Genomic DNA, 230,686 nt, shown 5'->3' on the forward strand with positions numbered 1-230,686 from the left:
CTTTACCAAAAAGGGAAACCTGGTCGATTTCCTGAATTTGTATTCCAAAGTGAAAATCAAACCATCAGCAAAAATCTCCTTTTTGGACTACAACTGGGCATTGAATGAATAGAGACAGACACGTGGTCATCATCGGCAATGGAATCTCCGGGGTCACTTGCGCTAGAACGCTCAGAAAGCTCGACTCCGATATTCGCATTACGCTGGTCTCAGGGGAATCCAAATATTTCTTTTCCCGCACGGCGCTGATGTACGTGTATATGGGGCACATGAAATTTGAGAATACCCAGCCCTACGAGAGCTTTTTTTGGGACAAGAATCGTATTGGGTTGAAGGAGGCTTGGGTGGAAAAAGTTGATTTCGATGCCAAGACGCTTTTTTTTGTCTCCGGGGAGTCTTTGTCCTATGATACTCTTGTAATAGCGACAGGTTCCAAACCCAACAAGTTTGGCTGGCCGGGACAAGATCTGAAAGGTGTACAGGGACTTTATTCTAAGCAGGATTTGGAATTGATGGAGGAGACGACGCACAAGGGAGTCGCCCGAGCGGTGATCGTGGGAGGTGGCTTGATTGGGATAGAGATGGCGGAAATGCTGTCCTACAGGAAGATTCCAGTGACTTTTTTGGTTCGCGAAAAAGGCTTTTGGGACAATGTGTTGCCAAGAGAGGAGGCTGATTTGGTGGGCAGACACATCCATGAACATCATATCGATCTTAGGCTGGAGACTGAATTGAAGGAAATACTTTCTGATTCCAATGGCCGCGTACGAGCAGTAGTTACATCAACCGGTGAAGAGATTACTTGTGAATTTGTAGGGTTAACGGCAGGTGTGAGCCCTAATGTGGATTTTTTGCGCGGATCTAAATTGGAAGTCAATCGTGGAGTGAAAGTTGATGAGTATTTCAGAACCAATCTTCCCGATGTTTACAGCATAGGTGACTGCGCGGAGTTTGAAACTGCTCCAGCACAGGATCGTAAGAATATCGAGCAAGTGTGGTACACTGGACGCATGCACGGAGAGACTTTGGCTCAAAGTCTTTGTAACAAGCCAATTCCATATCGTCCGGGCGTCTGGTTCAATTCGGCCAAATTCCTCGATATTGAATATCAAACCTACGGTGTTGTGCCGCCGACGGTCAATCCGGAAGAGATAAAAGATTTTTACTGGGAGCATAGGGGAGGAAAGATAAGTTTTCGGATGCGGATGGATTCGGAAAGGAAAATCCTTGGCGTCAACGCTTTCGGAATTCGGTTGAGTCACGAGTTTTTTGACAAGGCTATCAGAGAAAAATGGAAAGGCGAAAAAGTGATCACCCAGCTCGAAAAGGCCAACTTTGATCCGGAATTTTTCGAACCACACTTTATTGAAATCCAAAAGGCCTTTCTGGTACAGTTTGGCGGTGATTTCCGACCAGCCAAAAAATCATTTGTACAAAAACTATTTGGAGCAAAGGCATGAGAGGAATTGAGAAAATAGGACTCGGTTTGTTTTTGGTGGGCTTGATCGCTTTTCTGGTCATCCCGTTTTTGGGTTCCTATAGACTTTCTGAAGAATTGGTTTTGGAAAATACCAAAGAAATTCACCGTGAAAAAATGGCCGAACTCCTATCCCCTCTTTATGGCAAAGAGTATGGCTCCAGTTTTTCTTTTCTTGCAGCTTACCGGGATCAATTCAATCCCTACAACGACGACCTGAAGTCGCAACAGCTTTGGGATGACGTGATTTGGGACGACTACACATTTCCAATTGCAAAGGCTTCACTCCAAAGTCCTGTGAAGGAAAATCCCTGGATTTATTTTGGCCTGTCGATAGGGATGGCGGTTTTGGGCGGCTTCTTGAACAATTTTAGAAAACACGCTGACCAACCCGAGGGCGTCAAAAACAACGGTATCTTCCATTCTTCCATGAAAAACCGGGGATGGATGGGGATAGTTAGCGGTACGCTGTTGATCCTTTTTTACGTGGTGCTTTACTGGTTTCCAGCCTATCTGGTGAATCTGGTGGCGATGGTCGATCCGATTTCCCGTTTTCTCTCGGGCAATCCAGCCAGCCAATGGTTTCTCTACGGACTTATCTATACGCTGGCGATTTTGGTAATGGGCATCCGTATGTTTCGCAAGTACCGAGGCAATCGCTACCAACAGCTACGGACCGCTTCGGTCATGTTTTTCCAGACCGCCTTCGCCTTTTTGATTCCGGAAATCCTGGTTTTGCTCAACCAGCCCTATTTTGATTTCAAAAATATTTGGCCTTTGGATTACGATTTCTTTTATGAATACCAGATTTCCACTTTCCTTTCCGCAGGAGGGGTCGGTATGTTTATGCTGGTGTGGGGGATTTTGTTGATTCTGGTAGGCGTTCCTGTTTTTACCTATTTTTTTGGCAAAAGGTGGTATTGCTCTTGGGTCTGCGGGTGTGGAGGGTTGGCTGAGACCGTAGGGGATCCCTATCGGCAGCTTTCGGACAAGTCGCTCAAGGCGTGGAAATACGAGCGGTGGATAGTCCACTCTGTGCTGGCTTTGGCAGTGGTGATGACTGTTTTGACGATTGCCAACTACTTTTCGGGCTTTTCCCTCTTGGGAAATGTGACCAACCAACTACATTCGTTTTATGGATTTGCCATAGGGTCAGCCTTTGCAGGCGTGGTGGGTACGGGCTTTTATCCTTTTATGGGAAATCGCGTCTGGTGCCGATTTGGTTGCCCTTTGGCGGCTTACCTCGGCATAGTCCAGCGGTTCAAGTCCAGGTTTAGAATCACCACCAACGGCGGACAGTGCATCTCTTGCGGCAATTGCTCGACCTACTGTGAGATGGGAATCGACGTTCGCTGGTATGCTCAGCGTGGTCAAAACATCGTTCGCGCCTCATGCGTCGGCTGTGGGGTATGCGCTTCAGTTTGTCCCCGAGGAGTGCTGAAGCTGGAAAACGGCCCCGAGCAAAACCGAATAAACGAGCTGCCGATCCTCATCGGCAACGACTCCATCAGAATCAAACAATAAATGGTTTTTCTTTATTTTCTATGTGTGCTATATGGCTTGGCGATGCTCTTCATCTTAGCATATAGTCTGGCTCAGGGACACTTGCTGTATCATTTCCTGAAAGCCGAGAAAAACAAGATCCAAAAGGCGCCGGAAAGCCCCGAAATTTGGCCGAGCGTAACCGTACAGCTTCCGATTTACAATGAGCTATATGTGGTAGAACGCTTGATCGATGCCGTCGCAAAGCTGAACTATCCAAGGCCACTACTACAAATCCAGCTTTTGGACGATAGCACAGACCAGACATCGGAGCTGATCAGGAGGAAACTTGCCGAATATCCAAGCATTGATTTTCAATACATACACCGAGCGATTCGAACTGGCTTCAAAGCTGGCGCATTGCGGGAAGGGCTGGAGAAGGCCAAGGGGGAATTCATCGCCATTTTCGATGCGGACTTCGTGCCTGATGGGGACTTTCTGCTTCGGACGATTCCCTATTTTACCTCGGGAAAGGTCGGCATGGTACAGACCCGATGGACTCATCTCAATCGCGATTATTCAGTTTTGACCCGCTTGCAGGCTGTAGCCTTGGATGCCCACTTTCTGATCGAGCAGACCGGACGTAATCATCAGGGGGCATTCATCAATTTTAACGGGACGGGAGGAATTTGGCGAAAAACCTGCATCTATGACGCCGGAAACTGGCATGATGACACGCTAACGGAAGATCTTGACCTCAGCTATAGAGCGCAGCGAAAGGGTTGGGAATTTGTCTATCGCCCGGAAATCGAATCGCCAGCCGAATTACCGCCAATCATGTCTGCTGTCAAGTCCCAACAATTTCGCTGGACGAAAGGTGGGGCAGAGTGTGCGGTGAAGCATTTTGGACAGGTGAATCGGGAACGACATCCCTTCCATGTCAAATTTCATGCGTTTGCCCACCTCTTTAATTCTGCGATTTTCATCGCTGTTTTGCTCGCAAGTTTGAGTAGTATCGGAGTTTTTTGGGCCGGAGAGATGGGGCTCATTTCTCCAGTTTGGCTGAAGGTCTCAGGAATATTTCTGGTTGGCTTTGTCCTGATCGCCTTGACCTACCTCGTTTCTTTCTTTTTCGAAAGCAAAGCTTTTCTCAATTCTGCTCTTCGCGTCGTCTGGCAATTGCCGCTATTTCTCTCGGTTTCCATGGGATTGGCACTGCATAACGCCCAAGCAGTTTGGGAAGGGCTGACGGGGAAAAAGTCTCCCTTTGTCCGCACTCCTAAGTTTAATCTGGAATCGGGAAAAGAGCGACTCTCACTCAATCGATACCTTATTCATCGTATGCCCATGACCACTTGGGTTGAGGGAGTTTTGGCGCTGGTTTTCTGGGGGATGGTTGCTCTTGCCTTTTCCAGGGAAAACTTTCTCTTTCTCCCTTTTCACGCCATGCTAGCCATTGGCTATAGTATTGTATTTATCAAGTCTTTCAATTCATACGGCCTCGGCCGCTGATTTTCCATGTCCCAATCTCCCATCATCGATGTCATCATTCCAGCCTACAATGAAGAAAAATCCATTTCCAAAGTGATTGCTGAGATCCCTGGCATAGTAAGGCAAATCGTGGTGGCTGACAACAACTCCTCGGACCGAACAGGAGATGTGGCCAGAGCAGCTGGCGCGCAGGTGGTCTTTGAGCCCCAGAAGGGCTATGGCAAAGCCTGCCTTTCGGCAATGGATTGGATCAAAAACCAGGAGATTCAGCCCGATGTGGTCGTGTTCCTCGATGGTGACTACAGTGATTTTCCGGAGGAAATGAAAAGCTTGGTTCAGCCGATCTTGGATGGTAGAGCAGAGCTGGTGATTGGATCCAGAGCGCTAGGACGGCGGGAAAGCGGATCGATGACCTTTCCACAGGTGTTTGGGAATTGGCTAGCGACGACCATGATGAAGTACATGCAGGGTGCGAAATTTACGGATCTGGGGCCTTTTCGGGCAATTGTCTGGAAAGACCTGCTCGCTCTAAATATGGTGGACCAAAACTATGGCTGGACCATAGAGATGCAGATCAAGGCCCACAAGGCCGGGCTCCGTTATGTTGAAGTCCCCGTCAACTACCGGAAGCGAATTGGCGTTTCCAAAGTTAGCGGGACGGTCAAGGGCGTCTTTGGGGCGGGGTATAAGATTATTTTGACCATCTTTAAATATTGGTGAATAGGTGGTCGGTATTCAGTCGCAGTTGGCAGGTTACCAATGTCGACTTGGCTGATGTACAAGATTTCTTAAGAAATTTCCCTTTTTGTCATCAAGAAATCAGACGCTATGTTTCGAAATTCAATCTTCCCAACTCGAAATTTCTATCCTTTAGTTTTGCTTTCATTGCTTCTTTTCTCCTGCAATTCTTCCAGCAGGGAAGGTGTCGATGAGACACAGTTTGCGGGGTATTGGTATCAGGGAAAAGCTGAGATCAATGTATTTGATCTCCAGCAAAGTCGCTATGGGGAAGTGCGTCCCGGTAAAGCAGTAATGATCTTTGTGACAGAAGATTTTTCGAAAAAGAAGCAAGTCAAGCTGGACAATCCTGAAGAAAATGCCTCCGATGCTCAGAAGGTTATGAAGCTCAATATGACTCGGGATTTTGTGACCGGTATCTATCCTTACCATACCATGCTTTCGGTATTTACGCCAGTGTATGAAGAGGTTTACTCTCCAAAAGTAACCGCCTCCGTGACTGAATGGTGTGGACAATCTTTCACCCAGCTCAACTTCAAACGAGGAAACTACCAAGTGAAGCAATTTTCCTACTTCGAATCGGAGGGTGATGGGGAGTCTAAAATGAGCGCCATGCCTGAGGACGAGTTATTCAACCGCATACGCCTGAATCCGGAACTAGTCCAAACCGGCAATCAATTGCTCATTCCAAGCCTGATTTTTCAGCGCTTTGCTCACATTCAGCTGAAGCCGGAAAATGCGAGTATTGCGAAGCGGGATTTGCCAAATAATCAAACGGAAGTTGTGGTTGAATATGCAGGGATAGGACGCAGATTGAGCATACAATTTGAAAAGTTTTTCCCCTACGAAATCCTATCCTTCGAGGAAACATGGACTCGGGAAGATGGAAAAAAAGAAACCACAACTGCGACGCGAACTCACATGAAAATGAGTGAATATTGGAAGCAAAACGGATCGGAGTTTGAGCCATTGAGAAAGGAATTGGGGCTTTGAATCCGACGATGAAAACTGCGGTGCAGGCGCTGCTTGTCATCTTGATGCTAGCAGTTGTTTATTTTCTTGGGAACCTCATTCCACGTTCCGATTTTCAATCCACTTTGGGACTTTTTGTGATCCTCTTTGGAATCATGTTCCTGATTTTTGCGCTTTCGCAAAACCGAACTCCCTGGTTTTTTATTTTCATCGCGGGCCTTTTGATGAGGTTTTCGCTTTTTCTTGCGATTCCCCAATGGTCCGAGGATTACGCGCGATTTCTTTGGGATGGCGAAGTTCTACGACTTGGCGAAAACCCCTATTCTGAAACTCCGACGGAAATTCTCCAAAACCATTCTCTGGAATCTTCTCCCGTCCTCCAGCAACTCTTTCCCCTGCTCAATTCTCCAGAATATTATTCGGTCTATCCACCTTTGAATCAGGGACTGTTTTGGCTGGCTGCCAAAGCTTCAGGGGGACTGGTCGCTAACGGGATCATCAGCCTGCGGCTGCTTTTGATTTTGGCGGAGATTGCGGTTTTTATGCTTTTTTTGAAGCTTCTCAAAGCCTTCAATTTGCCTGAAAAAATCCTTTGGCTCTACTGGCTCAATCCTCTCGTGATTTTGGAGATTACGGCAAATCTTCACTTCGAAGGATTGGTCTTGCTTCTACTTTTGGCGGCGGTATTAGCTCTTCAAAGAAAGCAGTTTTCTCCGGCTGGGAGCTTTTGGGGACTGGCTATTGGACTTAAGCTTTTGCCCTTGATTTTAATTCCTTCCTTCGCTTATTATCAGGAAACCAGGAAGAACATTCTGTTTTGGTTGGGTGCAGGAGTTGCCATGATCGTGAGTTTTTGCTGGCTGCTAATCGACGCTTCCTGGACCAATTTCATGACAAGCGTAGCCCTTTATCAAGGAAAATTTGAGTTCAATGCCTCCATCTACTATCTGCTCCGCGAAGTCGGTTTTTGGATTTATGGCTACAATACCATTGGGACTCTGAGCAAGTTGTTGAGCCTTTTGACCTTGGTTCTCGTGGTTTTTTTCTCCTGGAAAAAGAAGCCGACAAATCTTCAGGAAATGTTAGACTTGTGGGTTTTGATCTACCTTATCTATTTGCTGCTGCAGCCGGTGGTCCACCCATGGTATCTTATTCCGGCTTTTGGCTTGAGTCTGCTGACGGGCAGAAATGCCTTTGTCATCTGGTCCTTTGCGGCGATATTTTCCTATCAGGCCTACGGTACTGACATCGTGAAAGAAAGTGCATTAGTTTTGTCGCTGGAGTACCTCCTGGTTTTCGCAGGTATTTGTCTGGATTATTTCGTTCCAAAATCACACTCGTTGTCGAAGCATGAAATCGCGGCTTAGTCTTTTGTTGCTTTTATGCCTATTTTCTCTTTGGTCTTGTGAACCCAGTCCTGAGAAAAAGGCAAAAGAACTCATAGAGAGATCCATTGAGGCTCATGGTGGGAGTGAAGCTTGGGAGAAAATTTCCATTCTGAAGTTTCGAAAGAAGACCCGCCTTTACAATGAGGATGGGACAGTCGAAAGTGAATTGGATCAGGAGATGGAGTTTCGGCTCAAGCCGCGTCTTGAGGGGAAAATCACTTGGGAAAAGGACAGCATCAAACACGTGCTCTCTTGGGATGGCGTGCAGATGCGATACTTCATGGGGGAAAACGAAGTGAAAAATCCTGCTTTTCTCGCCTCAAAAAAGAAAGACTTTGACGCTGCATATTACACCATTTCTCAGCCATGGGGCTTATTGGGCGATGGAGCGACTCTCACCTACGAGGGTCAGAAAACCCTCGAAAACGGCAAAACGGTCGAATCGGTCAGGGTTGACTACGGGTCGGACACGGACCTTTGGTTCTACTATTTTGATCCTAATAGTGTGGTGATGGTCGGCAACGAAGTACATGCGAAGGATCACCGGAGTTTGATCTACGACCTTAGCTTGGTGGAGCACGACGGCCTGAAATTTCATGGGCAACGGGACAGTTGGCGGATAGATGAGCGAGGCAAACGGCTTTTCCTCAGAGCTGAATATGTATATTCCGACTACGAAATCACGTATTGAATTCCGGGGCTTGCGAGGCAGGGTGAACCTGTCCGCATGTTTTCCAAACCAGTTTTTATTTTATGAAGCTACATCACTACCTACTGATTCCTTTCCTCGCCATACTGTTCTCCGGATGCGATCAGCGATCCAAAGCACAAAAGATCGTCGATGAATCCATTGCTGCCCATGGGGGAGCTGCGTTTGAAAACTCACTGATAGAATTTGACTTTAGGGAGATCCACTACACCATTTTCAAAACACCCACGGCCTTTGAATACATCAGGGAGTTTAGTGATAGCACAGGGTCGGTCAAAGACGTGCTGAACAATTCCGGGTTTACCCGAATGGTAAACGGTGTCAAGATTGATACGCTCACGCAGGAGCGGATCGGGGCATTTTCCCGGTCTGTCAATTCGGTCGCATACTTTGCTTTTCTTCCCTACGGGCTAAATGACGAAGCCGCGGTAAAATCCTATTTGGGGGAAACCAAGATAAATGGTAAAAAATACGAAATGGTCAAGGTGACCTTCGTCCCAGAAGGCGGAGGAGAGCACTTCGAGGACGAATTTTTATATTGGTTTGGAAAGGAAGACCACCTGATGGACTTCATGGCCTACAGCTACCATACCGACGGGGGAGGCGTGAGAATGCGTGAAGTAAGCTCAGTGGCAGAGTTTGGGGGGATACGCTTCCAGAACTATCTGAATCTAAAGCCTCAAGACAAGGAAACGCCGGTCGAGAAGATGCAGGAGCTATATCTTGCGGGTAAGCTGGAAAAACTTTCCGAAATTAATCTCGAAAACATAAAAGTCACTCCACTAACCGATTGAGCTTTTAACACTGACCCAAATGCCCGTGGTACCGTCTTTCAGAAAATATCTTTTCAGTACCCTGGGCTTGCTGGCGTTGGTATTTTCTGTTTGGTACGTCATCCCTTCAGAGCCACTCGTGACTGCGTCAGAGAAGTGGAAAGGCGTAAATTGGGAGGGGAGCCGGCGCCCGCTTCGGGGAGGGGAATTTGATGCGCTGAAGGCAACTGGGGCAAATGCGCTTTCGCAGACTCCCTTTGGCTGGCAAAGCAGTAAAAACGATCCCCATATCGGTTGGGATCTCGACAATGATAAGCGATGGTGGGGAGAGTCGCCACAAGGCATTCAAGTTACTTTGGATTCTTCGGCCAAGTATGGAATGAAAAATATGCTCAAGCCACACCTTTGGGTGAGGGGAGCATGGGTTGGTGAGATAGAGATGCTCTCTGAGCAGGATTGGCAGACGTGGTTTGCTAACTATACTGCTTTCATCGTTGCCTATGCAGAGCTGGCAGAATCTCTTCATATCCCCATGCTATGCGTAGGGACAGAACTAGAGAAAACCTCTTACCGAGAAAAGGAATGGAGAAGAATAGTCTCCGAGGTTAGAAAAGTCTATTCGGGAAAAATCACCTACGCTGCCAACTTCACCGAGTTTGAACAGGTCAGATTTTGGGATGCCTTGGACTACGTGGGCATCCAAGCCTATTTTCCTTTGTCCAAAGACCATAATCCCGACTTGGAGGAATTGAAATCATCCTGGAAAGATCACCTCCGAAGCATAGAAAAGGTGGTCAGAAGATACGAGAAGCCGGTACTCTTCACTGAAATAGGCTATTGCAATACCGCCGATGCAGCCATTGAGCCTTGGGTCTGGCCAAATGAGCGCCAAGAGGCAGAGGTTTCGGAAGACGTTCAAGCGCTATGTTACGAAGCATTCTTCGAGACTGCTTGGAAAAAGGAATGGTTGGCAGGTGTGTTTTTTTGGAAATGGTCGCCTGAAAATCAAGGGCGTCAGCCCGACTTTACTCCCCAAGGAAAAGCTGCTGAACGAGTGATGACAAAGTTTTTTTCTTCATTGTGATTAGCGCCACCAAGGGTATTAGGGCGGAATCCCTATTATTTGTTCGGTTTATCCAATTGATCAGGGACTTTATTGATTTTTTTGTTAAATAGCCTTCGCAAATCCAAAATAAGAACATAATACTATGAATCGCAGAAGAGAATTTTTGAAATCCACCGGTTTGGCTGGTTTAGGCCTTTTTGGAGCTGGAAGCACACTTGCTGGAGATTTTCAAACCTTGCCGCATGAAGCAAAATATGGGGCGTCCAGAGTACAATCTTTCAATATGTGCGGATTTGCCGCTCCCAAGATCGATACCGTGAGAGTAGGCGTCATCGGCTTGGGACAAAGGGGGCCGGGAGCAGTAACCCGCCTCAGCAAGATCGAAGGGGTAGAGATCAAGGCTCTTTGTGACCTCCGTCCGGAGCTGGCTGAAAAAGCAAAGAAATCCCTGGAGGGCACTCCCCACAATCCGGAACTTTATTCGGGAAGTGTTTATGCTTGGAAAAAAATGGTTGATCGTCCAGACTTGGATTTGATCTATATCGCCACTCCTTGGGATTGGCATGTGCCGATGGCCGTCTACGCCATGGAAGCAGGCAAGCATGCAGCCGTCGAGGTGCCTGCTGCAAGAACTTTGGAAGAATGCTGGCAGCTGGTTGAGACTTCAGAGCGTACGAAAAAACACTGCATGCAGCTGGAAAACTGCTGCTATGATTTCTTTGAGCTGATGACATTGAAGATGGCGCGCGAGGGTTTCTTCGGAGAGGTATTGCATGTGGAAGGGGCCTATATCCACGACCTCCTCGCTCTTAATTTTGACAAAGAAGGCTATCAGGACATGTGGAGACTTAAAGAGAATTTCAGAAACGGAAATCTCTACCCGACGCACGGCTTGGGACCGATCTGCCAGATCCTAAACATCAACCGGGGAGACCAGATGGAGTATTTGACTTCTCTTTCTACCAATGATTTTCAGATGAAAGCCAAAGCGGAAGAACTGGCAGCAAGCGATTCTTTCTTCGGGTCTTTTGCCTCCAAGTCTTTCCGTGGAAATATGAATACGACAGTCGTGAGAACGAAACATGGCAAGTCCATCATGATCCAGCACGATGTCACTTCTCCACGTCCTTATTCCCGACTTCATGTGGTAAGCGGTACTGAAGGCTATGCCCAGAAGTATCCTGAGCAAAAGGTAGCCAAGGGCCATGGCTGGATGAAGGAAGAGGAGATGAAGGAATTGCAGGCAAAGTATACTCCAGAGATCGTGCAGAAAGTCGGTGAACTTGCCAAGCAAATCGGCGGTCACGGTGGAATGGACTTCATGATGGACTGGAGGCTGATCGATTGCCTGAGAAACGGTCTTCCTTTGGATCAAGACGTATACGACGCGGCGACTTGGAGCTGTATCACTCCGCTGAGTGAATGGTCGGTGGCGAATAGATCCAACTCTATCGATGTGCCTGATTTCACCGGAGGAAGCTGGAAGACCAACAAGCCAGTCCCCATCACGCTTGAGGGCGGAGGGACGACCAAGGTTAGAGTCTGATCAAAAACGGATATGAACAAAAAAGGAGGCAGAAGCCTCCTTTTTATTTTAGTTCCCTGTCAATGCTTGTTGGACAGTTGACTTGAGCTTTTTTGGGTCGTCCTTGATTTTTGAGAGATCTACCAGAGCTACTTTTCTGAAGTCGATGGGGTGGCTTTCGCTCTGTAGGGAGATGTAGCCTTCCTTCAAGAGCATGCCATCAATCTTTACCGCCGGATCAACAGGGCTCACATTGCCGCCGCCAATTTGTGGTTTGAAATAGGAGAAAACGGTGTCTGTTCCGACCATATGGTGAACTTCCTCATCACCCAATACGATAAAATTGGCGGTTACCCATTGCTCACCGTGGTAGGTCTGGGATTTGGAATTGATGCAGTGGGGAGTAAAGAGGGTGTCAGCCAAGACCACGTTGGTTCCCGGAGTGCAGAGGTTACAGGTAGTACGGGGATCTTTTCCATTGCCTCCCAGAAACTGCGCCTCGATGGAAATAGGGAAATCCTGATCCTTCAACATCGTTTTGGGGTCTTGAGAATGGAGCATTGCGCCACTGTTTCTCAAAGCCCAGCCCTCGCCACCGGGACATTGCTCGCCTACAAATCTATATTCGACCTGCAACAGGTAGTAGGAAAATGGCTTCTTGTAGAAGATGTGCCCGTACTGGCGATCAAAAGCTGTATAGCCATCGTAGCGAACCTTCATCAACCCGTCTTCCACCCGGAAGGTATTTGCAAAATTATCATCCAAGTCATGGGTTCGGATTTTGACCGACCAATCCTTGATATCTTTTCCGTTGAAAAGTTGGATCCATTTGGTCTTCGCTGGCTGATCGGATTTCCAAGCGGTAAATCCAAATACCGTCAACAACAACAGTGTCGCGACTGGGATGTAGAATCCTTTTCTATTCATTCTGATTTTCTTTTTTTAGTTTGAGAACGGCCCAGACTGGGTAGTGATCAGAGTAGGCGATGTCTTTAAGAACTTTGTATTCCACGAGCTCGAATTTCCTCGAATCGTACCAGATGTAGTCGATTCGGCCGCCATCCTCTTCTGTACCGTAGGTGTTTTGGAGATTTCCGGCTACTGATCCGGCTTCTTTCCAATGAGTAGGGATTCTGGCATACTCCGGAGAATCGGGCGTGAAGTTTAAATCCCCGACCCACACGACCGGCTTGTCCATTGAGTCAGCATAGGCTAGGATGGAGTCGACTTGGGCGATACGATTTTCCTCAAACTGATGACAAAGGTGGGTGGCCCCAAAGTAAAACTCTTCCAAAGTTTTGAATTCGGCTTTCACCCAAGCCATAGCGCGAGGCTCACCTCCTTCAGGATTTGGGAGATTTAGCGTGTGATAATCGTAGCCTTTTTTTACCAATATACCCTCGCCGTAGCCACCTCCATCGTAGTCCATTGCCTTTCCGAAGTAACCATTGTAGCCGGTTTCATGGCTTAATTTATGGACGTAGTCGATAGGTTTGCCGTTGATTTTGGCGGAACGCTGCGTCATGCTGTCTACCTCTTGAAGGGCTATGGCGTCGGGCTGAAGTTGGATGAGTAGATTGGCGATTTCGGGTATATTGGAAACCGATGGTTGATCGGCCCGTTCTCCGTGGAGGATGTTGTAAGTTAGGATTTTGATTTCTTGGGCCGTCAGCGGCAATGCAAGAAAACAGCCTGCAAAAACGGCAAAAAGGAATTGCTTCATTCCCAAATGTATCAAATTGTGTTTGACTCTCTCTGGTAAATATGACGAAGGGAGAAGATAAAATAGATTATTGGCTTTAGATTGAGGGAGTTTAATATGAACATAAACCCGTAATAAATGCGGAACTATATTTTCGAATCCAGAGCAAATATCTCCCTTCTGCTATCGCCGGCAGCTTCCCGTGGATTTTTGCATTTAAGCCTGGCCATATGAGATTTCTGAAGATAGCGATCATCGTTTTCGTCTCCATTTTTGCCTTGGGGGGCATAGGGGTATTTTTTGGGGTGAAATGGGTCAACAACAACCTTGAATCGCTGATCAACTCCAATCCCGACAGGACCTACAACATCAAATTCCAAGTGCTTGATTTTAACTACCTAAGCAGGGTCATTTTCATTTCGGAGGTGACCATCAGTCCGGTGGGGGATCAAGACGGCGTATTTGTAGATGGTCGGGTGGATCAGGTCGAGCTCAACCAGCTCAATCTTTGGCGGCTTTTTATACATAGGGAATTGGTGCTGAAGGAGCTTGTCTTTGTGGAGCCGCTGCTGGTAGTCTATGTACCGGAGGACAACCCCGATGAGCAAAAAGCCGGAGAAGGCCTGAAGAGCCTGTTTGGCGATATTCTTTCCCGGGGAAAAATCGAAAACTTCAAGCTGGGACAAGCTGGAGTCCAGGTGATGAGGAACGGAGACCAAATCGGTACTTTGAGCAATTTTAACATCCTTGCGACCGAGCTTGAGACTGACTCGCTAAAGTGGAACAATCCCATCCCCTTTGACTACGGTCGGATCTTGGTTTCAATCGACAGCGCTGATCACAAGCTCGCCAGCGGGCAGCTTTTTAAGTCCGGGAAAATCGCCTTCGACAGCAAAAGCCAAGAACTGAAAGTGATCTCTCCTTCGATGAAATATGGAGAGAGCTTGATCGAGGCTTCTTCCAAAATGGAGTTTCAGGTGGATTTGATAGAATTTGAGCTCGATTCTCTCGTGTTTTCAGGCTTGGAAGCCAACAGCAATCTGTATTCCTATCTGGATATCCGGGCCAGGAGGCTGGAAGTTTCGGGTTTGAAGCTGGATGATTTTCGAAACAAAAACATCTCAAGACCACCGGATGAATACAAGCCCCTGTTTCAGGGTTTGGTGCAGAAAATTTCCTTTCCCCTCAAGCTCGATACATTGAGACTCCTCGATGGAGCCATAAGCTACGGAGAGGCTGTGGCTGGCAAAAATGAAACCTGGAAATTTCAACTGGATCAAATAAATGGAACCTTGGTCAATGTAACGTCTATCCCGGAATACCAAGAAAGCTTGGAATATGCAAATGCGGACTTTACAGCCAAGATAGACGGGGAAGGGGAGATGATTATCGATATCGACATTCCTTATAACCGCGATGAGTTTGATTTGAATGTGGTTTTGACGGATTTTCCTCTGGTCAAGATCAGTGAAATACTGAACCCATTGATGAACGGCAAAATCGAAACCGGAGATCTGCGAAGGTTGGAGCTCTTGATGCATGCCGATTCGACGGGTTCAACCAGTCAGTTCACTTTTGACTATGCGGACTTGAAGCTCGAGATGTTTGGCAAGAAGGGTGGACAGAAGAATGGATTAAAATCCTTGATTGCCAATGTTTTGTTGAATCAGTCCAATCTCCCTGGAGAAAAGAACTACCTCCGAGCGGAATTTTTTACAGTTAGAAATCAATACCGTGGGCCCTTTCACTTGATCTGGAATAGCACAAAAGACGGGATGATGCGCATCGTCCCAGGCAATGCGGCCAGAGAAATCATGAATTTGGATTAAAAGCAAAAAGGCGACGGAAAAGGCTTTTTATACTTTTTTAGTGGGACGAGTTGCGAATTCAATGATGCCTAGAATTTCGTGTTTTTTTCACCCTGAAATATTTTGCGTTTCGGTGTTTTTCAAGGGAATAATGTTCGCTTAAAATACTTATTTTCAATTGAATATCTAACCAATACACCTTATGAGAAAACTATATTCTTTGCTGTCTTTCTCTGCCCTGTTGGGCATGGCAGCGTCCTGCGGGGACGTGATCGAAAACGAAGTTGCGGTGGGCGACGCCGTTGAAGTCGCGCTTCAAGAGGCTTTCGTGCCGGGTCAGCTTTTGATCAAATACAAAACGTCCCGCCAAAACTCGAGGCTTTCCCAGGATGTAATGACATTGATCCAAGGCAGTGTAGTAGAGGAGATCTCCACTGGAGCCATGCAGATGGCTAATGCCCGAATGGGAGTACAATCAGGCGACTTGCTTCTAGTAGAGTCCAAGCTAGGAACAATGGAGGCTATCGGGCTACTCAAAAACATGCCTGAAATCGAGTATGCTGAGCCCAATTGGATTTATCAGCACCAGGCCATATCCAATGATACGTACTTTGTGAGCGGTCAACTTTGGGGAATGTCTGCCGGCGGCAATCAATTTGGATCGAGGGCAAATGAGGCTTGGGCCGCAAATAAACTGGGTTCAAGTTCCGTTTATATCGGGATTATCGACGAAGGCTACATGTACACCCATCCAGATTTGGCGGCCAATGCTGGCACAAACCCGGGAGAAACTGCGAACAATGGCGTTGATGACGACGGCAATGGTTTGGTGGATGATGTGTATGGATGGGATTTTGACGGAAGGAACAACTCCGTGTTCGATGGTACTGGCGATGACCACGGCACGCACGTAGCTGGCACCATTGGAGGTGTAGGGGGCAATGGTACCGGTGTCGCCGGAGTGGTTTGGAACGTCAAGTTGCTCAGTGCGAAATTTTTGGGAAAAAGGGGAGGAACTACTGCCAATGCCATCAAAGCAGTCGATTATTTTACCGACCTCAAGGCCAATCAGGGTTTAAATATCGTCGCCACCAACAACTCTTGGGGAGGAGGCGGATTTTCCCAAGCCTTGAAAGACGCGATTGACCGGGCTGGCGCCGAAGGCATTCTGTTTATAGCAGCGGCTGGTAACTCGGGAACCAATAACGATGCCTCGGCTAGTTATCCTTCAGGATATACTTCTTCTAACATCATTGCCGTTGCTTCGATTACCAGCACGGGCGCTTTGTCCTCTTTCTCCCAATACGGAGCTACGACAGTGGATATCGGTGCACCAGGATCTGCGATTTGGTCAACAATCCCTGCCAGCTCCAAGGGAAAGGTAGTCGCAAGCTATGCCAGCTATAGCGGTACATCTATGGCGACGCCGCATGTGTCCGGCGCCGCGGCCTTGTATGCATCGCAAAATCCCGGCGCATCCGCTGCGCAGATCAAAAACGCGATTTTGGGACAAGCTACTCCGACAGCGTCCTTGGCTGGTAAAGTCGTCACGGGAGGCAGATTGAACGTTTCTGGGTTCTGATCTCAGCAATTCACAAACAAAAAGGAGCATCAATTCGAGGCTCCTTTTTTGTTTTATCTGGATTGATTTTCAAAAAATCATCGTTTTTTCCGCATTTCGGAAGCGACTTCTTGGTCCAGATGGCTTGGGCTTTGGTCCAGCATTTTTATGATGTTTTGGTAATTGACATCGTCACGGTTTTGGGAAAGCTTGGCACTTGCATGAACCTCGGTGATTTTCACTTCCAGTCCCACCAGGGCACGAACCTGACTTTGGACATAGGATTCCGACATGGTTTCCACGCTCACCCGGTTTGGGCGACCTGACTCATAGACATCGACCAGAGTTTTAAGATGGGTCATCAGCTGCTCACCTTCTATGATTCTGATTTCTCCGTACACATGCACCGCCAAGTAGTTCCAGGTCGGTACATTCTCGTGGTTGTACCAAGAGGAGGAAATGTATGCATGTGGACCTTGAAAGACCACCATGACCTCATCCCCATCTTTGATGGATCTCCATTGGGGATTCGCTTTGGCAATATGCCCGCTAAGGCTCGCATCGCCCTCGCTGTTTTTGCCAAAAACAAAAGGTAAATGCGTCGCCCAAGGCCTTCCATTGACTTGGCTGACCAGTGTGGCGAAGGCGTTTTTTTGGATAAAGTCGATCACTTCGGGTTCATTTTCCCAAGCGTTGAGAGGGTGGATATACATCAGGTAAAAATTGGGGTTTAGGAAGTGGAAATTTACGAAATCGGAAGGTAAATGTTGGATCAGGCGGAGTCGAAGGATTGCCTTTGACTCAAAAGAAACTAATTTAGTTGGATGGAAAATCAATCCACCGACAGGCTGTCGCTTGCAGCCAAGTTTGTCAACAGCACGGGAGCTCCGATTTTTTTGACCGGAAAGGCGGGGACTGGCAAAACGACTTTTTTGAGGGATCTGGCCAGGCATACCCACAAACGCTTTGTAATTGTGGCACCCACCGGGATTGCTGCGCTCAATGCCAAGGGGGTGACAATCCATTCCCAATTTTTGCTTCCATTCGGCTCCTTTCTTCCCACCCGAGAGGCAGAGGGACACTATTCGGATCAGCACGGGTTTTTCACCCAGCAGACCTTGGCGCGCAAGCACCCGCTCAATCAGCTGCGGAGAAATGTGCTCAAATCCATCGACCTTTTGGTGATTGACGAAGTGAGCATGCTTCGGGCGGACATTCTGGATGCCATAGATTACCGAATGCGGAGTGTCAAGAGAAATTACAAAACCCCCTTTGGCGGGGTTCAGGTGCTGTTGATCGGGGATTTGCACCAGCTTCCGCCGGTAGTCCGGGATCAGGAGTGGGCTGTGCTCAGTCGTTTTTACAACTCCATTCATTTCTTTGAAGCCAAAGCCTTGCAAAATTCGGGCATGATCTATCTCGAGCTTGACAGGATTTTCCGTCAGCAGGACGAGATTTTTATTCGGATCTTGAACAATCTGCGGGACAATCGGGCCACACCGGAAGACGTCCGCATACTCAACCAGCATTTCAGGTCTTTGGATGAAATCCGCGATCTGCCGCCGGCAATCACCCTCACGACGCACAACTACAAGGCCGACGAACTCAATCTCAGGGAACTGAGGCTACTTGACTCGCCCTCTTATTGGTATGAGGCCGAATTGGAGCGGGATTTTCCGGAGACGTTGTTTCCGCTTCCCCAGTCGATAGAATTGAAAGTGGGCGCCAGAGTCATGTTCATCAAAAACGACACCTCCGGAAATGCGAACTATTTCAACGGAAAGCTGGCGACTGTCGCGAGCTTGGCGGAAGGGGAAGTGATCGTCGAGCTCGACGGTGGAGGAGGCGAGTTTCAGCTTAGAAAAGAGCTGTGGGAAAACAAAAAGTATCGGATTAATCCTGACACCAAGGAGCTGGAAGAGGAGGTGATTGGAACTTTTGCCCAGTTCCCCATCAAGTTGGCTTGGGCGGTGACCATTCACAAAAGTCAAGGACTCACATTTGACAGGGCGATTGTCGACGTCGGTCAGGCCTTTGCGCCAGGCCAAGTCTATGTGGCTTTGAGTAGGCTGCGAAGCCTGGAGGGGCTTATCCTGCGGACGCGCGTACAAGCTGATGTGATCTATTCGGATCCAAAGGTGGTGGATTTCACACAGGTCGTGGGGCAACAGCAGGATCTTGCCGAGCTGCTTTCGCAAAACCAAAGTCACTATCTCAGCAATCTCATCCAAGACACGTTTGGGTTTGAAAGCCTGCTCAGATCCCTTGCCCAATTTGACAAAGACCAAGAGAGCAGTCTGGAGTTTGAGGAAGAAAGCCTTAGGAAAGATCTGCCCTTGATTTATGAAAAGCTCGAGTCGGAAGGGGAAAATACCCGCAAGTTTCGCAACCAGCTCCTCACCTTGCTCCATCATGGCGAAGAGGGGCGCCTGCTGGAACGACTCGAAAAAGGATCGGACTACTATTTGGCGCTTCTCGAAGAGCTGATCGAGCGCCTCATGCTACATCAGGCCAAGGTCGCGGATTTTTCCCGCATCAAAACTTACCAAAATGGCTTGGAAGAATTGGAGTTGGAGCTTTTGGGCAAATTCCTTGACCTCGCGAGAGCAGCTCGGCTAGTCCGGGCGATCTTAAAAGGTGAGATCACCGGTAGAATGGATGATCTTGAGGGCCTGATCGCGCTGAAGAGGAAGGCCATCCATGCTCGAGTTCTAGAAAAGTTGCCGGAAAAGACCAAGAGCTCTACCAAAACCGGCCGGAAAAAGTCTTCTGAAAAAGTCAAAAAAGCCCCGAAGGAGAAAAAAGAAGACTCAAAATCTGTCAGTGTGCAGATGTTTTTGGATGGAAAAAGCCCCGCAGAAATTGCTGCCGAAAGAGAGTTTGCCCTATCTACCATCATGGGACACCTCAGTGCTGGAGTCAAATCCGGCAAGCTTACGCTAGAACAGCTGGTGTCGGATGAGGCGATCAGGGAGATTCAGCAGCTGGCCGGAAAATATGAGGCGCTAAAACCCTACTACGAGCACTTCGAAGGGAAATACGACTACGGTACGCTGAGGCTGGTGTTGTTTTCCGAAGGCGAACCCAAATAGCCGAAAGCGGCATTTAGCTCGGCAGGTTGTCTCTTGGCTTTGGAACGCATTAGAAAGACTTTTCCGTCAAGATCGCCATGACCGTTACGATTCCTTCCTTGTAGTTTCCCAGCCGAAGATTCTCATTTGGACTGTGTTGGTTGTTGTCGGCATTGACGGTAGGAATGACAACAGCAGGAATCTTTAAGGCATCGACGAAAGGCGAGATGGGAATGGACCCACCCGAAATTCGAATTTCCACCGGGGCTTTGTCGAATGCGCGGATCATTGCTTTTCGAAGCCAAGCTCCTGCCTCGGAGTCTATCGGGGTACGGAAGGCTTGGTAAGAGATGGATTTGTCCAGCTTTACGATTTTGGGAAATTTCATCCTCTCTTCATCCGTGGGATCTTGGCTCAAGATTTGGAAACCTTCAGCTTTGATGTGGGTTTCGATCAGTCCAAAGAGCCGGTTTGGGTCTGACTCTGGTACGAGCCTCATGTCGAGTTCCGCGACAGCTGTAGCCGGGATGATAGTGGTCGCCTGAGCGCCGGTATATCCCGAGCTCATCCCCCTGATATTCAGCGAAGGATAATTGATGCTTTCCTGATAGGTTTGCCCCACTTTGTCCGTCCGCCCAATTCCCAATCGCTTTTGAACCGCTTGTTCGTTATCCGGCACGTTAGAGAAGATCTCCCGCTCCGCATCCGAAAAGTTGATGCCGTCATAGAATCCGGGAATCACGACCCGACCCTCAGCATCCTTCATAGAGGACAAAAGTTGTGCTAAAAGAAGTGCGGGATTTGGGGAATAGTTGCCGTAGTGCCCGCTGTGCTGGGGTAGTTTTGGCCCATAAGTGGTCAGGGTCATATCGGCTATGCCCCGCGCACCATAGCTCAGGGTTGGCTCGTTGCTGGTATGGCGTGGACCGTCCATGATTAGCATGAGGTCAGCATCCAGTTTTTCGCGGTATCGGGTTACGGCAGCAGGCAGCCTCGGCGATCCTTGTTCCTCTTCAAAATCTAGGATGATCTTTAGGTTAAAATCCGGGTTTAGTCCTGCGACCGTCATGGCATCCCAAGCGGAAATAAACATAGCAAGCGGACCTTTGTCGTCAGAGACCGACCTTGCAAAAATCCTCCATTCCGGGTCATACGCCGATTTCAATCGTTCGATGGGTAGTGGTTCCCATTTCGATGAAGTGTTGAGAGATTTCAGGACAGGCACATACGCGTCTTCCTGGTCCCATTTGCTGATGTCCACTGCTTGACCATCTACATGGAAGTAGAAAAGTATTGTTTTGGATGCGCCTTGCCGATTTTTCCCGACGAGAAGGAGCGGGATTCCGCCGGTATCCAGCCGTTCGTGAGTCCATTTCCTAGCGGCAAATTTATCCTCACACCATTTGATATTGGTCTCGATTTGATCAGGATAGACTGCGTCGTTTGGCATAGAGACAATATCCAATAGCAACTCCAGGGAAGATTGCCATTGTTTTTCTGCCATGGCTTGCAACTCGGCTTGATTTGGGGCTTGGGCCTGGGCGGCAAGGCTGAGGAAAAACAACGCTGCAACGTAAGATTGTCTCATCAGGAGGTGGTATTACGAAAAGTGAAAAAGATGCATTCTCGGTTGGTACGATGCTACAAGCTAAGCAATGCACGGAAGCCCCGCGCTGCATAGTACGAGGAGGCGCCGTTGTGGTACGTGAACACGTGATCGTAGCGCCAGTCGCAAAAGATCGCACCTCCGAGTTTTCGGATGGCAGCGGGAGTTTTTACCCAACTGGAAGTTTTGGCGTCAAACCTTCCAAATTGCTGAAGACGTCGATATTGGTCCTCGGTGAGCAGCTCAGCACCCATCTGCTCTGCCCACTCCACGGCGGCATTTGCAGGTTTGTTTTCCTTTCTGGCATCGAGGGCTGCTTGGTCGTAACAACAGCTGCGACGGCCCGTCGGGCTCTCTGCTGAGCAATCGACGAAACAAATTTTTCCGGAATCGGCTTCATCGATTGCCACAACGTCGGGTTCGCCACCGGTGATTTCCATTTCGTGTAGAATGTCGATTTTGTCGGGATTGGCCTGGAGCTTTTGGATCACTGTGGACCATTTCAATCCTGGGTGGCGTTTCGTGTTTTTCTCAAAGCGAGTCTCCAAAACATCGAGGAGTTCTTCTTTGGAAAATTCTTTTTTGTTGCCGCTCATGAACACTTTTGGTTTATTACGATTTGTCTAAAAATAGACTATTGTTCTGAATTTTTTGAAGCCAATCTTCATCAAGTCGAACGAAAAACTACAATCTGGAGGGCAAAAAACGCACTTTTCCGGCGCTTCGTCGGGATTTTGTATTGCGTTTTAACCGATTGGAATTCAGGGCTTACAGTTGGGTTTTTCTGGCTACCTCTACGTGTATTTAAAAAAATAGGCACTTCACCCCAATCCAATTGCGAGTACAGCATCGTAAGTCCCTGCAGAGCCAAGATTCGAATGCTTGATTTTGGGTCCAATTTTTTTTCCATGGAAAACCTAAACCGAATTATAAACCTAAAAACAAACCAAAATGAAAAAGGAATTGATCAGGCCTCAGGGTTTGATAAAAAACGAAAACAGACGCCACTTTCTCCGGATGGGGACGATGACCGTGGCGGGTGCTGGTCTGCTGCTGATGGGTTGCAATGACGACGAGGATATGGGGCCAATCATGCCGGGCGCGGTAAGTCTTGGCTCGGGAGATTTGGGAATTTTGAACTATGCCTATGCGCTGGAGCAGCTGGAAGCGGCTTTTTATGCGGAGGTAATGAAAGGCAGCTACTTCGCAAATGCATCCGCGGAGGAAAAGACGATCATGGGTGATCTGGAAAAGCACGAAAGGGCCCACAGGGAGTTTTTCAAGGCGGCCCTAGGCACTAATGCAATCGGAGCGCTGGAAGTAGACTTTAGTAGCATTGATTTCGGAAATAGGACTTCTGTTTTGGGAGCGGCAAAGACTTTTGAGGATTTGGGAGTTGCTGCCTATAATGGAGCTGGCCAGTATCTGGAAAGCGCAGATTTGTTGTTGATTGCCGGGAAAATCGTATCCGTGGAGGCGCGCCATGCCGCAGCCATTCGGGATTTGATCAATCCGGGTTCGGCGGATTTTGCTGGAGATGACATCATCGATGCCAACGGCCTCGAGCGCACACTGAATTTCACAGAGGTATTGACTGCTGCCAAGACCTATGTCAAGACGGACATCGACTTCAGCCAACTACCGAGCTAATCCACTATTTAAACCACACAAGACATGAACCTGATCAAATTATTAGATAGCATGTGTCCCGACACCAAGAGTGCAGAGGACAAAGACAGATTTTATTCCCGAAGAGACGCATTCCGTGAGTTTGGGAGTTTAAGTAAGAAAGTAGCGATCGCAGCTGTACCGCTTGCGGTTTTGAATTCCATTCCTCATGTGGCCAAAGCAGATACGGCCAGCTTGCTGGGCGTATTGAATTATGCCTTGACGCTGGAGCACCTAGAATACCGCTACTACCAGATGGGCTTGGATTCAGGAGTGATTGATTCTGCGGAGCGGGTCATCTTCCAGAAAATCCGAGATCATGAATTGGCCCACGTTAATTTTCTCCAGGATGTGATCAGCAATGTGCTACAGGGAACGCCAGTCCCAGAGCCTGAGTTTGATTTTACCGCTGGCGGAAATTTCTCTCCGTTTACCGACTACCCGACCTTTTTGGCACTTGCCCAGGCATTTGAAGATACAGGAGTGAGGGCATACAAGGGACAGGCCGCCAATGTGCAGGAAAGCGATGTGGTGTTGACGGCGGCTCTGTCTATCCATTCGGTAGAGGCGAGGCATGCCTCCATGGTGCGCCGACTCCGAACCAAAAAAGGCCAGGATACGGTGAAAGGCTGGATCACAAACGCCTCCATCGGAACCTTGCCCGCAGCAACTATGGCCATCTACGCAGGCGAGCAAAATCTGACCCACGCCGGTGTAGATGTGTCCAACTTGACTGGCATCGATGCCGATGCAGTCTCCGAAGGCTGGGACGAGCCACTAAGCAAAGACGACGTGCTTGGAATTGCAGGTTTATTTTTAGGGAGTTCCAACTGATTGCTGGGTCGTAAATTGGAACTTAGGCCATCTCCGACAGGGGATGGCTTTTTTTTGTTTACCAGAAATCTCGAAGGCAGCGACTTTCCTGTACCACTTGCTAAAGCCTGATTCGGTACAGGCTACAGCGCTGGATCTTGGGAAAGTCCGCGAGCTCGGAGTGGTCAAAATCTTTCCAATACTCCATTCCAATTTTTTTCATCACCTGGATGGACGCAGTGTTGCCCACCGAAGCCATGGAAAGCACCTCGTTGACCCCCTTTTGCTTGGCAAAGTCTAAGCAGGCTAAGGCCCCCTCTGTGGTGAGGCCTTGGTTCCACCATTTTTTTCCAAGCCTCCAGCCTATGTCCACACATGGCGTGAAATCTGCCTCGAAGGTCTTCCATCCGAGGCCTATCGTCCCGATCAATTCCTTGGTCTCCAGTAAATCTACTGCGAAATAGCAAAAGCCCTTTTCCTCAAAAAGCCAAAGCATCCGATCGATCATCGCTTGGGTTTCTTCCCTGGAAAGCGGCTTTTGAAAAAAGCGCATGACCTCTTTGTCAGCATTGATAGCCGTGAAATCGTCCAAGTCAAAGGGCTGCCAAGTGCGAAACCCTAGACGGGGAGTGGAAAAAAGATAGGCGTTCATAGTGTCGAAAAAGGCGGATATCTCAGTGGGCGTCGAAAATAGTCAGATTTCGGCCAAGGTCACAAGCCCGCACAATCTTCTTTCCGAGAACTCCACTGGGGATCGCCTGTTGATTCTAAATCTCCATGCCGTTGAAGGGATTGAAACGGCGGCGGTCGAGTCCCAATCCCACGGCTCGGCATACCGTTTTTTCGCCGTATTTGCCATTAAGTCGGTCAAGGGCCTGGTAGAGGTTGACCCGTTCCTCCGTGTCCTCAAACAGCCTTATTTGATAGTTGCCATGCACGAGCGAACTAAGGCGTACTCCGATTAGACGAAGTGGAAGGGGGTGTTTGGGGCTGTAAATTTTGCGGAAAAGATCCTTGACGACGGGGATCAGCGAATGGTCCGCAGAAGTGTAAGGGATGTGATGCTGCAAGGTATGTGTGTCAAAATTGGAATATCGCACCTTGATGCTGACGCAGGAAGTCATTTGCTGCCTCTTCCTCAGCGTGCTGCTAAGCTGCTCAGTCATGGTGACAAGTGTGGTTTCCAGCTTTTTGATGTCCATGGTATCCTCCCCGAATGTGTTTTCCGAGGATACCGATTTGGCCTCGGAGTAAGGTATGATAGGCGAAAGATCGATTCCGTTTGCTTTTTTCCAGATCATCTTCCCATGTTTGCCAAATGCCGTCTCCAGCACTTCGATCGGCATCTCCTGCAGACTGGATACCTTCAGAATGCCCATTTTTTGGAGTTTAAGACAGGTTTTTTCACCGATCATGGGGATTTTTCGGACGGGGAGGGGAGCGAGAAAAGACTTTTCCTCACCGTAGTGGATCTGGATTTCGTTGTTGGGCTTGGCCTCCCCGGTGGCAATTTTGGAAACCGTCTTGTTTTCTGATATTCCCATTGAAATATTCAGGCCACTCTGTCGAATGATTTTCTGGCGTAATTCCTTGGCCAATTTGACGCTACCAAAGAAACGGTCCGTCCCAGTGAGGTCGATATAAAATTCATCTACGGACGACTTTTCAAAGAGAGGAACGCTGTCTCGGATTATCTCGGTGACTTCCTTGGATTTTTGGCTGTATTTCTCATAGCTCCCCGGGACTATTACCGCATCAGGACAAAGTTTCAATGCCGTTCGCATGGGCATGGCGGAGTGGACTCCGAATTTCCTTGCCTCGTAGCTGCATGATGCCACAACCCCTCGGCCGGCCGATCCTCCCACCAAAACTGGTTTTCCGATGAGACTGGGGTCATAGAGTCGCTCTACCGACACAAAGAATGTATCCAGATCCATGTGCACGATACATCTTTTTTCATCCATTAGTTTGTTTATTATATTGACATTTTAATGTTTATAAATTAATCAATTTCTTTAAATTTGATTTGTCATGAAGACGGGAATTGTCGTGATAGTAAAAAACATGAATCTCAACTCGAACTTAAAAATCCTTAGAAAGAAGCGGGGAATCACACAGGAAAACATGGCGGATGGCCTGGGCATTAGCCGGTCCAAACTTGCTGGCTATGAATCCAGCATAAACCCGCCCTTGGATACTTTGGTCAGGATTTCGGATTATTTCGGCGTGTCCACGGATATCCTTCTCCGTGAAGATCTCAGCTCCTACTCGGAATTTAAGCTGAGGGAGTTGCTTGAAACCGATCAGTTTCTGAGGGGAAGAAAGCTGAGAATCCTGACAACGACGGTGGACCAAGATGGGAGGGAGCTGATCGAGGTGGTGTCCCAACGTGTGAAGGCGAGCTATATGGCAGGCTTTTCAGATCCGGAATTTATTGCGGAGTTGCCCCGTTTTTCTCTGCCTTTTCTCCCGACAGACAGAAAACATAGGGTGTTTCAAGTGGATGGAGATTCCATGCTGCCAATCCAAGATGGCACTTGGATCGTATGTGAATATGTGGACGATTGGACATCGATCAAAGACGGCGAACGCTATGTCATCTTAACGGAGCAGGACGGCGTTACTTTCAAGATCGCCTACAACCGAATCAAAGAGGAACAAAAACTTCTGCTTTGCTCGGCGAATCCAATCTATGTCCCGTTTGAAGTAGGGGCGGAGCAGATCAGGGAGGTGTGGAAATATAGGTTGGCAATAAGCTGATCTTTATCCAGCTCCAATACTCGGCTTGACTTTGTCCCTGATGTCTAAAAAAATATGATTTTCCATGCCTGTAATCTATTCTCCCATTGGCAATATCCGCATCAGCTCACAAGACGGCTGTCTGTCCGAGCTGAGGTTCACGGATCAGCAACCGGATGGGATTATTTTGGATCAGGTTCTCTTGAGTACTGTTCAGCAATTGGAAGAGTATTTTGAGGGAAAAAGGAAGATCTTTGATATGCCAATAGGCTTGGGAGGCACTGATTTTCAGCGGAGGGTCTGGATGGAGGTTGCCAAAATACCCTTTGGGCAAACGACCACCTATCTGAAAATTTCCCAAAAGCTCGGAAATCCAGCAGCAATCCGCGCGGTGGGCGCCGCGATAGGAGCTAACCCTATTTTGGTGATTCTTCCCTGCCATCGAGTCTTGGGAAGGGACGGCAATCTCACTGGCTACGCTGGAGGTTTGAAAAGGAAAAAAGCCCTACTCGAAGTCGAAGGGCATGCTTTTCAGGGATCCTTGTTTTTGTAGGCCTCTTCAACAGCTAGTCCAATATTCGAATTTCACCAACTTTCCCCTTTCAAAATAAAAATGGCAGCCATCGTCTCTGTTTTCAAAAGGTAGGCCTGTCCACTCCAATTCTTTTGTCTCCGAGGTTCTGATGGGCGAAGATTTCTGGTCGAAGAAGTTTTCCAGTTCTTTTTGGCTTGTCTTGCCCGAGAAGGAAAAGTTTTGGTAGTGAAGGATAATTTTTCCTTGAGCGTCAAAGTTCAGTTTGTTCAGATAATAGCCATCCGTACCGTTTCCTATCCAAATCGCATCCGGATAGCGCAATTCATAGAAAGCCATCCCCTGTTCATCTTCGGAAAAAAAGCCACATTCGTAGTAGACCGGAGTTTCCGTTGTTTTTCCCAAGACCTCCCAGATCAAAGTTTTGTGAGAGTGGAAAGGGAGATCCCCAAACTTCAGTTGCGCTGGATCAATGGACTTTTGCATACTTGGATCTGAGGAGAGAAAAGCTAAGACAAGAAAGGAAATGGGGTTCATCTTTAATTTTCAAGTTCCACGATGACCTCTATCTCCACAGCCATATTGTTGGGCAGTGCAGCCACGCCGACGGCCGATCTCGCATGCTTGCCTTTTTCTCCGAACACCTCCACCATCAGATCTGAAAACCCATTGATGACAGCTGGATGCGCCGTGAATTCCGGAGCCGAATTGACCATTCCGAGGACCTTCACGAATTGCTTGACCCGACTAAGGTCCCCTGTCGCCGCTTTGATCACGGCGATTATGCCAAGGCCTGTTTCTCTGGCTGCGTCATAACCCTGTTCTTTCGTCAGGTCGGCGCCGACTTTCCCTAATACGCTTGGACCGCTGCCGGAGAGGTAGAGTAAATTGCCGACTTGTTTCCATTTTACATAGTTGGCTATAGGTTGGCTTACTTCTGGGATTTCGAGGCCTAGCTGCTTGATTTTTTCCTCAGGGGTCTGCGCCATAGCGGTTGAGAGGAAGCCGGTCAGGCAAAGGATTACGGCGGCAATAAGGGTGTTTTTCATTGGGGAAGGAAGTAAGATCTAGTTTCTAAGCTAAGGGATTCTCGCTAATTTTGATAGTCTTTTAAATCCGTGGCGATGGCAAACCTACAGATTGTTTCCTATTCATCTGAATTAAAGCCTTATTTCGAATCGATCAACAAAGCTTGGGTCAGCAAGTACTTTTCCTTGGAGCCTTTTGATATAGAGCAGCTGGAGTATCCCGAAGAAACGATCTTGGCGAGGGGCGGAACGATACTTTTTGCAAAAATTGGAGAGGAGCCGGTCGGGACGGTAGCTCTGATTCCGCTGGACAAGAAAACCTGTGAGATGATCAAGATGGGAGTGGATCCTGCTGCCCAAGGAAAGGGTGTGGGACAGGCTCTTGGAGAGGCGCTCATCGAACATGCCAAATCCCTCGGTTTCGCCAAAATGGCACTTTACTCTAATTCGGTCTTGGATTCAGCTTTGAGGTTATACCAAAGGATTGGTTTTAAGGAAGTTGAATTGGAATGTGGCGCTTACGGGCGATGCAACGTCAAAATGGAGCGCTTGCTCTGAGCGATCGGGAATTCCTAATTTTAATCAGGTTTTCGCCTGACAATTCACCAGTTTTATTTTCGGATAGAATCGGGAAATTGAAACTAAATACCGCTAATTTTATGAAGATTGTTTTAGTTCCATTTGATTTTTCTCCGCATTCCCTTGCCGCTCTTCAGACAGCTCGGCGAATTAGCGCCAAAAACCAGGCAAAGATCATTTGCGTGACGGTGATTCCGTCCGAGGTGGATTGGGATTTGCTTTCAGACGAGGCAAAGGCAAAACATCCCGACCTGATCGAGCAGCAACAGGAAGCATTGGATGTCCTGCCGGGTTATATCAAATCTGTGGCCCCGGTCAAATCCCAATTTGAGCAGGTGATCAAGATCGGCGTGCCCTATGAGCAGATACTTAGAGTAGCAGAGCAGATGGCTGTGAATTTGATCGTGATCGGCGCTCACGGCAAAGGCTATACCTCCGGGAGTTTCGTCGGGTCCACTCTCCAGCGGGTGATCCGTTTGGCATCATGTCCCGTATTGGCAGTGAAGCAGCCGCTGGATGGAAATGCCTTTCGCAAGATCGCCTTTGCCTCGGTTTTCAATCCACTCGGCAAATCGGCCTTTGAAAAAATCCTTCCGCTAGCCAGGGTATTCAAATCATCCATTCACCTTCTTTTTGTTAACACACCGGAGCATTTCACGACGTCAACAAAGTCCGATCAGGACATGGCAGAGTATTGGCGTGGTCATGAGCAGTTTGTGATTCACCGACACGTGGTCAACGACGTAGACGCAGAGCACGGGATCAGAAGTTTTTGCGACAAAGTCGGCATCAAGCTCGTAGGCGTAGCATCAGGGGACCATCTTCATACGCCAGCCTACCAAATCGGCACCACGGAAACTTTGATTTTCAAGTCAGAGCTGGGCGTGCTGAGCCTGAAGGCATGATTACCAGAATCTGAACCTCTTCTCGTAGACTCGGTTTCGGAAGATCCAGTTGTCCCAGATATCCGGAGAAAGGTAGATCTCCAATCCCAAACTGACAGTCATATAGCCGTCATAGCGATGGGTAAGCCCGGAGCCGCGACGTACCCGTCCGTTGTTTCTGAGGATGGCGTCTACGTCTGGCTCGCCGTTGTCCAAGACAAATTGGGGATTTCGAATCGCAAGCCGCAGCCGATCAGGGTTGGTGCCGGAGGTGTAGTCTTCCACCAAATCCAGATAGAAGTCCTTGACGTTGTAGGCCGAGATGTCATCCATGTAGTCTGTGAGCGTAAATCGGTAATTCCCCTCAAACTTCATGTCCATATACACATTGAGCTTGTACTTGAATCCAAGTCCCATGGGGAAAACGACGACGTACTTTTCGTAGGGATTATTTTCCAACTGTAGCGGGCGTAGATCCACCCATGTTCCATTGAGCTCTGCCTTGGGATTGTTTGTTGACATCCCCAGACCAAAAAATATGTAGGGATTCCAGAGGTGGCGTGTGATGTTGTTCACTTTCACCGGATGCCAGTAGTACTCAACAAGTGTTGCCACTTCAATATTGGATGCCTTGAAATGAAGATTTCTGGGAGTACGGTAAGCTCTTGGATCCGAGGGGGGGTCGGAGCCGGACATTTTGTAGTAGGTGCCTTCGAGTCTGGCCTTCAAGTGGGTGCCAAAAATGTAATTGACGGCGAAGTTGGCGTTCCAGTCTGGTTGTATGCCTTCGCTGTATTTCCAAAACGAATACAATTCTCCAAAATATTGCGTGGGCCCTATTCCCGCAGAGATTGACCAGGGCTCTTCAAAGCGATAGCGGTAGAAGCTTTGGGAAGAAGCTTCCCAAACGACCAAGCACAAAAACAATGTAAGGGCTCTCTTCATCACGCTGCGACAATCCTGACAGGAAAAGTCCAAATCTGCTGGGAAATTACCCTATTTCTCCAATTTTTCAAATCCGGATTTTAAATGCAAATCTCGCTGTGGAAAGGGGATTTCCACTTTTTCCTCGGCGAATCTTCTAAATATCTCATAGTACAACTGGCTTTTGAGAACCCGAGGTTTGTCCACATAGACCGATGACCATACTCTCAGGATGAAGTTGAGACTGTTTTCCCCATAGCTGTCAAAGAGGACATCACTGGGGGCATTTTTCAAGATACCGGGATTGGCATTGGCGACTTCGAGCAGTATGCGTCTGATTTTATCTGGATTTTCCTTGTAAGCTACTCCCACTGGAAAATTGAAGCGAATCCGGCGCTCGCTATGCGACCAGTTGATCACCTCGCTGTCTATGAATTTACTGTTGGGGACTATGATGCTGATATTGTCATTGGTGAGGATAGTTGTAGATCTGGCGGATATACGGATCACGTCACCATCCACGTCTCCTACCTCGATACGGTCGCCTACTTTTATCGGCTGCTCAAAAAGGATAATCAGGCCTGAAATGAAGTTGTTGGTGATATTTTGGAGGCCAAAACCAATACCTACACCGATCGCTCCTGCCAAGACCCCAAAGGCAGAAAGGTCTATGCCACTGGTCTGTAGAATTGAAAAAATGCCGGCGAGGATTAGAACATACTTGACGATGGTGCCTATGGATTCTCTAGTGCCGATCTCAACCTGTTTTTTGTGGAGGATGCGATTCACCAGGAATTTTCTGATCCATTCTGATACAATAAACAGCAGGGTAAAGGAAACCGCCAACGTCAGAACCAAACCAACTGTTAACTTTGAGTCACCAAGCGTAAACAGACTTTGGTTCAGGATTTTTTCCAGCCATTCCAGGAATTCGTTTTGGTCTTTCATTGAATTCAGGTGGGTTAGGGATATTTGAATGCAGAATATATTCAAATTCAGGACAAAGCGTGGATGGATGACCGCATTAATTTGAAGATTGTTTGTATTCAGAATATAGTTCTGAATCTTATTCCCTCAACTCAGGTTTTTAGAACAATTGATTGGATTCATTTAGATTTGGGCTATGAGTAAGCAAAAAGAAGAATTAGAACACCGCCTCAGACTCAGAAATATAAAGCTATCGGACTATGATGATATTAGGGATATCATGGTGTCGATCTATAGAAACCAAGGTGGCGCTTGGACAAAAGCCGAGCTGAAAAACCAGCTGAAGGCCTTTCCCGAAGGACAAATCTGCATCGAGGATAACGGTAAAGTCATCGCCGCTGCCCTAAGTATCATCGTGGACTATTCAAAGTTTGGCGACAACCATACCTATGATCAGATCACTGGCTTTGGCAAGTTTGACACCCATGACGATGACGGGGACACGCTCTATGGCACCGATGTGTTCGTCCACTTTGACTATCGGGGCATGCGCCTCGGCCGTCGTCTGTATGATGCGAGAAAGGAGCTCTGCGAAAACTTGAATCTCCGCTCCATCATCGCCGGAGGCCGTATTCCGGGCTATTCCAAATACGCCGACGAAATGACGCCCAGAAAGTATATCGACCTCGTCAAAAACAGGGAGATTTTTGATCCGGTGCTTTCATTTCAGCTGGCGAATGAATTTCACGTCAGAAAGGTCATTACTAAATATTTGCCTTCTGATACGGATTCGAGAGCCTACGCTACCTTGCTCGAATGGATCAATATCTACTACGAAAAAGACGAAAAGCTCATCGGAAACAAGAAATCCATCGTACGACTGGGGCTCGTGCAGTGGAAGATGCGCCGCTTTTCCAATGTGGACGATTTGATGCAGCAGGTGGAGTTTTTTGTGGATACGGTCTCGGGATACAAGTCGGATTTCTGCCTTTTACCCGAATTTTTCAATGCCCCGCTTCTCGCGGAATTCAATGATATGGATGCCTCTGAGGCGATCCGTAACCTCGCCGACTACACGGACGAAATCGTGGGAAGGATGAGCGAATTGGCCGTGTCGTATAACGTCAACATCGTGGCAGGCTCCATGCCTGAGTATGACGGCAAAAAGCTCCGCAACGTCTCCTACCTCTGCCGCCGCGACGGGACGCAGGACAAGCAATACAAGCTACACATCACACCAGATGAGGCTGCTTATTGGGGCTTGCAGGGAGGAAATGGAATCCATGTCTTTGATACGGACGCTGGTAGAATCGGTATCTTGATCTGCTACGACGTCGAATTTCCAGAACTGGGGAGAATCCTTGCAGAGCAAGAAATGGACATTCTCTTCGTCCCTTTCTGGACGGATACCAAAAACGCCTTCCTTCGTGTCAACACCTGCGCCAAATCAAGGGCTATTGAGAATGAATGCTACGTGGCGATTACCGGTTCGGTAGGCAACCTGCCAAAAGTCGAAAACATGGACATCCAATATTCCCAAGCGGCGATCTTTTCCCCCTCGGATTTTTCTTTTCCTCACGATGCGGTGGTAGCACAGGCATCGGAAAACGAAGAAACCATCATCGTGGCGGACGTTGACCTAGACCTCCTGACTAAGCAGCGCAAAGCAGGAAGTGTCCGGAACCTGGAGCAGCGTAGACTCGATCTTTACTCAGTACAATGGAAACAGAAAAAATAATCGGCGAATACTTCGCAAATGTGCCAGAATCGATTTTCGAGAAGGCAAAAGCAATCAAAGTCCTGATCACCGACATAGACGGTGTCTTGACGGACGGCGGCATTATCTACGATGACAATGGAATCGAGTACAAAAAATTCAATGTCAAAGACGGCTTGATCGTACAGCACCTTCGTAAGGCCAAGCTTTTGGTTGGAGCGATTACCGGGAGAAACTCACCCGTGGTGGAAAATCGCTGCGAAGAGCTCAAGTTTGACTTTCACTATCATGGAATCAAGGACAAGGGGAAAAAACTCGCAGAGGTGTTGGATATCATGGAAGTGTCTTTGGAAGAGGTCGCTTTCATCGGAGACGATCTCATCGATCTGCCCGTCATGAGCAAGGTAGGCTTGGCCTTTGCGCCATCGGACGCCTTGCCATATGTGTCTGCTGCGGCCCACTACACTTCCAGATTCCAAGGCGGCAGGGGAGTGTTTAGAGAAGTTGCTGACATCTTTCTTCATGCCAAAGGCCAACTTGTTCCCCTGATTGACTCACTATCCCAAAACGAATGATGACTCGCAATACCCAACCCATGACGATCCGGGAAGGAATAGTCCTGGGCTCCGACAAACCCGTACTTTTCTCCGGCCCCTGCGCCGTAGAAAGCTATGATATCTGCATCGAAATCGGTACTAAGGTCAAGGCCTGGGCCGACGAAAACGGTTTTTCTTACGTCTTTAAGGCTTCTTTTGACAAGGCCAACCGGACTTCTTCCGGCTCTTTTCGGAGCATAGGGATGGACAAATCCCTAGAGGTACTGCAGCGGGTGGGCAAAGCCTTGGACGTTCCCTTGGTGACCGATATTCACGAAAGCTACCAGGCAACCGAAGTAGCCGAGGTCGTGGATGTGCTGCAAATCCCCGCTTTCCTCTGCCGTCAAACTGACCTGCTTTTGGCCGCAGGAAACACCGGGAAAGCAGTGAAAATTAAGAGGGGTCAGTTTATGGCGCCAGAAGACATGCAGTATGCCGTCACCAAGATTCGCTCTACAGGCAACGACAACGTATGCCTGACCGAAAGGGGTTTTTCTCTTGGTTACCACAACTTGGTGGTGGATATGCGTGGATTGCCGATCATGCGCCAGTTTGCACCCGTGGTATTTGACGTCACCCACTCGGTGCAGCAGCCAGGCGGACAAGGGGGGACTAGTGGAGGCCAGCGCGAGTTTGCGCCGATTTTGGCTAGGGCAGCAGCTGCGACTGGCATCGACGGGTTTTTCATCGAAACCCACCCGGAACCTGCCAAGGCACTCAGCGATGGACCCAACTTGATCCCATTGCACCGCATGGGAGAGTTCCTAGCCATGTTGAAAGAGGCTTGGTCTTTGGGAAGAAAATATCAGGATTTTAGCGTTCAATAAACTGTATAGTCTATGCAAAAGATATTTTTAGTTTTATTGTTTTTTATTGCTTCTTCCGCAGTTTTTGCCTTTCAAAGTATTGAATCTGATCCCATTGCCGCCCTTTTAAGGACGAAGCTTGAGCTTGAGAATCCGACCGAAAAGTTGGAGGTTTCCGGCAGGGTGTTGGAAAGCGACGTGCTCGTCCATAGATTTTATGCGGACAGGGATTTCGAGGAGGTTTGGTCTAGAAATGGAATTCTTTTGGAATTGGCTTATGAGATGCGGTTCGAAATTCGGCAGGCGAAATTTGATGGTCTGGTACCGGAAGATTACCATCTGGCGTTGATTGATGCCTACTTCCAAACCTTTGAAGCAAACAAAGCCGCGAAGAAACCCAACGAGGCTGGAGAGCTAGTCGCCTTGGAACTGCTCCTGACCGATGCCTTTTTTAAACTTGCCGAAGACCTCGAGCTGGGAAAGGTAGATCCTGCAAAATTAAACGGCGATTGGGAGATCGCACGCAAGACATCCCGAACAAGCTACTTGGATCTCTTGAACGAGGCTATTGCAAAGGGAGAGGTTAGGCAGAATCTGGAAAGCCTTTATCCAAAATTCACCATCTATAAAAAGGGACGAGAAGTACTGAGAGTGATGGACGAGCGCGCCAAGGCCGATACGCTGGACTGGAAGGCTGTCAAACTGGACAAGGCAATCAAAGTAGGCGAAAGCCATGCCGCCATTCCGGTTTTGCGCGAGCGTCTCAACTATTGGGGCTATGCCAAAAGCCAGTCGGTATTGGATCCGAAGCTATATGATTCGACCATGTTTCTGGGTGTCAAAGAATTTCAATTGAGAAATGGCATGGAACCCGATGGGGTGATCGGCAAGAATACGGCCATTGGCCTAAACGCCTCACCGGCGCTGTTGATGGAAAAGGCCGCAGTAAATTTGGAACGTCTTCGCTGGCTGCCAGACACGGTTCAAAACCTGGAATTGATTTTGGTCAATATCGCCAATTACCAGTTGGACTACGTGGATAAGCTGGATACCCTGTTTTCGGCAAGGGTGATTGTAGGAAAACTGTATCACGAGTCTCCGATCTTCACCGCCCAAATGAGCTATATTGTTTTTAGCCCATACTGGAATATTCCTCCTTCGATAGCGAGAAAGGAAATTATTCCCGCTGTCCGAAGGAATCCCAGCTACCTCAGTCAAAAGAACATGGACGTGGTAACGTTTTCAGGAAAACAGGTGGATCCTGCCAGTATCAATTGGTCAGCGAAGAGTTTTCCGTACATGATACGGCAAAAGCCAGGCGGCAGCAATTCCCTTGGCTTGGTCAAGTTTATGTTTCCTAACAACCACAACGTATACATACACGATACACCTTCGCGCTCGCTTTTTTCCAGGGAGGACAGGGCTTTGAGTCATGGGTGTATCCGGTTGGAAAACCCGGCCCTGTTTGCCCAGACCTTGCTCAAAGCCGATCCTAGCTGGACGGCGGAGAAAATCGACCAGGCCATGCACCAGAACAAAGAGCAAATCGTCAGCCTGCCACGCAAGATTCCCGTAGTGCTGCTTTACCTCACCTTTTGGGCGGACTCCAAGGGACAAGCGCACTTCAGACAGGATATCTATGACCGGGATGCGGAGGTCTTGGCGGCATTGAAGCAATAGACCGTCGGCATTTGCTGTGGAGTTTTTCTCATTGTGGGAAAAATTGACCTCGTTTTCTAGCCTCACTTCTTAATGGTTGTCGAGAATGGATTTTCGTAATCGGCTGTGGTCTAATGTATTGTGTCTTGTTGCTTACAGTTCTGTCACCTTGTGTACGGACTTTGAAAGGGAGAGCGTGATACCAAACAGCCTTTTATGAACAAGAAGATTGTCATTCCGATCGCAGCCGCCATTGTTTTAGTTGTCGGACTTTTCTGGATTCTGGGAAACTCAGATCCCGAAATATCTGCCGAGCTGGAGCAGAGTCTCCTAAGCGAGGATACGAACTTATTGGAGTCGGGACAGACTGACCAAATCCGATCCTTCTACGCGTCCAGGGAATTTGAGAGCATCTGGCTTGACGGAAACGGTCTCTCGGCAAAAGGGAAGCATCTCCTGGAGCAAATCGAGGATTCCAAGTACGACGGACTTCAGCCAAGCGACTACCATTTGGAAGAGATCATTGCACTCTCGTCCAATCCCAAAAAGGACAAAAAGAAGTTTCGCAACCTATCTGATGGAGAAAAGGTGAGGTTGGAGCTTCTTCTAACCGACGGTTTTTTCATGCTTGCCCACGATTTGGAAAAGGGGAAAGTCAATCCCTCGGCATTGGATTCCAGCTGGAGATTTGAGGAGAAAAAGACGGACTCTGATTATCTTAAGTTGCTGGAAGATATAGCGGATGGAGGATCTGTGGACAAAGCCTTTGCGAAGCTATATCCCACCTCGGACCTCTACGCCAAGGGGAGGGAGGCTATCAAAGAGCTCTATGAAATTCAACAAACCGACACGCTGGAATGGGACTTTGCGCGGGTGGATGGAGCCATCAAAGTGGGAGAAAAGCATCCTGCGATACCCATATTGCGGAAGCGTCTGGTATTTTGGGATTTTCTGAAGCCTTATGACGCTGATGAGCCGACGCATTTTGACTCGACCATGTTTGCAGGACTTCAAAAGTATCAGGCCTCAAACGGAATGAAGCCCGATGGGGTGATCGGGGCCTTGGTCGCCGAGTCGCTCAACAAATCCCCCCAGGATTTCATAGACATCGCCTCGGTGAATATGGAACGTCTGCGCTGGATGCCGGAGATAGACTGGGCGCAGGAAATGGTCTTGGTGAATGTAGCCAACTATCAGCTGGACTATCTTCAAGATTCTGACACGGCATTCACTGCTAAAGTCATTGTCGGCAAAGAATACAACGAGTCTCCATCCTTTGCTGCGCCGATGAGTTATATTGTATTTAGCCCTTACTGGAACGTCCCGCCATCCATCACCGCTGATGAGATCGTCCCAGCCGTGCAAAAAAATCCCGACTACCTCTCCGAGAAGAACATGGAAGTGGTCGACGAGAAGGGAGAGCTTGTGAAAGCTTCTAGGGTCAATTGGTCCAAATCGGAAGGCTACCGCATCCGTCAAAAACCTGGCGGGGACAATTCCTTGGGATTGGTGAAGTTTATGTTTCCCAACGAATACAACATCTACATTCACGACACGCCGGCTAGAAGTCTTTTTGAGAAAGAAACCAGGGCTTTGAGCCACGGCTGCATTCGGATCCAGCATCCGGACCAATTTGCTAGGGTTTTGTTGGACGATCCGGAGTGGAGCGAAGAAAAAATCCTGGAAGCGATGAGTAAAGGCGAGGAGCAGACCGTGAATTTGGACCGTAAAATCCCAGTAGTCTTGCTCTATATGACCTTTTGGGCAGGTAAAGACGGAAAAGCCAATTTCAGATCGGATGTCTATGGACGGGACGCCACGCTTCTGAAAGCTTTGCGGAGCAAAAAATCAAGCCTTGATCAGGCTTGATTTGGAAAGGTAGTTTTGGTCTTTTCCAAAGATGAAAAGCAAGGACCCATCTTTGATCAGGTTGATAGCTTTGGCAGAGAGCTCGCTTGGAAGCGCTGGGCAACCCAGACTTCGGCCTAATCTTCCCACCGATGCCGCAAATTCTTCCCGTGCGTAGTCGGCTCCATGGATGACTATTGCGCGGTTTCGGGCTTGGTCGTTAAAACCTTTTTCCAAGCCGTCAAGTCGCAGGGAATAGCCATGCTTGCCATTGTATGTCTCTGCGGTGGTATAAAATCCCAAACTGCTTTTGTACGATTCCGGTTGGTTGGAAAAGGACTTGGCCATCAGCTCGCCTGAATTTCTTCCGTGCGACACCACCGAATGGAGGAGGATTTCACCCTTTTCAGGATCGATTATCCACATGCGCTTGGTCGTCGAGGGTAGGCTAAAGTCTATTACCGTCAGGACTTTTGATTTAAGATTTTCCTTCATTTTACTCCAGCCCTGAATCGCAAGGGAAAAGACTTCCTTGGACGGTAGACTGGCGTTTTCGCCCTTCAATCCCTCATAGATAAGGGTCGCTGGATCGACGTCGGGACTTGTATTGGGCTTGTCTTCCGAGAAGTTCGGTTTGGGGAAAATGCTTATAAATAGCAAGAAGGTAATAACCAAGGACTGATAACTCATACGCTAATAGGGTGAATCTGCAAATTTAGGATCATATTCCAATGATTCAAACGAGCTAGTTGTCAAGTTCTTATAAATTGGCATTAAAAGATGTGAAAACCTGTGGGGAACCATCCGGCACTAGCTTTCGGTTTTCATGTCGGCAGGGTAGATTTTAATACACAACATTAATTCTGTAATTTTGCCGTTCTCTCTTCCGCAGAACCATAAAAGCGGACAAAAATTCAAAATCGAAAACAAAAGTCGAAAGACGGTTGTTTCACCCATTCATGAAAGTATCGGTATATCGGAAGGAACACTTCAACGCTGCGCATCGTCTTTACAATCCCGTTTGGTCTGATGAGAAGAACGAGGCCGTTTTTGGCAAGTGCAACAATCCCAGTTTCCACGGCCATAATTATGAATTGGTCGTAAAACTCAGGGGAGAGATCGATCCGGATACCGGATACGTGTTTGATATGAAGGTGCTCAGCGACTTGGTCAAAGAGCATGTTTTACGAAAGTTTGACCATAAAAATTTAAACCTGGATACCGATGAATTCAAGAATCTCAATCCCTCTGCCGAAAACATTGCAGTGGTTATTTGGAATATTTTGAGGGAAAAAATTGATCGGAAATTCGAATTAACAATTCGGCTCTATGAAACAGAAAGGAACTTTGTTGAATACGATGGGAATTGACCTGACACGTACTTCCTTCGATGAAATCGGTGAAGAACACGTGGGTTCCTCTCTCGAAACCCCCCTTCGGGAAGATGCTTTTGCAATGACTGACGAGCTGAAGATCGAACTGATCGAGAAGCATTTCAGGGAAATCATGAACATACTCGGGCTGGATCTTTCCGACGACAGCCTAAAAGGCACTCCCCATCGCGTCGCAAAGATGTATGTGAAAGAAGTGTTCAGCGGCTTGAATCCAAAAAACAAGCCCGCGGCCAAGCTTTTTGAGAATAAATTCAAGTACAACGAGATGCTGGTAGAGAAGGACATCACCTTCCATTCCCATTGCGAGCATCATTTCGTGCCGATCTATGGCAAAGCCCACGTGGCCTACATCTCCAATGGACATGTGATTGGGCTTTCCAAAATCAACCGCATCGTACAATATTACGCCAAGCGTCCGCAGGTACAGGAGAGGCTGACCATGCAGATCGGTAATGAGCTCAAATCTGCCTTGGGAACCGAGGATGTGGCGGTGATCATGGATGCCTATCATATGTGTGTGAGCTCCCGTGGGGTGCAGGATACCAACAGCACCACAGTGACATCCTTCTACTCAGGCAAATTTGAGCGGGAGGAGCAAAGCCGAAACGAATTTTTGAATTATATCAGTCTTGAAAAATAAGGCTGAAGCGATAAGAAGTAAAACCGGGCTAGAAAGCTCGGTTTTTTTTGCTCCAGCGCCATTAAAAATGGGGAAAGCGATGAAGTCAATTATGTGAATCAATTGATCCGGAATCCAATATTTCTTTAAACTGAAATAGGTAGATTTAGCCATGCGATCTAGATGTCTGTTCTCTCTTTTTTCCATCCTTCTGGTTGTCTCTTGCACCCAGACAAAATCCCACGACTCCTACTTCAACACCGTCACCGGCAGTTTTCCCATCGATTCCATGGGATTGACCCTGATCCATGAGCACATGCTGGTGGATTTTATAGGCGCGGATTCGGTCTCCAATGAGCGATGGAACCGGGATTCGGTGGTCGCCAAAGTTTTGCCTTACCTTTTGGAGGTGAAGCAATATGGAGTGAAAACCATCTTTGATTGCACGCCTTCCTACTTGGCGAAGGATCCGCTTTTACTCCGGGAACTCACCGAAAAGTCTGGAATCCGCATCGTGACCAACACAGGTTACTACGGTGCGGTTGGAGGAAAATACCTTCCTCCCCATGCTTTTTCCGAGACAGCTGAGGAATTGGCAGAAAGGTGGGTGGACGAGTTTGAGAATGGAATAGAAGGAACCGGGGTCAAACCGGGCTTTATAAAAATCTCGGTCAATGAAGCCGATACGCTCAGAGCGGTTGATGCCAAGCTGGTTCGTGCTGCGGCCCTCACGCATCAGCGAACTGGCCTTCAGATCGCCTCCCACACCGGGACTTGGGCGACCGCTAGACAGGAGGTCGAGATTCTGGAGAAGATGGGAGTGAAGCCCTCAGCTTTTGTTTGGGTGCATGCGCAGGCGGAAGCGGATTTTGAAAACTATCAAAAAGCTGCTGAAATGGGAGTTTGGATAAGTTTGGACGGGATAGGTTGGGGAGTGGAAGAATACATGGATCGCTTGGTCTATGGAAAGGAAAAAGGCATTCTCCCTCAACTACTAATTTCCCACGATGCAGGCTGGTACGATCCCTCCAAAGCTGGTGGAGGCGACTTTCAGCCCTTTACCAACATCTTTGAAAAACTGATCCCAGCCCTTAAAACCAAAGGTTTTTCCGATTCGGACTTTAAACTTTTGCTGGTCGAGAATCCCAGAAGGGCTTTTGAGTTGGTCCGATAGAAATGTTTTTTTTGCTCGCAAAGACGCGAAGGCGCAGGGAAAACTTTGCGGTTCTATTCGCTTACCTTTACCATTGTGGCCGAGTGAGCGCGGAGCAGAACTTTCGCCATCTCAATCTTTTTCTCCGTCTTTTCATCTCCCTCCGGCACCAGATCGCTGACCGTGTCAATCGCCTTGATATAGTAGTCTAACCAGATTTCCAAAATTTCTTGTTCTGCATCGGCATTTGCCCCGGCAGCTATGGCAGCTTTGCTAAGTTGGCTTTCGATAGTTAGTCGATCGGTCGCTTCTACTACCAGCATTTCCAGCATCTTTTCCGCAGTTTTATTGTCAGCATTGAGTAAGGTGTAAGCTGAGACCAAGGCTGCGGCACCTACATTGACCATCGTTTTTTGTGAAACCTTGTCCAGACGGTCATTGTCGGTGTGATAAAACTGGTCGGTAAAGTGCCAAAGCAAGAGTCCCGGAATGTTTGCCTGAAGGAAAGGCGTGTGGTCCGAACCTCCCTCAAAAGGGTTGGTCTTGACCACCCAATTGGCAAATTCTCCTTGGGCTTTGAAGTTGGTAAGGATAAAATCGTTGAAGTAATGCGGCTTCATCTGTTCTTTGGTCAGTGGTTCTCCGCCCCATTCGCTGTGTTTTTCCTCACCACGAGTCCAGACCGCGCTCGGGTCTGGCATTTTTTCAATCAAGAAAGTGCCTCCAGTGACATCCGTGTTTTCACCCACCATGTCCAAAGAAATACCCCATTTGATCTCGGGTTCCCGCTTTTCCTCTTCTTGGATATACCGTCTTGTCGAAATAATCTCGTCTCCCCAAAGGAAAGTCAGTGTGCGCTTCAGATCCAGTTTGCCTTTTTGCATTAAGTAAGCTGTGATCGACGCCATCTCCAGCTGGGTGCCTACGCCGGTTGCGTTGTCATTGGCGCCGGGCTCTTGGATATGCGCGGAAAAAACGAGGCTTTCCAGTGGTAGCTCGCTTCCTTTCACGTTGGCGACGACGGTGAGTTCCTCCGAATCATAAATCTTCGTTTGGACCTTTGCTAGTACTTCAACTTTGCCTTTTGCTAGAGCAGCTTTGAGTTTTTCTTTGGCTTCGAAAGAGAGCGCAATCGCCCAAGTTGGATGCTCTGGATCGTAACGCAGCCCGCGAAACTGGATAGAAGTGGTGTTTTTCTCCGGCTGCAAGTAGCTGGGCATGTCGTAGGACAATATTCCCAAAGCGCCTTTTTCCTTTACAGCGGCTTGGAGGTTTCGATAGGCGACCTTATCGGAAAAGACAATTTTACCAGACAGCTCTTTCGAATCAAGCTCTTCCTTGGATGCTATGTAGACCACTTCTCCGCGTACCCCCTCAGTTGGAGTCGAACTGGCATACTGATACGTCATGTTTCGATTGGTCTCGGAGGAAAGCAGCACTTCATCGCTTCCAAGAATCTTCAGAGATGCGGAGACAGGCTCCCAAGTCGGCCGATCCATCTTTCGGGTTTCAATTTGGTAGGTGAGGCGATCTGAGTCTTTCGCTTTTTCCTCCAAGACAAACCCGGCAGTTTCCAGCTTTTCGGCGATGCGATAGACGGTCTCGTTGAAGCCGGTGTTTCCTGCCACTCGCCAGTATTTTTCCACAAACCCCACGGTCTCATAGGCCAAGTCGCCTTTGAATTCTGGCCTTACAAGCTTGAAATAAGGCTGCGTCACTTCATCAATCGGGGATTTCTGGGCTTGAGAAAAGAAGCTTAGGCTAAGCGTAAGAAGGGTTAGGATAGCTTTGGTTTTCATGCAGAAAGTGTAGAAACAGTGGGTTTTCGTCGCTAGTTACGAGTTTGATCAGTTCTTTCCGAGCGCGAATCGTATTTTGTAGGTGGCGTGTAAATACCAAGGAATAGCGTTGTCGGCCCCAAATGCGGAGAGACTGACCGCATTTTTTCGGTTTGGATTTTTGGAATTCCATTCCGCTTCCATTTCCACAAAAAGGCCAACGCGCCGGTATTTATTGGTGACATAGGTAGGGTATTCCGGTAGCGTTCCGTCAAAATTGTAATTAAAAAGAAAAGTCTCTCCTCCGAGCTGCAGCGAAGGACCGGCTGAAAAAGCCAAGCTAAATCCCGATGGGCTTTGGACGACGTCGTATTTCAACGAAGGGGTTACAAATAGCCCAGAGGACTGCTCCAAGTTCTTTTGTCCCACTTCCAATTTTGAATCTCGGTAACTGCCTAAAGATTGGTAAAGGGAGATTCCGGTATTGAATGAAGTTCGCTTTCCAAGTCTCACGTTTAGTTCGTTGGTAAAATTTGTACCATAAAGGAAATTCATGGCGTCAATGGAGGACCCCAGTCCCACACTGTATTGGAGTTTGGGTCTTTCCTGGGCAAAGGAAACGAATGGAATACTGACTAGCAGGAAAATAGCCAGTGAGAGTTGAGTTGCTTTCATGATAAAAAGAGTTTAGTGTTGGAAAGCCTTAACATAAAAAGACTTTGTTCGGTCAAAAATTTGCTTTTTGTTCTTTAACAAAAAAATTGTTAAAAATAAGATTTACAGTGTCTTAATAGATGTGAAAAGCCAAGAGTCATCGAGGATTATTGATTTTTGATATGGGGTTTATTCATTTCGTATTCAAAACAATTTCCAGATTGTAAATCTTCCACCCTTTGGGTATGCTCTTCGCCAAACATTATTTTGAAATATTTCGGGAAGGTTTCCTCATTTTGGCTGACCTGCTTACCTTTGCGCATGGCAGAACAAATCCTCATCCTAGATTTCGGTTCCCAGTACACCCAACTCATCGCTAGAAGAGTCCGAGAACTGAACGTTTATTGCGAAATCCACCCCTATAACAAAGTTCCAGAGATCACCGCCGACATCAAAGGCGTGATCCTTTCCGGCTCCCCATGCTCGGTAAGGGACGTCGATGCACCCAATTTGGATCTTGACGCGCTACGTGGGAAGTTACCCCTTTTGGGAGTGTGCTACGGAGCACAGCTTTTGGCAAGCAAATACGGGGGAGAGGTGCTGCCATCCACCATCCGAGAATATGGTCGCGCTAATCTGGATCACATCGATCTTCATCACGACCTGCTCAAGGAAATGACCCATGGTTCACAGGTTTGGATGTCCCACGGAGATACGATCAAAGAGCTTCCGGCTGGATTTGAAGTCATTGCAAGTACTTCTTCCGTCCGTGTGGCGGCTTTTAAAATAGAAGGAGAAAAAACCTACGGTATCCAGTTTCACCCGGAGGTGACCCACTCCCTGGAAGGCAAGAATCTGCTCAGAAACTTCGTAGTAGGCATTTGCGGTTGCGCTCAGGATTGGACTTCCGATACCTTTATCGATTCCACGGTTGCAGCTCTGAAGGAAAAAATCGGTTCTGACAAAGTGGTTATGGGTCTTTCTGGTGGCGTTGACTCCTCAGTAGCTGCGACTTTGATCCACCGTGCGATCGGAGATCAGTTGACTTGCGTTTTCGTGGACAATGGACTGCTGCGCAAAAATGAATTCGAAGAAGTGCTTGATTCCTACAAGCACATGGGATTGAATGTGATTGGTGTAGATGCTAAGCAACGCTTTTATGATGCTTTAGCGGGCTTGACCGATCCGGAAGCGAAACGAAAGGCAATTGGTCGGGTTTTCATTGAAGTTTTTGATGACGAATCACATAAGATAGAGGGCGTAAAATGGCTCGGACAGGGCACCATTTACCCAGACGTAATCGAGTCTGTCTCTGTCAAAGGACCTTCTGCCACCATCAAATCCCACCACAACGTGGGTGGTTTGCCGGATTTCATGAAGCTTTCCGTGGTGGAACCGCTAAACACCCTCTTCAAAGACGAAGTGCGTGAAGTAGGCCGTGCCTTGGAAATCGTTGAGACTATCATTGGCAGACATCCTTTTCCGGGCCCAGGCTTGGCAATTCGGATTTTGGGAGATATCACCGAGGAGAAAGTGAAAACGCTGCAGGAGGTAGATCATATCTTCATTAAAGGATTGAAAGATCATGGACTCTACGATCAGGTTTGGCAGGCAGGGGCTATCCTACTTCCTATTCAGTCCGTCGGCGTGATGGGTGACGAGAGAACCTATGAACGTGTCGTGGCCCTGAGGGCGGTAGGCTCTGTGGACGGCATGACTGCCGACTGGATTCACCTTCCCTATGAATTCCTTGGCAAAATGTCCAACGAAATCATCAACCGGGTAAAAGGAGTCAACCGCGTCGTCTACGACATTTCCTCCAAGCCACCAGCAACGATCGAGTGGGAATAGAAGACTTAATGATTTGGGATTTTTGATTTACGAAGATCCGAGTTAGCCCTCCAAGAGAATCTAAATCCTTGGAGGGCTCTTTTTTTGGCAGAAAAGCTTTGAAAGAATTCTTGGGGAGTCTATCAAAGTATCTGAAAAATCATGCCGGTTCGATGTGGATCAGCACATGTCCCAATTCCTTCAATTCTTTTCGTAGTCGGTCTTTGAGATTATGGGATATGCTATGGCCTTCTTTTACGGTCAGATCGCCTTTGACCGTGGCGTGCAGATCCACATGGTACTTCATCCCGGCTTTGCGGATAAAGCACTTTTCTGTGCCTTCAATCCCTTTCACCTGCAAAGAAATCTCCCGGATTTTTAAGGTGAGTTCTTCGTAATTGTTTTCATCCATCACTTCCCCCAAAGCCGGTCGGAATATTCCATAACAATTGTAAAGTATAAAACCGCAAGCAACCAAGGCAGCGTAGTCATCGGCAACTTCAAAGCCTTCTCCTCCAAAAATCGCAACAGAAATACCCAGAAATGCTGCGATGGAGGTGATGGCGTCCGAACGGTGATGCCAGGCTTCAGCCTTCAGCGAAGAGCTCATGATCTTCTTGGCTCTATTCATCACCAACTGGTAGCTGATCTCCTTCCAAAGAATAATCGCTCCAAGGACTATGAGGGTCCATGACGAAGGAAGCGTGTGGGGAGTTCGGATGTTTTGGATCGCTTGCCACGCGATAGTGAATGCTGATATTATCAGGAATGCGACAACCAAAAAAGTAATCAAAGGCTCGGCTTTCCCATGTCCGTAGGGGTGATTTTCATCTGCCGGACGCGCGGAATATTTCAATCCCAGCAAGACCAAAAGAGAAGAAAACACATCCACAGTTGACTCGATTCCGTCGGCGATCAATGCATAGGAATTGCCAAAGATCCCCGCCAAAAATTTAATCCCTGCCAGGACTGCATTTCCCAGCATGCTGAAAAGGACCGTTCTGATGGCAAGCTTGCTCATGGAGATTAGTTTAAGATCCGAATTTCGACCTTTTGAACCGAAATCTTGATGTAAAGAAATGGCTAGGAGTTGTTTTGCTTTCTGCCCAACCAGAAAAGGCCTGCTCCCACTGCAATGAATATTGCGGTCATCCAGATGGACTGCGAACTAACCTGTAGCATTAGCCAGAGGCAGGCGAGGGTACCCAAGACCGGTATGGCATAGCCTCCCTTGAGTATAAATCTTCCTTTCTCCCTGAATTGAGGCCGCAGCTTCGGTATCGCGGCGCAGCTCATAATGTAGAGAAAAAGCCGGGACAATACCGTCATTGCCGCTAACACGGTAAAGGTTCCAAAGGAGGAAAGCAGGAAGGCAGAAATGCCGAAGAAGACCACGGAGTTGGCGGGGGTGAGAAAGCGGGAGTGTACCTTTCCAAACCACCCAGGGAGTGAACCATCCAAAGCCAGTGCATAGGTCACCCGGGTAGCCGAAAACATTGATCCAATCAGGTTCGCAATCACAGATGCGACTACCCCAATCATCAATACCACTGCACCAAGTTCTCCGAAAAGCGATGCGGAAACATCCAGCAATGGGGTTTTAGTGTCCGCCAGATTTGGAATGGCAGCCTGGGAGACGAGCTGTATCAGCATGTAGAGAACGGTGACGACAGCCAATCCAAACAACAAGCCAAGGGGCATGTCACGTTCGGGAGTTTTGGCTTCACCGGCAGGCACGACGGCACCCTCGAAGCCTACAAAAGCATAAATCAATAGCAAGGCCGCACTTCCCAAATCGGATGTGCTCGGGATTGGCGAATCAAAGGAAGGGGTCACATCCCCGCCCAAGACAACAAATCCGCAAATAGGCAGGAGAATCAGCACGGCAAATTTGATGATTGTGACCAGTGTCATGGATCGTATAGACTCCAGGGAACCCAATACGTTGACCAGGCTCAGTCCAATGCATACGAGTGCGAGCGTAGCCAGTCTGCCGGTACCGATTCCAGCGGGAGTAAAGAAGTAGGCGATGCTGTCAGTAAGCAAAACCGTGTTGGCGGAAAATGAAATCAACCGAGCAAGGTAGTAGAGCCAGCCACCCTGAAATCCAATAAAGGTTCCAAATGCTAAGGTTCCGTAGCGAATGGGGCCGCCTGTGCCTCGGAAGTAGCTGCCCAATTCCGCAAAGCAAAGGATCACGGGGAGCATCAGAAGCGCACAAAAACCGTAGATAAAGATGCTGTATTCGCCGGCAAGGGCGTAAGCGCCGCTTGGAAGACCAAAAATCCCAGCGCCGATCAGCCCATTCACCACCAGCATCCAGATTCCCCAAAATCCCAGATTCCTGGGCAGTTTTTCAACTTTTTCTTCGACGTTTTTTTCTTGGATCACGCGGGCGGGTTTCTTGGAGTGACTGTTTTTGGGAATATAGATAGAAAGTTCAAAGAACAAAATCCGGTTTGTGGGACTGGTAGCGTGACTCGAACAAAAAAATGGTTTCCCCTACTTAGATTCTGGCCGAGGCATGCCGTGAGAAAAAATAAGGGAAGGCTTTATTTTTTGATTTTCCCCCTGATCCATTTTTCCAATTCCACTGCATGAAAGACGATCAGGGCCATTCCTCCACAAAAGACCAATTCAATTAGGTCCAGAGGCTGGGTGCGGAATATTTCATTGAACCAAGGAACGTAAATCACCGCAAACTGGAGAGCCAGGGTAAATGCTACTGAAAGGAGCAGCGGCTTGTTGCTCAGCAGACCCTGCTTGTAGAGAAAGGTTCGATCACTGCGCACCGCCATCACGTGGGCGAGCTGGGAGAACGAGAGCACCGAAAAGACCATCGTCTGCCAATGCCAGTCTTGGCGGATCGCCCAAAATTGGGTGAATAAGGTAACAGTAGCCATCAGTATCCCAACCCATACAATATGATAGCCCACGCCTTCGGCAAAGAGGTTTTGCTTCGGCGGTCGTGGCGGGCGTTTCATCAGGTCTTTTTCGGGTTTTTCGCTTGCCAATGCCAGTGCGGGAAGTCCGTCAGTAACCAAGTTGATCCAGAGGATATGGATGGGTAGGAGCGGATTGGGCAAACCCAAAAACGGGGCTAGTCCAATGACCCAGATCTCCGCTCCGTTGCAGGTCATGATATACTTGATGAATTTGCGGATGTTGTCATATATCCTGCGGCCCTCTTTCACCGCCTTCACAATGGTAGAAAAGTTGTCGTCCAGGAGGATGAGGTGGGCTGCCTCCTTGCTCACATCCGTTCCAGCTATGCCCATTGCGACTCCAATCGTGGCGGCTTTGAGAGAGGGGGCGTCATTTACCCCATCTCCAGTCATGGCCGCAAAGTGCCCTTTTGCCTGCAAAGCCTGTACAATTCTCAGTTTTTGCTCAGGGGCCACCCGGGCATAGACGGTGACTTTTTCTACTTTGTTCGCAAACTCCCCGTCGTCCAGCTTGGCAAGTTCAGTTCCGATCAGTACCAAGTCGCCTTCATGCCATATTCCCACTTCTTCCGCAATCGCTTTGGCAGTCGCGGGATGGTCTCCAGTGATCATCACGGGCTTGATTCCGGCTGTTTTGCATTCCTCAATGGATTTCTTCACCGCTTCCCTGGGAGGGTCGATGAGTCCCGTTTTTCCAAAATATTCCAGCTCTGTCTCGAGCTTTTCCCACTCGATCTCAGTCGGAAGCTCAGGGATCACTTTTCCGGCGAAAGCCAGCACGCGTTCGCCTTCCTGAGCCCATTTTTCGGAAGAGGTCTTTAGCTCCTCGGCGGAATCCTGATTTTTCAGAATAGCGGCAATGGCCTCGGAGGCGCCTTTACTGAGAACCAGTACTTGCTCTCCAAACTGATGCAGCGTGCTCATTCTCTTTCGATCGGAGTCAAAGGGGACTTCGCCTACACGAGGAAATTCCTGGGCGATTTTCTGATATTGATCCATAGACGTTTCACGCAACAGGTACTCCACCAGCGCCAGTTCGGTGGCTTCACCCTCCGGCATTCCGCCCTTGTCGAGAAGCACGTCGTGGCATAGCGCCATTCCAAGTTGGAGATTGGATATGTCGGGCGAGAGAGGCTTTTCACTTTTTTCATCCACTTCGACGACCGTCATTTTGTTTTGGGTCAGGGTACCTGTCTTGTCCGTGCAGATGTAGGTGACAGAGCCAAGGCTTTCTACCGCGGGAAGCTTGCGGATCAGTGCATTTTTCTTTGCCAATCTCCCTGCGCCCAGGGATAAAGCAATGGTGATCAGCGCGGGCAAGGCTTCAGGGATTGCTGCGACGGCTAGACTTACAGACAACAGCAGGACCTGGTAGATATTTTCTCCCCTGGCCCAGCCAGCCAAAAAGAGCAGCGCACAGATCCCCAAAATAAGGTACGAGATCACCTTCCCAAAACGCGCCATCCGTTGCTGCAATGGAGTCACAGGGGTTTCTTCTTGCAGCAGGCCGGCGATCTTTCCAATCTCCGTCTTCATGCCTGTGCCGACGACCAGGCCTGTTCCGCGGCCGTTGGTAATGAGAGTTCCCTTAAATGCCATGTTGACCTGGTCTCCCGCCGCCACATTTTCGGCGGAGATCGGGTTGGAAGATTTGTCAATGGGCACCGACTCACCCGTAAGTGAGGATTCGTCAATTTTCAGTGAAAAGGTTTCAAAGAGTCGGATGTCTGCGGGCACCATATTACCGGCTTCGAGTAAGACCACGTCACCTGGAACCAGCGATTTGGACGGAAGGGATTGGGAATGGCCGTTTCGTATGGCTTTGGTTTGGATTTCGGTGAGTTTTTTGAGCGATTCCATCGCCTTTTCCGCCCTAAACTCCTGCACAAAGCCCAGTACCGCATTGAGAAAGATGATAACGAGGATGATGATCGTGTCAGTGAGGTCACCCACCACACCCGAAATCACCGCCGCTGCGGCGAGAATCAGGATCATGAAATCCTTAAACTGATTCAGAAAAAGTAGCCAAACCGGCTTTTTCTTCTTTTCCTCCAACGAATTTGGACCAAGCTCCTTCAGTCGGTTTTCGGCCTCAGCGTCGCTCAGCCCGTCTTTTTTTGAGTTGAATTCCTTAAACAGTTGGTTAATCGGCAGTTGGTAAAAAGTCATCCTGGCTGGTCATTGTAAGCCTTAAAATACAAAGGACTAGCGAGATGTGGGAAGCAATTTCCATTAGCGTCTGGATTTTTTGCCGACAAGCTCAGGAATCGAGTCAGCAAGCGCTCAATTGGGAGACATGAAGATCCGTTGCTGGTAGTTGAAGTTTAGCAGGCTGAGCACTTCGCCAAAAGCCTCGGCGGCCTTGAGGCGTCTATCTTCCACTTTTCCACCCAAAAGCCTGTTTAGCAAAAGCCCGTACACGCCATTCAGGCAAATCTGTATCTCATTCCCAGGGTCTACCCCATTGGCTTCCATGATGGCATCAAGGATAAAAGGCTTTGCTTTATTATAGGTGTCAAAGTAGGCCCGGTCAATCTTGAGTAGCTTCCAGTGTAGGTTCGCCAGGTTTTCCACCAGATCATTGAGCTCCTTCAGGTGTCCTTTTTCCAATATCTCCTGGTTTTTCATCTTTTCCAGGATGGACTCTAGCCAAGCAGTGATCTCTGATTTTTCATCGTCGGAAACCGGATAGTGCGACACCACGTATTGACGAATTTCGTCCATGTTTCCACGATAAGAGCGAATCAGGTCTTCCATTTGGTACATGTAAATCAGGTACTCGCCTATATTTTGGGACTTTTTGCGATCAGCGACGGATTTCATTTCTGTGGGATTTGGCTGCGCAAAGTTAAGGCGATGATGGACTCAGGGAAACGAATTTTCGGCCTTTGTTGTGGATTGACTTTGAAATCACTACTCACCTGCGATTGAAATGCCTGGGAATACGCAGATTGGGATCTGCAGATCGCGCCTTCTTGCGAGCACGAAATACCCTCGGTCACGCCAAAATAGCTTCTGATGATCCTGTATTTTTTACTACTTTTGCGCCACGAATGCTTATGAAGAACATCAGAAATTTCTGTATCATCGCCCATATCGACCATGGGAAGAGTACATTGGCGGATAGGTTGTTGCAGACTACCAACACGGTCTCAGACCGTGAAATGCAAAATCAGTTGTTGGACGACATGGATTTGGAGCGTGAGAGGGGCATCACGATCAAGTCGCACGCGATCCAGATGAAATACGACTACAAGGGCGAAGAGTATATTCTCAACCTGATAGACACCCCGGGACACGTCGATTTTTCCTATGAGGTTTCCCGCTCGATTGCGGCCTGCGAAGGCGCGCTTTTGATCGTCGATGCTTCACAAGGCGTGGAAGCCCAGACTATTTCCAACCTGTATTTGGCGCTGAACCATGACTTGGAGATCATTCCGGTTTTGAACAAGATTGACCTTCCTGGGGCGGATCCCGAGGTGGTGGCTGATGAGGTGATCGACCTGCTGGGCTGCGACCGCGAGGACATCGTCTTGGCTTCAGGCAAGGAAGGAATTGGAATAGAGGATATTTTGGCGAAGGTGATCGAAAACATCCCCCCGCCAAAAGGCGATCCCGCCGCCCCGCTGCAGGCGATGATTTTCGACTCTCAATTCAACTCCTTCCGTGGTGTGGAGGTAATCTTCCGAATTTTCAACGGCACGATCAATAAAGGCGACAAAATCAAATTCGTCAACACAGGAAAGGAATATTACGCAGACGAAATCGGCATCTTGGGGATCAATCAGATTCCGCAACAGACCATGAGTGCCGGCAACGTAGGCTATCTGATCTCTGGGATCAAAGTGGCCAAAGAAGTGGCAGTGGGTGATACGATTACGCACGTGAAGAACCCCTGCGCTGAGGCTATCAAAGGTTTTGAAAACGTCAAGCCAATGGTGTTCGCGGGAATTTATCCGGTGGATACCACTGAATTTGAAGAGTTGCGCGCTTCGATGGAGAAACTCCAACTGAATGATGCCTCGCTCGTGTGGGAACCGGAAACTTCCGCCGCATTGGGTTTTGGTTTCCGTTGCGGGTTCCTAGGCATGCTGCATATGGAGATCGTACAGGAGCGTTTAGAGCGAGAGTTCGACATGACGGTGATCACTACCGTTCCATCAGTTCAGTTTCGGGCACTGATGACCAACGACGAGTATCAGGTCATCAACGCTCCCTCCGACATGCCGGATCCTACGCGGTTTAAGCATATTGAAGAGCCTTTTGTCAAAGCCTCGATTATCACCGCATCCGAATACGTTGGTCCTGTCATACAGCTGTGCATGGACAAGCGCGGACAGATCAAAAACCAAGTTTACCTGACTTCCGAGCGGGTGGAGTTGCAGTTTGACATGCCTTTGGCTGAGATTGTCTTTGACTTTTTCGACAGGCTGAAGACCATCTCCCGAGGATACGCATCGCTGGATTACGAATTGAAAGGCTTCCAGCAGTCCCACATGGTGCGACTTGACATCATGTTGAATGGCGAGGCGGTAGATGCCTTATCTGCCATCGTTCACCGGGACAAAGCCTATGAATGGGGCAAGAGACTCTGCGAAAAGCTGAAGGAACTCGTGCCACGCCAGATGTTTGAGATAGCCATACAAGCGGCTATTGGCCAAAAGATCATTGCAAGGGAAACTGTCAAAGCGCTTCGCAAAAACGTTTTGGCCAAGTGTTATGGTGGCGATATTTCCCGAAAGAGAAAACTTCTCGAGAAGCAGAAAAAAGGCAAAAAGCGAATGAGACAGGTCGGCAACGTCGAAATTCCTCAGGAAGCGTTTATGGCGGTGCTAAAATTAGATTAGAAGTACGAAGAACGAAATACGGTATTACTCGGATAGTTGAGCGTATGAGCCAATCACTGAAAGACAGAACAAAGAAGTTTGCTATCGATGTTTGGCTCTTGTGCTCAAAGATTCCCAACAGTAGGGAGTATAACAACTATGTCAACCAACTGCTGCGCTGTTCAAGCTCAATTGGAGCAAACTAAAGAGCAGCGCTCAGGGGGAAGTCCAACGCCGTTTTTATAAACAAATTGAAGATTGCGGAGGAAGAAGCTGACGAGAGCGAATATTTTCTGGAAATATTGCAAAGAGTGAATAGGGATCAGACCCTTGTAGAGGAATTTAAAACGTTGTTGATCGAGGTCAATGAATTGATTGCAATCTTGGTCGCAAGTCTCAAAACTGCAAGGACGAATTTTCCAAAATGAGGTTTCATCATTCCCCGTATCTCTAGTTTCGTAGCTCGCATTTATTGAAAAACATCCAATATTGAAGATATGCCAATCCTAATAGACGGAAAGAAAACATCTGCCGAAATCAAAAATGAGATAGCTGCCCGCGTATCAGAAATCAAAGCTGAAGGCGGTAAAGTTCCCCATTTGGCAGCGGTGCTTGTGGGAAGTGACGGAGCCAGTCAAACCTACGTGGGCGCAAAGGTAAAGGCTTGTGAGGAAGTGGGGTTTAAGTCCACACTTGTTCGTTTGGACGCTTCGATTTCTGAGGAGGAACTCCTCAAAGTGGTGGAAGACATAAACAACGATTCCGACATCGACGGCTTGATCGTGCAGCTCCCTCTTCCCAAGCACATCTCCGTGGACAAGGTCACCAACAAAATCAAACCGGAAAAAGACGTGGACGGCTTCACTCCCGCCAATGTGGGACGAATGACGCTCAACTGGTCCGCCTATGTTGCCGCAACACCCTACGGCATCATTGAGCTTCTGAAAAGATATCAAATCGAAACTGCAGGAAAGCACTGCGTCGTGATCGGCCGAAGCCATATTGTGGGAAGTCCGATGAGTATCTTGATGGGCAGAAATGGCTATCCCGGCAATGCTACGGTAACTTTGACCCACAGTAAAACCCAAAACCTTCCGGAGATTTGCAGGACTGCCGATATTCTAATCGTGGCGATTGGGAAGCCGGAGTTTGTGACAGCAGACATGGTGAAGCCTGGTGCTGTCGTGATTGACGTCGGAATTCACCGAATCGAAGATGCGAGCAAGAAGTCAGGATTTAGGCTGATCGGTGATGTGAAGTTTGACGAGGTCGCCGAAAAGGCCTCAGCCATCACTCCGGTACCCGGTGGGGTAGGGCCAATGACCATCGCCGCGCTGCTGTACAACACGCTGCAGTCTGCGGAAAAGAAGGTTTTTGGATAAAACTGAAAAAAAGTCTAGAAATCCTTGATTAGCGTTTGCATCGATTGAATTGGATTTCTACTTTTGCAGACCCTAAAACGCGCATGTGGTGAAACTGGTAGACACGCCACTTTGAGGGGGTGGTGCCCGTTCGGGTGTGGAAGTTCGAATCTTCTCATGCGCACAGAGCCTGGTCGTATTTCGATCAGGCTTTTTTGATTAAATGCCCTCTGCAAGCTTTATTTTTAATTACTTTTCAAAAAATTCTCATCCATGAAAAAGGCTTTGAAAATGACCCTTATTGGGGTTTTGATGATTTTCACTTTTAGCACTTACTCCCAAACCGCCCAATTTCCAATTGTCAGGGACTTTGGGGGGATTTATGAAATTCCTGAGGCGACCGAGCGTCCCGATTCCACGTTGGAATATAGGATTCTGGTGGATCTTTCTACTGGAGCGGAAGACAACAAGCAAGTGTCCAGATGGGTTGATAACATAGCCCGGATGATAAACCTACACGGTCTGGCGGGAGTGCCGAAGGAAAATATCAAGGTCAAAGTGGTTGTACACGGCGGTGCGATTTTCACACTGCTTAATGACAAAAACTATCAGGGGAGGTTTGAAGTAGACAATCCCAATACCAAGGTGTTTGAGGCATTGAAGACTGTAGGGGCGGATATCATGGTTTGCGGGCAATCACTCCGGGCCAGAAATCTGACCCAAACCGACCTTTGGCCCGGTGTGCGGGTGGCGCACTCTGCGTTGACGACGATTACTACCTATGTGCCCCAAGGCTACATTTTGTTGAAGTTTTGAGTCTTTTGGAATAGTTGTTGGGCTGGAAGAAGCTCACATTTAAAGTACATGAAGCCCTTTACCTCAATCACTTCCACAGGCAGAAAAGTTGCCGCGGGTTTTTTTGTCGCGGTGTGCGTTCTCATCAGTGTAGCTGGGCTCACCTATTTTACCCTAAACCAACTGGAGGAATCTGTCAGGCAGCTAGCCCAGCCCAACCATAAACTGGATTTGCTGAACAACCTACAGACCGAGATTTTTCGAATCACTCGCGTAGGAGGGGACAGTCTAAAGGCTGATGTCAGGGTCAATGACTCGACGATTTCCCTCCTCCAGGAAAAGCTGGACGAACTGGACCAGCTGGCCGCGGACACGCTCGAAAAGCAGAGTGTCCAGACGATTCGTGATAACCTCGCTGTTCTCATCAATGGCTATGTGGATCTCTATGAAGTCAAAAGAAACCTTGCGACGAGGAATTTCTCCCAGGAAGCGCTGAACAGGGTGGAACTTGGGATAAGGCGGAGAGCCCAAAGTATGGAATATAGGCCGCTCCAGGAGCTTAATCCCAAAAACTACATTTACAACGAACTGCAGCAGCAAACTACCAGTCGCCAGGATCTCAGGTCGGGGATGATCACCCGGGACGAGGAGCAGCTGATCACCAACATAAGAAGGCTGCAGGAACAAAACGCGCCGCTATCGTCGGCAACAGATGCGCCCGATCCAGACAGCGTTTTGTATTCGCTGAGAGGAGTGATCAGTAGAATCTATAGAGAAGAAACTTCCCAACGCCAAAAATTGGCAAATTTGGAAGCGGATCTTTCCAGGAAACAAAATGACATCGGAAATACGATACAGACGCTGATTGGAGACCTGCAGTCCAAGGCGATTCTAGCCTCGAATGAGCAAAGCAGTCAAGCTTCAGGACTCGTATTTGAAGTGACTTTTTTCTTGGTGATCGTCGTCGCGATCGCGGTCTTGGGGACGTTGTTTTTGGTGTTTACAGTACTCAAGGAGATCAAACTCAATTGGACCTATCAAGAAGACCTGCTCGAATCGCGAAGAAAATCTGACCGGCTTGCCAGATCCAAGCAAGAGTTTTTGGCTAACATGAGCCATGAAATCCGCAATCCCCTGCACGTCATCCAAGGCTATCGAGCTATACTCGAGAAATCGGACATGGAATCTGAACACAAGTCACATTTGAAAATGATTGGGTTTGCATCCGACACCCTCATGGAAATCGTGGACGATATTCTTGACTTTTCCAAACTAGAGGCGGGCAAGCTCAAGCTGGAGAAGCATCCCTTCGATCCCATTGAACTATTTGGCTCGATCCAAAGCTTTTTTGAGCTTACTGCCAAAGAAAAGAAGCTTCGGTTTCACTGGAGGCTGAATCTTCCCGAGGAAAACTGGTTGGTCGGCGATGACCTCCGACTCAAGCAGGTTATGAATAACCTGTTGAGCAATGCGTTCAAATTTACCCAAGAAGGCGCCGTCGATGTGGATGTCGCCTGGATCAATAACCACCTTGAAATCAAAATCCGGGATACGGGTATAGGAATGAATGCTGACGAGTTGAAACGAGTCTTCCATGAGTTTGATCAGGCTGACACCTCCATCTCCAGGAAATTTGGAGGGACGGGACTGGGACTGTCCATCGTCCAACGCCTAACCACCTTGATGAACGGGGAACTTCGTGCAGAAAGCAGTCCTGGTAAAGGCACAACCATGCGACTGAGCATACCTATGGACCTGACTCCCGCTTTGGAAACGGTCAAGGCACCAGAAGGGGAAGAATTTATTGACCTCAATGGATTGAATATTCTCCTGGTGGATGACGATCGGATAGGCCTGCGCTACTTGGAAACCGTACTGCTTTATTTCGGTGCAAACGTGGTTTCGTTTCCAGGGGGGCAGTCATTCCGGGACGAGTTTCAACCGATTCCATTGGACTTGGCGATGATCGACATACAGATGCCCGAATTTTCGGGGTTTGACGTGGCCAAAGCTCTCAAGAACTATGAGGAGTACGAAAGTTTGCCACTTCTTGCCATGACTGCAAATGTGTTTGTCGAGGAAAAGGAAAGACTTTTTGCAGAGGGCTTTGACAATCTGATTCTAAAGCCTTTCCAAGAAAACAAGCTGATTTCCGTTTTGGCTACTTTTTTTCCTTCTCGATTGGAGCTTGCCGCTGATCGGGAGGCTGAGTTGGAGCAGGATACCGATGAACTCTATAGCCTCTCGGATTTGGAGAAGTTTTGCATGGGAGACCAAGAGCTTCTCACCGATATCGTCAGGGATTTGATCCGTGACACAGAAACTGACTTGCAGAAGATCACGAGAGCAAGGCTTAACAACCGCTGGTCGGAAATCCTCGAAATCTGCCATCAACTGGGAAGCCGCCTTGGACAAATCAAGAGCAAGGCGGGACCGATGGCAAGAAAGGTTGAAAACAGCCTAAAAATCAACAACTACCATGGCGTGCAGGAAGCGCTTACATCACTTGATAGAGAGACGCATAAGATCTTGACAGCGTTAAAGGAAAAGATAGCAGAAGTGGCCTAATCCCTTATTCCAAACCGTATTTTTCAAGCTTGCTATACAAGGTCTTCCTGTCCATGTTCAGGATACGCGCTGTTTTGGATTTATTGAACCTGGTGTCCTGTAGCACTTTTTGGATTAGTTCTTTTTCCTGTTCTTTCCACTGCGACTTGTAGTCTTGTCCTGGTGCGGAGGCTGCGGAGGGAGTGCTCGTGATCGCTTGGAAGGTCGGGGCCGCTGTGGGAAGCGGTCTTTCTGAGAGAAATGCCGTGTCATATAGTTCCAGCGGTAGTGCCTCTTTTTCGATCTTGTCGCCGGAAGATAGCAGTACGGCCCGTTTGATAATGTTTCGCAGCTCCCGTAGATTGCCCGGCCAGTCATAGTTGTAGAATATGTCCCATACTTCGGGACTTAGCCCTTTGATGGACTTATTCAGCCGCTCGTTGCTTTCGCTCAAAAATCCATTGACAAAAAACTCGAGATCGGCTTTTCGCTGACGGAGAGGTATTGCGTACAAGGTGAATTCGTTGAGCCTATGGTAAAGGTCTTCTCTGAATACCGCATCTCCAGACTGGGAGGTAAGGTTTTCATTGGTCGCGGCGATGATGCGGACATCAATGTCGATTTCTTTGTTTCCTCCGATTTTTCTGATTTTTCTTTCCTGAATCGCTCTGAGGAGCTGGATTTGCACGTCGTAGCTGAGGTTGCCTATTTCGTCCAGAAAGATGGTTCCACCGTTGGCGGACTCGAAGTGCCCCGTTTTATTGTCCAACGCGCCGGTAAAGGCTCCCTTCACATGGCCGAAAAGCTCGCTACCAGCTAGATCTTTAGGAAGAGCTCCGCAGTCAATCGCTACAAAAGGTCCGTTTTTTCTTTGGGAGAATTCATGGATTCTTTTGGAAATCAACTCTTTGCCTGTTCCGGTCTCGCCAAGGACTAGCACGCTCAGATCAGTTGGGGCTACGAGATGGATGTGTTTTTCCAGCTTTTCTGCTTCTTGGGATTCCCCCGTAACGTAGGTTGAGGCGGCACTTGGTTTCTGAACTTTCGAAGTGACTGCTTCTTTGGGAGATTCCACCGTTTTTTCCACGGCTTTTTGGGAAAGGGATTCCTTGACGGTAGCCAAGAGTTCGTCAGGATTGATGGGCTTGGTAATGTATTCGAAAGCCCCCAGCTTCATCGCTTTAATAGCGATGCGGATATCTGAATAGTGGGTGATGAGAATAACCTGTAACCTTGGAAAATGAGCTTTGGCCCATTGTAAAAGCTCCATTCCCGTCCCGTCAGGCAGGCGAAAATCAGCGATGATAAGATCAAACTTTCCGGTATTTAGGATATTTTGGGCTTCTTTGACTTTAGTTGTCGTCATCACGTCAAACGAATTCTTTTCCAGGAAAGTCTTTACAATCCTGGAATACGTCAAGTCATCTTCAACCAATAGTATCTGAGGCATTCTTTTTTTGTTTAATATACAAAATGAACAAAAAAAGCACCAGACTAATGTCAGGTGCTTTTAAAATAAAGGGGATCTAGCAACTTACTCTGTAATTTCCTTACCCTGTGGGTCGTACGTTTTCCATAATTTATCGGCCGTGCCGTTGTCGAAGCCCACTTTGTAGGTGACTTTGCCACTAACGCTTTTGATTTGCCACGCTTCAGCTACGGGATATTCTTTCAATGTTTCGTCTGAAGCGATCGTCTGTTTGACTGGTGTGGGCAGGTCGTCCGGTTTGATCTGGATCTGTTCTTCCTGCATCGAGACTTCCGTCAATGCGCGCGATACATCGGCAGTCGCGCGGACAGCCAATGAAAGCCCGGCCATCATCATTGCGGACATTAAAACGGTCTTTTTCATGGTCTTGGTTTTTGGTTTTGTTAATCGTTAGAACCCGAATTTTTATTTGAAAAATCGAGTTTCTGTTGGGAAACACGCTGCGAAGGATATGCCAAGCCGGATTTTGGCCTTTTGAAGGCATTTTTGCAAAAAGCAGAATTGGATTATTGGGTAGACTTTCCCCGACTTGTAGGCGGAAACGGGTCAAAAAGGCAGTCAAATGCAGAATTGGGTTAATGATCTGCTGACCATATAAAATTCTACAAAAGCGAACTTTTTATCGGAAATAAATCTTTTGAAATCTCTTACCTTTGATGTCTCAATAGAACATTCGCCCCTCCATGAGTGATGCTATAAAACACGAGTGCGGAATAGCCATGATCAGGCTGCGTAAGTCCCCTCAATATTACATTGACAAGTACGGAACTGCTTCATTTGCAGCAAACAGGCTGTACGTACTGATGCAAAAGCAAATCAACCGGGGCCAGGACGGAGCCGGTGTTGCGAATATCAAACTCAACACCCAGCCGGGGACGCGCTATATTAGCCGTTATCGCTCCATTGAGCCTTCGGCGGTGAATGACATCTTTGATAAAATTGCCAAGAAGTACAAGAAGGCCAAAAAACTCGGAGGTCACGATGCCCTTTCCGATGCTGAATGGCTCAAAAACAATATTGCGTTTACCGGTGAAGTGTGGCTAGGCCATTTGAGGTACGGCACACACGGTGAAAATAGCATTGAAACTTGTCACCCGTTTCTCAAGCAAAACAACTGGAGAAGTCGGAATCTGGTCATGGCTGGCAATTTCAACATGACCAATAACGAGGAGCTGTTCAGTAAACTCGTTCAGCTTGGACAGCATCCCAAGGAAAAAACCGATACCGTCACCGTGATGGAGAAAATCGGACACTTTTTGGACGAAGAAAATCAGCGGATTTTCGACAAGTACAAGCATCAATATTCCAATGAGCAGATTACCCATGTGATCGAAAATGAATTGGACGTGGCTAGGATTCTACGCAGATCCTGCCGTGATTTTGACGGTGGCTATGCCATGGCTGGCATGATTGGCAACGGGTCTTCTTTTGTGGTAAGGGACCCTTCAGGCATCCGACCGGCTTTTTACTATGCGGATGATGAGGTCATCGTCGTGGCGTCTGAGAAGCCGGCGATCAAATCTGCTTTCAATATCGATTTCAATTCCATCAAGGAAATCAAGCCGGGCCATGCGCTCGTGGTCAATAAAGATGGAAGTTTTGAAGAAGCGGAAATTTTGCCAGCTAGAGAAAAGAAATCCTGTTCATTTGAGCGAATCTATTTCTCCCGGGGTACTGATCCAGGGATTTATCAGGAGAGGAAAAATCTCGGAAAGGCCCTGATTCCACAGATCCTAAAGTCAATAGACTTTGATTTGAAAAACACCGTGTTTTCCTACATTCCCAATACCGCCGAAACAGCTTTCTTGGGGATGATTGAGGGCTTGGAGGACTATTTGGTGGCAAAGCGTAAAGAGATCTTCCTTGACGGCAAACCTCACATGGGGGATTTGGGCGAATTGCTCAGTTTCCGCCCTAGGGTAGAAAAGTTGGTTAGCAAGGACGTAAAACTGAGAACCTTCATCACCAGTGACGACGAGCGCGACTCCATGGTAGCCAGTGTCTATGATACCACCTACGAGGTGATCCGGCCAGGAGTGGACACGGTCGTGGTGATCGATGACAGTATTGTAAGGGGTACTACTTTGGAAAAGAGCATTCTGACAACATTGGACAGACTCAATCCCAAGAAAATCGTCATAGTATCCTCAGCGCCTCAGATTCGGTTCCCGGATTGTTATGGAATCGATATGTCAAGGATGAAGGAATTCATCGCTTTTCGCGCGGCGATAGCTCTGCTAAAGGAAAGGAAAATGGAGAACGTGCTAGATAGAGTGTACGAACAATGTGTGGCACATCCCCATGATTTTGAGAATTTTGTGAAGGAAGTATACAGTAGTTTTACCGACGATGAAATATCCGCAAAGGTCGCTGAGATCGTCACCTCTGCGGAAATCAAAGCGGAGGTTCAGGTGATATTCCAAACTGTCGATAACTTGCACAAGTGTATTCCAAACCACACTGGTGACTGGTATTTTACAGGGGATTATCCCACTTCCGGAGGTACCCGAGTGGTCAACAAAGCATTTGTAAACTATATGGAAGGCAAGACCGTCAGGGCCTATTAGCCATCGGCCGATTGGCTTACTTCCAGAAGGCGCAAAGTCCAACACTTTGCGCCTTTTTACTTTTTTTGGGGCCGGCAATGCTCCCAAATGTTTTAATTTGGGCGAAAATTGAACAATAGAGAAATGGAAATAAACGTACCCCTACTAAAGCAAATCTGTGAAGTTGCCGGAGCGCCCGGCTTCGAAAAAAGAGTGAGAGACCTTGTGGTGGAATTGGTGAAACCGCTGGCCGACGAAGTGAAAACCGACAACCTCGGCAATGTCATCGCGGTCAGGAAAGGCAAGAGAAATCCAGATGGCAAGCGGGTGATGGTTGCAGCCCACATGGATGAGATCGGATTTTTAGTCACGCATATCGATGACTCCGGCTTCTTGAGGTTCCACACTTTGGGAGGTTTTGACCCCAAAACCCTCACGGCCCAGCGGGTGATCGTACACGGAAAGAAAGATTTGATCGGAGTGATGGGAAGCAAACCCATCCATGTAATGAGTCCTGAAGAAAGGGCCAAACTGCCAAAGACCACTGACTTTTTCATTGACTTGGGGATGCCTAAAGAGGAGGTTGAGAAATTTATTTCCATCGGTGATCCGGTGACCCGGGACCGTGAACTGATAGAGATGGGAGAGTGTGTCAACTGCAAGTCGATCGACAACCGCGTGGCGGTTTTCATTCTTATCGAAGCGTTGAAAAAGCTGGAAAATCCTGCCTACGACGTCTATGCAACTTTTACAGTACAAGAGGAAGTAGGGCTCAGAGGGGCCAATGTAGCCGCCCACAGTATCAATCCGGATTTTGGAATCGCCTTGGATACCACGATTGCCTTTGATGTGCCTGGCGCCCAGCCACATGAGCGTGTCACCGAGCTCGGAAAGGGGGCTGCCATAAAAATCATGGACGCTATGACGATATGCGATTACCGGATGGTCGACTTTATGAAGAAAACTGCCGAGTCGTCCCATGTAGTTTGGCAGCCGGAGATTCTGACCGCTGGCGGAACTGACACGGCCGGAGTCCAAAGAATGGGCAAACAAGGCGCTATCGCGGGCGCGATTTCCATTCCAACGCGCCATCTGCACCAAGTTATTGAGATGGCCCACAAACACGATATAGCTGCCAGCATTGACCTACTCGTCGCTTGCCTCGAGGAGGTTGATCGCTACGATTGGAAGCATTGACACAAGTCCTTTATTTTAGAGGAGGAAAATTTCGGCCTTTTTGTTGCCATCTACTTTCAAACGATTGTATTTTTTATGGCAACAAAAAGAAGAAGTGCTTTGCGCGAAGCGGATAAGTTGGACGAGGTCAGCATTGAACCCTTTCTGGCCTTTGGAAATGGCAAAGAGCTATTTGTGAAAGGGAGGGTCATCTCTCCCTACAAGCAGAGCAGGCCCCGTTCCAAAAACAACTGGTTGAGAAATGTGCTCGCTGCCGTGCGCCGGTATTCCGTCGTCACACTTCCGGGGCTAAAGGTGAGGATCAGCCTTGGGGAGAGTGAGTGGGAGGTTGAGACAGATCAGGACGGCGTATTTGAGGCTATGATCCCTGAGCCAAATGAGCGAATTGACCAGGTGACATTTCAGCTCGAGCCGATACCCCGCACGCGCGTAAAAAATGGCTTTCTGGAGATCCAGCGTTTTTTTTCAGAAAGGGGAGTGATTTCCGATATCGACGATACGGTACTGATCTCCCACTCTACGGATATAGGAAAGAAACTTTGGCTCTCCGTTTCCAAAAATGCATACACCCGCAGGCCTTTGCCAGGCGTATCGGCCTTTTACGAGAGACTGACGCGCAGAGGAGAATTTCCCCTCTTTTACGTCTCCAGCAGTGATTGGTCACTTTTTGACCTCATTAGGGACTTTCTTCGATACAGGAATATTCCACAAGGCCCCATTCTGCTCAAGGATCAACACATCAACCTGAAAAATATCTGGAAGTCGGGTGGAGGAGGACACTATCACAAGCTGGAAAAACTTCGACTGCTCTTCAATATGTTTCCGGCTATGCGTTGGACACTTATTGGAGATAGTGGGCAGCACGATCCCGAGATTTACCATGAAATATCAAATGAGTTTCCCGGAAGGGTTTTGGCCGTGTTTATCCGCGTCGTCAACCCTAGCAAACAGGAAGATCGAATCAAGCAAAGGCTTGAAAAGTACCCCGAGTTCTTTTTTGTGGAAAATACAGAAGAGGCAATAGACATAGCAGAGAAACAAAATCTATTTTGAAAATGGCAGGGCAAGCTCTTTTGATCGTCAACCCCAATGCGGGATCCGAGGCAGTCGATGCCACAGACTTGGCTGCTGAAGTCAAGGCAATACTGCCCGGATTGGAATTGGACGTATTTGAAACTAAGGGAGAATGGGATGAGGAGTCGTTGAAAAGGAGGTTCAGGGCAAGCCAATATCAGCTGATCTTGATCGCTGGAGGAGATGGCACAGTAAAGCTGGCTGCGGATTGCGCTTGGGAGCATTGTCCGATGGCGATACTTCCGCTTGGTTCAGCCAACGGGCTGGCGAGATGCCTCGGCATAAATTCTCTCGATGATGCCTTGCAAGCCCTGGGCAAAATGGAGACTGTAGGCATGGATGGCATTATGATCGGAGATCACTTGTGTCTGCACCTTGCCGATTTCGGATTCAACGCCAATCTTATCCATCGCTTTGAGGAAGGGGATTCCCGCGGAATGATTGCTTATTTCAAAAGCTCTTTGGCCGAGCTCTTTTCCACGGAAATTTCCCAATTCGAGCTGGAGACAGACCGGGGGAAAATCCAAATAGAGGCCCATATGCTGGTCATTGCCAATGGCGACCGTTACGGAACTGGTGCAGTCATCAACCCCCAAAGCTCGCTCGCAGACGGATGGTTCGAGGTGATAGCGGTTCATGTTCAGGATGTGGAAGATCTGATCCAGCTTTCTAAAGGGCTGATTTCCGGCGAAAAGGTTGACGGAAAAGCATTCCGTCATTGGACTTTGAAAAATTGTAAAATCCGAAACCTATCGAAAGCCAAGTTTCAGATCGACGGAGAGTTGATGGGCACTCCTTCGGAGATCGTGGTGCGCATCGAACCAAAAATATTCCGCTTTGTCGTGAACGCGCAGAATTTGAAAGCTGAGCTTGATCTTCGTGTAGAAAATCTGGATAGCTGATAGTATTTTTTTAGCTTTCCTTTTTCTAAACATTTTTACCATGATCAAAAATCTACTTGCTCTGCTATTTGCGGCGGGCATTGCGGTCTCATGCTCTAGCGAAGCGAGTAAAGTCGGCAAAACCGAAGCGCTGGAAACTCCCGCTCCCATCACCTCTGAAGAGTGGCAAACGCTTTTCAACGGAAAGGACCTTTCCGGCTGGATTCCAAAGATCCATCACCACGACGCAGGGGAAAATTTCGCCAATACATTTCGGGTCGAGGATGGAGCGATCTTGGTGAGTTATCAAGACTATGGCCCCTTCGAGGAGCGTTATGGGCATCTATTTTACGAAAAGCCGTTTGCCTCATTCCACCTGAAGTGGGAATACAGATTCACCGATGAGTGGCTGAAAGATGCCGCCAGTTACACCTACCGTAATTCCGGCATCATGTACCATTCCCAATCTCCAAATTCTATACTAAAGGAGCAGGACTGGCCGATCTCTGTGGAGTATCAGATGCTGGCTGAAGAGAAAGTCGGAGTAGCCCGTCCCACCGGCAACATGTGCTCACCCGGAACTGATGTCGTGTACGAGGGAAAGATAGATCCACGCCATTGTATCAACTCCAGCTCGCCTACTTTTCAGTGGGATGAATGGGTGAAGGCGGAGCTGATCGTGTACCAAGACTCCATCGTACATCACTTGGTCAACGGCGACACCGTGTTGACCTATAGTAAACCTCAGATCGGTGGCGGCGTCGCCAACCGCTTCGACCCCGAAATTAAGGTGGACGGTACCGCGCTGAAGTCCGGCTATATCGGTCTCCAGAGCGAGGGGCAGGGGGTGATATTTAAGAATCTTGAGATTCGGGAGCTTTAGCCAGTATATGCTTCTAAGGTTAAAGGCAAGTTCGGTTAAGGCATTTCCACTATAATCTCAAAGTCTTCGAAATTTGCTTCTCCTTCTGTTCCAGGCATCATCACTGCAAAAGGGATCAAGTGGATGGTTTTTCGGGAGAAATTGGAAAAACTGACTTCTAGATTTTTCTTGTTCAAAACTCCGTTAACAGGAGTTGCCTCTGTGGAGAGGACAAGCGATTCCCTGGTAATTGCTCCCGTATTTTCGAGTTGTGTGTCATATACCCTAAGCCCAATGGCTGCACCGGGACCATTAAGTCCGGCGGAGCTGACTTTGGTTCGCAAGGTCACCTTGGCGCCTTGAGGGATGTTTGGTGAATTAAGCTGTCTGAACCAGTAGCCCGTTTCGGTGGAGGTTTTCCCTGGCACGGAGCTGATTGCTAAGTCATTGTCGGGTAGTCGGGTTCCAGTCATTGTACCCTTGGAGTTATAGAAATTCCAGCCTTCTTCCCCAGTTTTATGCCTTCTGAAAACTGGATTAATGTCCCAGTCCTGTCCAAAATCGATGCATTTCGTATTCGCAACCAAGCGGTCGAAAAGTTCATCTACATAGTACGTTTTGCTTTCTGAGGGACCGTCGAAGAAATTTAAGGTAAGAATATTACCGTTCATCAATGTGGTCGGTTTTCCATCGCAAAGCAGACTATTGTCGTGCTCAAGGTTGAGAAAGGCATGCCCAATTTCGTGGAAAAAGAACTGCTCACGCTTCACATCTGACAGTGTAGCCCATCCACAATTGGGTGATTTTGAAATTAAGATTGTTCTTTTGCCAGTTTCAGGGTGAGAACTCCAGCCATATCCGCAGGAGTTTGTTCCGTTGGAAAATTTTATTTCGTCCGCATAAGCGAACTCTACGCCTGAAAGGTCAATTTCTAAACCACGAGCCTTCGCTTCCGCTTCAAAGCGATCCATAAATATGGACAAGTCAGGGTAGGGAGGAGGAGTCGGGACAGGTTCAGCTTGTTCGTTGCAGGAGATAAAACCTAATGTGATAATAACGGGGAATAATCTTTGGAAGTATGGGTTTTTCATTGAAGAAGAGTTGGGTACTAAGGGTGATGTTAACGGAAGTAATTTTTCAATATAGCAATTAGTTTTATTCTATTGGGATAAGGTTGGATTTATTTGGCCTCACAAAAAATCCGGAGTCGAAAGGCTCCGGACTTAATTCTCATCCCAACTTCGCCAGGCTTTCTTCCAACGCCTTGATTTTGGCTTCGGCGTCAGCCTGCTTTTTCCGCTCCATTTCGATGACGTTGGCCGGGGCTCCTGCGACAAAACGCTCGTTGCTGAGCTTTTTTAAGACAGAGTTTAGAAAGCCTCGGGTGTATTCCAGGTCTTTCTGGATGTTGGCTTTCTCCTCTTCGATATTGACCGAGTCTCCCATTGGGATAAAGCACTCGTCGGCCTTCACCACAAAGCTCATGGAGTTGTCTACCTTATCGGCAAAATTCAGGGAAGACAGATTCGCCAGTTTACTCAACACTGTTGCGAATTGGGTGTAGAGCTCGGGATTCTTGGCGTTGATGCTGAGGTCAAGGGCTTCTTTGGGAGACATTCCTTTGGAAGCTCGTAGGTTTCTTACCTGTGACACGACTTCAAAGACTTGTTTTGCTTCTTCGATGATTTTCGGATCAAAGTTTTCGGCCTTTGGCCAAGTCGCCAAAATCAGGGATTCCTCGACACTTCTTTCCTTGATTTGATGCCAAAGCTCCTCGGAGATGAATGGCATGAAAGGATGCAGGATTTTCAAAATGCCTTCGAAAATCTCAATCGTTTTGTCATACGTTTGCTGGTCAATAGGATGCTGGTACGCGGGCTTGATCATCTCAAGGTACCAAGAACAGAAATCGTCCCACACCAACTTGTAAGTTGCCATCAGGGCATCGGAGATCCTGAATTTTTCGAAATGCTCATTGATCTCGGTGAGACCTTCGTTGAAGCGGTTTTCAAACCAGGCAATGCTTGCCTCGTTGGATGAGCCATCCAGAGAGGGGTCGATTTCCCAACCTTTGACCAATCGGAAGGCGTTCCATATTTTGTTGGCAAAATTTCGGCCCTGCTCGACCAATTTGTCGTCGTAGGGCAGATCGTTTCCAGCAGGGGAGGAGAAGAGCATTCCTGTCCTTACTCCATCCGCTCCGTACTGCGCAATCAGTTCCAGAGGATCCGGGGAATTCCCCAGGGATTTGGACATTTTGCGGCCCAGCTTGTCCCGAACGATGCCGGTGAGGTATACGTTTTTGAAAGGTTTTTCACCCAAATATTCATAGCCTGCAATGATCATCCTCGCCACCCAAAAGAAAAGAATCTCAGGCGCTGTGACCAAGTCATTGGTTGGATAATAGTATTTCAGCTCTTCGTTGGGCTTGCCAGTGGCGAACACGTCGGTGTCAAAAACCGAAATCGGCCATAGCCAGGCGCTGAACCAAGTGTCGAGCACATCTTCGTCCTGCGTCAGATCCGTTAGGGTATAGTTGCTTCTAAATTGTTCGTTGGCAAGCTTCAGAGCCTCTTCAGCTGTTTTGGCTACAACAAATTCTCCGTTGGGAAGGTAGAATGCCGGAATCCGGTGACCCCACCAGAGTTGGCGCGAAATACACCAGTCTCGAACATTTTCCATCCAAGCCCGATACATGTTTTTGAATTTGGAGGGGTGCAATTGGATGGTGTCTTCCATCACAGATTTCAACGCCGGTTTGGTGATTTCCTCCATGTTGAGAAACCACTGCAAGGAAAGCTTCGGCTCGATCACTGCATCAGTACGCTCGGAATGGCCGACGTTGGACTTGTAGTCTTCGATTTTTTCAAGTTGCCCGGCTTCATCCAAAAGCTTTCCGATTTTCTTTCGGGCAATGAAGCGGTCTTCCCCGACTAGGATCTGGGCCTTCTCGTTCAGGGTGCCGTTATCGTTCAGGATGTCGATGACCTCCAACTTGTGCTTGAGGCCGAGCTCGTAGTCATTGATGTCATGCGCTGGAGTCACCTTGAGGCAACCCGTACCAAATTCCATGTCCACATACTCATCCTCTATGATTGGGATGGCTCGGTTGATGAGAGGGATGAGGGCCTTTTTCCCTTTCAGGTGCGTAAATCGCGGGTCGTTGGGATTGACACAGATGGCCACGTCGGCCATGATGGTCTCCGGACGGGTGGTGGCGATGGTCAGGAATTGATCTTTAGTTCCCTCGATTTTGTATTGGATGTAATATAGCTTGGAGGCAATCTCCTTCATGATCACTTCGTCGTCCGAGAGGGCGGTTTGTCCTTTTGGATCCCAGTTGACCATGCGTATGCCGCGGTAGATTTTTCCTTTTTTGTACAGATCCACGAAGACGGTGATGACTGAATTGCTGAGTGCCGGATCCATGGTGAAGGCAGTTCTATCCCAGTCGCAGGATGCGCCAAGTTTCTTCAACTGTTCTAGGATGATTCCCCCGTACTTTTCCTTCCATTCCCAGGCGTATTTCAGGAATTCCTCCCGGGTGAGCGATTTTTTGTCGATTCCCATCTCTTTGAGCATGTTGACTACCTTGGCTTCAGTGGCGATGGAAGCGTGGTCGGTACCGGGTACCCAGCAGGCGTTTTTGCCGAGCATTCTGGCACGGCGAATGAGTACATCCTGGATGGTATTGTTCAGCATATGGCCCATATGAAGCACGCCGGTGACGTTAGGCGGAGGAATTACAATGGTGTAGGGTTCCTTGCTGGGATCGATTTTGGAGGAGAAAAGCTTGTGCTCCATCCAGTAGGCGTACCATTTGGCCTCGGCTTGGGCCGGATCGTATTTGCTGGCGATAGACATCTCTGGGTGTTTTTTGAGGTGCAAAAATAGCAGAAAAAGGGGAAATGGCTTCCAAAGTTCTTTTCCCTATGCTTTTCAAGGCGTGACGTTGATCTGGCTTTTCCGGAAACGATGTTTTTTATCGTCCTTTCAGACAACTATTCGATGCAAAACTGAGTATCTAAATAGAAATTGACCTTTCCTCACCCGCCCCCTTCGGCCATCTTTTGTATCATTTCAACTAAAAATCAATGTTATGCCTTTTTTGAAACACAACGAGGGGAAAGAACCCGTGCGGATTTTCTATCAAGACTATGGAGATGGAAAGCCGGTAATACTGATCCATGGCTGGCCGCTGAGCCACCAGGCTTGGGAAGGACAGGTCCAATCACTAGTCGAGGACGGATTTCGTGTGATTGCCTACGACCGACGAGGATTTGGGCGGTCTTCCCAGCCGTGGGGAGACTACGACTATAGTGCGTTGGCGCAAGATCTGCGTCAGCTCATTCTCCACTTGAAACTGGACGACGTAACGCTGGTTGGTTTCAGCATGGGTGGGGGAGAAGTGGTGCGCTACTTCACTGATTATGGGGGGGAGCGAGTATCCAAGGCAGCATTGGTTGCCTCGATCATTCCGCTGGTCGCCCAAAAAACAGACAATCCAGAAGGAGTGCCTCAAAAGAATTTAGATGGCATCTTGGCCACCTTGAAAACGGACAGAATCGGTTTTTTGAAGGACTTTCACCGTAATTTTTATAATTACGATGAAAATACCGACAAGATGAGCGAGATGAATTTGGATTATGATTTTTCCATCGCCTCCCACGCTTCGCCTATCGCCACGATCAAGGCAGCGGAGGCTTGGGCTAGCACCGATTTCAGGAATGAGCTGAAAAACGTCAACGTACCGACGCTCATCGTCCATGGCGACGCGGATAACATCGTGCCCTACAAGTCCTCAGCGGAGCAGGCTGCTAAAGGAATCGCCGATAACACCTATAAGCTTATCAAAGGTGCGCCTCATGGCCTGAACCTGACCCACCGGGAGCAGCTCAACGAGCTTCTGTTGGAGTTTATTAGAAAATAATCTTAGGTATAGTCAATGGAAAAGCCGCGCCTCCAGGTTGGAGAGGCGGCTTTTTTTGTGAGAAATTGAGTTGCGTTTCGCTACCTGAATCTGAAAATTTATTGACAATCTTCTCAATTCCTTAGCAAATCGACATTTAGGAGAAAAACGGACTATGTTAGCTCCCCAACGCCGATCCTTTCCAGGTTTTGCTGATCGTCCCCGGAATAATCTCGTCGGCCTTGAGTATGATGAAGCCAGCCGCCGCACATGCAGCCATTCCCACCACCATGGGAAGGGCGGTGCCGTCATGGAAAAAGCTGATCACGGCAGATACCACACCGCCCATTGCCATCCTCATACTGCCAAGCAAGGCCGCAGCGCTCCCGGCATTTCTTGAAAAAGGAGCCAAGGACAACGCGGCTGTGTTAGGGCTGTTGAGGCCGTGGGCGGTCAGGAAGAGAAACATCAAGCCGACTAGGGTATAGACATTCAATAATTGGGCATAGATGCCGATGATCAAGAGAATGCCTGTGAACACCTGGTAGTGCATTGAAAAGTGGATGATCTGCTGGCTTTTGTATCTTTTCAAAAGCCAATGGTTGAGCTGGGTCGAGCCTATCATAGCAAAAGCCAAAATGCCGAAAATCCATCCGTAGGTCTGTTCGCTCACCTGATAGATGTTCATGAAAACATCCGCTGAACTCGCGATATACGCAAACGGTGCCGCTCCGGCCAATCCGCCCACAAGCATGTAAACCAGAAACTGGCGGTCTTGGAGGACGATACCATAGTTTTTCCAAACTTTGGTTGGTTTAAGGGAAATTTCGGGATCTGGATCGGCGCCATTTGGAAGCACCGTCACAGCGCCCAACCAGATTAAGGATGTCAGTCCCGCTAAGATGATGAAGTTCCAATGCCAATTGTAGTAGGCAGTGACAAATCCACCGACAGTGGGCGCTATCATAGGCGAAACGGCGATTACCAAAGTCAGCAGGGACAGAACTTGCGCGGTTTTTCCCACCGGGAAAATATCCCGCACTATCGCCTGGGCGGATACCATGCCGGCACAGCCCCCTATCGCCTGCAAAAATCGCATGACGATTAAGTTTTCAACCGACTGTGAAAGCGCGCAGCCGATCGAGGCCAGGACATAGATGCCGAGGCCAATATATAATGGTTTTTTCCTACCGTATCTGTCCAATAGAGGCCCGTAGAACAGCTGTCCGATTGCGATCCCGACCAGATAAGCGGTCAACGAAAGTTGAACATTGGATATGGAAGTGCCCAGATCACGCGACATTTCCGGAAAACCCGGAAGGTACATGTCAATTGAGAATGGGCTGATTGTACACAGGGCGCCCAAAACCAAGACGATCTTAAAATATTCCCACTTGTTAAACTGACTTCCCAAAACGAAAAAAGAAATTATGAATAATTGATATGTGTAGTGAACAGGGGTGTTCCTTGTAAAGTTCGCAAATAGACGGCAATATCTTTGCCATATTTAAAATGTTGATTTACAGGATTTGGAGAGATTCCGTTCCGGATTTGAATTGTTTTGGAAGCTTAAGATTTGCGATCCGGAATATCGTACGTTAGGGAAGACCGGCAAAGAAGATTTTGTTTGTTTCCAACCTGATTTTAGATTCGATTAAGCTGTGATGGTTTTAGGTAATACACTTCGGAGAAGCTTGGCTCCGTGACCCTATCCGATTTACAAATCTATCCCAAAGTCACGCCAGCTAGTCCATTCCGCACTCTTCATGGTAATTTAATCCCAAGCGTAAGGACGATTTCTTACTATCCTTCTATTTTTAAACCCATGATTGAATCCAGAAGAGAGTTTTTGAAAAAAGCCGCTTTGTTAAGCGGTGCCGCGGGAATGTGGCAAGTGTTGCCCGGCTCGATCGAGCGGGCTTTGGCCATCAGTCCCGATCCGGGTACGACTTTTTACGATGCCGAGCATGTGGTGATGCTCATGCAGGAAAACCGTTCCTTTGACCACTGTTTCGGCACACTGCGTGGCGTGAGGGGTTTTGGCGACCCTCGGGCCATATCCATCCCAGACCAGTTTCCGGTGTGGATGCAGCCCGATAGAGAGGGGACTCGTTTTCCGCCGTTCCGATTGGATATCAAAGAGACCAAGGCTACTTGGATGAGCGGCGTGCCGCATTCTTGGACAGATCAGGTAGATGCCCGCAACCATGGCAAATATGATGGATGGATCGAGGCAAAGCGTCCCGGCAACAAAGACTATCGCCATATTCCATTCACGATGGGATACTATACGAGGCAGGACATTCCGTTCTACTATGCCATGGCGGATGCCTTTACGGTTTTTGATCAGCATTTCTGTGCAGCGCTGACCGGTACGACAACCAATCGCAGCTATTTCTGGTCGGGTAAAACTCATGGGAAAGACGGAGAAAAGGCAAAGGTCAGAAATGGAGAGTTGACCTATGACCGAGAAGGGGATTGGGCGACTTTTCCAGAGCGATTGGAGAAACTTGGAATATCCTGGCGTGTCTACCAAAACGAAATCAGCCTTGACACCCTCGTAGAGGATGATTCCCTTTTGGCCAACTTCACGGACAACAACCTGGAGTGGTTTAAGCAATACCATGTGCGTTTCAGCCCGGCCTTTTACGAGTTTTTGGTTTATAGGAAAAAGGAGCTTGAGACGGAATTTGCCCGCATCGAAAGGGAGGGCTTGCCTCAAGACGCGGACGAGAAGTACAGGACAGAGCTGGAAAAAAGAAGGGCAGAACTTCCGCAGGTGATCAACTATTTGGAAAAATACGATCCGAAAAACTTTGACAAACTCCCCGAATTTGAAAAAAGCCTTCATGCCAAAGCTTTCACGGTAAACAGCGGGGATCCAGACTATCATAAGATCGAGAAGATCCGATATACCGAAAACGGAGAGGAACGAGAAGTGTCCGTGCCTAAAGGCGACATCCTGCACCAGTTTCGCTCAGATGTGAAGGAAGGGAAACTGCCAACGGTTTCCTGGCTCGTTGCCCCGCAGAAGTTTTCAGACCATCCGAGCGCGCCATGGTATGGAGCTTGGTACATTTCGGAGGTTTTAGACATCCTGACCCAGAATCCGGAAGTTTGGAAAAAGACGATCTTTATTCTCAATTACGATGAAAATGACGGCTATTTCGACCACGTTCCGCCTTTCGTGGTGCCTAACCCGCGGGATAGGGAAGAAGGCGTCATCTCCAAGGGAATGGATGTGACAGGCGAGTATGTGACGAGAGACGAAGAGTTGAAAGCTGGATTTAGCGAAAAAGATGCAAGGCAAAGCTCCGTAGGTTTAGGCTACCGAGTGCCTTTGATCGTGGCTTCCCCCTGGACTCGCGGCGGTTGGGTCAATTCCCAAGTGTCGGATATTACGTCCACGATTCAGTTTTTAGAGACTTTCCTCAGCAAAAAAACAGGGGAGAGTGTGTCTGAACCCAATATCAGCGGCTGGCGCAGAAATATTTCCGGCGACCTCAGTTCCGCTTTTCGGCCGTATTTAGGCGACGCCTTGGAGCGCTTGGAACCCCTCGACCGCAATGCGTTTATGGAAGAAATCCACAAGGCTCAGTTTAAGGGACTCCCGGAGAATTTTGTCAAAATACCAGCTTCACAGGCCAGGGACTGGACTGCGGCCAAGTTGAGAAGGGAGGGCGCTTTGCCTGTTCAGGAGTCGGGAACACGGCCTTCCAATGCGCTCAACTATGACCTGAGGGTTTCTGGCAAATTGCAGGGCGGCAAGTTTTCGATTCTTATGGAGGTCTCGGAGGAAATCTTTGGAAAAGATGCCTGGGCATCACCTTTCCAAGTCTATGCGCCAGGAGGCTATAGAAATTCCAAAACCGGGAAATGGGAATCGGCCCGATCTTGGGACTTTGCAGTGAAAGCCGGAGATGCGCTTGAATACAGCTGGCCCTTGGAAAACTTCGAAAATGGGGAATACCACCTGCGGCTGCATGGTCCAAATGGGTTTTACAGGGAATACTCCGGTAATGAACAGAATGCTGGACTTGAGTTGAATCTCAAACCCAACTTCAAATTGAAAGGAAAGCGTGTTGGCACACTGGACTCTGTTTCCAATCAAGGAATTCAAGCCAAGTTGACCGAAAATGCCTATCGAGAGCAGCAAAAAACGATAGCGATCAAGCCCGGAGTTATAGCATCGGAGCAATTGGATTTTGAGTCCTCGCAGGGCTGGTATGATTTTACGGTTACAGGAGATGGGTTTTCATGGTCTTTTGCGGGAAGGCTGGAAAACGGTCTGGACAGTATTTCGGATCCACTCCTGGGGAGGCAGGATTAGACCTTTACGACAAAAAAGAAGGGAGTGAGGAGCTCCCTTTTTCGTAAAACAATTTTGCGAAACCCTTGCTTTCCCTTTCTTTGGGGCGATTTCCCATTTAATATAAAAGGTTGATGAGTTCGAACGCACCCGCGGCCCCGATTCCGAAGACTTCGCCTTATGCCAAGCTGAAGTCCATTTGCTACCTCGAGTCTAATCCGAACTATCACCAGCATTTCGAGAAGTACGTGTATGAACAGCCAATCGAAAAGGTGTGGAATACCTATGTGACGATTGATCCGGGGAGGGCTTGGTCCGGACGGATGATCCATTTTAGGCAACTCTTCTCTAGGGAGACGGGCGAGGTGGTATTTCCCGGCCAGAAATATCTTGGAGGAATGGGAGTGGGGCAGGTAATTATTTTGGATCTCCATATTTTGGGCGGAGTAATCCAGCTTACAGTAGGCCACGAAGTCATGGAAATCGACCAACGCAAAGGGTTGATCAGGATTTGTTATTTGGAAAACTCCAAGTCCCAAGGGAGTCAGTTTATTCGCTTTACAGCCTTGGAGAATGGCAAAACTGAGGTCTCACACCATACCTTTTACCGCAGTGGTTCATGGTTTAGAGACAAGGTCGTTTACCCGTATTTTCATACCAAAGCCATCAACGAGTTTCATGCCAATGTGAAGAGTGCGATGGCGGACAGGCCACTAATTGGATGAATCGAGCAAACTTAAAGTGATTTCTAGACGTGGCTTTCAATTTGAAATAGGTTGATAATTCGAAAGATGGTGTCGAATTGATCTGCTTCTAAGTTTGAAAGAGTGAAAGTCGTTTGAAACGGGTTGTTATTTTTTTAATTTAATGGTAATCAAAAGCTTCTCCCGGAATATATGTATAGGGATTTTTTATTGGATATTTTTAACAAACTCAAATCGACATGATAGAGACATTGATTTTAATCGAAGGTAGGAATGTGACGAAAGATTCATTGAGAAGTTTGTCACTTTCGAATGCAAAACAATTGGTGGTGGGAGATGCGCCGGGGTTCGGAGTTATCTTGCATTTGGCAGCGACCACATTGAATGACGTCAACGCCGCTATGCTGGATTTTAGCAAAATAGAGGGAGTATCGGGTACTACTGTGCTAATGCTTCGCTCTTAGGTTATTGAAGTTATTTTCTTGGAAGTCGCTTGATCTTCCTTCAAAGGTACTTTTTGATTGAGCCTGCTTAATTTTTTCAGACTTTGGATCCATTGGTTTTGAATGAGCGTGGAAGTTCTATGTCCCACCCTCATTCGAACAATTAAAACCAATTTTATTTTTGACTTCTTTACTTCCTTACCATGGGCAAGACAATCCTACTCAGGCTTTTGCCGCCGTGGTGGATGGAGTTGGTGGCGATCAAGCCTTCGGTTTCATCATAGTTGTTTCCTCCGGTATTTAGATTACGGTCAAATCTAGGGAAGTTGGAGCTGCTGACCTCTATGCGGATGCGGTGTCCTTTCTCAAAATAGTTGGATGTACTCATGGGGGTCATTTTGACCTCGTAGACTTTGCCGTCTTCCATCCAGACTTCCTTGTCGTATCCTTCGCGATAACGTACGCGCTGTATGGTCTCGTCTAGATTGTAGGCTTTTCCGTCAGGATAGACATCGATCAGCTTGATGGTGACGTCGGTGTCTTTGGCGTCCGATGAGAGGTAGAGATAGCTTTCGATAAATCCCGAAATTTCCACGCCCTCTTCCAGAACCTCGGAGGTATAAACCAGAATGTCATCCCGCAGCTCCATCTCGCTTTGGTCAAAGGAACCGCCTGTCACCGCATTCCCGGTACAGCAGACATTGCCCCCGTAGGAATTAACAGGATTCATCGGGTCATATTTGAAAGTGTCCTGATTGGCTTTTTTGGGAGCCTTGACTAAAAGTTTTCCATCACCGTTTCTGGTATTTGCTTTTCCTTCGGAATCCAAAAAGAACGGAGTCATCACCGCTTCGGCAGGTGGCCATACATCAGAGGATTGCCATTTATTACTTCCCATGGTGTAGTAGGTCACTTTTGGCATCTTGGCGATCGTGCCGTCGTCTTTTCCTTTGAGCCAAAGGTCAAACCAAGCCGTGATAATCTCGTCGTAATTCAGTCGGGCATCTCCCACGCTTCGCTCTCCGATCATGGTGTTTTCCGTGGCGCGGGTATAGGAGCAGTGAAGCACTGGTGCAATGATCAGGTATTGGTTGTCGCGGGCTTGCTGACTCAATGCATTTTGACGGACGTGATTGTATAAGGCGATGTTAGGTGAGGAGGAAACGTCATACCAGGACACAAACCAGAAGCTGGGCTTGTCAAATGGCATGTCGTCGTGGTAAAGTCCGCCCTGATACCACTTGGGATCGTTGGGCTTTCGGGTGATCATCTCTTCGTAGATGCCCATTGGACCACCTGCATTCTTAATGATATTCTGTACCGGCAAGTGAGCCAGACTCTCTTTCCAATCCACACGAGGGTATTCAGGAGCCATATCATAGAAACGCTGGAGGCGGAGCAGGTCTTTTTGCTCGATCCCAAGCGGGAGCTTCGGCGCCATGGGGTCGTGCTGGGTTCCGTATAGCCAAGCGGTAAAAAGCATCTGTCCAGCTCCACCGCGGTACCAGTTGCCCTGCTCGTAAAACTCCCCGATGCGCCCCACGCCGGCGCCATAGCCTTGCGGTACCAAAGCCGCCAAGGCTGGATGATCCAGAGAAGCAGCAGCCATTTGCCATTCGGCAGTGGAGGAGCAGCCAAGCAGGCCGATCTTTCCATTGCTCCAAGGCTGCTTGGACATCCAATCAAAAGCATCGTAGCTGTCGGTCAAAGGCGTTCCGAGAATGTCCCAATCCCCTTCGGAAAAGAATCTGCCACGCTCATTCTGCACGACGTAAGCATAGCCCTTGTTGACCCAAGACAGGGCTGTTTCGAGAGTGCGGGTATTCATTTCGCCGTTTCCGTAGGTGTTGAAGTTGTAGGGCGTGCGGGAAAATACGATGGGAGATTTGCCGTCACCCTTGGGACGGTAGATGTCGGTAGCCAGTCGAACGCCATCCCGCATGGTGATCATTACTTTTTGGTCCACGAGGGCTACCTCTTCCAGACGATCCAGGATGGGTTTTTCTTGGGAGAAAGTGTCAATACTCGCTGCCATTAGCATGCCGACGAGCAAAATTTTTATTAGCGCTTTCATTTGGGTTGGTTTTAAAATAACAAGTTAGGAAGATCGTTTTAGCTTGCCCTTCCTTTTTTACAAATGGTCTGAGGGAAAAGATCATTCGGTGGCGATGGAGTGCCTATTTCCCCCCGGGTTTTTCATTTCAGCCAATCGGGTTAAATTTGCCTCTTCAACAATTTTTGAACATGAGCGACAGCCCAATTCCCGCCCTGAGTACCTGGGTGGAAGTACCCAAAACCTCCGATTTCACGATCTACAACCTCCCTTTCGGTATTTTCAAAAACAAAAAACTGAGCCCCAGGGTCGGCATGGCCATCGGGGACAAAATCGTCGATCTGAGCGTCTTGGACCAAGAGGGTTTTTTTGCCAACCTGTTTTTGCCAGAGGGCATCTTCCTCACAGACTCGCTAAATGGGCTCATTTCCCTCGGGAAAGTACAGACTCGGAAGATCCGCGAGCGGGTCCAAAGCCTGCTTTTGGAAGATAACGGTGAGCTTCGCGACCATTCTGCCAGAGGCAAGGTAATGGTCACTCGCAAAGAAGCCGAGATGCTGTTGCCGGTGAAAATCGGAGACTACACGGACTTCTACAGCAGCGTCGAGCATGCCACCAACGTTGGCAAGATGTTCCGAGATCCCGAAAATGCGCTTCTCCCTAACTGGAAGCATCTTCCCGTGGGCTATCACGGAAGGGCCTCCTCGATAGTCGTCTCCGGTACCCCCATCCACAGGCCCAAGGGTCAATCGAAAAGTCCCAACATGGATACTCCAATGTTTGGGCCAAGCCGCAAGCTGGACTTCGAGTTGGAGATGGCCTTCATTACGGGGAAGCAGACCCGATTGGGCGATTCCGTTTCGACAGCGGAGGCTGAGGACTACATTTTTGGATTTGTGCTGTTCAACGACTGGTCTGCCCGGGATATCCAGGCTTGGGAATATGTGCCGCTTGGTCCTTTTCTGGGGAAAAGCTTCGGATCATCCATCTCTCCATGGGTGGTAACGCTGGAGGCTCTGGAGCCATTTCGTACCGCCAGCCCCGTTCAAGAGCCTGAAGTGCTTCCTTACCTGAAGTGTGATCGGGAGCATAGTTTTGACATCAACTTGGAAGTATTGATTCAGCCCGAAGGAGGCAAAGCAAGCAAGGTTTGCACTTCCAATTTCAAACATCTATACTGGAACGTTGCCCAACAGCTCGCCCATCATACCGTGAATGGGTGCAATATCAACGTGGGCGATATGATGGCCTCAGGTACGATATCAGGTACTTCTCCCAATTCGTTCGGCTCCATGCTGGAATTGAGCTGGAATGGTTCCCAACCGTTGCCGCTGGACGGAGACGGAAAACGCGCCTTTATCGAAGACGGTGACACCGTGATCATGCGTGGTTTTGCGGAAAAGGACGGAGTTCGCGTGGGCTTTGGTGAAGTCAAAGGGCAGATCCTTCCAGCCAAAATCTAGATACTGATGAGCATTAAGCCAATCCCGATTTCCCTGAGTTGGTCCGGGGGCAAAGACAGCGCTTTTGCGCTTTTTCACCTGCTTCGGGATTCCCGCTACGAGGTGAAGCGCCTGCACACCACCCTAGGCGAAAAGACCCGGCGGGTTGGGATGCATGGCATCGCCGAGGAGCTCGTTGAGCTACAGGCCGAGTCCTTGGGCCTTCCTCTGGATAAGATCTACTATCCTGCCAGTGGAGACAACTTGGCCTATGAAAAGGCAATCAATGCATACCTCGACCAGCTAGCTCAGGATGGAATCAGGCATTTGGCCTACGGGGATATTTTTTTGGAAGATTTGAGAAAGTACCGGGAGTCCAACCTTGCTTCGAGAGGATTTTCAGGAATATTCCCCTTGTGGAAATGGAACACGGCAAAAGTAGCCCGGGAATTCATAGAGGCTGGATTCAAAAGTGTCATCTGCGCAGCGGACGCGGATCTGATCGACAAAAATCATGTGGGAAAGGATTTTGACCTAGAGTTTTTGGCAGGATTGCCAGCCGACGTAGACCCCTGCGGAGAAAACGGGGAATTTCACAGTTTTTGTTATGCAGGGCCAATTTTTGAAAATGCCATTCCTGTTTCAACCAAAAATGTTGTAGAACAATCCTATGACATCACGCTTGCAAACGGAGAAAAGGGAGAGAAGTTTTTTTGGTTTGCGGAGATTGTTGGGGCTGGATCCTAGACTTCTTCGCCGATTAGTTTGGATATCGAGATAGTTAAAACAAATCTTTAATAAGTCATAGACGTGGCAATTTATTTTTGTTTTATGGTGTTTTATCTTTTTTAATACTTAATTTAATCCTCTGATTGCTAGGCGGTTTTCAGGAGTTTTGTCTCCGCGGCTGCTAGAAGGTTCCCTTCAGGTTGTTTTAGGGATTGTTATAGTTAGCGACCGGCTCCGGACTTTTATTGAGGAGCCATTTTTCATCTTTTCATACTTTTCTAAACCCAAAAAAACATGGCAAAAGTTGTAAAAAGCCTTTCCATTACGACGCCCATCTTATTCGCATTTCCCTTCAAAAGTGAGTGGGCACAAACACCGATCGACATCAACAAACCTTTGAGCTCAGGCGATTGGGAAGATGCTGGCACACTGAAATTTTCCAGAGGAGTTGTGTTGGCAAAAAACGATGCAAATTTTCTCTACCTCGCACTTGATCTAACTGAAGACCATGGAAACGATGCAGGGACTAACGATTACTTTTGGCTGAGCTTTGACGTCAATCGAGATCGAGCCATTACGGCAAACAAGGATGTGAACTACGGACTTTATCCTGGGCAGCCAAATAAATTGGGCAAGCAGTTTTATCTCGGTCCAGCTACGTGGACAGGCTTGCAGCCCGACCCCTCGCTCAGTGAAGTCCGGCAGGAGTTTGGTGCAAGCAGCAACTCGTCTTCCTCCCACAGGATATGGAAATTCCAGATCGACCTCAAGGAGATCAATGTGGCACTTTCCTGGCCGTTGAGCACGCCTTATACCTATTTTGGATTTCGGGTCAGGTCGTCCAATCCGGCTTTTACCACGGATTTTCCGGGGAATTTTTACAAGGATTTCACCAAGCTTCGTCAGCTGATTTTGTCCAGAAAGCCTGTAATTCCCCCAGCCGACTTGGGTCCCTTGGTCGGCAGCGTAGGACTGATTCCAACGACCAAAATCAATGCATCGGGGAGGGCCACTACTGATGCGGGCTATTTTGTTTTTGTACAAAATGCGGCTTTTGGCGGGACACTCAATCTGATCGGCAACCGGACCAAAATCCAGCAGCTTTGGGACAATAGTATCAAGAAATACAAGGTGGAAATCACACCTCCTGGAGGGTCAGCACAAAAGCTCATCAGCAACTGGTCCAACTATCGCTGGAACGGAACTACTTATGTGCTGGAGACTTTCGCGCCAAGCGCACTGGGTTTCTATGAATTAGCCAATCCCGGAAATGACTATTCCATCGATGACCTATTGATCCAGTTTCCTACCTCGGCTTTGCTTCCTGGGCTTTATCAGATCAAGGTCACCTTTTACAAGAGAGTCCTCGCAGTGGAGGTGCCAGATGCTACCCAGACGCTGGGGCTCTATATCGACAACCACCTTCCTGCCATCAACATCGATAGCATCAAGCACGGAGCCAGTGAGGTTTCGGCCTGTGCCATTGAGACGATCGGCGCGGCTCCCGACGGATTGAAGTTCAAAGTAACGGGACATGACCCTGAGGGAAATCTTCGCCAAGCGAGTTTTGCAGCGACCTATGGCTCCGGACTTTCTACGGGCATTTACTCCGAGGCCTATGATCTATCCAAGGGGAACTGGCAGGGTTTCATCGCGAAAACAATTCCTGAATCCGGAAACTGGCGACCACCCCAATCCTGTGCCTACAGTTTTATCGTCACGGCTTGGGCCCGTACCACCAACGGATACGGCTATATCGGGCACATTTCAACACATCGCAACTTGACGCTTTTGCTGGGTTGATATCACCTGTTTTTTTTAACTGAAAAGCCATTCTGCACCTGTGGGATGGCTTTTTTTGGATCAAGTAATTTGTTTGGTGAGGTTTTTAAATTCACTGATATCTTGATTAGTATGGTGTTTTTACTAACCTTTTGATCTAAAGGGATTCCGATAATCGAACTTCGGAAGCATCGAATTTGCGCATTGCTTCGTTTTAATACTCTAACCAAACCTAAAGCCCTATGGAGACTACCGTAAAAATCTTGGAGATCACTCCACTTACCCATGACGTCAAACAAGTTCGGCTGAAGCGGCCCAAGGGGTTCTTCTTCATACCTGGGCAGGCGACGGAGTTGTCGATCAACAGGGAGAAATGGAAAGACGAGAAGCGGCCATTTACTTTTACCTGCCTTCCCGACGCGGACTATTTGGAGTTTGTGATCAAGTCCTATCGTGACCACGACGGAGTGACGAATCAAATCGACCGATTGGTGGCTGGTGACGAAGTAATCATAGACGATGCTTGGGGAGCAATCCAATATAAAGGGAGAGGGATTTTCATCGCAGGAGGAGCAGGTGTCACGCCGTTTATAGGCATCATACGCCACTTGGAGTCTCAGGGAAAATTGGCGGGGAATCGCCTGTTTTTTTCCAACAAAACCGGAAAAGACGTGATCTTGGAGGATTATTTCCGAAAGGTTTTGGGCGAGAACTTTTTATCTACGCTGACTGAGAGGGAAGAAAAAGGCCACGAATTTGGCATGATCGACAAGGAGTTTTTGAAAAAGCATGTCAGTGACTTTTCGCAGGAATTTTACGTCTGCGGTCCTGACAAGATGGTCAAGGCCATCAGTGGGATATTGGAGGACTTGGGTGCGAAACCCGATGCGATTACTTTTGAGAAGTAATCAACCGAAATGAATTTGAGACTGAGGCTGCCGAGTAGCTCGGCCTGATGTTTTTTAAACCTCGTGATATCTCCTCGGCAGAGTTAGTCTGCGCGGAATACTGCGACCGCTTTGCGATGGCGGAGAGAGACCTGATCTGACAAAAAAATAAAAGGGAAGCTTTTGGGCTCCCCTTTCATTGTCCTTTTTTCAGTTTTCTGCTTACTTGAAGCCAAACTTTTCCAATCCCTCATGGCTGATTTTGATGGCTTCCAGCGGATCCAGGCCAAAGGTATTGTCCTGCTCCACCAGATAGAACTCCATACCTGACTTCTTCTTCGCATCTAGGATTCGCTTGAAGTCGATATGGCCTGTCCCCACCGGCGCAAATTGCCCCTCGTCGTTCATGTCCTTGACATGCCATGCAATGAATCTTCCAGGGTATTTTTCAAAGTAAGCCAGCGGATCGACTTCGGCCTTGGTTACCCAGAAAAGATCCATCTGGAAGTTGACGAATTTGGGATCGCATTTTTCCAGTAGTACATCTTCGATCACGGTGCCATCAGGCAGGGGCTTAAATTCGAAATCATGGTTGTGGTAAAGGAGCTTGATCCCGGCATTGTAGCATTTTTCGCCCAGCGTGTTCATAATTTTCACAAGCTCGTCGGCAGTGCCTTTCATCGCCATGGATTTGGTGGCCTGGTCAAAGGTGAACATGCCCATCGGAGGTACGGGAATTACGAAATAAGATATGCCGGCAGCCTTCACGTCCGCGATGAGCTGGTCCGCATTTTCCATATTGACCATTCCCATGTGGGCGCTCTTGGCGGTGAGGCCAAGGCTCGCGAGATAGGACTTGAATTCTGTCGGGGTCATTCCGTAGAATTTGCCATCTGAATAGTTGGCCGCTTCGACATAGGCATAGCCCGCATCGGCTACCGCTTTAAGGGTTCCTTTGGGATCTTTTCCCATCGCATCACGCACGGTGTACAGGGCCAGGCCTCCAAACTTTTTGGCTTTGGCAGCGGGGAATTCTGTGGAATGCCGGAGGTCTAGAGTCGCGCTTTTGGGACTGAAGGCCATGATTCCGATCGCAAGAGCTGCGAGAAGGGTAATGGGTCGTTTCATTTGGTTTTGGGTTTTTGAACGAAGAAAGATACCCAAAAATACCCAAATCGAGACAGGAAAAACTCTTATTGTCTCAATTATGAGAAAATAGGATGTTGCCAACAGCAGATGAAATCGCAGACGGGACCGAACAAAAGATCGCTCATTTGTTTAGCTTTTCCGGTTATTGCATTTGCTGGCTGCCTCGCATGCCTACTTCTCGTTGATAAGCTCAAAGAGTAATTCCGGTTCATCAGTGGTGATGAAGTCGACCTTCTGATCAAGAAGCCACTGCATGTCCTCTGGATTATTGACGGTCCAGACATTGACTGTCAGACCCAATTCTTGTGCTTCCTTGATCCATTCTGGCTTTGCCTTCACGACGCGGATATTGTAGTCGAACCCGAAAAAACCGTCCGCCTTTAGTTCTGCTGGGGATTTTTCCCCATTGAGGTAGGCGACGTTTGCATTAGGATCGTGTTCGATCACTTTTTTGCCCGCATCGTAGCTGAAGGTGATATAGTCCACCCACTTTTCAGCCTTCATTTCCCTCACAAGTTCCACACATTTTTCGGCCAGTTCTTCGCTGCGTTGAACACTGATCTTGGACGGCTTGATTTCGACTATCAGTTTGGTCCCCATTTGCTTCATGCCACGCTTCAGGTATTCTTTGACGGTAGGGATTTTTTCGACGTTCGGGAGTTTTTTGCTCCTCAGGTCTTTGAATGTCGTGGTTTCGATGGGCATCTCCAGAAAGTCCGCATCGTGGTTGACAACAGGCACGCCGTCGGCTGTCATCCACACGTCGAACTCAGCGCCTTCGCACTGCAATCGCACCGCTTCGTCAAGAGAAGCGAGGGAGTTTTGGGGAAGTCCCTTGGCTTTCCATGCTCCGCGATGGGCGATAACGCTGTTTTTGTGAAATGACTCTTGGGAAAAAGAAAGTGAGGTGGTCATGACCAAAGCTAGGCTGGCAAGAAGTAATCTGAACATGATTTTGATTTTAAAAAAGAAAGAAGGAAAGCCGAAAGTAGAAAAACATCAGAAATAGCCTATCCGGCTCCGACAATTTCACATAAACTTCATGCAAAAGCGCCGATATCCCTAGTATCGAATCAGCCAAACTTCTGATACCAAGGTGCCCCAGCCGCCGGAGTTTCTCCATTGCTCCACTGTGACTCGATCCCCGTTGGCTACATCTTCCGCTTTCTGGAAGTGGATCACCAGTTCTCCGTCCTCTGTGAGTTCCGCGGGTATGTTAAAGGTGAAAAAGTCGCTCATCTGGAGGGGAAGCTCTAAGTTTTTTGCAAGAATCTTCCCATCAGCAAAGACCGTCTCCGATTTCTGGTTCATCCGCATCGCATAGCGCTCCTGATACCAAGGCCTGACCAAGGTCATACGAACTTTGTAGCATGCTGTGGGATCGAGGTTGCGGTAGTGTAGCGTGACGCCCCGTGCCTCGTCTTGGGTGAAGTGCATAGAGCGCTGGCTCGGACGATTCCCCTCCGATAGCATCTCCTTCAGGTAGGGCTGCCCGTGGTCGTAAGGATATCCAAAAGTGACATTGGGGGCATGGTTGGCTGTTCCGAGGTTGTCGTACTGGCCGCCTTCACCCGGATTTTCGTAGTCGGTGATCAGGACGATGAACTCTTGTCGCTGGATTCCTTTGGAGGCGAGGGCGCGGCGAATCTGGCGATCCATCCATCCCAAGCCGATAAAATCGTGATTCAGGTTGAAAAATCCTTCGCTTCTCGTGCCAAAAATCCTGTCGCTTTCTTCCCCCAGTCTTTGGGCTTCAGCCTTTAGGATTCTCATTTCCTGGCTTTCGTCATTGGCTTTTCCGAGTAGGAGAAGAGCTTCCTGAAGACTTTGGTCTGAAGCGTTTTTCCGGATTATATCTTCTATTCCGCTTTGCGTACTCACTTGCTGGGAGACCATTAGCTGGATGTAACGGTCCAGGGCAGCTTTCTGCATATACATGCGCCAAAGCCAATTGTTTTGACGCCAGTTTTCAGGCATCAGTTTTCCCGACTCTGCGACCAGCTCATAGTAGTGTTGAATTCCCTCCTTCTCCGGGAGAGGATTTCCGGGGATTTCTTCCATGTTTTCCTCCAACTGAAAGATGGCCTTTGCCATAAGTGGAGCAGCCTCCGGACCAAACCAATTTTTGGCGTATTCCTCCACCATTTCCTCGACCGAGGCCCGGGGATTCCAAAGCAAACGCTGCCACATCCACTGGTTGAAGTGATCGTGGTTGCCGGATGAGTGCGTGATGTCGCCAACGCCATAGCGAAGTAGGTCGTTGAATACGCGGTGGTAATGCCTTGGCCAGGCAAAAAAAGTCAGTCTATTGTAGACCTGCGTCAAATACTGGTCGGGCCTGCGTTCATAGACGTCGTGCCCCCAGTGGGGTGGGAGGTTGCCATTTTTGTCCGCACGGGGGTACATCTGGATGTAGGCGTGCTGGGCGTATTTCCAGTGTGTGATTTCGTTGTAGTAGACCAATTGGTGTCGGGCAGGCATTTGCCGGGTGATTTCTTTGGGATAAAGCCCATAGGGCCCAAAACCCGGGTAGCGGAAGAGGTCCATGCGGTGGGTCTGTCGGTGACCAGGCTGCCAAGTGGTCGCATCCGAACCCGGACCATATCCCCAGGCCCAAAGCCATTCCCTAGGCTTCTCGTTGAGGTAGTCGAAAATTGCTTGGTCGTCGGCGTTGTCAAACTTCTGGTTGGTAAAATAGATCCTCGTCTGCGGATGGTAGCGGTGGAAAATCGTCGCCATATCCTCGACCAATCGGATAAAGGTCAACCCATAAGGATCACATCTGTCACATTCGCAGCCTCCTCCGTCCCCTCCGTGGAATTTGAGCAGGTCATAGTCTGGAGCTTCCTTGGCAAACACTTCAAATTTCTCTAGCATATAGGATCTGGCCTCTGGAACTGATGGGCAGATATAACCTTCCCTGCCTATGGACTCAAACGCGCCCCATTTGGGGTTTTTTGCTTCTGGTGCAGTATTGGCGCCGAAGCCCCCTTGGGTCATCAACCCATAGGACTTGATGAACTCGTACATCGGGCCCTCATCCACGCTAAAAATATTGGCGCCCGCAAGCGCATAATCTAGGATTACACGCTGGGTTTCCTCTTCGGTCCAGCTTCGGACTTTTGCCAGGTTTTTTGCTACGCCGCTCTGCCCAAATTGGGTTCCGCGAATTTCAAAAGCGGGTGCGCTTCTGACGAGGAGATTTTCGGGGAGCAGAATTTGATCTTTTCCGTACCTCAACTGGCGCAGCAGTTCTCCCACGGCGTAGAGATTCCCCCTTTCATCAATTCCCGCGGCGAGCAGAATGTTTGTTTCCGTGTTTTGAAGTAAGAATCCCTCCGGACCCGGTGAGAGTTCGGTCAAATTCCGGATGCGATGCTTGACAAACTGGGCCTGTAGTGAGGTGTGGTTTTCTGGCCTGCCCAACAGAATACTTAAACCATCGGTTTGTTTCTCTGACAAAGCCTGATTGATGGTGATACTGATAGGCGACTTTTCTAGGATACGGTCTTTGAGCAGCTCGGCCACCCTTTTTTCCGCTTCACTCGGATTCTCACCCAAGACTATCGCCAGTCGGTCAAAAGCAGCAAAATCCTGGATTTGTGCATAGAGTTGGACAGGGCATAGCGCTATAAGGCAAAAAATGGCTAGCAGGTGTCTGGGGGAGATTTTCATACTCGGGGGAAAGGAAAGGCTTGGCGAAGTACAGGATTCCAAAATGAATTACTGATTTGCAAGAAAAATAGGCTATGGACTAGCCCAAAATCAAGATCGCTTGGTATTGGAGATGAGAAATTCCAAATCACCCGGAGGAATTCGCCTCCTCCCAATTTTCGTTTTTCCATGCGAATGAAATTCACCTTACTGTGCAGTATGCTGATCTTGGTTCTGAACCTTGGGCAAGCTGCGCCTGTCAATCTTAACAAACTTAGTGTGTTGATTTCCCAGGATATCAAGCCGCAGGTAAGGCAATCGGCCTTGGAGATTCTGCGGGAAGAAATCGGAAAGCGCAGCAAAATCAATGTTAGCCCGATTGCCAATTGGTCCGAGGGGGGGAGGTTTACCATCGCCTTGGTGCTCACTGGTAGCGGAGAGCTGGATGGGAGGGAGGTTCCGATACGCTCCGGTACAGAACTACCCGAGCAAAAGCCTGAGGGCTACCGGTTGCTTTGGCAGTATAATGTGTTATGGATTATCGGAGCAGACTCCAGAGCCTTGATCTTCGGGATCGGGGAGCTGCTCAGGACTGCTTCCTTTGCCAAAGGACAATTCCTCATCGACGATCAGCTGGATATTGCCTCTGCTCCGATGTTCCCCCTGCGTGGACATCAGATAGGCTATCGCAATACGGCCAATTCCTACGATGCCTGGTCGGTGGAGCAGTACGACCAGTATATCCGTGAACTGGCACTTTTCGGCACCAATGCCATTGAAAACATCCCTCCTGATGGGGGCAATGACAACAGTCCCCATTTCAAAATCTCCCGCGAGGAGATGAATGTGAGAATGAGTGAGATCTGCGAAAAGTACGACTTGGAATATTGGATCTGGACTCCAGCCACGGTGGACCTGACCGATCCGGTCGTCCGGGCGAAGGAACTGGATATCCACGAGGCCAACTATCCGAAAGTGCCCCGACTGGACAACATCTTTTTCCCAGGTGGCGATCCGGGACACAACCATCCCAAGGAGGTCTTGCCGTTTCTGAAAGACCTACATGCGAGACTGGTCAAGTACCATCCCAATGCCGGAATCTGGATTTCCCTGCAGGGATTTAGTCAAGAGCAGGTGGATTATTTCTACCAATATCTGGAGCAAAACAAGCCTACCTGGCTACGAGGTGTGGTCTCCGGACCGAGCAGTCCGGCGATTTCCGAGACGCGCTTTCGTCTGCCAAAGCAGTACAAACACCGAAGCTATCCCGACATTACCCACAATGTGCGCTGTGACTATCCCGTCCCGAATTTTGACCAAGCGTTTGCGCTGACCATAGGCCGAGAGGGAATCAATCCCATGCCGGTATTCTATGCAGGAGTGCATAACAAATATGCACCGTTTACCGATGGTTTCGTCTCTTATTCGGACGGTTGCCATGACGATGTCAATAAGGTGGTCTGGAGCCAAATGGGCTGGAATCCAAACAAGAGCGTCCGCGATGTATTAAGGGAATACACCAATTTTTTCTTCGACACCAAAATAGAATATGCCGCTTCCGAAGGCATACTGGCACTGGAAAGTAACTGGGACGGTCCAGTCATTGACAACGGAGGCATAGAGCCGAGCTTGGCCTATTGGAAAAATCTGGAAGCTACAAATCCTCAGCTCTCCGGAAACTGGAGGTGGCAGATGCTGGTGCTGAGAGCCTACTACGACTACTATATCCGCCAGCGAAAAATCTACGAATCCGGGCTAGAAAAGAAGGCGAACCAGGTGTTGGTGAACTATGAAAAGCACGGAATCGATGCGGCGATGGCGCAGGCTTTGGAACTGGTAAACGAAGCCGATTCTCGCCCTATCGAGCGTGAGACCAGACGGAAAATCGATGAATACGCCCAGGCACTTTTCGAATCCATCGGTCTTCAGACGAGCGTGGATAAATATCAAGCAAGCAATTCCCAAAGGGGCTGTATCCTGGATTTTGTGGACTATCCGCTCAACAACAGGTGGTGGCTAGCGGACCAATTTGACTCTATCCGCAAGATGGATTCGAATGAGGCCAAAACCGCCCAGTTGAAGCTGATCGCCAATTGGGAGAATCCCGGCCCGGGAGGATATTACGACGATATCTCGAATATTGCCAATAGCCCCCACGTCACCACGACTGTCTATGACGCGGTGGATTTCGGCTGGTGGGACAATGGCTACAGCCGTTGGAGGCTTTCCTCCCAAGTCTATCAGGTAAATCCGGAGTTGGAGTACGAAGACCTGGACCCCAATGCACGCTACCTGATACGGGTGACGGGTTCGGGAGATGCTCTGATCCGCGTTGATGGCAAGCGCTTGGAGCCTCTGGTTTATGAAAAGGAAATGGGTGGTTTCAAGGAATTCATCATCCCTCGGGATGTGGTAGGCGACGGGAAAATCTCGGTGACCTTTGACCGGCCCGAGGAATCGCACCTGCGATGGAGAAACTACTCCCGAATCTCAGATGTGTGGCTGATCAAGAGGTAGGGATGTAGGATGTCTGCTGTTAGGTGTTTGAAAACTGCAACGAAGATATAAGCCGGAGAAGGTGAGAAGAATTTGAATATTGGAAAATTCAATAATCCGAAAATTGGAGTCTGACTGAAAGGAATCGGCACTGAAGCGGGTGTCGTAAATCGTGCGCCTTGGACCCTAAGTCCTTTTTAAAAAGAATAAGATGAGAAAATCGATTTTGCTTGCTACCCTCTTTGGAGTGCTGCTGACGGCTTGCCAAAAGCCTGAGCGTCTGGCCAAGTCCAGTCAGCCAGTCTATGAGGATGTGGCCTATTTGCAGGACTATGCGGTGAAGTACTATCCAGAGGAGGAAGATTTGGAGCTTAAAAAAGTCTATTCAGACCGAAATGAAGTGGTCCAGATCTTGACTTCCAAGGGACTGATGAACCCGGACAATGGGCATTTTCAGTATCCCGGGAAGATCCGAATGGATCAGCGCTACATCCTAATGGGCAACAAAAACATCTCGGATTTGGCTCTATACCAAAACCAGTTTGTCTATTTGGATGGAGAAGCCATCTTTAGCAATGCCTGGGCTGGAAAGCTGTTTTCCAGACATGGTAGCTCCCAGCCAGGTTTGGTCGTGGGAGGGAAGGACTTCAGCTTTTTGATAGCCTCGACCAATGCCTATTCCTTGGTTAAAGATTCCAAGACCTTGGCAAAAGCTGAGGTTGATGGGCCGATTTTGGATGGAAAATACGATTCCAAATCGGGAGCATTTTACATTCTGACAGAGAATTCAATACTTCAGATTTCGGAACCCGAGGGAGCAAGCAAGGCTATTTTTCGTGGTGAAGGACTCACTGCATTCGACTTTTTGGACTCGGGAGAGATCGTGGTGGCGAGCAGGGAAGGTTTCTTGTTTCTTGATTCTTCGGGAAAAGTGACCCAAGATCTGAATACCACGTTGCCTTGGACCGAGCTTACCGCCGTGCGTGCGATCGATGGTAAACTTTGGTTTGGTTCTACCCGAGGAGCCTTTATGCTCAAGGAGGACGGGAAGTTCAACTATTATTACGGTGAACGCTGGCTGCCTGGCAATCAGGTTGTCGATATAGAAGCTGGGCCCGAAAACTCGGTTTTGATCCTCACGGATAAGGGCCTTGGTCAGATCAAGTTTGAGTGGATGACCTTGGAGGAAAAAGCCCTGCGCTACGAAAAACAGGTTCGGCATCGTCACATCCGCTATGGCATCAACAGCAACCTCAGCCGACTGACTGATCATGACCTAGCCACTGCTGAAAATGGATTGGCTGACTCCGACAATCTCTGGACTGGGATGTATATGGGCAGCCAGCTGTTCCGGTACTTGGTCACCAAGTCTGAAGAGGCGAAGCAAAATTGCATTGAGACCTTTGAGGCCATGGAACGCCTGCACCATATTACTGGTGTGAAGGGGCTGTTTGGACGAACCTTTGAGAGAAGTGGGCATTACGAATTCCGGACCGAATACCGGGATTATGTGGAGGATTTTTGGTACGAAGGCTACAACAATAACGTAAGCTGGAACCATTCATCTGATCCCGAGTGGGACTGGAGGGCCAGTGCAAGCAGCGACCAGACGGTAGGGCAGATTTTTGCGCTGATCCTGATGGGAGAATACATGGACGACGGAGAGTATCGCCAGCGGGCCATCACGCTACTTGACGACATGATGGGCTACATCGTGGCTAACAACTACACGCTTGTGGACGTGGATGGCAAGCCTTCGCTCTGGGGCTATTGGAATCCAGAACATATCAATCGCTTCCAAACCATGGTGGGAGACCGTAAGATCTACTCTTCCAATCTCATCGCTTTTTTGCAGGCGGCCTACAAGCTGACTGGCAAGGAACTATACAAAGAAAAAGCCCTAGATCTCATGCAGAATCACGGCTATCTGGAAAACCTGGCTCGTCCCTTCAAAGAAATTGGCCAAGCGCCTGCCGACGCAGACAACTGGAGCAAGATGCTGTCCCAAGAATGGAACCACAGTGACGATGAGATGTATTTTCTGGCTTATTGGGGCCTTTATCCCTATGCCTTGAATGACACACTTCGGGAAGTGTACCGGGAGGCTATCAAAGACCATTGGGAATTTGAACGTCCTGAGAAGAATGCGCTTTGGAATTTTTGCTATGCCATGACAGGTGCGGAGGACTTTGATCTGGAGGAGTCGGTATGGCACCTGAAGGAGTTCCCGTTGGATATGATTGAGTACAAAACTGAAAACAGCCATCGCAAGGACATCGTCCACGTTCCTGTGAATTTTTGGGGACAAAAAACCTCGGAGGTTTTGCCTCCCGACGAGCGTCCGGAGCTAAAGCATAACAAGAATCTCTTCACACTCGATGGTCCAGACCGAAAGTCAGAATTGAGCGCGGGAGACACCTTCCTGCTTCCCTATTGGATGGGCAGGTATTTGGGAGTCATCAGCGCACCGAAAACAGAAACAGAGTAGTAAAATAGTTAATGGGTAGTTTAATTGGTTAAGTCCTTTCCCGCGTGGGAAAGGACTTTTTTCTTGGACATCGGGCCAGATTTTGCCACAGATACACTTGAAGTGGATGCGTCGAAAGGTTTTTTCCGCTTATTCAAACCCAAACAAAACTGGCAAAACAAAGACAACTACGGCACTCCAAACCATATAAACAGGAAGGTAGACCACGATGGATTTTCCGACTTGGTTCAGTTCTTCTTTCTTGACAGCACTTTGGTATAGCTTCCAAGAGACGATCAAAAGGTGGATCAGAATCAGGATATTGCCACCCAGCACCGCTGTTCTATTTGGGGTAAAGCCCCACTCCGAGATCCGGAAAATGATGGCCGAAAGCGCTACCCCGTTGACTACGATTGTGACCAGGGAAAGTAGAAACAGGATCCAGATTCCGAAAGGCTGCCTTTGCTTCGAGGAACTCTCGGCTACGGAGAAGAAAATCAGCGCCATGACTCCCACCAAAAGGGCATTGAAGAGCAGTAAGAAATCCCGGTCGTTGTAGGGGTCTTTGCCTGTAGCAGCTATGGCTATCAAGTAGGCGACGAGCATCACAAGCACCAAAGGACTGAAGATCTTGGCGATTATCGGGGAGACTTTGTTGACCAGCTGCGGATTGTTATGGGCGAGATAGGTACCGAGAATAGGTACCGCTGGTAGCCCGAAAGCGGCGACATAGTGCGACCAAAAGTATTCTATTTGTATCTCGATGAGGGAAAACAGGCTAATGGTGATCGCACTGAGCAGGAATCCTGCGATGCCGATCAGTACCGATAGGACCGCCGCTTCGCCGTTGAACCGCAGGTAGCCGAGGCGCTTTTCCCAATCGAGAAGACTTGGGCCAGAATAGGCAACGCCAATCAGTCCCCAAAGAATCAAGGGGAGATGGATGCAGGCTAGGATCAGTGTGTCCGTTTCTCTGCCTGGAAGGGAGTTGATATAGACCAACAATAGTCCGGAAATGCCGATCAGGACCGATTTGGCGTTGAGTGGAAGTTGGTTTTTCCAAGCGAAAAACGCTGTGATCAGCGGCAAGACGATGAAGCTGATGTTTCTGGGATAGAAAAACTCCTCGTCGATAGAGAAGATCTCGGGGATCTTGGCCAGGATGCCGGCAATGAAAATGCCGAGAACCACCCAAAGGAGTTCCTTTTGGCTGCCCCAGGAGATGCCGTCGGCCTTGTCCTTTAAGCGCTCATGCCAGAATTCGGCGATACCTTTGCCTTGGAGCGTTGGGTAGATCTGTTCAAAGGATTTTTTGAAGCCGGATTTGTTCCTTCTATAGAGCCTTTCCAGATAAGCTGGATTCTCAATGTGGTTAATGATGTCTTCTGTCATGTGTTTATAGGTTAAAGTTGAGATTTTGGGTGTGGTTTTTTGTCTTTATTGGTTGACTTGGCGAGGTTTCATTTGGTCTGCTTCAAACTGCTGTAGACATACGTCGAGGGGATTTCCATAGCTATGGATGCATTCACAAAATGAAAACCCCGCTTGCCCATGTTCTGTGTCGGCAAATTGTGATTTGCAGTCTTGGAGCGAGTTTCGAGGCATCACCTTATAGCCAAAATTTGCAAACCAAACTACTATGCCGATCATGGACACTACGCCTACAAAGAACAGTAGGGGAAAATTTCGCTCATATTTTTCAGGCTTTGGCAGGCTTACTTTTTTTGAATGAGAAAGAAAGGGCAGGATGTATTTCAGTTTGTCATAATGCCATGCCAGCAGGTAAAGGTTTGCCAAAACCATCAAAGGTGAGGTGACGATAGAGCCTTCAAAGCGTACCGCGAAAGAGAGAATCCATATATTGACAATGATGGGCAGATACAACAATGCTCCCAAAAGCACAGTGTTTGGGATGAGCAAGAATATCGAGGCCAAGACCTGGCCGACTCCTATAAATGTGTAATAGTAGCCTGTTTGGTGCAAGGCTTCCAGATAGGAGCCCATGGGATGCAGATCCGACAATCCGCTCGCAAATCTTTCCCCAAAAATCTTAACCAGACCTGCGACCAGGAAGGCATAGGCAAGGAGAATTCTGCAGACAACATACAATATCCAATGCCATCTGTTGCGCTTGATTTTGAGGTAATATTTCTCCAAATCGGCGGAAATATTGAAGCTTGCCATTCGCTTTTCGTATCGGTGAAAATTTGGACAGGTGTTTTGTAGATAAGGATCAATCCCAATGACCCGTGATGGAAAAGGCCAGTACCGAGCTAATCCACAGCGCTACGAAATACAGTATAGTGCTGATGATGACCGCAAAGAGTTTGTTTTTTCCGGAAGGAAACCAAACAAAGCCCATTAGATAGAAGAACACACCTCCAAAAGCGCCGCCCAAGGGAATGATGGTGAGGGGTGCTAGCATCCAGGATTCGAAGACGTCTTCTTTGGTGAGAATGACAAACAGCAATAACGCGAATGGGGGGAATGCCCCGAGGAGCGCGGGCAGGGAGAGGCTCTTGACGGGCTGGCCTGGTAGGAAGTCGTTTAGTTTGTTCATGGTTTTGGGGATTTTGAGGTTAGGTGTTGGTTAGTCTTTGTACCAGTCGATTTTTCTGGAGATAAACATCGTGGTAGCCAATGCGACGAACAGCCCTATGCTGCCGATGAGGAGGGCGTATTCCTGCTGCTTGACGATCACGAAGATGAAGGAGTAGAACACGATCAAGATTCCGGCGAACAAGGCCGTCGTCTTGAGGTTTCCAAAGAGGCTTTTTGCATAGCCTGCCAAAAGACCTACGGTCGCGGTACTCGCCAGGAAGTAGGCTAGCTGGAAGCCCAACTGCTCTGAAAGAGCGATAAGCAGGGTGTAATACAGCACCAGAGAAAACCCGACTAGGGTATATTGTAGGGGATGAATGCGTTTTTTGGTGAATACTTCCATCAGAAAAAGCGAAAGGAAACTTAGGATGATGATCAGTACTGCGTATTTGGACGTCCTGACGCTTTGCTGGTATTGGTCGGCAGGAAGCTTTAGCGAGAGCCCAAAAGCGCTGTTTTCGACCACTGGAATCTTTCCGATAAACTCTTGACCAAAAGGCCGGTTGAAATGGAGTACCTTCCAATGGCTCGAGAAGCTTTCCTCCGTCAGCTCTCTGAACTCGGGCAAAAACTCGCCTTGGAAACTCGGGCTTGGCCAGTTTCCACTAAGCTGCATTTGGGTGGTTTTCCCCACCGGTGCCACTTGAAATTCCCTGCTTCCCTTCACTTTCAGCTTTCCGGAGAAGTCAAATCCCAAGTTGGCAGAGTCGAGTTGCAAAGGGATTTGAAGACCTTTTAGCAGCGTTTTTTCATCGGAAAAAGGCTCTGCTGCGAACGTGGTACCATCGATCTTGATTTGGGGATTTTCGCCAATGCCCCGAAGATCTGAGAGCCCTAGGTAGAGAGCAGCCTGATCCCAGAGCATCTGATCTGGCTGGAGGCTGAGTTTTCCCAAAGGGAGAGGCTGGAATTTGGCATTGAGCTCCAAGTCTCCGGAGTAGACCACCACGTCAAATATTCCCCGGTGAAGACTCTGGGCTTCCAGTTTGCCCAAAATGGCCAGATCTTCCGGAAAGAAATAGGCAGTTCTGAGTTCCTTTGTCGTTTTGGTTTGACCGGCGGTTTCGGTCTGCTTGATTTGGTAGAAAGGCACACCGAGAAAAGGCCCAGCCAAAGTCTGGGATCGAGACCATTTGCTGCTGACGTCTTCTTCTGCCTCTTCCATGCGGCTCTGTCGCTCTTGGATTAGGTTGAGGGTCATCGATTGGGGGATGAGTAAAATAGCGACGATAAATCCTATGACCAACAGCTTGATGCTGATCGATTTACTTACCAAGTGCTGGGTTCGATCGATAATAGAGGAATTAGACTGGATTTCCATGGTTATCTTAAAAGTACTTTGATTTTCAAAGTGAGTGGATAAATTTTTTTAGCTTTTGTTTTCGTTGATCAAATTTTCGAGAAACTCAAGATGAGCCTGGAAGGCATTTTTTCCCTCAATCGTCGCAGAATAGTTGGTCATGGGCTTTCTCCCGACGAAAGACTTTTCTATGCTGATATATTGGGCGTTTTCGAGGTGCCGAAGATGCGAGGCAAGATTGCCGTCCGTTACCTCGAGGATCTCTTTGAAGGAATTGAAGTCGTACTGCTCATTGACCATCAGGATGGACATGATGCGCAGTCTGACCACGTTCTCAAATGCCTTGTCGTAGTTTCCCTTCACTTTAGCGGTCGTATTTATAATACATCATCGAGCCATAGATCACATGTAGGACGCCAAATCCCAGCGCCCAGCAGATCAGCCCATACTGGGGAAAGAAAGCGGCGACCAAGCCAAGTGCCAGCTGCCCTATGCCAAGGTTTTTGATCTCTCCAAGCGTAAAATGGGAAGCACTGATCAGTCCCAAGCCATAAAAAGCAAGGGTGGCGGGTGCTATCATTTCAAAATGGGATTGGTGGAGGAGCGCAAATGAAAAAGCCCCGCCTGAAAGTACTGGTATGAAAAGGGCAAGCAAAAACCTTCTGCTCGCCGGTGACCAAAACTTATGGAAGTTTTTCCTGCTTTTTTTTCTACTCAGAAGGTAGCCCGATCCAAGCGCGAATACCATTACCACTAGGCTGAGGATCAGCAAATCTTTTATTTGCACGGATTCCTCGATTGGGGGCTTTCCCTCCGCAAAAGAGGAACTGGGGAAGTAGATCCAATACCACGCGATTCCCGCACCGATCAGCGCGTAGATGCCTGCCAGTACTCCAGACAGACCGCTCAGGGAAAGGAAACGTGTGCTCCGTTCCATCATGGATTTGATTTCGGCTAATTCTTGCTCCGGTTTTTTCATTTTCAAAAGTACTTTGTGATGCAAAGTAAATGAAGTTTTCTATACTTGGTTAGAGGGTGGAAAAAAAAAGAGATTTTTTTCACGCCCTATTTGAAAAATTTGTTTGAGGCCTCCCGTCAATTTTGCGGGGGAGGCGTTTACTTGGGAAAAAAATGCCCGCATACCTCGTGCATTTGCCGTATTTGATAGGATTTTGAAAAAGGATTTGCGTTCTTTTTGAGCTTGTACAGGTTGCATGTTTTTAATAATCGAAACAAGGATTTTTAAATGGGCGATAACAAAATACCTAGTGGTCTTTCCAATTCCGAATGTCTGGAGTCGGAGTTGGCTTGGTTCCAGGAACTTCTCATTTTGAGAGGTAAGATCACTTTTGAGCAAAGTGCCGAGGAGTCCCAGATTGAGCAATTTCGGTTGCCGGACTTTGCGGATTCGGATTCACCCTATGCTCGTCTGGTCAAGCGGAACGCTTTGGGGATTGAAGAGCGATTGGTTTTGGTACTTTCGCTTTTACCCCACATCAAGCCCCATCTGCTGGATGTCTTGCATATCAAAAACCAAACGTATGATACGCCATTCACCGAATTTGGCGGGATAAAGGGAGAGAAGCATCGGGGTTTTCTTCCTACTGGGGAGACTGCTGTTTTTCTTTTGGCGGGCTCCAATCTGGAGAAGCGATTTCGTCTCTTGCGCTTGTTTGAACCAAACCACTTTTTCGCTAGGGAAAAGATTCTCTCTCTGGAGAGCACTTCCAAAGATGAGCCCTTTCTTAGCGGGATTTTGAAAATTTCGAAAGAGTACTTGAGTATCCTTACTACCGGGGAGGTCTTCAAACCAGATTTCGATATGGATTTTCCGGCCAAAAGGATTTCAACAGACCAAGAATGGTCTGATCTGGTGATAGGAGAGGAGGTTTTGCAGGGAGTCAGGGAGATTCAAAACTGGCTCATCCATGGGCATAGGCTGAAAAAGGACTTCAAGTTTGGGAGAAGGATCAAGCCGGGTTTCAGGGCGCTGTTCACTGGACCTCCGGGAACTGGCAAGACTCTTACGGCTACTTTGCTTGGAAAGGCCTGCCAGCTAGACGTGTACAGGATTGACTTGTCCATGATCGTTTCAAAGTATATCGGAGAAACCGAGAAAAATCTTTCCAAGGTTTTCGATTTGGCTGAGAACAAAAACTGGATTCTGTTCTTTGACGAGGCAGATGCGCTTTTTGGGAAGAGAACCCAGACATCCGATTCTCATGACCGCTACGCCAACCAGGAGGTTTCTTATCTCCTGCAACGGATAGAGGATTTTGATGGGTTGGTGATCCTTTGCTCCAATTACAAAAACAACATCGACGAGGCTTTTTTCAGAAGATTCCAGCTGGTAGTGGATTTTGATCTTCCTGACTATTTCCAAAGATTGAGAATATGGGAATCTGCACCGCTGGGTGAGTTTGAATATGAAGCTGGGGTCAATCTAAGTTTATTGGCTGAGAAGCACGAGTTGACCGCGGCGGCAATCGTGAATGTGCTACATTTTTGTCTTTTGAAAACGATGGAAAGAGGGGATGGGAAAATCAGACAAGAAGACATTCAGCAAGCCATTCGTTTGGAACGGGTAAAGGAGGGAAAGAGCATCGTCCGCTGACTAAAAGGGAGTGTTCAATCTTTGATAAAGTACTCAACCACGATGTCTTCGTTCTTTGAGTCCTGCTTTTTCTGAAGGGCGTCCATGAGGTTCCGGAGAGCTTCGTTTTCCTTTTCGGATCGCTCAATTTTTTCCGTGAGATCCAAAATCGACTTATGCGATTCGGCAAGTTCTTTTTCCCGCAGATTGAGCACTTCATTCTTTTCTTTTAGCTCGTTGGCAAGCACTTTTTTTTCCATAGTTAGTTGTTCTATGGAGTTCAATAAAAAAAAATCCTTCTTGCTATAATATTTTTTTAAAATCAAAAATCCTGCTAACAGGATAATCGATAGTGCGAAAAACATAATTGGGTACATGAGCTGACGAGGTGCTAGATATTCGAATTTTTTCTTTTGGATAGGGCTAATTGCCTGTGGTTGAATATACTTGTTTATCCTTTCAAATTTTTCTAGTTTAAAAACAGCTTGTTATATGCAGCCATTTTTTTTACCAAACTCTATTTCATCAACCCATGATCGATGTTCTGCTGATTCACATCAGAGACTTATTGAATCAATATTTTAAGAATCAATATGGATTCTCTGAAAACAAGGTTGTTGTTTCAAACCTTTTGGAGAACTCCGGCACTTCACCCGTGGAGTTGGAGGATCGCATGGTGTGTTTTATGTTGTCATTGGATGAGGAGTATGCCTTAAAAAACAAGGCAACGAGACTTCCTGCGCAGGGGATGGGCTATCTGGATAAAGCAACCCCGCTCTACCTTCATCTGCAATTGGCATTTTGCGCCAATTTCAAGAGCAAAAACTATCTGGAAGGGCTAAACTACCTTTCCCAAACGATCAATTTTTTTCATCAAAACCGGATTCTTAATCCTGGGAGCATTCCCGGGATGTCGAAAAGAGTTGAAAAGATCACGTTTGAACTGTGTACCCTGTCTTATGATAACCTCAGCCATATCTGGTCGGCGATAGGATCGAAGATCCTGCCTGCCGCTTTCTACAAAGTAGGTCTTGTAATATTTGATGATACGCCTGTTAAGGGGATTATTCCGGCGATTACTTCTACTGGCTCTGAGAATGTCAACTAGCATGCGCCAGCAATTTTATCATATCGCCAGCATCGGATTTCATCACGAATACAGAGGGGACGGTTTTTTTGGAGGACTTTCTGTGACTTGGTCTACCGACTCAAAGAAAGGGATGGACAATCTCGAGGTGCTGGTAAAGCCCTTCACAGGCGGGATAAATGTTTTTTGCTCCGACCCAGAGCTTTTGAAAGAAGAACGCGAATCTATAGTGCTACGGCTTTCTCCAGCCGATCCTTATTTTTTCAACTTCACCGATCTGGGCAGCGAGCACAAACCCAATACTAGGGTTTTTGTATTCTCCGACCAAGGCCTGGAGCCACCGAAGTCCACGCTCCATTCGGGAGAGTTTGCGACTGCAGTCGATAGCCTTGAGATTCTAAGCCAAAAAGTCTTGGGCCAACTGCTTCCCCGGCTTAACGATGGGGAGATCTTCCTTTACGACAGTTGGGGTAATCAAATGCCGATCCGCGACTATGCCCGGTATTTCACCGAAAGTGGCGAACTGGTTTTTTATGCTGGAGACGAACAAAAGAGAGTAGGATATTTTAAGACAAGCCAGGCGATGGAAAGGCCGCCTTTTGGGATTATATGTCTTATGCCACATATACTTTATGAGCGATTCCGGCTCAAAGGGGAAGCGGTCTCATATCGGGTCAGGTTTAGGGCTCGAAGGACTTATTGGAAATATATTCTCTCGGACAAGACCTTGGATAAGTTTTCGAGACTGTCAGTCATTGATATCCAAAAAAAAGAAATCCACTTCAAGGAGGGCGAGTTTGAAATTCAGCCGGAATGGAAGGTTCGGAGTTTTGAGTCGGATGTTGAAATACCTTTCAATGCCGATTACGATGCTAGGTTTCAGTTGATCGAAAGATCTAGAGATGAGAATCAAGCGGGAAAAGTGATATATAGACATCTCCCACAAGCCAGCCCGGAGCAGCTTTACCCGCTCCCCACCAATACCGATATTTTGTTCTCCCACATTTTTATTTAACCAATTACTCACTTTAACAAACGTATAATTATGGCACAAAACCTCATGACCCCCGGAGTCTACATTGAAGAAAAAAATGCATTCCCGGGTTCCGTTGTTGAAGTCGCTACTGCGATCCCCGCTTTTATCGGGTATACGGAGCGAGCTTCCAAGAATGGGAAATCCCTGATCAACAAACCGACGAGGATTACCTCCTTTGCAGATTACATGGAGCTTTTTGGCGGGGCCTTCAATCCCCGATTTACATTGGCTGATGCCCAAAATGGAGACAAAAATCTCGTCGTCGTAGGAGGGAAGGAAAAATCCATTCAATACAAGGAGAACAATCTCGTCTACCTGTTCAACAGCATCCGCTTGTTCTTTACCAATGGGGGAGGAACCTGCTATATCGTCTCTGTCGGCACCTACGCTGGCAAAGATTCAATAGAGATCAAAAAAGACGATCTTCTAGGCACAGGCAAGGACGCAAACGACAAACCTGTAGAGGGTGGCCTGCTAAAGCTGGTAAAAGAACTGGAGCCTACCATGGTTGTCATTCCCGATGCTGTGGCTTTGGGCTTGGAGGCTTACGAAGTATACAAGCAGGTGCTCGCTCATTGTGCCAAAATGCAAAATCGCGTGGCGATTTTGGATGTGTTTGACGGATACAACAGCCGAGAAGACGGGGAAGAGGACAATATCAAAGTCTTCCGTGAGAAAATTGGGACGGAGTACCTAAGCTATGCGGCTGCCTACTATCCTTGGCTCGACACCAACGTGGTACAGAAGGGTGAAATCACGTTCAAAAACTTTGATGAGTCAGTAGTGCTGGAGGAAATCCTTCCCGAGCAAAGGGCAGTTACACTTGTAAAGGCATTTCCGAAAACTGCGGATGAATTTAAGGCTATGCTGAAGGCAGATCGGCCGGAGCTTACCGACGAAGACTTGGACGCTCTTTTGCCCGGATATATCAAAAACAAAGAAAGCAACCACCATCTCGGACTATTGGCTACTAGCCCGACCTATTCTGCCCTCTTGGATGAAATTCGCGTGGTGATGAATTTGCTTCCAGCAGCCCCGGCTATGGCGGGCATTTATACGATGGTGGACAACAGCAGAGGAGTTTGGAAAGCTCCGGCAAACGTTGGTCTGAACTCCGTAGTCAAGCCAGCTGTCAATATCACGCACGATCAGCAAGAGGACCTCAACGTGAATGCACTTTCCGGTAAGTCCATCAACGCAATCCGGACATTCCCCGGTGTTGGCACGCTGGTTTGGGGTGGAAGGACACTCGATGGCAATAGCCTCGACTGGAGATACATCAATGTGAGACGCACGATGATCATGCTTGAGCAGTCTATAAAGTTGGCCTTGAGAGCTTACGTTTTTGAACCCAACGATGCCAATACCTGGGTGACAGTCAAAAGCTTGATCACCAATTTCCTCGTGGAAAAATGGAAGCAGGGCGCGCTAGCCGGTTCGTCACCCGAGGACGCATTCGACGTTCAAATTGGCTTGGGCTCCACCATGACCGCCTTGGATATCCTTGAAGGCAAAATGCTGATTACCGTGAAGTTGGCAATCGTGAGACCTGCCGAATTTATAGTGGTCACCTTCGAGCAGCAAATGCAGAAATCTTAATTCTTTCAATACTTACATCTTATATCTAGCAACTAAAAATTTTAGAAATTATGGCAGGAGAAGCACAAGACAGCAACTGGCCGTTACCCAAGTTTTACTTTTCTGTTGACTGGGGAAGCACTACCAACATTCCTTTTCAAGAAGTGAGCGGTCTGGAAATTGAGGCGCAGCCAATAGAATACCGCCATGGAAACAGCCCGGTTTTTTCGACGATCAACATGCCGGGAATAATCAAAAATAGCCATGTGACCATGAAGAAGGGTGTTTTTGTCAATGACAATGCATTCTGGGATTGGTACAACAAGATCAAAATGAACACCATAGAGCGCCAGAATGTCGTCATCAAGCTTCTGGATGAATCAGGCTCACCCACCATGACTTGGACGCTCAACAACGCCTGGCCTTCCAAGATCAGCTCCACTGACCTGAAGTCAGACGCAAATGAAGTGGCGGTAGAATCCATCGAAATTTCACACGAAGGACTGACGATCGCCAACGGTTAAGTGGAATGGGGGATACCAGTTTCTTTCAGGACGGATATACTCCACCAACCGCTTTCTATTTCAGAGTCACATTCAACGGTTTTCCGGAGATGGACAGCAGCTTTCAGGAAGTTTCCGGCTTGAAAGTCACGGTAAAGGTCACCGAAAAAATGGAGGGGGGAGATAACAATTACATGCATTATCTCCCTTCCCCTCCTAAATACGCCGACCTCGTGCTCAAGCGATGCCTGCTCCAAAACTCCAGCCTGGATACCTGGTGCCGCAATGCACTGGAGAATTTCAAGTTCCAGCCTCTGGATTTGCAGGTGATGCTGCTGGGGCCCGATGCCGCGCCTCTTGCTTCTTGGACTGTTTTCAGGGCAATCCCGCTTTCGTGGGAATTGTCGGCATTGGGCAGCACCAAAAATGAACTGGCAATAGAAACGCTTACACTTAAGTACAAGCACTTTAAAAAAGACAGCTAAGATGACGTTGCTTATTAAGCAGTTGATAATCAGGGGTGAAGTGGTGGAGGATTCTGAGCGATCCAATCGCGGCGAAAAAATGGACTATGAGGCGATAAGGCAGCTCGTGGAATCGGCCAAAAGGGAAATCGTGAAGGAGTGCCAAGAAAGGATCTCTGAAATGATCGAAAACAGCGTTGCAAGGTGACTATGGATTCTGGAAACTTAACCAAAATGAAGTTGGTGGCTTACAAAAAGCCCGATTTCACGGACAAGGTTGGGGAATATGATGTTTTGGTAAATCCCGACAAATACAGGGACAAGTCCGAGTTGAAATATTCGACCAATTCATCTCCCTTGGGAGTCTCTGCCGAGACTGTGAAGTTCCGCAGTGTCGGGACCAAAACCTTCAACATGGACTTCTTTTTTGACAGCACAGGAGTCATGACCACCCAGCCCGTGGATCAACAGATCAACGTGGTAAAAAACCTGATCTATACCTACAACGGGGATATTCACGAGCCGAACTACGTAAAAATCCTTTGGGGCACGCAGTCCCTTTTTGAAGGAAGGCTCAAGGAATGGGACATTCTATACTCCATGATGGACTTGGATGGAACACCCCTTCGGGCGGAGATTAAGGCGGTATTTATCGGGTCGGTATCTGTAAAAAAGAAGGCGCTTGAAGAACGGAGAAATTCCTCTGATCTCACGCACATCCGTATCGTGAAGGCCGGTGATACCTTGCCGGCGATGTGTTTTAAAATCTACGGCGATAGCAAATACCATATCCAAGTGGCTGACTTCAATTCCCTGAACAATATCCGCGCGATTTCGCCGGGAGATCAGCTTGTTTTTCCACCATTAGTATAGGTTCAGCATGGCTGAGTTGATAAAAGAAAATGATCTTCCCGTCTCCTTTGAGATCACTGTTGATGGTACCGTACTCTCCGCGGAGATTGAGGTGATTTCCATCGGGGTGGTTTTGGAAGTAAATAGGATAGCTTCGGCAACGCTAAAGGTCTCCGACGGCGGGGCGTTTGGATTGGAAAATGAACCGTTTTCGAATAGCTCTTCCTCCAATTTCGTTCCTGGAAATGAGATTGAAATCAGTTTGGGCTACGGAGACGATAGGGCTCTTGCCTTTAAAGGGGTTATTGTTGGACAGCGCATGATCGTGCGGGATACTACCTCCTGTTTGTTGGTCACTTGCAGAGATAAGTCTTTCAAGCTTACCAAGTCCCGAGCGAACACCATTCTTCAGGAGTCCAAGGACGATGACCTCTTCAGTACACTGATATCCGGAGCGGGCCTGACTGCCACGGTGGATTCTGCTACGCAGTTTTCCTATCCTCTTTTTCAGTTCAATTCTTCGGATTGGGATTACCTGATGATCCGTGCGGAAGCGAACAATTTCTACGTTTTGACAGACCAAAATGAGGTTAGTGTCAAGGAATATGACTTTTCCGCTTCTCCGGCATTTGCTGTAGATGCCGCATTGACAGCCATCGAAGTTGACCTAGAGCTCAACGGAGAAAATGCCTATCCTGAGTTCAGCTTCACCTCTTGGGATTTCAAAGGGCAGGCGAGTGCTGTGGTCAGCGCAAGCATGGCTGACCCGATTTCTCAGGGAAATCTGACTGCTCAGAATATCGCGTCCAAGCTTTCGATTCCGACTCTAAACAAGTTTTCCTCAGCGCCACTGTCCTCAGAGGAGTTGACATCTTTTTCAAAGAGTTGGATCAGCAAATCCGCGCTGTCCAAAATACGCGGGGTGATCACGATTCCTGGATCAGTCAGTCTACGTCCTGGGAATTTGGTGGAGCTGAGGAACTTTGGGGACCGATTCGATGGCAATGCGTTCGTTTCAAAAGTTGTACAAGATTGCCGGGACGGGAGTTGGACGACACAGGTCTTTGTGGGGATGCAATCCCGCTGGCATTCTTCACTTCCCGATGTTCAGGAGCAGGATGGACTTGGACTATTGCCCGGAATCAGGGGAACCCACTTGGGGAAAGTCAAACAGATCAATGAAGATCCAGATGCGGAGTACCGCGTTTTGATCGAGTTGGGTGCATTTCAAAACTCCTCCAATTCCAACACGATCTGGGCGAGGCTAGCTGCGAACTATGCCTCAAACCAAGCCGGCTTTTTCTTTTTCCCGGAAGTGGGAGACGAGGTCTTGGTGACCTTTATCAACGGAGACCCGAGATTTCCGGTGATTATCGGCAGCCTTTACAGCTCCACGGTAAAACCAATGTTTGAGCCGGACGCGGAGAATTCGACCAAAGCCATCCATTCCAAAACCGGAATTGCCTTAGTGTTTAACGAAAAAGACAAAATTCTGACAATACAAACTCCAGGAGGCAATACCGTAGTCTTGGATGATAAAGAGGGGCAGATTACCCTTAACGACAGCAACTCCAACTCGGCTGTCCTAAACAAAGACGGGATAAGCTTGTCCAGTCCCAAAGACATCGTACTCGATGCCAAGGGAAATATTAACCTCAAAGCTGTTTCAGGGATTACCATGGAGGCTTCGGGGGGAGATCTTACAGGAAAAGGACTGAACGTTTCGCTGGAAGCACAAGTCTCAATGAAGGCTGCGGGAAATGCCTCAGCCGAATTTTCAGCCTCTGGCCAGACCGCCCTGAAGGGCGCGATAGTCATGATAAATTGATGGAATTATGCCAATGGCAGCAAGATTGACAGATATGCACACCTGTCCCATGCAGACGCCGGGGACACCACCCATTCCCCACGTAGGAGGTCCTATAATAGGGCCTGGAGCCCCGACCGTGCTGATCGGTGGGATGCCCGCTGCGGTGTTGGGGGATTCCTGCGTTTGCGTAGGACCGCCCGACTCGATCATCAAAGGTTCGGCCACTGTAATGATTGGTGGAAAACCTGCCGCGAGAATGGGCGACTCTACCGCCCATGGCGGCTCGATAGTCCTAGGATGTCCAACAGTAATGATCGGTGGCTGACATGGCAGACTCCTCCAACGCATTTTTGGGAATGGGCTGGGCATTTCCCCCGGCATTTGAGATCGACTCAAAGTGGGTGGAGATGGTCTCGGCTGAAAAGGACATTCAACAAAGCATTCGGATCATACTCGGCACAATTCCTACTGAGCGCGTGATGGATCCCAAGTTTGGCTGTGACATTCTCAGCTATGTGTTTGAGACCAATGACCCAACATACCTCACGCTGTTGCGGGACGCGATCAGTGATGCATTGCTCTACTACGAGCCGAGGATCAAGGTCCATGATATCTTTTTCGGCAAGGAGAAATTGCTCGAGGGCATTTTGCATATCCATATCGAGTACACGGTAATTATCACCAATTCAAGAAGCAACATGGTTTATCCATTCTATTTCAAGGAAGGAACAAACCTCTGACTGACAGCCAAGTGCTGATCCCTTATGAAAAACGGAATTAACCAATCTGGTAGACTACTTCCCTCACTGGAACCCACCTCCATCGTACCTGATGAACGGACACTGTTGGATTTGGTCCAGTTTACATTGGACTATTCCGACGCGGTTTCTTACTATAATTTTCAAAACAAGCCCCTTGGTACCTGGAGACCATTTTTGCTGGACGATCCGGTATTCATCACGGGGCTGGTCGCAGCGGCGTCTTTCGATTCCTATAAGCTGCGACAGGACGACCTAGCGGTCAAGGCAGAGAATAGGACAAGGTCAAGGAAAGAGCACCAGGAGGCGATGGCGGCCAATTTGCTTTCCATGGTCAAGCATCTCCTGCATTGGGAAAGTCTTTTTAGGGACTGCAACTATTCCGGTCCGCTGATGAAGGAGATCATGAACAGTAAGAAGTTTCTTGAGCCGATGGTTCAGGGGGTATTCCACTACCAAAAACGGTTCAATGCGTTCGAATTTTCTGGAATGCTAATTTCCGAAAAAAGAGAAACCCAAGAGGTCAATTTCAATGAGAGCTTCAAGGCGGTGTACAAAAATCTGGTTTTTGTCGTGGAGTTAGCAGGCAGGCGCTTCAATGAGATGATCGAAGATAATTCCGGAGGCCACCAACCCCACATTGGCCTCTTGCTCGCTGCCTTGAGACTGTTTAAGGAAGTTCAAGCGGACATGAACTCGTTGACCCGTAGACATTTGGATTTTTACTACCAAAGAATTCTTCAGCAGGTACCTAAGTCTCCCACTATGCTTCAGGTTTTGATTGGGCTTATCCCAAAATCCGGAGCGGACCTTCTGCCAAAAAACTCGACCTTCAGCCTTCTCTTTCCCTCCAAAAAGGTGATCTCCATGCGTACCCAGCTTGATACCGAGCTGAGCCCGGCGAGAGTTGTTGACATAAGGACGCTTTATAAGAGCAACTACTTTCCGTTTTCCTCAGGGCTAAAAAATGAAAAGTTTGCGCTAAACGGGGTCTACAGCACCGTTTTGTATCAGGGGCAGGGGAAGAATGAGATCGTGTTTAGCGGCGATACTTCATCGGATTTTCCGGTGGTGATGGGGGAGGATCAGAGTCAGAAGGGCCTTAACCAAAGAACCATGGGGGCCACGCTCATCGGACTTGTTGTGAGTTCCCCTGTCTTGTTTGTGGAGATGGGAAAACACTATTTTCAGCTGACTTTTGAGCTCACTCGCCAATCCTGCAGCGCCTTCAAAGACATGCTGGCGAAACTTCTACGCGAAAAGGAAGTGGCGATGGGGTCTGGACAGCAACGCTCCGACCATGCACTGAGGAGCTTTATCTATAGTTTTTTAAACGAGGCTTTTACGGTCGCACTGACCACCGCGACCGGATGGAAGGCACTTGAGTTTGTCCAGGTTAATTTTCTTGAAGCTGAGTCTCGGCTTGAGTTCAAGCTGGAGCTCGATGGGATGGAAGATTTTCCCGTGGCTTATGACCAACAGCTGCACGGGGGAATTGCCGGGACGGATTGGCCTTGTATTCGATTGCTGCTAAACAACGCCGCCCACTATCCTCCCTATCGTCCGATTCAGGAGCTGGAAGTGGTGGAGGTGGAAATTCTTACACTTTCAAAAGGCGTAAGCATGGGGTTCGAGTGCAGCAACCAAATTGGGAAGTTGGACTGTTCGAATCCCTTTCTTCCGTTTGGGGCGCTGCCAAGCAAAGATTCCTATTTGAGGGTTTTTGATCCTTTGATCTTCAACAAATATCTCTTGAGGTTATCGGTGAAGTTGACTTGGCTTGGATTTCCGGATGAGCGTACGGGGTTCACAGGTCATTATAAGTCTTATCCGGAAGAAATAAACAATCGGAGCTTCCGCGCGACAGTATCCATCGATTCCTTCCTTGTGGAGCAAAGTGATGTGACGCGGCTGCCGGAGCAGAAAGTATTGCTTTTTGGAACTAAGGAAAAATCCGATGGAGAATACCTGCTGAAAAGCAAAGTCATAGACTTAAACCTGGACTTGGTCGATCGGACTATACTGGGTGAGCCCTCTCCGAAAGTCCGCGGACGGGACAACCCGGTGTATTTTGAACTTAAACTATCCGATCCAAGCCCGTTTGCCTTTGGCCATGATAAATATGCGCAGCTGTACGCAGAGACTTCTTTTCACAACAGCAGATTTCCCAAAAGACCCAGGGAATTGCCCAAGCCAGCGTATACGCCCCAAGTCGAGAGAGTTGAATTTTCATACAGCAATTATGCCAAGGAAAACTTGGGCAGAAAAGGAAGCGAAAACAGCGGCAGCATCAAAATCTTCCACTTGTTTCCTTTCGGCTTCAGTCAGGTTTTTCCAGCCTCAGGCAAGGCATTGTCCTATTTGGTGCCGCAGCTAAACAGAAAGGGAAACCTGCTCATCGGACTGACCGACGTATCCGAAAACCAGTTTTTGAACCTTGGATTCAAGCTGCATCCGGCATTTTTCATCCATACCGTGACCCATCCGCCAAGAGTTGCCTGGGAATATCTGGAGAGAAACACCTGGGTGCCCTTGGGAAATCTGATGCTGGAGGATTCGACGCATGGAATGCTACAATCAGGAATCGTGAAGATCAAGCTTCCATCGAGAATGGATTTCAACAGCACACGCCTCGACTCTGGAAAATTTTGGCTGAGAATCTCCAACTCGGGATACTCAGATATCAATAGTCGCCTAATTGCAATTTTCACGAATGCAACATGGGCCACACAGGTGCCGGATGAATCGACAATGCTCAGCCCTCACGAGCTACGTGACGAGTTGACGGTGGTTTCTAACGGGAACCCTGCCATCAACTCGGTCGCAGGCCCATACCATATCAAGGTTCCAACCTTCAAAAAAACTCCGGCACAGGATAGAAGCAGGATCAGCGAAATGATGAGACACCGAAATCGGGGGATCAGCACTTGGGACTTGGAGCGGATTGTGTTGGAGACCTTCCCTCAAATCGGTAGGGTGATGGTCTATGGCCGGAGCGACTTTCCTCTTCATTTGGTCAAAAACAGCAATGTACAGGTCGTGGTAATCCCTCATTCCCCATTGGAATCCGAATTTGGGAAAGAGGGTTTTCGGGCACCGTTTGAGTTGCTTCAGGAAATTAAGCAATACCTCCATGCTTTTGTTTCGCCATTTACGAGACTTGAGGTATGCAACCCAGTCTTTGAGAAATTGAAAATCCGCGCCGCGGTCAAGTTCCATAAAACCCAGCAGTCAGGCTATTACAGAAACCTGCTTGAGCGTGAGCTGATTGAGTTTCTGTCGCCCAATCCCGGGGATTTTCAGGAGGAAAAAGGATTCATCAATTCTGTGTTTAAGGCGGAAATTCAGAGTTTCATTGAGTCTAGGCCATACGTGGACTTCATCACCGGTCTATCTGTCCTCCAGATCGTCGAAGTCCAGGGCAGCTACAAGATAATCGATACGGCGGATACCAAGTACAGGATCGAACAACTACGCACGATCAGTCCCTATGCCATACTTACCTCTGCGGAGAGCCACCAACTTGAGGTCATCCAAGACAGCAGGCTCCTGGATCCCGAAATCGCAAGCATAGGCGATCTGTCGATTGATACAGATTTCATCATCAAACAATCCAAAAAATAACCACTGGTCTAACCCATCCATGGCAGAAATAACCGGAAATAGCATCATCATAAACGACAGGGAGCAGCTTAAAAAGTACTTCAGAAGTGGGATGCTTCCTACCGAAATCCACTTTGCGATCCTGATCGATTCGATGTTCAACAAGGTGGACGACGGGATCAACAAAAACGAAGAAGACGGGCTGATGGTCTTTCCCTCGGGGGACGAGGAAATCCTGCTAAGTTTTTACGATTCGCTAAAAGACAAAAAATCGAGTTGGGTTTTGGTCAATGGCCAAGGGGAAACCAAGGGGATCATCCTGAGGGAGAAAGGAAAGGAGTATCCCACCATTTTTTTCCAGAAAGGGGGGAATGTAGGGATCGGAACAGACAGACCGTCCCAGAAGCTGGAGGTAGCGGGTCTGATAGCTTCACACGGCAGGGTTGGTGTTTACCAGAAGGGTCAGGTGCCAGCCGACGGCAACTGGCATGACGTGCTTACCAATCTCACGGGATGCCAGGGTTTCGAAATTGTCGCCCATGCAGGCCGAAAGCAAAAGGGGAAATATTCCCTCTTGCACGCCACTGCCCTTAGCACTTTCGGAAATTCTAAGCCCAAAATCACCAAGACCTGTGCTCATTTCGGCTTTTGGTGGAACAAGATAAACTGCCGATGGGTAGGGGATACCTTCAATTATCGCCTGCAAATCCGAACGGGAAGCAATTATGGCGGAGACTCCAAGATCACTTTTCAGATCGGGAAATTGTGGGACGATGATTTTTTGGCTGAATTCTGAGACACATGCAAAAGGCAGGATCAATCAAAAAAGACAAACAGCTAAGCTCCTCCCAAGATTTTAATGTCTTGATGGAAAGAGGGCTGGCCTATGTCCAGGGGTATAGCGGGGATATTTGGACGGATTACAACGCCCACGATCCTGGAGTGACTATCCTGGAGCAGTTTTGCTATGGACTCACCGAACTCGGATATAAGGCTGCCTTTCCGATCGAAGATCTTTTGGTGGAAGAGGCGGACGGCAGGATCAATTGGAGAAAAAATTCCTTCTATTCACCGGCTTTGGTATTCAGTTCCCACCCGTTCACCGTTTCCGATTTCCGGAAGCTTCTCATCGATTCCTTTCCGGAGATCCAAAACTGCTGGTTGGAGTTGGTCCATGCTCCTGCAAAGGAGTCCGGAGTGAATGGCGTGTATCAAGTGGAGGTCTTGCCGGCATTGGCATTTCAAAAGGAACTGAAGGGCAAACCCGATTTGTCGAAAGTTTTCTTAGGGAGACTTCATCGGTTTCTGAAGGAAAATAGAAACCTAGGGGAGGATTTTGACCCGCCCAAACTCCTGGCTCCCCATTTCATCTTCATGCAGGCAAACGTGGAGATCTCCGATGAAGAAGATCCGGATCAGATATTGGCCGAGATACTCTTTGCACTCGAGGTCCATCTCTATCACCCCGTTGCCTACACCAATTTGGAAGAGCTCCAAAAAACTGGGATTCGACTGGAGGACATCTTTGTCGGTCCCCGGCTTGCGGGCGGCTTTATACAGGACAAGGAACTCAAGGAGCGGAGCAAAACCCTCTATACCGAGAAATTTATTCTTCTGATCTCAAAGATTCCCGGAGTCAAAAAGTGCTGGGACGTGGCAATAGACCGAGAGGGGAGGGCCAAGTCACTTGCCTTGGGGGAACACGCCTATGCGGCCATTAATACCGATCCAAAGGATCCGCAAAGCATCTTTTCCACGCTGAAAATCTATGTCAACGGAAACCTGCAACGGCTAGACAAAGCTAGGGTGGCAGATCTGCTGCTGGACTACTGGTCAAGACACTACCGCGTCTATCAAGAGGATCTCTTTAGGGACGACGTGTGGAGTGGAGAATTCAACGGACGATATCGAAATCCGGGAGCGTATACCTCGATCAGGGAACATTTTCCGGGGATCTATGGACTGAAGCCGGGGGAGATTTCTTCTCATGAGCCGGAGGAAAGGCATGCAAAAGTCAAGCAATTGAAGGGGTATCTTTTGCTTATGGAAAAGCAGCTGGCAAATTTTTTGGCTCAGCTCGCACATCTTCCAGACTTTTTTGATCAAGATATAGGCTATCAAGGGACGTATTTTTCCCAAAATCCTGATTTGAAAGCTGGAGATGTTAATTTGGAAATCCCCTCCAAGCTGGTCTCTGGTTTTAATGGTGCGGGTATCAACCCGCAAACGGGTGAATCCAGAATCTCTTGGCTCAAAAGGAAAAACAGGGTTTTGGACCACCTGCTGGCCAGGTTTGGTGAGTCCATTCAGGATTTGCCTTTCCAGCTTTCCCTGAAGTTGAATCTTTTGGGGAACGAGGAGGAAATGTACGCTGCTCTTCTGCTTCAAAAGTCACGCTTTCTAAGACAGGTAGGCGAGCTGAACTATGGAAAGCATCGGGCTCAATTCCAATCCCCAGACCAGCAGGGCGATTTTTCGACGCTGGAGAAAATCCTGCGACTGGTCACCGGAATCGGAGATCAGCCTGAATCGCTCCTTCCTAGGTTTTTGCCCAAAAACGTGACGGAAAAAGAGAGTGCGTCCACTGGGGGATTTCTCAAGTCCCAAAGTTCCTATCTGGATTTGTTGGAAAAATTCAGGCAATTATCGAAGCAGGAAAGGAATTTTCCCCAAATCCCCAACCCGACCAAGTCAGCCTATTCTTTTGGAAAAGTCGGCATCAAAAACCTTTTTTCCCGGACCTTGGAAGCCGATTCCTATTGGATCTCCCGAGAGCCTTCCCGCGTGGGGACCGTAGAGGTGCTTTTTCAAAAATCCGAATCCAATTGGGTAGGTATTTGGGAGGGCAACAGCGAAAGCGACGCAATCCAAGCCATCGCAAACAATATCCAATACTTCAGAGCGCTGAATGCCACTGCCGAAGGGATGTACCTGGTGGACCATATCCTAATGCGCTCGATGCTCGATGGAGGTGATTATGGATTTGTGGTGCTGGATGAGTGGGGTCGACCCACGTTCAAATCAGAATGGAAGTCCGCGGAGTCCGAGCGGAGAGCGCTTTTGGCCAAGTTTTATCAGGCCGCTACAGAGCAAGAGGCATTCAGAATGTCTGGCGACGGTCTTGGACTTTATGGAAAGGAAGGAGAATTGCTGGCGACTTATCTTGACTATTCGGATTCGGACTACACAGCAGTCATCGAGTCCATGGGCAGTCTTTCGAAAATGATGTCTGGCGATGATGAAGTCTCGGGCCTGTTGTCTCTGCATGAAATTGAGGGGTTACGGTATCGGGGCACGCTCCACCAAGAGGGAGTTTTTCGCCAGCGCTCGGTTGTATTTCTCCGGAAGCTTGAAAACGGTAAAGAGGTCAGAGAGGACTTCTTTGACTTGAAGGCATCTTTGGTGTTGCCGGATTGGCCGTCCAGGTTTCAGGAGAGCCACTTCCGGTATTTTCTGACCAATGAGGTACGAGACCGGGTTCCCGCCCACATGGAGGTGCAAGTATATTGGCTTAGTCTGATTGAGTTTGGCTCATTTGAAAGCTGCTACAAGACTTGGTGGGAGCATTTCAAATCCCAAGCTCCTCGGAAACAGCTAGCCGAAAGTGCCTATAGCCTCTACGAAAAACTGCTCAATCTGAAAGGAGTAGAAAATGGATAGAACACGTGGACATATTCTGGAAGATTTGATGTTTTCCTTTAGGTATGCTGGCAGAGAGCAAGCATCCCGTTGCAACACGAAGCTAGAGCAGCTTATGGAGCATTCGATTTTCCCTGAACTGGGGAAGTCCTTTGATCAAGTCGCTTTTGGCGAGATCAACCTGGAATTGGAGCGGATGGAGATCGACCTTGGGATGCTATCTGAAGCGGATCTGTCCGAAGAGCTGGGAGAAAGGATTAGACCCTTATTGATTGAAGCACTGAAAAAGGCGATAAAAGCAAAAATTCTGGGCGAAAACGATGGCTTGGAAAGTGCCGCCAATTCAGAAAGGATAAATTTTAGTCTATTGGCTTTGAAGGTTTTTTTGCTGAGGGGATATTTTCCCGCTTGGGCCGATTCCAAATTAGACCTGCATGCGCTGCTGGACTTTTTACTTTTATCTCCCAGCGTTTCGCTGGCAAAAATGATCAGGGACGTCTCCGTCAGGAGCGAGTCGGCCAGAAAACGCCTTGCATATCTTGAAGCGGGCTATTTTGATCGGATTATTAAACTGCTTGTGCCCGAGGATGCCGATTGGATAATTGGGTACCGCAACACTTACGTCGAGATCCATCAGACAGACCGTGGCTTGTCCGCATCTTCCGAAAATCTTGAAAAGGCCCTAAACCTGTTTATTCTCACGTTCATTAGCCAAAACCAGAGTACCAAATTCAACCGATTCAGCTTTTCAGACAGATTTCTCAAGTCCATCGCGGCACACTACCATCTGGACTTCAAGGTTTTTTTGCGGCAAATCACGGAGATACTTGCCCAGGATGCGGTCGAAAACCAACTGTTTAGAGAATTTAGAGAGGCGGTTATCTGGGTCGGAAGGAAAAACGATGTTTCTATGCAGGAGGCGGACGATGTCTTTGCTCCCACATCCGAAAGCCTCATCACATGGCTGAACAACGGGGGAGAGGCGGAATCGATTCAGTCTTGGCTGGACGAAATCGCCAGTACAGGGATGTTATTCACCATACTCTCCCGAAAGTTTTCAGGGTTTTGGAGATCGCTCAACAAATCTGGGCTGACCCGACTGATAAGACTGATGGGCGGCGATGAGCACAGACAGTGGCTGGATACGATTTATTCCTATCTAGCCTGGTCTTCTGGAAAATCCCATGGTGAGGCTGTCGAGCAAATTGCCACGGTACGCGGCATTTTTGATCTCGCACAAGGACGATCGATGCAGGGAAAATATGAGCTGACGGACTTAGACAGTTGGTATTTCTTTCTTGTCGTGCATGGGATGAAAAGCTTTGGGGCTGACATGGTCATTTGTCAGGAGCTTTTGGAACTTGGTTTGAGGGCTGGTATTTCCGGCTCCCCTTTGCTGGTTCTTACCGCTAGGAGTCAAGTGTCGGCGGACGAGGGAAGGGCGGATGAGCGGGAATCAGGTAATGGTCCGGAATTGACTCTGGGAGGACTAACGCCAAAGACCGATACTACTTTTGATTTTGCGCTGGCGTCCAGGCAGATACTCGTGAACTACTTGCGTTCCGGGACTTTGAGACTTTCCGTCGGTGCCTTGAGCCAGTCCGATCTTCAGACGATTGTCACTGAGATGATCAAATCCCAAGACGCCTCTCTTTTGAATCTTCTAAAAAATGCGTCTTTTGAGGATTTCTCCGCTTTAAAGCACCGCTTGGCGAGCCTGATGACCGGGGTGAACCGCGAGGAGATTTATGGTTACATGAAGCGCTTTGCAGGTTCTGAGATACTTCGTTGGCTTCGATTCAGTGAAAATCTGATTGCGTCTGAGCTAATCCCACCCAAACTTTCGCAGCGCATTGACCGCATGGTTTGGGAGGTATTTCTGAAGGAAATCTACTTCCAAGGAAAGGATGGGAAAGTGTCTACAATCTCATCTTATTTCTATCCAATCGAGTTGATTTTGAATGTTTTGAGCGATATGGGAGGATCACTGGTTTTCGGTCAACAGACAGTATCCGAACTTCAAAAGAACCTCAATTTGGAAAAAACAGCGCTCATCTCGCTGGGCTTCCAAGCCGCGGATATAAGGCTTTTGCAGAGACTGGCTAGTGCCAAAAACGCTTCTATCCAGGGAATCGATTTGCTGCAACCCAAATACCGAGCTCTCACGGCCCATTTGAAGCAAAAGGAAGTCTGGAATTTGTTTTTGAAAACTAGTGGAAAATCCGCTTCGATTCTGGATAAACTGGTATGGAGGCTACACCGGAGCTCCTTCCTGGCACGTCTGCAGACTGGGCGGTTTAATGGTGCGGAATTGGATGGAAAAGTCTCTGCTATTATTGGCCAAGATCTCCGAAAGTTACAGAGAATCAGTTTGCTAAAGCCCTTGGGTGCATCGGGGAAGGCTGACCTTCAAAGTGCCGTTCGCAGGATTCTGATGTTTTCGAAGATCAAGCCAGCAACGCTCGTATGGTTCCTAAAGGAGAACGAAGATCGCCTCCGTCTGATTGCTTCCAGTTTAAGAATGAATCTGGATAGGGCAGAATGGGAGGCACTCGTCCATTTTTTTGGTCGAAGCGGTCTTGCTGATTTAGAGCGGTTGAGTGGTGAAATTTCGAAATCCGATGATCGGAAGGCTCCAGTATTTGTCATGGGAAAAAGCGCCCTCGTCAATTGGGAGGAGATCCGTTTGCTCGTCGAGGCTCCATCAAATGACAATGCCCGCGCAAGGGAAGTAATCGGAAGGCTGCTTCCAAATTATACTTTGCTTTCTGACCAGATTTTGTACTTGCTGGAGATTCCCTCGCGTTCGTTTTCCCGGAAATCATCAAGCAGGCTTTGGAGAAGGCTGGTCTTGCTAAGCGTGTACCAAATTCGACTTTCGAACCGGCCGGGCGACAAACTCAATCCGACGATTTTCTGGAAGGCTTTTTTGCCATTGCTCAAAGACAACAAGACAGCATTCGGGCCGGAAAAATTGGATTGGAGCAAGATTGTTCGTTCGAAGCATCTAGATTTTACTTCCAAAAAACTGCTGCGGCAATTCTACAAAAAACATTACCACTCGAGCCATTTATCGTTTGGCGAGCGCCTTTCCTCAGCAATCCAGTATTGGAAAAAAGAGGGATTTCTGCCTTGGTGGAGCCCGATCAAATCAGGGGAAAGGTTGATTGCCACGATGGTTTTTGCAATCGAAAATTCAGTCAAGGGCGATGCGCTGTTGATGATTTCGGTTTTTTCAAACGGTGGTATATCCCGATTACTGGACAATTTTAGTAAAGCCCAGTTGCGACGTTTGCAGGCCCGCCTTTCGGGGAGTGCGTACAGGAAGCAATTTTCTTCTGCGATAGAAGAAATTCAGCGTACGCTTGCCAAACTCGAAAACGCCTCCCACAGGTCGATTTTGGAGTCCGAGGTGGACTTACTTTCAGGATTGAACAGTCAAAGCGACCTTCGGACACCTCTTAGGGAGGATTTGGAAGTATGGATCAAGAGCCAAATCAATAGCTCCAAGGAAATCGAAATCCTCGATACTTGGCTCGGTGGAGACAACAGAATCTTTCGGCAGATGGAAGAGCTTATGCAATGGAGCAGGTTTATGTTTTTTGGAAATCTGACTCCGGGCAAATGGAAGCTTTGGTTGTTGAGTTTTGGATTTGACTTTTATGTCGATCGAGCAAACAGCTTTTCAGCTTCTTTTTTGAGCCAATTTCTCCGGCATCTGTACCGAACTCATGCGGCGGTAAATTGGAGATCCGTGTTTCACCGGCTTTTGAAAAACAAAGGTTTCCAAGACGTCCTCTCGACACAGGACAGGGAGGAGCTCGGGCGTTTTTTTCCAACTCGGCAAACAAAAGAGGCAGAAGAACCTGCTACTGGGGATCAGGTAAAAGTCTCCAACGCGGGATTGATTCTTTGCTGGCCATTTATTTCGGCTCTTTTCTCGAGGTTAAAGTTGAGCTCGGGGGGTATAATTCCGCCGGAGTCACAGGGAAAGGCAGTCTACCTTTTGCAATACTTGGTCTTTGGACATGTGGATTTCCCAGAATATGAGATGGTGCTCAACAAGCTGTTTGTCGGCATGAAAGCTAGCCAGCATTTGGAACAGACAGAATTGAGTGAAGAGGAGATGCAGATGGCGCTTAGCCTTCTGAATGGGCTGAAGGGCAATTGGGAGAAAATGAAGAATGCTTCTGTCGACGCGATAAGGCAGACTTTCCTGCAAAGGGAGGGAACTCTGGAGTTCGGTGCCGCAAGAAATATCCTGAAGGTGCCCAAGACGGGTGTAGATGTGCTTTTGGATTCAATATCCTGGAACATTTCGGTGGTCAAGCTGCCCTGGATGGAAAAATCATTGGAAGTCAAATGGCGATAAGATGAAGAAATCAATTATTCTTTCAACTGGGAAAGGCTATAAGGTATGGCGGAATGGGATTTTGAGGCCGCTGGCTTTCTTTCTGGTGTTTTTCAGCTTTTTATTGGCTAAAGCCCAAGACACAAAAATCCCTCCATCGCAGCTTGTCGTGAAAGACACCATCAACTTTGGTGACAGCACCAAGGCAGGCTTGATCAACAAGATTCTTCAGCCTATTCGTTTCCGGGAAAACAAAATCAAGCGTGAACGGGAGCGTATCGTCGAATTGATTCGAAAGCTGGCAAAAGAGGGCGACGTAAGTATCGATTCGGCGACGGTTAATGCTATCGCCACTGACCTGATCGCATTGACCGAGGGTCTCGCTGCAGCTCGTGACACCAGCACCCGTCTACAGGACGAGATAGAGCAGTTGCTCTTAAACTTGGACACCAAAGCTCCCAAGCAGCTGGTCGACTCTGTCCAAGTACAGCTAGGCAATGTACTCCAAGGGCTGCTCGATGATTCAAAGGCGGAAAACGTTGCCGCCAAAAAGCAACTTTCCGAGAAACTGATGGCATTGCGAGAGATACAGTTTTCGTGCAGTTCGGAGGAAGCGCCTGTATTTGATGCCACATTGGGAGATACACTCCAGGTCAGCTACCACAAATGTCTGAGCGCCCGTACAAGGATTTTTGGCTGGCATTTGGCCTCGATGGGGGACAGATATCAGAATTACAATCTCAACTACCTCACAGACTTGGTGCTCTATGGATACGAGCTATCTAGCAGCGGAAAGGAAAACAATCCAAAGTCACTGCTCGGGCTGTTGGAAGGTGGGATTTTGGAGAAAAACCAAAGCTTTGGCAAGGCGGTGTCGCTTTCAGTCTACAGCAATTCTCTTTCGACGATTAGTGCTTTTTTGAACCAAACCTCAGCCCAAGACCAGTTTGTTTCCCGGGTGAAAGAGTTGATTTCCAACTACAGTTTGAAGGGAATCAACATTTATTTGAGCGAGGTTTCTTCCAGGGACTCCAAGAAGTTTACCCAGTTTGTCAGCAAGCTAAAGGCAGAGCTGGCAGCCTTGGACAAAAATATCATCTTGACTTTGAGCATTCCTCCAATAGCAAACTCCAGATCGATAGCCAACGCCAATGCGTACGAGTTTTTGTTTCTCAATCCACTGGTCGATTTCTACTTGATCCAAACCCAGAAGCTGAACATCACCGACACGAGGATTCCATTTTCGCCCGGCGCACTATATCCGGATGCGGCCAACTCAAGAGGATCGATCGAAGGGACTTTCGCTTTCTACGCGAATGGAAAAGTTCCTGTCGGAAAATTGGTATTGACTGTAGGATATCAAGGCATTTCTTGGCCTATGCCTGACTTTGTACCCGGTACACGGGCGATTGGTTTTGGCTCTTCCTTGGATTATCGTACGATACAGCAGACTTTGGTCTCCACTGTGGGACAACCGGAAGGGGCAGTTTTGGGATACGATCCGGAGCAAGCTTCTGCCTATCTCAACTATGGCGAATTGGGAGATCTTCGGCAGGTCTGGTATGAGGATGCTAAGAGTCTGGCCGAGAAATACAGCTGGGCCCTAGCGAACTCGACGGGAGGGGTAGCGATATGGGGACTTGGGGCGGATGAAGGCTACACGGAGCTTTGGGACGCATTGGGTGCAACTCTGGTGAGCGTAGATTCTGTCGTGATCAGCTCCAAGTCCCTTGCGCCACCAAAAACACTCGGCCTAATGGACTACCTATGGACTTACATGCAGGACATCCAATGGGCCGGTCTGAACGACATCTATATTGGGGATCCAAACAAAAAACCGGAGGCAGACTATTGCTATTTTGTGACTTATCCGGATCGCGACAGCCTACAGAATTTGGCAAAAGCCTACGACATTTCGAGCTTTTGGCAAAACCGAAATGAATTTGTAGCCTATCAGGACACGGACTTTTATTCGATAAACTCCTATAAAGATTGTATATGCATGATAGGCCGTTGGAATCGATATGCGGAGATCAACATGTTGTTGTCTATTATCCTATTTGGGGTGTTGGGACTTTGTATTCTGGTTACGCTGCTCGGTGTCAGGAAGCATGGAGATGAATGGACGTTGAGGGGCCTCTTTACGGGGATCTCTATCGCAATAGGCTTATTGGCCTTGATCGCGTTGTTTTTCTACCTGTTTTTCAATACACAGGTGGGATTTATAGGTGCTGGCAGCAGCGAAGTGACAATTTGGATGCTGATCCTGATTTTTGGTTTTGGGATAGCCGCCGGATTGCTTATCAATAGGTTAAGGTCAGCTAAGAAGTTTGCTTATCGGGAATTACCTTAAAACTCAATCGAAAACACTTTTCATCATGGGGAATTTTTCAAAATCAAGTCTGCCTCCTGCCTCCAAAAAGCAGGAGTCTGGTTCAGCCAAAGGGAGCAATCCGACCGTCCAGCTAAGGGACAACCGCGCCGAACATGCCGCCCAGCTCAAGTTTGCCCAGCTAGCAAACTCACGTAGGGCAGACGAGGCGGTACAGCGAAAGGAGTTGCAGGAGGAAGAAGTTCAACTGGCTGGGATCGAAGAAAAGGAACTCCAAATGAAGTCGGTGGATGAAGAAGAGGAGCTGCAGATGAAATCTGTTGAGTCTCCGACGGATCAGTCTGAAACACCAGTCCAGCGTGTTGAAAACAACACCGGGCTGCCCGACCAGCTCAAGTCCGGGGTGGAAAACCTCTCCGGCTACAGCCTCGACGATGTCAAAGTTCACTACAACTCGGACAAACCTTCCCAGCTCCAAGCCCACGCCTACGCTCAGGGAACGGATATCCACGTTGCGCCTGGTCAGGAGAAACATCTGCCCCATGAGGCTTGGCATGTAGTGCAACAGAAACAGGGGCGAGTCAAGGCTACCCGGCAATTAAAGGGCAAAGTCAATATCAACGACGATGCGGGCTTGGAGAATGAGGCGGATGTCATGGGCGCGAAGGCTTTGCAGCGAAGGGAAAAGGGAATCGTCCCACACCAAACCCCAATCACCTCGCAGGTAGTACAGAGAAATGAGGATACGGATATGACTGATAGCAGAATGGATGTTCTGGTAAAGCGTGTGTTGGCGATATTGGGCACACTGGCTGCGAACGGAAACGACTGGGAAAAAACTTATGGAGACAAAGGGAAAGACCTTGGAAAGCAAGCGGTCAAGAAGGGAAAAGAAAAGCTGCTAGGTAACAGAGATAATCAGAAGCCTTCAATCAAGGAGAAAATTGTTAAGGAGGGACTGAAACGTTGGTGGGCAGCGCTCGAGCCAGAGCAAAAGGCAGAAATGCTGAAGGAAAGTACCAGCATTTTTTCTGGGTGGTTTGGTGGCAGTTCTGGCGGCAAAGAAGAAGAACAAAGCACGGCACCACAGCAAGAGCCCAAAAAGCAAACCAGTAAACAGGAGAGGTTTGAGTTAGATATTACCTCGCAGGATCTTGAAACGCTCTACGATACCTACAAAGGGTATAAAGAGATCAAGGATCAAATCGAGAAAATTGAAGAAGGAGCTAGAGAGCTGGCAGGAAGGATCGGCTCTGAAGTGGGCATGAAAGTCGGTGAATTTAGGGACGAACGTGAATTTATATCCAAGTTTGAAGAACAAAGGGTTCCCTTTAAAGTCGCCAAATTGGAGTTTGCATTTCTGAAAGAGACCATCTTAACCAAAAATGTACAAGCTCGGTATAAGGCGGAGCTGGAAGCCCTGGAAGATGCATTGGATCCGAGTTTACAAAAGCCAAGTGCGATGATTAACAACCCAGGTCTTTTTACAGCCAACAAAGAACAAATGGCGGGTGCTGTAGAGACCTGCTCAATTGCCTATGAAAATCTCAAGCTAGCCAATCTAATCCGCAACGGCACTACTTCCCTCTTATCCAATATTGGGAAAGTCATCGACTCGGTCGTCGAGGGCGGCAAAAAAATCCTTGGGGGGATTTTTGGAAGCTCATCTGAAGTCGAGCAGGTGTCGCCTGAAATCGGCAAAAAACAGAAAGAATTGGTCACTGCAATCCAAACAGTTTGTGGTAAGTCATGGTACTGGCATACCAGTGGGATACTTGCCTTCAAGCCGACGGGGGTAACTGAGGTAGGAGAAAAGTTGAAGGGGGTAAAGCCCGGCAAAGAATTGGCTCAGATCAAAGCTCATTTGACCAAGCCCGAAGAAGATTTGATACAGACCGAGAGTGAAATTTCCTCAACCGACGAACAAATCGAAACCTTAAGTGGGTCACTTCAAAAGGATGTCACAATCGACAAAGTATTGTCGGAAACCCGAACGAAAAAAAGCACGGAAAAATACGGCGGAAAACAGGTGGACAATTCGTCCAAGCTCGCTGAGCTGGGTATTGAAAGGGCAAGACTCGCTTTGGAAAAGCGTAATCTGAAGAAGAAAATAAAAGGGGAAAACAGAAAGCCTCTTACCCAGGTTTTCTATAACGCAATCAAAGATCTTCAGCCGGACAATGTAATTAGCCTCAATAAAACCATCGCCGTGATGAATCAGATTGCAGGAGAACTGGACAATCAGAATCATACCAAAAACTTATAGGGAATCGAGACGGCAAACAATGGTCGCCTAATAGGCGTTGGTGATTATTTTTCCTTTTTTCTCAAAAACCGGAATAAAATCTGTCATTTTGAAAATATGTCGGTTGGAAACTTGTAGAAAATCTAAATTTTGTTCTAAAAAATGGAAATTTTATTAATTTGCCTGACCTATTAAATCCGACCCTGAATGTACCCTATCTATGACACTCAAGTCGCCAAGCGATTTACCATCTACAACAGCCTATTTTTAGACTTGCCTTTTGACGATATCTATGTTACGGGCACCTTACTTCCGTTTTTGGGCAAGGCTTGTGAACGAGGTTACGCTTCGGGCAAGTCTCCCCGGGAGATCATCGACGGTTTTTTTGAGGAGATGATGCCGGGGGAAAACGAAAAAAAGCGGTTCGACTTTCTCTTTGAGATGATTCAATATGTCGAGCGCCAGGTCGTCTTGTTCGACTCGATTGAGGACGCCGCCTACGAGAAAATCAACGATATCTCGGGCAAAGGTTCCGTGAAAGCGCTAATCAACCGGGTGGAGACAGACCGAAAGAAAGAAGCTTTAATAGAAAAGCTGAAAACATTTTCTGTGCGATTGACGCTCACCGCGCACCCAACCCAGTTTTATCCCGGCAATGTGTTGGGGATCATCACTGATCTGGAAAACGCGATCCGACACGACGATTTGGAAAGCATCAACCTTTTGTTGCAGCAGTTGGGCAAGACAGGATTCATCAATAGAGAGCAGCCCACTCCATTCAACGAGGCGGTTAGCTTGATTTGGTATTTGGAAAATGTGTTTTATCACAGTATTCCGGACATCATCATTCGTTTGCTCAAGGGACTGGGGCAGCCCCTTCATACCTGGGAAAACCCAGCTATCCTCAAAGTCGGATTTTGGCCTGGGGGAGATAGAGACGGAAATCCATTTGTGACACACGAGACCACTATTCAAGTGGCAGACCGCCTGAAAAAATGGCTGATGAGATGCTACTACCGAGACCTGAGGGCTCTCAAGAAGCGTCTCACATTCAAACATGTAGAGGAGCATATAGTGAAGGCCGAACGTGGGATTTACTATACCTTGTTTGAGAACAAAGAAATGTATTCGTCCAAGGATGACTTGTTGGCAATACTTTTTGATGCCAGAGAGGCCCTTGTCAAATATCACGACGGGCTGTTTTTGGATCTGCTCGACCGCTTCATCCTCAAAGTTCGGATTTTCGGATTCCACTTTGCCCACATGGATTTGCGCCAAGACAGCCGCAAGCATGACGGACTGTGGGAGGAGGTCTTCAATATACAGGGAAAAGAGTACGTCGGGACAGAGGATGAATTGATCGACAAAGTAATGAAAACCAAGGCTCTTCCTTCCCTGGAGCATTTTGAGGAGCCTTTCCATAGGGAGATCCTGCAGTCTATGGCGACCGTGAAGTCCGTCCAGAAGTCCAACGGAGAGGAGGGGCTACACCGCTATATCATCTCCAATTGCCAGTCGGTACTCCACATCCTTGAGGTGTATCAGATGGCCAAGTTGACCATGGGCGTTAAGCCCGGCGGCTTGCCGGTCGATATCGTGCCGTTATTTGAGACCATCGACGATCTCAAAATGGCGCCCGAGATCATGACGAGGCTTTACAATATGCCAGAATACAAAACGCACTTGAAAAGTCGCGGAAGCAAGCAAAGCATCATGCTCGGATTTTCGGATGGAACCAAGGACGGTGGTTATCTGAAGGCTAACTGGTCTATTTTGGTGGCCAAAGAAGAACTCACGCGCGTATCACGGGAAAATGGTATCGAAGTGGTCTTCTTTGACGGTCGCGGCGGACCCGTTGCAAGAGGTGGAGGTAATCTGCACAACTTCTACGCTTCCTTGGGTCAAAAAGTGGAAAACTCCGAAATTCAGGTGACCATACAGGGACAGACGATTTCCTCCAATTATGGAAAGCAGGTTTCATGTACTTACAACTTTGAACAGCTGCTCAGTGCGGGCCTCGAAAACCATCTCTATCCCGATGCTGAGAAAAACCTGAATGATGAGCAGCGGGCGCTAATACAGCAACTGGCAGACTCAGGGTATGAAGCTTACAAAAACCTAAAAAACCATCCGAAGTTTGTGCCGTATCTCGAGCACGTGGCTCCGCTGAAGTTCTTTGGCATGACCAATATCGGTTCGAGGCCAATGAAGAGAGGTGGGGGTGCTGGATTGAAGTTTGAGGATTTGCGCGCGATCCCATTCGTTGGATCCTGGGCGCAGATGAAGCAGAATATCCCGGGTTTCTATGGTGTGGGTTCGGCGATATCACAGTTGGAAAAGGAGGGAAAGATGGATGAACTGAAGAAACTGTATCAGGATAGTCTGTTCTTCCGCACCTTGCTCGGCAACTCCATGCAATCCCTGAACAAGTGTTTTTATCCGGCGACAGCCTACTTAAAGGACAATCCTGAGTACAGCGAGTTTTGGAAGATGCTTTACAAGGAATTCGAATGCTCGGTTAAAAAATTGAAGAAAGTGGCGGGAATGGAAGAATTGCTGGAGGACAATCCGGTATCCAAGGCCTCCATCGAGATTCGTGAACGAATCGTCCTGCCTTTGATCACAATACAGCAGTACGCGATTCAGATAGGCTTGGAAAAAGGCGCGTCTGCCGAGATTTTGGACAAATTGATTCTGAGGACAATGTTTGGAATCATCAATGCTACGCGAAACGCGGCATAAAAACAAAGGAGGCTGTCTCAACCGAGACAGCCTCCTTTGTTTTAGCCATTAGCTTAATTTACTTTTTGCTATCTGCCTTGGCGATAATGCCATCCTTAACCATCAGATCTACCACCACTCCAGCGAAGGTATGCGAGAACGATTCGAGATTGCTCGGGTTAGTTGTCTCTGACTGGGAAGACCACACTAGCGCCTCTGATTGTGCATCGTATAGGTTTACTTCGATGTAGTATAGCTTGTCAGTGGTATAGTATCCAGGATCATAGGTCATCGGTCCATAGTACCCATAGTATCCTCCAAATCTGCCATAGTAACCTCCGTAGCCCATGGGGGCATAGGTGGTGGTGCCTTGAACATAGCGGGTTTCTGAAGTTTGGTCCAATAGAGCTACCGTCAAGATGCCGTCATGGCCAGCGGCGCGTACGGCTTCGAGAGCCTTAGCCATGCCTTCTTTATCCTTAGCAGAGCCGAGAGGAATCAAGGTCAAGCTGCTGGCGGCCTTTACGCCGTCTTCTCCCAGAGTGGCAACCAATTCCTCTTCAAATGCCTGTCGGTTGACCAAGTTGCTGCTCAGGCCCGTCACCAAGATGTTTTGGTATGGAGTGGAAGGTTTCTCAGGGCTAGACCAAGAGCCGATGATTTTGGTGCTTGGAGAGCAAGCGGCCAGAATAGACGCTATGGCTAGACTGGCTAAAAATGAAAGCTTTTTCATAAGGATAAAGTTATTTGTTGTTGATGTCTAAGTACTTAAAAATTTGATTTATCGCATTCTCTATAGATTCGTTCTTCTTTTCCTCTTTTTTGGGCACAACTTCCGAAATGGTACCTGCCCAGACCAACACATTGCCGGGATTATTGATGAAGTGTACGCTTAAACTACCCTCTCGATACGTGTTTACGGGAATTTCCCTGACCTCCCAATAATAGTTGCGCTGCCCAGCGTAGGTAAAAGGATCGGTGGTCAGGTTGGTTTCCCTGGTTTGCACCTTGTCTTGGACTACCACACCAAAATTAATACGCAAGTCTGGATCTGTCGCATCTCTCTTCAAGCCGCGAGCCTCCATTGCTGCAGTGAAGTTTTGCTTTAGCTGATCCACAATTTCCTGATAGGGCACTAAACTGTCGTTTGGAGTTTCGATCTGCGCAAAATCGAATGACGAATAGTTGCTGAGTTTGAAGTCTTCGTACTTGTTTTTTTCAACTACCACCCGAGTCGGGGAGCAAGAGAAAAAAACACCCATGATGAGAGTCAAAAGGATCAGGTTCTTTTTCACGGCAATTCGGAATTGGTTTGCTTTCTCGATTTGAACAACCAAAATTCAGCTTTTAAGATAGTGGTTTTTAATTATTCATGATCACCAAGCCGAAATGAAAACTTAGGTTGGACTGGCCTTCGAGTCCCCCTCCTTTGATCGTTCCATAGTATTTGGCTCCAACACGGAAGGCGACATTGTCGCTGGGTTGGATCAAAGTGCCAAGTTCGGGCCTGAAACCAAATTGCCAATGCGTCTCTTCGGACTGGTACATGCCCATTTCAATCGTCCGTTTATTGGCAATGGTACCCAAGCCGAAAGAGACGTAAGGGCGAAACAGATCCGTAAACGAATGATAGTAAGCCCCAGTAGCCATAATGGGGTAAGAATATTGGTACCGATACTGAATCCCGGAAAGCGAGGCAGTCTCTCGGGTATAGACTTCGTTTTCCGTCCGCTTAAAGATCGTGGCATGGCCCACTTCTCCACCTATGGAAATGTGGTCTTTGATGAATTTTTGATATTCAAAAGCAAAGCCTCTTCCGGAAGTGACGTCGATAAAGTCTGCCGTGTTTCCCGTTGGCACCGTCACCACATAATTGAAACTATAGAGAGAGCGCTGCGCCCGGGCAGTAATTCCCAAACCTATGAGCAGGAGAAATAATAGCAGGTTTTTTTTCATGATTATTTCTGAAGGTACGGAGATTGGGTAAATGCCTGGGTCAGCGTGCGGTCGATCCGGTTGGCGGCGTTGCCTTCTCCTTCGAGCAATCCGTTTACGACGGCAATCCAATTGACCGGGATTTGGTTGGAAGTATCGATGCCTTTAGGGCTTGTCATCTGGATAAAAATACTCCCAGTCCTGACAGAAGTCACCGTCGGCGGATAATACCCTGGGTAGTACCAACCCCATCCTGGCCCGTATCCGGGATAATACCAGTTCCAGTACCACCAGTCATAATAGTAGTAGATTTCTGTAGTCTGCAGTGCAGAGGGCAATACGATCAGATCCGGGTCGGCCGACTCGGCCACTTCCCGGTATCCCATTGCGTTCATGTTGCTTCTGAGGGTAGCCAGTATAGGATTGGCAAACTGTGGAGGCAAGTATTCCGGCCCATCGGAGTCGCCTGGAAGCCCGCCATTGGAAATACTGACGACTTGGTCGGGAAGCGCATAAGTACTTTGCGCAGCAAAATCAAAGGAGGGATTGTAGTTGGTATAGACGACGTCTTGCTCTTCGACGAAAGTAGCTCCTTCCGGCGAGCAGGCGATCGAGCCTATCGCCAGAAGGAGTACGGTACCGGACCGTTTCAATAAACTAACCATAAAGGGTGAGGGGGTATTAGATGTCTCCGACAAAGGGCAATTCCTGCTGGATTACGTTTCGGATGGTATTGGTAATGTAAAATTCTATCTGGATAAACTTTGCGGCATCCATGGCTGAGGTTGCTTTTTTGAACTTCGAATAGTAGGTGCTGTAAAGCTTGTTCAGTGCGGCGTCGTTTTTTAGCGATCTCGTGGTCAGTTCATCAGCCTCAGCATCTCCAATATGGGTAAACTTCTCGATGTACTCGTTGATGATCAGGATTCGTTCTTTGCCGATTTCCTTTCTGGCGGCCTCAAATTCCTCATAGACAGGCCAAAAAGCAGCAGCCTTTTCTGGGCTGAGATCCATATAGGCCTCGATTAGCGACTTTTTGTCTTTGCCAAAAGCTTCCTGTACGAGTTTGATTTCTTCGTCCACAGACTGGGCTAACGCACCGGCGATATTGATTGTAAACAGCGCCAGGATAAAGAGTAGTGATTTTTTCATTGCTTTGGAAAATTGTATTGAGAAAAGAGTTTAGACTAAAGGTTCGGAGGTAAAACTGGGGTTTTGTCGAAAGATAATTCATGATTAAAATCAGCTTTAACCTTTATTTTGAGGCAAGTTTTTCTCAAAAACTCTCGTTTACATTCAGGTAAAAACCGGAATTTCCCTTTTGGCCAAATCCATAATCCGCCGAGATCGTAGTTCGGTTTTGCTTGTTGATCATCACTCTTAATCCCAAGCCGTAGCCCGGATTGAATTTTTCAAAAAGTCGTTCCTCGGTGGTTTTGCTACTGAAGCTTGCCGCGTTGACGAAGACGGTTCCGCCGAAGGTTTCTTTGTTTTTCTGAAGGGGAAAACGCCATTCAGCCTCGGAATAGACCATGCTTTCGCCCCGAAACCTGCCCTGGGCATAAGCTCGTCCCGATCTCCCAAACATATCCCAGCCTATTCCCGGTAAGTTCATATAAGGCACTTTTCCCGAAACCACAAAATTCCCGAAGCCCCATAGCGCAATCAGGTTCCTTTTTCGACGCTCACTTAGGTTGACATAGTGGCGATAGTCTAGCAAAAGCAAACTGGAACTTTGGTCGGAACCAAGGAAGCTCGGATTGATCTTGTATTGAACCCATCCGAAATTCTTTTCATAAGGCGACACAGAGTTGTCCCGATTCTCCATGACCATGTTGAAGCTAATGCCTGAGACCGTGTATTTGTTGACATCAAATCCCATATCGACGTTGTACCTGTCGTGGGCAAACTCAAGTTGGCCGGTGATCTCATCGTCCTGGAAGTTCTTAATCTTGGAGTGGATATCCAGATGATAGCCAGCGCCGAGATAGAACTTAGAATCGCCAATGCGCTTCAAAATAGCCTCGTAAAACCTGATCAGCCGGAAGTCCATCTGCTGTTCGCCCCACCAGGTTCCTGGTTCGCTCGGGTTTTCGGTAGGTTCATTTGGAGTGCTGCTTCCCAGTCCATACGTAGGCTGGGAGGTGATGAAATAGCGCCAATCGCCGATTAGGATAGTCTTGTTTTCATTGAGGAAAATGTTGCTTCGTGAGCTGAAGATCCACTGTTTCTTGGTCGTGTAAAGGAAGTTTCCGACAAAGTTGGACATCTTGGTGGTGCGTGGGTCACCCATGTACCAAGTGGCAGAAGGCGCCAGGCCAAACAGCCATCCATTGGCGGGATTGGAACCGACCGCGGGGAGGGGGACCAGCTTAAATTGGTTGACCTTATTGGGTTGGTAAACCGTGGAATCCGACTGAGCGGAAACGTTCAGGGCGATGAGGAGGAAAAGCCCGAGGAAAAAGCCTGGTTTCATTGCGTTGGATTGGTGTTTGGCTAAGCGGATATTTCGAACCAATCTAAGCTTTAAGAAGGATTTCCTCGGTTAATTTCTGCCAATCCGAAAAAAATAATTGGGATTATTCAAAGGAGTGGGGGAAGTTGGTGCTTCCCCCGGAAGAACTATTGCGGAAATCTAAATACCAAGCCGCCGTCAAATGCAAACTGGTAAATCGTCGAGTAAGTCGATACGCCGGCTCCGGCTCCACCTGTCCCGAAATACAAGCCTCCGCCTGCACCCTGTACGGCGGACATGAGCGAAGCTTGGATGCGGATGCCGACCTTTTCAGCCAGCCAAAAGTTGGATCCACCTCTCAGCGCCCAGGCAAACTTGGTCGCTCCGTCATTGTTTCCGTTGTCTGGGTTGGTGATGTCTGAGATTACCATCCCGATACCGAATCCGAAAAATGGCTCAGCCACTTCGCTTACCGGAAAGTAATTTGTCCCATTTAGCATGATCCAGTTTGCTGCCAGATCAAACTCTGTATTCTGGATTTGGCCGCCGAGGATACCGCCGTCTTGATACACGATGGGTGCGCTGGTGTCCTGTCGCAGATATTGCAGTTCAAAAGCCTTGGTCGTATTGGGAAGCTGATATTCTATCCCTGCTCCCCAGCGGAATCCTCCCAAAATCTTTCCCTCATAATAAGAGGAGGAGGAGTAATAGCTATCCACCTTGTCGTCGAAAACGTAACCCGCGTAGGTGTTGACGCGGACTTCTTGAGAGTATGCGGCTCCGGCAATCAACACCAAAGCGAAAAGCATCGTGATTTTTTTCATAGCAGGATTGTTTGTTTTAGTTTTCAAAAATCAGAAATCATCCTAAACAAATATGAGACAGACTTTTCCTCCAATTCATGATAAAAGTCAGTTCTCTGTTTGCTTTCGAGGAGATAATTATTTCGGGAATCTTCCTTTGCGAAAAAGAATTGGAGTTTTCGACAGTGAGTTTATTCCACTTGGCCACAAGTTTTGCCTAAAATACAATCTCTATTCAAGAAAATGAAGACTTCTGCTTGGCGCTTTTGGACAAGAGCAGGATTGTATCTCTGGGAAAATCCGGTATTTTCTGCGCGGCAAACACCTAACACCTAGACTATGGCCCCACGCTATCCGTATAATCAAACCTACATTTGGCTGATCAGCATGACCGCCGCCTTGGGCGGGTTTTTATTCGGATACGACTGGGTGGTGATAGGGGGAGCCAAGCCTTTCTATGAGCCCTATTTCAACATCACCTCGGTGGAAGATCAGGGCTGGGGCACCAGTTCGGCCTTGGTCGGCTGTATGCTTGGGGCGATGCTGTGTATCTTTTTGAGTGACAAATTTGGCCGAAAACGTCTACTTATCTTTTCGGGCTTCTTGTTTTCACTTTCCGCCATCGGGACCGCGCTTGCGATCACATTTTGGGGTTTCAATTTTTACCGCATACTCGGGGGCATAGGAATGGGCATCGCACTGAATCTTTCCCCGCTCTATATCTCTGAACTTGCGCCGCCGGAAAAGCGCGGAAGACTTGTGACCATCAACCAGTTTTTGGTGATGCTTGGGGTACTTTTGGCCCAAATCGCCAACTGGCAGATTTCTTTGATTGACACTGAATTGCCTGAAAATGCGGACTTCGCGGCGATAGCAGCAAGCTGGAGCGGACAGGTGGGATGGCGTTGGATGTTTGGCGCGGAGACTATCCCGGCTGCTTTGTTTTTTGTCCTGATGTTCTTGGTGCCGGAGAGTACCCGCTGGTTGATCAAAAACGGTCAACAGGACAAGGCATTCCGGATTCTTGCCAAGATCGGGGGAGAGGACTATGCAAGAGACTCTGTTGCGGAGACGCGATCCACCTTGAGGGATGGGGATGTGGGAGAGGTTCATTTGGGCGAACTCCTGAAAAGAAACGTTTTGAAGCTCCTTGCCATCGGGATTTTTATGGCTTTCCTCCAGCAGTGGAGCGGCATCAATGTGGTGATCTACTACGCAGCGGATATCTTTCAGGCGGCGGGCTTCACGCTGAAGCAGATGATGCTCAATATCGTGGTGATCGGGGGCGTGATGGTGCTCTCTATTTTCGTCACATTTGCCTTGGTGGACAAGTACGGTCGGAAATCCATCCTTCTCGTATGTCTGGCGGCGATGACTTTGCTCTACGGGGGCTTGGGTTATTCGTTCTTTGCAGATCTTGGGGGAACTCCCGTTGTCGTGCTCGTACTTTTGAACGTGATGTTTTACTCCATTTCGCTCGCCCCCTTGCTCTGGGTAGTGCTGTCGGAGATCTTTCCTACCAAAGTCAGGGGAGCGGCCATTTCCATTGGAGCCTTGGCGCATTGGTTGGGCAATTTTACGCTGACCTATTTTTTTCCAGCCATCAAGGAGAACTTGGGATGGGCGAACAACTTCTGGCTCTATGGCATGATCTGCGCCTTGGGGTTTGTAGTGATTTGGAGGATTTTGCCTGAGACAAAAGGGAAAACGCTGGAGCAGCTGGAGAAGGAACTGGCCTAGCTCGCTTGGAAATTGGAGTACGGGGGGCGCTAATTTCTCGGTTTTTTGGCCGACGATAACGCCTACTTCAGGGCCTTTTTGATCAGTTCCCTTTTGACATAGACGATGATAAACCAAGAAATCCAGGCAAAGGCGGCTCCTATCAGCGCGCCAATTATCACGTCCATGGGATAGTGTACGCCGAGATAGATCCTAGAGTAGCTGACAACAACCGCGTAGAGGTAAAGCCAGGGCAGGTATTTGATCTTTCCTTTCAGCTTTCTGTTTAGGAAAACTGCAACGCCGAAAGTATTGGCAGCATGCGAGGAGACAAAGCCATATAACCCTCCGCATCGCTCGTAGTTGAACATGATCCCTTCCCAGCGGGGGTCATGACAGGGTCTGAGTCGCTCCACGAAAGGCTTTAAGAATCCCGAGCTAAACTGGTCTGTTGCCAAGATTGTCAAAGCCACGCCGCCTAGTACCCACCAGGCATTTGCACGGTCTTTTTTGAAAATAAGATAGATCAGCCAAGCAAACAATGGAATCCAGGTAACCGTCTCCGAAATCCTATACATGATCGGATCCAGCCAGTCCACGTGCTGGGAATTCAGCCATAGAAATGCCTCTTCATCCCATTTTTTTAGAGTTTCGATCATTGCCCAAATGTTAGCCAGTCGATGTCCTTTTTCAGATGCCTTTGGGTAAAATCCTCGGCGCTGCCTTGTGTCGGTTCATGCATATAGGTCCACTCCGCCTGCGGAGGCATACTCATCAGGATGCTTTCGGTGCGACCATTGGTGTCCAATCCAAACTTGGTGCCTGCATCCCAAACCAAATTGAATTCCACATAGCGGCCTCGGCGAAGGTTTTGCCAGGCTTTTTGATTTGGTCCAAATGGAATCTTGGAGTTTTTCTCCATAAAATGGGAATAAACTCTCGGAAAAAGTCTTCCAATCTCGAGGCTAAAATCCAGGATTTGCTCGAATCCCTCATCGGTCTTCGCACTCAGGCGATCATAAAATATCCCGCCGATTCCGCGGGTTTCATTTCTATGCTTGACAAAAAAGTAGTCGTCTGCCCAGGCCTTAAACCTAGGGTAGTAGCCCGGATCAAACCGGTCACAGACCTCTTTTACTTGGCTATGGAAATAGCGCGCATCTTCGACATTGATGTAGTGCGGAGTTAAGTCGATACCTCCTCCAAACCAATGGGTGCCATTTTCCATCTCAAAATATCGGATGTTCATGTGCATGATCGGTAGCATGGGACTATGGGGATGAAGCACGATGGATACGCCCGTGGCGAAAAAGTCGGCTTGTTCCAAGCCCAGTTTTTTAAGGATTTTTTCAGGCGTGGGACCATGTACAGCCGAGAACGCAACCCCGCCCTTTTCGATGATCGCGCCGCCTTCAAAGATCCGGGTTCGTCCGCCTCCACCTTCTTCCCTTGTCCAGCGATCCTCTTTGAATTTGCCTTGGCCGTCCCCAGCTTCGAGTCCCGCACAGATATGGTCCTGCATCTCACGGTAAATCTCGGCGATCTCGGTTTTTGTCTTTCTGCTCATGTTGCGGTTAGAAGGGATATCCAATCCCAAAATTAAGTACTGTCTGGCCTTTTACCCCAAACGGCCGCTTGAAATTGATGTTGTCCAGCACCCAGCGCTGACCTTCGGGCTTCGACGGATCTACTGCTTTGGTTGCTAGGTCAAGTCGGACGACGAGAAAATCGAAATCCATTCTCAAACCAAGCCCGGTGCCCACGGCGAGTTCTTTGTAGAAACGGTCGTACCTGAAATCAGCCCCAGGCCTAGCGGCATCGTAGCCGATTACCCAGCTGTTTCCCACATCCACAAACAGCGCCATGTCGAAGTAGCCAACCAGTTTCCTTCGGTATTCGAGCATGCTTTCCAGGATCATCTCGGCCGGTTGTTCGTTGGTGTAGTCATACTCACCGCCTTCGCCAGTTTCCGGGACGTAGCTGCCTGGTCCAAGCCGTCGAGCCTGCCATGCTCTGACACTGGTACCGCCGCCTGCGAAGAAGTATTTTTCGTAGGGAAGGATGCCGGCGCTGACGCCGTAGGGTCTGGCCCATCCGAAATTGAGCCGGTAGGCAAACTTCTGGTCCTCATCCAGCGGGTAGTAGCGCCTAAAGTCTATCTGGGTCTTTACCCACTGGAAGTTCGCGTATTCGATACCCGGCTCGCTGTTGCTTCTGACGTCAAAGAAGTTGAGGGAGGTTCCACCGCTTTCTGCGAAAAGCCGGAGCAGAGAGGCTTTGCTTGAAGTGAAATCACCGTATTTGTTGAAGTTGATGACCGTCTGCCCAGAGATGCTGCTGATGAAAGAAGGCAGGAATGACCAAATCAGGTTGTTGCCTTCATTTTGCAGGTCTTCCAGTATGTCCAAAAACTCCTGCTGAAGCTTTGGTGTCCGGATATAGCTGATGTCTGCTGCGTTCAGGGTATAGTGAATGCGATTCGTAGAGGTTGCCCAAGTGTAGGACAAAAGGCCATTGACCGCATTTCTGGTGTATTCGGGGCGATTGGTGTAGATATAGCTCAGCCGGGTTCGTGTATTGGGATTGTAGCGCCCGTATTTTTGGAGAGATCCTGGCGCGAACGGAATCAGAAACCGTGGAAAAATAACCGTAACACCCGTGCTGACTTCGGAGCTTTGGTAGACCCCCTGTCCTGTGGCCGAGGCGACCCCTTCCAGTCCCGCCCGAAAGTTGAATTCGAGGATTTCACCCGCCCTGAAGAAATTTCTGTTTCTGAGCGAGGTACTGAAAAATGGTCCCGGCAGCTGCTCTGTGATGGTCATGCCGAGCTGGTTGGTCAACTGGTATTTTTGGTTAGGCTGGGTGAAAATATTGGCATTGAGGGATGTGCCCAATGTATCGAATGTAATGTTGACAAAGCGGAACAGGTCGAGATTGCTAAGCTGACGCTGGGTTTCGATCGCTGCGGTGCGGCTATAAGGCTGGCCGGTCTCCAGGAAGATCCTCGATGCGAGCACTTTTGCAGAGTAGCGATCCCTATAGAAGGAAAAGTTGACGTCCCTAAACCGCTCCTGTACCCGTCGATCGGCAAATTCGTTGCTCGGTGGGTTGATCCGAAAGACGATAGAGTCGATGGTGTAGACTTCGTGTTTGTCGGTAAAAGTCGGCTTCTGGATCACTTGCTCCAGATCTATCGTCTTGGAGGCGGTGTCCTGATAAGCGATATAGTTGATGTAGGACTTCGAAAACATGTAGAAGCCGTTGTTCTTCAAGAGCTCTTCGATCCGGTTTCTTTCCATCACGATGTTGTCTTGGATATAAAGATCTCCCTCTGACAAGTGGGAATCTTCGGAACGTTGCTTTAGCAGTTTGATTATCTCCGGATTGTCAGACTTGGTGTAGACCGAGTCGATGATGTAGGGAGCCCCCTCGGAGATTCTGTAGGTAACGAAAGCCTTCTTTTTTTTGGTCTCTACCTCAAAGCCAACTTTTGAGTCAAAAAATCCATTGTTGGCCAGATATCCTTTTAGGTTACTTACTGTAGTTTCCGTCTCAGCGCTGTCTAAGACCACCAAAGGGTTCCCGGTACGCATGACTGCATTGCCAAATTCCAATTTTTTCTCCAAGCTCTCGATTTTGGAATTTAGCTTGTCTTCTTTTTTCCTGAGCTTCTTGTCCTCCGGCAGCGAGTCCCTGGCGCTTTCGATCGCGGCGAGCTTTTCCTCGGCGGTCTCCAGTTTAGTTGCCACTTTGATGCTGTCATAGAAGTTTCTTCCTATCCTATAAATGGTCACCCCTAGCGAGCTTCCCAAAAATCGGGTGTTGGGTTCCTGCTCGATCAGTCCATAGAGTTCGTCTTTCTCGGATTTTTGGATGCCTTCGATGTTGTTTTCGTAGACGGCGTATTGTCCTTCCTGGAGGTCTTTGGTAAGTGAACAGCCGATGCAAATCCCGAGGAGAGCGATAAAAAGTATATATTTGGACGATTTCAAATCGGAATAAGCTGAAGGGATGCTGAGCAAAAATACGGTTAAGTTTATTAAATCCTTACATCAAAAAAAATACCGAAGCGAGAGCGGAAGGTTCTTTGTAGAGGGTGAAAAAAGCGTTTTGGAGGTATTGCAGTCGGATTTTTTGGTAGATCTTCTTGTGGTAACGGAGGCTTTTGAGGAACGGTATTCTGACCTGTTGAGATCCTTTGGCGGCCAGCTGATACTCGCCACCCAAAATCAGCTGGAGGATTTGGGGCAATACCAATCCAACGACTCCGCATTGGCTGTAGTACAGATGAAGCCAAACTCGCCCTTTGAGCCAGGCGACGAACCCCTCATCTTGGCGCTGGACGATGTGAGAGACCCAGGTAACCTTGGCACAATCATCCGCGTGGCAGATTGGTATGGCATCGGCAAGTTGGTATTGTCTCCGCAGACCGCGGAGTTTTATAATCCCAAGGTCATCCAATCCACGATGGGTTCATTTACCAGAGTTCGGTTTTTCTACGAGGACTTAGAGACTGTATTCGACCGCTGGAAGCTTCCTGTCTATGGTGCATTTCTGGATGGTGAAAACGTTCATTTTCTCCAAAATCCAACTCCGGGAATCCTCCTGATGGGCAATGAGTCCAAGGGGATTTCTGCACGCCTTGAGCAAAAAGTGACTCAAAAGGTGACAATTCCCGGGTCAGGGAATGCTGAGTCCCTCAATGTGGCCGTAGCCACGGCCATCCTCTGCGACAACTTCAATCGGCTGATCGGCTCATGACGGGGAAGTTGGCTCAAACGCTCCAGCGGGTTGGCATAAACGGGTTTTTACTCGGGCTATTTGCAGCAATAGGTTTGGCGGCGATCTTTCCTGAGGTAGGAGCTGCCGATTCTGGAATTCCCTGGAAACCGGCGATCAATTTGGGCATTGCCTTTGTTTTCTTTTTCTACGGAGTCAAATTGGACCCGGTCCAGCTCAAATCTGGACTTTCCAATTGGCGGCTCCATTTACTCATACAGCTTTCCACTTTTCTGATTTTTCCGCTTGTAGTCTACCTGCTTCTCCAGGTTATGCCTTGGATTGATCCTGATTTTAAGCTGGGAATCAGTTATTTGTCCGCCTTGCCGTCTACCGTCAGTGCTTCTGTGGTCATGGTGTCAATCGCTGGGGGCAACCTGGCAGGGGCTATTTTCAACGCCAGTATTTCGAGTCTCTTGGGAGTGGTTTTGACTCCTGCTTGGATGGGTTTTCTTGACGGTGGTGTTGCCGGGGAAATTGATTTTTGGTCTACACTGGGCGAACTCACGATGAAAGTGATCCTGCCGGTTACGCTAGGGGTTTTGGCTCATGGTATCTTGTTTCCAAAGCTGCGGACTATCCTTCCCAAACTCAAATATGTCGATCAGACGGTGATCATGATGATCGTCTTTACCTCGTTTGCAGAGTCCTTTTCGCAGAGGATTTTTTCTGCCTATCAGGGCTCTACGCTTCTTTCGGTGAGTGCGACAATGCTGGGAATTTTTGTTTTGATCTGGCTTGTGTTGGAGCTGATTAGCAGATTTTTGGGATTTTCTCTCCAAGACAGGATCACGACGCTTTTCTGCGGATCCAAAAAATCGCTAGTGCATGGCGTCGTAATCGGGAAGGTAATTTTTCCGGATGCGGCGGTTTTGGGTTTGGTCTTGTTACCGGTGATGTTATATCACATTCAGCAGCTCATTCTTGGAAGTATAATAGCGGGCTACTTCGGGAGGAAAAACCCGCGGTGAACGTGTGTTTTTTTTTTACTTTTTATCCCTTTAGCTTGAAACTATTCCGGTTTGTCAGTTTCTTTTGGATCCGCTACTTCAGGAATTGACTTGAGGTAAAGGTCTCGTTGTGGGAAAGGAATTTTGATTTTATTTTCCTTGAAGATTAGCGTGATCTTGCTGATCAATTCGCCCCTAACAAAAGGATAGTCCATATAGTGGGTCAACCAAAACACCACCTCCAGGTCAATGCTGCTGTCGGAAAACTCCAACGGAACGACTCTCGGTGAGGGATTCTTTCGAATTCTATCCTCCTCGCCGATGATTTCCTTTAAAAGTCTGATTGCCAACTCTAGATCAGTGCCGTAGGAGACTCCGACCACTAGTGAGAGCTTTCGCCCTTTTCCCGTCGTCCAGTTGACCATCTGCTTACTGATCAAGTCGCCGTTGGGGATCACGGCGGTATATCCCTCAAACATGTTGACCACGCTGCTGCGAAAGCCGATGGATTTCATCACACCGGGTTTTCCTTCGACCTCGATCAAATCGCCGACTTTCACCGTGTTTTCAAATGCGATGATTAGACCACTGACTAGGTTGTTTACCAAACCTTGCAAGCCTAAGCCAATACCGACCGATAGTGCGCCCAAGATAATGGTGATCTTGTCAAGAGGAATTCCTGAAGCGGCGAATGCCAGAAAGAGACCTAGAGATATGATGAAGATCTGTACCAGCAATAGCCAGCTTCCGAAACTAACGCGAGTCCTTTTTTCATCGGATATGCTTGCCTCCGGCTCTGCCGAAAAGATGGACAAAAGCCGTGAGAGCATTACCGAGACGAATAAAATGATCAAGAATACAAAGAGTCCATTGATTGAGAACTGATAGGATCCGATCATTCTCTCCTCAGTCAAAAACGCGGTAATTGACTCCGAAACTTGGGTAAAGCGATAGAAGTTTTTGCCTACCAAGATTCCCCAACCGACGATCAAAAAGGTATAGAAGATCCCAGGGGCCTTGTTTCCAAGCTTGTTGAAGTTGATGAAAAACAGTTCTCTTTCTTGATTGTGGTAGATCTTGCTGGCTATAGAAAGTCCTTGGTTGACAAGCCGTACCGTCCATAGCAGTAGTATTCCAATCACGATGCCGATATAACCCGCCAAAAGGAAGGATTTCGACAGATTGAATCGGCCAGTGAGATTCAATACCAAAGAAATAAACTCGAAAAGGCCCATCAAATAGATAAAAAAGACGATCCGCTTCTCTTTGAGTTGATTCGTTTGCCTTTTTGAAATAGTAAAAATAAGAAACAGGATCCCAAATAGAGACAGTCCAAGCATTAGGTAGCGCTCTGTGTCTGTAGGAAGCAGGATCATATTGACAATTCCAGCTGCCAGAAAAATCAGCACCGTAAATGCCCAAAAAAACATCCAGAATCGATTAAGGTAGCCGATGAAGATGAGGGTAAGGGAAAATGAAGCAACCAGCCAAATTAGCCAGTAAAAAATAAACGGGGGATTCAAAAAGAAGAATTGAAAGAAGCCAAGACCGATGACCAAGGCGGATAAAAAGGGCGATCTCAACACTATTTTCCCGTCGTCGTGTTCGTCGAGATCATGGAGTTGGAGGGTTCTCTTTTTGAGGTTTGCCAAGAAAATCCAGCTCAAAAAGACCAGAATACTCAGAATGACCAATCTTGGTAAATGAAGTTCGACGTAAAAACCCAAGGCATACCTTTCCTTCGCAAAAGAATATTGAACGGCTTCTGCAAGGGTTCTGGTGTAATAGGTGTTGCTTTTGTCAGTGGGGATTTCGTTTTCCAAGTTTAATTCATTTAGCCTTCTTCTGGAGGTCTCTACGTTTTCTACCCTACTATTCAGCTCGAACACCATTGCATTGATCGTAGTCTGAAGGCTATCAAGCTTATTGCCGAATGTCTTGAGCGTGTCCTCTATGGGCTTTATTTCTTTTGAAAGTTCCACCAGTAAAAAGGCATATTGCCTAACCTGAAGGGAATCGGAAGGAAAGAGATACAGGTCTTTCTCTGCGTAAATGGAGTCAATCTTGTATTGAGATTTTCTAAAGGTGGCAGCAAATTGATCGACCTTTTCTTTTTCCACATTCAATTCATCCAGCATTTCCCTGAATATGGATGAGGATACTGTGAGGTTTCGTTCTGTTTGGAACTCTTGCTGGTCTGAGGAGATCCCTTTGAGTACAAAGGGGATCAACTCCTGAAAACGAGCCAGCCTTATTTGGATTTGATTGTAGGCAATTCCCTTGGTCAGTAAGCCCTTCAGCTTGAAGTTCTCATTCTTTAGATAAGAAAGCAGTTGATGTTGACGAAGATAGGCTTGTCGATTTTTTAATTTTTCCTGACTTTTTAGATATTCTATTTGTCCAGCTTGCTGGATGCGCTGTATAAATTCCGACTTGGTGGTGTCTGCTTTTTGAATTGAGTCATTTACTGCGGGTTTTTCCGAAACCCGAGAAGTATCGTTTTGCTGACTTAAAACTGGCGTGAGAAAAAACGAAAAAGCCAAGATAAAAAGAGCGGCGTTTATAACTATTGGCAGACCGGCTTTGGCTATTGTAGACTCTAGAACAGTGGGCTTATCCATCTTAAAATCGGCTTGCGAATCTTCCAAACTAAGTAAAACAGGGACAACAACCAAAAGTACTAGCTTGAGGTTCTTTTTAGTGTTTTTTGGAGTGAGTGTATTTGCAAAAACATCGAACAACTTCGTATTCTTACCGAGAGGTTTATTTGGGTGTTTTTTATTATTATTAATTACTCAAAAAATATAAACGTCATGAAACAAATAGTAAGATTTTGCTTGTTGCTGTTGTTTGTTTGTCTCGGGTTCGCACTGCATGCACAAGAAAAAAATGATGTTTTGGTTCTTTTAAGCGGAGAAAGAAAGGAGGTCAAAGTAACCGGAGTCAACGATACCCATGTCAAATTCAGGTATCCTGGCGAGGAGTTTGATAACGAAATCTCCAAAACAACACTAGCTCAGGTTGAATTTGGTAGCGGGAGAGTGGAAAAGTTTGGAGATTCCACACCCGTAGGCGCGACGCCGATCAAGGCTGTTGGTTCTGACAATCATGGAAGTGCTCCTGATCGCCATAATAAGATTGCGGTGTTGCCTTTTGAATTTGTCTCCAATGATCCGGGGATGTCTCCCGAATCGATGAGCAAGGTAGTGCAAAATGCAACTTCGAATTTCGTTAAGAACGATTATCGGGCGTTGACCCTGCAGGATCCGATGACTACCAATGCGATTTTGGCTAAAAACAACATTGATCAAATATATCGGGGTATACCCCCGATGAACTTGGAGAAATTCTCGGAGTGGAATATGTGATTTTTGGGACTGTCAATATCACCAACAAGGGAACGTCTACCTTCGGATCTGCCGGAACGACCTATAAGGAAAAAGAAACCAACACCTATTCGGGCAACAAATCGGAGGACAGAACCAAGGGAAGCGGCTATACGACCAGCAGCTCATCAACCACCATCGAATATGATACCTCCGTGGACTTTCGGATGTTTAATGATCGGGGAGACAATTTGTATAGTGAATCCCGGCATGTGTTTGGTACGTCAATGGATTCTTACAAGGGAGGCATTGAGTACATGGTAAAGAGAACGCCATTTGGATCGAAATATGGGAAGAAGTGAAAGCAGCCCCTCGTTTGGTTTTTTTTTTTAGATATACTTTTCCGCTAGTTTCTCCACGAGTCCCATGTATTCTTCAGCAGCTTCGGCTTTGCTTTTTCCCTTGAAGGCCAGCCAGCTATTATACTTGGCCGCTGCTTTAAAGTCAAATCCTCCGGGTCTTTCAGCCTCATTATCGCCTTCGGTGGCCTGCTTGTAGAGACCGTATAATTTTAGCAATTCTTCTGTGCTTGGTTTGGATGTAAACTTCTGGGTCAGTGCTACTGCTTCTTCAAGCTTTGATGGTTTCATATGAGGCAAATTTTGAACGGGAAATATTCAAAAATCGAGGCCTATTTCCAATACGCTTGGTATCATTCTATACAAAAAAAGCCATTCCAGATCGGAATGGCTTTCGATACGAGAAAATGCGTGCCTTATCGTTTGTTGATAAATACATAGTCACGCTCCGTGGCGCCCACATAAACTTGTCGAGGTCTTCCGATCGGTTCCTTGTTTTCGCGCATTTCCTTCCACTGAGCAATCCAACCTGGCAGTCGACCTAGTGCAAACATGACCGTAAACATATCGGTAGGAATACCTAAAGCCCTGTAGATGATGCCGGAATAGAAGTCCACGTTAGGATAGAGTTTTCTGTCGATGAAATATTGATCATTCAGCGCAGCGTATTCTAGTTCTTTTGCGATTTCGAGTACAGGATCTGTCACTCCCAATCTGCTCAAGACCTCATCCGCGGCTTGCTTGATGATCTTGGCTCTTGGATCAAAGTTTTTGTACACCCGGTGGCCGAAGCCCATCAAACGGAATGGATCGTTTTTGTCTTTTGCCTTGTCAAGGTATTTTTTTGCATCGCCGCCGTCTGCTTTGATTGCTTCCAACATTTCGATCACGGATTGGTTTGCACCACCATGAAGAGGGCCCCAGAGCGCATTGATCCCGGCAGAGATGGAAGCGTAGATTGAGGCTTGTGAGGAACCCACCATGCGTACGGTGGAAGTAGAGCAATTTTGCTCGTGGTCCGCGTGAAGGATCAGCAGCTTATCCAGCGCAGTGGCTACAATAGGATCTGCCTCGTATGTTTCGGCAGGTAGCGCAAACATCATCTTCAGGAAGTTGGAGCAGTAGTCAAGCGAGTTGTCCGGATAGTTCACCGGATGCCCCATCTTGTTTTTGAAAGCCCAGGCCGCAAATGTCGGCATCTTGGCAAGTAGCCGAACGATGCTTAGGTTGACTTCTTCTTCGCTTTGGTTTGGATTGAGAGAGTCAGGATAAAACGCAGATAAGGAGCAAATCAAAGAGGAAAGCACGCCCATTGGGTGTGCATTGGAAGGGAAACCCGCCAAGATCTTTTTGATGTCTTCGTGGACCAGGGTATGGAGGGTGATTTCCTTGGTGAATGCGTCGTACTGGGATTGGGTGGGGAGCTCTCCATAGATCAAAAGATAAGCTACTTCCAGAAAAGTGGATTTTTTCGAAAGTTCATCGATTCTGTATCCTCTGTACCTCAAAATTCCCTCTTCACCGTCAAGAAAGGTGATGGCACTTTTGGTTGCGCCTGTGTTTTTGTATCCCGGATCCAGGGTGATCAGTCCAGACACATCGCGTAGCTTGCCGATTTCGATTGCACTTTCATTTTCAGTACCTGTGATCACAGGGAATTCATACTCCTGTCCCTTATAGGACAACTTGGCGGAATCAGACATATATCGTTTTTGGATTACGTATTTTTAGTAGAAAACATCAAAAGACGCCCTTAAGTTAATAAAATCGAATGTTTTTTAAGGATATTATTATAGCGGTCGGTTGTATATTATTTCGGAAGCGATTTCGTAAATGTTTTTTGCCCCCTGATTTTTAATTGGCAAATGATTTTCTGCCTGGGAGCTTGTGCTTCCAAGCGAGCCGATTCTTTCTGTACCGGGGTAAAAAAAAAGCCCAGAAGGGCCTTTTTTTCAATCACAGAAATGCTCGAATACTTCCACCAGATGGTCGCCGATCATCTTGGCATTTCTACCTTCGATGTGGTGGCGCTCGATGAAGTGAACCAGTTCCCCGTCCTTGAATAGGGCCATGGCAGGAGAAGAAGGGGGATAGGGAAGTACCAATTCTCGGAATTTAGCAACTGCATCGCGGTCATTGCCTGCGAATACCGTAGCAAGTGTGGTAGGTTTTTTTGGGGAATTCTCCACTGCATATCGCACGCCTGGTCTAGCAGCTCCGGCCGCACAGCCGCATACGGAATTCACCACTACCAGCGTGGTACCTTTGTGGTTTGGACCCAGATGTTCCGCTACCTGCTCTGCAGTGCGGAATTCCTCGAATCCAGCGTTGGAAAGTTCAGCTCTCATAGGAGCGATTAGCTCTTCAGGATACATATTGTTGTGTTTTGATTTTTAGGTTTTATAGAAATCCAAGTTCGAGTTTGGCGGCTTCGGACATCATGTCTTGGGAATAGGGAGGGTCGAAGGTTACTTCTACTTCCACATTATTTATCCCCTGAATCTGCTGGATCTTGTCTTTGACTTCAGTGGGTATGTACTCGGCAGATGGGCAGTTGGGCGAAGTCAGCGTCATCAAAACGTACACGTTGTTGACAGGGTATACTGTGATCTCGTAGATCAGTCCCAAATCATACACGTCCACGGGGATTTCCGGATCGTAGACCTGCTTGATCGCCATAATGACCTTGTCTCTTAGGCTGGTTTCTTGTCCATTTTGGGAGGTGTTGCTAGTTTCCATTTTTCAGGCGTTTTGCTTGGTTTGAAACGCAAACGCGTACAGCTTCATTTGCTTGATCATCGATGCGAGGCCGTTTGACCGCTGACTGCCGATGATGCTACCCATTCCGATTTTCTCGATGAAATTCAACTCTGATTCCAAAATTTCCTCAGGGCTCCGGTCGTTCAGTACTCGGATCAAAAGGGAAATCAAGCCTTTGGTGATGTCGGTATTGGAGTCGGCTTGGTAGTGTACCTTTCCTCCAACCTCATCGGCTATCAGCCAAACTTTGGATTGGCACCCCTTGATGAGGTTTTCCTCTTTCCTTTCTTCTTCAGGAAAAGATTCAAGCGAGTTGCCAAGTTCCATGATGTAGAAGATAGTCGACTCCTTGTCATCGCCAAGGATTTCAAATTCGGATACGATCTCTTCTTGTGTTTCTTTGATGCTGCTCATTTATTCTTGAATCTCGCGATTTTGGCGATACCCTCCGCCAGTTTTTCGACTTCGTATTTGGTATTGTAAACCGAAAAGGAGGCCCTAACGGTTCCTTCGATCCCGAATCTTTTCATCAGTGGTTGGGTGCAGTGATGGCCAGTCCGGACGGCGATCCCATTTGCGTCCAGCATTTGGCCCACATCAAAGGGATGCATGCCGTTGATGTTGAAGGACAAAACCGAGACTTTGTCCTGCGCTGTGCCCACGGGTATGAAGCCCTTGATGTCCCGAGTCAGTTCTTCGGAGTAGGCCAGCAGTGCGTCCTCGTGGCGCTTGATTTCGGCTTTTCCCAGGGAATTGACAAAATCCAATGACGCCTTGAAGGCGATCACATCGGCAATATTGGGGGTTCCCGCTTCAAATTTGAAGGGGATGTCATTGTACGTCGTTTTCTCGAACGTGACCTCTTTGATCATTTCCCCACCGCCAAGAAAAGGAGGCATGGATTCCAGAATTTCCCTCCTTCCGTACAATACTCCCAATCCGGTCGGGCCGTAGATCTTATGGGCGGAAAAAGCAAGAAAATCGCAGTCCAACTCCCGCACATCAATCATAAGGTGTGAAGTAGACTGGGCTCCGTCTAGCAGGACTTTTGCACCCACTTTATGTGCGGCATCGATGATTTTTTTGACGGGGTTGATCGTTCCAAGTGCGTTGGAAGCATGGACGATGCTGACCAGTTTGGTTTTGGGAGAGATGAGTTTTTCGAATTCGTCGAAGAGAATTTCCCCAGCATCGTTGATTGGGATGACACGGAGAATGGCACCCTTTTCCTCGCATAACATCTGCCAAGGCACGATGTTGGAGTGGTGCTCGAGTGTGGAGATGATGATTTCATCATCTTTTCCGATGAATCTTCTCCCAAAAGTCTGGGCTACGAGATTGATGCTTTCGGTAGTTCCTTTGGTAAAGATGATCTCCGCCGATTCACCCGCGCCAATAAAATCCCGTACAGACTCCCGAGTCTCTTCATAGTATCTAGTGGCACGGTCAGCCAAGGCGTGGGCGCCGCGATGGATGTTGGAATTGTCCAGCTTGTAGTAGTTGGTCAATGCATCCAATACGGCTTGGGGCTTTTGAGTGGTGGCGGCATTATCAAAATAGATCAAGGGCTTGCCGTGCACTTCCTGGTGAAGTACAGGAAACAAGCCCCTGATCTGTTCGATGTTCAAACTCATTGGTTGGGATTAAAATTTACTTCCCAGTCGCTCTTGGATGAGAGAGTCGCAGTATTCGCGGAAGCTTTCAGTCTCAATTTTTTCCAAGACTTCTCCGGCAAAAGCATAAAGCAACAAACCTTTTGCTTGGAGTTTGTCGATTCCTCTTGTCTGAAGATAAAATAAGGCTTCTTCGTCCAGCTGGCCCACGGTACAACCGTGGGAACACTTCACGTCATCTGCCCAAATCTCCAACTGGGGCTTAGTGTTGACAGTCGCATCTTCCGACAGCAGAATGTTGTTGTTCTGTTGGAAAGCGTTGGTTTTTTGCGCGTCTTGGCGAACGAATATTTTCCCATTGAACACTCCTCTGCTTTGGTCTGCGAGGATGCCTTTGTACAACTCGTTGGATTCAGCATGGGGGATGGTGTGGTCCACGTTCGTGTGGTTATCCACGTGGGATTTGCCATTGAGGAGGTAGATCCCGTACATGTTTCCCTCGGAGTTGCTTCCTTTCAGGTTGAGGTTCAGGTTGTTTCTAACCATGTCTCCCGAAAGGGAAATATTTACGGAACTGAATCTGCCGTCCTTTTGTATGTCCGTTTCTATCGTGCTGACCTCAATGGCATTTTTGCCTTCATTTTGCAGTCTATAGTAATGGATCTGGGAGTTGATGCCTCCTTTCACCTCCACTACTTCGTTGACAAAATAGGTCGATTCTCCCACACTGACCGTCTGGTCAATAAAGGTTACTTCGGCAAAATCGCCCACTTCAATCCAAACGCGCGGCTGGATCACCTGGCCTTCGTTTGCTTCGTCAAAAGACAAAAGAAGGATGGCCTTGTCTACCTGTGTTTTTTTTGGGACGGAAATGAAAAGTCCATCTTGGAACGAAGCTTGGTTTAACGCCGCAAAGACGTCTTTTTTCGGGTTGGCTATCGAGCCAATGGGTAAATCGGCCTTTTCGGAAATCAAAGAAACTTCAACTTCATCGATTTTGGAGGATAGTCCTGGAATGAACTGCCCGTTGGAAAACACTAAAACGCTTCCTTCAAAACCTTCGTGGACCGCCGCTTTCACTTGCGCATCGGTGAGAGGTAGCGGCTTCGCAGTAGAGAAGTCTGTCAGATTTTGCTCAAGCTTCTTACTGATGTTTGTAAACTTATATTCTTCGGCTTTTACGGCAGGAAGTCCCTGGAAGACATAAGCTTCTTTGCCCGTTGCCCGAGCCGAGGCAAAGTTGTTTGGAGCGGCTTCGATCAGGCTGCTGAACGTATCTTGTTTGGTCAAGGTACTCATGATTGTTGGGTTAGAAATCAGACGGTGGCAGCGGAATCAATCTCATCCTTGATCCAATCGTAGCCTTTTTCCTCAAGTTCCAAAGCGAGTTCTTTGGTGCCTGATTTTACGATTCTGCCCTTGTATAATACATGTACAAAGTCGGGCACGATATAGTCGAGCAAACGCTGGTAGTGGGTCACTACGATGGTCGCGTTTTTGCCTGATTTTAGTTGGTTTACTCCATTGGAGACAATCCGAAGTGCATCAATGTCGAGACCGGAATCAGTTTCGTCCAAGATGGACAGGGTCGGCTCGAGCATGGCCATCTGGAAGATTTCATTTCTTTTCTTTTCGCCGCCAGAAAAACCCTCGTTCAGTGATCTGCTGAGCAGTTTCTGGTCGATTTCTACCAGTTTCATCTTCTCCTTCATCAAGGTCAAAAACTTCACGGCATCCAGTGACTCTAGGCCTCTGTACTCCCGTACTTGGTTGACCGCAGTTCTCAGGAAATTGGTGGAAGAAACTCCCGGGATTTCCACAGGGTATTGGAAAGCAAGGAAAACGCCTTCTCTGGCGCGGTCTTCTGGAGCGAGGTCCAACAGATCTTTCCCTTTGAAAGTCACTTCACCTTCGGTTACTTCATATTCTTCACGACCTGCGAGTACAGAAGCCAAAGTTGACTTTCCGGAACCGTTTGGTCCCATGATAGCATGTACTTCACCAGCCTTTACTTCTAGGTTAATTCCTCTCAGGATTTCATTTCCCTCGATCGATGCGTGCAGATTTTTTATTGATAGCATGATTCTAATTTTTCAATTTCTATATTTTCCAATCTTCCAATTGGATTAACCGACGGAACCTTCCAGCGTCAGTGCCAGCAGTTTTTGCGCCTCCACGGCAAACTCCATCGGTAGTTGGTTCAAGACTTCTTTTGCATAGCCGTTCACGATCAGCGCTACTGCATCTTCAGTTGCGATTCCACGCTGGTTGCAGTAGAAGATCTGATCCTCGCCGATTTTGGAGGTAGTAGCCTCGTGCTCCACTTTGGCGCTTGAATTGTTGATGTCGATGTAGGGAAAGGTATGTGCCCCACATCGATCACCCATCAAGAGCGAGTCGCACTGGGAGAAATTCCTGGCATTGTCTGCGCGCTTCATTACCTGCACCTGACCTCGGTAGGAGTTTTGTGATTTCCCGGCGGAAATACCCTTGGACACGATACGTGACTTGGTGTTTTTCCCGATGTGGATCATCTTTGTTCCGGTGTCTGCCTGTTGGTAGTTGTTTGTTACCGCTACGGAGTAGAACTCGCCGATGGAGTGGTCTCCTTTCAGAATGCAGGAAGGATATTTCCAGGTCACCGCAGATCCGGTTTCGACCTGGGTCCATGAGATTTTGGAGTAGTCTCCGGCACAGATCCCTCTTTTTGTCACAAAATTATAGATTCCTCCTTTTCCATCTTTGTCTCCTGGAAACCAGTTTTGCACGGTGGAGTATTTGACCTCAGCATGGGAAGCTGCGTGGATTTCGACTACTGCAGCGTGGAGCTGATTCTCGTCACGCGAAGGCGCAGTACATCCTTCTAAGTAGCTGACATAGGATTCTTCGTCTGCTACGATGAGTGTTCTTTCAAACTGGCCAGTATTGGCAGCGTTGATTCGGAAATAGGTGGAAAGCTCCATGGGACATCTGACACCCTTGGGGATGTAGCAGAAAGAACCGTCGGAGAATACCGCGGAATTCAACGCGGCGTAATAGTTGTCGGTCATTGGGACCACCGAACCCAAATATTTTTTGACGAGTTCCGGATGCTCTTTCACTGCCTCGCTGAATGAGCAGAATATGATTCCCAACTTAGAAAGCGTGCCTCTGAAGGTCGTCGCCACAGAAACGGAGTCAAGGACGGCGTCTACGGCGATGCCTTGAAGCCTTTTTTGTTCATTGAGGGAAATGCCCAAACGTTCGTAGATCGCGATCAATTCAGGGTCTACCTCATCCAGGTTTTTGGCTTTCTTTACTTGCTTGGGAGCGGAATAGTAGCGTAGCGCCTGGAGGTCGATTTTCGGATAGGTGACGTTGGCCCACTCCGGCTCAGTCATGGTCAACCAAGTGCGGAAGGCCTTCAGTCTCCACTCTAGGAGCCATTGAGGTTCTTCTTTTTTAGTAGAGATCCAACGAATAATGTCTTCGTTCAGGCCAATCGGAGCCTCATCGGCTTCAAAATTGACTGACCAGCCATGCTCGTATTCTTTGGAGGTTAGTTCTTCTAAAATTGAGTTGTCTTTGCTCATGGGCTGAGTTATTTAGACTAATTATATTTTGACTGCGAAGGTACAACATATAATTAAAATAATATGTTCGCAGCCATTTGAAATATCTATGAGTGATGGGAAAAGCAAATGGAATATGCCTCAAAAACGCTTGATTTTCAATAAAAGGCCTGATAAAAATAAAATCCGGCCGCAGCCGGAAATCATCGGTTGGACAGATGCCAAGCGCAAAATCATTTATTTGTTTTTAATCTAAATAGAGCTATTTCTCCTTGTCGAAAAACTGTATGGGCCTGTTGATACTCTCTTCTAAGACAATCAAAGTTTCGGTGCGGTCAATCCCGTCTACTTTTTGGATTTTGTCCAAAACGAGTCGAAGGTGGTTGGTGTCCCGGCAAATGATTTTGGCGAAGATGGAGTAGTTGCCGGTGGTGTAATACGCGCTCACGACCTCCGCGATTTCCTTCAGTTTCTCTATCACATTGTCATAGAGGGAGCTTTTCTCAAGATAAATTCCCAGGAAAGCGGAAATGTCATAGCCCAATTTTGAGAAATCTATATTGAGTGTCGCGCTTTTGACGATTCCCATATCCTCCAGTTTTTTCATCCTCACATGGACGGTTCCCGAGGATACAAATACCTTCTTGGCAATTTCTGTATATGGGGTTTTGGCGTCTTCGTTGAGTAGCGAGATGATTTTGAGGTCTATGTTGTCGATATCTAAAATTTTGTCCATTTTCCTATAGAGGATTTAGATGATTGTTAATGAAGGATGCGGTAAATTAGAGATTGTTCAAAATATTGCAAAATTTTTTTTTCAATTTGTAATTAATGCCAAAATCCATTTACTTTGGGCGTATCAAATAAATGCAATTGAAAATTTGGTTTAGCTTACGTTGGTTTACAGATAAATCTGACAACATTTAAAAAACCAAACAATTGGTATTCAGATCGAAACTTTTAATCTCTAAAGTTATATTTGGGTTTATATTCTGAAAAGGGTCTTGCCAGTGGCGAGACTTTTTTGTTTAATCGGCTTGGTTTCTATCGGACAAAAAAATGCGCTTCAAATTCCCAAAGGGCGGTTTTTGGGTTTGCATTTGGATTGACGCCGACCCTGAGCCTCCTTTCCAAAAATGTTAATGGACACCCTTGTAAGGCTTATTCCGAGCCGAAAACAGTCCTGTTGGTTGTGTACTCCAAGGTAAACCAATGCAGCGCTATTGCATTTACTTTCCGGAAAAATTTGGAATGACTGTCTGAAAGTGAACCGGCGGAGATGCCTGTCTTTTTTTTTAAGCGGTGGCATGTGCTGTTTGGAGCATGCTTATTTTTAAGCAACCAACCGCCCATCTTATGAGAAAATCCACTCTTTTGATCTTGGCTTGCCTTACCTCAGGTATGGCCTCTGCCCAGGTCAGGTCATTTGAAGCTGCGAAGCTTTTCCCCGAGAAAAACGAAAAAGCGAAATTTCATACTGTTTCCGGAGAAAGACACGGCCCATCTTTTTTCAAAAAGTTTCAGTTTCCAGAAGTGGAATATACTCCGGGTGAAGCGCTTTCTTTCGACAAGTACCATACGGTAGAAGTCATGTACCATTGGTACGAGACTTGGGCAAAGCAATATCCCGACATTGTTGACCTTTACGTAATAGGCCATTCTTTTGAAGGCAGGCCTATATATCAGATGACTTTGACCAATAAAAAGACTGGCAAAGACACCGATAAACCAGCTGCCTATTTTGAAGGAGGTAGGCATTCAGGCGAAATTACCTCCAGTGAATCGATCCTTTGGCTGACGCAGCATCTCTTGGAAAGCTATGGCAAAGACCCGGAAATCACCGCACTCATCGACTCCAAGGCGATATATCTCCGTCCCCAAAACAATCCTGATGGTTCCAATCTTTATCTCTACACCGAGCAAAGAAACCGAAGCACGGTAAGGCCAACGGACAATGATAGAGACGGCCTATTGGATGAGGATCCTGAGGAAGACATGGATGGAGATGGAGTAATTTACCAACTTCGAAAAAAGGCTGTCACCGACGAGGAAAAGGAAAAGGCAAACTTCATTATAGATCCAAAAGATCCCAAGGCGCGCCTGATGAAGCGGACCTTTCCAGGAAAAGGCGAATACCTCATGTATACCGAGGGATACGACAATGATGGAGATGGCAGCTACAACGAGGACGGGATCGGAGGACTGGATCTCCATCGAAACTATCCGGAAAACTGGAGGCCAAACTCCGGAGGAGACCTCACTGGCCGTGGATATACGCAAGGCGGGGCAGGCGAATACCCGCTAAGCGAACTTGAAACCCGGTCGACAGCACTCTGGATGCTAAGTCACCCAAACATTTCCGTAGTCAACTCCATGGATACTCGGGTGCCTATGCATCTCCGCCCACCTTCTACCTCAAAAAGTGAGGAGCGAATGTATCCAGAGGACTTGGCAATCTATAAAGAGATGGATCAATTGGGACTTTCTTTTACCGCCTATCCATGGGCCGGGGATGTCTATGAGACCTATTCCACACGCTACAAGGTGAATTCTATGACAGGTGATCCTCTGAAGCCCGAGCCGCTTTTTGGACACGGGCCAGATTTCGGATACTTCTACTATGGAAGCATCTGGTATGGGGACGAGCTTTGGAACAACGGCGCCATGAAGGACTACGACGGGGATGGCGTCTACGACGAATACGATGGATTGATGTGGGATGATGAGGCCAACGGAAGCAAGGGCTTCAAGCCATGGTCCCCTATCACCCATCCCGTTTTGGGAGAAGTGGAAATAGGCGGCTTTCATCCCAAGTTTTTTGGGCAAAACGGTCCGCCTTGGCAGCTGGAAGATTGGGCGAAAAAGCAGGCGCTGTTCAATCTAGCCATGGCTAAAAAATTGCCCCAGATTTCCATTTCGGACCTGAAGGTCATTAAGCTTTCCGACGGAGAATTTGAAATCTCGCTGGAATGGAGCAACACAGGCCAGCTGCCGGTGGCCCTGGAGCAGGCCAAACTTGTCAAGATCGTGCAGGAAGACCGGGTTTCGTTGGATTTTGACAAAGAACTAACCAAAGGCTATGAAGATGCCAAAGTGAAGATCACTACGCCAAGCCTATACGACAAGACTATCTACGCCGGATACACAGGAGTGGGAGAGAAGAAGACGGCTACGTTTCGCGTCAAGGTAGAGGGAGACGAATCTGTCAAAGGCAAGATCAGACTTTCTTCTACCCGCGGAGGCTATTTCGAAAGAGAATTTACCTTAAACCAATAATTGATTACGATGAATAAGAAGTACAGGATTTGGCTGAGTCTGGCCTTGCTTTTTGCGGCGCAACTGGGTTTTGCACAGCAGAAAAGATCCCTGACCCATGCCGACTACGACGGATGGGAGAGCCTCGGCTCAGAACGGATTACCAAAAATGGACAGTATGTTGGCTATCAGATCAGCCCTCAGGACGGCGATTCGCGCCTAGAGATTTTTCCCTATGCCAAGCCTTCGAGCAAGACGATCATCCCGCGCGGTGTGGGATTTTCATTTTCCGCGGATGGCGCTTTCGCGGTCGGGAAGATCGCACCGCAAAAGGACTCCGTCCGCGTCTTGAAACTGCAAAAGAAAAAAGCCGATGATTTGCCAAAGGACAGTCTGTTTATCCTTCAGCTTCCCTCCGGGAAAATCGAGAAGCTTGCCCGCGTCAAGTCCTTTTCCATTCCTTCGGAAAAAGGCAGTTGGATAGCCGTGCATTTTGAAAAAGAGCTGGCCAAAAAACCGGATCCTACCGACACCGTCAAGTCAGATTCCACCAAAAAAGCCGAAAAGCCGAAGAAAACCGATGGAACCAAGCTTTTGGTACGCTCGCTTGATGGGTCAAAGTCTTGGGAGTTTGACCGCGTGAAATCCTATGGCTTTTCACAAAATGGGGATTTTCTCCAGTATACTCTTGCGGAGGAAGACACGCTGGATAACGCTGCCTTGCATGTATTGGATTTGGCCACAGGCGAAAGCAAACTCGTGCATGAAAAGATGACGGCTTACTCCGGCCTGACCTTTTCCCCTCAGTCGAAATTTCTTAGTTTCATCGCTACCGATGACTCGGCTAAACACAAAAAGCCGGAGCACAAGCTTTTTTTGTACCAAATCTCCTCTGGATCCATAGCTCAGGAAGTTGGCAAAACGACCGCTGGAATTTTGGAAAATGGGCGGATCAGCCCGGACAGGAATCCGAGGTTTTCCGAGGACGAGAGCAGGATGTTCTTTGGGGTTGCCAAGGACTACTTGGATTTTGCCTACGAAGACGATACCACCATCTTGGACGATGAGCGGGTAAGCTTGGATATTTGGGGTTGGCAGGATGCAGAGATCCAGCCCATGCAGCTCAAAAACAAATCCCAAGAAGAAAAACAAAACTATCTGGCATTGATGGAAACGGGATCGGGAAAGGTCATCCAGCTGGCCACTCCTGAGCTGGAGAATGTCTGGCTGGAAAATAAGATCACGCAGGACGTCGCGTTGGCTTGGACGGATCAGGCCTATCGAAGAAATTTCAGTTGGGATATACAGACCGGCAGAGATGTGTATTGGGTGGATATGAAAACCGGCAAGTCCAACTTGATCGAGAAAAACGCGTCGGGAAATCCACGGCTATCTCCCGCGGGAAAATATGCCTATTGGTATGATGGTAGGGACAGCTCCTGGGTGTCGTTTGATCTGGCAAGTAGCAAGAAGATCAACTTGACCATGGCACTGCCTGTTGCCTTTTTTGAGGAGCTCCATGATTCCCCTTCATTGCCGGGAAGCTATGGGGCAGAAGGTTGGCTGGCTGACGACTCGGCTATCTTGATCAACGACCGTTATGATATTTGGAAGATTGACCCCCGTGATCCGACGTCAGCGGTTAATCTTACATTGGGGGAAGGCAGGAAAAAGCAGCTTACCTTCCGCCGGGAAAGCTTGAAGCCCGACGAACGTTTCATCGATACCAAAGAACCGCTGATTCTCTCTGCATTCAATGAAGTGACTAAGGAAAACGGTTATTTCTCCACAAGCTATGAAGGGAAGTCCGCTCCAAAGGTTCTATTGATGACTGCTAACCGATATTACGGCCTGACCAAAGCCGAGGAATCTGCGGAGGCGATGGTAAGGAGAAGCACTTATCAGGAGAACCCCGACCTTTTCCTTACGGATCTGACCTTTAAATCCCTGACCAAAGCCTCGAATCTCAATCCGCAGCAGAGCCAAGTGAAATGGGGAAGTGTGGAGTTGGTGAATTATCTAACGTTGGATGGCGATGAGCTGCAGGGATTGCTTTTCAAGCCGGAGGGTTTTGATCCTGCAAAGAAATACCCGATGATGGTGTATTTCTATGAACGAAATAGCGACACTTTCCATAGCTATCGCGCTCCTGCGCCGAGTCGCTCCACGATCAACATCCCCTATTTCGTAAGCAATGACTACCTGGTCTTTGTGCCGGATATCAAATATAAAATCGGGCTTCCCGGCCAGAGTGCGCTGGAGTGCATCGTGCCCGGAGTGCAGGCTGCGATCGCAAAAGGAGGAGTGGATACAGAGAATATGGCCATCCAAGGCCAAAGCTGGGGCGGATATCAAGTGGCCTACCTGATCACCCAAACAAATATGTTCAAGGCTGCGGGTGCAGGTGCGCCGGTTGTCAACATGACGTCTGCCTACGGGGGAATCCGCTGGGGGACAGGTATGAGCCGAATGTTCCAATACGAGCAAACCCAGTCCAGAATCGGAGGTACACTTTGGGAAAAGCCTATGTACTATCTCGAAAATTCGCCGCTCTTCATGATGGATAGGGTGGAGACGCCTGTGCTCATCATGCACAACGATGCAGACGGAGCAGTGCCTTGGTATCAAGGAATAGAAATGTTTATGGCCCTGAAGCGTCTGAATAAGCCTGCTTGGTTGCTTCAGTACAATGGCGAAGACCACAACCTGACTCAGCGAAAAAACTCAAAGGATCTTTCTATCCGGCTCAGTCAGTTCTTTGACCATTACCTGAAAGGCGCTCCCGCGCCGCTCTGGATGACGGAAGGCCTGCCAGCCGTGGAAAAAGGCAGGACACTCAAATACGAGCTCGGTAACTAAAGAAAAAGCCCCGAATTCCAGCGAATTCGGGGCTTTATTCAAATCATGGGCCCTTGTCAGGTATTCCCATTGACTACCAGCTCATAAAAGAAATCCTTGAAGCTATCGCCGATCAGGAGAAATTCCTCCTTGGCCTTCATCTTGACTCGATTTCGGCTGATGTTCTCTATTTTGTTTATGGATACGATGTATCGCTTGTGAATCCTTACAAATCCCTTGGAAAGCAAGACAGCTTCGTAGTGTTTGATGCTGTTAAGCGTGAGGAGAGGCTTCGACTCATCGATGAGGTGAATTTTAACGTAGTCTTTATAGCCTTCCAAGTAGGCGATGTTTTTTAGATCCACTTTGATGGAGGAGTATTCCGCCTTTACGAAGATGTAGTCAAGTCCCTCGCCCAGGGGCGCAAATCCTTGTGACAGCGAAGATTGGTTTGGCAGCGCCTTGTTGAGCAGCTTGCTGATCGCCTGGAAAAAACGCTCAAAGCTGATCGGCTTAAGCAGGTAGTCGACCGCGTTGATCTCAAAGCCTTTGACCGCAAAGTCGGCATAGGCAGTGGTAAAGATGACCGGGGGTTTGAAAGGGAGGTTTTCATAAAAGGCGATCCCATTGATGTCCGGCATATTGATGTCCAGAAAGATCAGATCCACACCCTTGGACATTAGCATTGGCATGGCCTTAAGCGGGGAGTTGAAGCTGCCCACATGCTCCAAAACTGGAAACTTGGTGATGTAGTCTTCCAATACCTCGATCGCCAAAGCCTCGTCGTCTATGATAATACACCTATAGTTCATTTTTTTATCGCCAAGAAAGTTTTGAACAGGCTGTTTTCAATCTTTTGGGTGAAGCTGTACTTGCCTGGATAGCTGAGATCCAATTGTTTTTCCAGGTTTTTGTTTCCTAGTCCCTTTTGCTCGGTTTTCGGTTCTATAGAGGCTCTGCGATGGATGCTGTTGACGACCGAAAACCTGACCTCCCGATCGTTTTCCTCGAGTGAGATCAGGATAAATGATGGCTGGACATAGCTGATGCCGTGTTTGAAGGCATTTTCCACGATTGTCATCATCAATAAGGGGACAATGGGATAATCGGCGTTTTTTACATAAACCGTAAAATTGATGTTTGGCCCGTTTTCCTCCGAGAACTTCAGTTTCTCGAGATTGATGTAGTTTTTGATAAAGGTGATCTCATCGCCTAGGCTGATCTTGCTCTTGCCAGATTCATAGAGTACGTGTCTGAGTAGATCCGACAATAGCAGGATCGCGCGAGTAGTGTCCTCGGACTTTTTGCGGGCAAGCGAGTAGATATTGTTGAGGGAATTGAGCAAAAAATGCGGATTGAGCTGGTTTTTGAGAAAATTGAGATCGGCTATGGCTTTTTGTTTTTCCATGGCATCGTTTCTTTTGCGCTCAGAGTCATACAGGAAAAGCAGCTCGAGCGTGGTGCCCAAACCCAAACCAAGCAAAAGGCGCAGATAATCCGGGAAAAAGAAAAAGAAACGAAACCTTTGCCAATCGATCACTCCATCCCCGGGGCCCGGTAGTTTTTCCCGTACTGGCCGCATCCGAAATTCTTCGGAAGGTCTGTTTGGGGGCGGGCTTCCAGTCAGCGGCAAGGCGATGAAGGTTGCGGACATCAGTAGGATGCCTAGCGAATAGGCCCTGTAGTTTCGGCGGTAGACGTAGCTTGGGATTAGCCAAAAAATATTTGCCAAGTAAAAGATGGTCAGCACCGAGTAGGATACCAGCGGGTTGACCGGGGGATAAAACCGTTGGTTTTGCTCAGCAAATAAATACAACAGGGCCGGCGAGACGAGGATTCCTATGATCAGGAAGTGAACGATGCCCTTTAGGATTTTGTGTTTGTCCATGGCCGGACTGTTTGATAGGAGTGGCAAAGGACGGGACTTCTGCACTTTCTTATTGGGAAGCCCCGTCTCGATTTAAGATTCTTTGGCTTTGTTTAACGACTTTTAATCCTCTTCATCATATTCCTCAAAAGGACGGAACTCATAGATGTCGTCAAATCGGAGACTGGAATTTCGGCCCAGCAGGACGAAAGCCCGGTCATTGGCATAGAATACCGAGGCGCCTGTGCGTAGTGTGCCTTCAAAGGCCGTCCTCTCCTCCCAGCTATCGAGGGACGGGATATACTCCCAAGTCGTACCCAGCAATTGACCATTGGAACCCAAAGTCACGTAGCCATATCCGCCCAGTGCAAAGGCTGCCGCTTCGCTCCGGGACATGGTATAGTCGTCTTCCTCGTCTAGCGCGGTCTTTTGTGTCCAGGTGAGATCTGTGCCATCCAAAGCCCAAAAGTCCGATTGGTACAGACCGTTGTTGATACCGCCACCCAGATAGGCCTTTCCGTCGAGGACGAAACAAAAGGCACCTTGTCTTTTCGCGCCGCCAAAGCTGGATAGGGCGGTCCAGCTTTTGGAACCCGGATCGTATTGGAAAAAGTCCTTTTGCTCACTCCCGTCAAATCCGGTTCCTACATAGCCGCGTCCGTTAAGCCCAAAGGCAAGGGCATTGTAGCGCGCGGTGCCGGGGAACGACTCGATTTGGTTCCAGGAATTGTTTGCCGGATCGTAGGACCAGAAGTCCGATAGACGGTTTCTCCCGTCATAACCAGTGCCATAATAGGCAATCCCATCGATGGTAAAGGCCACAGCATTGCCTCGTGCGGTACCGGGGAAATCAGCTCTTTTTGTCCAAGCGTCTGTATTTGGATCATATTCCCAAAGGTCATTGAGGTAGGCGTCTCCGGTATATCCTCCTACTATAAAGTGCCTTCCATCGATGGTGAACGCTGAGCTGTTGGCCCGGTTGCTGCCTTCGAAATAGGATCTTCGGATCCAGTTACCTGTATCCTCTTCGGTATCATCGCTGCTTACACAGGAAGAAAAAATCACCAGGGTGAGCGCCAAGGTAAAACCCAGCAGTTGGTTTGTACTTTTCATGAAGTTTAGTTTAATGGAATTAGTATGATTTCTAGTCTTGGTTTTTGGGTGGTAGAGTTGGTGCCTAGGGCGAGGTAGCCGGTGTTGAGTGCCTCGCCAGCCATGAGTTCCATCCACAAGTTGCTGCCTGGGTCGGCGCCCCTGATTTTTTTGTCCACATAGGAAGTGGCGTCCAGGAGGAAGAAGGTGTTTTCCTGAAACTCGTTGTCCAGACTGTACAAAGTGGCTTGGCTGAGATAGGTGTCCAAAAGTCCGATTTTCTTGATGGCGTAGATATCCATGCTTTCGGCCACGGGATTGAGCACAGCGTCGTAGGTCAGCCGTTTGACAGGCAAAAACAGCTTGGCCTCTGCGATGTAATAGCCACTCGGAATCTCCCCGATGCTACTCAAGCTGCCAAGCTTGAGTCCGATGGCGGAGAGACCGAGTTCGTCTGCAAGTGCCATATCCCCAGTTTCCTCTGCGGAAATCCAGGTTTTGGACTGCCGATTGGCAAAGAGCGTCCCATCTCGGTTGAGGTCGATGTGGGTAAAGATTTTGGAAGGATACAGAGTATTAGTGACGGAGATTTTCATCTCCTCGCTGCTTCGATTAGTCTCGTTTTTTTCCTGGTAATAAATGAGAAGATAGGTCTCCGTGCTCAGCTCGATCAGCGGGCTACTGCCCTCGACTTCCAGTTTGAGGCCATGAAATGCGTCCCGGAAGTCCTCTATGCTTGACAGAATGGTTTGGGAGCCTTTGAGTTTCCCGAAAAGCTCGCGGCCGAAATCCATGGGTAGCGTGACTTTTACCGAGTCAAAGGCTGGGAAGATTTGGATTTGCGCAGTGGTGATCGGGCTGGCTTTGCTTTGCAGAGATTCGAAGTGGTAGAAGACTTCGTCTTCATTGGGGTATTCAAAAGCTTCAGCTATTTCACTGATTTTGAGTTGGAAGCTTTGTAGCGTATCATAGCGTGTGCTGGAGTATTTCAGTACCAAGACCAGCGAGTCCAGCTCTTTTGATTCGTCTATCGCGGCAAAGCTCTCGGGGGCAAACTCAAAGTAGGGGATTGCTTGAATATGTCCTCGAATAGGATCAGCATAGGAGCCCAAGAGCATGGAAGTCTTGCCGCTGGTGACTAGACTGTCTAAAAAGACCGTCCCGAGCTCCAGTTCGCTGTGGACGATTTTCCTGATAGAAAAGTCGTCTTCCAAATCTACCTCTGGAATTTCTTCCAAATAGCTGTTTTCAAAACAGGAGGTAAGCAGACACAATAGGAGTATTCCCGTCAAATGAACTCGCATCTTTTTTTTCTGCAAGGCTAGTACAGTGCGGCAAGATTTGGAGGCAAAGTAGACCTGGGAGTGAAATCCCTCTGCGAAGCGGACTTTTTTATCGAACAAACGGCACTTGGTTCAGTTGGCGAGTCCGCTCTCTTGGTGGAGGATTTTTGGCACTTGCTCCATGTGATTTCCTTGTTGGTCTATTTCCGGCTCTCAGCTGGAGGTCTCGCTTTAGGTTTGGGGAAAAATCATGAAGCGTACGAGTGTCATTTTGTTTTTAGCCTACATAGCCTCGGCGATGCACGGATTTGCCCAGCGCGGACACGGCTCGCTATACTCCTATTTTGGCGCGGGTACCTATACCTTCGACAACTTTGGGATGGCCAAAAGGCTGGGGGGAGTCGGTTCGGCAGTCCGCTCCCCTTATTTTCTCAACCCAATAAACCCCGCTTCCCAAAACAGCCTCGAAGTGGGGTTTACCTTCCTCTTCGAAGGAGACATGAGCTACAACTACCAGGTGCTTGAAACTGAGTCGGAGGTCCAAAAGAACAACTTTTCCAACCTCAATGCCTTCCAGTTTTGGTTTCGCACCTCAAAAAAATCGGCGTTTTCACTGGGCCTGACCCCGGTGACGCTCCAAGACTACAGCTTCTCGGATGTGGTCACCTTCGAAGGGATGCAGGAGCGGTATATTCGGACTTATCGTGGTTGGGGAAACACTAGCAAAGCCTATATCAATTGGGCATTTGGGCTGACAGACCGGATCTCACTCGGCGTACGCCCCTCTTTTCTCTTTGCTAACTACCAGAAAGAAAGCACCTATTTGGATGCTTCCGAAAGCGGCTACATCACGGATAGGACCGGCTCCAACTCCGGCTTTGGCTTGGAAGCGGGGGTACAGGCTGAACTTCTGGCCACGCCAAAATTCAAGCTCACTTGGGGTGCAAACGCGCAGTACTACTCCAAACTGACGGGGACCTTCAATGAGGAGATTGCCACCTCCACGGATCGCCTGGTGCTGTATCAAGCCGATGAAAAGACGTCCAGCTTTAAATTGCCCAAGACGCTGCGCTCCGGTTTGGCCTTCCAGTCGGGGAAGCTGCTGATCGCAGGCGACGTGCTCTACAATTTTTCGACGGAGTCTTTTGAGAATAGCCAATCTTCCCAAGTGTATTCCCTCGGTGCCGAGTTGGTGCCGGGTTACTTTGCCCCTGAGGTGCTGAAGTCCATGAGTTTTTCGTTGGGAGGCCGGATGGACACGGGTTCCCTGGCGCTGGATGGACAAAGGGTGAAATCTTACGCCGTATCATCGGGGCTGGGCGTTCCCCTCAACCGCTCCACCAGAGTCAACCTTAGCTATCAATACCAAAAAACAGGCGAGGTGCAGACTCTTGCGTCAGAAAGCCTCCACACCATCACACTCCAATTTTCCTTTGGAGACCGCTGGTTTCAGCGGTATAAGTATGAATAAATTTTAGTTATGATGAAGATCTACTTTCTCTGGACGGGGCTACTCCTTTGCCAACTTCTCTGCCCTGTGAAAACTATAGCACAATCCGCCGCTCAACCGAGAAACAACAATACACCACGGATCAGCACCTGCACACCGGAAGAACTGATCGGGCTCATCAAATACGATCACCAAGAAGCTGCTGAAAAAATGGGGATATCACGAAGTTCGGCAAGTTTTGACAAATTTGACCGATTACTTCAAGATCACGATGCTAAGGTGGATGGCATTGTCAAAAGTCATCAGGACCTATTTGAGGGGTTATACGCTCTTAAGGCTCAATATGAAGAAAGGGCGACTCTGTTGCAGGATTTTCAACCTCTGGTCGAACTGATCCATTTGATGTATGAAAAGCTCCGGCCCATCGCTGATGAAGTGGCAAAGGAAAGTGAGTACCTCGACATATTGGTGGCGCACGTGCTTCAGGACAAACAATTTCGAAAGTGGAAGCGTTATCGGGTCAAGGTCAAAAAACGACGCGGCCCGCGCTATCCCAGACCGATGGCAGGACCATTGGTTTGGGAGTAGAAAAGGGAAAAGCCCCGAATTCCAGCGAATTCGGGGCTTTTTTCAGATCATCGATAATGGCGTCATACCGCCACCGCAGCCTTGATATGCGGATGAGGATCGTATCCCACCAGCTCAAAATCCTCAAACTTGAATCCAAAGATGTCCTTTACCGCAGGGTTGATTTTCATTGTCGGCAGCGGTCTGCACTCACGACTAAGCTGGAGCTCTGTCTGCTCAAGATGGTTGAGGTAGAGGTGCGCGTCGCCAAAGGTGTGCACAAACTCGCCTGGCTCCAAGTCGCAGACTTGCGCCACCATCATAGTGAAAAGGGCGTAAGAGGCGATGTTGAATGGCACTCCTAGAAATACGTCGGCGCTACGCTGATAGAGTTGGCAGGAGAGCTTTCCGTCTGCCACGTAAAATTGGAAAATCGTGTGGCAAGGGGGGAGGGCCATGTCGTCCACATCGGCCACATTCCAGGCACTCACGATATGCCGGCGGCTGTCGGGCTTGGTTTTGATCTGATGGATGAGGTTTTTGATCTGGTCGATTTCCCCGCCTTTTCCATCAGGCCAGTGCCTCCACTGGTACCCATATACTGGCCCAAGGTCTCCATTTTCGTCGGCCCATTCGTCCCAAATCGAAACACCGTTTTCCTTCAACCAGGTGATATTGCTGTCTCCTCGGAGAAACCAGAGCAATTCGACGATGATGGAGCGTAGGTGCAGTTTTTTGGTCGTCACGACTGGGAATCCCTTGGACAGGTCAAAACGCATTTGGTGTCCAAAGATGCTGATCGTGCCAGTGCCGGTGCGATCTGTTTTTTTCACACCTTCATTGAGAATCCTTCTCATCAAGTCGTGGTATTGCTGCATGGTATCGGGGTAAAATTCTAGTCCGGCAAGTTAGGCCATTGCTTCAAAATTTGGTAGTAAAAGATTCAAATCTCCGGATATTGTCGAGACGATGGCGCTAGATTGGGCGGGGGGGACTATTTCATTCCCTCCCAGGTAAAGGTCGCAGAGACTGGATAGTGATCTGAATAATCCACTTCGCGATGGGTGTTAAAATAGACGGGTTTGAGGGATGGATCCGCGAAAATATGGTCGATCCTGAGGAAGAAAAGTATCCGGTTGTACGTGAATTCAAATCCTCTTCCGGCTTCTTCAAAGGCATTGTCCAACTTTTCACTTAGCCTGAAATAGACATAAGAGTAGGGTACCTCATTCAGATCGCCCATGAGGATCACCGGATGAGGACTGTTGTTGATGTGTTCGTAGAGCATCGATAGCTGTTGCGCACGCGCCAGGCTTCCCCTGTGCAATTTGCCCAAAGTCTGTCTATATACCTGCTGAGCCCGATCATAGTCGTTGAGCGAGCCCGTCTCTATGGCCATGGACTCTAGGTGAGCGTTATAGATCCTCAGCGTATCATTGCCAACCTGAATGTCAGCGAAAATCGCTCCGTTAGTAACTTGATTATCAAATACAACACCGTGGTTGAGGATGGGATAGCGGGAAAAAATCGCCATTCCCTGTGACCTTTTCTGGGGATTGCCATCGACGATATGATAGACGTGTTCGTACTCTCCATCCTTCGTCAAGAATTTGAGTGCATTTCTGGTAGAGGAGGTGTTGTCTTGATAGAATTCTTGGAAAGATTTGATGTCTGCCGGGTGTTCGGCCAGCCAAGTGAAGACGTTGGGATCAAGTTGGTCTGTTTTCTTTTTCCGATAAAAAAAGCTGTGGGCATTGTAGGTCAAGACTTTCAGTCCTTCGGCGTCTTCGTTGCGCGGATGGATCTGAAAGCTGATTAGCAGAAATTTGTATCCTATCAGCAACGCCGCTAAAGGGAAAAAAGCAAGTCTTCTCCAGGACAATGCCAAGACGGCAAACAGGAAGATATTGACAATCAGGATGACTGGGATAAAGAAGGGAAGCAATCCCGCAAAACGGAATATCTCAGGAGAAACAAAGACACTGGAATAGAGAACCAGCGATAGCAAAAATACCGGAACTGTAATAAATTTCATCTAGGTTGGGTAGAGAGCAAAAGAAACAAACCCGATTTCAAAAGTGGTGATTTTCGCGTCATTTTCAATATTGTTCAGTTTCTGGTTGGACAAATCATTCTTACTCAAAGTTCCTTCCAAGGGTTACAAATGCCGGGTCCAAAATCCTGCCAAGCGGCTTAATCAAATTTTGACCCGACACTTGGAATCACGTGATTTAGTTTAATTTTACGTAATTACCCAACAAATTAATCATCTACCTCCCATGAAAAAGTTTTCGAATAGTTGGTTGACAGCATTCATTTTCGCATCGATCTTGGCATGCCAGCCCAAGACTGCGGAGACCAGTGCTGAAGCTACCGCTGAAGAGTCCACGACTGCCGAAACGGCTGAGAGTGAGCAACGACCCAGCCCTTTGATGGTCGAAGAAGGGCAGATCGCCGGGAAATCCATCGCAGTTCACTATGGTGCCCCATCGGTCAAGGGAAGGGCCATTTGGGGGGATCTGGTACCCTACAATATCGTTTGGAGAACCGGAGCGAACGAGGCAACCTATGTCGAGATACCGCAGGATGTCAACGTAGAGGGGCAAACCTTGGCCGCAGGCAAGTATTCCCTTTTTACCATCCCAAAAGAGAAGGGGCCATGGACCGTGATCTTCAATTCAGACTGGGAATTAGAGCACGGGCACTTTCAATACGATGAAAAGAAGGACGTATTGAGAGTAGAATCTTCTCCGGTTTGGGAAGAAACCTCAACCGAACAACTCAGTATCAAGATCGAATCTCCCGGCTTGGTAATTCGCTGGGACAAGTTGAAGCTTCCTATTGTAATTCAATAATTCAAACGCAAAAAAATCCTTGGACGAACATCCGGGGATTTTTTTGTGCTTGACCATGGGGCTGACAACTCAGTAGATTTTGTGCGACACCGCATTACATTTCCCTTTACCACCATGACTGACCTTTGATGAAGTATTTTTCTTTCCTTCTGGTGTTGGGTGTTACGATTGCCCTCGCCGTATTGGTTTCCATCCCGATTGGCCAAATTCCGCCCATTGCTCCTTTGCTGGACCCAAACCACGGATTTTGGCAGAATAGCATCAGCGAGGATGAGCTAGCTGCGGAGGAGTTGACGCTGGAAAACCTTACTGCTCCAGTAGAGGTCGTTTATGACCAAAATCTCATTCCTCACATTTTTGCAGAAAGTGAAGCTGATCTCTATCGGGCCCAGGGATATGTGACCGCCCAGCATAGGCTTTGGCAAATGGAGTTTCAAACCATGGCGGCCGCTGGAAGGGTCTCCGAAATCGTGGGGCCGATAGCGCTTGATCTCGACCGTATGACCCGGCGAAAGGGGCTGGCTTTTGGAGCTGAGCTAGGTATGAAATTCCTCCAGGAAAACGACCCGGAGACACTTGCTCTCGTGGAGGCCTATGCGGACGGGGTCAACCAATACATCGCCCAGCTGAGTGACGCCAGACTCCCCGTCGAATATAAAATCCTCAACTATAGACCGGAACCTTGGTCAGCTTTCAAGTCTCTTTTGCTCCTCAAGTACATGTCCGACATGCTGGTGGGAGATAGGGATTTGGAGTTTACCAACCTTCGGAAGATCCTCGGCGAGGCTAAACTGGACAGACTTTATCCTGAATTTCCTTCGGAAAATGATCCAGTCATCGAAGCCGCCCATGTCTGGGACTTCGAGCCATTGCCAGTTTTGAAGCCCGATTCTATGGCTTATCCGGATGAAGAGCTTTTGATATCCCCTCTTTCCCAGCCGGAAGAGGGCACGGGCTCAAACAACTGGGCGGTAGCTGGGAAAAAAACCAAGAACGGGAACCCTATCCTTGCCAATGATCCACACCTGAGTCTAAATCTGCCCTCTCTTTGGTATGCCATGCAACTGAGCACCCCTTCAAATACCGTGAAAGGAGCAACCCTCCCTGGAGCGCTTGGTGTAATATCAGGATTCAATCAGGATATCGCATGGGGAGTCACCAATGCCACTCGGGATACGAGAGACTGGTACAAAATCACCTTTCAGGATGAAAGCAGGAAGGCATATCAATATGGAACGACATGGAAGCCCGCCGAGAGACGTATCGAGGAGATCAAGATCAAAGGGCAAGAGGCATTTATCGACACGGTTATTTACACCCACTACGGGCCTATTGTGTATGACCGGTCTTTCAGAGCTGAGAGGCAGGATATCAACTTTGCGCTGAAGTGGACTGTGCATATGGGCTCAAACGAGCAGAAGACTTTTTTGCTCATGAACAAGGCGAAAAACCACAACGACTACAATAGGGCGTTGGATCACTATACCGCACCAGCGCAAAACTTTGTGTTTGCCTGCAAATCCGGTGACATAGCCATGAGGATCCAAGGTAAATTTCCTCTGAAATGGCCAGGGCAGGGGAAGTTTTTGATGGACGGGGCAGATCCAAAAATGGAATGGCAGGGATACATTCCCAATGAGCAAAATGCTAGTACTCTGAATCCCGAACGGGGATTTGTGTCTTCGGCAAATCAGCACCCGACCGACTCGACGTACCCCTACTATGTGTTTGACAACAGCTATGAGCACTACCGCAATCGACGCTTGAACAGGAAGCTTGGTGAAATGGAGCAGATCACGGTGGAGGATATGATGGGGTTACAGTTTGACGATTATAATCTCCAAGCGGCGGAAGCGCTGCCAATATTGATCCGACTGTTGGGGACCTACAAGGCCGACTCGCCGGAAGCGGAAAAATACCTGCAGGAGTTAAAGTCATGGGATTTCTTTGCGGATCCCAATCAAAAAGGGCAAACGCTGTATTCTATTTGGTCAAGCGAGACTTTTGAAAGTATCTGGCGGGAGCTTTTGGAAAGCAAGGCAGCAGTCGTCCGTCCCTCAAGCTACCAAACTGTTGAATTAATGGCCAAATCCGAACAGGATTCTATTTTCGAAGTGAAGTCAGTAGACGGTGTGGAGGCTGCGGATTATCACGTCAGGTTAGGTTTTGACTCTATGCTCGTTGTGATGGAAAAATGGGAGGCCGAGCAGGGTGACTATTCTTGGGCAAACTACAAAAAAACGACAATCCAGCATTTGGTGCCAACTTTCAAGTCTTTCTCGGTAGTCAATGTGTATACAGGAGGCGGATCGGGTATTTTAAATGCAACCGGCAGCCGACATGGGGCCAGCTGGAGGATGGTGGTGGAGCTTGGATCACAAGTTCAGGCCTTTGGTGTCTACCCAGGCGGACAGTCCGGCAATCCCGGCAGCAAATTTTATGAGAATTTTATCCCTGTTTGGGCGAATGGGGGGTATTTGGACTTCGGCTTTAGAATGAAGGGAGATGTAGATAATGTCCTCTTTAAAACCACACTAAAATAAACTGACATGCGATTTATCTTTCTTACCATACTTGTTGCCCTGCTTGTGGTTTTTCTCAATTCGGTTGGACCATTTTGGATGGTGATGATAGGCATTGCTTTTTTGAGTGCCTTGATTTCTCCCAATGGATTTGGAGGGTTTATGGGAGGGGGACTAGGAATGGGACTGGCTTGGCTAGGGCAATGCATTTATTTGGGCATCAATACGTCAAGTCCTCTGCCAGACAGAATGGGTGAATTGATGGGTATGGGCTCTGGCATGACCCTGATCGCCATTACAGGAGTCGTTGGTTTTTTGCTCGGGGGATTTAGTGGGTGGACGGGTATACTATTCCGAAAAATGTTTCAAAAAACACCTGAAAACGTCTATAGAGGATAGTTTTTGGCGGAATCGGCCATCCTTCTTTTTTTGCAAAAGCGCATATTTATTTTTTCAGTTGATCGGAATGAGTACCTTTGTTACTCATTATTTGCTGACTTTTTATGCTTGAATCGTTAATCACTTCAAAGACTCGATTGCGTCTATTGATAAAGTTTTTTGTCAATTCCCAAAATCACAGTCACTTAAGGGGACTCGCGGACGAGTTTGGGGAATCTACCAATGCGATTCGCAAAGAACTGAACAACCTCACTGACGCGGGAATTCTGGTCAAGCATTCCGACAAGAACAAAATCGAATATCAAGCCAATACGCATCATCCATTCTACACGAATATCCGGGACATCATCAGAAAATATCTGGGATTGGATATGCTTTTGGAGCAGATTTTGGAAAGAATGGGCGATGTGGATCAGGTAGTTCTGATAGGAGACATAGCAAGGGGTAGCGATACCGGTACTATTGACGTATTGGTAACTGGAGACAGTCTCAATGAGGATTATTTCCATCACCTCACCCAGCGATTGGAGCAATTAATTGACCGAAAAGTAATTTTCAACTTGGCTTCCGGACGTTTTTCTTCGGACGGGCTGATCCTGTTTGACCGTCAGGCAGGGGTTTAAGGATGTTATTGCATACTAAATCAAACATGCTAGGCACAGGTGTTGTGACTGAAAGGGCGAAGCTGTACAAGGTGTGGCGATTTTCAATAAAAGATGCGACTTTAGCAGGTCGAAAAATTGAACCCATAATTTTCAAGGAAAAATAGTGAAGCATTTGCTAACCCCAGTTTTTGCCAAAAAGGCACTTCTGTCGATAATTTTTGTCCTGTTTTTTAGTTCGCTATGGGCACAAAATCTCAGCGATTTGAGGAATCTGAAGGTGGACAACCTCTCCGATGCCCAGATTGAGCAGTTGATCAAACGGGCTGAATCTAGTGGACTCACTTCTTCCCAAATGGAAGCAATGGCAAGAGAGCAGGGGCTTTCTCCAATTGAGGCGAATAAGTTGAGGACAAGAATCATGGGGCTGCAAAGAACAGTCGGCTCGAAGTCAAGTACAGGAGGATTTGCAGGTAATGAATTGAGAAGTATGGAATTAGAAGACTCGGATGACCTCTTTGATTCCATCCGAAAATCGGACCCCTACTACGACTTGACCCCATTTCAAAAGAAGATTTTCGGGTACAAGCTTTTCCATAACCGAAATTTGAACTTTACTCCGAGTTTAAATCTCCCCACCCCTCAAAGTTATATAATCGGGGGTGGTGATCAGTTGCTGATTGACGTGTATGGAGCTTCTCAAGAGTCTTATGACGTCACAGTCTCCCCAGAGGGGCGTATTCTTGTTCCCAATGTAGGGCCTATCCAAGTAGGTGGGGCAACGATAGAGGCAGCGACGGCACGGCTAAAATCCTCTTTGGGAAGGATTTATTCTGGGTTGATGGGAAGCAATCCCAACACCTTCCTTCAGGTAAGATTAGGAAATATCCGATCCATTAAAGTATCTATGGTCGGAGAGTTGTCCAAGCCGGGCACCTACACCTTGCCCTCATTCGCCTCCGTATTCAATGGCTTGTTTGCGGCCGGAGGGCCCAATGAAAACGGTTCATTCAGAAATATCCAAGTTTACAGGGATAGTCGACTGGTGACAACGGTGGACATCTATAAGTTTTTGTCCAAGGGTGAATCCGAAGCAAATATCACCCTCCATGACAACGACGTGATCATCGTCCCGCCAGTTCAGTCTCGTGTGGAGATCATCGGACCAGTAAGGAGAGAGGGATTTTTTGAAGTACTTCCAGAGGAGACCCTTTCTGATTTGTATATCTACACCGGGGGATTTAAGAGTGAGGCTTACACGGATAGACTTACGATTAGGCGAGTAGAGAATAATGAGCGAAGAATCATTGATGTAGCACAGGCGGATTTCAAGAGCTTCAATCCCAAAGACGGGGATGAGATCCTGATCGGAGAGGCTTTGGATCGGTTTGTCAATCGGGTTCAGGTTTCCGGCGCGGTACAAAGACCCGGAGAATATGCACTTGAAAACGGGATCTCCGTAAAAAGTTTGATTGAAAAGGCTCAAGGCCTGAAGCCAGAAGCGTTCGTGAACCGGGCAACGCTCTATCGAACAAGTGACGACCTCACCTTGGCTGCAGAGCCCTTGGATTTGAAAGGTATTCTCGATGGGACTGTGGAGGACGTGGTCTTGAAGAATGAGGACTTGCTATATATACCAAGCCGCTACGACATCCAAGAGGATACTTATGTGAAGATCTCAGGGGAAGTAAATTCACCTGGTACATTTCTTTTTGCGACTTCCATGACCGTTGGCGACTTGATCCTGCAGGCGGGTGGGCTGTTGGAATCGGCCTCCAACTCTTATATCGAGATTGCAAGGAGAGTGCGAGATGCTAGTTCTGGCAAATTGGCTGAGTTGATCACTCTTTCCATTGATCCAAACCTGCAACTGACTGAGGAAGAGAGAAATCAACCACTATTGCCATTTGATCACGTATTTATTCGAAAAAGTCCGGGATTTGAGCGGGAGCTTTTGGTGACCATACAAGGTGAGGTGAACTATCCGGGACAGTTTGCTATCTCTTCTGCAGATGAGCGAATCTCGGATGTAATCAAACGTGCGGGCGGACTGAATCAATTCGCCTATCCGAAGGGAGCCAGCTTGGTCAGAAGAACCGTTTACTATAAAGAACCAACGCCTGAGCAGGTTAAGGAGAAAACCTTGAGAGATATTCGGGAGAAAGTCGATCCCGAAAAGCGGGATCAAATCAACCAAGCGGAGCTCATCATCTTCGAAAGGCTTGAGCAAAAGATCAACGCTATAGAAGAGGAGAAACTGATACAAGAACAGAAGAAAATCTTGGAGGCAAACAAGGACTTCATGATTTCGGATTCTCTTTCAAGGGACTCTTTGTTTAGTGAGGTGCGATTCAAACAGCAGGATGTAATCGGGATTAACCTGGAGGATATCCTTCGAAATCCAGGTTCGGGAGAAGATTTGATCTTGCATGAGGGTGATATATTGCGGATTCCCAAGGAACTTCAGACCATCAGGATGGTGGGAGAGGTACTGTTGCCGACTACGACCCGATATATCGCTAATGCAAGCTTGCGTAGGTATATTTCTCAAGCGGGAGGCTTTACCGAGGAAGCCAGAAAAAGCAAAGCCTATGTCATCTATGCAAATGGCGACGCCAAGAGAACGCATTCTTTTATGATGTTTAAATTTTATCCCCATTTAGAGCCAGGGGCTGAGATTGTTGTCCCGAAAAAGCCCGAAAGGGAGAAATTGGGCGCGGCAGCTTGGTTGGGTATCGCTTCAAGCTTGGCCACATTGGGGATCCTAGTACAATCATTAATAAACAACTAAAAACTAACAACTAACAAAAGTCAATTTTTATGAAAATCACAGTAGTCGGAACCGGATATGTAGGCTTAGTATCAGGAGCATGTTTTGCAGACGTGGGAATTGAGGTGACCTGCGTCGATATCGATCAGAGAAAAATCGAGAATCTCAAAAATGGCATTATGCCGATCTATGAGCCAGGCTTGGAGGAAATTGTAATTCGAAATTTCAAAAGTGGCCGCCTAAATTTTAGCACGGATTTAGGAGAAGCGATCCAAGGGGCGGAAGTAGCTTTTATCGCGGTTGGAACGCCTCCAGGTGAGGACGGTTCGGCTGACTTGAAATATGTACTTGCGGTTGCCGATGAGATCGGAAGCAAGATGACCGATTATATAGTTGTAGCTACAAAAAGCACCGTTCCTGTAACTACAGGTGAAAAAGTCCGGGCGGCAATACAAGCAGCGCTCGTCAAAAGAGGTTCCGACCTTCCTTTTGCGGTCGCCTCCAATCCGGAGTTTCTCAAAGAAGGTGCTGCGGTGGAAGACTTCTTGAAGCCGGACAGAATTGTGATTGGCGTGGATGACGAGCGCGCAGAGCAGATTATGCAGCGGCTGTACAAGCCTTTCCAGCTAAGCGGTGACAGGATCATTTACATGGACATACCTTCGGCGGAGATGACAAAATATGCCGCCAACGCGATGCTAGCTACCAAAATTTCCTTTATGAACGACATCGCCAACCTCTGCGAGAGGGTAGGAGCGGATGCGAATATGGTCAGAAAAGGGATTGGATCAGATCCAAGGATTGGCAATAAATTTATATATCCGGGTGTCGGCTATGGGGGTTCTTGCTTTCCCAAAGACGTAAAGGCGATCATCAAAACTGCCAAACAATACGGATATAACCTTCGTGTTCTCCAGTCTGTGGAGGATGTAAATGACGATCAAAAACACATATTGGCAAGTAAGGTCAAAGCCCATTTCGGTGAAGACCTAAGCGGATTAACCTTTGCGATGTGGGGACTTAGCTTCAAGCCCAATACTGACGACATGCGGGAATCGCCGGCTTCTGTGATTATCGACGAACTCAGAGCTGCTGGTGCGAAAGTCAAGGCCTATGACCCGGTTGCGATGAAGGAAGCCGAGGCTCACTATATTTTTGACAAAGTAACCTATTGTAATGATGCCTATGATGCGTTGGTCGATGCGGATGCACTTCTTTTGGTGACCGAATGGTCAGAATTCCGAATTCCTAGCTGGGAAGTTGTCGGCAAGCTACTCAACAACAAGGTGATATTCGATGGAAGGAATATTTACGACAAGAAGTATCTAAATTCATTGGGCTTTACGCACTTTGGAATTGGAAATAAATGAAGCAGTCAAAGTAGGGAAGATAAAAGCGATTCAAGAATTGTGATTTCTGTGGTTCATTGAAAAGTTGGAGTTAACCTAACAAAGTTAAAAAAGGCCGAGCAGGGACACTTTTCTAGTAAAAGTGTCCCTGTTTTAGGTAGCTAGGCAACGTACAGATATCGAATAGGCCCAGCAAAAAAAATCTCCCAAAAATAACAGTCACTTTGGCAACAGAATTGAATTCATTTGCCATCTCTTCCGACTGGATTTTGTTTTTTTGAAATTGTTTTGCAAAAAGCTTGTAGTGTATCCAATTGATCTCATTTGGTAATTTAATAGTTGTATGTCGGAAAACGTCTCAAAGTCTCCTTTTGAAGAACTCACATTGAGCGGCCTTGCAACGGTTGTTTGGAACAGGCGCAAAGTAGTTTACAAGGTTACCCTCCTGTTTGTTGTTTTGGGAATTGTTGTTGCACTGGTTTCCCCCAAAAGGTTTTCTGCTACTTCGACCTTTATTCCCCAAATGGGTGAATCACCTGGTTCTCAAGGAGCATTGGGTGGATTGGCCTCTTTGGCAGGGTTCAATCTTAGCGGAGTGTCAGGCAGCTCAGATGTGCCGCCTGCTTTATATCCAAAGATTGCCTTGTCTGTAAGCTTTCAAAAGGCACTGCTGAATGCAAAAATTCACGTGGACGCTTTGGACAGTGCCATTAGCTATCAAGAATATTACGATCAGCTTTATTCGCCAGGAGTAATGGAGTATGTCAAAGACTTTACCGTTGGCCTACCTGGCAAGGTGGTGAAAGCTTTGAAAGGGGAGCCAGAAGCCGTATTAGTACAAGAGATTAATGGGATTGTCAGGGTGAGTCAGGAAGAGTACACCCACTTCAAGAGGCTTAATGCTCAACTGAAGGTCATTCCAAACGAAAAAGACGGCATCGTCACCGTCCATTTCGAAATGCCTGAGCCTTTGATGGCTGCCGAAATGACCAAATTCTCGGTAGATTTGCTGCAGGAAGAAGTGATCCAGTTTAAGATAAAGAATGCGAAAGAACAGTTGAGGTTTACCGAAGAGCGTTTTTTGGAGAGAAAGGAAGAATTCGAGGATGCCCAAATGAAATTGGCCAACTTCAAAGACCGCAACCAAAATTTGAGTTCAGCCTATGCAATCAGTCAGCTTCAACAGTTGGAAGCAAACTATAACTTCTATTTTGATGTGTACACCGAGCTGGCCAAACAAGTAGAGCAAGCAAAATTACAAGTGGCAAAGGATACCCAAGTTTTTTCTATTCTTCAACCTGTTACTCTCCCTATAGAAAAGTCCAATATTCGAGGATCTCTTGTCCTGATTATTTTTTCCATGATCGGATTTTCATTTTCGATAGTCTACATTTTAGCATCTGAGTATTTCAAAAGACTGAAATAGGGATTGTAATTGCAATGATACCATATCGATTGGAGAGGCGCTTTATAGACTATGTGCCTGTTTACTTTTATTCTTTCTACTCAAAAAAGCTAGATTAAATATTACACTCTTTGGGTAGAGAAAGTCTTTTTTCAAATATTTTCAATTTACTTCTCCTACAGGGCATGAACTATATTATGCCCTTGGTGACTTTTCCATATTTGGTCAGGGTTTTAGGGGTTGATCAATACGGTGTACTAGCCTTTTGCTTGGCGGTTTCATCATATTTTACCCTAGTTACCGACTACGGATTTAATCTTTCTGCCACCAGACAGGTTTCAATAAATAGGGATGACTCCCAGAAGATCAGTGAAATTTTCGGTTCAATCCTCTTTATTAAGTTGTTGTTGATGGCCGCCTGTTTCTTGGTGATGGTGTGTCTTGTTTTCTGGATCGAGAGGTTCAACCAAATACAGGATCTGCTGTTTATTTCATTTGGGATGGTGTTCGGACAGGTTTTATTTCCTATTTGGCTCTTTCAGGGGATGGAGAGAATGAAATATATTACCTATCTGAGCATTTTAGCTAAGTTTATTTTTACTGTAGGGATATTTCTTTTTGTAAAAAATGAAGCGGATATATGGCTGGTTCCTCTGCTCAATTCCATTGGCCTAGTTTTTATCGGAGTGGTATCGGTTTTTATAGTTGTTAGGCAGTTTGGAGTGAAGTTTTATATTCCAAATAGGCAAGTTTTAGGTTTTTATCTCAAGGACGGATGGGATCTATTCACATCCAATTTGGCTATTTTGGGGTATAAGAACAATTCGATATTGCTTTTGGCATTTTATCTCGATCCAATAATTTTTGGGTTTTACTCTATAGGCAAGAAGATTTTTGAGGCGATCAACGGATTGAATGTCGTTTTGTCCCAGGCCTTTTTTCCGAGTGTCTCGCAGGCCCAGAAAGACAGAGGTTTGGCCATTTCAAATAGATTAAGAAGTCTTTTCTCCATTTCGATGATTCTTTCTACTTCTATTTTTCTTTTTACCTTTTTCTTTGCCAGATACATTTCGCTGCTTGTGTCAGGCAGTCAAGAGGCTGTCGTTATAGAAATTCTTAGAATGCTGGCAATTGCCTTGTTTATCATAGGTATAAATGTTCCTGCGGTGCAGTATCTTTTGACAACAGGGAATTCCCGGAGATTTAGCATCATTGTGTGGTGTGGTGTCCTTATTGACTTGATTCTATTGTTTTTACTTGTTCCAAAGTTTGACTATAGAGGTGCTCTTTATGCAACACTGGTTTCTGAGATGTTGATTACTTTGTCTTTGTACTACTATAGCTATTCGATATTTAATAAGAGAAAATATGTTTGATGAAATTTTGAACCAGTATCAGAATAAGTACGGCAAAAGTGTGCTGGAATTAGGACCTGGAGAGACCAAGCAATTTGAGTACTGTATTGGTTTGGATATGGTCAACAAGGATAGTGTGGACTTTGTTTGTGACTTGTCTGAGGGTTTTTCTTTCATACAGGATAGTTGTATAGACGAAATTCATACAAGCCATTTTTTGGAACATATTGATAATTTGCCTCTGTTTCTCAAGGAGGTTTTTAGGGTCTTGAAGCCTGGGGGTAGGATGGTTAATGTTGTGCCCCATTTTTCAAACCCTTACTACTATAGCGATTATACCCACAAGGCTTTTTGGGGCCTGTATTCTATTTCTTACTTCAGTAAAAATTCCTTTTTCAAACGGAAAGTGCCTATGTACTACAATGACATTGACTTCGATATTTTGGATGTCAAGTTGATTTTTAGGTCTGACTTTCGGCTTAGAAATCTCTTCAAGAAGGTATTGACGTCTATTTTTAACTCTTCCAACTACATGAAGGAGCTGTATGAGGAGACATTTACATATATCTTCCCTTGCTATGAGATTCTATTTGTCATACAGAAAAGCAAAGGTTGAAATCGAGTCGGAAAACAATTATGCTTTAAAATAGATTGGTTTGATTAAAACTATTGCGGTAATTGTCACTTATGGCGACAGGTTTGTATTCCTGGAGCAGGTGGTTAGAGCGGCTGTCAAGGAGGGGGTGTCCCAAGTTTGGATAGTGGACAACGCGTCTGCCGTTGAATCGAGAAAGCAGATAAGTTCACTAAGATCGGAGCTAGGAAATGTGACGGTTTTCACAAACGAAGCCAACTTGGGTACGGCAGGCGCATATTCTCTTGTTCTTGATTATGCCTTTCGACTTCGGGAAGAGATTTATTTATGGTTTTTGGATGATGACAACTGTCCCAGATCGGGCTGCCTTAGAGCTTTGCATAGTGCGCATTCGCTGTTGTCAGAGGACTTTGCTCGTCCTGTTTTGTATTGTTACAGGGGAAACTGTTGGCGGGATGATTTGCTTGCAGTGTCGGCGGGATTAATCAAAGCTCCGGTGGCCAACGGTTTTTGTGGGTTTGACATTGCGAGCTATTTGGGTGGCAAATTGGGCAGAAAGGCAGCTTCTCCCGATAAAAGCGATGTTAGATTCCCTATCATAAAGGTTCAATATGGTCCGTATGGCGGGCTTTTTAGCCACGTAGACAATTTGAGGGAAATTGGTTTACCGAAGAAGGAATTTTTTGTCTATGCCGATGACCATGAATACACGATCAGGTTTTCAAAGCTTGGCATAAAACAATTTTTGATCTACTCCAGCCAGATTGAAGACTTGGATATGTCCTTCAAGGATGGAGAGGATATTTTTAGCCAGAATGTATCACTATTTAAGTTGTTTTATTCTTTTAGAAACACCGCATATTTTTACAATAGTATAAAAACCAATAGCTACAGATATCGCTTAAATCGGATTTCCTTCTTTTTGATTATTTGCTATTGGGGGTTTTTTAAGTTTTTAAAGAAACCGGCCTTTATATATAACAGGATTAAATTTTTGTTTTCTGCAGTTAGATTGGGAGAAAAGGGTGTTTTTACAATTGTCCCCAATTCTTTTGAATAGTTGTTCTGTTCGTTCGATTTTCCTTTTGAAAAAGTAGCGTTATGTGTGGAATAGCCGGATTTGTCGATCTGAATTTGTCATCAGATGAAAATGTGTTGAAAAAAATGACCGATGCCATGTTGCATCGGGGTCCGGATGACTCGGGATATTATTTTCAAAATGAGTCATCGTTTCAAGTGGGGGTGGGGCATAGGCGTCTTTCTATTTTGGACTTGTCCCCACAAGGCCATCAGCCCATGGAGTTTGGGCAGTATCAGATAATATTTAACGGGGAGGTCTACAATTTTAAGGAGATCCGCACCGATCTGGAAAAGGAGGGTTTTTCCTTTAGTTCAAATTCCGATACGGAAGTCATATTGAAGGCCTACAGCCAGTGGGGCAAGGAGATGGTTCATCGCCTAAATGGTATGTTTGCCATAGCGATCTATGATTACATCGGGGAAAAGATCACGCTTTTTCGAGATCGCGCCGGAGTCAAGCCAGTGTACTGGTATTTCAGGGATGGCTTGTTCATGTTTGCGAGTGAACTCAAAAGCTTTCATGAGCACCCTTGTTTCAAACGGGAGATTAGCGAAGAGGGGCTGAATCTATTTTTTCAATACGGATACATACCGCAACCGTATACGATTTTCAGACATACCCATAAGCTGAAGGCAGGCCATATACTGGAATTTGGTGTTTCCAATGCGGATATTAAGGCCTCAAAATATTGGGATGTCATATCATGCTACAATCAAGACAAGCTTTCCATCAGCGAAGAGGAGGCCAAAACTGAGACTGAACAATTACTTAAATCCGCTTGTGAATATAGAATGGTAGCGGATGTCCCGGTAGGGATTTTCTTGAGTGGGGGTTACGATTCCTCTGCCGTAACGGCTTTGTTGCAGAGTTCTCGAACCGAAAAAATCAAGACCTTTTCAATTGGCTTTTTGGAAGAAAACTTCAATGAAGCCCATCATGCGAAAAAAGTCGCGGATTACCTTGGGACTGATCATACTGAATATTATTGTAGACAGGAGGATGCAGCGGCTGTTTTGCCTGATTTAGCCTTTTATTTTGATGAGCCATTCGCGGATAATTCGATGATTCCTACTATACTGGTGAGCAAGTTGGCAAGGGAGAAAGTAACTGTCTCGCTAAGCGCTGATGGTGGGGATGAGCTGTTTGGAGGGTATGAAAAATATCTGATAGCGGGAAAATACCATGATAGGTTCGGTCAGTTCCCCTACAGAAAGCAGATGTCCGGCGTATTGGAAAAGCTGTCACCCCGTAGGCTTCGCCTCAATACTGTTTTTCCCAAATCCAGCGAGCGGTTTTACCGAGCGGTGTCCTTTTTGAAGTGTGAGTCCCCGGCCGATTTTATGGGCAGTTTTCAGAAGTTTTTCACTTCAGAAGAAGTGAATGAGCTGGTTCATTCTGGATCGGGACAGGTATTCACAGGTTTTGACGATTTGGAATACTTGTCGGGTGGATTGTCGGATTTGGACAAGATGATGGCGATTGATTTCAAGACTTACCAGCAGGATGATATTTTGACAAAGGTGGACCGGTCCACGATGTCGGTAAGTCTAGAAGGGAGGGAGCCCTTGCTGGACTATAGGCTGATTGAATTTGTCTCCCGCTTGGACCCAAGCCTAAAGATCAAGGACGGGAACAGAAAATACCTGTTGAAAGACATTACCCACAAGTATGTTCCAAAGGATCTGCTCGACAGACCAAAAATGGGTTTTAGTATTCCCCTGGAAAGATGGTTGGTTGAGGGATTCAGGGATCATCTGGAGTTTTATTTTCAGCCTGAGAGACTGAAAGAGCACGGCTTGTTTGACGTTTTTGAGATGGTCAAGATAAAGGAGCTGTTTCTCGACGGACATTCTTATTTGTTGGGAAAGGTCTGGACTGTTCTTGTGTTCCAAATGTGGTATGACAAATGGATGAGGTAAGGAAGGGTCGCTTGGTAGTCTATATCGCACTTTTTGGTGACTATGATCGATTGATAGATCCGATTGGAAAGTTTGATCGAGTTGATTTCGTCTGCTTTACCGACCAAGTCGATTTGAAGTCGGATATTTGGCAGATCCGACAGGTCTGCAATACCGAGCTAAGCTCACTGGAGCTCAATAGGATGTATAAGTTTTTTCCCCATCGGTTTTTGGGAGAATATGAAATAAGCTTCTATGTGGATTCCAACATCCGCATAAAAAATGCGGCCAATAGGCTGTTTCGCCAATTGATCGATAGCAACTATACGTTTGCTCTTCCTGATCATTTTGGCCGACGATGTGTCTACGATGAAGCTAATGTGATCATTCTGTCCAGAAAGGGCAATGAGGAGGTCGTGAACTCCCAAATGAAAGGCTACGAAGCGGAAGGCTTTCCGGTGGGGTTTGGGTTGACGGAGAACAACCTTCTTTTCAGAAGGCACACTGACCCAAAGGTGATCAAGACGATGGAGCTCTGGTGGGAGGAGTTTCAGAATAAAAGCAAAAGAGATCAGCTTTCATTAATGTATGTGCTGTGGAAATCGGGCCTGGACTTTACGACAGGCGTATTTTCATCCCGACGCAGTCCCTACTTTTCGATGGAGCCGCACAAGGGTGCTGTCACCCGATTTACCAAGCTGATCGGCTACGTCAGATTCAAAAGATTCTATGACTCTAACCAGCCGCTCCCTCGCGTTTTTGACTATCTGGACAGGATTTATGGGAAAATTGTCCGGATGCTTTAGTGTATATGTTTTCCAAGTGATTTGAAGACTAGGTTGACTACAGTCGTTTTCGCTATGTATGAGCGGAACGCCGCACTGAGGGAGGATGTGATCGCCTTCTTGGACTGGATTTCCCAAGAGTCGGATTTCGAGGTGTTTCTGGTCTATAACGGCGAGCTGTCTAATCTGGACAGGCTTCCCAGCAGTGTACGATGCATTCCAAATCCTACCCAAGGATACGATTTAAATTGCTACATCAGGGGTTTTTTGGAGGCTAGGCTGACTGGCAGAGCGAGATTTGTATTTCTGAACAATTCTGTTTTTATCTCAAATCCCGAGGTGTTCATGCGCACCATTCTCTCGATGAGCCGAAAGCTGGAAGACAGCCCATTTGTTGCCTTTAGTCTGAGCCATGAGATCAGAAAGCATTTCCAGTCCTTTCTGTTTGGGATTGATTTCACAGGCCATGAGCAGGTGATGGAGACGGTCACAGACACCTGTGTTCGGTATGACCGGGCCTTTACCCGGGAGGAAGTGATTGGACTTTTTGAGTTGAAAAGCTATGACTATGTGGTTAGGGATTTCAAGTTGGGCTTTTCTGTTTTGTTCCAGCCTGGTCTATTGACCAAGCTAAAAGGATACGCCGCTTTTTTGCTTCGGCTGGGATTTTTGGACAATATGCGGGGTCTGATCCATTTGGATAGGGTCAACTTCAGCCTTTTTCTCAAAAGTGACATCGAAAGGCAATTTGGATTCAGAAAGATCAAATCCACGACTGTATTAAACAAGCTGAATGAAAGTTAAGGACATCCATCTGACCAATTGGATTTTCTCTGTTTGGCCTTTGTTCCTGTTTGTCAGTCAGAAGGCGCTTCTTCCTTTGCAGTTTCTTTCTTTTTTGATTTTGAAGAAGGAAAAGCTCTTGGTCTACTTTCTGGTGTTCTTTTCCGCCTTTGCGTGTTTTTTGATGCTTTTCTGGATAAACAACTCGATGAAAAATGACTTCGGCTTTAGTCATTTTTTGGGATTTGTGTTGTTTGTCGTTTCGGTTGTCCTGATCGGGCACTCCTGTAGGATAAGTTTCGACTTGGATCTGAAATGGATCACGATATTCAATTTCGTATCCATCGTATTGGCAATTGTATTCTTTGTACTGAACCTCGATTTCAGCTTTTTTAGGGGCTTGAATTTCATCCGGGGTTCAGATGGAGCCATCCACCGGGTATTCATCGAGACTACCCCATTACTTATACTCAATGACTACAGCTTGTTCAAAAACAAGCTGCTCAACATCTTTTTGTTTTTGCTGACCTTCGTCTATGTTTTTGTACTGTGCAAGAGTTTTTTCATCATCATTTTCTTTGTATGGAGGCTGTGGGTTGACCATAGCGATTTGATAAAGAGAAAGTTCTGGTATTTCTTTCCGCTGATGTTGGTGGGGGTGGTTTTTATGGGCGTCGAGCTGGTGTCCTATGTGGTGAGAGCGGATCTTGCGTTGAGCATTGTGTTCAAATACAATCAACTGCTGGGTATTTTGGAGTTGATTAGCGGCGATTTTTTGTTTTTCGGGAGAGGATTTGGATTTGTTATTGAAGAATATGTCACGGATTTCAGCCAGCCCTACCAGATAGAGATGCAGCTTCCTATGCTGTTTCTCCAGTTTGGGTTGATTGGATTTCTCCTGTTTGCGACCTTTATTTTCTCGATCTTTTTTATCAGCGGAATACACAAGCCGCTGCAAAGCACCCTGATGTATTTTTCTGTAGGTTTTGTCAATCCCTGGTTGTTTTTGCCTATCTGGTTTTTGACCTGTTGTTACTTCTTTAGAAAATAGAATGTTGAAAATTGCCTTGATTTGTTCCCACAACGGGGAGGACTTTATAGCGCAGCAAGTCGAAAGTATAGCCAAACAGTCTTTGCCCGTGGATTTTATCATTGTGCATGACTACTTGTCTACCGATTCCACTCGGGAGAAGATCAAAGGCCTGAGCGAGACCTACTCCAATCTTTCTTTTGTTTTTTTCGACTTCGCCAAGTCGGCTTGCCATTCTTTTCTGAATTCGATAGCTGTAGTAAGAGAGGCGCAAGCCGGCTCGGACTATGTTCTTTATCTCTGTGATCAGGATGATGTCTGGACCTACAATAAAAATGAGCGGGTATATGGGGAGATTCAGGGAGGTGCGGAGTTCGTATTCCATGACGTGATCATCGCAGACTCAGACCTGAATCCGATCAAAACGTCTTTCTACCACAAGTTTTGGGAAGTTCATCGGGACTTTGTATTGCCCAGCTTGTTTTTGTCCAACTGTGTGATCGGTCACACGATCGCCTTATCCAGTGGTTTTTTGAACCAATTGGATCTGGACTTTGACGAACGGATCCCGATGCATGACTGGTATATTTCCTTGACGGTACTCCACCGGTCAGTTTCCTATAGTTTCATTCCAGAACAGCTTAGTTTCTATAGACAACATTCCAGTAATGTGCTAGGCGCTTCGCAAGCAAATCCCTTGTCGAAAATTAAGAAGTCCCATAGACATGGTAAGGCACTATTGCTCTATCAAGAATTTCTTTTGTCCAAAGGCTTTCCGACAACCACGAATCTGCTGAGACTTTTTCGCAATTCGCTTAGTCTGAGGCCATTCAGCAAATTGGGTTTTATAGTTCTTACCTTGACTTTTTCGTCGTATTTCAAGGCGACAAGACAGATCAAGTAGTCGCTCTCTCCAGAGCACGATATTAAAATGGCAAAACAAAAGTTAGCAATACTCGGTACAGTAGGCGTTCCGGCAACCTATGGTGGGTTTGAAACGCTAGTTGAAAATCTTCTGGATTTCCTCCCAAAGTTTTATGACATAACGATTTTTTGTGAAAGTCGATCCTATCCCGATAGATTGGAGAAGTACAAGAGCGCCAATTTGGTCTACCTCAGACAGAGGGCAAATGGAGCCAGCAGTATCTTGTACGACTCCATATCGCTACTCAAAACCTACAAGAATCAAGACTACATCTTGCTATTGGGCGTCTCGGGAGCTTTTATGGTTCCTTTGATCAAGCCATTTACACGTGCCAAAATCATCACTCACATAGACGGGCTGGAGTGGAAGCGTGAGAAATGGGGGTACTTTGCGAAGAAGTTTTTGAAGCTTTCGGAAGCCTTGGCAGTTCGCTTTTCCCACGGAGTAGTGGCGGACAACAAGCATATTCAGGATTATGTCCAAGAACAGTACCGGAAGAGCTCCTTTTTGATTGCCTATGGAGCAAACCACGTGGCTGCCGTCGCGCCGGACCATTATTTCAAAAAGTTTTCCTTTCTGGGTTCCCCATATGTATTTACTGTTTGCAGGATCGAACCGGAAAATAACGTGGAGATGCAACTCAAGGCATTCAAGGAATGTGAGATTGGAATGCCCTATGTCGTCGTGGGCAACTGGAACGCAAATGAATATGGGATGAAGCTTTATCAAGACTATTCAAAAGTCAAGAATATTATCCTATATAATCCGATTTATGAAATGGAGGAGCTAAATGTCCTCCGATCTAACTGTTATTTTTACCTTCACGGCCACAGCGCTGGAGGCACTAATCCCTCTTTGGTGGAGGCCATGTATCTAGGTCTACCCGTGATAGCGTATGGTGTGAACTATAACCGTGAGACGACCTTTGGCAAAGCAGTATATTTTGATGACTCTGAGGACTTAAAGAGGCTGCTGTTTGAGATTCGATCACTGGGTAGGGAAGAGATGGGGGAGGTGCTTTTTAAGTTAGCTAAGAAGAATTATTCTTGGCGGGCGATTAGCAAGAAATATGTCGCGATGCTGGAGTCATTTAGATGATTAACTTATGGATTAAGCGAGTAGCACTTTTTGTGTGCGGACTCTGCTGGGGCATTCAAGGGATTGGTCAAACAATACCTGCGGGATTCCCGGTGCTAGAAGAAGTTGCACGTAGGGAAAACTTGCTGGATCTGGGACATAAAAACTCTTCCTTTGCCCTCAGACCGGTGCGGATGCTGCAAGACGACGAATTCACGTCGACAGACTCATTTCCACAAAGGCGAAAGCATACAGACTTTTCCATTCTGCCATTGCTAAATACTACGATCTTTAACTCAGATCGCCCATTTGGCTGGGGTAACTCGGCCTTGCTCAATGGTGCAGGTTGGCAAAACCTTCTGTCTCCGGGAATTTTTGCCCGATTGTTCTTCTTGGAAATTCAGCTGCGTCCGGAATGGGTGCGGAGTCAAAACCAGTCATTTCAAGGTTATAAAGGGAATTTTTCAGACAATATGAATTCCGCAAGGTTCCGATACTGGAATTTTGGCGACAATCCAGAGTATTTCGGAGATGGCTATGGCAACTTCATTACGCCGGGACAGTCATACGTATCGCTGAATCTTGCGAAAATAGAAGCTGGCGTAGGCACCCAAAACATCTGGTGGGGGCCTGGGCAGTTTTCAAGCCTCATATTCTCCAACAATGCTCGAGGTATTCCCCATGCGTTTCTGAGAACTTCTGCGCCTATTAACATCGGAATCGGTCATCTCGAGGCTGAAATAATCGCTGGACGGGCGGAGGATTCGGGCATTCCACCAACCCAAGATGATGCACTAAACCAGCAATATTTTAGGTATTTTTCGGGTGACTGGCGATATGTGACTGGCTTTTCAGTAGCCTATCAACCAAAGTTCTTGAAAAACTTCTTCCTTGGACTTAACCGGACCTTTCAGCAATACGAGGAGGACGTGGAGGATAGTTTCACTGGCAGACTTCCTATTTTCGAAGCCTTCCAAAAAGAGAAATTTTTTGAAGATGGGCATACCGTCGTTTACGATGGTCAAGCCCAAGACCAGCAAGTGTCAGTGTTTTTTCGATTGAAGGCTCCAAAGGCAAAAGCGGAAATCTATGCTGAGTTCGGCAAGCATGACCACGCCTACAACTGGCGGGAATTCATCCTAAATCCTGAGCATGCCCGAGCCTATCTTTTTGGCTTCACCAAGTTGGTTTCCCTCCCCAAGTCTGATCAATACTTGCAATTTAGAGGTGAGGTTATTCAACAATCTGAGTCAGTTAACCGACATGTGAGATATCTTCAATTGGGGGTGTTGAATGCCAGTTGGCATACACACTATCAGGTCAGGGGATTTACCAATTATGGGGAGCCGATGGGAACGGGAATTGGGGTGGGGTCCAATGCGCAAATCCTAGAAGTCGCCAAAATTACCAGCCGGCAGAAATATGGACTATTACTGCAGCGTTTGGTAAACCACCAGGATTTTTATTATCTACTCTCAAGCGAAAAACCTGAGAAGAGGCCTTGGGTTGATTATAGTTTAGGTTTACTGTGGAATCAGCAATGGGAGCAGCTAGTAGTGAGTAGTAGTGCTCAGTTTATCCATGCCAGCAACTACCAATGGCAATCTGGAACAAATAGTAGCGTTGATTTCCCTAACAGCGAGGACAAACTTTCTTTTCAGGGACAGATTTCAATCATCTTTTTATTCAATAAATAGACGAATATCTCGTCTATAGATGCAATGAACCAATTGACTAGTTCTATTGGTTTAAAACACCGCTTAGCAAAACCGAAATTTATATCAAAAAGAAATGACTCAGAGGACGTCGTTCGTTCGCTCAAAATATACAATATGAAAGGAATCGTTTTAGCAGGAGGATCTGGTACTAGGCTGTACCCCATCACCAAAGGAACTTCAAAGCAGCTGCTCTCGGTGTATGACAAACCGATGGTGTATTACCCGATATCTGTGTTGATGTTGGCGGGTATCAGGGAGATCCTGATTATTTCTACCCCGGATGATTTGCCTAATTTCAAGAAGCTTTTGGGAGACGGAAAGGAATTGGGGTTGAGTTTTAGCTATGCAGAGCAACCCAGTCCAGATGGACTGGCTCAGGCTTTCATCATAGGAGAAGAGTTTATTGGTGATGATTCTGTTTGCTTGGTCTTGGGTGACAATATCTTTTACGGTCATGGCTTTACAGAACTCCTTAAGAAATCATTGAAAAATGTAAAGGAAGACGGCAAGGCGACTATTTTTGGGTATTATGTCAATGACCCCGAGCGCTATGGAGTTGCTGAATTTGATCGCAACGGAACGGTAATTTCCATTGAAGAAAAGCCAAAGGAGCCCAAAAGTAACTATGCGGTTGTGGGACTTTATTTCTATCCTAACTCGGTGATCCAAGTAGCAAAAACGATCAAGCCGAGCCATCGGGGGGAATTGGAGATAACGACGGTCAACCAAGTCTACCTCGAATCGAAAGACCTGATGGTCGAGCTCCTCGGTAGAGGCTACGCATGGTTGGATACAGGCACTCACGAGTCCATGCTGGAGGCGTCAAACTTTATCCACACCATCGAAAAAAGACAAGGACTAAAGGTTGCATGTCTGGAAGAAATCGCTTTTGAACTGGGATACATTGACGGCGATCAGCTTCTCGCACTTGCCGATCCTTTGAAAAAGAACGAGTACGGACAATATCTGATAAAAAAGGTCCAGCAGAAGAGGAAATAGGATTTATTAGAACCAAAAAAAAACCGATGTGGTGGAAATTGAGCCTCAGCTTTTGGAGACCAAAGAGAATGTTTTGCTGTCGGAAAAATGAGGCTTCGATTGGTTCTACAGGGATTTGTCCAAGGCTTTGTCAGCTTGTGTGAATCTGCAGTGGTCCACCACAAAGTTAACGATTGCAATTGTTCCCAATCGGATCGCGGAAATGGGTTTGGCAATCCTTTGCTAGATATTGATGGGGCTCTGAAAAAGGAGCCAATGAAGCTATCCGAGAAAGACAAGAGGCAGCCTCTTTTTGTATATGCACATCTTTTCACAACCAAAACAACATTGTATGAATAAAATATTGGTCACTGGCTCTAACGGGCAGCTCGGCTCTGAAATCAAATACATCGCGTCAAACTATTCCTTTGAATTTGTATTTACCGGTGCTGCCGAATTGGATATCACCGACAGGTCGGCGGTTTGGAGTTTTTTTCAATCCAACCAATTCGATGCAGTAATCAATTGCGCAGCCTATACTGCAGTTGATCGTGCGGAAACCGAAGTAGAGCGTGCGGACAGTGTCAATCACTTAGCCCCAAGGTATCTGGCAGAGGCAGCCAAAGAATTCAATTTGAAATTTGTCCATGTTTCGACGGATTATGTCTTTGACGGGGAAACCTTCCGTCCTTATTCGGAAGATTCAATTCCCAACCCGAAGAGCGTCTATGGATTGACTAAGCTAAAGGGAGAAGAAGCGATTCTGCAATCAGGACTTACCAATTCGGCTGTGATCAGGACCTCTTGGGTGTACAGCACATTCGGAAACAACTTTGTGAAAACTATGCTCAGACTTGGAGCCGAGCGTCCAGAGATCAACGTTGTGGTCGATCAGGTCGGCACACCAACTTACGCCAGAGATCTGGCAACGTGTATTTTGGATATCTTGCCGAAGCTGAGCAATTCCAAAACAGAGATTTACCATTTTTCAAACGAAGGGGTCTGTTCATGGTATGATTTTGCAAAAGCGATCATGGAAATGAAAGATCTCGTCTGTAAAGTGAATCCGATCCCATCGATCCAATATCCGACTCCGGCTAAGAGACCCTTTTATTCCGTGCTTGACAAAGCGAAGATCAAGTCTGACTTCAACGTGGAAATTGCCTATTGGAGAGACTCGCTAGCGCAATGCCTTCGGCAAACTAGCTAACAGATAGATATACAAATGGGATTGACTAAATTGATACTAACCCAATTTTTTAAGTATCGCCTACCGTAACGACTGATTTTTTTGGCAGGGGTCGTTCTAATTGGCGTAAACAAGAATTGCTGCAGCTGTACCGTCTTTCCTAATCTCCTAAAACTTCATTTTTTTTAAGCGCTTTTCTGTTACTTTTGCCACTTGAATAAAGTGAGCAAATAAAGTACTCATTTTTTACTCCGTCCAATGTTTAGTTAGTAGACTGATAATGAGTTGGATGGGGTTAAAGATGAGTTTTTCGGCATTTAGTCATCATTTTTCTTAGCTCTAATTTATAGCAAGGCTAAGTCATCATTGTGACCGAAAGGGCGAAGCTTTCTCATCTTTATCCACACTAATATTTATTCTTAAAATTTAGTCATGTTGACTCTAGTTCACGATACCAAGATTGCAGTTATCGGACTCGGATATGTCGGACTCCCACTAGCGGTAGAATTTGCCAAGAAATTTCCAGTCATCGGATTTGATATCGACCAAAGGAGAATTGCAGACCTTCATGCGGGAAAGGACTTCACTTTGGAGATAGAAGATGAGCTGCTGCAATCGGTGGTAGTACCCAAAGCACCCGCCTTAGGTGAGACTGGACTTTTTCCCACCTTTGATCCCGAATCGCTCTCAGATTGTCAGGTGTATATCGTCACTGTACCCACTCCAACTGATAAACACAACCGCCCAGTATTGACTCCAATGCTGAGGGCGTCAGAAAATATAGGGAGATACATCAAAAAAGGCGACGTTGTCATTTATGAATCGACTGTTTACCCAGGTGTGACCGAGGACGAATGCGTGCCTGTCTTGGAAAAGGTGTCGGGACTAAAATTTAACGAAGATTTCTTTGCCGGTTATTCACCAGAAAGGATCAATCCTGGAGACAAAGAGCATACCGTCTCCAAGATCTTGAAAGTGACGTCAGGAAGTACCCCTGAAGTGGCAGAGTATGTCGACCAACTTTATCGGCAGGTGATCACAGCCGGTACCCACAAGGCATCATCCATCAAAGTAGCGGAAGCGGCTAAAGTGATCGAAAACTCGCAGCGAGACATCAATATTGCGTTCGTCAACGAACTCTCCAAAATCTTCAATTTGCTGGGCATAGATACTCATGAGGTATTGGAAGCTGCCGGCACCAAATGGAATTTCCTGAAATTCAGACCTGGTTTGGTTGGTGGGCACTGCATCGGAGTTGATCCGTTCTATCTGGCGCAAAAAGCGCAAGAAGTAGGCTACCATCCCGAGATTATCCTCGCAGGTCGCCGCTTAAACGACAGCATGGGAAAGCATGTGGCCACAGAGGTGATCAAACTGATGATGCGTAAGGACCTCAAAGTGATTGATTCCAAGGTTTTGGTTCTCGGCTTTACTTTCAAGGAAGATTGCCCGGATGTGAGAAACACGCGAGTAATCGACATTTACAGTGAATTGAGGTCATATGACATGGACGTGGATGTATATGATCCATGGGCGAATCCGGCAGAGGTGAAGCATGAATACGGCATAGACATTATAGCCGGACAGCAAGCCCCTGAACTAGATGCATATTCCGCGGTCATTCTGGCTGTGTCACATAAGCAATTTGCAACTTTGGAAATCCAAAAATCCGCTGCACGGGTAGTTTTTGACGTGAAGGGTTTTCTGGATAAAAGCACAGTGGATGCCCGATTGTAATTTGAGACTTAGCCTGAGGCGACAAGTTTTTCTTTCGGCGAAAAATCACTTTCTTCACGCGAAATTTAAAAAAAACTAGTCATGTCAAAATATTCTATCAGTATTCTTGTACTTTTTTTGTTGTTTTTTTCTTCTTGTGTTTCCAACAAAAAACTAATTTATCTTCAAGATCTAGATTCCCAGTCTCCACAGGTCTTCTCAAGTGAAAAATTCCCCTACAAAGAGGAACTGTATCGCCTCCAAAATTATGATATCGTAGATATTACGATCAAAACAGCCAGCGAGGAGCTCAACAAAATATTCAGTATCGTCACGGGAGAGACCGAGAATACTAGTATGACTATGGGACAAAATGGTGGTGATCTATTTTATATGAACGGATACACCCTTGATGAACAAGGCAAAGTGGAAATACCCTTGGTTGGAGAGGTGACTTTGGTTGGACTGACGATGGAAGAAGCCAAAGTCTTAATTGAAGGGAAGGTCAAGCAATATGTGCCGGATGATTTTTTTGTGAGAGTGAGATTGGGAGGAATCAGATTTAGTGCTCTTGGGGAATTTAACTCGCCGGGCAAAGTTACCATTCTGCAAAACCGCGTTACCATTTTTGAAGCAATTGCCGCCTCTGGAGACATGAATACTATTGCCAAAAGAGATGAGATCACTATGCTTCGTCAATACCCGGATGGGTCGCAAATCCACAAAATCAACCTAAACGATAGAAATTTACTTTCTTCTGAGTTTTATTTCATCAGGCCAAATGATGTTATCTACGCGGAACCGCTAAAGGTGAGAGAAATAGGAGCAGGTACCAACTTTATCCAAACACTAGCTTTGATTACCTCGACAGTGTCGACCATTGCGTTAATAGTAACCTTAGTTCAATAACTTTCTTTATGAATTTTGAAAACAATGAGAATGATTTTTTGGTAGAAGATTCCTCTTTTGAGTTAAAAACCGTCTATCGAAAGATCGTCCAGAAATGGATGTTTATTGCCGCATCTATTCTCATTTGCCTAGTATTAGGATGGTTCTATACAAAGATTTCCAGCCCACTTTATCGGGTAAACAGCTTGTTTTTCATCAAGGAAAAAGAAAGCCCTTTGGCGATTTTTGGATCTCCTTCACTTATAGAAAATTCCGGAATGGGGCTTCAAAATGAAGTGATCATTCTTAAGTCCCGCCCTGTAGCTTTGAGAGTACTTCAAAAACTTGACTTTCAAGTGGAGTACTTCAGGGAGGGCTCTTTTTCCAATACGGAAATCTATGTGAATACCCCAATCGTCGTAGAGGTCGACTGGAAAAATGCCCAGACCATAGACGGTCACATTAAAATTTCTTGGACTAATGATTCGGACTTTGATTTGGCCTTTACCGACGAAGCATACAACAAGCTTTTGCCCGACGGCAGCAAGGTTTCCTTTGGGTTTCAGCCCGGGCCTATTATGGGAAAATTCGGCGAATGGCTCGAAAACAACGAGCTAAAAATCCGCGTGTTGAAGGTTTCGGCGGATTCGGAAGGATCGATTTTGGTGAAATTGAGAGACCTGAATTCGCTGTCTAGGTCTTATGCAGGATCGCTGAGCGTGGAACCGTACGAGCGAGGCGCTTCGATTATGCAGCTATCGCTGGTTTGTTCGAACCTTAACAAGGGAGAGATTTACCTCAACACCCTAATGCAGACGGTAATGGAGATGGAGCTCGAGCAGAAAAATATCTCTGCGAGCAAAACTGTTGACTTTATAGACTCCCAAGTAGCGGGTGTTGCGGACTCATTGAGATTTTTTGAAAATCAACTTCAGGATTTCAGATCGGCCAATAAAATTTATAACCTAAGTTCGGAAAGTAGCTCCGTATATGAACGACTCGTTGAATATGAAAATCAACTAACCCAAGAGAGATTTAAGAGGAATTATTACCAGAATCTTAAGAAATATCTAACCAGTGAAAATTATTCCGAGGTAATTGTTCCCTCGGGTATCGGGATCGAAGATCCTTTTCTAAATGGACTGATCAAAAACCTTTTGGAGCTTCAGTCTGAAAAATCCAGGATGCTGGCTACCCAGACTGAAGCGTCTCCTGCCGTAGTAGAAGTGAACAGGAAGATCTCGGACTTGAACAGGTCCATCATTGAGAATCTGGAAAATGTGGATTTCAATTCCCAGACTTTAATGACCGACATTCAAGACCGGATTTCAGAAATCGAGCGGTCCTTTAAAAGTTTGCCCGAGACAGAACAAAACCTCATTCGGATTCAACGAGAGTTTTCCCTCAGTGAAAATATCTACAACTTCCTTATGGAAAGGAGGGCTGAGGCGGCAATATCCAAAGCATCTAACGAGGCAAATAACAAGGTCGTCGAAAATGCTAAAGAAGGCATCCAGATTAGTCCGACACCGGTAAAGAACTATTTGATTGCGCTGATGGTGGGCTTTTTCGTACCGGTGCTGCTTATCGTAATTAGCGAATTATTTCGGACAAAAATTGAGGATGCCCAATATTTGGAAAACAAGCTTAAAATTCCACTCTTGGGTACCGTTCTGAACAACAAGGCGGATACCGAGCTAGTAGTTTTTGACAAGAGAAAGTCAGGGATTTCTGAATCGTTCAGGTCTCTCAGGGCCAACATGAAATTCGTATTGCCGAAAGGCAAACAGTTGACCTTTTTGGTGACCTCCACGATTTCAGGAGAAGGAAAAACATTCTGTGCGATGAACTTGGCTTCCGCTTACAGTCTTACTGGCAAAAAGACAGTCTTGGTAGGCTGCGATATGAGAAAGCCCAAGATTTTTGCAAGCTTTGACTTGACAAACGAGACGGGCCTTTCGTCCTACTTGAGCAACCAAGTCGACACCTGGCAGGAAATTGTGACAAGTACGAAATTTTCAAATCTAGATATCATTGTTTCTGGTCCGATTCCTCCCAATCCGGCTGAGCTTCTGTTTACCGAGAGATTTGAGTTTTTGATAAAGCAACTCAAGCAGGAATATGATGTGATTATTCTCGATACGCCTCCCGTAGGCCTTGTGAGCGAGACATTGGATATCATGGGAATGGTAGATTGCAGTCTTTTTGTGTTTAGGCAAAACTTCTCCCAGCGGGCTTTTGTCGATGCAGTGAATGGCCTAAAGACCAACAGAGGGCTTAAAAATATCTTTGCTGTTTTCAATGGAGTCGATTCTACCAATGTGACCTATGGCTACGGTTATTCATATGGGTATGGCTATGGCTACTATGATGAAGAGAAGAAGAAGTAAATACTGAAAATTAAATAAAAAGGGAACTCTTGTTTTCCCTTTTTAACTCTCTATGCTTCTGAAAAATATAGTCGAAAAAAACTTCAAGTATTTTAGTTACTTTTTTTCTTACCTAGGATACAATATTTTTCTCCTGATTTTTCTGAGTGTTCTGGTGGGGGTGTTCGACGGTTTCGGTCTGGCACTGTTTATCCCACTTTTTGAGGTAGCCGTTGATCCTGCAAAGAGCTCAGGCTCGGATACTCTTGGGGAATTTTCATTTTTGATTGACTTTCTGACAAATGCCGGGATTGAGATCTCGATTGGCAACATTTTGACATTCATGACATCTCTTTTCGTTTTAAAGGGTTTTTTTAAGTTCATGGATAGTTACTTCAAAGTGTCGTTGCAGATTTCATTTGTGAAAAGGTTGCGATTTCAGATGCTCGATGGCCTCAGCCATGTAAGCTACCAGCATTTTGTTGGACTTGACGCCGGAAGGATACAGAATACGCTCTCTGGCGAAGTTTATAAAGTCACTGGGGCCTTTATTAGCTACTTCAATACCCTTCAGCATGCTGTTTTGTTGTTTGTTTATACCGGTCTTGCTTTGATTTCGGACTGGAAGTTTGCGCTTTTGGTCAGTATAGGAGGCTTTCTTTCCAATTTGATTTTCAAAATACTTTTCAGGAAGACCGAGACCGCTTCGATCACGATTTCCAATAAAGGACATGCATTTCAGTCCTATTTGATTCAGGCTGTACAGCATTTTAAGTACTTAAAAGCAACTTCGTATTTTGCAAAGTACCAGCGCAAGCTAGTCAACCAGATTCACGAGATTGAGAGCTTTCAACGTAAAATCGGCTTTTACAATTCCCTTCTTAATGGACTGAGAGAGCCAATGATTTTGGTGATCGTGGTATTTGTCATCATTATCCAAATCAATTTTCTGGGCGGAACATTGTCGAGCATCATGTTGAGTTTGATGTTTTTTTATCGCGCATTGAACTACGTGATAAGTATACAAAGTAGCTGGCAAATGTTCATCTCCCAGTTTGGAGGGATTGTTGCCACTTCCGAAATGATAAAAATGTTTGATTCGGGCAAGGAAGAAAATAAAACAACGAACTCAATGGGTGATTTTGGCCAGATTCGGCTGGATCAAGTTGGTTTTAGATTCAAAGAAAACGGGGATGTCCTCAAAAACATCACCTTGGAGGTCAATCCCAAAGAGGCTATCGCGTTCGTCGGCCCGAGTGGAAGCGGAAAGACGACATTGGTCAATATTATAGTGGGGCTTCTTGAGCCTACCCAAGGAAATATAAGAATCAATGGTGTAGAGCGATCGGCGTTGGATTTGAGTGTCCTCAGGGGGAAGATAGGCTACATCACCCAAGAGCCCGTGATTTTTAATGATACTGTATTCAACAATGTTACTTTTTGGGCTGAGAAGAATCCTGAAAACCTTAGAAAATTTAATCAAGCTATTGAGCTTGCCAATTTGTCTGAATTTGTAGCCAAGCTGGACCAACGGGAGAATACTCCGCTTGGCGACAATGGAGTAAGGGCTAGCGGTGGACAAAAGCAGCGGATTTCAATTGCCAGAGAGCTGTTTAAGGAAGTAGAGATTATAGTATTTGATGAAGCTACTTCGGCACTTGACAGTGACTCTGAAAACGTCATCCAAGAAAACATCAATTCCCTTCAGGGAAAATATACCTTACTATTGATTGCCCACAGGCTTAGTACAATAAAGAATGCAGACTGCATCCATTTGATCAAAGATGGTCAGATTAGCGCTTCGGGAGATTTTGAAACTCTCATGAGCCAGAACAACTACTTTAATAAGATGGTTAAACTTCAAGAATTCTAGGTTGGCAAAACGAATTCTACTGGTCGGCCCAATCAATTCGCAAGGCGTGGGAGGGAGGTTTGAGGAAATGAGAGTTTGGGCTACTTGCTTGTCTGCAGGCCAATTCGAGGTAAGCGTATTTACGATGTTTAACAGTGGATTTACACTTGGCGGAGCCAAAATGAACGAATCACTATCTCTCGCTTGGCCCCATCTGTGGAATATCTTCCCTTCTCTAAGAGGAGTTTTGCTTCGGCTTTGGGGCTCAAAGTGGCTTAAAGGCGTAAGGGATGATTTTTATAACTCCCAGCAGTGGAAAGATTTTGCTTCTTACTTCGACCACATCGTTTTGTTTATCACGTATAGTTCCCGCGAGATGGAGATTTTCGAGTCTGATCTTCCGGTACCCGTTTCAGTTCGTTTTACGGGCACTATTCATGATTTTTCTATTTTGAAAAAGCATGCCACTCTGCCAGCCCATTTATCCAGAAACTACGTATTTCACTCTCCGTTTCAGATAAAAAGCCTCACTAACTCCATTCCAAAAGTCTTTATCGATCAAACGACTTTGGCCGAGGGAAAGCTTCTGGACATTGAAATAGACTCCCAGTTGAAAGTATTTGGGATGATTGGGCTTTTTATGGAAGTCAAACAGATGGATACGGTGATTGAGATTTTTCAAGAATTCCCGCAATTCAAACTTCTACTATTCGGCGCAGGCGAGCTGCAATCCCGGTTTGAGGAATTAATCCAAAGACTGAAATTGAAAAATGTTTCTATTGCAGGCTTTGTCCCGCCTGCAAGAATAGATGAGATCTATTCATTAATTGATTGCTTGATTATCAACAGCTCTGAAGAGACAGGTCCTATGACTGGGATAGAGGCGATGGCAGCCGGTAAGTTGATCCTTTCTAGGGAAATTGGCGCCATGCCTGACAGATTGGAGGGAGAAGAGTTGATCTACAAAGACGTGGAAGATTTAAGAAAAAAACTTCACGACATTCCCCGATTGGACGGGCCAAAGATAGTGGAGAGGAAAATGGCGCTTAGGGCGAAGTATTTGGAAAGATACTCTACCGCCATACTCAAGTCGGCGATTGAAGCTCTTGTTGCATAGTTGATAGCGAAATGAGACAAGGAGAGAACCCCTCAAAGCGGAACAATAAAATTAAGATAGACTCTATTCACAGGATCATTCTGTCGGTTTATATCCCAAACTTGCAGGATCAATACTTTCAGCATGCGCTAGAGGTATTCAAGCTTTGCATTGAGTCGGTGATTCACACCATTCACGAAAAGACACGTATCTCGATAGTTATCAATGGCTGTTGTCGTGAGGTTGAGGATTTGATTTTTTGGTACAAAGACAACTACTTTCCAATTGATCAGGTTTTTTATACCCGGGAGAACGTGGGTAAAATCAACGCGATATACTCGGTCGTGAAAAGTAATCTCGAACCTTTGATCACCATTTCAGATTCCGATGTGCTTTTTCTGAAAGGCTGGCAGGAGGAGTCTGTCGATATATTCAATAGTTTTCCAGAGGCTGGGATGGTTTCTCCTGTACCGAGCAGCAAAGGGTATTTGTACAGTACAGGGTCGACTCTCTTCTATGGATTGCTGAAGGGAAAAATGAGATTTGCGGATGTCCAGGATCCTGAAGGAATGGATAACTTCCAGAAAAGCGTCGGTTCTAAACTATACGATCCCATCCATCTGAGAAAATACCTGGTTGTATCTAACCCATCAGGAGAGGCGGTCATCGGATGCGGGCATTTTGTGGCTACGTTCAGAAGGGAAGTATTTGAGAATAGCCCTAAAAAGGTTTGCGAATTCCGAGTTCAGGGCGGAAGCGAGGAGGCTTATCTTGACGATCCCAATGACCGTTCTGGCTTCCTACGACTTGCGACTTTAGGGAATTTCGCTTACCATATGGGGAATTCTCCGGCACAGTGGATGCAAAATAAGCTTGAGGAAATCAAGAGTGGAGCTTCCAATGGCAAAAGTGAATATCAGCTTTCTAAGGCCAAGCCGCTTTCACGAGTTCAGATGCTTGTCGGTCAGTTTTTATGGGTCAACCTATTTTATAGATTCAGAAGGCCATTTTTTAATTGGTTGGGGATGAAGGAGAACTATTGAATGGGCTTGGGTACCAAAATCAGAAGATTTCTGCAGCGCATCTCGCGTCCCTATTATTCAGTAGAGCCGGGCAGCAAAGTTTCCTTTTGGACGACTGGAATACACCATGTTGTTTTTGGAGGCGGAAATGGAATTCCGGAAGATTGTGCATTCGCGGATAGGACAAGTTTGGGGTATAGGACGACGCTTGGGACCAACAACTATTTCGGAGGCAAAGTGACCGTGGGGAAATATTGTCAAATAGGAAGGGATGTGGCCTTTCATCCTACGAATCATCCGACTACCCATATTACTACCTACATCAATGCCCAGCTTTTTGGAGGCGAGATGAAGCAATTCAAAACAGAAGCTGAAATATTCCTTGGCAACGATGTATGGGTGGGGCATGGGGTCATTGTCCTTAGCGGAGTCAATGTAGGCAACGGAGCGATTCTGGCAGCAGGATCAGTGGTGACCAAGGATGTTTCCCCATATAGCATTGTGGCGGGCAATCCAGCCAAGGAAATTCGAAAGCGTTTTTCGGATCGGGTTATTGCCGAGCTGGAGAACTTGAACTGGTGGGATTGGAGCGATGATGAATTATTGAAAATTAAACCTCTCTTCCTTATGGATCTTTCGAGCCTAAATTCGATTCAACCGATTCTGGAGAGTCTATTAGTTAAAACTTGATGAAGATCTGTTTTTTGATACCAGACGGTGTCGGTATAAGAAATTACCTCTATTCCCCGATTTTGCCCTTGTTGGCCGACAAGGGGGCCGAGGTTGTTGTTTGGCATGGGCTGAACCCCGAGGTAATAGACCAAGCCAAAAAGCTTAACCCATCAGTTGCGCCCAAGGAATTTCCATTTCAAAATTACCGAGAGGATCCGGTGGCCCAAATTCTCCGAGACAGCGTTGGTTTTGCAAGACTGGTGGTGAACTCCAAGCTGACCAAAAACCCTACAATACTGGACAATTGGCTGCCAAAGAAGACTCGAAAGGGAAAGGTTTCGAATGTTCTGGCCAAAAGCATGGGCAAGATGCTGAGTAATTTCAGACAAATCGAGGCGATGGAGGCATACATCGATCAGAGATATCGAAAGTCACAGGCCTATCATAAGTACAAGGAAGAGCTCAAGCAGATGATGCCCGACATGCTATTCTGTACACATCAGCGAATTCCACATGCTGGTATTGCGATGCTTGCAGCCAGGGATATGGGAATAAAGACAGCGGTTGCGATCTTTTCTTGGGACAATCTGCCGAAAGGAAGGCTACCTGTCAGGGGAGATCATTTTTTGGTTTGGTCCAAGTACATGAAAGACGAAATGGCGCTTTACTTTCCGGATATAGATCAGAGGAATGTCACGATTGTTGGCACGCCGCAATTTGATTTTTATCGAAATCGTGATTTGCTTGAAGGCAGGGAGGATTTCGCGAGAAAACACAACCTTAGTCCGTCTAAAAGTTGGATATGTTTTTCCGGAGATGATAGCCTCACTTCTCCCCGTGACGCATCTTACCTTAGGGATCTTGCTGAAAGGCTAAAGCATAGGGAAGACATTCAGATCCTGTTCAGGCCGGTTCCTGTAGAGGGGCACCACCGTTATCAGGACGTATTGAATCAATATCCCCAAATTGTCCTAATGACTCCAAAATGGAAGCATGGTAACGGATGGAATGCCTTTTTTCCCTACTTTGAGGATGTGGCGATATTGATGAATTTGGCCAAACACTGCTCTACGGTAGTCAATGTAGGCTCCACAATGGCCTTGGACTTTTCCCAATATGACAAGCCTGGTCTCTACATCAACTATTGCATTGATCCCAAACATCCATGGGATATCAAACGGACCTATCAATTCCAACACTTTAGAACCATGGATGGGATAGATCCTGTGGGCTGGATCAACTCTGCGGAGGAAATCGAACCCAAGATTGATCTCGCTATACATCATCCTGAGAAAGTTGGCCCTGACCGATTGAAGTGGCGGGATAAAATTGTCTTTGACGGGGACGGATTGCTAGCTTCAGATCGAATAGTCAATTGGCTGGTAAACAATAGATAGTAGATTTACCATGAAGTTGTGTTTCCTCTCCCATGAATACCCAAAGCATGGTTTGAATCCAGGAGGCATAGGGATTTTCTTGAAGACACTCGCGCCCGAGCTTGTGAGATTTGGGAATAAAGTGACTGTATTGGGAGCTAACAACAGCAATTCGTATGAGGAATATTGGGATCAAGGTGTCCGAGTGATTCGAATACCCAATCCAAAAATCCCCGTTGTCAATTGGTGGGTGTTGTCTAGAAGACTGAAAAAGAAAATCATTGAAATTGCACCGGATATTGTGGAGGGATCTGAACTTTCGTTCGCATTCCTATCGAAAATACCAGGTGCCAAGAAGGTGATTCGTCTTCACGGGGGGCATCATTTTTTTGCGGAGGCGGAGGAAAGAAAAATTGACGCATGGAAGGGGTACCAAGAAAAAAGATCCTTTAAAAATGCAGATGCCTTCATCGCAATCTCAGATTATGTGAGAAACCATACTTCGAGCATGCTGAGTTTCCACGGCAAACCAGTCGTTTTGATCAGAAATATCGTAGACACGAATCGATTCTATTTTTCGCCAAAATCCTCCAATCCGAATCCAAGGAGTTTAATCTTCTTAGGCACGGTGTGTGAGAAGAAAGGAGTTGGAAACCTGGTTAAAGCGATAGACCTCGTTCGAGCTGCCTATCCTGAGGTACATTTGGGTATATATGGAAGGGATTGGGAATTTCCCGATGGAAGATCCTACAAAGCCCTGATTAGAAATCAGATCCGGGGAGATTTGGAGAAGCATATCAGCATCCATGATGCGATCCCACACGACCAAGTTCCGGGGATTTACCGAAGTGCGGAGATCTGTATTTTTCCCTCGTTCATGGAAACCCAGGGATTGGTCGCGCCTGAGGCAATGGCAATGGGGAAAATCGTTATTTTCACCAATAAAGGCCCAGGGCCAGAAACAATTCAGCACGGTGTCAATGGTTACCTTTGTGATCCCCATGACGTGCATAGTATCGTAGAGGCCATAGAGGAAGCTTTTGAGTCAAGTGACCGAAAAGAAGAGCTAGCGGGAGCAGCCAGAGCAAGAGTCTTGGATCTTTTTGGCATCGAGAAAAACCTAGACGAAAATATTCGATTCTACAGAAAGATATTGCATGGATAGCCTTCTGATCATCACATGCGTCCAACACATCGAAAAGGATGGGATATACTATGCGTATGGCCCCTATGTTCGTGAGATGAATTTGTGGATTCAGTCCAAAGAGGTAGTAACGGTGCTCGCCCCTGTAGTCCATACCAAATCTCCTGGGAAAATTGACATTGCCTATTCGCATCCAAACCTAAGGTTCAGGGCAGTGCCTGCCTATCATGTCCAATCTTGGCCTGCAAGATTTTGTGCGATATGGCAAGTTCCTTTGATCCTTTTTAAGATGGCTTTGGAGATGTCGAAAGCTAGTCAAATTCATATTCGCATTCCAGGCAACATGGGCCTTCTGGGGATGTTTGTCCAAGTGCTTTTTCCCAACAAGCCAAAAGTCATCAAGTATGCCGGAAACTGGGATTCGGAGTCCAGCCAGCCCCTGACCTTTAAAATCCAGAGAAATATTGCCAATTCCACGTTTCTCACCAAGAATTCGAAAGTTCTGGTATATGGCAATTGGCCGGATAGCTCTTCAAACGTAGTGCCTTTATTTACGGCTAGCTACAGAGCGATTGAAGCAAAGCCTGTTGCGAAATCTCCTTTAGGTGAGAAAGTAAAATTGGCGTTTGTCGGAGCTATCTACTCGGGTAAAAACCCAGAAACTGGAATACACCTAAGTAGACTGCTGAAGGATAGGGGGATCGACTTTGAATTTACCTATTGTGGAGACGGAGTAATGCGGGAGGAGATGGAAAAGCTTTCGCAGGAACTTGGAGTTTCGGAGCAGGTGGTTTTTCTGGGAAACGTTACGGCTGACGACATAAAAAGAATCCTCGGTGAATCCCATTTTTTGATTTTTATTTCTAGGACTGAAGGGTGGCCCAAGGCTGTCGCGGAAGCGATGTTTTGGGGATGTGTGCCCTTTACCTCAGCGGTTAGTTGTGTCCCCGAAATGGTGGGAAGAAATCAAGAACGTGGCGTGCTCTTGGAAAACGATCCAGCCAAAATATTGAGTGCTATGCTGCCTTTTTTAGAAGATGAAGAACTCTATCTTAAAACCAGCAGACAGGCCATGGAATGGTCGAGGGAGTTTACGTTGGAGAAATTCCAAGAAGAAATAGCTAAGCTGGGATGAGGGTACTTCAACTGATCGATTCTCTGGATGTTGGGGGAGGGGAGCGCATGGCTGTTAATTTGGCTAACTACTTCTCGGAGAATCAAATTCCCAATCTTTTGATTTCCACACGCAAGGGTGGGCCACTGGAGAAATTGATCAAGAGTCCGAATAGCTTGGAGGTATTTTCCAAATCCAACGTGCTGGATCTCGCTACTTTTATCCGAATACTGAGGAAAGTGAGGTCGTTTGATCCGAGCATCATTCACGCGCACGACTCCTCCATATTCTGGGCTGCGTTGATCAAACTACTCTACCCCAAGGCCATGTTGGTCTGGCATGCGCATTACGGGGGTTTTTCATCTGCGAATGGGCGCTTTGGAAAGAAAATCAAGTTTCTACAGGCTGCTATAGATCGGGTGATTGTGGTCAATTCGGAATTGCTAGCATGGGTGAAGTCTGATTTTTCCATGATTCCCAAAGCAGCCTATATCGGCAATTTTCCGGATAGGGTTTCGGAATGCCACGTCGAGCGAGAGAAGTTAAAATGGATTATCTCGGTAGCCAACCTGAAAAAACCAAAAAACCACGTGGTTTTGGTTAGGGCCTTTTCGGAGTTTATCAAGTCGCATACTGGCTATAAATTGGCACTAATCGGAACTATGGATGATCCCGAATATGTAGAAGAAGTGAATCGCGTCATTCAAGCCGAAGACGTGCAAGAACATGTTCATTTGCTTGGCCCAGTGATGGAGCTGAAGGAATGGTTTGACAAAGCAAGAATGGGGATTCTTTCGTCCCATGTCGAGGGGCTTCCTGTGTCCTTGCTAGAGCTTGGACTTAGTGGCGTTCCTGTGATAAGTTCTCGGGTCGGAGCCTGTGGGGATTTACTGGAAGCAGGACGGTGTGGGTACCTCGTTGAACCAAACGATTCTGGTGAACTCAGCATGGCTATGCGTAATCTCGTCGACAACAAAGAGGAAACCAGAGTCAAAGCGATGCGTTTTGAAAATAAAGTAAAGACCGAATTTGGGGGGGATAGCTTTTTTAGAAAGTATAGTGCCCTGTTAGGAAAGTATTGAACGAATGAGGATTTTTCTGTCAGAGTTAAAGAAACATAAGTATTCCTTTTTCTGGTTTGCCGTCCATGTTCTTGTCGGAATTTTGGCTACGTTGAGCGCTTTGCCGGTCGTGGGATTTTTTTACGTTGTTTTTTTATACTCATTGGTCAATGTATTCCAGGTTTCAAGCCAGGATAGGCCAAAATTGCTGGCCGAGATAATTATTTATTTTGCTTCTTTTGAATCCATTGGAAGGTTGGCGCAGGCTGATCCATTCCTCCCTTATGAGTTGGGTAAATATATCCTTTTACTACTCAGCCCACTTGGAATACTTCTTTCGAAGGGCAGGACAATAAAAGGTGCCCTGGGTTTTATGATCCTTGTTCTGGCCATTCCTGCGATCTTTTTTGATGAGAGCGGACGAGTTGCGCCTATTGAAGTGAGATTTAATATACTTGGATTGCTGAATATCGGCTTTGCAATATGGTTCTTTTCATCTTTGAAGATAAACTTGAGGACTCTTGTTGGTTGGTCGAAGTTATTGATTTATCCTATTGTCTCGGTTTTGGTATTTACGATTATTCGTACGCCTGATCTAGATAGTGTCGACTTTTCACTCGGGGCAAATTTTTCAACTTCAGGAGGATTTGGCTCCAATCAGGTTTCCACGATTTTGGGCTTGGGAGTTTTTCTGACTGCCGCATGTATCCTGCTCAACTATCGACTCACAGGTTTCAGGTGGATGGATTTTGTGCTTTTGCTACTTCTAACCACCCAGGGTCTGTTGACATTTTCTAGGGGTGGGATGATTGGAGGTATTTTGGGTGTTTTGGTGATGATATACTATCTCACCAAGCTTTCGATGGCTGAGCGGAAGAGGCTTTCGATTCCAAATTTCAAGAAATTTGTTCTCCCACTTGTGGTGTTTCTATTTATTGTCGCAGCGGTAGCCAATTCCATCACTGGAGGAATGCTTTTGCTTCGGTACATGGGCGAGACGCAAGGGACATTGACTGGCACCGCGGACAAAAGCTTGGACAAAATAACAAGCAACCGGGCTGGCCTTTTTGTAAAGGATATTGAGCTATTTGTCGAATATCCCGTGATGGGTGTGGGTGTGGGTGCCTCTACGTATCTACGGGAAGATTTCAAAGGCTATGCGCCCCACATTGAACTTTCACGCTTGTTGGCGGAACACGGGATCTTGGGGCTTCTTATTTTTTCAGTGTTCATAGCAGTATTCATCCTGAATAAAAATAAAGCCCCCGAAAATATCAGCAGGGGCTTTCTGTTGGCTTGTTTTATCATTGGCTTTTTGGCGACTTTCCATTCCGCAACCCGTACCTACATCACTCCTTTACTGATGGGGATTTCTTCGGTATTGATGGTCAACATGGCAAAAAGAAACGTAAAGCAAGCGCCTGCAGGTAACCCTAAGCCAATGCCTTTATCCTTCGGTCAAGAAGAGAATTCTCGAGTCTCTTATTGATCTATTCTGATTATTGATTTACTCCCATGAGAATTTTCGCATACAATGACTTCATCTTGACGAAAGAAGATGGGAATATCTACGCGGATGATTCCCATATCTTATTCATCAAGTCGACTTGTTTGAAACATTTCGATGATTTTTGTCTAGGCTCGAGGTTGTCGCCTATTTCGGGTAAGGGACACTATTTTTTCACAGCTCAAAATACCCATCTTTTGGAGTTGCCATTTTATTCAAGCGTTTCGGATTTTTTGGCGAAACCCAGTCTTTTTTTTAAGGCTTTCAAAAAGTTGAAATCCGAATTGAAGAGATTTGACATATATTGGATTACCTGGCCTCACCCGGTCAGTTTTTTGATTTTGTTGATGGTTGGTAAGAAAAAACCTGTTGTCCTATTTGTCCGACAAAATATTGAGGCGCTCATCAACGTGCGATATTCGGGTGTAAGAAGAAGTATAGGGATTGCTTTTGCCAAACTGGTTTACTCATACGCTTCCGTATTTAGGTCCAACGCAATGCTGGTGACTGTGGGCAAGGAAATGTATCAGTCGCTTTCCTCGGACTTTAGAAAATCCAAGTTCATCAGCGACTCGATCGTGTCGGAAGAAGTCTCTCGAAACAGGACGTATTCCATCGGAAAAACCTTGAAGCTGCTGTTTGTAGGGCGTCTGGAGCCGGAAAAAGGATTGTTAGATTTGATTCGTGCGGTTGATCTTGTAAATATAGAGCTTCCAGCAACCCTAACCATAGTGGGGGAGGGGATATCAAGAATCGATGCCGAACTTTTGGTAGAGAGACTCCAGCTTACCGATAGAATTTCCTTCGCGGGCTATGTCGCCTTTGGGGATAAGCTTTTTGACATCTACAATTCCCACGATATACTGATGATTTCGTCTTACAGTGAAGGGCTTCCCAAAATCATCAACGAAGCTAGGGCATTCTCCATACCGATAGTATCGACCAAAGTCGGCGGTATTGCAGACGAACTTCGTCATGGGGAGACCTGCCTTTTTGTAAGCCCAGGCAAGCCTTCGCAATTGGCTGATGCCGCAGTTCTTCTTGCGAGGGACCAAGGACTGTACAACCGCATTAGTGGGAATCTAGCTGAGGAGTTTCCAAAAAATTCGCTTCAGTATTGGTCCCGGGAATTCGCTGATTTTGTAAAAAATGAAAATAAATAAAGAAATCCGATGAAGCAAAATCCATTGGTTTCCATTGTTGTGCCTGTTTTCAATACTGAGAAGTTTGTTGGAGCTACGATCGAATCTGTACAAGCTCAGTCCTATTCCAATTGGGAGCTCATCTTGGTGGATGATTGCTCCAGAGACAGATCTGTGGAAATTTGTACCGAGTATAGACAAAAGGATCCCCGGATAAGGATCGTGGCCATGCCAAAAAACAAAGGGGCACTGGAAGCCAGAAATGAGGGGATCAGAAATGCCAGGGGAAGATTTTTGTGTTTTTTGGATTCAGATGATACCTATGAACCCGAGAAACTCAACTACCAGGTGGAGTTTATGATGGCGAAAAACGTACCGGTTTCCTTTACCATGTATCAGAGAATTTCCGAATCGGGAAATGTGATTGCATTGAGCAATACTTTTTTTCGCAGTGAATTCAATCATCAGCAACTTCTCGGGAATCCTGCTTTTTCCATTATTACTCTTATGGTGGACAGGGACAAAGTCGATGTACCTATCGTAGAGGCGGGGGTGATCAAAGCGGAAGACTATGTTTTTCACCTAATGATTTTAAAACAGGGATTTGTGGCGCATGGAATTCCAGTCGTGCTTTCCAATTATCGCATCCGAGAGGGCTCTAGGTCGAATTCTTTTTTTGGCTGCGCAAAGGATATGTGGAAGGTGCTGGTTCAAATTGAAAAGCTGTCTTTTATTGAAGCCTCCTTTTACTTTTCAAGATACTTGCTCAAGGGTGCTTGGAAAAGACTGGCGTTGTCAAAACAGCTAATTCTTTTAGGCGACTATTCTAAATGAAGTTAGTTGATAAAATACGGATGAAGCTTGGAAACCTTTGGTTTGCGCTCGAAAGCAGAAGTTTTCGCTATTTGGATAGGCTGTTTCCACGAATTTTCAATACCGAGGAAAGGTCAAAGTATATCCATCCACTGGGATACTCCTATCCCAAAGAACTCTTTTTGAAGGAGAATCCAACAAAGGCCCAAATTTGGGCTGAGGTAATTCCTGGTTTCAAGGAAACTTATCGATTTGGTAGTGAACTTGAATACTACCAAATGTATCAGGCGGCAAAATTCGGTTTCACTTGGAAAAAAGGGGGGTGGGATTGCTTGAGGCACTACGAGATTATTGCAAATGGTGCTATACCAGTTTTCAGGGATATTGATCACTGTCCAGAAAGCTCATTGACAAACCTGCCAAAAAATCTTTTCAAGCGGGTTAACAGCGAGTTGATCCCTTGGAGAAACATGGAAGAGTCTGAGAAACTGTACCAAACGCTCTTAGGGCAAATAAGGGAATACTGTCTGGAAAATACCACCTCTGAAGCAACTGCAACGAAAATATTAAAAATACTAGATCTTTCGTCTTCATGTAGTGTACTTTTGTTGACCTGCGATCTAAGGGTTAATTACTCCAGGGAGTTCACATTTATTGGACTTAATAGAGTACTCAAGGAGAATGGTGGCGTTTGTGTTTCGTATCCGGAATTAAGTCCCGCCTACCGGGACTTTCCGGAAGATGAGTCGCTCAAACTATACGGAAAGGGCTTTGGATATACGAGAAGACTTGAAAGGTCTCATCCAAGTGAATTCCGAAAATGGACAGATGAACAAATCCGCAAATCTATTATCGAGAAGGAGTGGGATTACGTTTTGTTTGGGAAAGTAGGCTATGATGAATTCGCCCAGGGCCGCATCCCAAGTTTGCCCTTTTGGGATGAGGTCAATTCAGTCTACACTAGGGATCAAATCGGCTTTTTGTATGGAGGAGACAGTATGCAGGATTTAAGCGACAAGGGAAGTCGTCATACGAGGCATCTATTGAAGCATGCAAAGTTTGGAAGTTGTTTCGTGCGGGAATTGGCTCCCTGAGGCTTGAGTAAAAAGTTTACTAAATAGGAGAAAAAAAGATGGCAATATGCCATTGTACTGATAGAATGAATAAGATGGACATGAACAAATCGGGTAAATTTTCAGAGTTTAGAAAATTAAGCAGCGAATTCAAACAAAGATATTATGCTTGGCATACTGAGGGACAATACATTGGATCAAAAGAGAGCGAACTCTCCATTGAGCAAATATGGAATGCGCCTCCGCCAAGGGAGTCCGATGATTATTACCTGACGGAGGTAGAAATCATCGACAAATACTACAGACAGTTGAAGGATTCTTCGGTTCTGGAAATTGGATGCGGTGATGGTAATTTTACCTGGAAGTTGGCGAAGCGGTGCAAGGTGCTAGAATCTTGGGATGTTGATCCGGGCGCAATCGAGCTTACGCGCATGAGAATGCGGGATTTGGGAATGACAAATGCCGATATCAAGCAATTTGACATTAACGATATCGATCTGGAAAAACCTGCAAAAAAGTACGATGTTGTATTTTTTATCCAAGTTTTGGAACATATACCCGGATGGGACCAAGAGGAGTACTTTAGGAAAGTGTTTTCCTTGGTCAATGAGGACGGAGGGGTCTTGTTCATTAGCACGCCCAACAGGTGGACCATGAGAGACAATCATGATACCGGCAAGTTGTTTATTCACTGGTTCCCTAGGTTTATTAAGGTACCTATTGCCAAAGCCTTTGGATTTGGTATACCAGATCACGATCCATCATGGCCGTACCCCCCGGTACTGCATGACTATGTTTCCTTTGGCTGGATGAAGTCCAGGGCAAAAAAATTTGCAGGTAATGGCTCGGTAAAACTCTCTAGGATGGAGTATTTCCCCACCATGGATGTGTGGTACGAATACAAGAAAAACAATGCGATCGGTACTAAGCAGCGAATCTATAAGTTCGTTTTAGGCCTAGGTAAATTAGTCAATTTGAACTACTACTTCGGAGCAAAAATAATTATCCAAAAAAACAGAAAGTAAGTTTAGCTATCAATGTCCTGAGGCGATAGATTAGGTATTATGCCATTTTTGTTCAGACAAGAAGTTGCTTATAGTGATTTCTTGGTTTGATATTACGGATAAATATACGTCCGTATCATTCTGGAATGCGAATGAACAAGTGGTTTAAATAAAGTACTATTGTTAAATATATTTAATTGAATTTAACCGGCTATTTCAGACGATCAACCAATTCTAGACACTTTATTCCAGAAATTGACGGGCTAAGGTTTTTCTCTATCATTACGGTTATGGTCTTTCATTTGAATACAGCGTATTCTAGGGAAATCGGGATCGGTCTCGAGGGATGGAGTCGAGAAGTGGGCATCGAAAACCTCATTCAGCTGGGCTGGTGGGTCACCCGACTCGATTTGGGGGTTAAAGTCTTTTTTGCAATCAGTGGCTTTATACTCGGAATGCCATTTCTTCGATATCTCTTGTTGGGTAAAAAAATGGTTGGTATGAGGGAGTATTTCTACCGAAGGATCACGAGATTGGAACCTCCATTTGTTCTGACTTTGATAGGCTTTTATTTTGTGCATGTTTTGATACTCAATGAGTCCGCAGAGGATTTGTTTCCCAATTTGGTTTCGGGGTTGGTATATTCCCACGTTTTCGTATTCGGTTTTCCAAATCCCATTAACCCGGTTACGTGGAGTTTGGAGACTGAGGCCCAGTTTTATATCATTCTTCCATTGTTTTTTTGGTTGGTCGCTCGCCTTCCAAAGAAATTTGGCTTTTGGATTTTATTGATTTTGTTGGCCTTGGGTTCAGCCTATTTTAGGAGTTTTTCTTTAGAAGTTGGACTTGGAAGATTTTCCAATTCTATTTTTGCCTATTTTGTCAATTTTGCTGTTGGGTTGATGTATTCGTTTCTATATATCAAACACCCACGCATTTTTGCAGAGGGGAAGTCTTATAAATTCGATTTGGTCGCACTTGTAGCTTTGTTTGGTTTGTTTTATTTCTACAAGCCACAGTACTTGATTTTCAATAATCTTTTATTTAATACTTCGCTATTTTTCTTTTTTGTTGGAACCTTTAAGTCGAAAGCTGTTAATTGGTTTTTCACTCGCCCGGCGGTTTACCTTGTTGGAGGCATGTGCTATACCATATACTTAATACATTATGCTCTTTTTCATTTGATTGTTAGGTTGACCGCTGAGATTGATCTCAGCTTAGGCTATTGGTCGAATTTTTTTGTCCAGATTGTCTTCGCATTTCCGATAGTGCTTTTGGTGTCAGCAGCTTTTTATCTATTGGTCGAAAAGCCCTGTATGGACAAGAATTGGCCCTCTCGATTGAAGAACAATTTATTTCCCAGAAGTCTATTATGAAATACCTGTTAACTGGCGCCTATGGATTTTTGGGACGTCATATCTTGGGGTCGCTGCAGGGAGCGGACGTGATAACTCTTGGTAGACGGCCGGAAAATGACATCGCCTGTAGCTTAGGCGAATCAGTCCCAAGTTTGCCAGTGGTTGATGTTGTTATTCATTGTGCTGGAAAAGCGCACGTAGTCCCCAAAACTGCGGAGGAAGGAGAGGAGTTTTACAAAGTAAACACCGAGGGTACCAAGAACCTGTTAAAGGCGCTCGACGCATTGTCCGAGAGGCCAAAGCAATTCATTTTGATCAGCACAGTTTCAGTCTATGGATTGGATTCGGGCCAATTGATAAGCGAAACCCATCCGCTATTGGGTACTTCTCCTTACGCAAAAAGCAAGATTTTGGCTGAGAAGGCAGTTTTGGCTTGGGCTGCAGAAAACATGGTGCCGATTGTCGTTCTTAGGTTACCACTTTTGATCGGAAGTAATCCGCCAGGTAATTTGGATAAGATGATAAATGGGATTAAGAATGGGCGCTACGCATCGATCAATGGCGGCAGAGCTAGAAAAAGTATGGTTTTGGCGGTTGATGTAGCAAACTTAATCCCAAATCTAATTGGGCGAACTGGTATCTATAATCTGACGGATCGCTGCCATCCTTCATTCAACGAGTTGGAGAGGAAAATCTCCGATATCCTAAAGACAAAGATTCATTTCAAATTGCCTTTGAAATTGGTGTCAATTCTGGCCGTGATTGGCGATAAGTTCTCGTTTTTTCCCGTCAACTCTGCCCTGATTGACAAAATGACTCTTGATTTGACATTCGACGATTCCAAAGCAGCCGATGAGTTGAAATGGGCACCAAACAAAGTGTTAAACGCCGATTTCCTCTGATTCCGGTCAGAAGAATGTTTCCAACCAGGTCCGGGTGTTTCCAATCAAGTGTATATAAGCGAATATCCCATAGATAGATAGCGCAGTCAACACGATTTGGTTTATGAAGTCAACTTGGGCTTTGCCTTCTCGGCTTTTTAACAATAGGTCCATACCTAAGATCCCGAGGATAAATGCTGGTGCTAGCCACCGAATTTCTATATAGGAAATAATGATGGCCGAGAAGACAAGCATTTGGAGAAGTTGACCGAATCCAATTAGCCTTATAGCCTGGTTTTCTTTTGTAGGAGTAATGAACATGAGAAATGGAAAAAAAATCACAAGGCCGACTTGTCTAAAACCGGAGTAAATTAAGTATAGGAAATCCTTCCAAAATTCTTTCCAAGTGAAGCTGATATCGAAAACGAGAGAATCGAATGTGCTGGAAGGCAAAGAATCTTTTCCGTTTTTTTCCAAGTAAGAACGAGTTTCCTCCCAGCTTACGTGGGAAAGCTCGGGGATTATTCCCTGAGTAGCATAGAGCTGAGAGAGGTATTGACGTTGGGGCCAAGTAATTCCATTTTGTTTAGCCATTTCTTTGTTGTCGAAGCTCAGGCTGCCGTGGTGTGCTATTGATGGGATATTGAGCACAATCCAAAACGCCACACTCCCGATCACAAGTCCCGCTTCCTTTGGTCTGAATTTGCTGGAGTTGAAAATGAAAAGTGTCATGCAGGCGATCAGGGGCAAATAAACGACAGCCATTTCTCTCGTGAAAAAAGCGGAAACCAAACAAAACCAGGCAAATCCCGAAATGCGGTCACTTTGTCTGGAAATAAAAAGAACCACTTCAGAGAAAAAGACGACCAAAAAACAGACGAACAAATTGTCGTTCGTTCCTAAAAAAAATGAACCGGAAGCAAGGTAGAAAAGGAGATGGGTGACGATGGTGTTGCCTCCAAGCTGGTGTTTTCGTTTCAAGAATAATAGGATGAAAATCGTGCCCAAAAGACTCAAAATCCTCAGGGAAAGGTAACTGGGCATAAAGAACGTTAGAGGAAACACTAAAAAAGCGTGCGGAATTGAAAAATTTCCAGATTGAAGTAGCCAATAAAATCCCCTATCTCTGGCCTCGTCTAAATACTGCGCCATTAAGCCCTCATCTCCCATTCCAGGTTCAAGAAAGACCATCCAATACAAAATCCCCAGCGAGGAATAGACCAGAATCGGCAGTCGAAAAAGAAAAGGGGAAATCTTAAGGCGGGAAAGCATCGGTAATTTCATGTAAAATTTTGTCCACCGGTGGACTGAATCAGCTTAGACTTCAAAGATGAAAATTGAACATTTGTCCGATCTAAGCGCTACAAATCTCCTTCAAATTTTCGTTTGAACAAATTAGAGTTTTGAAATCAAAACATAAAATCCTTGTATGTGGCGTTGGATCAATTGGATCTCGCCACATTTCCAACCTTCTTACTCTCGGAGAAGACATCCTTTCTCTGGTTACAAAAAGAAAAGAGTTCCCAGAAAATTGGCCCAGACTGGAGGTTTTTGAAAGCCTTACAGATGCGTTGGATGGGCGAAATTACTCCCACGCGCTCATCTGTACCCCAACCTCCCAGCACCGAGAAGAGTTGTCAGCACTCATTGAAGCGGGGGTTGCCAATATCTATCTTGAAAAACCGGTCGGCCACAGTATCGATGGCTTTGAAGTGCTTCTTCGGCGAATAGGTGAAGGGCAAAGGATCATTGTTGGATATGATTTGAGATTTGACCCCGGACTAAACTTTGTGCGGGAGTTGATTGCCTCAGGACGATTTGGGCGGATACTGGCGGCTAATGCATTCGTCGGCCAATACCTTCCCAATTGGCGGCCTCACGAAGATTACAGGAAAGGTAGCAGTGCGCTAAAAGCAAAAGGTGGGGGAGTTTTGCTGGATCTTGTCCATGAGTTTGATTACCTGTATTGGTTGCTTGGTCGGGCTAACGCCGTTGGTGCCTTCTACCAACAAAATCCGGAACTGGACATCGAAACCGAAGATCTTGCAGATGTTCTGATAAAGTTTGATTCGGGGGCGACTGCAACGGTACATTTGGACTATCACCAGCGGATTCTGGAACGGTTTTGCGTAGTAACATGCACTCGAGGGTCAATCCGATGGGATCTCGCCCAAAGAAAAGTCGCTTGGGTAGAACACTCGGGTGAAGTCGGAGAACTGGATTTTTCCGAAGCTGAGCGCAATGAAAGGTTTGTCTCGATCATGAGTGCGTTTTTATCAGGTGTCAGTGACGAGAGGATGGCATCCTTTGAGGATGGGATCGCCAGTTTAAAAATGGTTTTGGCTGCAAAGAAGTCTTCAGAATCCCATACTTTTGTCGCATTGTAAATTTTCCTATCGAAGAGGTGATAGACACGGAATTTGCAATCAGACCAAAACTGAAAAAAGGCCGATATCCTAGTTCATGATTTTAGCTACCATTTGCTGCAGGGGAGGATCCAAGGGAGTTCCCGACAAAAATATTAGACCTCTCAATGGAGTCCCGCTCATTGATCATACGATTCGGCAGGCCCAGACTAGTGAACTGATTGATGATTTGATCATCTCCACAGATGATGAGCGCATAGCAAAAATCGCATTGGAGGCGGGGGCCAAGGTGCCTTTCATCCGTCCGGCCGAATTGGCTTCAGATAGTTCCAGCAAATGGCCCGTCTTTGTCCATGCCTTGGAATTCTACGAAAAGGAATTGGGAGTGACCGTCGAATATTTGGTCGATTTGGATGTGACTGTGCCGCTAAAAACGGCGAATGACATTGACGGTGCCATAGGTTTGGCGCTGGATAATCCAGATACTGAAGTGGTGATCACCGGGTACGAGCCGGAGCGAAATCCCTATTTCAATATGATGGAGATTCGCAAGGATGGCTTGGCGGAGCTCGTAAAACAATCCGAAACTCCCATCGTGAGGCGACAAGATGCTCCTCAGGTCTATAGCTTGTCCCCGGCTGCATTTGTCATCAAGCGATCCGCGCTCTATTCCTATCCCCATTGGAGCAAGGCTCCCTGCATGATCTACCCCATGCCCAGGGAAAGGGCTCTTGACATCGATACTGCTTTGGATTTTGACTTGATTGAATTTTTATTGAACCGAAAATGAACCAAGATTTATTTGACTTGACCGGAAGGGTGGCATTGATCACCGGAGGTGCAGGTCTTTTGGGCCCCCAGATGGCTAGCGCACTTCTTCAAAAAGGGGCTAGGGTAATTTTGGCCGATCTTTCCCTGGAAAAATGCCGAGCCGAAATTGAAAAGATGACGGTGGCTCCCGACCGTTTGGAGGGAATTTGCCTTGACGTCGCTTCCTCGCGGTCATGGGGAGATGCCCTAGGACAAATCGAAGCCAGCCATGGGAAAATCGATATTCTGATCAATGGTGCCGCAAGTACCAACCAATCCAAAACCGCCAATTTTGAAGCCGGATTTGAGGATTTTCCAGAGGAAGATTGGGATCGAATCATGGACATCAATCTCAAAGGAGTCTTTTTGGGCTGCCAGGTCATAGGGAAACACATGCTGCAAAATGGCGGGGGTAGTATCATCAATATCGCCAGCCTTTATGGAGTGGTAAGCCCAAACCACCGAATTTACCCGGGTACGGGGATTTTTCAGCCTGTTGCATACAGTGTTAGCAAGCATGCCGTGGTCGCCCTCACCAAATACTTGGGGACACTCTGGGCAGACAAGAAAATCCGAGTCAATGCACTTACCCCTGGTGGGGTTTGGAACGGACACGAGGGCTTGTTTTACGAAAGATACAAGCAATTGAACCCATCCGGTGATATGGCAGATAAGGCGGATATGAACGGAGGAGTAGTTTTTTTGGCATCTGACGCATCCCGACACGTAGTAGGACATAATTTGATTATTGACGGCGGGTATTCCGTCTGGTGAAAAAATGATTATGAAAAATCCATATATAGAAATTGCCGGGCGCAAAATTGGCTACTACTTTCCCCCTTTGGTGATAGCCGAAATCGGAATCAACCATGGCGGCTCACTTGCCGTCGCAAAAGAGATGGTTGATGCCGCAAAAAGAGCTGGAGTGGAGATGGTCAAACATCAAACCCACATCGTGGACGATGAAATGAGTCGTGCAGCCAAGAATACCGTTCCGGCGCATACTAAAGAGAGCATTTACGAAATTATGCAATCCTGTGCTTTGTCTGAGGAGGATGAGCTGCAGCTCAAAAAATATGTGGAGGGGCATGGGATGATTTTTATCAGTACTCCATTCTCAAGGGCCGCGGCAGATCGGTTGATCGCCTGGGATGTACCAGCCTTCAAAATCGGATCAGGCGAATGCAATAATCATCCCCTGCTAGAGCATATAGCATCTTTTGGAAAGCCGATGATATTGAGCACCGGCATGAATGATTTGGAAAGCGTTGCCAAAGCAGTGAAAATTCTGGAAAAGCATGGTGTTCCTTTCGCATTGCTGCATACGACAAATTTGTATCCAACACCAAATCACCTTGTAAGGCTGGGTGCGATGCAGCAGCTCCAGCAGGCTTTTCCTCAGGCAGTGGTTGGGCTGAGCGATCACACCTTGAGTAACCTTGCATGCTTTGGAGCAGTTGCCCTTGGTGCCTCGATTTTGGAAAGACATTTTACGGATCACATGGACAGAGTCGGTCCTGACATCATTTGCTCGATGGATGAGCAGGCCTGCGGGGAATTGATAGAAGGAGCGAGAGTGTTACAGCTCCAGCGTGGTGGGGAGAAAAAACCAGTCGCGGAAGAGCAGGCCACCATCGATTTTGCATTTGCCACGGTGTGTACGATCCGCTCCATCAAGGAGGGGGAGGTATTTTCCAAAGACAACATTTGGGTGAAGCGGCCAGGTAAAGGGGGGATTTTGGCTGAGCATTTTGAATCCATACTAGGTAGGAAGGCAAAGGTAGACTTGGAGTTTGATATTCAGGTTCTTTGGGATCACATTCAGTAACTGATTATTAATTGTAAATAGATATTTGATGAAAGTATTTGTACTCATAGAGCGCAGAGCAGATTACAGCAGGTACAAGCCGATTCTAGAAAAGATGAAGGCTGATCCTTTTTTTGAAATTCATCTGGTAGTAACAGGGATTTGTCTTTTGGATCTGCATGGAAAAGACGTCAACTACATCGAAGATGACGGCTTCACCATCAATGCCAAAATCCCAATGTTTGACTCCAATGCTCCGGATTCCGGTGCGGAGATGGTTCGCTCTATGGCAAGAGTGCTCACGGATGTAACTTTTGAATTAGAAAAATCCAAGCCTGATTTAGTGCTTTCAGGCTTCGACATAGGGGGCAATTTTGCTGTGACCATTGCAGCTGCCCACATGAATATTCCAGTAGCACACATCCAAGGAGGTGAAGTGACAGGCAGCATTGATGAAGCAATTCGCCATGCGATGTCCAAATTTTCCCACATCCATTTTCCTGCGACCGAGGATGCCAGAGATCGACTTGTGAGACTTGGAGAAAATCCCAAAGATATCTACGTTGTAGGTTGTCCTTCCATCGATGTTTTGGTCAATACACCTTCCTTGGACGCTAAAGAGTTGGAAATTGAGTTTGATCTGGATTTTTCAAAGCCTTTTGTCTTGGTTATCCAGCATCCAGTGACCACTGAGGCGATGTCCTCCATTGATCAAATAAGGGAGACCATGAAAGCACTGCAGCAAATTGACGCACAGGTCGTATTTCTTCTTCCAAACAATGACGCGGGGCATTCCAAGATCATCGAGGAAATAAAGGCATCGGGTTTTAAATGGATTCCTTCTTTGCCTACGCTGAAGTTCGTCAATTTGTATAGAAATGCATGGGCGTTGGTAGGAAACTCCAGCTCTGGAATCCATGAAACGCCGACGCTGAAGATCCCTGCCGTCAACATCGGAAACAGGCAAATGGGGAGAGAGCGTGCTGCCAATGTAATCGACGTCACCAATGACGCTTCCGAGATCGAAAAAGCGATTAATAAAGCGTTGTTCGACGGAGATTTCCGTAAGATGGTCAGCGAAATCAGGAATCCTTATGGCGACGGGAATTCCGCTGACCAAATCGTTCAAACACTAAAAAATCTGGATTTAGCCCGTGTTAGCATTCAGAAAATCTTTTACGAAGGAAAGTAAATTGCTTCTTTTAGGGGGTAGTGGGTATATTGGAACCCACCTTTCCCGCAAGTTGAAGTCAAATGGGTTTTCGAAAGTGTTTGTGGGATCCCGTAATTCTTCGGGTACCGGCGGGGTAGGGCTGGACATCACTGATGTCTCATCTGTTCGGCAAATCAAGGCGGGCAACTTCGATTTCATAGTCAATCTAACTGGTCAGATTTCCCGCCCGATAGATGCATGTCTAAACCAAAACACGCTGGGAATTCAAAACCTAATCGCTGCCTGCGGGGAGCACAGCACTTTGGTACATCTTTCCAGTGTAGGGGTATATGGATCTGGCGAAAGCGTGGATGAATCCTCTCCCTGCAATCCCGAAACCCCCTATTCCGCGCTAAAACTGGCTGCGGAAAACTTGCTGGTGAATGGTCTGGACCAACATCAGCGGTTGATAGTTAGGCTTTCAAACATTTACGGTTCCTCTCAGCCAAAAGGGGTTTTTGCTTATCTGAAGAAATCCGCTCTTTCGGATGCCTTCCTTGAGTTTAACAATGACGGGACGTTGGTGAGGTCTTTCCTTCATGTCGAGGACTTGGTATCCGGACTGCTGGCACTTCTTGAAAAAAACGAGGAGATCCAGTCACCAATCGTAAATATTGTCGGGAAGGATCGGTATACTGTAACTCAACTTATCGAATTATTCGAAGGGAAATTCCATGTAAGCTACCGCAAGCAATTTGATCCCATAAAACCCTATGACAATATGTTGTCGATCTCTGACCGGATTTTTAGACAGATGACCGATTTTAAGGAACAATATTCCTTGGACACCTACATTGACGAATTGGTAGATCATGCTAATTGATAAAAACAAGATAAAAGAATATACCGCTCAATCTGACAACACGGTGCGAGAGGCCATGAGACAAATAGAAGGAAACAAAAAAGGCCTTTTGTTTGTCTTGGACAAGGACGGTAGGCTGGTGGGTTCCATAAGTGATGGTGATATCAGGAGAGGAATACTGAATGGATCCCAACTTGAAGATCCTATCCACACGGTGATGAACGAAAGTCCCTTTTTTATTACCGTAATCGAACAGGCCTCGGTTGACCTTAAATTTTTCGAAGAAAAAGGATATAGAATGATTCCAGTCTGTGGAGCCGATGGCAAGATATTGCAGTTGCTTAGTGCAGATCCCGAAAAAAGCTTTGCCTCGATCGAAAATCCAGTGGTGTTGATGGTGGGGGGAAGAGGCATACGACTTGAGCCACTCACCCAGAACATCCCTAAACCTTTGCTAAAGGTGGGCAATAAGCCGATTTTGCAGACAATATTAGAAAGACTCCATCTTTTCGGGTTTAGAAACGTTTTTCTTTGCACTAATTATCTCTCGGACCATATCGAGAAATTTTGCGGGGATGGATCAAGATTTGGCCTCAAGATCCAATATTTCAAGGAGGAAACTAAGTTGGGGACCATCGGAGCAGTGAAGTACTTGGAGGAGGATCTCAACCTGCCCTTTCTGGTGATGAATGGGGATTTATTGACATCTCTGAACTATAAGACGGTTTTGGATTTTCATTTGGAAAATCAAGCAGAACTGACCATTGGAAGCGCTTCCTATAAAACCAAAGTACCTTATGGCGTATTGGAAACCGACGGCCATCAGGTGGTGTCGATACTCGAAAAACCGACTTATTCCTTCCGGATCAGTGGAGGGATCTATGCCCTTAGCCCTTCAGCATTGGAGCTGATCCCAAGAGGAAACTTCTTTGATATCACCGATCTAATGGAAGGACTCCTAAGGAAAAAAAGGAGTGTTGTAGCCTTCCCCATCGAGGAATATTGGCTGGATATCGGACAACATCAAGACTACGAAAAAGCCAACATCGACTATAAAGATCTTTTCAATTAGAATCTGACATGAATTATCAAGGTAAAAAAGTACTAGTAACCGGTGCCGGTGGGTTTATTGGAAGCCATCTTACAGAGGAGCTCGTGAGGGCAGGAGCGGAAGTGACTGCATTGGTCCACTATAATTCCAATTCCAATGTCTCCAACCTCGCCTATTTAGATTCGCCGCTACTTGCATCCGTTCAAGTAGTGTTTGGCGATATTCAGGATACTTTTTTGATGAGTCGACTGTCAGAGGGGAAAGATGTCGTGTTTCACCTGGCTGCGCTCATTGGAATACCGTACTCCTATGTGGCCCCATCCGCCTATGTAGCCGCAAACATCACTGGGACACTGAATATGCTGGAAGCTGCTAGATCTCACAAAGTCGGCAAATTGGTCGTGACCTCTACTTCGGAAACCTATGGGACCGCTCTTTATGCACCAATTGACGAAAAGCATCCGATGCAGGGCCAATCTCCCTACTCGGCCACCAAGATTGGAGCCGACAAGATAGCCGAGTCGTACTTTCTTTCTTTCGAGCTCCCCGTTTGTATTTTCCGCCCATTCAATACTTTCGGCCCAAGACAATCTACCCGTGCGGTAATACCTACTATTATTTCGCAAGTCCTGAGTGAATCAAAGGAAATTCGGTTGGGATCCTTGGATCCGGTCAGGGACATGTTGTTTGTAAAAGATACCGCGAGAGGCTTTATGCTGGCAGGTTTGTCCGACAAATCTTCCGGCGAAGTGATAAGCGTCGGGACTGGTAGGGGCGTAACGATTGGGGAAATTGTGGATATGATCCAACAAATCTGCGGAACCAATAAGGCTGTAATAGCACAAAACGAACGAATCAGACCGGAGAAGAGTGAGGTGATGAAGTTAATATGTGATTACTCAAAAGCGAAGCAACTTTTGGGCTGGGAACCCGCCTACTCTTTGGAGCAAGGACTTAATGAAGCCATTGAATTCATGAAGGTCAATAAGCCTTCATGGGATGCGGTTAACTACGCGATTTGACTTTCATGGAAAGAAAAAAAGGTGGCTTCCCAATATTCAAATCATAGGCTTGAGAAGTGAGTAGTTGAGATTGAACTCAAATTACTACCCGAAAGAGAGGCTGTCTCCAAACGAGACAGCCTCTTTTTTTACCTGAAAATGTTAGGATTCAATTTTGGTAGACTTCATATTTCTTTATCAGTGGGATTTTTATACTCGAATAAACCACTGCGGTTAGTACTAAAATACCAAATCCAAAGAGATCTTCTGGAATTGCTTGTGGGTAGATAAACAGGAAAAAATTGAGCCCAAATTGGAGGATTGAGTAAATCAAGGCAATCGTAACATGATCTATCCCCACCTGATTTGCCAGAATTTGGTAAAGATGAGTGCGGTGGGGAAGCGCTACATTCTCTCTTCGAAAGAGTCGATGGGCAAATGTAATCAAGCTATCCGCCCCATAGATTAGCAGGAAAAGAACAATAGTCCAAGTATGGGCGGAGAGGTACCACTGCACCAGAAAGTAGATTATTAGATAGGCCAGCGAAATGCTTCCAATATCGCCGGCGAACATCTTTGCATCCTTGCGGAAATTAAATACCAGAAATACACAAAGCGCCAATATCACATATCTAATTAGACTTTCGGAAAAAATAGGCATATAGATATTTACAGCAAGGAGAGACCCAAGAAAGACCAATCCATATAGACCGGTGATTCCATTGATTCCGTCCATGAAGTTAATCGCGTTGATGACTCCCAAGGCGACAAAATACAAAACGGGCAGCGCCCACCACGACTCCTGGTCAAACACCCCCAAATCATAAAATGCCATCGAAAGGCCTAAGAACTGTATGCCTAGCCGAAGCTTTCTCGAAATGGTGTAGATATCATCCAAAAAACTTACCACAGAAATCCAAACAATGCCCAAGACCATCCAGGTATTTTGGAAGTCATAAGACATCCACCAAAACACCACTGCCAAAGGAAAAAGAATACCCCCACCTCTGATGGTCGTCGCCGAATGAGACGAACGGGAATTGGGCTTGTCCACTATTCCAAACTGTCTTGCCAACCGATAGTAGATCAGACCTGCAAGTAGCAAAGAGAGGAATACGATGGTGTAGCTAAGGATCATTAGCGGTTGAAGAAGTGTTGGTAATTCCCTTTTTGATTAAATCTTCAGGGTAAGAGTTATGTTTTCTTTGGAACTGCTGGTTTCAAAAATAGGCCTAATTCACAGATTTCATATTAGTGGAGATTCAGTTTTAGTAATAGAAAACGTAAATCTGCGGTGGAATACCCGATTTGCATATGAATCTAGGCGGACTTCTCGCGATTTTAAAAGAGATCAGATACAGGAACTTGAAACTTCTGGTAGTTCGTAGAAAAAAGGAAGACGAAGCAGAGTGTCTGCAAAGATTTCCGCATTAGGGAGGGGAGTATTATCGATTCCTTGGTACGCTTTGATGAACTCACTTTGGTGGAGTGCTTGGTAGTGAAACACGGACAAAATACCCTTGCTTTTCAAGCTTTCCGAGAATTTGGTACGAGATTCCAGACTTGGAAAAAGCATATAAAACATATGGTAATTTCCAGGATCCTTTTGAAGGACGATTGGAGAGAATTCTTCCTGTATTTTGTCAAGCTCGTTTCTTAGGAGCTCTAGGTAGGGCAGGTGTTGAATTTTAGGTATATAGCTTCTATCAAGGGAAGCGAGAAATCCGGAATAGTCGTGCCATATTTGGCTGCGACGGCTTTGGATCCTCTGTAGGTTCTCGAGTTGGGCCCAGAGAAAGGCTGCCGTTACCTCGGAGGGCAGGAAACTGCTACCCAGATCTACCCAGCCGTATTTGTTTACTTCTCCCCTGAAAAAAGCGGCTCTATCAGTTCCTTTTTCCCAGATGATTTCCGCCCTTTTTTTTAGCCCAGGATCATTGATAGTCAGCATCCCACCCTCGCCGCACTGCAGGTTTTTAGTCTCATGAAAGCTGAAAGTCCCCAAATGTCCGACACCCCCTAGAGCTTTTCCCTGAAATGAAATGTCGATCGCCTGTGCCGCGTCCTCGACTACTTTGATACTAAAGCGATTGGCTAAGTCCATTACTTTCGCCATGTCCACCGGAACTCCGGCATAGTGAACTACTACAATTGCCTTTGTTTTTGGGGAGATCAGCGACTCAATCTTATCCACGTCCATTCCAGGATGATCTTCTAGGCTATCCAAAAAAACTATTTTTGCTCCCCGAAGTACGAAGGCGTTAGCAGAGGAAACAAAAGTATAGCTAGGGACGATTACTTCGTCTCCAGATTTGATGTCTAGGAGGATTGCCGCCATTTCGAGCGCATCGGTACAAGATGAGGTCAGGAGACATTTGTTGAATCCGAAATTCTCCTCGAAAAATTGTTGACATTTTTTGGTAAAATACCCGTTGCCGGAGATTTTTCCCATTTTGACGGCTTTTTCAATGTAAGAAAGCTCATTTCCAGTCAAATAAGGTTTATTAAAGGGAACGTTGATAGTCAAGCAGATTAGGTTTAGTCTTGAACGAAAGATTTTTTGCACAATATTAACTGATCCCAGGCGATTTCTCGAATTTGATATGCCGAGATATTACTCCTTGATACAACACGGTCATTCCAATGAGATGCAGGATAATTCATCTGGCAACTAAGAATTGTCTTGGAGCCCTAGCGGATTAAGACAAAGGTCCCCGCCTTTTCGATGTTCTCACCTGACTTGGTACTAAATACGACTTTGTAAACGTAGTTGTCAGGCGGAGCAGGCTTCCCATTGATATTGCCGTCCCATCCTTGGCTTTCAAGCGACTGGGTGCTAAACAGCAATTCACCCCAAGCAGAAAACACGTAAAATTCCATTTTAACTATACCCCTGTGTTGAGGCACGAAATATTGATTTTTTGTGCCGCTTGGGGTGAATGCGTTAGGAACCATCAGCAAATAGTCGTCCTTTGCTTGGATTGTCTTTTGTATTTCTGCAACACATCCAAACTCATCAATAGTCGTCAGTTTGACTATATAGGTCCCGGTTTGTATATATTCGTGGCTTGGGTTTTGGCTGGAGCTGGAGGTGCCATCTCCAAAGTCCCAATTCCACACGAGAATTTTACCTTGGGATTGATCATAGAACACGACGTCTTCAAGGATCTGAACATCGGAATCGGAGACTATTACCCCGCCTCCAAGGTCAGCTTCATAGCGGAATTCAGGAATAAGCTCGGCGTCGGAGACTATCACCCGAATACTCTGTTCTCTATTCCAGCAGCCTAAGCCTTTATATGCGCTGGAAACTTTATAGTCACCTGTCAGATTAACTTTCTCGCTTTCCGGCAAGGTCATGGCCGAACCGTTAGGGCTGATGATCTTATAGTCGAAGACTGAGGGGTTGAATCCTTCGATAAACTGCGTCAAATCCACCGTTTGGTTCGGATCGCATACAATCGAAGGATTGGATACTTTCAGATTTGGAATGGAATAAACGCTTGCCTTGACTTCCAGCAATTCAGGAGGACAGATGTTGTCCCCGGATATTTCTAAGTAATACAAGTAAGGATTTGGACTCGCAGGCAAGCCTGAAATGGAAAGTGTTCCGTTCGATGCTATCCTATAGGTGACGCTGCCTTCGGTTTGTCCGTTCAAAATAGGCCGTGTGCCGCTTGTGTCCTTGAACCAACTCCAAACAGGAGAGACACCAGTTTGACTCGTGTAAGGAACCAGCTCAATAACGCTACCAAAACATACTTCTACGTCGTTTGCTGAAATCGGCGTCGATGTGCCGGTAAGTTGAAGTAGTGGGGTGCTTACTTTGCAGAAATCGTCCGTTATTTCCAGTTCATAGTCTCCAGCTGGAAGCTGATCAAAAAGGAAATTCGTTCCATCGATTGTTTCAGTCCTGAAGACTTCATCCTCCTTTTTCAAGTTCAAAGTATAGGTATCGCCATGTCCGCCAGAGAAGGTAAAACCAAGTTGGCCGTCAGAATTGTCGCAGGATGGATTTACGATTTGCGAGTTTTGCACAACGAGAGCGGCATCTGGAGAAAGGACTTCAATATTTGAGAGAGACGTCACACACCCTCCGCTTTGGGCATAAGCCGTGTAAATGCCCGGTTGTACCTCAAATTCCCCTGAGCTTTGGAAATTGAGCCCATCGAGGCTAAACAAATAGCTGCCGTCACCTGACGATGCGGTAAGTGTGATTGTTCCCAAATCGCCAAAGCATGCCACTGGGTCAACCTTTGATGATAGGATGGGCGCCTGCTTGACGGTTACTTTTGGACTTGCTGTGAAACCTGGACATACACCTACTCCTGAAACAGCCGAATAATAGGTTTGCGTACCGTCGCTAGATTTTAGCCCACTGACCGTAAGCACTCCCTGGGTATCAATCTGATAGATTTTGCCGTCGGAGGTGGGGTCGGGAGAAGAGATGATCGGCTGTGACTTGTTGGCATCGAAATACCAGGAAATGAGAGCTCCCGGAGTTGCAGGTTCCAGCTCGGGGATTATTTCGGCTACTTCGCCTTCGCAAATCTCCAAATCTTTAACGTCTATTCGGGTTGGTCCAGGTAACAGCGTGACAAGAGAGGAACTGATGCTGCAACCTTTCTGGTCGACGACTTCAACTGTGAAGTCTCCGGGAGAGAGGTCCCCAAAAGAGAATTTTCCGTCTTCACTGCTCAGTGTCGTCAATTTTGTATTCCCCTCCAACAAGCTGATTTCGTACCCTGGCCAACCACCCGAAATCTCGCCTTCTATTTTGCCATTTTGAGCCCCACATCCTGGATCTAATGGTGAGATGTCATTGATGCTCAAGGGAGATGGAGCTTTTAGGATTTCCACTTCCACTGGTGCTGTTGGACAGCCAACCCCATCCCGGGTGACCACTATAGAATACTTGCCTGGCTCAAAAAGCTGGGCTTCCAGTATTGCTTGGGTAGTCTCAGGGTTTCCGTCTACGCTATACCTTAGATTAGGCTCAGCCCCTTCGACGATTTTGATTTTTCCGTCCGCAGCGTCGAAGCAGGTTTCAGAAAGTGCGCTAAACTCAACCTTTGGAATGGGAAAAATTTCGACTTTAGAGGAGAGCTCCACTCCGGTACACTCCACGTAGAAGTAATAATTGTGAACGCCGACTGGCAGACCATCTACTAAGAGTTTTGGGTTGAGCCAATCCGAGTCGTCTATGGTGTAAACAACTCCAAGTTTCAATGGATCTGGACCGTTTTGAATTGGATCAACTTGGTTTGGCTTCTTGTACCAGCGAACCTCTGTAAAGGCTGCCGGCGGCAAGTTCGGGGAGGGCTGCAAATGGACAGGGCGAATTTCAACTTGACTACCTTCACACACATCCATTGTTGGCACTAGCGTGTACTCTGGATCAGACAAGACCCCCAGATTGAACTGGAATATTTCGGTGCAGCCTTTTTGATCCGTCACGGAAAGGAAATAATCTCCAGGGAAGAGATTGCTTGCTCCTTTTTCATCCCCCGCTACAACTGATCCGGAAGGAGATCCCTGTGTCCACTTGATGGTATATCCTCCCCACCCCCCGGTAATGACAAGGTTTTCAAACCCACCATTCCCCAAGCCGCAGGACGCCCGAATTTGGTCGGGAACATTTGTTGAAATTGGCTCCGAAGAACCGGCTACAGTACCTGAACTTGAAAAACCACATCCATTTTGACTGCGCACCTCGACCGTGTATGTTCCCGGTGCTAGGCTGGAGAAAAGTCGATTTGAGGTGAAAGTCCCTCCATTCAAACTGTACTCATAGCTGCCGTCCGCTCCGGTTGCTATGACCTCGATGTTTCCGTCCTGCGCACCAAAACAGGTTTCATCGGAAATTGCCAAGGTTGCTTTCAATGGCTCATAGACCTTGATTTTTGCGGGATATGCTGGACGGGGACAAAGATTAGGGCCAGAAACCACCATATAAACCAGCTGATCACCAACAGGCAAGCCTTGGATCTTTAGCGAGCCAGCAGCAGCGTCAACTGTGTAGGTAACGCCACTAGGGTTGGGGGTACTGGTAGTTTTGATTTCCTGGGTAGCAGCGGCGTCCTTATACCAGGTCAGTTCAAAAGTTCCTGCAGTTGTAACCAAAGGTGTGATGGTTGCCTCGTCGCCCGCACATATTTCCAAATCATCAATGGTAACCGAAATAGGATCAAGTGGCTCATTGGATAGAACTATCGGGGAGCTGGTCAGCGCTTGACAAGATTTGGAGTCGATGATTTCAACGACGTAGTTGCCTGGCCCAAGCGATTGCACGGTATAGGCTCCTCCTGTTTCAGAATAGTTGAATTCGTCGATGGGCCTACTGTCGATCAAAACCGAATAAGCAGGAGTTCCTCCCGTGATTGTGAAAGAAATGAAACCGTTGTCTGAGTCACAGGTAGGATTTTGTTGATCAAGTACTTCGACTCCGAGTAGCGCCGGTTCAGCAATTTCAACCGATTCGGATACCGTTTCACAGTTGCTGATCTTGTTCACCACACTGATCTCATAGGTGCCCGCAGGCAAATTTTCAAAGATGTTAGAATCTTGAGGGGCTGAAACGCCCACCAACTCAAAGCTATGAGCAGCTGGATCAAAGGCAGGATCCAAAATCACCTCCAAACGACCATCTTGTTGCTGAAAGCAGCTGGCGTTAAGTTTACCTATATTTGCGATGATTGGCAGCGGTGTTACCGTAATAGCGACAACCTGGTCGGGTTGATTACAGGTATTGGCCCCTGATATGCTCAACGTGAAGTCATAGACACCGGCTGAGAGACCCTGAACGAGCAGCTCCATAGGTGTTGCAGGATTTCCGTCATCAACAAAAGAGTAGGTGACGCCACCGATAGTAGTATTGCTGCTGATCGCAACTCCATCGTGGTTTTTCCATGAGAAAGTGGGCTCAGAGTTGCTTAGTTCTACTATTAGGGGCTGAAGGCTGGCAACCCCACCCTCGCAAATTATAACATCGACTACTTCAAATTCAGGAGCTGCTTGGACTGACAAAGACACTGGAGAGGAGGTTAATAAGCACTCATTCGCATCCTTGACATTAAATGTATAGTCTCCTTCGATCAGATTTGTGAATACAAAATCACCCGCAGTTCGGGTGAAACTTGGTGAAGGCACCAATACGCCATTTCGCTCAAGCGAGACAAAAGAATAGGGAGCTGTACCCTCCGAGGCTCGCCAGTGTATCGAGCCGCTATCCGAAATCCCACAGGAGATGCCATTGGATTCTACAAGCGCAAGGTCGAGTTCAGAAGTTGGTCCCGTAATCGTAGCAACGTCTGTCAGAAGACATAACGCAGCAGATCTTACTTCTATATCGTAGACGCCCTGAGGTAGGAGGGAGAAGATTGCTTGTCCACCGGCTATGGAGCCTGGGGCAATAGAAACTCCGGTTGTCTGGTTGATAAGGTTAAAAGAGTAGGAGGTAGGACCATCGCCGCCTGATGCGTTGAGGATGATTTGCCCACCACTGCCAAAGCAGGATTCAGGCGTCACCACGACGGAAGTGAGCTGTAAGGGACTCTGATTGGGAAGTATGGTGAAGGGCATCTCATGACGATAGAGCGGAGTCCCGTCACTGCCGGGTTGTCCGGAACGATATTCGTCTCCGATCAAAAGCACATATTCTCCGGCCTCAAGCCCCGTGTACATGATTTCGCTTTGCCCTTGAGCCAGAAAGGTCCAGTCTTCAACAAGTTCGCCTGCGGAGGTGACTATTTTCCACTTTTCATTTCCTGGAGAACCGTCGGAGGCGACACCGGAAATCGCCAGGTCATTGATCTTTACTTCTATTGAGCCTAGGCCGGAACAAGTTTCCGGTTCAGGTGATTGCTGGAAATTTGGCCCTAAATCTCCGACCAGCTCTACAACTACTTGGTTGGACTCCCCATAGCAACCCTGAGGAAGGGTGACGGAGATGGAATATTCTCCTGCCTGAGTTGCTAAATAGAATATTCCGGTTGCGCCGGCGATAGCAGTCCCATCTCTAAACCACTGATAGTTATTATTGGTATCTGTGATGCTGGCATTGAGCAATACGCGGATTTTGGAGGTTTCCTGTTGCTCCCAAACCAAAGGATCCAAGGTTGTAATCACAGGGACAGGCTGTGGCAGAATATTAATGGTGATTTCCTCTGGTTCAGAAATCTGGCCAAAATTGTCAGTGGCTGTATAGAAGATGGAAGTTTGTCCAAAATATCCCGGCTCAGGAACAAACCTCACCTTCGGTACTTCCACTCCGCCTATAAGCTCAACATAAACCTCAAATTCCCCGGCTTCCTTGGTTGGATCGGTCGAATCATAGGCGGTTCTTTGGGTTCTTTCTGGAAGACAAAGCACATCCACACAGTTACCTGTTGGACAAAGGCTGTTTACATCATTGGAGGGAGGAAAGGGGATAGAAGTGCCACCTGCGGTGATGACATCAATTGCCTCTTGTTCGGAATAATAAAGTTGGATACACCGGATAAACGCATTGTTTACGTCATTTCTTAATTCGACATCCAAGTCGAACGTTTTGGTTTCATCCGCACAGACCTCCTCACTTATTGGACCCACTAGTGGCTTTTCTAGTTCGTCCTCGTTGGAAACTTGTACAGTGACATTGCGGATTTCGTGAAAATTGGTCTGAGCGCCAGTCGAAGCGGCAAAGCCTACTTTTAATAGTTCAGGCGCTGCAAAATCGAAATTTATCGGGCCGTCAAATACATTGATAAGCTTTATGACCCCGCCAACGTTGACCAGCATTTGAACCTCAACTGTATATCCTTTGCTTCGGTCATTGACATCGATAGGGTTTAGGTCAATAAAGACCTTTCTAAACCCCTCGTCCAGGCACGCATCTGCGAACGCATCGGTATCGAGTGTCATTTTTTCGCTATGCAGATATTGGCTCACATCAACCAGATCCGGCGGATTGGTACTAATGGTTGGAGTTTGAACGGGGTCAAAAATTCTGCCATCAATAAATTTATAGGAATCCCATCTTGGTCCCGAGCCCGGCGTTCCTGACATCCAAGCGTTTTCCCTGTCACGATCGCTCAGTGGAATAGCTGGGTTACCATCGGAAGGTCCCCTGACTACTACAGAATGCTTGAATAGCGGCCTGTTTGTCCCATCGGGGCCATCTGAGGGATCTTCCATCCCTCCATTTTTTCCGTTAAACGAGTTCCCAAAATTGCCCAGCTCATCAAAGCCAATCCCCAAATATGCACCTTTCAACCCAGGACTGATCAAATTCTCTTCATCAAAGCGGGCCCTCGTCGCAGTATAGCCCAGTGCACCACCCGTACCGCCAATCTCAAACGTAGTGGCGTCAATCGAGCCATCAAACATAAAGAAGCTAAACCCATCCGCTCCGTCACCTCCCCAGCTAGAAAACTCAAAAGAAACTTTTAGACCGAAAGCCGATGAAAAAGGAATATCCACGAATACATAGCCATTCTCGTCTGTTGCGTTGGATGTTAGTTGGAGTGAGTTTCCGGTAAGCTTGACGTTGGGATTAGGTGCCCCACCGGCAAGGGTTCCATCCCAGATGGCGTTTGGCCGGGGGTCAAAGCCAATGAATGTCTCGCAAAATGGAAATCCGGTTCGGATAGGAACTACTTCTGCCGTATTTGTAAACCTGAAAACACTCTCGTTTTTTACTGTGTCCAAAGAATTTTCTGGCGCCGCTTCGGAGAAAATGGAGATATGGTCAGCAAAAAGATGCTGACTCAACTTGGGGTTTTCCGCAAAGATGAATTGATACACCCCAAGGAATAAGGCAAGGGCGATACTAGTACCTATATATGTCTTTGCCTTCATGCGAAAATAGTGGGGTACTGCTGTTCTCCAAAATGGCGAGTTGTTTTTTTCGACCTTTAGCAAGTTCAAAAATAGAACCAGATTAAGAGGAAACCTTGTAAACTAGCCAGAAAAGTGAGAATAATTCAAGATGGGACTAAAATGAACCAATCCTAATCTGCACTAGATCACCAATTCTGGGGCTCTGAATGGGTTTTCCTTCAGATCGGAAGATGCCGGGAATGCTGGTCTGCAAACTAAGGTGAGTTGCATGTGTCGGGTTGGGTTCGTTATGCCCGTTTTTTCGTTAGCTATTTGGTCGATACGGCTTGAAAACAAACGCTTAATCGCGAAAATTAATACGGAAAGGAAGCCGGGAAATTCCAAAATGAAGGCAGCATGGAAACTTGGCGAGGGGAAAAAGAATTGGCATGTAGAAACTGAAAGTTCACATGATTAATTAGATTTGCGCACGAAAAAATACACGAGTTACATAGATGAAAACAATTTTGATTACTGGCGGAACAGGGTTTTTAGGCAGAAATCTTGCTCTCAAGCTTAAAAACGAATATAAAGTAATTTTAACCGGAAGAAACAACAAGCAAAATCTTTTTGCCTCCAAATACACCGGATGCCAAGTGGCGCCTCTAGATATCTGTAGCATAGAGTCCGTCAGAGATGTATTTGTAGAATTCAAGCCAGACATTGTCATCCATGCAGCTGCTACAAAATTTGTGGACCTTTCGGAGAAATATCCCATGGAATGCGTGGATGTTAACGTATTGGGCTCACAGAATGTCGCCAGGGTCGCAGTTGAAAGAGAAATACCAGTTGTAATAGGGATTTCAACCGATAAGGCCGCTCCTCCTGTCAGGAACATTTACGGAATGTCCAAAAGTGTCATGGAGCGGATATTCTGTGCTATGAACGGAAAGACCAAAACCAAATTTGCTGCTGTCCGATATGGCAACGTTGCTTGGTCTACCGGGTCTGTGCTAACAATCTGGAAAAAGATGCATGAAGAAACCGGTGTATTGGGCACCACTGGGCCGGAGATGCGACGTTTCTTTTTTAGCGTCGAGGAGGCAGCACAACTGGTGATCACCGCGATGAATTCCATCGATTTGATTCAGGGGAAAGTCCTCTCAAGGCATATGAAGGCTGCCCAAATGGAGGATATCTTGCAAGTTTGGGTTGAAGAAAAGGGTGGAAAATGGGAGAAAATCGATGGCCGACCAGGTGAGAGAAATGATGAGTTTCTTATCGGGGATCTTGAG

General features: G+C 47.1%; 186 protein-coding genes, 1 tRNA gene and 2 pseudogenes (2 of these 189 cut by a window edge). 124 read left to right on the forward strand and 65 right to left on the reverse strand.

Features of this window, described 5'->3' with window-relative positions; genetic code table 11:
- The 11 genes from J0A67_RS02675 to J0A67_RS02725 all read left to right on the forward strand — a co-directional run.
- Positions 1 to 112, forward strand: the final stretch of a protein-coding gene (locus J0A67_RS02675; protein ID WP_206567724.1) for a DUF547 domain-containing protein. Its footprint begins 653 nt before the window's first position; the window shows 112 of its 765 coding nt (coding positions 654-765); its start codon lies off the left edge, out of view; its stop codon occupies positions 110 to 112.
- The gene (locus J0A67_RS02680) at positions 105 to 1,460 is read left to right on the forward strand and encodes an NAD(P)/FAD-dependent oxidoreductase (RefSeq protein ID WP_206567725.1); all 1,356 of its coding nucleotides are present in this window, start codon (positions 105 to 107) and stop codon (positions 1,458 to 1,460) included. The genes J0A67_RS02675 and J0A67_RS02680 overlap by 8 nt, the downstream gene beginning before the upstream one ends.
- Positions 1,457 to 3,001: a 4Fe-4S binding protein gene (locus J0A67_RS02685; RefSeq protein WP_206567726.1), complete on the forward strand. Its 1,545-nt coding sequence runs from the start codon at positions 1,457 to 1,459 to the stop codon at positions 2,999 to 3,001. Before J0A67_RS02680 ends, J0A67_RS02685 begins: the two co-directional genes overlap by 4 nt.
- Positions 3,002 to 4,471 carry a cellulose synthase family protein gene (locus tag J0A67_RS02690; RefSeq protein WP_206567727.1) on the forward strand — a complete coding sequence of 490 codons (1,470 nt, stop codon included), beginning with the start codon at positions 3,002 to 3,004 and terminating at the stop codon, positions 4,469 to 4,471. It begins immediately after the preceding gene.
- Between the two features lie 6 nt (positions 4,472 to 4,477).
- The gene (locus J0A67_RS02695; protein ID WP_206567728.1) at positions 4,478 to 5,170 is read left to right on the forward strand and encodes a glycosyltransferase family 2 protein; all 693 of its coding nucleotides are present in this window, start codon (positions 4,478 to 4,480) and stop codon (positions 5,168 to 5,170) included.
- Between the two features lie 108 nt (positions 5,171 to 5,278).
- Positions 5,279 to 6,181, forward strand: coding sequence for a hypothetical protein (locus J0A67_RS02700; protein ID WP_206567729.1), 903 nt, complete (start codon positions 5,279 to 5,281; stop codon positions 6,179 to 6,181).
- Positions 6,182 to 6,189: 8 nt separating this feature from the next.
- Positions 6,190 to 7,527, forward strand: coding sequence for an MptA/MptB family glycosyltransferase (locus J0A67_RS02705; RefSeq protein WP_206567730.1), 1,338 nt, complete (start codon positions 6,190 to 6,192; stop codon positions 7,525 to 7,527).
- On the forward strand, positions 7,511 to 8,239 hold the full coding sequence (locus J0A67_RS02710) for a DUF6503 family protein (protein WP_206567731.1): 729 nt from the start codon (positions 7,511 to 7,513) through the stop codon (positions 8,237 to 8,239). The genes J0A67_RS02705 and J0A67_RS02710 overlap by 17 nt, the downstream gene beginning before the upstream one ends.
- A gap of 62 nt (positions 8,240 to 8,301) precedes the next feature.
- Entirely contained in the window at positions 8,302 to 9,051 is a 750-nt protein-coding gene (locus J0A67_RS02715) for a DUF6503 family protein (protein ID WP_206567732.1), read from the forward strand.
- Between the two features lie 19 nt (positions 9,052 to 9,070).
- Entirely contained in the window at positions 9,071 to 10,114 is a 1,044-nt protein-coding gene (locus J0A67_RS02720; protein ID WP_241265045.1) for a glycoside hydrolase family 113, read from the forward strand.
- Between the two features lie 124 nt (positions 10,115 to 10,238).
- Positions 10,239 to 11,642, forward strand: a complete 1,404-nt coding sequence (locus J0A67_RS02725) for a Gfo/Idh/MocA family protein (protein ID WP_206567733.1) — start codon at positions 10,239 to 10,241, stop codon at positions 11,640 to 11,642.
- Between the two features lie 48 nt (positions 11,643 to 11,690).
- On the opposite strand, the gene J0A67_RS02730 is transcribed toward J0A67_RS02725, so the two are convergent.
- Entirely contained in the window at positions 11,691 to 12,548 is an 858-nt protein-coding gene (locus J0A67_RS02730) for a 3-keto-disaccharide hydrolase (RefSeq protein WP_206567734.1), read from the reverse strand.
- Positions 12,541 to 13,344, reverse strand: coding sequence for an endonuclease/exonuclease/phosphatase family protein (locus J0A67_RS02735; RefSeq protein WP_206567735.1), 804 nt, complete (start codon positions 13,342 to 13,344; stop codon positions 12,541 to 12,543). The genes J0A67_RS02730 and J0A67_RS02735 overlap by 8 nt, the downstream gene beginning before the upstream one ends.
- Before the next feature lie 209 nt (positions 13,345 to 13,553).
- Between J0A67_RS02735 and J0A67_RS02740 the strand changes: the two genes are divergently transcribed.
- Both J0A67_RS02740 and J0A67_RS02745 read left to right on the forward strand, forming a co-directional pair.
- Positions 13,554 to 15,152 (forward strand): DUF748 domain-containing protein, encoded by a 1,599-nt coding sequence (locus J0A67_RS02740; protein ID WP_206567736.1) that lies wholly within the window; start codon positions 13,554 to 13,556, stop codon positions 15,150 to 15,152.
- A gap of 181 nt (positions 15,153 to 15,333) precedes the next feature.
- Complete coding sequence (locus J0A67_RS02745; protein ID WP_206567737.1) at positions 15,334 to 16,713, forward strand: S8 family peptidase; 1,380 nt, start codon at positions 15,334 to 15,336, stop codon at positions 16,711 to 16,713.
- A gap of 77 nt (positions 16,714 to 16,790) precedes the next feature.
- Here the strand turns inward: J0A67_RS02745 and J0A67_RS02750 are convergent, their stop codons facing one another.
- Positions 16,791 to 17,405: an FMN-binding negative transcriptional regulator gene (locus J0A67_RS02750; RefSeq protein WP_206567738.1), complete on the reverse strand. Its 615-nt coding sequence runs from the start codon at positions 17,403 to 17,405 to the stop codon at positions 16,791 to 16,793.
- A gap of 111 nt (positions 17,406 to 17,516) precedes the next feature.
- Between J0A67_RS02750 and J0A67_RS02755 the strand changes: the two genes are divergently transcribed.
- On the forward strand, positions 17,517 to 19,784 hold the full coding sequence (locus J0A67_RS02755; RefSeq protein WP_206567739.1) for a helix-turn-helix domain-containing protein: 2,268 nt from the start codon (positions 17,517 to 17,519) through the stop codon (positions 19,782 to 19,784).
- A 49-nt stretch (positions 19,785 to 19,833) separates the two neighbouring features.
- Here J0A67_RS02755 and J0A67_RS02760 read toward each other — a convergent pair whose 3' ends face one another.
- Both J0A67_RS02760 and J0A67_RS02765 read right to left on the reverse strand, forming a co-directional pair.
- Positions 19,834 to 21,351: a M20/M25/M40 family metallo-hydrolase gene (locus J0A67_RS02760; protein ID WP_206567740.1), complete on the reverse strand. Its 1,518-nt coding sequence runs from the start codon at positions 21,349 to 21,351 to the stop codon at positions 19,834 to 19,836.
- 53 nt (positions 21,352 to 21,404) lie between these two features.
- Positions 21,405 to 21,965 (reverse strand): DUF4256 domain-containing protein, encoded by a 561-nt coding sequence (locus tag J0A67_RS02765; protein WP_206567741.1) that lies wholly within the window; start codon positions 21,963 to 21,965, stop codon positions 21,405 to 21,407.
- Positions 21,966 to 22,320: 355 nt separating this feature from the next.
- On the opposite strand from J0A67_RS02765, the gene J0A67_RS02770 reads away from it, so the two are divergent.
- Together J0A67_RS02770 and J0A67_RS02775 are read left to right on the forward strand one after the other, a co-directional pair.
- On the forward strand, positions 22,321 to 23,019 hold the full coding sequence (locus tag J0A67_RS02770; protein WP_206567742.1) for a ferritin-like domain-containing protein: 699 nt from the start codon (positions 22,321 to 22,323) through the stop codon (positions 23,017 to 23,019).
- 24 nt (positions 23,020 to 23,043) lie between these two features.
- The gene (locus tag J0A67_RS02775; RefSeq protein WP_206567743.1) at positions 23,044 to 23,871 is read left to right on the forward strand and encodes a ferritin-like domain-containing protein; all 828 of its coding nucleotides are present in this window, start codon (positions 23,044 to 23,046) and stop codon (positions 23,869 to 23,871) included.
- Between the two features lie 100 nt (positions 23,872 to 23,971).
- Here J0A67_RS02775 and J0A67_RS02780 read toward each other — a convergent pair whose 3' ends face one another.
- Both J0A67_RS02780 and dinB read right to left on the reverse strand, forming a co-directional pair.
- Positions 23,972 to 24,502 carry a GNAT family N-acetyltransferase gene (locus tag J0A67_RS02780; protein ID WP_206567744.1) on the reverse strand — a complete coding sequence of 177 codons (531 nt, stop codon included), beginning with the start codon at positions 24,500 to 24,502 and terminating at the stop codon, positions 23,972 to 23,974.
- A 115-nt stretch (positions 24,503 to 24,617) separates the two neighbouring features.
- Complete coding sequence (gene dinB, locus J0A67_RS02785) at positions 24,618 to 25,814, reverse strand: DNA polymerase IV (RefSeq protein WP_206567745.1); 1,197 nt, start codon at positions 25,812 to 25,814, stop codon at positions 24,618 to 24,620.
- Positions 25,815 to 25,914: 100 nt separating this feature from the next.
- On the opposite strand from dinB, the gene J0A67_RS02790 reads away from it, so the two are divergent.
- On the forward strand, positions 25,915 to 26,610 hold the full coding sequence (locus tag J0A67_RS02790) for an XRE family transcriptional regulator (protein ID WP_206568614.1): 696 nt from the start codon (positions 25,915 to 25,917) through the stop codon (positions 26,608 to 26,610).
- A gap of 64 nt (positions 26,611 to 26,674) precedes the next feature.
- Positions 26,675 to 27,142 carry a methylated-DNA--[protein]-cysteine S-methyltransferase gene (locus J0A67_RS02795; protein WP_206567746.1) on the forward strand — a complete coding sequence of 156 codons (468 nt, stop codon included), beginning with the start codon at positions 26,675 to 26,677 and terminating at the stop codon, positions 27,140 to 27,142.
- A 6-nt stretch (positions 27,143 to 27,148) separates the two neighbouring features.
- Here the strand turns inward: J0A67_RS02795 and J0A67_RS02800 are convergent, their stop codons facing one another.
- Positions 27,149 to 27,658, reverse strand: coding sequence for a hypothetical protein (locus J0A67_RS02800; RefSeq protein WP_206567747.1), 510 nt, complete (start codon positions 27,656 to 27,658; stop codon positions 27,149 to 27,151).
- Positions 27,659 to 27,660: 2 nt separating this feature from the next.
- On the reverse strand, positions 27,661 to 28,170 hold the full coding sequence (locus J0A67_RS02805; RefSeq protein ID WP_206567748.1) for a RidA family protein: 510 nt from the start codon (positions 28,168 to 28,170) through the stop codon (positions 27,661 to 27,663).
- Between the two features lie 75 nt (positions 28,171 to 28,245).
- Between J0A67_RS02805 and J0A67_RS02810 the strand changes: the two genes are divergently transcribed.
- Together J0A67_RS02810 and J0A67_RS02815 are read left to right on the forward strand one after the other, a co-directional pair.
- Positions 28,246 to 28,707, forward strand: a complete 462-nt coding sequence (locus J0A67_RS02810) for a GNAT family N-acetyltransferase (RefSeq protein ID WP_206567749.1) — start codon at positions 28,246 to 28,248, stop codon at positions 28,705 to 28,707.
- A gap of 101 nt (positions 28,708 to 28,808) precedes the next feature.
- The gene (locus tag J0A67_RS02815; RefSeq protein ID WP_206567750.1) at positions 28,809 to 29,633 is read left to right on the forward strand and encodes a universal stress protein; all 825 of its coding nucleotides are present in this window, start codon (positions 28,809 to 28,811) and stop codon (positions 29,631 to 29,633) included.
- Here the strand turns inward: J0A67_RS02815 and J0A67_RS02820 are convergent, their stop codons facing one another.
- Together J0A67_RS02820 and J0A67_RS02825 are read right to left on the reverse strand one after the other, a co-directional pair.
- Positions 29,634 to 30,557, reverse strand: a complete 924-nt coding sequence (locus tag J0A67_RS02820; protein ID WP_206567751.1) for a hypothetical protein — start codon at positions 30,555 to 30,557, stop codon at positions 29,634 to 29,636.
- A 51-nt stretch (positions 30,558 to 30,608) separates the two neighbouring features.
- Positions 30,609 to 31,484: a mechanosensitive ion channel family protein gene (locus J0A67_RS02825; RefSeq protein WP_206567752.1), complete on the reverse strand. Its 876-nt coding sequence runs from the start codon at positions 31,482 to 31,484 to the stop codon at positions 30,609 to 30,611.
- 175 nt (positions 31,485 to 31,659) lie between these two features.
- Between J0A67_RS02825 and J0A67_RS02830 the strand changes: the two genes are divergently transcribed.
- From J0A67_RS02830 to J0A67_RS02850, 5 genes are all read left to right on the forward strand, one after another.
- Positions 31,660 to 33,201, forward strand: coding sequence for a bifunctional GNAT family N-acetyltransferase/carbon-nitrogen hydrolase family protein (locus J0A67_RS02830; protein WP_206567753.1), 1,542 nt, complete (start codon positions 31,660 to 31,662; stop codon positions 33,199 to 33,201).
- Positions 33,183 to 33,755, forward strand: coding sequence for a KdsC family phosphatase (locus tag J0A67_RS02835; protein ID WP_206567754.1), 573 nt, complete (start codon positions 33,183 to 33,185; stop codon positions 33,753 to 33,755). Before J0A67_RS02830 ends, J0A67_RS02835 begins: the two co-directional genes overlap by 19 nt.
- A complete protein-coding gene (gene kdsA, locus J0A67_RS02840) occupies positions 33,755 to 34,603 on the forward strand; it encodes a 3-deoxy-8-phosphooctulonate synthase (RefSeq protein WP_206568615.1) in 849 nt (282 codons plus the stop codon). The genes J0A67_RS02835 and kdsA overlap by 1 nt, the downstream gene beginning before the upstream one ends.
- A 12-nt stretch (positions 34,604 to 34,615) precedes the next feature.
- A complete protein-coding gene (locus J0A67_RS02845; RefSeq protein ID WP_206567755.1) occupies positions 34,616 to 36,262 on the forward strand; it encodes a L,D-transpeptidase family protein in 1,647 nt (548 codons plus the stop codon).
- Positions 36,263 to 36,457: 195 nt separating this feature from the next.
- The gene (locus J0A67_RS02850; RefSeq protein ID WP_206567756.1) at positions 36,458 to 38,110 is read left to right on the forward strand and encodes a L,D-transpeptidase family protein; all 1,653 of its coding nucleotides are present in this window, start codon (positions 36,458 to 36,460) and stop codon (positions 38,108 to 38,110) included.
- Here J0A67_RS02850 and J0A67_RS02855 read toward each other — a convergent pair.
- Positions 38,090 to 38,779, reverse strand: a complete 690-nt coding sequence (locus J0A67_RS02855; protein ID WP_206567757.1) for a murein L,D-transpeptidase catalytic domain family protein — start codon at positions 38,777 to 38,779, stop codon at positions 38,090 to 38,092. The genes J0A67_RS02850 and J0A67_RS02855 overlap by 21 nt on opposite strands.
- A gap of 269 nt (positions 38,780 to 39,048) precedes the next feature.
- Between J0A67_RS02855 and J0A67_RS02860 the strand changes: the two genes are divergently transcribed.
- The 3 genes from J0A67_RS02860 to J0A67_RS02870 all read left to right on the forward strand — a co-directional run bounded on the left by J0A67_RS02860 (position 39,049) and on the right by J0A67_RS02870 (position 41,276).
- A complete protein-coding gene (locus J0A67_RS02860; RefSeq protein WP_206567758.1) occupies positions 39,049 to 39,459 on the forward strand; it encodes a 6-pyruvoyl trahydropterin synthase family protein in 411 nt (136 codons plus the stop codon).
- The gene (folE, locus tag J0A67_RS02865) at positions 39,419 to 40,123 is read left to right on the forward strand and encodes a GTP cyclohydrolase I FolE (RefSeq protein ID WP_206567759.1); all 705 of its coding nucleotides are present in this window, start codon (positions 39,419 to 39,421) and stop codon (positions 40,121 to 40,123) included. The genes J0A67_RS02860 and folE overlap by 41 nt, the downstream gene beginning before the upstream one ends.
- A gap of 151 nt (positions 40,124 to 40,274) precedes the next feature.
- Positions 40,275 to 41,276, forward strand: a complete 1,002-nt coding sequence (locus tag J0A67_RS02870) for a phosphotriesterase family protein (RefSeq protein WP_206567760.1) — start codon at positions 40,275 to 40,277, stop codon at positions 41,274 to 41,276.
- Positions 41,277 to 41,329: 53 nt separating this feature from the next.
- Here the strand turns inward: J0A67_RS02870 and J0A67_RS02875 are convergent, their stop codons facing one another.
- Together J0A67_RS02875 and J0A67_RS02880 are read right to left on the reverse strand one after the other, a co-directional pair.
- The gene (locus J0A67_RS02875) at positions 41,330 to 43,054 is read right to left on the reverse strand and encodes a M28 family peptidase (RefSeq protein WP_206567761.1); all 1,725 of its coding nucleotides are present in this window, start codon (positions 43,052 to 43,054) and stop codon (positions 41,330 to 41,332) included.
- Between the two features lie 48 nt (positions 43,055 to 43,102).
- Positions 43,103 to 43,708 (reverse strand): hypothetical protein, encoded by a 606-nt coding sequence (locus J0A67_RS02880; protein ID WP_206567762.1) that lies wholly within the window; start codon positions 43,706 to 43,708, stop codon positions 43,103 to 43,105.
- A gap of 300 nt (positions 43,709 to 44,008) precedes the next feature.
- On the opposite strand from J0A67_RS02880, the gene guaA reads away from it, so the two are divergent.
- Positions 44,009 to 45,538, forward strand: coding sequence for a glutamine-hydrolyzing GMP synthase (gene guaA, locus J0A67_RS02885; RefSeq protein WP_206567763.1), 1,530 nt, complete (start codon positions 44,009 to 44,011; stop codon positions 45,536 to 45,538).
- Positions 45,539 to 45,677: 139 nt separating this feature from the next.
- On the opposite strand, the gene J0A67_RS02890 is transcribed toward guaA, so the two are convergent.
- From J0A67_RS02890 to J0A67_RS02905, 4 genes are all read right to left on the reverse strand, one after another.
- On the reverse strand, positions 45,678 to 46,538 hold the full coding sequence (locus J0A67_RS02890; RefSeq protein ID WP_206567764.1) for a cation diffusion facilitator family transporter: 861 nt from the start codon (positions 46,536 to 46,538) through the stop codon (positions 45,678 to 45,680).
- A gap of 62 nt (positions 46,539 to 46,600) precedes the next feature.
- Complete coding sequence (locus J0A67_RS02895; protein ID WP_317195036.1) at positions 46,601 to 47,908, reverse strand: APC family permease; 1,308 nt, start codon at positions 47,906 to 47,908, stop codon at positions 46,601 to 46,603.
- Between the two features lie 161 nt (positions 47,909 to 48,069).
- Positions 48,070 to 50,631, reverse strand: coding sequence for a cation-translocating P-type ATPase (locus J0A67_RS02900; RefSeq protein ID WP_206567765.1), 2,562 nt, complete (start codon positions 50,629 to 50,631; stop codon positions 48,070 to 48,072).
- Between the two features lie 114 nt (positions 50,632 to 50,745).
- A complete protein-coding gene (locus J0A67_RS02905; RefSeq protein ID WP_206567766.1) occupies positions 50,746 to 51,285 on the reverse strand; it encodes a DUF4924 family protein in 540 nt (179 codons plus the stop codon).
- A gap of 236 nt (positions 51,286 to 51,521) precedes the next feature.
- Between J0A67_RS02905 and lepA the strand changes: the two genes are divergently transcribed.
- The 6 genes and pseudogenes from lepA to J0A67_RS02940 all read left to right on the forward strand — a co-directional run bounded on the left by lepA (position 51,522) and on the right by J0A67_RS02940 (position 58,012).
- Positions 51,522 to 53,309 carry a translation elongation factor 4 gene (gene lepA / locus J0A67_RS02910; RefSeq protein ID WP_241265046.1) on the forward strand — a complete coding sequence of 596 codons (1,788 nt, stop codon included), beginning with the start codon at positions 51,522 to 51,524 and terminating at the stop codon, positions 53,307 to 53,309.
- Positions 53,310 to 53,353: 44 nt separating this feature from the next.
- Positions 53,354 to 53,716 (forward strand): annotated as a pseudogene (locus J0A67_RS23020) (four helix bundle protein).
- Between the two features lie 69 nt (positions 53,717 to 53,785).
- Entirely contained in the window at positions 53,786 to 54,670 is an 885-nt protein-coding gene (gene folD / locus J0A67_RS02925; RefSeq protein WP_206567770.1) for a bifunctional methylenetetrahydrofolate dehydrogenase/methenyltetrahydrofolate cyclohydrolase FolD, read from the forward strand.
- Between the two features lie 79 nt (positions 54,671 to 54,749).
- A tRNA-Leu gene (locus J0A67_RS02930) sits at positions 54,750 to 54,833 on the forward strand.
- A gap of 89 nt (positions 54,834 to 54,922) precedes the next feature.
- Positions 54,923 to 55,465 carry a DsrE family protein gene (locus tag J0A67_RS02935; protein WP_206567771.1) on the forward strand — a complete coding sequence of 181 codons (543 nt, stop codon included), beginning with the start codon at positions 54,923 to 54,925 and terminating at the stop codon, positions 55,463 to 55,465.
- Positions 55,466 to 55,513: 48 nt separating this feature from the next.
- Positions 55,514 to 58,012, forward strand: coding sequence for a hybrid sensor histidine kinase/response regulator (locus J0A67_RS02940; protein ID WP_206567772.1), 2,499 nt, complete (start codon positions 55,514 to 55,516; stop codon positions 58,010 to 58,012).
- 4 nt (positions 58,013 to 58,016) lie between these two features.
- Here the strand turns inward: J0A67_RS02940 and J0A67_RS02945 are convergent, their stop codons facing one another.
- Positions 58,017 to 59,441: a sigma-54-dependent transcriptional regulator gene (locus J0A67_RS02945; protein WP_206567773.1), complete on the reverse strand. Its 1,425-nt coding sequence runs from the start codon at positions 59,439 to 59,441 to the stop codon at positions 58,017 to 58,019.
- Between the two features lie 84 nt (positions 59,442 to 59,525).
- On the reverse strand, positions 59,526 to 59,843 hold the full coding sequence (locus tag J0A67_RS02950; RefSeq protein ID WP_206567774.1) for a hypothetical protein: 318 nt from the start codon (positions 59,841 to 59,843) through the stop codon (positions 59,526 to 59,528).
- 320 nt (positions 59,844 to 60,163) lie between these two features.
- Between J0A67_RS02950 and J0A67_RS02955 the strand changes: the two genes are divergently transcribed.
- The 5 genes from J0A67_RS02955 to J0A67_RS02975 all read left to right on the forward strand — a co-directional run bounded on the left by J0A67_RS02955 (position 60,164) and on the right by J0A67_RS02975 (position 66,061).
- On the forward strand, positions 60,164 to 62,047 hold the full coding sequence (locus tag J0A67_RS02955; RefSeq protein WP_206567775.1) for an amidophosphoribosyltransferase: 1,884 nt from the start codon (positions 60,164 to 60,166) through the stop codon (positions 62,045 to 62,047).
- Positions 62,048 to 62,170: 123 nt separating this feature from the next.
- Positions 62,171 to 63,223: a M42 family metallopeptidase gene (locus J0A67_RS02960; protein WP_206567776.1), complete on the forward strand. Its 1,053-nt coding sequence runs from the start codon at positions 62,171 to 62,173 to the stop codon at positions 63,221 to 63,223.
- Between the two features lie 75 nt (positions 63,224 to 63,298).
- Positions 63,299 to 64,276, forward strand: coding sequence for an App1 family protein phosphatidate phosphatase (locus J0A67_RS02965; RefSeq protein WP_206567777.1), 978 nt, complete (start codon positions 63,299 to 63,301; stop codon positions 64,274 to 64,276).
- Between the two features lie 2 nt (positions 64,277 to 64,278).
- Positions 64,279 to 65,199 (forward strand): diacylglycerol/lipid kinase family protein, encoded by a 921-nt coding sequence (locus J0A67_RS02970; protein WP_206567778.1) that lies wholly within the window; start codon positions 64,279 to 64,281, stop codon positions 65,197 to 65,199.
- A 40-nt stretch (positions 65,200 to 65,239) separates the two neighbouring features.
- A complete protein-coding gene (locus J0A67_RS02975) occupies positions 65,240 to 66,061 on the forward strand; it encodes a 3-keto-disaccharide hydrolase (RefSeq protein WP_206567779.1) in 822 nt (273 codons plus the stop codon).
- A gap of 35 nt (positions 66,062 to 66,096) precedes the next feature.
- Here J0A67_RS02975 and J0A67_RS02980 read toward each other — a convergent pair whose 3' ends face one another.
- Together J0A67_RS02980 and J0A67_RS02985 are read right to left on the reverse strand one after the other, a co-directional pair.
- Positions 66,097 to 67,131, reverse strand: a complete 1,035-nt coding sequence (locus J0A67_RS02980) for a hypothetical protein (protein ID WP_206567780.1) — start codon at positions 67,129 to 67,131, stop codon at positions 66,097 to 66,099.
- A 139-nt stretch (positions 67,132 to 67,270) separates the two neighbouring features.
- Positions 67,271 to 69,904: a valine--tRNA ligase gene (locus J0A67_RS02985; RefSeq protein WP_206567781.1), complete on the reverse strand. Its 2,634-nt coding sequence runs from the start codon at positions 69,902 to 69,904 to the stop codon at positions 67,271 to 67,273.
- Positions 69,905 to 70,139: 235 nt separating this feature from the next.
- Here J0A67_RS02985 and J0A67_RS02990 point away from each other — a divergent pair, with 235 nt between their 5' ends.
- Positions 70,140 to 70,970, forward strand: a complete 831-nt coding sequence (locus J0A67_RS02990) for an alpha/beta fold hydrolase (RefSeq protein WP_206567782.1) — start codon at positions 70,140 to 70,142, stop codon at positions 70,968 to 70,970.
- 157 nt (positions 70,971 to 71,127) lie between these two features.
- Here J0A67_RS02990 and J0A67_RS02995 read toward each other — a convergent pair whose 3' ends face one another.
- On the reverse strand, positions 71,128 to 72,363 hold the full coding sequence (locus J0A67_RS02995; protein ID WP_206567783.1) for a multidrug effflux MFS transporter: 1,236 nt from the start codon (positions 72,361 to 72,363) through the stop codon (positions 71,128 to 71,130).
- A gap of 411 nt (positions 72,364 to 72,774) precedes the next feature.
- Between J0A67_RS02995 and J0A67_RS03000 the strand changes: the two genes are divergently transcribed.
- The 3 genes from J0A67_RS03000 (at position 72,775) to J0A67_RS03010 (ending at position 76,426) form a co-directional block, all read left to right on the forward strand.
- Positions 72,775 to 75,279 (forward strand): phosphocholine-specific phospholipase C, encoded by a 2,505-nt coding sequence (locus J0A67_RS03000; RefSeq protein ID WP_206567784.1) that lies wholly within the window; start codon positions 72,775 to 72,777, stop codon positions 75,277 to 75,279.
- Between the two features lie 113 nt (positions 75,280 to 75,392).
- Positions 75,393 to 75,983, forward strand: coding sequence for a hypothetical protein (locus tag J0A67_RS03005; protein WP_206567785.1), 591 nt, complete (start codon positions 75,393 to 75,395; stop codon positions 75,981 to 75,983).
- A 218-nt stretch (positions 75,984 to 76,201) separates the two neighbouring features.
- On the forward strand, positions 76,202 to 76,426 hold the full coding sequence (locus J0A67_RS03010) for a hypothetical protein (RefSeq protein WP_206567786.1): 225 nt from the start codon (positions 76,202 to 76,204) through the stop codon (positions 76,424 to 76,426).
- Positions 76,427 to 76,595: 169 nt separating this feature from the next.
- On the opposite strand, the gene J0A67_RS03015 is transcribed toward J0A67_RS03010, so the two are convergent.
- Positions 76,596 to 78,479, reverse strand: a complete 1,884-nt coding sequence (locus J0A67_RS03015) for a CocE/NonD family hydrolase (protein WP_206567787.1) — start codon at positions 78,477 to 78,479, stop codon at positions 76,596 to 76,598.
- 170 nt (positions 78,480 to 78,649) lie between these two features.
- Here J0A67_RS03015 and fahA point away from each other — a divergent pair, with 170 nt between their 5' ends.
- From fahA to J0A67_RS03035, 4 genes are all read left to right on the forward strand, one after another.
- Positions 78,650 to 79,921, forward strand: coding sequence for a fumarylacetoacetase (gene fahA, locus J0A67_RS03020; protein WP_206567788.1), 1,272 nt, complete (start codon positions 78,650 to 78,652; stop codon positions 79,919 to 79,921).
- A 6-nt stretch (positions 79,922 to 79,927) separates the two neighbouring features.
- Positions 79,928 to 80,647 (forward strand): Dph6-related ATP pyrophosphatase, encoded by a 720-nt coding sequence (locus J0A67_RS03025; protein ID WP_206567789.1) that lies wholly within the window; start codon positions 79,928 to 79,930, stop codon positions 80,645 to 80,647.
- Between the two features lie 276 nt (positions 80,648 to 80,923).
- Positions 80,924 to 82,432, forward strand: a complete 1,509-nt coding sequence (locus J0A67_RS03030; protein WP_206567790.1) for a hypothetical protein — start codon at positions 80,924 to 80,926, stop codon at positions 82,430 to 82,432.
- Between the two features lie 221 nt (positions 82,433 to 82,653).
- Entirely contained in the window at positions 82,654 to 83,319 is a 666-nt protein-coding gene (locus J0A67_RS03035) for a ferredoxin reductase domain-containing protein (RefSeq protein WP_206567791.1), read from the forward strand.
- A 201-nt stretch (positions 83,320 to 83,520) separates the two neighbouring features.
- Here J0A67_RS03035 and J0A67_RS03040 read toward each other — a convergent pair whose 3' ends face one another.
- The 3 genes from J0A67_RS03040 to J0A67_RS03050 all read right to left on the reverse strand — a co-directional run bounded on the left by J0A67_RS03040 (position 83,521) and on the right by J0A67_RS03050 (position 88,122).
- The gene (locus J0A67_RS03040) at positions 83,521 to 84,426 is read right to left on the reverse strand and encodes a sugar phosphate isomerase/epimerase family protein (protein WP_241265047.1); all 906 of its coding nucleotides are present in this window, start codon (positions 84,424 to 84,426) and stop codon (positions 83,521 to 83,523) included.
- Positions 84,427 to 84,618: 192 nt separating this feature from the next.
- Positions 84,619 to 85,398, reverse strand: a complete 780-nt coding sequence (locus J0A67_RS03045) for a glycerophosphodiester phosphodiesterase (protein WP_206567792.1) — start codon at positions 85,396 to 85,398, stop codon at positions 84,619 to 84,621.
- A gap of 111 nt (positions 85,399 to 85,509) precedes the next feature.
- Positions 85,510 to 88,122 carry a DUF4838 domain-containing protein gene (locus J0A67_RS03050; protein WP_206567793.1) on the reverse strand — a complete coding sequence of 871 codons (2,613 nt, stop codon included), beginning with the start codon at positions 88,120 to 88,122 and terminating at the stop codon, positions 85,510 to 85,512.
- Between the two features lie 174 nt (positions 88,123 to 88,296).
- On the opposite strand from J0A67_RS03050, the gene J0A67_RS03055 reads away from it, so the two are divergent.
- Positions 88,297 to 90,618 carry a hypothetical protein gene (locus tag J0A67_RS03055; protein ID WP_317195037.1) on the forward strand — a complete coding sequence of 774 codons (2,322 nt, stop codon included), beginning with the start codon at positions 88,297 to 88,299 and terminating at the stop codon, positions 90,616 to 90,618.
- A 190-nt stretch (positions 90,619 to 90,808) separates the two neighbouring features.
- Complete coding sequence (locus J0A67_RS03060) at positions 90,809 to 93,085, forward strand: hypothetical protein (RefSeq protein ID WP_206567794.1); 2,277 nt, start codon at positions 90,809 to 90,811, stop codon at positions 93,083 to 93,085.
- Between the two features lie 129 nt (positions 93,086 to 93,214).
- Here J0A67_RS03060 and J0A67_RS03065 read toward each other — a convergent pair whose 3' ends face one another.
- Genes J0A67_RS03065 through J0A67_RS03090 form a run of 6 tightly spaced genes read right to left on the reverse strand, consistent with a single transcriptional unit; the run spans position 93,215 to position 97,944 of the window.
- On the reverse strand, positions 93,215 to 94,456 hold the full coding sequence (locus J0A67_RS03065; protein WP_206567795.1) for a DUF4153 domain-containing protein: 1,242 nt from the start codon (positions 94,454 to 94,456) through the stop codon (positions 93,215 to 93,217).
- Between the two features lie 45 nt (positions 94,457 to 94,501).
- Entirely contained in the window at positions 94,502 to 95,248 is a 747-nt protein-coding gene (locus tag J0A67_RS03070) for a DoxX family protein (protein WP_206567796.1), read from the reverse strand.
- Positions 95,249 to 95,297: 49 nt separating this feature from the next.
- Positions 95,298 to 95,624, reverse strand: a complete 327-nt coding sequence (locus tag J0A67_RS03075) for a hypothetical protein (protein ID WP_206567797.1) — start codon at positions 95,622 to 95,624, stop codon at positions 95,298 to 95,300.
- A 30-nt stretch (positions 95,625 to 95,654) separates the two neighbouring features.
- Positions 95,655 to 96,986, reverse strand: a complete 1,332-nt coding sequence (gene creD, locus J0A67_RS03080) for a cell envelope integrity protein CreD (RefSeq protein ID WP_206567798.1) — start codon at positions 96,984 to 96,986, stop codon at positions 95,655 to 95,657.
- Between the two features lie 48 nt (positions 96,987 to 97,034).
- Entirely contained in the window at positions 97,035 to 97,328 is a 294-nt protein-coding gene (locus J0A67_RS03085; protein WP_317195038.1) for a winged helix-turn-helix domain-containing protein, read from the reverse strand.
- Position 97,329: 1 nt separating this feature from the next.
- The gene (locus tag J0A67_RS03090) at positions 97,330 to 97,944 is read right to left on the reverse strand and encodes a hypothetical protein (RefSeq protein WP_206567799.1); all 615 of its coding nucleotides are present in this window, start codon (positions 97,942 to 97,944) and stop codon (positions 97,330 to 97,332) included.
- A 267-nt stretch (positions 97,945 to 98,211) separates the two neighbouring features.
- Here J0A67_RS03090 and J0A67_RS03095 point away from each other — a divergent pair, with 267 nt between their 5' ends.
- Positions 98,212 to 99,579 (forward strand): ATP-binding protein, encoded by a 1,368-nt coding sequence (locus tag J0A67_RS03095; RefSeq protein WP_206567800.1) that lies wholly within the window; start codon positions 98,212 to 98,214, stop codon positions 99,577 to 99,579.
- A 14-nt stretch (positions 99,580 to 99,593) separates the two neighbouring features.
- On the opposite strand, the gene J0A67_RS03100 is transcribed toward J0A67_RS03095, so the two are convergent.
- On the reverse strand, positions 99,594 to 99,818 hold the full coding sequence (locus tag J0A67_RS03100) for a hypothetical protein (RefSeq protein ID WP_206567801.1): 225 nt from the start codon (positions 99,816 to 99,818) through the stop codon (positions 99,594 to 99,596).
- Between the two features lie 272 nt (positions 99,819 to 100,090).
- Here J0A67_RS03100 and J0A67_RS03105 point away from each other — a divergent pair, with 272 nt between their 5' ends.
- The 17 genes from J0A67_RS03105 (at position 100,091) to J0A67_RS03185 (ending at position 126,558) form a co-directional block, all read left to right on the forward strand.
- Complete coding sequence (locus tag J0A67_RS03105; RefSeq protein ID WP_206567802.1) at positions 100,091 to 100,666, forward strand: Pvc16 family protein; 576 nt, start codon at positions 100,091 to 100,093, stop codon at positions 100,664 to 100,666.
- 1 nt (position 100,667) lies between these two features.
- Positions 100,668 to 101,660 carry a hypothetical protein gene (locus tag J0A67_RS03110; protein ID WP_206567803.1) on the forward strand — a complete coding sequence of 331 codons (993 nt, stop codon included), beginning with the start codon at positions 100,668 to 100,670 and terminating at the stop codon, positions 101,658 to 101,660.
- 30 nt (positions 101,661 to 101,690) lie between these two features.
- Entirely contained in the window at positions 101,691 to 103,280 is a 1,590-nt protein-coding gene (locus J0A67_RS03115) for a phage tail sheath family protein (RefSeq protein WP_206567804.1), read from the forward strand.
- A 50-nt stretch (positions 103,281 to 103,330) separates the two neighbouring features.
- A complete protein-coding gene (locus tag J0A67_RS03120; protein WP_206567805.1) occupies positions 103,331 to 103,783 on the forward strand; it encodes a phage tail protein in 453 nt (150 codons plus the stop codon).
- Positions 103,784 to 103,788: 5 nt separating this feature from the next.
- Positions 103,789 to 104,247, forward strand: a complete 459-nt coding sequence (locus J0A67_RS03125; protein ID WP_206567806.1) for a phage tail protein — start codon at positions 103,789 to 103,791, stop codon at positions 104,245 to 104,247.
- Position 104,248: 1 nt separating this feature from the next.
- Positions 104,249 to 104,434, forward strand: coding sequence for a DUF5908 family protein (locus J0A67_RS03130; protein ID WP_206567807.1), 186 nt, complete (start codon positions 104,249 to 104,251; stop codon positions 104,432 to 104,434).
- 26 nt (positions 104,435 to 104,460) lie between these two features.
- Positions 104,461 to 105,099 (forward strand): CIS tube protein, encoded by a 639-nt coding sequence (locus J0A67_RS03135; RefSeq protein ID WP_206567808.1) that lies wholly within the window; start codon positions 104,461 to 104,463, stop codon positions 105,097 to 105,099.
- A 7-nt stretch (positions 105,100 to 105,106) separates the two neighbouring features.
- Entirely contained in the window at positions 105,107 to 106,906 is a 1,800-nt protein-coding gene (locus J0A67_RS03140) for a phage baseplate assembly protein V (protein ID WP_206567809.1), read from the forward strand.
- A gap of 7 nt (positions 106,907 to 106,913) precedes the next feature.
- Positions 106,914 to 107,213: a PAAR domain-containing protein gene (locus J0A67_RS03145; RefSeq protein ID WP_206567810.1), complete on the forward strand. Its 300-nt coding sequence runs from the start codon at positions 106,914 to 106,916 to the stop codon at positions 107,211 to 107,213.
- Between the two features lies 1 nt (position 107,214).
- Entirely contained in the window at positions 107,215 to 107,628 is a 414-nt protein-coding gene (locus J0A67_RS03150) for a GPW/gp25 family protein (RefSeq protein ID WP_206567811.1), read from the forward strand.
- Between the two features lie 24 nt (positions 107,629 to 107,652).
- Positions 107,653 to 111,270, forward strand: coding sequence for a baseplate J/gp47 family protein (locus J0A67_RS03155; protein WP_206567812.1), 3,618 nt, complete (start codon positions 107,653 to 107,655; stop codon positions 111,268 to 111,270).
- A 19-nt stretch (positions 111,271 to 111,289) separates the two neighbouring features.
- Positions 111,290 to 112,045: an adhesin gene (locus J0A67_RS03160; RefSeq protein ID WP_206567813.1), complete on the forward strand. Its 756-nt coding sequence runs from the start codon at positions 111,290 to 111,292 to the stop codon at positions 112,043 to 112,045.
- Positions 112,046 to 112,050: 5 nt separating this feature from the next.
- Complete coding sequence (locus J0A67_RS03165; RefSeq protein WP_206567814.1) at positions 112,051 to 114,909, forward strand: hypothetical protein; 2,859 nt, start codon at positions 112,051 to 112,053, stop codon at positions 114,907 to 114,909.
- Positions 114,902 to 119,260: a contractile injection system tape measure protein gene (locus tag J0A67_RS03170; RefSeq protein ID WP_206567815.1), complete on the forward strand. Its 4,359-nt coding sequence runs from the start codon at positions 114,902 to 114,904 to the stop codon at positions 119,258 to 119,260. Before J0A67_RS03165 ends, J0A67_RS03170 begins: the two co-directional genes overlap by 8 nt.
- A 1-nt stretch (position 119,261) precedes the next feature.
- The gene (locus tag J0A67_RS03175) at positions 119,262 to 121,592 is read left to right on the forward strand and encodes a glycosyl hydrolase family 18 protein (RefSeq protein WP_206567816.1); all 2,331 of its coding nucleotides are present in this window, start codon (positions 119,262 to 119,264) and stop codon (positions 121,590 to 121,592) included.
- A gap of 25 nt (positions 121,593 to 121,617) precedes the next feature.
- Positions 121,618 to 123,837, forward strand: coding sequence for an eCIS core domain-containing protein (locus J0A67_RS03180; RefSeq protein ID WP_206567817.1), 2,220 nt, complete (start codon positions 121,618 to 121,620; stop codon positions 123,835 to 123,837).
- A 186-nt stretch (positions 123,838 to 124,023) separates the two neighbouring features.
- Positions 124,024 to 126,558 (forward strand): phosphoenolpyruvate carboxylase, encoded by a 2,535-nt coding sequence (locus J0A67_RS03185; RefSeq protein WP_206567818.1) that lies wholly within the window; start codon positions 124,024 to 124,026, stop codon positions 126,556 to 126,558.
- A 58-nt stretch (positions 126,559 to 126,616) separates the two neighbouring features.
- Here J0A67_RS03185 and J0A67_RS03190 read toward each other — a convergent pair whose 3' ends face one another.
- From J0A67_RS03190 to J0A67_RS03220, 7 genes are all read right to left on the reverse strand, one after another.
- Positions 126,617 to 127,270: a hypothetical protein gene (locus J0A67_RS03190; protein ID WP_206567819.1), complete on the reverse strand. Its 654-nt coding sequence runs from the start codon at positions 127,268 to 127,270 to the stop codon at positions 126,617 to 126,619.
- 10 nt (positions 127,271 to 127,280) lie between these two features.
- Positions 127,281 to 127,832: a DUF4136 domain-containing protein gene (locus J0A67_RS03195; protein ID WP_206567820.1), complete on the reverse strand. Its 552-nt coding sequence runs from the start codon at positions 127,830 to 127,832 to the stop codon at positions 127,281 to 127,283.
- 67 nt (positions 127,833 to 127,899) lie between these two features.
- Positions 127,900 to 128,493 (reverse strand): outer membrane beta-barrel protein, encoded by a 594-nt coding sequence (locus J0A67_RS03200; protein ID WP_206567821.1) that lies wholly within the window; start codon positions 128,491 to 128,493, stop codon positions 127,900 to 127,902.
- Positions 128,494 to 128,495: 2 nt separating this feature from the next.
- A complete protein-coding gene (locus tag J0A67_RS03205) occupies positions 128,496 to 129,137 on the reverse strand; it encodes a DUF4136 domain-containing protein (protein WP_206567822.1) in 642 nt (213 codons plus the stop codon).
- Between the two features lie 16 nt (positions 129,138 to 129,153).
- Complete coding sequence (locus tag J0A67_RS03210) at positions 129,154 to 129,624, reverse strand: hypothetical protein (RefSeq protein ID WP_206567823.1); 471 nt, start codon at positions 129,622 to 129,624, stop codon at positions 129,154 to 129,156.
- A gap of 124 nt (positions 129,625 to 129,748) precedes the next feature.
- Positions 129,749 to 130,948 (reverse strand): BamA/TamA family outer membrane protein, encoded by a 1,200-nt coding sequence (locus tag J0A67_RS03215; protein WP_206567824.1) that lies wholly within the window; start codon positions 130,946 to 130,948, stop codon positions 129,749 to 129,751.
- Between the two features lie 146 nt (positions 130,949 to 131,094).
- The gene (locus J0A67_RS03220) at positions 131,095 to 131,751 is read right to left on the reverse strand and encodes a porin family protein (protein WP_206567825.1); all 657 of its coding nucleotides are present in this window, start codon (positions 131,749 to 131,751) and stop codon (positions 131,095 to 131,097) included.
- Between the two features lie 318 nt (positions 131,752 to 132,069).
- Between J0A67_RS03220 and J0A67_RS03225 the strand changes: the two genes are divergently transcribed.
- Positions 132,070 to 133,470, forward strand: coding sequence for a sugar porter family MFS transporter (locus J0A67_RS03225; protein ID WP_206567826.1), 1,401 nt, complete (start codon positions 132,070 to 132,072; stop codon positions 133,468 to 133,470).
- Between the two features lie 62 nt (positions 133,471 to 133,532).
- On the opposite strand, the gene J0A67_RS03230 is transcribed toward J0A67_RS03225, so the two are convergent.
- The 3 genes from J0A67_RS03230 to tamL are packed head-to-tail and all read right to left on the reverse strand — an operon-like array spanning position 133,533 to position 137,441.
- Positions 133,533 to 134,108: a phosphatase PAP2 family protein gene (locus J0A67_RS03230; RefSeq protein ID WP_206567827.1), complete on the reverse strand. Its 576-nt coding sequence runs from the start codon at positions 134,106 to 134,108 to the stop codon at positions 133,533 to 133,535.
- A complete protein-coding gene (hemF, locus tag J0A67_RS03235) occupies positions 134,105 to 135,016 on the reverse strand; it encodes an oxygen-dependent coproporphyrinogen oxidase (RefSeq protein WP_206567828.1) in 912 nt (303 codons plus the stop codon). Before hemF ends, J0A67_RS03230 begins: the two co-directional genes overlap by 4 nt.
- Before the next feature lie 7 nt (positions 135,017 to 135,023).
- Complete coding sequence (tamL, locus tag J0A67_RS03240; RefSeq protein ID WP_206567829.1) at positions 135,024 to 137,441, reverse strand: translocation and assembly module lipoprotein TamL; 2,418 nt, start codon at positions 137,439 to 137,441, stop codon at positions 135,024 to 135,026.
- 19 nt (positions 137,442 to 137,460) lie between these two features.
- Here tamL and J0A67_RS03245 point away from each other — a divergent pair, with 19 nt between their 5' ends.
- Together J0A67_RS03245 and J0A67_RS03250 are read left to right on the forward strand one after the other, a co-directional pair.
- Positions 137,461 to 138,210 carry a TrmH family RNA methyltransferase gene (locus J0A67_RS03245; protein ID WP_206567830.1) on the forward strand — a complete coding sequence of 250 codons (750 nt, stop codon included), beginning with the start codon at positions 137,461 to 137,463 and terminating at the stop codon, positions 138,208 to 138,210.
- Positions 138,207 to 139,199, forward strand: coding sequence for a bile acid:sodium symporter family protein (locus J0A67_RS03250; RefSeq protein WP_206567831.1), 993 nt, complete (start codon positions 138,207 to 138,209; stop codon positions 139,197 to 139,199). The genes J0A67_RS03245 and J0A67_RS03250 overlap by 4 nt, the downstream gene beginning before the upstream one ends.
- A 41-nt stretch (positions 139,200 to 139,240) precedes the next feature.
- On the opposite strand, the gene J0A67_RS03255 is transcribed toward J0A67_RS03250, so the two are convergent.
- Positions 139,241 to 141,799 carry a mechanosensitive ion channel family protein gene (locus J0A67_RS03255; protein WP_206567832.1) on the reverse strand — a complete coding sequence of 853 codons (2,559 nt, stop codon included), beginning with the start codon at positions 141,797 to 141,799 and terminating at the stop codon, positions 139,241 to 139,243.
- Between the two features lie 192 nt (positions 141,800 to 141,991).
- Here J0A67_RS03255 and J0A67_RS03260 point away from each other — a divergent pair, with 192 nt between their 5' ends.
- Together J0A67_RS03260 and J0A67_RS03265 are read left to right on the forward strand one after the other, a co-directional pair.
- Positions 141,992 to 142,546: an acetate and sugar kinases/Hsc70/actin family protein gene (locus tag J0A67_RS03260; protein ID WP_206567833.1), complete on the forward strand. Its 555-nt coding sequence runs from the start codon at positions 141,992 to 141,994 to the stop codon at positions 142,544 to 142,546.
- A complete protein-coding gene (locus J0A67_RS03265; RefSeq protein ID WP_206567834.1) occupies positions 142,534 to 142,866 on the forward strand; it encodes a hypothetical protein in 333 nt (110 codons plus the stop codon). The genes J0A67_RS03260 and J0A67_RS03265 overlap by 13 nt, the downstream gene beginning before the upstream one ends.
- Before the next feature lie 27 nt (positions 142,867 to 142,893).
- On the opposite strand, the gene J0A67_RS03270 is transcribed toward J0A67_RS03265, so the two are convergent.
- The 10 genes from J0A67_RS03270 to J0A67_RS03315 all read right to left on the reverse strand — a co-directional run bounded on the left by J0A67_RS03270 (position 142,894) and on the right by J0A67_RS03315 (position 151,523).
- The gene (locus J0A67_RS03270) at positions 142,894 to 143,154 is read right to left on the reverse strand and encodes an acyl-CoA-binding protein (protein ID WP_206567835.1); all 261 of its coding nucleotides are present in this window, start codon (positions 143,152 to 143,154) and stop codon (positions 142,894 to 142,896) included.
- Positions 143,155 to 143,279: 125 nt separating this feature from the next.
- Positions 143,280 to 144,566, reverse strand: coding sequence for a citrate synthase (locus J0A67_RS03275; RefSeq protein WP_206567836.1), 1,287 nt, complete (start codon positions 144,564 to 144,566; stop codon positions 143,280 to 143,282).
- Positions 144,567 to 144,815: 249 nt separating this feature from the next.
- Positions 144,816 to 145,238 carry a BrxA/BrxB family bacilliredoxin gene (locus J0A67_RS03280; protein WP_206567837.1) on the reverse strand — a complete coding sequence of 141 codons (423 nt, stop codon included), beginning with the start codon at positions 145,236 to 145,238 and terminating at the stop codon, positions 144,816 to 144,818.
- A 25-nt stretch (positions 145,239 to 145,263) separates the two neighbouring features.
- Complete coding sequence (locus J0A67_RS03285; protein WP_206567838.1) at positions 145,264 to 145,602, reverse strand: DUF59 domain-containing protein; 339 nt, start codon at positions 145,600 to 145,602, stop codon at positions 145,264 to 145,266.
- Between the two features lie 3 nt (positions 145,603 to 145,605).
- Positions 145,606 to 146,037 carry a SufE family protein gene (locus J0A67_RS03290; protein ID WP_206567839.1) on the reverse strand — a complete coding sequence of 144 codons (432 nt, stop codon included), beginning with the start codon at positions 146,035 to 146,037 and terminating at the stop codon, positions 145,606 to 145,608.
- Positions 146,034 to 147,257 carry a cysteine desulfurase gene (locus J0A67_RS03295; RefSeq protein WP_206567840.1) on the reverse strand — a complete coding sequence of 408 codons (1,224 nt, stop codon included), beginning with the start codon at positions 147,255 to 147,257 and terminating at the stop codon, positions 146,034 to 146,036. Before J0A67_RS03295 ends, J0A67_RS03290 begins: the two co-directional genes overlap by 4 nt.
- A 9-nt stretch (positions 147,258 to 147,266) precedes the next feature.
- Entirely contained in the window at positions 147,267 to 148,535 is a 1,269-nt protein-coding gene (sufD, locus tag J0A67_RS03300) for a Fe-S cluster assembly protein SufD (protein WP_206567841.1), read from the reverse strand.
- A gap of 17 nt (positions 148,536 to 148,552) precedes the next feature.
- Complete coding sequence (gene sufC / locus J0A67_RS03305) at positions 148,553 to 149,317, reverse strand: Fe-S cluster assembly ATPase SufC (protein WP_206567842.1); 765 nt, start codon at positions 149,315 to 149,317, stop codon at positions 148,553 to 148,555.
- Positions 149,318 to 149,362: 45 nt separating this feature from the next.
- Entirely contained in the window at positions 149,363 to 150,808 is a 1,446-nt protein-coding gene (gene sufB, locus J0A67_RS03310) for a Fe-S cluster assembly protein SufB (RefSeq protein ID WP_206567843.1), read from the reverse strand.
- Positions 150,809 to 151,049: 241 nt separating this feature from the next.
- Positions 151,050 to 151,523, reverse strand: coding sequence for an Lrp/AsnC ligand binding domain-containing protein (locus tag J0A67_RS03315; protein WP_206567844.1), 474 nt, complete (start codon positions 151,521 to 151,523; stop codon positions 151,050 to 151,052).
- Between the two features lie 620 nt (positions 151,524 to 152,143).
- Between J0A67_RS03315 and J0A67_RS03320 the strand changes: the two genes are divergently transcribed.
- Both J0A67_RS03320 and J0A67_RS03325 read left to right on the forward strand, forming a co-directional pair.
- A complete protein-coding gene (locus J0A67_RS03320; protein ID WP_206567845.1) occupies positions 152,144 to 154,063 on the forward strand; it encodes a M14 family metallopeptidase in 1,920 nt (639 codons plus the stop codon).
- A 9-nt stretch (positions 154,064 to 154,072) separates the two neighbouring features.
- Positions 154,073 to 156,901 carry an alpha/beta hydrolase family protein gene (locus tag J0A67_RS03325; protein ID WP_206567846.1) on the forward strand — a complete coding sequence of 943 codons (2,829 nt, stop codon included), beginning with the start codon at positions 154,073 to 154,075 and terminating at the stop codon, positions 156,899 to 156,901.
- A gap of 56 nt (positions 156,902 to 156,957) precedes the next feature.
- On the opposite strand, the gene J0A67_RS03330 is transcribed toward J0A67_RS03325, so the two are convergent.
- The 4 genes from J0A67_RS03330 to J0A67_RS03345 all read right to left on the reverse strand — a co-directional run bounded on the left by J0A67_RS03330 (position 156,958) and on the right by J0A67_RS03345 (position 161,143).
- Complete coding sequence (locus J0A67_RS03330; RefSeq protein WP_206567847.1) at positions 156,958 to 157,692, reverse strand: LytR/AlgR family response regulator transcription factor; 735 nt, start codon at positions 157,690 to 157,692, stop codon at positions 156,958 to 156,960.
- Entirely contained in the window at positions 157,689 to 158,768 is a 1,080-nt protein-coding gene (locus J0A67_RS03335) for a sensor histidine kinase (RefSeq protein ID WP_206567848.1), read from the reverse strand. Before J0A67_RS03335 ends, J0A67_RS03330 begins: the two co-directional genes overlap by 4 nt.
- Before the next feature lie 102 nt (positions 158,769 to 158,870).
- A complete protein-coding gene (locus tag J0A67_RS03340; RefSeq protein WP_206567849.1) occupies positions 158,871 to 159,860 on the reverse strand; it encodes a Kelch repeat-containing protein in 990 nt (329 codons plus the stop codon).
- A 5-nt stretch (positions 159,861 to 159,865) separates the two neighbouring features.
- Complete coding sequence (locus J0A67_RS03345; RefSeq protein ID WP_206567850.1) at positions 159,866 to 161,143, reverse strand: DUF4270 family protein; 1,278 nt, start codon at positions 161,141 to 161,143, stop codon at positions 159,866 to 159,868.
- A 229-nt stretch (positions 161,144 to 161,372) separates the two neighbouring features.
- Here J0A67_RS03345 and J0A67_RS03350 point away from each other — a divergent pair, with 229 nt between their 5' ends.
- Together J0A67_RS03350 and J0A67_RS03355 are read left to right on the forward strand one after the other, a co-directional pair.
- A complete protein-coding gene (locus J0A67_RS03350; protein ID WP_206567851.1) occupies positions 161,373 to 162,593 on the forward strand; it encodes a BamG-related protein in 1,221 nt (406 codons plus the stop codon).
- Positions 162,594 to 162,605: 12 nt separating this feature from the next.
- A complete protein-coding gene (locus tag J0A67_RS03355; protein WP_206567852.1) occupies positions 162,606 to 163,160 on the forward strand; it encodes a hypothetical protein in 555 nt (184 codons plus the stop codon).
- Between the two features lie 62 nt (positions 163,161 to 163,222).
- Here J0A67_RS03355 and J0A67_RS03360 read toward each other — a convergent pair whose 3' ends face one another.
- Positions 163,223 to 164,017 carry a thymidylate synthase gene (locus tag J0A67_RS03360; RefSeq protein ID WP_206567853.1) on the reverse strand — a complete coding sequence of 265 codons (795 nt, stop codon included), beginning with the start codon at positions 164,015 to 164,017 and terminating at the stop codon, positions 163,223 to 163,225.
- A gap of 116 nt (positions 164,018 to 164,133) precedes the next feature.
- On the reverse strand, positions 164,134 to 165,174 hold the full coding sequence (locus J0A67_RS03365; protein ID WP_206567854.1) for an endonuclease/exonuclease/phosphatase family protein: 1,041 nt from the start codon (positions 165,172 to 165,174) through the stop codon (positions 164,134 to 164,136).
- 244 nt (positions 165,175 to 165,418) lie between these two features.
- Here J0A67_RS03365 and J0A67_RS03370 point away from each other — a divergent pair, with 244 nt between their 5' ends.
- The 38 genes and pseudogenes from J0A67_RS03370 (at position 165,419) to J0A67_RS03555 (ending at position 210,564) form a co-directional block, all read left to right on the forward strand.
- The gene (locus J0A67_RS03370) at positions 165,419 to 165,994 is read left to right on the forward strand and encodes a DUF2911 domain-containing protein (protein WP_206567855.1); all 576 of its coding nucleotides are present in this window, start codon (positions 165,419 to 165,421) and stop codon (positions 165,992 to 165,994) included.
- Between the two features lie 128 nt (positions 165,995 to 166,122).
- A complete protein-coding gene (locus tag J0A67_RS03375; RefSeq protein WP_206567856.1) occupies positions 166,123 to 168,537 on the forward strand; it encodes a penicillin acylase family protein in 2,415 nt (804 codons plus the stop codon).
- Between the two features lie 6 nt (positions 168,538 to 168,543).
- Positions 168,544 to 168,915, forward strand: a complete 372-nt coding sequence (locus J0A67_RS03380) for a hypothetical protein (protein ID WP_206567857.1) — start codon at positions 168,544 to 168,546, stop codon at positions 168,913 to 168,915.
- Positions 168,916 to 169,061: 146 nt separating this feature from the next.
- Positions 169,062 to 169,538: an ArsR family transcriptional regulator gene (locus J0A67_RS03385; RefSeq protein WP_317195039.1), complete on the forward strand. Its 477-nt coding sequence runs from the start codon at positions 169,062 to 169,064 to the stop codon at positions 169,536 to 169,538.
- A 145-nt stretch (positions 169,539 to 169,683) separates the two neighbouring features.
- Entirely contained in the window at positions 169,684 to 172,308 is a 2,625-nt protein-coding gene (locus J0A67_RS03390) for an SLBB domain-containing protein (protein ID WP_438839583.1), read from the forward strand.
- A 29-nt stretch (positions 172,309 to 172,337) separates the two neighbouring features.
- Positions 172,338 to 173,657 (forward strand): UDP-glucose dehydrogenase family protein, encoded by a 1,320-nt coding sequence (locus tag J0A67_RS03395; RefSeq protein ID WP_206567859.1) that lies wholly within the window; start codon positions 172,338 to 172,340, stop codon positions 173,655 to 173,657.
- Positions 173,658 to 173,979: 322 nt separating this feature from the next.
- Positions 173,980 to 175,062 (forward strand): Wzz/FepE/Etk N-terminal domain-containing protein, encoded by a 1,083-nt coding sequence (locus J0A67_RS03400; protein WP_206567860.1) that lies wholly within the window; start codon positions 173,980 to 173,982, stop codon positions 175,060 to 175,062.
- Positions 175,063 to 175,172: 110 nt separating this feature from the next.
- The gene (locus tag J0A67_RS03405; protein ID WP_206567861.1) at positions 175,173 to 176,417 is read left to right on the forward strand and encodes a flippase; all 1,245 of its coding nucleotides are present in this window, start codon (positions 175,173 to 175,175) and stop codon (positions 176,415 to 176,417) included.
- Positions 176,410 to 176,703, forward strand: a pseudogene (locus J0A67_RS23270) (class I SAM-dependent methyltransferase); the annotation flags it as partial. The gene J0A67_RS03405 and the pseudogene J0A67_RS23270, both read left to right, overlap by 8 nt.
- Positions 176,704 to 176,808: 105 nt before the next feature.
- Positions 176,809 to 177,012: a hypothetical protein gene (locus J0A67_RS23025; protein WP_241265050.1), complete on the forward strand. Its 204-nt coding sequence runs from the start codon at positions 176,809 to 176,811 to the stop codon at positions 177,010 to 177,012.
- Positions 177,013 to 177,052: 40 nt separating this feature from the next.
- Complete coding sequence (locus J0A67_RS03415) at positions 177,053 to 178,051, forward strand: glycosyltransferase (RefSeq protein WP_206567863.1); 999 nt, start codon at positions 177,053 to 177,055, stop codon at positions 178,049 to 178,051.
- Positions 178,052 to 178,092: 41 nt separating this feature from the next.
- A complete protein-coding gene (gene asnB, locus J0A67_RS03420) occupies positions 178,093 to 179,991 on the forward strand; it encodes an asparagine synthase (glutamine-hydrolyzing) (protein WP_206567864.1) in 1,899 nt (632 codons plus the stop codon).
- Entirely contained in the window at positions 179,979 to 180,776 is a 798-nt protein-coding gene (locus tag J0A67_RS03425; RefSeq protein WP_206567865.1) for a glycosyltransferase domain-containing protein, read from the forward strand. The genes asnB and J0A67_RS03425 overlap by 13 nt, the downstream gene beginning before the upstream one ends.
- 54 nt (positions 180,777 to 180,830) lie before the next feature.
- Complete coding sequence (locus J0A67_RS03430; protein ID WP_206567866.1) at positions 180,831 to 181,559, forward strand: hypothetical protein; 729 nt, start codon at positions 180,831 to 180,833, stop codon at positions 181,557 to 181,559.
- Complete coding sequence (locus tag J0A67_RS03435; RefSeq protein WP_206567867.1) at positions 181,549 to 182,589, forward strand: hypothetical protein; 1,041 nt, start codon at positions 181,549 to 181,551, stop codon at positions 182,587 to 182,589. The genes J0A67_RS03430 and J0A67_RS03435 overlap by 11 nt, the downstream gene beginning before the upstream one ends.
- A gap of 1 nt (position 182,590) precedes the next feature.
- Entirely contained in the window at positions 182,591 to 183,472 is an 882-nt protein-coding gene (locus J0A67_RS03440) for a glycosyltransferase (RefSeq protein WP_206567868.1), read from the forward strand.
- A 27-nt stretch (positions 183,473 to 183,499) separates the two neighbouring features.
- Complete coding sequence (locus J0A67_RS03445) at positions 183,500 to 184,591, forward strand: DUF1972 domain-containing protein (RefSeq protein ID WP_206567869.1); 1,092 nt, start codon at positions 183,500 to 183,502, stop codon at positions 184,589 to 184,591.
- A gap of 92 nt (positions 184,592 to 184,683) precedes the next feature.
- Positions 184,684 to 186,267 carry a capsule assembly Wzi family protein gene (locus J0A67_RS03450; protein ID WP_317195040.1) on the forward strand — a complete coding sequence of 528 codons (1,584 nt, stop codon included), beginning with the start codon at positions 184,684 to 184,686 and terminating at the stop codon, positions 186,265 to 186,267.
- Between the two features lie 135 nt (positions 186,268 to 186,402).
- Positions 186,403 to 187,287 (forward strand): glucose-1-phosphate thymidylyltransferase RfbA, encoded by an 885-nt coding sequence (gene rfbA / locus J0A67_RS03455; protein ID WP_206567871.1) that lies wholly within the window; start codon positions 186,403 to 186,405, stop codon positions 187,285 to 187,287.
- Between the two features lie 331 nt (positions 187,288 to 187,618).
- Positions 187,619 to 188,476: a dTDP-4-dehydrorhamnose reductase gene (rfbD, locus tag J0A67_RS03465; protein WP_206567873.1), complete on the forward strand. Its 858-nt coding sequence runs from the start codon at positions 187,619 to 187,621 to the stop codon at positions 188,474 to 188,476.
- Positions 188,477 to 188,887: 411 nt separating this feature from the next.
- Positions 188,888 to 190,192 carry a nucleotide sugar dehydrogenase gene (locus J0A67_RS03470; RefSeq protein WP_206567874.1) on the forward strand — a complete coding sequence of 435 codons (1,305 nt, stop codon included), beginning with the start codon at positions 188,888 to 188,890 and terminating at the stop codon, positions 190,190 to 190,192.
- 81 nt (positions 190,193 to 190,273) lie between these two features.
- Complete coding sequence (locus J0A67_RS03475) at positions 190,274 to 191,080, forward strand: polysaccharide biosynthesis/export family protein (RefSeq protein ID WP_206567875.1); 807 nt, start codon at positions 190,274 to 190,276, stop codon at positions 191,078 to 191,080.
- Between the two features lie 8 nt (positions 191,081 to 191,088).
- The gene (locus J0A67_RS03480; protein WP_206567876.1) at positions 191,089 to 193,449 is read left to right on the forward strand and encodes a GumC family protein; all 2,361 of its coding nucleotides are present in this window, start codon (positions 191,089 to 191,091) and stop codon (positions 193,447 to 193,449) included.
- A 52-nt stretch (positions 193,450 to 193,501) separates the two neighbouring features.
- A complete protein-coding gene (locus tag J0A67_RS03485) occupies positions 193,502 to 195,301 on the forward strand; it encodes an ABC transporter ATP-binding protein (protein WP_206567877.1) in 1,800 nt (599 codons plus the stop codon).
- Between the two features lies 1 nt (position 195,302).
- Positions 195,303 to 196,397: a glycosyltransferase family 4 protein gene (locus J0A67_RS03490; RefSeq protein WP_206567878.1), complete on the forward strand. Its 1,095-nt coding sequence runs from the start codon at positions 195,303 to 195,305 to the stop codon at positions 196,395 to 196,397.
- 11 nt (positions 196,398 to 196,408) lie between these two features.
- Entirely contained in the window at positions 196,409 to 197,419 is a 1,011-nt protein-coding gene (locus J0A67_RS03495; RefSeq protein WP_206567879.1) for a glycosyltransferase family 2 protein, read from the forward strand.
- Between the two features lie 6 nt (positions 197,420 to 197,425).
- Positions 197,426 to 198,088, forward strand: a complete 663-nt coding sequence (locus J0A67_RS03500) for a CatB-related O-acetyltransferase (protein ID WP_241265051.1) — start codon at positions 197,426 to 197,428, stop codon at positions 198,086 to 198,088.
- The gene (locus J0A67_RS03505; RefSeq protein ID WP_206567881.1) at positions 198,088 to 199,467 is read left to right on the forward strand and encodes a hypothetical protein; all 1,380 of its coding nucleotides are present in this window, start codon (positions 198,088 to 198,090) and stop codon (positions 199,465 to 199,467) included. The genes J0A67_RS03500 and J0A67_RS03505 overlap by 1 nt, the downstream gene beginning before the upstream one ends.
- Positions 199,468 to 199,477: 10 nt before the next feature.
- On the forward strand, positions 199,478 to 200,611 hold the full coding sequence (locus J0A67_RS03510; RefSeq protein WP_206567882.1) for a glycosyltransferase family 4 protein: 1,134 nt from the start codon (positions 199,478 to 199,480) through the stop codon (positions 200,609 to 200,611).
- On the forward strand, positions 200,604 to 201,725 hold the full coding sequence (locus tag J0A67_RS03515; protein WP_206567883.1) for a glycosyltransferase family 4 protein: 1,122 nt from the start codon (positions 200,604 to 200,606) through the stop codon (positions 201,723 to 201,725). Before J0A67_RS03510 ends, J0A67_RS03515 begins: the two co-directional genes overlap by 8 nt.
- Entirely contained in the window at positions 201,722 to 202,786 is a 1,065-nt protein-coding gene (locus tag J0A67_RS03520) for a glycosyltransferase (RefSeq protein WP_206567884.1), read from the forward strand. Before J0A67_RS03515 ends, J0A67_RS03520 begins: the two co-directional genes overlap by 4 nt.
- A gap of 352 nt (positions 202,787 to 203,138) precedes the next feature.
- Positions 203,139 to 204,254, forward strand: a complete 1,116-nt coding sequence (locus J0A67_RS03525) for an O-antigen ligase family protein (protein ID WP_206567885.1) — start codon at positions 203,139 to 203,141, stop codon at positions 204,252 to 204,254.
- Positions 204,255 to 204,280: 26 nt separating this feature from the next.
- A complete protein-coding gene (locus tag J0A67_RS03530) occupies positions 204,281 to 205,435 on the forward strand; it encodes a glycosyltransferase family 4 protein (protein ID WP_206567886.1) in 1,155 nt (384 codons plus the stop codon).
- Between the two features lie 9 nt (positions 205,436 to 205,444).
- Positions 205,445 to 206,248 carry a glycosyltransferase family 2 protein gene (locus J0A67_RS03535; RefSeq protein WP_206567887.1) on the forward strand — a complete coding sequence of 268 codons (804 nt, stop codon included), beginning with the start codon at positions 205,445 to 205,447 and terminating at the stop codon, positions 206,246 to 206,248.
- A gap of 161 nt (positions 206,249 to 206,409) precedes the next feature.
- Entirely contained in the window at positions 206,410 to 207,321 is a 912-nt protein-coding gene (locus J0A67_RS03540; protein ID WP_206567888.1) for a hypothetical protein, read from the forward strand.
- A gap of 74 nt (positions 207,322 to 207,395) precedes the next feature.
- Positions 207,396 to 208,325: a class I SAM-dependent methyltransferase gene (locus J0A67_RS03545; RefSeq protein ID WP_206567889.1), complete on the forward strand. Its 930-nt coding sequence runs from the start codon at positions 207,396 to 207,398 to the stop codon at positions 208,323 to 208,325.
- A gap of 176 nt (positions 208,326 to 208,501) precedes the next feature.
- Positions 208,502 to 209,680, forward strand: coding sequence for an acyltransferase family protein (locus J0A67_RS03550; protein WP_206567890.1), 1,179 nt, complete (start codon positions 208,502 to 208,504; stop codon positions 209,678 to 209,680).
- Positions 209,677 to 210,564 carry an NAD-dependent epimerase/dehydratase family protein gene (locus J0A67_RS03555; protein WP_206567891.1) on the forward strand — a complete coding sequence of 296 codons (888 nt, stop codon included), beginning with the start codon at positions 209,677 to 209,679 and terminating at the stop codon, positions 210,562 to 210,564. Before J0A67_RS03550 ends, J0A67_RS03555 begins: the two co-directional genes overlap by 4 nt.
- A gap of 6 nt (positions 210,565 to 210,570) precedes the next feature.
- Here J0A67_RS03555 and J0A67_RS03560 read toward each other — a convergent pair whose 3' ends face one another.
- A complete protein-coding gene (locus J0A67_RS03560; RefSeq protein ID WP_206567892.1) occupies positions 210,571 to 211,524 on the reverse strand; it encodes a hypothetical protein in 954 nt (317 codons plus the stop codon).
- A gap of 422 nt (positions 211,525 to 211,946) precedes the next feature.
- Here J0A67_RS03560 and J0A67_RS03565 point away from each other — a divergent pair, with 422 nt between their 5' ends.
- The 8 genes from J0A67_RS03565 (at position 211,947) to J0A67_RS03600 (ending at position 219,614) form a co-directional block, all read left to right on the forward strand.
- Complete coding sequence (locus J0A67_RS03565; protein WP_206567893.1) at positions 211,947 to 212,930, forward strand: Gfo/Idh/MocA family protein; 984 nt, start codon at positions 211,947 to 211,949, stop codon at positions 212,928 to 212,930.
- A 76-nt stretch (positions 212,931 to 213,006) separates the two neighbouring features.
- A complete protein-coding gene (locus J0A67_RS03570; RefSeq protein ID WP_206567894.1) occupies positions 213,007 to 213,699 on the forward strand; it encodes an acylneuraminate cytidylyltransferase family protein in 693 nt (230 codons plus the stop codon).
- On the forward strand, positions 213,696 to 214,493 hold the full coding sequence (locus J0A67_RS03575) for an SDR family oxidoreductase (protein WP_206567895.1): 798 nt from the start codon (positions 213,696 to 213,698) through the stop codon (positions 214,491 to 214,493). The genes J0A67_RS03570 and J0A67_RS03575 overlap by 4 nt, the downstream gene beginning before the upstream one ends.
- A 10-nt stretch (positions 214,494 to 214,503) precedes the next feature.
- The gene (locus J0A67_RS03580; RefSeq protein WP_206567896.1) at positions 214,504 to 215,547 is read left to right on the forward strand and encodes an N-acetylneuraminate synthase family protein; all 1,044 of its coding nucleotides are present in this window, start codon (positions 214,504 to 214,506) and stop codon (positions 215,545 to 215,547) included.
- A gap of 28 nt (positions 215,548 to 215,575) precedes the next feature.
- The gene (gene neuC, locus J0A67_RS03585) at positions 215,576 to 216,718 is read left to right on the forward strand and encodes a UDP-N-acetylglucosamine 2-epimerase (RefSeq protein ID WP_206567897.1); all 1,143 of its coding nucleotides are present in this window, start codon (positions 215,576 to 215,578) and stop codon (positions 216,716 to 216,718) included.
- Positions 216,681 to 217,562, forward strand: a complete 882-nt coding sequence (locus J0A67_RS03590) for an NAD-dependent epimerase/dehydratase family protein (protein ID WP_317195041.1) — start codon at positions 216,681 to 216,683, stop codon at positions 217,560 to 217,562. The genes neuC and J0A67_RS03590 overlap by 38 nt, the downstream gene beginning before the upstream one ends.
- The gene (locus J0A67_RS03595; RefSeq protein ID WP_206567899.1) at positions 217,552 to 218,613 is read left to right on the forward strand and encodes a nucleotidyltransferase family protein; all 1,062 of its coding nucleotides are present in this window, start codon (positions 217,552 to 217,554) and stop codon (positions 218,611 to 218,613) included. Before J0A67_RS03590 ends, J0A67_RS03595 begins: the two co-directional genes overlap by 11 nt.
- An 8-nt stretch (positions 218,614 to 218,621) precedes the next feature.
- Positions 218,622 to 219,614 (forward strand): GDP-mannose 4,6-dehydratase, encoded by a 993-nt coding sequence (locus J0A67_RS03600; protein WP_206567900.1) that lies wholly within the window; start codon positions 218,622 to 218,624, stop codon positions 219,612 to 219,614.
- Positions 219,615 to 219,762: 148 nt separating this feature from the next.
- Here the strand turns inward: J0A67_RS03600 and J0A67_RS03605 are convergent, their stop codons facing one another.
- The 3 genes from J0A67_RS03605 to J0A67_RS03615 form a co-directional block, all read right to left on the reverse strand.
- A complete protein-coding gene (locus J0A67_RS03605; RefSeq protein ID WP_206567901.1) occupies positions 219,763 to 220,731 on the reverse strand; it encodes an MraY family glycosyltransferase in 969 nt (322 codons plus the stop codon).
- Between the two features lie 213 nt (positions 220,732 to 220,944).
- On the reverse strand, positions 220,945 to 222,120 hold the full coding sequence (gene rffA, locus J0A67_RS03610) for a dTDP-4-amino-4,6-dideoxygalactose transaminase (RefSeq protein WP_241265054.1): 1,176 nt from the start codon (positions 222,118 to 222,120) through the stop codon (positions 220,945 to 220,947).
- A 164-nt stretch (positions 222,121 to 222,284) separates the two neighbouring features.
- Positions 222,285 to 229,430 carry a PKD domain-containing protein gene (locus tag J0A67_RS03615; protein ID WP_206567902.1) on the reverse strand — a complete coding sequence of 2,382 codons (7,146 nt, stop codon included), beginning with the start codon at positions 229,428 to 229,430 and terminating at the stop codon, positions 222,285 to 222,287.
- A 476-nt stretch (positions 229,431 to 229,906) separates the two neighbouring features.
- Between J0A67_RS03615 and J0A67_RS03620 the strand changes: the two genes are divergently transcribed.
- Positions 229,907 to 230,686, forward strand: the 5' portion of a protein-coding gene (locus tag J0A67_RS03620) for a polysaccharide biosynthesis protein (RefSeq protein WP_206567903.1). Its footprint extends 171 nt past the window's final position; only the first 780 of its 951 coding nucleotides appear in the window; the start codon lies at positions 229,907 to 229,909; the stop codon falls past the right edge of the window.

Origin of the sequence: Algoriphagus aestuariicola (genome assembly GCF_017254835.1) — a bacterium.
Lineage (GTDB): Bacteria > Bacteroidota > Bacteroidia > Cytophagales > Cyclobacteriaceae > Algoriphagus > Algoriphagus aestuariicola.

Excerpts from the sequence above, each read along its gene's own strand:
- J0A67_RS03425 (WP_206567865.1), top strand. The coding sequence starts at position 179,979 with ATGGATGAGGTAAGGAAGGGTCGCTTGGTAGTCTATATCGCACTTTTT.
- J0A67_RS03505 (WP_206567881.1), top strand. The coding sequence starts at position 198,088 with ATGAAGATCTGTTTTTTGATACCAGACGGTGTCGGTATAAGAAATTAC.
- J0A67_RS03525 (WP_206567885.1), top strand. The coding sequence starts at position 203,139 with ATGATCCTTGTTCTGGCCATTCCTGCGATCTTTTTTGATGAGAGCGGA.
- J0A67_RS03135 (WP_206567808.1), top strand. The coding sequence starts at position 104,461 with ATGAAGTTGGTGGCTTACAAAAAGCCCGATTTCACGGACAAGGTTGGG.
- J0A67_RS02790 (WP_206568614.1), top strand. The coding sequence starts at position 25,915 with ATGAATCTCAACTCGAACTTAAAAATCCTTAGAAAGAAGCGGGGAATC.
- J0A67_RS03325 (WP_206567846.1), top strand. The coding sequence starts at position 154,073 with ATGAATAAGAAGTACAGGATTTGGCTGAGTCTGGCCTTGCTTTTTGCG.
- J0A67_RS02755 (WP_206567739.1), top strand. The coding sequence starts at position 17,517 with ATGGAAAATCAATCCACCGACAGGCTGTCGCTTGCAGCCAAGTTTGTC.
- J0A67_RS02820 (WP_206567751.1), bottom strand. The coding sequence starts at position 30,557 with ATGAAGAGAGCCCTTACATTGTTTTTGTGCTTGGTCGTTTGGGAAGCT.
- J0A67_RS03370 (WP_206567855.1), top strand. The coding sequence starts at position 165,419 with ATGAAAAAGTTTTCGAATAGTTGGTTGACAGCATTCATTTTCGCATCG.
- J0A67_RS02850 (WP_206567756.1), top strand. The coding sequence starts at position 36,458 with ATGAACAAGAAGATTGTCATTCCGATCGCAGCCGCCATTGTTTTAGTT.
- J0A67_RS02835 (WP_206567754.1), top strand. The coding sequence starts at position 33,183 with ATGGAAACAGAAAAAATAATCGGCGAATACTTCGCAAATGTGCCAGAA.
- J0A67_RS03380 (WP_206567857.1), top strand. The coding sequence starts at position 168,544 with ATGCGATTTATCTTTCTTACCATACTTGTTGCCCTGCTTGTGGTTTTT.
- J0A67_RS03600 (WP_206567900.1), top strand. The coding sequence starts at position 218,622 with ATGAATTATCAAGGTAAAAAAGTACTAGTAACCGGTGCCGGTGGGTTT.
- guaA (WP_206567763.1), top strand. The coding sequence starts at position 44,009 with ATGGCAGAACAAATCCTCATCCTAGATTTCGGTTCCCAGTACACCCAA.
- kdsA (WP_206568615.1), top strand. The coding sequence starts at position 33,755 with ATGACTCGCAATACCCAACCCATGACGATCCGGGAAGGAATAGTCCTG.
- J0A67_RS03115 (WP_206567804.1), top strand. The coding sequence starts at position 101,691 with ATGGCACAAAACCTCATGACCCCCGGAGTCTACATTGAAGAAAAAAAT.
- J0A67_RS02860 (WP_206567758.1), top strand. The coding sequence starts at position 39,049 with ATGAAAGTATCGGTATATCGGAAGGAACACTTCAACGCTGCGCATCGT.
- J0A67_RS03575 (WP_206567895.1), top strand. The coding sequence starts at position 213,696 with ATGAACCAAGATTTATTTGACTTGACCGGAAGGGTGGCATTGATCACC.
- J0A67_RS03330 (WP_206567847.1), bottom strand. The coding sequence starts at position 157,692 with ATGAACTATAGGTGTATTATCATAGACGACGAGGCTTTGGCGATCGAG.
- J0A67_RS03375 (WP_206567856.1), top strand. The coding sequence starts at position 166,123 with ATGAAGTATTTTTCTTTCCTTCTGGTGTTGGGTGTTACGATTGCCCTC.
- J0A67_RS03285 (WP_206567838.1), bottom strand. The coding sequence starts at position 145,602 with ATGGAAACTAGCAACACCTCCCAAAATGGACAAGAAACCAGCCTAAGA.
- J0A67_RS03005 (WP_206567785.1), top strand. The coding sequence starts at position 75,393 with ATGAGTTCGAACGCACCCGCGGCCCCGATTCCGAAGACTTCGCCTTAT.
- J0A67_RS02900 (WP_206567765.1), bottom strand. The coding sequence starts at position 50,631 with ATGACTTTTTACCAACTGCCGATTAACCAACTGTTTAAGGAATTCAAC.
- J0A67_RS03180 (WP_206567817.1), top strand. The coding sequence starts at position 121,618 with ATGGGGAATTTTTCAAAATCAAGTCTGCCTCCTGCCTCCAAAAAGCAG.
- J0A67_RS03175 (WP_206567816.1), top strand. The coding sequence starts at position 119,262 with ATGAAGAAATCAATTATTCTTTCAACTGGGAAAGGCTATAAGGTATGG.
- J0A67_RS02725 (WP_206567733.1), top strand. The coding sequence starts at position 10,239 with ATGAATCGCAGAAGAGAATTTTTGAAATCCACCGGTTTGGCTGGTTTA.
- J0A67_RS03290 (WP_206567839.1), bottom strand. The coding sequence starts at position 146,037 with ATGAGCAGCATCAAAGAAACACAAGAAGAGATCGTATCCGAATTTGAA.
- J0A67_RS03070 (WP_206567796.1), bottom strand. The coding sequence starts at position 95,248 with ATGGCAAGCTTCAATATTTCCGCCGATTTGGAGAAATATTACCTCAAA.
- J0A67_RS03150 (WP_206567811.1), top strand. The coding sequence starts at position 107,215 with ATGGCAGACTCCTCCAACGCATTTTTGGGAATGGGCTGGGCATTTCCC.
- J0A67_RS03060 (WP_206567794.1), top strand. The coding sequence starts at position 90,809 with ATGAGAAAATCGATTTTGCTTGCTACCCTCTTTGGAGTGCTGCTGACG.
- J0A67_RS02870 (WP_206567760.1), top strand. The coding sequence starts at position 40,275 with ATGCGATCTAGATGTCTGTTCTCTCTTTTTTCCATCCTTCTGGTTGTC.
- J0A67_RS02800 (WP_206567747.1), bottom strand. The coding sequence starts at position 27,658 with ATGAACCCCATTTCCTTTCTTGTCTTAGCTTTTCTCTCCTCAGATCCA.
- J0A67_RS02680 (WP_206567725.1), top strand. The coding sequence starts at position 105 with ATGAATAGAGACAGACACGTGGTCATCATCGGCAATGGAATCTCCGGG.
- J0A67_RS03050 (WP_206567793.1), bottom strand. The coding sequence starts at position 88,122 with ATGAAAATCTCCCCCAGACACCTGCTAGCCATTTTTTGCCTTATAGCG.
- J0A67_RS03480 (WP_206567876.1), top strand. The coding sequence starts at position 191,089 with ATGAATTTTGAAAACAATGAGAATGATTTTTTGGTAGAAGATTCCTCT.
- J0A67_RS02985 (WP_206567781.1), bottom strand. The coding sequence starts at position 69,904 with ATGTCTATCGCCAGCAAATACGATCCGGCCCAAGCCGAGGCCAAATGG.
- J0A67_RS03535 (WP_206567887.1), top strand. The coding sequence starts at position 205,445 with ATGAAGCAAAATCCATTGGTTTCCATTGTTGTGCCTGTTTTCAATACT.
- J0A67_RS03230 (WP_206567827.1), bottom strand. The coding sequence starts at position 134,108 with ATGATCGAAACTCTAAAAAAATGGGATGAAGAGGCATTTCTATGGCTG.
- J0A67_RS02735 (WP_206567735.1), bottom strand. The coding sequence starts at position 13,344 with ATGAAGCAATTCCTTTTTGCCGTTTTTGCAGGCTGTTTTCTTGCATTG.
- J0A67_RS03510 (WP_206567882.1), top strand. The coding sequence starts at position 199,478 with ATGAAGTTGTGTTTCCTCTCCCATGAATACCCAAAGCATGGTTTGAAT.
- J0A67_RS02695 (WP_206567728.1), top strand. The coding sequence starts at position 4,478 with ATGTCCCAATCTCCCATCATCGATGTCATCATTCCAGCCTACAATGAA.
- J0A67_RS02965 (WP_206567777.1), top strand. The coding sequence starts at position 63,299 with ATGGCAACAAAAAGAAGAAGTGCTTTGCGCGAAGCGGATAAGTTGGAC.
- rfbA (WP_206567871.1), top strand. The coding sequence starts at position 186,403 with ATGAAAGGAATCGTTTTAGCAGGAGGATCTGGTACTAGGCTGTACCCC.
- J0A67_RS02880 (WP_206567762.1), bottom strand. The coding sequence starts at position 43,708 with ATGAAAGCAACTCAACTCTCACTGGCTATTTTCCTGCTAGTCAGTATT.
- J0A67_RS02765 (WP_206567741.1), bottom strand. The coding sequence starts at position 21,965 with ATGAGCGGCAACAAAAAAGAATTTTCCAAAGAAGAACTCCTCGATGTT.
- J0A67_RS03345 (WP_206567850.1), bottom strand. The coding sequence starts at position 161,143 with ATGCGAGTTCATTTGACGGGAATACTCCTATTGTGTCTGCTTACCTCC.
- J0A67_RS03365 (WP_206567854.1), bottom strand. The coding sequence starts at position 165,174 with ATGAAATTTATTACAGTTCCGGTATTTTTGCTATCGCTGGTTCTCTAT.
- J0A67_RS03090 (WP_206567799.1), bottom strand. The coding sequence starts at position 97,944 with ATGAAAAAACCGGAGCAAGAATTAGCCGAAATCAAATCCATGATGGAA.
- J0A67_RS03260 (WP_206567833.1), top strand. The coding sequence starts at position 141,992 with ATGAAACAAATAGTAAGATTTTGCTTGTTGCTGTTGTTTGTTTGTCTC.
- J0A67_RS02950 (WP_206567774.1), bottom strand. The coding sequence starts at position 59,843 with ATGAAAAAGACCGTTTTAATGTCCGCAATGATGATGGCCGGGCTTTCA.
- J0A67_RS02775 (WP_206567743.1), top strand. The coding sequence starts at position 23,044 with ATGAACCTGATCAAATTATTAGATAGCATGTGTCCCGACACCAAGAGT.
- J0A67_RS03190 (WP_206567819.1), bottom strand. The coding sequence starts at position 127,270 with ATGAAAAAGCTTTCATTTTTAGCCAGTCTAGCCATAGCGTCTATTCTG.
- J0A67_RS02975 (WP_206567779.1), top strand. The coding sequence starts at position 65,240 with ATGATCAAAAATCTACTTGCTCTGCTATTTGCGGCGGGCATTGCGGTC.
- J0A67_RS02705 (WP_206567730.1), top strand. The coding sequence starts at position 6,190 with ATGAAAACTGCGGTGCAGGCGCTGCTTGTCATCTTGATGCTAGCAGTT.
- J0A67_RS03010 (WP_206567786.1), top strand. The coding sequence starts at position 76,202 with ATGATAGAGACATTGATTTTAATCGAAGGTAGGAATGTGACGAAAGAT.
- J0A67_RS02940 (WP_206567772.1), top strand. The coding sequence starts at position 55,514 with ATGAAGCCCTTTACCTCAATCACTTCCACAGGCAGAAAAGTTGCCGCG.
- J0A67_RS02875 (WP_206567761.1), bottom strand. The coding sequence starts at position 43,054 with ATGAAAACCAAAGCTATCCTAACCCTTCTTACGCTTAGCCTAAGCTTC.
- J0A67_RS03155 (WP_206567812.1), top strand. The coding sequence starts at position 107,653 with ATGAAAAACGGAATTAACCAATCTGGTAGACTACTTCCCTCACTGGAA.
- J0A67_RS03255 (WP_206567832.1), bottom strand. The coding sequence starts at position 141,799 with ATGGATAAGCCCACTGTTCTAGAGTCTACAATAGCCAAAGCCGGTCTG.
- J0A67_RS03595 (WP_206567899.1), top strand. The coding sequence starts at position 217,552 with ATGCTAATTGATAAAAACAAGATAAAAGAATATACCGCTCAATCTGAC.
- J0A67_RS03075 (WP_206567797.1), bottom strand. The coding sequence starts at position 95,624 with ATGAACAAACTAAACGACTTCCTACCAGGCCAGCCCGTCAAGAGCCTC.
- J0A67_RS02730 (WP_206567734.1), bottom strand. The coding sequence starts at position 12,548 with ATGAATAGAAAAGGATTCTACATCCCAGTCGCGACACTGTTGTTGTTG.
- J0A67_RS03470 (WP_206567874.1), top strand. The coding sequence starts at position 188,888 with ATGTTGACTCTAGTTCACGATACCAAGATTGCAGTTATCGGACTCGGA.
- J0A67_RS03315 (WP_206567844.1), bottom strand. The coding sequence starts at position 151,523 with ATGGACAAAATTTTAGATATCGACAACATAGACCTCAAAATCATCTCG.
- J0A67_RS03515 (WP_206567883.1), top strand. The coding sequence starts at position 200,604 with ATGGATAGCCTTCTGATCATCACATGCGTCCAACACATCGAAAAGGAT.
- dinB (WP_206567745.1), bottom strand. The coding sequence starts at position 25,814 with ATGGATGAAAAAAGATGTATCGTGCACATGGATCTGGATACATTCTTT.
- J0A67_RS03210 (WP_206567823.1), bottom strand. The coding sequence starts at position 129,624 with ATGAAAAAATCACTACTCTTTATCCTGGCGCTGTTTACAATCAATATC.
- J0A67_RS03555 (WP_206567891.1), top strand. The coding sequence starts at position 209,677 with ATGAAATACCTGTTAACTGGCGCCTATGGATTTTTGGGACGTCATATC.
- J0A67_RS03520 (WP_206567884.1), top strand. The coding sequence starts at position 201,722 with ATGAGGGTACTTCAACTGATCGATTCTCTGGATGTTGGGGGAGGGGAG.
- creD (WP_206567798.1), bottom strand. The coding sequence starts at position 96,986 with ATGGAAATCCAGTCTAATTCCTCTATTATCGATCGAACCCAGCACTTG.
- J0A67_RS03130 (WP_206567807.1), top strand. The coding sequence starts at position 104,249 with ATGACGTTGCTTATTAAGCAGTTGATAATCAGGGGTGAAGTGGTGGAG.
- J0A67_RS02825 (WP_206567752.1), bottom strand. The coding sequence starts at position 31,484 with ATGAAAGACCAAAACGAATTCCTGGAATGGCTGGAAAAAATCCTGAAC.
- J0A67_RS03185 (WP_206567818.1), top strand. The coding sequence starts at position 124,024 with ATGTACCCTATCTATGACACTCAAGTCGCCAAGCGATTTACCATCTAC.
- J0A67_RS03605 (WP_206567901.1), bottom strand. The coding sequence starts at position 220,731 with ATGATCCTTAGCTACACCATCGTATTCCTCTCTTTGCTACTTGCAGGT.
- J0A67_RS03110 (WP_206567803.1), top strand. The coding sequence starts at position 100,668 with ATGCGCCAGCAATTTTATCATATCGCCAGCATCGGATTTCATCACGAA.
- J0A67_RS03105 (WP_206567802.1), top strand. The coding sequence starts at position 100,091 with ATGATCGATGTTCTGCTGATTCACATCAGAGACTTATTGAATCAATAT.
- J0A67_RS03615 (WP_206567902.1), bottom strand. The coding sequence starts at position 229,430 with ATGAAGGCAAAGACATATATAGGTACTAGTATCGCCCTTGCCTTATTC.
- J0A67_RS03250 (WP_206567831.1), top strand. The coding sequence starts at position 138,207 with ATGACGGGGAAGTTGGCTCAAACGCTCCAGCGGGTTGGCATAAACGGG.
- J0A67_RS03205 (WP_206567822.1), bottom strand. The coding sequence starts at position 129,137 with ATGGTTAGTTTATTGAAACGGTCCGGTACCGTACTCCTTCTGGCGATA.
- J0A67_RS02745 (WP_206567737.1), top strand. The coding sequence starts at position 15,334 with ATGAGAAAACTATATTCTTTGCTGTCTTTCTCTGCCCTGTTGGGCATG.
- J0A67_RS02780 (WP_206567744.1), bottom strand. The coding sequence starts at position 24,502 with ATGAACGCCTATCTTTTTTCCACTCCCCGTCTAGGGTTTCGCACTTGG.
- J0A67_RS02770 (WP_206567742.1), top strand. The coding sequence starts at position 22,321 with ATGAAAAAGGAATTGATCAGGCCTCAGGGTTTGATAAAAAACGAAAAC.
- J0A67_RS03015 (WP_206567787.1), bottom strand. The coding sequence starts at position 78,479 with ATGAAAGCGCTAATAAAAATTTTGCTCGTCGGCATGCTAATGGCAGCG.
- J0A67_RS03165 (WP_206567814.1), top strand. The coding sequence starts at position 112,051 with ATGCAAAAGGCAGGATCAATCAAAAAAGACAAACAGCTAAGCTCCTCC.
- J0A67_RS03270 (WP_206567835.1), bottom strand. The coding sequence starts at position 143,154 with ATGAAACCATCAAAGCTTGAAGAAGCAGTAGCACTGACCCAGAAGTTT.
- J0A67_RS03340 (WP_206567849.1), bottom strand. The coding sequence starts at position 159,860 with ATGAAAAGTACAAACCAACTGCTGGGTTTTACCTTGGCGCTCACCCTG.
- J0A67_RS03400 (WP_206567860.1), top strand. The coding sequence starts at position 173,980 with ATGTCGGAAAACGTCTCAAAGTCTCCTTTTGAAGAACTCACATTGAGC.
- J0A67_RS02685 (WP_206567726.1), top strand. The coding sequence starts at position 1,457 with ATGAGAGGAATTGAGAAAATAGGACTCGGTTTGTTTTTGGTGGGCTTG.
- J0A67_RS02760 (WP_206567740.1), bottom strand. The coding sequence starts at position 21,351 with ATGAGACAATCTTACGTTGCAGCGTTGTTTTTCCTCAGCCTTGCCGCC.
- J0A67_RS02890 (WP_206567764.1), bottom strand. The coding sequence starts at position 46,538 with ATGAGCAAGCTTGCCATCAGAACGGTCCTTTTCAGCATGCTGGGAAAT.
- J0A67_RS03030 (WP_206567790.1), top strand. The coding sequence starts at position 80,924 with ATGGCAAAAGTTGTAAAAAGCCTTTCCATTACGACGCCCATCTTATTC.
- folE (WP_206567759.1), top strand. The coding sequence starts at position 39,419 with ATGAAACAGAAAGGAACTTTGTTGAATACGATGGGAATTGACCTGACA.
- J0A67_RS03545 (WP_206567889.1), top strand. The coding sequence starts at position 207,396 with ATGGACATGAACAAATCGGGTAAATTTTCAGAGTTTAGAAAATTAAGC.
- J0A67_RS03220 (WP_206567825.1), bottom strand. The coding sequence starts at position 131,751 with ATGAAAAAAATCACGATGCTTTTCGCTTTGGTGTTGATTGCCGGAGCC.
- J0A67_RS23025 (WP_241265050.1), top strand. The coding sequence starts at position 176,809 with ATGTACTACAATGACATTGACTTCGATATTTTGGATGTCAAGTTGATT.
- J0A67_RS02980 (WP_206567780.1), bottom strand. The coding sequence starts at position 67,131 with ATGAAAAACCCATACTTCCAAAGATTATTCCCCGTTATTATCACATTA.
- J0A67_RS02845 (WP_206567755.1), top strand. The coding sequence starts at position 34,616 with ATGCAAAAGATATTTTTAGTTTTATTGTTTTTTATTGCTTCTTCCGCA.
- sufB (WP_206567843.1), bottom strand. The coding sequence starts at position 150,808 with ATGAGCAAAGACAACTCAATTTTAGAAGAACTAACCTCCAAAGAATAC.
- J0A67_RS02690 (WP_206567727.1), top strand. The coding sequence starts at position 3,002 with ATGGTTTTTCTTTATTTTCTATGTGTGCTATATGGCTTGGCGATGCTC.
- J0A67_RS02830 (WP_206567753.1), top strand. The coding sequence starts at position 31,660 with ATGAGTAAGCAAAAAGAAGAATTAGAACACCGCCTCAGACTCAGAAAT.
- J0A67_RS03145 (WP_206567810.1), top strand. The coding sequence starts at position 106,914 with ATGCCAATGGCAGCAAGATTGACAGATATGCACACCTGTCCCATGCAG.
- J0A67_RS03045 (WP_206567792.1), bottom strand. The coding sequence starts at position 85,398 with ATGTTCAGATTACTTCTTGCCAGCCTAGCTTTGGTCATGACCACCTCA.
- J0A67_RS03125 (WP_206567806.1), top strand. The coding sequence starts at position 103,789 with ATGGGGGATACCAGTTTCTTTCAGGACGGATATACTCCACCAACCGCT.
- J0A67_RS03225 (WP_206567826.1), top strand. The coding sequence starts at position 132,070 with ATGGCCCCACGCTATCCGTATAATCAAACCTACATTTGGCTGATCAGC.
- J0A67_RS02710 (WP_206567731.1), top strand. The coding sequence starts at position 7,511 with ATGAAATCGCGGCTTAGTCTTTTGTTGCTTTTATGCCTATTTTCTCTT.
- J0A67_RS03435 (WP_206567867.1), top strand. The coding sequence starts at position 181,549 with ATGAAAGTTAAGGACATCCATCTGACCAATTGGATTTTCTCTGTTTGG.
- J0A67_RS03295 (WP_206567840.1), bottom strand. The coding sequence starts at position 147,257 with ATGAGTTTGAACATCGAACAGATCAGGGGCTTGTTTCCTGTACTTCAC.
- J0A67_RS02970 (WP_206567778.1), top strand. The coding sequence starts at position 64,279 with ATGGCAGGGCAAGCTCTTTTGATCGTCAACCCCAATGCGGGATCCGAG.
- J0A67_RS03035 (WP_206567791.1), top strand. The coding sequence starts at position 82,654 with ATGGAGACTACCGTAAAAATCTTGGAGATCACTCCACTTACCCATGAC.
- J0A67_RS02700 (WP_206567729.1), top strand. The coding sequence starts at position 5,279 with ATGTTTCGAAATTCAATCTTCCCAACTCGAAATTTCTATCCTTTAGTT.
- J0A67_RS03000 (WP_206567784.1), top strand. The coding sequence starts at position 72,775 with ATGATTGAATCCAGAAGAGAGTTTTTGAAAAAAGCCGCTTTGTTAAGC.
- J0A67_RS03170 (WP_206567815.1), top strand. The coding sequence starts at position 114,902 with ATGGATAGAACACGTGGACATATTCTGGAAGATTTGATGTTTTCCTTT.
- J0A67_RS02935 (WP_206567771.1), top strand. The coding sequence starts at position 54,923 with ATGAAAAAGGCTTTGAAAATGACCCTTATTGGGGTTTTGATGATTTTC.
- J0A67_RS03120 (WP_206567805.1), top strand. The coding sequence starts at position 103,331 with ATGGCAGGAGAAGCACAAGACAGCAACTGGCCGTTACCCAAGTTTTAC.
- J0A67_RS03355 (WP_206567852.1), top strand. The coding sequence starts at position 162,606 with ATGAAGATCTACTTTCTCTGGACGGGGCTACTCCTTTGCCAACTTCTC.
- sufD (WP_206567841.1), bottom strand. The coding sequence starts at position 148,535 with ATGAGTACCTTGACCAAACAAGATACGTTCAGCAGCCTGATCGAAGCC.
- J0A67_RS03140 (WP_206567809.1), top strand. The coding sequence starts at position 105,107 with ATGGCTGAGTTGATAAAAGAAAATGATCTTCCCGTCTCCTTTGAGATC.
- J0A67_RS02855 (WP_206567757.1), bottom strand. The coding sequence starts at position 38,779 with ATGAGTTATCAGTCCTTGGTTATTACCTTCTTGCTATTTATAAGCATT.
- J0A67_RS03215 (WP_206567824.1), bottom strand. The coding sequence starts at position 130,948 with ATGAAACCAGGCTTTTTCCTCGGGCTTTTCCTCCTCATCGCCCTGAAC.
- J0A67_RS02955 (WP_206567775.1), top strand. The coding sequence starts at position 60,164 with ATGAGTGATGCTATAAAACACGAGTGCGGAATAGCCATGATCAGGCTG.
- hemF (WP_206567828.1), bottom strand. The coding sequence starts at position 135,016 with ATGAGCAGAAAGACAAAAACCGAGATCGCCGAGATTTACCGTGAGATG.
- J0A67_RS03280 (WP_206567837.1), bottom strand. The coding sequence starts at position 145,238 with ATGTATCCTGAAGAGCTAATCGCTCCTATGAGAGCTGAACTTTCCAAC.
- J0A67_RS02945 (WP_206567773.1), bottom strand. The coding sequence starts at position 59,441 with ATGCCTCAGATACTATTGGTTGAAGATGACTTGACGTATTCCAGGATT.
- J0A67_RS03495 (WP_206567879.1), top strand. The coding sequence starts at position 196,409 with ATGAGACAAGGAGAGAACCCCTCAAAGCGGAACAATAAAATTAAGATA.
- J0A67_RS03160 (WP_206567813.1), top strand. The coding sequence starts at position 111,290 with ATGGCAGAAATAACCGGAAATAGCATCATCATAAACGACAGGGAGCAG.
- J0A67_RS02740 (WP_206567736.1), top strand. The coding sequence starts at position 13,554 with ATGAGATTTCTGAAGATAGCGATCATCGTTTTCGTCTCCATTTTTGCC.
- J0A67_RS03040 (WP_241265047.1), bottom strand. The coding sequence starts at position 84,426 with ATGAAACGACCCATTACCCTTCTCGCAGCTCTTGCGATCGGAATCATG.
- J0A67_RS03025 (WP_206567789.1), top strand. The coding sequence starts at position 79,928 with ATGAGCATTAAGCCAATCCCGATTTCCCTGAGTTGGTCCGGGGGCAAA.
- J0A67_RS02750 (WP_206567738.1), bottom strand. The coding sequence starts at position 17,405 with ATGTATATCCACCCTCTCAACGCTTGGGAAAATGAACCCGAAGTGATC.
- asnB (WP_206567864.1), top strand. The coding sequence starts at position 178,093 with ATGTGTGGAATAGCCGGATTTGTCGATCTGAATTTGTCATCAGATGAA.
- J0A67_RS02810 (WP_206567749.1), top strand. The coding sequence starts at position 28,246 with ATGGCAAACCTACAGATTGTTTCCTATTCATCTGAATTAAAGCCTTAT.
- J0A67_RS03350 (WP_206567851.1), top strand. The coding sequence starts at position 161,373 with ATGAAGCGTACGAGTGTCATTTTGTTTTTAGCCTACATAGCCTCGGCG.
- sufC (WP_206567842.1), bottom strand. The coding sequence starts at position 149,317 with ATGCTATCAATAAAAAATCTGCACGCATCGATCGAGGGAAATGAAATC.
- J0A67_RS03485 (WP_206567877.1), top strand. The coding sequence starts at position 193,502 with ATGCTTCTGAAAAATATAGTCGAAAAAAACTTCAAGTATTTTAGTTAC.
- J0A67_RS02960 (WP_206567776.1), top strand. The coding sequence starts at position 62,171 with ATGGAAATAAACGTACCCCTACTAAAGCAAATCTGTGAAGTTGCCGGA.
- J0A67_RS02720 (WP_241265045.1), top strand. The coding sequence starts at position 9,071 with ATGCCCGTGGTACCGTCTTTCAGAAAATATCTTTTCAGTACCCTGGGC.
- J0A67_RS03580 (WP_206567896.1), top strand. The coding sequence starts at position 214,504 with ATGAAAAATCCATATATAGAAATTGCCGGGCGCAAAATTGGCTACTAC.
- J0A67_RS03530 (WP_206567886.1), top strand. The coding sequence starts at position 204,281 with ATGAGAATTTTCGCATACAATGACTTCATCTTGACGAAAGAAGATGGG.
- fahA (WP_206567788.1), top strand. The coding sequence starts at position 78,650 with ATGAGCGACAGCCCAATTCCCGCCCTGAGTACCTGGGTGGAAGTACCC.
- J0A67_RS03200 (WP_206567821.1), bottom strand. The coding sequence starts at position 128,493 with ATGAAAAAAAACCTGCTATTATTTCTCCTGCTCATAGGTTTGGGAATT.
- J0A67_RS03440 (WP_206567868.1), top strand. The coding sequence starts at position 182,591 with ATGTTGAAAATTGCCTTGATTTGTTCCCACAACGGGGAGGACTTTATA.
- J0A67_RS03095 (WP_206567800.1), top strand. The coding sequence starts at position 98,212 with ATGGGCGATAACAAAATACCTAGTGGTCTTTCCAATTCCGAATGTCTG.
- J0A67_RS02795 (WP_206567746.1), top strand. The coding sequence starts at position 26,675 with ATGCCTGTAATCTATTCTCCCATTGGCAATATCCGCATCAGCTCACAA.
- J0A67_RS03475 (WP_206567875.1), top strand. The coding sequence starts at position 190,274 with ATGTCAAAATATTCTATCAGTATTCTTGTACTTTTTTTGTTGTTTTTT.
- J0A67_RS03335 (WP_206567848.1), bottom strand. The coding sequence starts at position 158,768 with ATGGACAAACACAAAATCCTAAAGGGCATCGTTCACTTCCTGATCATA.
- rfbD (WP_206567873.1), top strand. The coding sequence starts at position 187,619 with ATGAATAAAATATTGGTCACTGGCTCTAACGGGCAGCTCGGCTCTGAA.
- J0A67_RS02905 (WP_206567766.1), bottom strand. The coding sequence starts at position 51,285 with ATGAAATCCGTCGCTGATCGCAAAAAGTCCCAAAATATAGGCGAGTAC.
- neuC (WP_206567897.1), top strand. The coding sequence starts at position 215,576 with ATGAAAGTATTTGTACTCATAGAGCGCAGAGCAGATTACAGCAGGTAC.
- J0A67_RS03570 (WP_206567894.1), top strand. The coding sequence starts at position 213,007 with ATGATTTTAGCTACCATTTGCTGCAGGGGAGGATCCAAGGGAGTTCCC.
- J0A67_RS03445 (WP_206567869.1), top strand. The coding sequence starts at position 183,500 with ATGGCAAAACAAAAGTTAGCAATACTCGGTACAGTAGGCGTTCCGGCA.
- J0A67_RS02815 (WP_206567750.1), top strand. The coding sequence starts at position 28,809 with ATGAAGATTGTTTTAGTTCCATTTGATTTTTCTCCGCATTCCCTTGCC.
- J0A67_RS02715 (WP_206567732.1), top strand. The coding sequence starts at position 8,302 with ATGAAGCTACATCACTACCTACTGATTCCTTTCCTCGCCATACTGTTC.
- J0A67_RS03275 (WP_206567836.1), bottom strand. The coding sequence starts at position 144,566 with ATGTCTGATTCCGCCAAGTTGTCCTATAAGGGACAGGAGTATGAATTC.
- folD (WP_206567770.1), top strand. The coding sequence starts at position 53,786 with ATGCCAATCCTAATAGACGGAAAGAAAACATCTGCCGAAATCAAAAAT.
- lepA (WP_241265046.1), top strand. The coding sequence starts at position 51,522 with ATGAAGAACATCAGAAATTTCTGTATCATCGCCCATATCGACCATGGG.
- J0A67_RS03320 (WP_206567845.1), top strand. The coding sequence starts at position 152,144 with ATGAGAAAATCCACTCTTTTGATCTTGGCTTGCCTTACCTCAGGTATG.
- J0A67_RS02990 (WP_206567782.1), top strand. The coding sequence starts at position 70,140 with ATGCCTTTTTTGAAACACAACGAGGGGAAAGAACCCGTGCGGATTTTC.
- J0A67_RS03430 (WP_206567866.1), top strand. The coding sequence starts at position 180,831 with ATGTATGAGCGGAACGCCGCACTGAGGGAGGATGTGATCGCCTTCTTG.
- J0A67_RS02805 (WP_206567748.1), bottom strand. The coding sequence starts at position 28,170 with ATGAAAAACACCCTTATTGCCGCCGTAATCCTTTGCCTGACCGGCTTC.
- J0A67_RS03055 (WP_317195037.1), top strand. The coding sequence starts at position 88,297 with ATGAAATTCACCTTACTGTGCAGTATGCTGATCTTGGTTCTGAACCTT.
- J0A67_RS03100 (WP_206567801.1), bottom strand. The coding sequence starts at position 99,818 with ATGGAAAAAAAAGTGCTTGCCAACGAGCTAAAAGAAAAGAATGAAGTG.
- J0A67_RS03065 (WP_206567795.1), bottom strand. The coding sequence starts at position 94,456 with ATGACAGAAGACATCATTAACCACATTGAGAATCCAGCTTATCTGGAA.
- J0A67_RS03395 (WP_206567859.1), top strand. The coding sequence starts at position 172,338 with ATGAAAATCACAGTAGTCGGAACCGGATATGTAGGCTTAGTATCAGGA.
- J0A67_RS03360 (WP_206567853.1), bottom strand. The coding sequence starts at position 164,017 with ATGCAGCAATACCACGACTTGATGAGAAGGATTCTCAATGAAGGTGTG.
- J0A67_RS03245 (WP_206567830.1), top strand. The coding sequence starts at position 137,461 with ATGCTGAGCAAAAATACGGTTAAGTTTATTAAATCCTTACATCAAAAA.